220 protein-coding genes, 4 tRNA genes and 8 pseudogenes (2 of these 232 only partly in view) are annotated in these 230,686 nt (G+C 39.6%); 62 read left to right on the plus strand and 170 right to left on the minus strand.

The features are described 5' to 3' along the window. The 6 genes in view from glgB to CYK18_RS02550 are tightly spaced (at most 58 nt apart) and all read left to right on the plus strand, a layout consistent with a single transcriptional unit that may run on beyond the window. On the plus strand, positions 1–224 hold the 3' end of the coding sequence (gene glgB, locus CYK18_RS02525) for a 1,4-alpha-glucan branching protein GlgB (RefSeq protein ID WP_101784853.1). Its footprint begins 1,705 nt before the window's first position; 224 of the gene's 1,929 nt are visible here — the last part of the coding sequence; its start codon lies off the left edge, out of view; its stop codon occupies positions 222–224. Further along, complete coding sequence (locus tag CYK18_RS02530) at positions 214–1,356, plus strand: glucose-1-phosphate adenylyltransferase (protein WP_101784855.1); 1,143 nt, start codon at positions 214–216, stop codon at positions 1,354–1,356. The genes glgB and CYK18_RS02530 overlap by 11 nt, the downstream gene beginning before the upstream one ends. Further along, positions 1,346–2,485 carry a glucose-1-phosphate adenylyltransferase subunit GlgD gene (glgD, locus tag CYK18_RS02535; protein WP_101784857.1) on the plus strand — a complete coding sequence of 380 codons (1,140 nt, stop codon included), beginning with the start codon at positions 1,346–1,348 and terminating at the stop codon, positions 2,483–2,485. Before CYK18_RS02530 ends, glgD begins: the two co-directional genes overlap by 11 nt. Then, positions 2,482–3,915 carry a glycogen synthase GlgA gene (gene glgA, locus CYK18_RS02540; RefSeq protein WP_101784860.1) on the plus strand — a complete coding sequence of 478 codons (1,434 nt, stop codon included), beginning with the start codon at positions 2,482–2,484 and terminating at the stop codon, positions 3,913–3,915. The genes glgD and glgA overlap by 4 nt, the downstream gene beginning before the upstream one ends. Before the next feature lie 58 nt (positions 3,916–3,973). Beyond that, positions 3,974–4,618 carry a phosphoserine phosphatase SerB gene (gene serB / locus CYK18_RS02545; RefSeq protein ID WP_101781915.1) on the plus strand — a complete coding sequence of 215 codons (645 nt, stop codon included), beginning with the start codon at positions 3,974–3,976 and terminating at the stop codon, positions 4,616–4,618. An 8-nt stretch (positions 4,619–4,626) separates the two neighbouring features. Beyond that, the gene (locus CYK18_RS02550; RefSeq protein ID WP_101784862.1) at positions 4,627–5,742 is read left to right on the plus strand and encodes a glycerate kinase; all 1,116 of its coding nucleotides are present in this window, start codon (positions 4,627–4,629) and stop codon (positions 5,740–5,742) included. Here the strand turns inward: CYK18_RS02550 and CYK18_RS02555 are convergent. Next, on the minus strand, positions 5,739–6,185 hold the full coding sequence (locus tag CYK18_RS02555; RefSeq protein ID WP_101784864.1) for a DUF1694 domain-containing protein: 447 nt from the start codon (positions 6,183–6,185) through the stop codon (positions 5,739–5,741). The two genes, CYK18_RS02550 and CYK18_RS02555, sit on opposite strands and share 4 nt — an antisense overlap. Positions 6,186–6,348: 163 nt before the next feature. On the opposite strand from CYK18_RS02555, the gene eno reads away from it, so the two are divergent. Further along, positions 6,349–7,653 carry a surface-displayed alpha-enolase gene (eno, locus tag CYK18_RS02560; protein WP_000022821.1) on the plus strand — a complete coding sequence of 435 codons (1,305 nt, stop codon included), beginning with the start codon at positions 6,349–6,351 and terminating at the stop codon, positions 7,651–7,653. A gap of 137 nt (positions 7,654–7,790) precedes the next feature. Here the strand turns inward: eno and CYK18_RS02565 are convergent. The 3 genes and pseudogenes from CYK18_RS02565 to metK all read right to left on the minus strand — a co-directional run. After that, positions 7,791–7,949: pseudogene (locus CYK18_RS02565) on the minus strand (integrase); the annotation flags it as partial. Between the two features lie 262 nt (positions 7,950–8,211). Then, a complete protein-coding gene (gene xerS / locus CYK18_RS02570; RefSeq protein ID WP_101784866.1) occupies positions 8,212–9,282 on the minus strand; it encodes a tyrosine recombinase XerS in 1,071 nt (356 codons plus the stop codon). 581 nt (positions 9,283–9,863) lie between these two features. Continuing rightward, complete coding sequence (metK, locus tag CYK18_RS02580) at positions 9,864–11,054, minus strand: methionine adenosyltransferase (protein WP_101784868.1); 1,191 nt, start codon at positions 11,052–11,054, stop codon at positions 9,864–9,866. 449 nt (positions 11,055–11,503) lie between these two features. Here metK and CYK18_RS02585 point away from each other — a divergent pair, with 449 nt between their 5' ends. The 4 genes from CYK18_RS02585 (at position 11,504) to CYK18_RS02600 (ending at position 14,613) form a co-directional block, all read left to right on the plus strand. Then, on the plus strand, positions 11,504–11,791 hold the full coding sequence (locus CYK18_RS02585) for a DUF3270 domain-containing protein (RefSeq protein WP_101784870.1): 288 nt from the start codon (positions 11,504–11,506) through the stop codon (positions 11,789–11,791). A 199-nt stretch (positions 11,792–11,990) separates the two neighbouring features. After that, entirely contained in the window at positions 11,991–12,800 is an 810-nt protein-coding gene (locus CYK18_RS02590) for a Cof-type HAD-IIB family hydrolase (RefSeq protein WP_101784873.1), read from the plus strand. Between the two features lie 141 nt (positions 12,801–12,941). Continuing rightward, positions 12,942–13,850 carry an ATP-binding cassette domain-containing protein gene (locus CYK18_RS02595; RefSeq protein ID WP_101784876.1) on the plus strand — a complete coding sequence of 303 codons (909 nt, stop codon included), beginning with the start codon at positions 12,942–12,944 and terminating at the stop codon, positions 13,848–13,850. Between the two features lie 10 nt (positions 13,851–13,860). Further along, entirely contained in the window at positions 13,861–14,613 is a 753-nt protein-coding gene (locus tag CYK18_RS02600) for an ABC transporter permease (protein ID WP_101784878.1), read from the plus strand. A gap of 39 nt (positions 14,614–14,652) precedes the next feature. On the opposite strand, the gene CYK18_RS02605 is transcribed toward CYK18_RS02600, so the two are convergent. From CYK18_RS02605 to CYK18_RS02620, 4 genes are all read right to left on the minus strand, one after another. After that, complete coding sequence (locus CYK18_RS02605) at positions 14,653–15,531, minus strand: sensor histidine kinase (RefSeq protein WP_101784880.1); 879 nt, start codon at positions 15,529–15,531, stop codon at positions 14,653–14,655. Then, positions 15,528–16,229: a response regulator transcription factor gene (locus tag CYK18_RS02610; RefSeq protein WP_101784882.1), complete on the minus strand. Its 702-nt coding sequence runs from the start codon at positions 16,227–16,229 to the stop codon at positions 15,528–15,530. Before CYK18_RS02610 ends, CYK18_RS02605 begins: the two co-directional genes overlap by 4 nt. 149 nt (positions 16,230–16,378) lie before the next feature. Then, positions 16,379–17,011, minus strand: a complete 633-nt coding sequence (locus tag CYK18_RS02615; protein ID WP_101784884.1) for a hypothetical protein — start codon at positions 17,009–17,011, stop codon at positions 16,379–16,381. Positions 17,012–17,027: 16 nt separating this feature from the next. After that, the gene (locus tag CYK18_RS02620) at positions 17,028–17,792 is read right to left on the minus strand and encodes a hypothetical protein (protein WP_101784886.1); all 765 of its coding nucleotides are present in this window, start codon (positions 17,790–17,792) and stop codon (positions 17,028–17,030) included. A gap of 513 nt (positions 17,793–18,305) precedes the next feature. On the opposite strand from CYK18_RS02620, the gene CYK18_RS02625 reads away from it, so the two are divergent. Next, on the plus strand, positions 18,306–19,001 hold the full coding sequence (locus CYK18_RS02625) for a VIT1/CCC1 transporter family protein (RefSeq protein ID WP_084863375.1): 696 nt from the start codon (positions 18,306–18,308) through the stop codon (positions 18,999–19,001). 41 nt (positions 19,002–19,042) lie between these two features. On the opposite strand, the gene CYK18_RS02630 is transcribed toward CYK18_RS02625, so the two are convergent. The 7 genes and pseudogenes from CYK18_RS02630 to CYK18_RS02660 form a co-directional block, all read right to left on the minus strand. Continuing rightward, positions 19,043–21,031: an ABC transporter permease gene (locus tag CYK18_RS02630; protein WP_101784888.1), complete on the minus strand. Its 1,989-nt coding sequence runs from the start codon at positions 21,029–21,031 to the stop codon at positions 19,043–19,045. A 1-nt stretch (position 21,032) separates the two neighbouring features. Continuing rightward, positions 21,033–21,791 carry an ABC transporter ATP-binding protein gene (locus CYK18_RS02635; RefSeq protein WP_000173358.1) on the minus strand — a complete coding sequence of 253 codons (759 nt, stop codon included), beginning with the start codon at positions 21,789–21,791 and terminating at the stop codon, positions 21,033–21,035. A gap of 372 nt (positions 21,792–22,163) precedes the next feature. Beyond that, a complete protein-coding gene (locus tag CYK18_RS02640; protein ID WP_001085044.1) occupies positions 22,164–22,436 on the minus strand; it encodes a PspC domain-containing protein in 273 nt (90 codons plus the stop codon). A 58-nt stretch (positions 22,437–22,494) separates the two neighbouring features. Then, positions 22,495–22,944: a SprT family protein gene (locus tag CYK18_RS02645; RefSeq protein WP_101784892.1), complete on the minus strand. Its 450-nt coding sequence runs from the start codon at positions 22,942–22,944 to the stop codon at positions 22,495–22,497. Continuing rightward, entirely contained in the window at positions 22,931–25,060 is a 2,130-nt protein-coding gene (locus CYK18_RS02650) for a Tex family protein (protein ID WP_101784894.1), read from the minus strand. Before CYK18_RS02650 ends, CYK18_RS02645 begins: the two co-directional genes overlap by 14 nt. 103 nt (positions 25,061–25,163) lie before the next feature. Beyond that, a pseudogene (locus CYK18_RS11015) lies at positions 25,164–25,244 on the minus strand (DUF1919 domain-containing protein); the annotation flags it as partial. Positions 25,245–25,581: 337 nt separating this feature from the next. Beyond that, positions 25,582–25,962, minus strand: a complete 381-nt coding sequence (locus tag CYK18_RS02660; protein ID WP_050390234.1) for a PBECR3 domain-containing polyvalent protein — start codon at positions 25,960–25,962, stop codon at positions 25,582–25,584. Positions 25,963–26,117: 155 nt separating this feature from the next. Here CYK18_RS02660 and CYK18_RS11020 point away from each other — a divergent pair, with 155 nt between their 5' ends. Genes CYK18_RS11020 through CYK18_RS02675 form a run of 3 tightly spaced genes read left to right on the plus strand, consistent with a single transcriptional unit; the run spans position 26,118 to position 27,967 of the window. Further along, positions 26,118–26,249, plus strand: coding sequence for an SPJ_0845 family protein (locus CYK18_RS11020; RefSeq protein ID WP_000268685.1), 132 nt, complete (start codon positions 26,118–26,120; stop codon positions 26,247–26,249). Beyond that, positions 26,250–27,155, plus strand: a complete 906-nt coding sequence (locus tag CYK18_RS02670) for a permease (protein WP_101781937.1) — start codon at positions 26,250–26,252, stop codon at positions 27,153–27,155. Next, complete coding sequence (locus CYK18_RS02675) at positions 27,152–27,967, plus strand: TIGR03943 family putative permease subunit (protein ID WP_101781938.1); 816 nt, start codon at positions 27,152–27,154, stop codon at positions 27,965–27,967. Before CYK18_RS02670 ends, CYK18_RS02675 begins: the two co-directional genes overlap by 4 nt. A gap of 304 nt (positions 27,968–28,271) precedes the next feature. Here CYK18_RS02675 and CYK18_RS02680 read toward each other — a convergent pair whose 3' ends face one another. The 11 genes from CYK18_RS02680 to ylqF form a co-directional block, all read right to left on the minus strand. Further along, on the minus strand, positions 28,272–29,588 hold the full coding sequence (locus CYK18_RS02680; RefSeq protein ID WP_101781939.1) for a beta-carotene 15,15'-monooxygenase: 1,317 nt from the start codon (positions 29,586–29,588) through the stop codon (positions 28,272–28,274). A 17-nt stretch (positions 29,589–29,605) separates the two neighbouring features. Then, positions 29,606–30,337: an ABC transporter ATP-binding protein gene (locus CYK18_RS02685; protein ID WP_101781940.1), complete on the minus strand. Its 732-nt coding sequence runs from the start codon at positions 30,335–30,337 to the stop codon at positions 29,606–29,608. Positions 30,338–31,026: 689 nt separating this feature from the next. After that, positions 31,027–31,284, minus strand: a complete 258-nt coding sequence (locus CYK18_RS02690; protein ID WP_049522002.1) for a DUF896 family protein — start codon at positions 31,282–31,284, stop codon at positions 31,027–31,029. 42 nt (positions 31,285–31,326) lie between these two features. Beyond that, the gene (gene glyS, locus CYK18_RS02695) at positions 31,327–33,363 is read right to left on the minus strand and encodes a glycine--tRNA ligase subunit beta (RefSeq protein ID WP_101781941.1); all 2,037 of its coding nucleotides are present in this window, start codon (positions 33,361–33,363) and stop codon (positions 31,327–31,329) included. Between the two features lie 365 nt (positions 33,364–33,728). Further along, a complete protein-coding gene (gene glyQ / locus CYK18_RS02700; protein WP_101784896.1) occupies positions 33,729–34,646 on the minus strand; it encodes a glycine--tRNA ligase subunit alpha in 918 nt (305 codons plus the stop codon). An 18-nt stretch (positions 34,647–34,664) separates the two neighbouring features. Then, positions 34,665–35,426, minus strand: a complete 762-nt coding sequence (locus tag CYK18_RS02705) for an elongation factor Tu (RefSeq protein ID WP_101784898.1) — start codon at positions 35,424–35,426, stop codon at positions 34,665–34,667. Between the two features lie 272 nt (positions 35,427–35,698). Then, positions 35,699–36,541, minus strand: coding sequence for an aldo/keto reductase (locus CYK18_RS02710; RefSeq protein WP_101781943.1), 843 nt, complete (start codon positions 36,539–36,541; stop codon positions 35,699–35,701). A 76-nt stretch (positions 36,542–36,617) separates the two neighbouring features. Continuing rightward, the gene (gene pgdA, locus CYK18_RS02715) at positions 36,618–38,009 is read right to left on the minus strand and encodes a peptidoglycan-N-acetylglucosamine deacetylase PgdA (RefSeq protein ID WP_101784901.1); all 1,392 of its coding nucleotides are present in this window, start codon (positions 38,007–38,009) and stop codon (positions 36,618–36,620) included. A 125-nt stretch (positions 38,010–38,134) separates the two neighbouring features. Further along, the gene (locus CYK18_RS02720; protein WP_101784903.1) at positions 38,135–39,685 is read right to left on the minus strand and encodes a ClC family H(+)/Cl(-) exchange transporter; all 1,551 of its coding nucleotides are present in this window, start codon (positions 39,683–39,685) and stop codon (positions 38,135–38,137) included. Positions 39,686–39,701: 16 nt separating this feature from the next. Next, positions 39,702–40,481 (minus strand): ribonuclease HII, encoded by a 780-nt coding sequence (locus CYK18_RS02725; protein WP_101784905.1) that lies wholly within the window; start codon positions 40,479–40,481, stop codon positions 39,702–39,704. Beyond that, positions 40,468–41,319 carry a ribosome biogenesis GTPase YlqF gene (gene ylqF / locus CYK18_RS02730; RefSeq protein WP_101781947.1) on the minus strand — a complete coding sequence of 284 codons (852 nt, stop codon included), beginning with the start codon at positions 41,317–41,319 and terminating at the stop codon, positions 40,468–40,470. Before ylqF ends, CYK18_RS02725 begins: the two co-directional genes overlap by 14 nt. A 280-nt stretch (positions 41,320–41,599) precedes the next feature. Between ylqF and CYK18_RS11230 the strand changes: the two genes are divergently transcribed. Then, entirely contained in the window at positions 41,600–41,974 is a 375-nt protein-coding gene (locus tag CYK18_RS11230) for a transposase (protein ID WP_101784907.1), read from the plus strand. A 104-nt stretch (positions 41,975–42,078) separates the two neighbouring features. Here the strand turns inward: CYK18_RS11230 and CYK18_RS02740 are convergent, their stop codons facing one another. From CYK18_RS02740 to dhaK, 29 genes and pseudogenes are all read right to left on the minus strand, one after another. Next, positions 42,079–42,807 (minus strand): alpha/beta fold hydrolase, encoded by a 729-nt coding sequence (locus CYK18_RS02740; protein WP_101781949.1) that lies wholly within the window; start codon positions 42,805–42,807, stop codon positions 42,079–42,081. A 3-nt stretch (positions 42,808–42,810) separates the two neighbouring features. Beyond that, entirely contained in the window at positions 42,811–43,122 is a 312-nt protein-coding gene (locus tag CYK18_RS02745; RefSeq protein ID WP_061424793.1) for a hypothetical protein, read from the minus strand. A 119-nt stretch (positions 43,123–43,241) separates the two neighbouring features. Next, a complete protein-coding gene (locus CYK18_RS02750) occupies positions 43,242–44,984 on the minus strand; it encodes a glycoside hydrolase family 13 protein (protein ID WP_101781950.1) in 1,743 nt (580 codons plus the stop codon). A 176-nt stretch (positions 44,985–45,160) separates the two neighbouring features. Then, positions 45,161–45,652, minus strand: a complete 492-nt coding sequence (locus CYK18_RS02755) for a phosphoribosylanthranilate isomerase (RefSeq protein ID WP_101784909.1) — start codon at positions 45,650–45,652, stop codon at positions 45,161–45,163. A gap of 63 nt (positions 45,653–45,715) precedes the next feature. After that, complete coding sequence (locus CYK18_RS02760; RefSeq protein WP_101784911.1) at positions 45,716–46,597, minus strand: diacylglycerol/lipid kinase family protein; 882 nt, start codon at positions 46,595–46,597, stop codon at positions 45,716–45,718. Between the two features lie 122 nt (positions 46,598–46,719). Next, positions 46,720–47,522: pseudogene (locus CYK18_RS02765) on the minus strand (ADP-ribosylglycohydrolase family protein). Between the two features lie 94 nt (positions 47,523–47,616). Then, positions 47,617–48,234: an SAP domain-containing protein gene (locus tag CYK18_RS02770; RefSeq protein ID WP_101781954.1), complete on the minus strand. Its 618-nt coding sequence runs from the start codon at positions 48,232–48,234 to the stop codon at positions 47,617–47,619. A 72-nt stretch (positions 48,235–48,306) separates the two neighbouring features. Next, on the minus strand, positions 48,307–49,665 hold the full coding sequence (gene rlmD / locus CYK18_RS02775; RefSeq protein WP_101784913.1) for a 23S rRNA (uracil(1939)-C(5))-methyltransferase RlmD: 1,359 nt from the start codon (positions 49,663–49,665) through the stop codon (positions 48,307–48,309). Positions 49,666–49,761: 96 nt separating this feature from the next. After that, the gene (gene sdbB / locus CYK18_RS02780) at positions 49,762–50,319 is read right to left on the minus strand and encodes a thiol-disulfide oxidoreductase-associated lipoprotein SdbB (RefSeq protein ID WP_101784915.1); all 558 of its coding nucleotides are present in this window, start codon (positions 50,317–50,319) and stop codon (positions 49,762–49,764) included. Positions 50,320–50,330: 11 nt separating this feature from the next. Continuing rightward, positions 50,331–51,038 carry a thiol-disulfide oxidoreductase-associated membrane protein CcdA2 gene (gene ccdA2, locus CYK18_RS02785; RefSeq protein ID WP_101784917.1) on the minus strand — a complete coding sequence of 236 codons (708 nt, stop codon included), beginning with the start codon at positions 51,036–51,038 and terminating at the stop codon, positions 50,331–50,333. A gap of 306 nt (positions 51,039–51,344) precedes the next feature. Beyond that, the gene (locus CYK18_RS02790) at positions 51,345–52,205 is read right to left on the minus strand and encodes a methionyl aminopeptidase (RefSeq protein ID WP_101784919.1); all 861 of its coding nucleotides are present in this window, start codon (positions 52,203–52,205) and stop codon (positions 51,345–51,347) included. A gap of 15 nt (positions 52,206–52,220) precedes the next feature. After that, positions 52,221–53,498, minus strand: coding sequence for a CBS-HotDog domain-containing transcription factor SpxR (spxR, locus tag CYK18_RS02795; RefSeq protein WP_101784921.1), 1,278 nt, complete (start codon positions 53,496–53,498; stop codon positions 52,221–52,223). Then, positions 53,491–54,042 carry a GNAT family N-acetyltransferase gene (locus tag CYK18_RS02800; protein ID WP_101784923.1) on the minus strand — a complete coding sequence of 184 codons (552 nt, stop codon included), beginning with the start codon at positions 54,040–54,042 and terminating at the stop codon, positions 53,491–53,493. The genes spxR and CYK18_RS02800 overlap by 8 nt, the downstream gene beginning before the upstream one ends. 15 nt (positions 54,043–54,057) lie before the next feature. After that, complete coding sequence (locus CYK18_RS02805; RefSeq protein WP_101784925.1) at positions 54,058–55,317, minus strand: UDP-N-acetylglucosamine 1-carboxyvinyltransferase; 1,260 nt, start codon at positions 55,315–55,317, stop codon at positions 54,058–54,060. 518 nt (positions 55,318–55,835) lie between these two features. After that, on the minus strand, positions 55,836–56,825 hold the full coding sequence (locus tag CYK18_RS02810; protein WP_000873998.1) for a lipoate--protein ligase: 990 nt from the start codon (positions 56,823–56,825) through the stop codon (positions 55,836–55,838). 60 nt (positions 56,826–56,885) lie between these two features. After that, positions 56,886–58,589, minus strand: a complete 1,704-nt coding sequence (gene lpdA, locus CYK18_RS02815) for a dihydrolipoyl dehydrogenase (RefSeq protein WP_101781961.1) — start codon at positions 58,587–58,589, stop codon at positions 56,886–56,888. 45 nt (positions 58,590–58,634) lie between these two features. Beyond that, on the minus strand, positions 58,635–59,678 hold the full coding sequence (locus CYK18_RS02820; protein WP_101781963.1) for a dihydrolipoamide acetyltransferase: 1,044 nt from the start codon (positions 59,676–59,678) through the stop codon (positions 58,635–58,637). 285 nt (positions 59,679–59,963) lie between these two features. Next, positions 59,964–60,956, minus strand: a complete 993-nt coding sequence (locus CYK18_RS02825) for an alpha-ketoacid dehydrogenase subunit beta (protein ID WP_101781964.1) — start codon at positions 60,954–60,956, stop codon at positions 59,964–59,966. Positions 60,957–60,971: 15 nt separating this feature from the next. Then, on the minus strand, positions 60,972–61,940 hold the full coding sequence (locus CYK18_RS02830) for a thiamine pyrophosphate-dependent dehydrogenase E1 component subunit alpha (RefSeq protein WP_101781966.1): 969 nt from the start codon (positions 61,938–61,940) through the stop codon (positions 60,972–60,974). Between the two features lie 153 nt (positions 61,941–62,093). After that, entirely contained in the window at positions 62,094–63,455 is a 1,362-nt protein-coding gene (locus CYK18_RS02835; RefSeq protein WP_101784927.1) for an MATE family efflux transporter, read from the minus strand. A gap of 41 nt (positions 63,456–63,496) precedes the next feature. Beyond that, the gene (locus CYK18_RS02840) at positions 63,497–64,765 is read right to left on the minus strand and encodes a dihydroorotase (protein ID WP_101781969.1); all 1,269 of its coding nucleotides are present in this window, start codon (positions 64,763–64,765) and stop codon (positions 63,497–63,499) included. 12 nt (positions 64,766–64,777) lie between these two features. Next, positions 64,778–65,242: an NUDIX hydrolase gene (locus tag CYK18_RS02845; RefSeq protein WP_001135786.1), complete on the minus strand. Its 465-nt coding sequence runs from the start codon at positions 65,240–65,242 to the stop codon at positions 64,778–64,780. 9 nt (positions 65,243–65,251) lie between these two features. Continuing rightward, a complete protein-coding gene (locus tag CYK18_RS02850; protein ID WP_101785309.1) occupies positions 65,252–65,905 on the minus strand; it encodes a uracil-DNA glycosylase in 654 nt (217 codons plus the stop codon). Between the two features lie 61 nt (positions 65,906–65,966). After that, entirely contained in the window at positions 65,967–66,659 is a 693-nt protein-coding gene (gene pynA, locus CYK18_RS02855; RefSeq protein ID WP_101784929.1) for a pyrimidine 5'-nucleotidase PynA, read from the minus strand. A gap of 125 nt (positions 66,660–66,784) precedes the next feature. After that, complete coding sequence (locus CYK18_RS11025) at positions 66,785–67,003, minus strand: hypothetical protein (protein ID WP_101784931.1); 219 nt, start codon at positions 67,001–67,003, stop codon at positions 66,785–66,787. A 151-nt stretch (positions 67,004–67,154) separates the two neighbouring features. Beyond that, the gene (locus tag CYK18_RS02865; RefSeq protein ID WP_101784933.1) at positions 67,155–67,886 is read right to left on the minus strand and encodes a hypothetical protein; all 732 of its coding nucleotides are present in this window, start codon (positions 67,884–67,886) and stop codon (positions 67,155–67,157) included. 642 nt (positions 67,887–68,528) lie between these two features. Next, on the minus strand, positions 68,529–68,903 hold the full coding sequence (gene dhaM / locus CYK18_RS02870; RefSeq protein ID WP_101784935.1) for a dihydroxyacetone kinase phosphoryl donor subunit DhaM: 375 nt from the start codon (positions 68,901–68,903) through the stop codon (positions 68,529–68,531). After that, entirely contained in the window at positions 68,903–69,478 is a 576-nt protein-coding gene (dhaL, locus tag CYK18_RS02875; protein WP_101784937.1) for a dihydroxyacetone kinase subunit DhaL, read from the minus strand. Before dhaL ends, dhaM begins: the two co-directional genes overlap by 1 nt. A gap of 21 nt (positions 69,479–69,499) precedes the next feature. Then, the gene (gene dhaK / locus CYK18_RS02880; protein WP_101784939.1) at positions 69,500–70,489 is read right to left on the minus strand and encodes a dihydroxyacetone kinase subunit DhaK; all 990 of its coding nucleotides are present in this window, start codon (positions 70,487–70,489) and stop codon (positions 69,500–69,502) included. Positions 70,490–70,642: 153 nt separating this feature from the next. Here dhaK and dhaS point away from each other — a divergent pair, with 153 nt between their 5' ends. Beyond that, positions 70,643–71,173: a dihydroxyacetone kinase transcriptional activator DhaS gene (gene dhaS, locus CYK18_RS02885; RefSeq protein WP_101784941.1), complete on the plus strand. Its 531-nt coding sequence runs from the start codon at positions 70,643–70,645 to the stop codon at positions 71,171–71,173. After that, positions 71,170–72,159 (plus strand): DhaKLM operon coactivator DhaQ, encoded by a 990-nt coding sequence (dhaQ, locus tag CYK18_RS02890; protein WP_101784943.1) that lies wholly within the window; start codon positions 71,170–71,172, stop codon positions 72,157–72,159. The genes dhaS and dhaQ overlap by 4 nt, the downstream gene beginning before the upstream one ends. 203 nt (positions 72,160–72,362) lie before the next feature. On the opposite strand, the gene CYK18_RS02895 is transcribed toward dhaQ, so the two are convergent. The 4 genes from CYK18_RS02895 to CYK18_RS02910 all read right to left on the minus strand — a co-directional run bounded on the left by CYK18_RS02895 (position 72,363) and on the right by CYK18_RS02910 (position 75,590). Beyond that, on the minus strand, positions 72,363–72,902 hold the full coding sequence (locus tag CYK18_RS02895) for a ClbS/DfsB family four-helix bundle protein (RefSeq protein WP_101784945.1): 540 nt from the start codon (positions 72,900–72,902) through the stop codon (positions 72,363–72,365). A gap of 57 nt (positions 72,903–72,959) precedes the next feature. After that, on the minus strand, positions 72,960–73,454 hold the full coding sequence (locus CYK18_RS02900) for a YkgJ family cysteine cluster protein (RefSeq protein WP_000031471.1): 495 nt from the start codon (positions 73,452–73,454) through the stop codon (positions 72,960–72,962). A 133-nt stretch (positions 73,455–73,587) separates the two neighbouring features. After that, the gene (gene ptsP / locus CYK18_RS02905; RefSeq protein WP_004241506.1) at positions 73,588–75,321 is read right to left on the minus strand and encodes a phosphoenolpyruvate--protein phosphotransferase; all 1,734 of its coding nucleotides are present in this window, start codon (positions 75,319–75,321) and stop codon (positions 73,588–73,590) included. Positions 75,322–75,326: 5 nt separating this feature from the next. Then, positions 75,327–75,590 (minus strand): phosphocarrier protein HPr, encoded by a 264-nt coding sequence (locus CYK18_RS02910; RefSeq protein WP_000146947.1) that lies wholly within the window; start codon positions 75,588–75,590, stop codon positions 75,327–75,329. A gap of 349 nt (positions 75,591–75,939) precedes the next feature. Between CYK18_RS02910 and nrdH the strand changes: the two genes are divergently transcribed. The 4 genes from nrdH (at position 75,940) to CYK18_RS02930 (ending at position 80,459) form a co-directional block, all read left to right on the plus strand. Continuing rightward, positions 75,940–76,158, plus strand: a complete 219-nt coding sequence (gene nrdH, locus CYK18_RS02915) for a glutaredoxin-like protein NrdH (protein WP_000259243.1) — start codon at positions 75,940–75,942, stop codon at positions 76,156–76,158. 80 nt (positions 76,159–76,238) lie between these two features. Then, the gene (gene nrdE / locus CYK18_RS02920; RefSeq protein ID WP_101784947.1) at positions 76,239–78,398 is read left to right on the plus strand and encodes a class 1b ribonucleoside-diphosphate reductase subunit alpha; all 2,160 of its coding nucleotides are present in this window, start codon (positions 76,239–76,241) and stop codon (positions 78,396–78,398) included. 188 nt (positions 78,399–78,586) lie between these two features. Further along, positions 78,587–79,549: a class 1b ribonucleoside-diphosphate reductase subunit beta gene (nrdF, locus tag CYK18_RS02925; protein ID WP_033683563.1), complete on the plus strand. Its 963-nt coding sequence runs from the start codon at positions 78,587–78,589 to the stop codon at positions 79,547–79,549. A 142-nt stretch (positions 79,550–79,691) separates the two neighbouring features. Continuing rightward, on the plus strand, positions 79,692–80,459 hold the full coding sequence (locus tag CYK18_RS02930; protein ID WP_000917572.1) for a DeoR/GlpR family DNA-binding transcription regulator: 768 nt from the start codon (positions 79,692–79,694) through the stop codon (positions 80,457–80,459). Positions 80,460–80,563: 104 nt separating this feature from the next. On the opposite strand, the gene CYK18_RS02935 is transcribed toward CYK18_RS02930, so the two are convergent. The 28 genes from CYK18_RS02935 to gyrA all read right to left on the minus strand — a co-directional run bounded on the left by CYK18_RS02935 (position 80,564) and on the right by gyrA (position 109,359). After that, on the minus strand, positions 80,564–80,797 hold the full coding sequence (locus CYK18_RS02935; protein WP_257960161.1) for a DUF3884 family protein: 234 nt from the start codon (positions 80,795–80,797) through the stop codon (positions 80,564–80,566). 66 nt (positions 80,798–80,863) lie between these two features. After that, positions 80,864–82,270, minus strand: coding sequence for a 6-phospho-beta-galactosidase (gene lacG / locus CYK18_RS02940; protein WP_101784950.1), 1,407 nt, complete (start codon positions 82,268–82,270; stop codon positions 80,864–80,866). 462 nt (positions 82,271–82,732) lie between these two features. Then, a complete protein-coding gene (locus CYK18_RS02945) occupies positions 82,733–84,424 on the minus strand; it encodes a lactose-specific PTS transporter subunit EIIC (protein ID WP_101784952.1) in 1,692 nt (563 codons plus the stop codon). After that, positions 84,424–84,741, minus strand: a complete 318-nt coding sequence (locus CYK18_RS02950; RefSeq protein WP_001078320.1) for a PTS lactose/cellobiose transporter subunit IIA — start codon at positions 84,739–84,741, stop codon at positions 84,424–84,426. Before CYK18_RS02950 ends, CYK18_RS02945 begins: the two co-directional genes overlap by 1 nt. 35 nt (positions 84,742–84,776) lie before the next feature. Next, positions 84,777–85,613, minus strand: coding sequence for a PRD domain-containing protein (locus CYK18_RS02955; protein ID WP_101784954.1), 837 nt, complete (start codon positions 85,611–85,613; stop codon positions 84,777–84,779). Positions 85,614–85,846: 233 nt separating this feature from the next. Continuing rightward, positions 85,847–86,827 carry a tagatose-bisphosphate aldolase gene (lacD, locus tag CYK18_RS02960; protein WP_101784956.1) on the minus strand — a complete coding sequence of 327 codons (981 nt, stop codon included), beginning with the start codon at positions 86,825–86,827 and terminating at the stop codon, positions 85,847–85,849. 1 nt (position 86,828) lies between these two features. Beyond that, positions 86,829–87,758, minus strand: coding sequence for a tagatose-6-phosphate kinase (locus tag CYK18_RS02965; protein WP_101784958.1), 930 nt, complete (start codon positions 87,756–87,758; stop codon positions 86,829–86,831). A 10-nt stretch (positions 87,759–87,768) separates the two neighbouring features. Beyond that, on the minus strand, positions 87,769–88,284 hold the full coding sequence (gene lacB, locus CYK18_RS02970) for a galactose-6-phosphate isomerase subunit LacB (RefSeq protein ID WP_001216910.1): 516 nt from the start codon (positions 88,282–88,284) through the stop codon (positions 87,769–87,771). 30 nt (positions 88,285–88,314) lie between these two features. Then, positions 88,315–88,740: a galactose-6-phosphate isomerase subunit LacA gene (gene lacA, locus CYK18_RS02975; RefSeq protein WP_000029277.1), complete on the minus strand. Its 426-nt coding sequence runs from the start codon at positions 88,738–88,740 to the stop codon at positions 88,315–88,317. Between the two features lie 371 nt (positions 88,741–89,111). Beyond that, entirely contained in the window at positions 89,112–90,008 is an 897-nt protein-coding gene (locus CYK18_RS02980; protein WP_101784960.1) for an aldose 1-epimerase family protein, read from the minus strand. Positions 90,009–90,106: 98 nt separating this feature from the next. Continuing rightward, the gene (locus CYK18_RS02985; RefSeq protein ID WP_101784962.1) at positions 90,107–91,582 is read right to left on the minus strand and encodes a PTS galactitol transporter subunit IIC; all 1,476 of its coding nucleotides are present in this window, start codon (positions 91,580–91,582) and stop codon (positions 90,107–90,109) included. A 48-nt stretch (positions 91,583–91,630) separates the two neighbouring features. Further along, a complete protein-coding gene (locus CYK18_RS02990) occupies positions 91,631–91,936 on the minus strand; it encodes a PTS sugar transporter subunit IIB (RefSeq protein ID WP_000590551.1) in 306 nt (101 codons plus the stop codon). Positions 91,937–91,974: 38 nt separating this feature from the next. Next, a complete protein-coding gene (locus tag CYK18_RS02995) occupies positions 91,975–92,451 on the minus strand; it encodes a PTS sugar transporter subunit IIA (protein WP_000521972.1) in 477 nt (158 codons plus the stop codon). 261 nt (positions 92,452–92,712) lie between these two features. Continuing rightward, on the minus strand, positions 92,713–94,536 hold the full coding sequence (gene lepA, locus CYK18_RS03000) for a translation elongation factor 4 (RefSeq protein WP_084926386.1): 1,824 nt from the start codon (positions 94,534–94,536) through the stop codon (positions 92,713–92,715). Positions 94,537–94,614: 78 nt separating this feature from the next. Next, positions 94,615–95,343, minus strand: coding sequence for a metallophosphoesterase family protein (locus tag CYK18_RS03005; RefSeq protein ID WP_101784964.1), 729 nt, complete (start codon positions 95,341–95,343; stop codon positions 94,615–94,617). A gap of 1 nt (position 95,344) precedes the next feature. Further along, positions 95,345–97,012, minus strand: a complete 1,668-nt coding sequence (gene recN, locus CYK18_RS03010) for a DNA repair protein RecN (RefSeq protein WP_101784966.1) — start codon at positions 97,010–97,012, stop codon at positions 95,345–95,347. A 6-nt stretch (positions 97,013–97,018) separates the two neighbouring features. Beyond that, positions 97,019–97,450, minus strand: a complete 432-nt coding sequence (locus CYK18_RS03015) for an arginine repressor (protein WP_020900686.1) — start codon at positions 97,448–97,450, stop codon at positions 97,019–97,021. Then, the gene (locus CYK18_RS03020) at positions 97,443–98,258 is read right to left on the minus strand and encodes a TlyA family RNA methyltransferase (protein ID WP_101784968.1); all 816 of its coding nucleotides are present in this window, start codon (positions 98,256–98,258) and stop codon (positions 97,443–97,445) included. The genes CYK18_RS03015 and CYK18_RS03020 overlap by 8 nt, the downstream gene beginning before the upstream one ends. Beyond that, a complete protein-coding gene (locus tag CYK18_RS03025; RefSeq protein WP_101784970.1) occupies positions 98,251–99,126 on the minus strand; it encodes a polyprenyl synthetase family protein in 876 nt (291 codons plus the stop codon). The genes CYK18_RS03020 and CYK18_RS03025 overlap by 8 nt, the downstream gene beginning before the upstream one ends. Then, a complete protein-coding gene (locus tag CYK18_RS03030; protein ID WP_000043226.1) occupies positions 99,123–99,335 on the minus strand; it encodes an exodeoxyribonuclease VII small subunit in 213 nt (70 codons plus the stop codon). The genes CYK18_RS03025 and CYK18_RS03030 overlap by 4 nt, the downstream gene beginning before the upstream one ends. Further along, positions 99,313–100,653 (minus strand): exodeoxyribonuclease VII large subunit, encoded by a 1,341-nt coding sequence (gene xseA, locus CYK18_RS03035; protein ID WP_101784972.1) that lies wholly within the window; start codon positions 100,651–100,653, stop codon positions 99,313–99,315. The genes CYK18_RS03030 and xseA overlap by 23 nt, the downstream gene beginning before the upstream one ends. Before the next feature lie 127 nt (positions 100,654–100,780). Beyond that, the gene (udk, locus tag CYK18_RS03040; RefSeq protein WP_001181376.1) at positions 100,781–101,419 is read right to left on the minus strand and encodes a uridine kinase; all 639 of its coding nucleotides are present in this window, start codon (positions 101,417–101,419) and stop codon (positions 100,781–100,783) included. A gap of 109 nt (positions 101,420–101,528) precedes the next feature. Further along, complete coding sequence (gene truB / locus CYK18_RS03045; protein WP_101784975.1) at positions 101,529–102,407, minus strand: tRNA pseudouridine(55) synthase TruB; 879 nt, start codon at positions 102,405–102,407, stop codon at positions 101,529–101,531. 9 nt (positions 102,408–102,416) lie between these two features. Continuing rightward, positions 102,417–103,691 carry a DUF2130 domain-containing protein gene (locus tag CYK18_RS03050; RefSeq protein ID WP_101784977.1) on the minus strand — a complete coding sequence of 425 codons (1,275 nt, stop codon included), beginning with the start codon at positions 103,689–103,691 and terminating at the stop codon, positions 102,417–102,419. Positions 103,692–103,786: 95 nt separating this feature from the next. Further along, positions 103,787–105,067 (minus strand): O-acetylhomoserine aminocarboxypropyltransferase/cysteine synthase family protein, encoded by a 1,281-nt coding sequence (locus tag CYK18_RS03055; protein ID WP_101784979.1) that lies wholly within the window; start codon positions 105,065–105,067, stop codon positions 103,787–103,789. A gap of 146 nt (positions 105,068–105,213) precedes the next feature. Beyond that, positions 105,214–106,011 (minus strand): formate/nitrite transporter family protein, encoded by a 798-nt coding sequence (locus CYK18_RS03060; RefSeq protein WP_101784981.1) that lies wholly within the window; start codon positions 106,009–106,011, stop codon positions 105,214–105,216. 139 nt (positions 106,012–106,150) lie between these two features. Further along, a complete protein-coding gene (gene srtA / locus CYK18_RS03065; protein WP_101784983.1) occupies positions 106,151–106,891 on the minus strand; it encodes a sortase SrtA in 741 nt (246 codons plus the stop codon). Further along, positions 106,891–109,359 (minus strand): DNA gyrase subunit A, encoded by a 2,469-nt coding sequence (gene gyrA, locus CYK18_RS03070; RefSeq protein ID WP_101784985.1) that lies wholly within the window; start codon positions 109,357–109,359, stop codon positions 106,891–106,893. Before gyrA ends, srtA begins: the two co-directional genes overlap by 1 nt. 194 nt (positions 109,360–109,553) lie before the next feature. Here gyrA and CYK18_RS03075 point away from each other — a divergent pair, with 194 nt between their 5' ends. Further along, entirely contained in the window at positions 109,554–110,540 is a 987-nt protein-coding gene (locus CYK18_RS03075) for an L-lactate dehydrogenase (RefSeq protein WP_000204727.1), read from the plus strand. A 293-nt stretch (positions 110,541–110,833) separates the two neighbouring features. On the opposite strand, the gene pyk is transcribed toward CYK18_RS03075, so the two are convergent. From pyk to CYK18_RS03090, 3 genes are all read right to left on the minus strand, one after another. Then, positions 110,834–112,339 (minus strand): pyruvate kinase, encoded by a 1,506-nt coding sequence (gene pyk / locus CYK18_RS03080; protein WP_101781993.1) that lies wholly within the window; start codon positions 112,337–112,339, stop codon positions 110,834–110,836. Positions 112,340–112,397: 58 nt separating this feature from the next. After that, positions 112,398–113,405 carry a 6-phosphofructokinase gene (pfkA, locus tag CYK18_RS03085; RefSeq protein WP_101781994.1) on the minus strand — a complete coding sequence of 336 codons (1,008 nt, stop codon included), beginning with the start codon at positions 113,403–113,405 and terminating at the stop codon, positions 112,398–112,400. A gap of 82 nt (positions 113,406–113,487) precedes the next feature. Beyond that, positions 113,488–116,589: a DNA polymerase III subunit alpha gene (locus CYK18_RS03090; RefSeq protein WP_180948000.1), complete on the minus strand. Its 3,102-nt coding sequence runs from the start codon at positions 116,587–116,589 to the stop codon at positions 113,488–113,490. A 386-nt stretch (positions 116,590–116,975) separates the two neighbouring features. On the opposite strand from CYK18_RS03090, the gene CYK18_RS03095 reads away from it, so the two are divergent. Then, the gene (locus CYK18_RS03095; RefSeq protein ID WP_101784989.1) at positions 116,976–119,249 is read left to right on the plus strand and encodes a Xaa-Pro dipeptidyl-peptidase; all 2,274 of its coding nucleotides are present in this window, start codon (positions 116,976–116,978) and stop codon (positions 119,247–119,249) included. 18 nt (positions 119,250–119,267) lie between these two features. Next, positions 119,268–119,738, plus strand: a complete 471-nt coding sequence (locus CYK18_RS03100) for an arginine repressor (RefSeq protein ID WP_101781997.1) — start codon at positions 119,268–119,270, stop codon at positions 119,736–119,738. A 435-nt stretch (positions 119,739–120,173) separates the two neighbouring features. On the opposite strand, the gene CYK18_RS03105 is transcribed toward CYK18_RS03100, so the two are convergent. The 4 genes from CYK18_RS03105 to CYK18_RS03120 form a co-directional block, all read right to left on the minus strand. After that, complete coding sequence (locus tag CYK18_RS03105; RefSeq protein ID WP_101784991.1) at positions 120,174–122,477, minus strand: DNA translocase FtsK; 2,304 nt, start codon at positions 122,475–122,477, stop codon at positions 120,174–120,176. An 85-nt stretch (positions 122,478–122,562) separates the two neighbouring features. Further along, a complete protein-coding gene (locus CYK18_RS03110; protein ID WP_101784993.1) occupies positions 122,563–124,515 on the minus strand; it encodes a fructose-specific PTS transporter subunit EIIC in 1,953 nt (650 codons plus the stop codon). After that, complete coding sequence (gene pfkB / locus CYK18_RS03115; protein ID WP_101784995.1) at positions 124,512–125,423, minus strand: 1-phosphofructokinase; 912 nt, start codon at positions 125,421–125,423, stop codon at positions 124,512–124,514. The genes CYK18_RS03110 and pfkB overlap by 4 nt, the downstream gene beginning before the upstream one ends. Continuing rightward, on the minus strand, positions 125,420–126,160 hold the full coding sequence (locus CYK18_RS03120) for a DeoR/GlpR family DNA-binding transcription regulator (protein WP_101784997.1): 741 nt from the start codon (positions 126,158–126,160) through the stop codon (positions 125,420–125,422). The genes pfkB and CYK18_RS03120 overlap by 4 nt, the downstream gene beginning before the upstream one ends. A 161-nt stretch (positions 126,161–126,321) precedes the next feature. Between CYK18_RS03120 and CYK18_RS03125 the strand changes: the two genes are divergently transcribed. Continuing rightward, positions 126,322–126,409: transfer RNA gene (locus CYK18_RS03125), tRNA-Ser, on the plus strand. A gap of 78 nt (positions 126,410–126,487) precedes the next feature. Here CYK18_RS03125 and CYK18_RS03130 read toward each other — a convergent pair. The 4 genes from CYK18_RS03130 to nox form a co-directional block, all read right to left on the minus strand. After that, a complete protein-coding gene (locus tag CYK18_RS03130) occupies positions 126,488–127,822 on the minus strand; it encodes an Nramp family divalent metal transporter (RefSeq protein WP_049532556.1) in 1,335 nt (444 codons plus the stop codon). A gap of 927 nt (positions 127,823–128,749) precedes the next feature. Continuing rightward, a complete protein-coding gene (gene pdxT, locus CYK18_RS03135; protein WP_101784999.1) occupies positions 128,750–129,337 on the minus strand; it encodes a pyridoxal 5'-phosphate synthase glutaminase subunit PdxT in 588 nt (195 codons plus the stop codon). After that, positions 129,338–130,213 carry a pyridoxal 5'-phosphate synthase lyase subunit PdxS gene (gene pdxS / locus CYK18_RS03140; RefSeq protein WP_084886814.1) on the minus strand — a complete coding sequence of 292 codons (876 nt, stop codon included), beginning with the start codon at positions 130,211–130,213 and terminating at the stop codon, positions 129,338–129,340. A gap of 151 nt (positions 130,214–130,364) precedes the next feature. Next, positions 130,365–131,744 (minus strand): H2O-forming NADH oxidase, encoded by a 1,380-nt coding sequence (gene nox / locus CYK18_RS03145; protein ID WP_101785001.1) that lies wholly within the window; start codon positions 131,742–131,744, stop codon positions 130,365–130,367. A 310-nt stretch (positions 131,745–132,054) separates the two neighbouring features. Here nox and CYK18_RS03150 point away from each other — a divergent pair, with 310 nt between their 5' ends. From CYK18_RS03150 to CYK18_RS03165, 4 genes are read left to right on the plus strand one after another with little or no spacing between them, the layout of a single operon-like run. After that, positions 132,055–132,978 carry an FAD:protein FMN transferase gene (locus CYK18_RS03150; protein ID WP_101785003.1) on the plus strand — a complete coding sequence of 308 codons (924 nt, stop codon included), beginning with the start codon at positions 132,055–132,057 and terminating at the stop codon, positions 132,976–132,978. Between the two features lie 59 nt (positions 132,979–133,037). Then, positions 133,038–133,643 (plus strand): NADPH-dependent FMN reductase, encoded by a 606-nt coding sequence (locus tag CYK18_RS03155; RefSeq protein ID WP_000915951.1) that lies wholly within the window; start codon positions 133,038–133,040, stop codon positions 133,641–133,643. A gap of 18 nt (positions 133,644–133,661) precedes the next feature. After that, positions 133,662–134,900: an NAD(P)H-dependent oxidoreductase gene (locus CYK18_RS03160; protein WP_101785005.1), complete on the plus strand. Its 1,239-nt coding sequence runs from the start codon at positions 133,662–133,664 to the stop codon at positions 134,898–134,900. Continuing rightward, on the plus strand, positions 134,851–135,192 hold the full coding sequence (locus tag CYK18_RS03165; protein WP_257959682.1) for a solute carrier family 23 protein: 342 nt from the start codon (positions 134,851–134,853) through the stop codon (positions 135,190–135,192). Before CYK18_RS03160 ends, CYK18_RS03165 begins: the two co-directional genes overlap by 50 nt. Here the strand turns inward: CYK18_RS03165 and CYK18_RS11030 are convergent. The 4 genes from CYK18_RS11030 to CYK18_RS03180 form a co-directional block, all read right to left on the minus strand. Continuing rightward, complete coding sequence (locus CYK18_RS11030; protein WP_257959683.1) at positions 135,189–135,335, minus strand: hypothetical protein; 147 nt, start codon at positions 135,333–135,335, stop codon at positions 135,189–135,191. The two genes, CYK18_RS03165 and CYK18_RS11030, sit on opposite strands and share 4 nt — an antisense overlap. Positions 135,336–135,429: 94 nt before the next feature. Continuing rightward, positions 135,430–137,001 (minus strand): signal recognition particle protein, encoded by a 1,572-nt coding sequence (gene ffh / locus CYK18_RS03170; protein ID WP_101785007.1) that lies wholly within the window; start codon positions 136,999–137,001, stop codon positions 135,430–135,432. A gap of 11 nt (positions 137,002–137,012) precedes the next feature. Then, complete coding sequence (locus tag CYK18_RS03175; RefSeq protein ID WP_000402066.1) at positions 137,013–137,345, minus strand: putative DNA-binding protein; 333 nt, start codon at positions 137,343–137,345, stop codon at positions 137,013–137,015. 90 nt (positions 137,346–137,435) lie between these two features. Continuing rightward, positions 137,436–137,813, minus strand: coding sequence for a YwiB family protein (locus tag CYK18_RS03180; RefSeq protein ID WP_101785022.1), 378 nt, complete (start codon positions 137,811–137,813; stop codon positions 137,436–137,438). 71 nt (positions 137,814–137,884) lie between these two features. On the opposite strand from CYK18_RS03180, the gene CYK18_RS03185 reads away from it, so the two are divergent. Beyond that, on the plus strand, positions 137,885–139,189 hold the full coding sequence (locus CYK18_RS03185; protein WP_101785024.1) for an HD domain-containing protein: 1,305 nt from the start codon (positions 137,885–137,887) through the stop codon (positions 139,187–139,189). Between the two features lie 12 nt (positions 139,190–139,201). Continuing rightward, a complete protein-coding gene (yidA, locus tag CYK18_RS03190) occupies positions 139,202–140,008 on the plus strand; it encodes a sugar-phosphatase (RefSeq protein WP_101785026.1) in 807 nt (268 codons plus the stop codon). Positions 140,009–140,060: 52 nt separating this feature from the next. Here the strand turns inward: yidA and CYK18_RS03195 are convergent. The 6 genes from CYK18_RS03195 to CYK18_RS03220 all read right to left on the minus strand — a co-directional run bounded on the left by CYK18_RS03195 (position 140,061) and on the right by CYK18_RS03220 (position 142,160). Beyond that, positions 140,061–140,132, minus strand: a tRNA-Arg gene (locus CYK18_RS03195). A 42-nt stretch (positions 140,133–140,174) separates the two neighbouring features. Beyond that, positions 140,175–140,522, minus strand: coding sequence for a 50S ribosomal protein L19 (gene rplS, locus CYK18_RS03200; RefSeq protein WP_001068669.1), 348 nt, complete (start codon positions 140,520–140,522; stop codon positions 140,175–140,177). A 118-nt stretch (positions 140,523–140,640) separates the two neighbouring features. After that, positions 140,641–140,970, minus strand: coding sequence for a fluoride efflux transporter CrcB (gene crcB, locus CYK18_RS03205; protein ID WP_000234810.1), 330 nt, complete (start codon positions 140,968–140,970; stop codon positions 140,641–140,643). Further along, entirely contained in the window at positions 140,964–141,338 is a 375-nt protein-coding gene (gene crcB, locus CYK18_RS03210) for a fluoride efflux transporter CrcB (protein ID WP_000712113.1), read from the minus strand. Before crcB (CYK18_RS03210) ends, crcB (CYK18_RS03205) begins: the two co-directional genes overlap by 7 nt. After that, positions 141,335–141,601: a chorismate mutase gene (locus CYK18_RS03215; RefSeq protein ID WP_000362436.1), complete on the minus strand. Its 267-nt coding sequence runs from the start codon at positions 141,599–141,601 to the stop codon at positions 141,335–141,337. Before CYK18_RS03215 ends, crcB (CYK18_RS03210) begins: the two co-directional genes overlap by 4 nt. A 115-nt stretch (positions 141,602–141,716) precedes the next feature. Then, entirely contained in the window at positions 141,717–142,160 is a 444-nt protein-coding gene (locus CYK18_RS03220; RefSeq protein WP_001162125.1) for a flavodoxin, read from the minus strand. Positions 142,161–142,263: 103 nt separating this feature from the next. Between CYK18_RS03220 and CYK18_RS03225 the strand changes: the two genes are divergently transcribed. From CYK18_RS03225 to CYK18_RS11035, 4 genes and pseudogenes are all read left to right on the plus strand, one after another. After that, positions 142,264–143,199, plus strand: coding sequence for a DHH family phosphoesterase (locus CYK18_RS03225; RefSeq protein WP_101785028.1), 936 nt, complete (start codon positions 142,264–142,266; stop codon positions 143,197–143,199). Positions 143,200–143,294: 95 nt separating this feature from the next. Next, positions 143,295–143,537: a type B 50S ribosomal protein L31 gene (locus tag CYK18_RS03230; protein WP_000710764.1), complete on the plus strand. Its 243-nt coding sequence runs from the start codon at positions 143,295–143,297 to the stop codon at positions 143,535–143,537. Positions 143,538–143,664: 127 nt separating this feature from the next. Next, positions 143,665–143,949: a type II toxin-antitoxin system RelB/ParD family antitoxin gene (relB, locus tag CYK18_RS03235; RefSeq protein WP_101785030.1), complete on the plus strand. Its 285-nt coding sequence runs from the start codon at positions 143,665–143,667 to the stop codon at positions 143,947–143,949. Further along, positions 143,939–144,238 (plus strand): annotated as a pseudogene (locus CYK18_RS11035) (type II toxin-antitoxin system RelE/ParE family toxin). The gene relB and the pseudogene CYK18_RS11035 overlap by 11 nt, the downstream one beginning before the upstream one ends. A 153-nt stretch (positions 144,239–144,391) precedes the next feature. On the opposite strand, the pseudogene CYK18_RS03245 reads toward CYK18_RS11035, so the two are convergent. Next, positions 144,392–144,836 (minus strand): annotated as a pseudogene (locus CYK18_RS03245) (imelysin family protein); the annotation flags it as partial. A gap of 185 nt (positions 144,837–145,021) precedes the next feature. On the opposite strand from CYK18_RS03245, the gene CYK18_RS03250 reads away from it, so the two are divergent. Beyond that, positions 145,022–145,321 carry a YbaB/EbfC family nucleoid-associated protein gene (locus tag CYK18_RS03250; RefSeq protein ID WP_000981526.1) on the plus strand — a complete coding sequence of 100 codons (300 nt, stop codon included), beginning with the start codon at positions 145,022–145,024 and terminating at the stop codon, positions 145,319–145,321. 109 nt (positions 145,322–145,430) lie between these two features. Here CYK18_RS03250 and CYK18_RS03255 read toward each other — a convergent pair whose 3' ends face one another. From CYK18_RS03255 to CYK18_RS03285, 7 genes are all read right to left on the minus strand, one after another. Further along, on the minus strand, positions 145,431–146,204 hold the full coding sequence (locus CYK18_RS03255; protein WP_101785032.1) for a potassium channel family protein: 774 nt from the start codon (positions 146,202–146,204) through the stop codon (positions 145,431–145,433). An 86-nt stretch (positions 146,205–146,290) separates the two neighbouring features. Continuing rightward, positions 146,291–147,100, minus strand: a complete 810-nt coding sequence (locus CYK18_RS03260; protein ID WP_000004961.1) for an MBL fold metallo-hydrolase — start codon at positions 147,098–147,100, stop codon at positions 146,291–146,293. A gap of 1 nt (position 147,101) precedes the next feature. Next, the gene (gene vicK / locus CYK18_RS03265; RefSeq protein ID WP_101785034.1) at positions 147,102–148,451 is read right to left on the minus strand and encodes a cell wall metabolism sensor histidine kinase VicK; all 1,350 of its coding nucleotides are present in this window, start codon (positions 148,449–148,451) and stop codon (positions 147,102–147,104) included. Beyond that, complete coding sequence (gene yycF, locus CYK18_RS03270; RefSeq protein ID WP_101785036.1) at positions 148,444–149,151, minus strand: response regulator YycF; 708 nt, start codon at positions 149,149–149,151, stop codon at positions 148,444–148,446. Before yycF ends, vicK begins: the two co-directional genes overlap by 8 nt. A gap of 55 nt (positions 149,152–149,206) precedes the next feature. Further along, on the minus strand, positions 149,207–150,382 hold the full coding sequence (gene mutY, locus CYK18_RS03275) for an A/G-specific adenine glycosylase (protein WP_101785038.1): 1,176 nt from the start codon (positions 150,380–150,382) through the stop codon (positions 149,207–149,209). Between the two features lie 547 nt (positions 150,383–150,929). Beyond that, positions 150,930–151,205 (minus strand): HU family DNA-binding protein, encoded by a 276-nt coding sequence (locus tag CYK18_RS03280; protein ID WP_001284642.1) that lies wholly within the window; start codon positions 151,203–151,205, stop codon positions 150,930–150,932. A 107-nt stretch (positions 151,206–151,312) separates the two neighbouring features. Next, the gene (locus tag CYK18_RS03285) at positions 151,313–152,152 is read right to left on the minus strand and encodes a DegV family protein (protein WP_101785040.1); all 840 of its coding nucleotides are present in this window, start codon (positions 152,150–152,152) and stop codon (positions 151,313–151,315) included. A gap of 141 nt (positions 152,153–152,293) precedes the next feature. Between CYK18_RS03285 and CYK18_RS03290 the strand changes: the two genes are divergently transcribed. Beyond that, positions 152,294–153,142: a YitT family protein gene (locus tag CYK18_RS03290; RefSeq protein WP_101782020.1), complete on the plus strand. Its 849-nt coding sequence runs from the start codon at positions 152,294–152,296 to the stop codon at positions 153,140–153,142. An 87-nt stretch (positions 153,143–153,229) separates the two neighbouring features. Here CYK18_RS03290 and CYK18_RS03295 read toward each other — a convergent pair whose 3' ends face one another. The 7 genes from CYK18_RS03295 to CYK18_RS03325 form a co-directional block, all read right to left on the minus strand. Beyond that, positions 153,230–154,147, minus strand: coding sequence for a bifunctional riboflavin kinase/FAD synthetase (locus CYK18_RS03295; protein WP_101782021.1), 918 nt, complete (start codon positions 154,145–154,147; stop codon positions 153,230–153,232). A 302-nt stretch (positions 154,148–154,449) separates the two neighbouring features. Next, positions 154,450–157,626, minus strand: a complete 3,177-nt coding sequence (carB, locus tag CYK18_RS03300) for a carbamoyl-phosphate synthase large subunit (protein WP_101785042.1) — start codon at positions 157,624–157,626, stop codon at positions 154,450–154,452. Between the two features lie 447 nt (positions 157,627–158,073). Next, positions 158,074–159,153 (minus strand): carbamoyl phosphate synthase small subunit, encoded by a 1,080-nt coding sequence (locus tag CYK18_RS03305; RefSeq protein ID WP_000166837.1) that lies wholly within the window; start codon positions 159,151–159,153, stop codon positions 158,074–158,076. Positions 159,154–159,202: 49 nt separating this feature from the next. Further along, the gene (locus tag CYK18_RS03310; protein WP_101785044.1) at positions 159,203–160,126 is read right to left on the minus strand and encodes an aspartate carbamoyltransferase catalytic subunit; all 924 of its coding nucleotides are present in this window, start codon (positions 160,124–160,126) and stop codon (positions 159,203–159,205) included. An 18-nt stretch (positions 160,127–160,144) separates the two neighbouring features. Beyond that, entirely contained in the window at positions 160,145–160,666 is a 522-nt protein-coding gene (gene pyrR, locus CYK18_RS03315) for a bifunctional pyr operon transcriptional regulator/uracil phosphoribosyltransferase PyrR (protein WP_000850023.1), read from the minus strand. A 209-nt stretch (positions 160,667–160,875) separates the two neighbouring features. Beyond that, a complete protein-coding gene (gene nth, locus CYK18_RS03320; protein ID WP_061714266.1) occupies positions 160,876–161,505 on the minus strand; it encodes an endonuclease III in 630 nt (209 codons plus the stop codon). Continuing rightward, the gene (locus CYK18_RS03325; protein ID WP_064276866.1) at positions 161,505–162,047 is read right to left on the minus strand and encodes a YceD family protein; all 543 of its coding nucleotides are present in this window, start codon (positions 162,045–162,047) and stop codon (positions 161,505–161,507) included. Before CYK18_RS03325 ends, nth begins: the two co-directional genes overlap by 1 nt. A gap of 574 nt (positions 162,048–162,621) precedes the next feature. On the opposite strand from CYK18_RS03325, the gene CYK18_RS03330 reads away from it, so the two are divergent. Further along, entirely contained in the window at positions 162,622–164,154 is a 1,533-nt protein-coding gene (locus CYK18_RS03330) for an ATP-binding cassette domain-containing protein (RefSeq protein ID WP_101785046.1), read from the plus strand. A gap of 281 nt (positions 164,155–164,435) precedes the next feature. Here CYK18_RS03330 and CYK18_RS03335 read toward each other — a convergent pair whose 3' ends face one another. From CYK18_RS03335 to CYK18_RS03460, 24 genes and pseudogenes are all read right to left on the minus strand, one after another. Continuing rightward, positions 164,436–167,981, minus strand: a complete 3,546-nt coding sequence (locus CYK18_RS03335; RefSeq protein ID WP_101785048.1) for a pneumococcal-type histidine triad protein — start codon at positions 167,979–167,981, stop codon at positions 164,436–164,438. A gap of 258 nt (positions 167,982–168,239) precedes the next feature. Further along, positions 168,240–169,574, minus strand: coding sequence for a two-component system sensor histidine kinase CiaH (gene ciaH, locus CYK18_RS03340; protein WP_101785051.1), 1,335 nt, complete (start codon positions 169,572–169,574; stop codon positions 168,240–168,242). Further along, complete coding sequence (gene ciaR / locus CYK18_RS03345; RefSeq protein WP_101785053.1) at positions 169,564–170,238, minus strand: two-component system response regulator CiaR; 675 nt, start codon at positions 170,236–170,238, stop codon at positions 169,564–169,566. The genes ciaH and ciaR overlap by 11 nt, the downstream gene beginning before the upstream one ends. A 215-nt stretch (positions 170,239–170,453) precedes the next feature. Then, on the minus strand, positions 170,454–173,000 hold the full coding sequence (locus tag CYK18_RS03355; RefSeq protein ID WP_101785055.1) for a M1 family metallopeptidase: 2,547 nt from the start codon (positions 172,998–173,000) through the stop codon (positions 170,454–170,456). 121 nt (positions 173,001–173,121) lie between these two features. After that, the gene (locus tag CYK18_RS03360; RefSeq protein WP_101782032.1) at positions 173,122–173,562 is read right to left on the minus strand and encodes an ASCH domain-containing protein; all 441 of its coding nucleotides are present in this window, start codon (positions 173,560–173,562) and stop codon (positions 173,122–173,124) included. After that, positions 173,522–174,406, minus strand: coding sequence for a putative PEP-binding protein (locus CYK18_RS03365; RefSeq protein ID WP_101785057.1), 885 nt, complete (start codon positions 174,404–174,406; stop codon positions 173,522–173,524). The genes CYK18_RS03360 and CYK18_RS03365 overlap by 41 nt, the downstream gene beginning before the upstream one ends. Then, the gene (locus tag CYK18_RS03370; protein ID WP_101782034.1) at positions 174,384–174,884 is read right to left on the minus strand and encodes an NUDIX hydrolase; all 501 of its coding nucleotides are present in this window, start codon (positions 174,882–174,884) and stop codon (positions 174,384–174,386) included. The genes CYK18_RS03365 and CYK18_RS03370 overlap by 23 nt, the downstream gene beginning before the upstream one ends. A 9-nt stretch (positions 174,885–174,893) precedes the next feature. Further along, entirely contained in the window at positions 174,894–175,592 is a 699-nt protein-coding gene (locus CYK18_RS03375; RefSeq protein WP_101782035.1) for a 3-oxoacyl-ACP reductase, read from the minus strand. Further along, positions 175,585–175,821 carry a DUF2829 domain-containing protein gene (locus tag CYK18_RS03380; protein ID WP_000141906.1) on the minus strand — a complete coding sequence of 79 codons (237 nt, stop codon included), beginning with the start codon at positions 175,819–175,821 and terminating at the stop codon, positions 175,585–175,587. The genes CYK18_RS03375 and CYK18_RS03380 overlap by 8 nt, the downstream gene beginning before the upstream one ends. 110 nt (positions 175,822–175,931) lie before the next feature. Continuing rightward, positions 175,932–176,762 (minus strand): annotated as a pseudogene (locus CYK18_RS10925) (IS630 family transposase). Between the two features lie 299 nt (positions 176,763–177,061). Continuing rightward, complete coding sequence (sufB, locus tag CYK18_RS03395) at positions 177,062–178,474, minus strand: Fe-S cluster assembly protein SufB (protein ID WP_101785059.1); 1,413 nt, start codon at positions 178,472–178,474, stop codon at positions 177,062–177,064. A 57-nt stretch (positions 178,475–178,531) separates the two neighbouring features. Beyond that, positions 178,532–178,972 carry a Fe-S cluster assembly sulfur transfer protein SufU gene (sufU, locus tag CYK18_RS03400; RefSeq protein WP_101785061.1) on the minus strand — a complete coding sequence of 147 codons (441 nt, stop codon included), beginning with the start codon at positions 178,970–178,972 and terminating at the stop codon, positions 178,532–178,534. Further along, a complete protein-coding gene (locus CYK18_RS03405; RefSeq protein WP_101785063.1) occupies positions 178,959–180,185 on the minus strand; it encodes a cysteine desulfurase in 1,227 nt (408 codons plus the stop codon). Before CYK18_RS03405 ends, sufU begins: the two co-directional genes overlap by 14 nt. A 10-nt stretch (positions 180,186–180,195) precedes the next feature. Further along, positions 180,196–181,458 carry a Fe-S cluster assembly protein SufD gene (gene sufD, locus CYK18_RS03410; RefSeq protein ID WP_101785065.1) on the minus strand — a complete coding sequence of 421 codons (1,263 nt, stop codon included), beginning with the start codon at positions 181,456–181,458 and terminating at the stop codon, positions 180,196–180,198. Positions 181,459–181,485: 27 nt separating this feature from the next. After that, positions 181,486–182,256, minus strand: a complete 771-nt coding sequence (gene sufC / locus CYK18_RS03415; RefSeq protein ID WP_101785311.1) for a Fe-S cluster assembly ATPase SufC — start codon at positions 182,254–182,256, stop codon at positions 181,486–181,488. A gap of 150 nt (positions 182,257–182,406) precedes the next feature. Then, entirely contained in the window at positions 182,407–182,601 is a 195-nt protein-coding gene (locus tag CYK18_RS03420) for a DUF3272 domain-containing protein (protein ID WP_001081602.1), read from the minus strand. A gap of 27 nt (positions 182,602–182,628) precedes the next feature. After that, a complete protein-coding gene (gene dnaX, locus CYK18_RS03425; protein ID WP_060805698.1) occupies positions 182,629–184,284 on the minus strand; it encodes a DNA polymerase III subunit gamma/tau in 1,656 nt (551 codons plus the stop codon). Beyond that, positions 184,284–184,781, minus strand: coding sequence for a GAF domain-containing protein (locus CYK18_RS03430; RefSeq protein WP_101785067.1), 498 nt, complete (start codon positions 184,779–184,781; stop codon positions 184,284–184,286). Before CYK18_RS03430 ends, dnaX begins: the two co-directional genes overlap by 1 nt. Positions 184,782–184,866: 85 nt before the next feature. After that, on the minus strand, positions 184,867–186,069 hold the full coding sequence (gene rpsA / locus CYK18_RS03435; protein WP_001001631.1) for a 30S ribosomal protein S1: 1,203 nt from the start codon (positions 186,067–186,069) through the stop codon (positions 184,867–184,869). A gap of 161 nt (positions 186,070–186,230) precedes the next feature. Then, positions 186,231–186,302, minus strand: a tRNA-Gln gene (locus CYK18_RS03440). Positions 186,303–186,311: 9 nt separating this feature from the next. After that, positions 186,312–186,392: transfer RNA gene (locus CYK18_RS03445), tRNA-Tyr, on the minus strand. 49 nt (positions 186,393–186,441) lie between these two features. Next, positions 186,442–186,672 (minus strand): DUF2969 domain-containing protein, encoded by a 231-nt coding sequence (locus CYK18_RS03450; RefSeq protein ID WP_000037113.1) that lies wholly within the window; start codon positions 186,670–186,672, stop codon positions 186,442–186,444. Positions 186,673–186,770: 98 nt separating this feature from the next. Next, positions 186,771–188,738 carry a peptide ABC transporter substrate-binding protein gene (locus tag CYK18_RS03455; RefSeq protein ID WP_000837408.1) on the minus strand — a complete coding sequence of 656 codons (1,968 nt, stop codon included), beginning with the start codon at positions 188,736–188,738 and terminating at the stop codon, positions 186,771–186,773. A gap of 22 nt (positions 188,739–188,760) precedes the next feature. After that, the gene (locus CYK18_RS03460) at positions 188,761–189,783 is read right to left on the minus strand and encodes a branched-chain amino acid aminotransferase (protein ID WP_049513662.1); all 1,023 of its coding nucleotides are present in this window, start codon (positions 189,781–189,783) and stop codon (positions 188,761–188,763) included. 308 nt (positions 189,784–190,091) lie between these two features. On the opposite strand from CYK18_RS03460, the pseudogene CYK18_RS03465 reads away from it, so the two are divergent. After that, positions 190,092–190,345: pseudogene (locus tag CYK18_RS03465) on the plus strand (IS630 transposase-related protein); the annotation flags it as partial. A gap of 352 nt (positions 190,346–190,697) precedes the next feature. Here CYK18_RS03465 and CYK18_RS03470 read toward each other — a convergent pair. From CYK18_RS03470 to CYK18_RS03490, 5 genes are all read right to left on the minus strand, one after another. Further along, complete coding sequence (locus CYK18_RS03470) at positions 190,698–191,864, minus strand: ATP-grasp domain-containing protein (RefSeq protein WP_101785069.1); 1,167 nt, start codon at positions 191,862–191,864, stop codon at positions 190,698–190,700. Between the two features lie 12 nt (positions 191,865–191,876). Next, positions 191,877–192,617 (minus strand): esterase family protein, encoded by a 741-nt coding sequence (locus tag CYK18_RS03475; RefSeq protein ID WP_101785071.1) that lies wholly within the window; start codon positions 192,615–192,617, stop codon positions 191,877–191,879. Positions 192,618–192,635: 18 nt separating this feature from the next. Continuing rightward, positions 192,636–193,460, minus strand: coding sequence for an alpha/beta hydrolase (locus CYK18_RS03480; protein WP_101785073.1), 825 nt, complete (start codon positions 193,458–193,460; stop codon positions 192,636–192,638). Positions 193,461–193,596: 136 nt separating this feature from the next. Further along, positions 193,597–194,811 (minus strand): tRNA uracil 4-sulfurtransferase ThiI, encoded by a 1,215-nt coding sequence (thiI, locus tag CYK18_RS03485; RefSeq protein WP_101785075.1) that lies wholly within the window; start codon positions 194,809–194,811, stop codon positions 193,597–193,599. Positions 194,812–194,819: 8 nt separating this feature from the next. After that, positions 194,820–195,962: a cysteine desulfurase family protein gene (locus tag CYK18_RS03490; protein WP_101785077.1), complete on the minus strand. Its 1,143-nt coding sequence runs from the start codon at positions 195,960–195,962 to the stop codon at positions 194,820–194,822. 138 nt (positions 195,963–196,100) lie between these two features. Between CYK18_RS03490 and CYK18_RS03495 the strand changes: the two genes are divergently transcribed. After that, a complete protein-coding gene (locus CYK18_RS03495; RefSeq protein ID WP_101785080.1) occupies positions 196,101–196,538 on the plus strand; it encodes a DUF6556 family protein in 438 nt (145 codons plus the stop codon). A gap of 20 nt (positions 196,539–196,558) precedes the next feature. Here the strand turns inward: CYK18_RS03495 and CYK18_RS11040 are convergent. The 8 genes and pseudogenes from CYK18_RS11040 to glmU form a co-directional block, all read right to left on the minus strand. Continuing rightward, positions 196,559–196,811: pseudogene (locus CYK18_RS11040) on the minus strand (IS5/IS1182 family transposase); the annotation flags it as partial. Between the two features lie 357 nt (positions 196,812–197,168). Next, positions 197,169–198,932: a glycerophosphoryl diester phosphodiesterase membrane domain-containing protein gene (locus CYK18_RS03500; protein ID WP_101785082.1), complete on the minus strand. Its 1,764-nt coding sequence runs from the start codon at positions 198,930–198,932 to the stop codon at positions 197,169–197,171. A gap of 8 nt (positions 198,933–198,940) precedes the next feature. Then, positions 198,941–199,531: a 3'-5' exonuclease gene (locus tag CYK18_RS03505; RefSeq protein WP_101785084.1), complete on the minus strand. Its 591-nt coding sequence runs from the start codon at positions 199,529–199,531 to the stop codon at positions 198,941–198,943. A 257-nt stretch (positions 199,532–199,788) separates the two neighbouring features. Then, positions 199,789–200,280, minus strand: coding sequence for a chromosome segregation protein RocS (gene rocS / locus CYK18_RS03510; protein WP_000021242.1), 492 nt, complete (start codon positions 200,278–200,280; stop codon positions 199,789–199,791). A gap of 76 nt (positions 200,281–200,356) precedes the next feature. Then, positions 200,357–201,049, minus strand: coding sequence for a 5'-methylthioadenosine/adenosylhomocysteine nucleosidase (locus CYK18_RS03515; protein ID WP_101785086.1), 693 nt, complete (start codon positions 201,047–201,049; stop codon positions 200,357–200,359). 16 nt (positions 201,050–201,065) lie between these two features. Next, positions 201,066–201,377, minus strand: a complete 312-nt coding sequence (gene macP / locus CYK18_RS03520) for a cell wall synthase accessory phosphoprotein MacP (RefSeq protein ID WP_000517861.1) — start codon at positions 201,375–201,377, stop codon at positions 201,066–201,068. Between the two features lie 11 nt (positions 201,378–201,388). Then, complete coding sequence (locus tag CYK18_RS03525) at positions 201,389–201,934, minus strand: NUDIX hydrolase (RefSeq protein ID WP_101785088.1); 546 nt, start codon at positions 201,932–201,934, stop codon at positions 201,389–201,391. Positions 201,935–201,943: 9 nt separating this feature from the next. Further along, complete coding sequence (gene glmU, locus CYK18_RS03530) at positions 201,944–203,323, minus strand: bifunctional UDP-N-acetylglucosamine diphosphorylase/glucosamine-1-phosphate N-acetyltransferase GlmU (RefSeq protein ID WP_101785090.1); 1,380 nt, start codon at positions 203,321–203,323, stop codon at positions 201,944–201,946. Between the two features lie 156 nt (positions 203,324–203,479). Here glmU and CYK18_RS03535 point away from each other — a divergent pair, with 156 nt between their 5' ends. The 6 genes from CYK18_RS03535 (at position 203,480) to lysS (ending at position 208,141) form a co-directional block, all read left to right on the plus strand. Further along, entirely contained in the window at positions 203,480–204,280 is an 801-nt protein-coding gene (locus CYK18_RS03535; RefSeq protein WP_101785092.1) for a glycoside hydrolase family 25 protein, read from the plus strand. Positions 204,281–204,374: 94 nt separating this feature from the next. Further along, entirely contained in the window at positions 204,375–205,217 is an 843-nt protein-coding gene (locus CYK18_RS03540; protein ID WP_101785094.1) for a DUF368 domain-containing protein, read from the plus strand. After that, positions 205,217–205,699 (plus strand): aminoacyl-tRNA deacylase, encoded by a 483-nt coding sequence (locus CYK18_RS03545; RefSeq protein ID WP_101785096.1) that lies wholly within the window; start codon positions 205,217–205,219, stop codon positions 205,697–205,699. Before CYK18_RS03540 ends, CYK18_RS03545 begins: the two co-directional genes overlap by 1 nt. Next, positions 205,699–206,316 carry a histidine phosphatase family protein gene (locus CYK18_RS03550; RefSeq protein WP_101785098.1) on the plus strand — a complete coding sequence of 206 codons (618 nt, stop codon included), beginning with the start codon at positions 205,699–205,701 and terminating at the stop codon, positions 206,314–206,316. The genes CYK18_RS03545 and CYK18_RS03550 overlap by 1 nt, the downstream gene beginning before the upstream one ends. 21 nt (positions 206,317–206,337) lie before the next feature. Continuing rightward, complete coding sequence (locus CYK18_RS11045; protein WP_101785100.1) at positions 206,338–206,529, plus strand: hypothetical protein; 192 nt, start codon at positions 206,338–206,340, stop codon at positions 206,527–206,529. Positions 206,530–206,650: 121 nt separating this feature from the next. Beyond that, positions 206,651–208,141 carry a lysine--tRNA ligase gene (gene lysS / locus CYK18_RS03560; protein WP_000102449.1) on the plus strand — a complete coding sequence of 497 codons (1,491 nt, stop codon included), beginning with the start codon at positions 206,651–206,653 and terminating at the stop codon, positions 208,139–208,141. 226 nt (positions 208,142–208,367) lie between these two features. Here the strand turns inward: lysS and CYK18_RS03565 are convergent, their stop codons facing one another. The 7 genes from CYK18_RS03565 to CYK18_RS03595 all read right to left on the minus strand — a co-directional run bounded on the left by CYK18_RS03565 (position 208,368) and on the right by CYK18_RS03595 (position 216,445). After that, the gene (locus CYK18_RS03565; protein WP_101785102.1) at positions 208,368–210,905 is read right to left on the minus strand and encodes a DEAD/DEAH box helicase; all 2,538 of its coding nucleotides are present in this window, start codon (positions 210,903–210,905) and stop codon (positions 208,368–208,370) included. Continuing rightward, positions 210,905–212,740 (minus strand): site-specific DNA-methyltransferase, encoded by a 1,836-nt coding sequence (locus CYK18_RS03570; RefSeq protein WP_101785104.1) that lies wholly within the window; start codon positions 212,738–212,740, stop codon positions 210,905–210,907. Before CYK18_RS03570 ends, CYK18_RS03565 begins: the two co-directional genes overlap by 1 nt. Before the next feature lie 83 nt (positions 212,741–212,823). After that, positions 212,824–213,132: a DUF5960 family protein gene (locus CYK18_RS03575; protein ID WP_101785106.1), complete on the minus strand. Its 309-nt coding sequence runs from the start codon at positions 213,130–213,132 to the stop codon at positions 212,824–212,826. Beyond that, a complete protein-coding gene (locus tag CYK18_RS03580) occupies positions 213,125–213,487 on the minus strand; it encodes a hypothetical protein (protein ID WP_101785109.1) in 363 nt (120 codons plus the stop codon). Before CYK18_RS03580 ends, CYK18_RS03575 begins: the two co-directional genes overlap by 8 nt. Then, positions 213,484–214,899, minus strand: a complete 1,416-nt coding sequence (locus tag CYK18_RS03585; protein WP_101785111.1) for a Y-family DNA polymerase — start codon at positions 214,897–214,899, stop codon at positions 213,484–213,486. Before CYK18_RS03585 ends, CYK18_RS03580 begins: the two co-directional genes overlap by 4 nt. 2 nt (positions 214,900–214,901) lie before the next feature. Next, the gene (locus CYK18_RS03590) at positions 214,902–215,579 is read right to left on the minus strand and encodes an XRE family transcriptional regulator (protein ID WP_101785113.1); all 678 of its coding nucleotides are present in this window, start codon (positions 215,577–215,579) and stop codon (positions 214,902–214,904) included. Positions 215,580–215,581: 2 nt separating this feature from the next. Next, entirely contained in the window at positions 215,582–216,445 is an 864-nt protein-coding gene (locus CYK18_RS03595; protein WP_101785115.1) for an ImmA/IrrE family metallo-endopeptidase, read from the minus strand. A gap of 191 nt (positions 216,446–216,636) precedes the next feature. Here CYK18_RS03595 and CYK18_RS03600 point away from each other — a divergent pair, with 191 nt between their 5' ends. After that, positions 216,637–216,984: a lipoprotein gene (locus CYK18_RS03600; RefSeq protein WP_101785117.1), complete on the plus strand. Its 348-nt coding sequence runs from the start codon at positions 216,637–216,639 to the stop codon at positions 216,982–216,984. Between the two features lie 34 nt (positions 216,985–217,018). Here the strand turns inward: CYK18_RS03600 and CYK18_RS03605 are convergent, their stop codons facing one another. The 3 genes from CYK18_RS03605 to CYK18_RS03615 are packed head-to-tail and all read right to left on the minus strand — an operon-like array spanning position 217,019 to position 218,605. Continuing rightward, positions 217,019–217,528 carry a Shedu immune nuclease family protein gene (locus tag CYK18_RS03605; protein WP_180948001.1) on the minus strand — a complete coding sequence of 170 codons (510 nt, stop codon included), beginning with the start codon at positions 217,526–217,528 and terminating at the stop codon, positions 217,019–217,021. Continuing rightward, positions 217,525–218,250 (minus strand): hypothetical protein, encoded by a 726-nt coding sequence (locus CYK18_RS03610; protein WP_142374379.1) that lies wholly within the window; start codon positions 218,248–218,250, stop codon positions 217,525–217,527. Before CYK18_RS03610 ends, CYK18_RS03605 begins: the two co-directional genes overlap by 4 nt. 7 nt (positions 218,251–218,257) lie before the next feature. Beyond that, the gene (locus CYK18_RS03615) at positions 218,258–218,605 is read right to left on the minus strand and encodes a helix-turn-helix domain-containing protein (RefSeq protein ID WP_101785123.1); all 348 of its coding nucleotides are present in this window, start codon (positions 218,603–218,605) and stop codon (positions 218,258–218,260) included. A gap of 614 nt (positions 218,606–219,219) precedes the next feature. Here CYK18_RS03615 and CYK18_RS03620 point away from each other — a divergent pair. The 14 genes from CYK18_RS03620 to CYK18_RS03685 form a co-directional block, all read left to right on the plus strand. Further along, positions 219,220–219,468 carry a hypothetical protein gene (locus CYK18_RS03620; RefSeq protein WP_101785125.1) on the plus strand — a complete coding sequence of 83 codons (249 nt, stop codon included), beginning with the start codon at positions 219,220–219,222 and terminating at the stop codon, positions 219,466–219,468. 37 nt (positions 219,469–219,505) lie between these two features. Beyond that, a complete protein-coding gene (locus CYK18_RS03625; RefSeq protein WP_058669699.1) occupies positions 219,506–219,802 on the plus strand; it encodes a hypothetical protein in 297 nt (98 codons plus the stop codon). Between the two features lie 18 nt (positions 219,803–219,820). Continuing rightward, positions 219,821–220,276: a conjugal transfer protein gene (locus CYK18_RS03630; protein WP_101750359.1), complete on the plus strand. Its 456-nt coding sequence runs from the start codon at positions 219,821–219,823 to the stop codon at positions 220,274–220,276. Positions 220,277–220,291: 15 nt separating this feature from the next. Then, positions 220,292–221,983, plus strand: a complete 1,692-nt coding sequence (locus CYK18_RS03635; protein ID WP_101785127.1) for an FtsK/SpoIIIE domain-containing protein — start codon at positions 220,292–220,294, stop codon at positions 221,981–221,983. A gap of 208 nt (positions 221,984–222,191) precedes the next feature. Continuing rightward, on the plus strand, positions 222,192–223,445 hold the full coding sequence (locus tag CYK18_RS03640; RefSeq protein WP_101785129.1) for a replication initiation factor domain-containing protein: 1,254 nt from the start codon (positions 222,192–222,194) through the stop codon (positions 223,443–223,445). 56 nt (positions 223,446–223,501) lie between these two features. Beyond that, positions 223,502–223,783 (plus strand): type II toxin-antitoxin system PemI/MazE family antitoxin, encoded by a 282-nt coding sequence (gene mazE / locus CYK18_RS03645; RefSeq protein ID WP_017649870.1) that lies wholly within the window; start codon positions 223,502–223,504, stop codon positions 223,781–223,783. Continuing rightward, entirely contained in the window at positions 223,776–224,111 is a 336-nt protein-coding gene (locus CYK18_RS03650) for a type II toxin-antitoxin system RelE/ParE family toxin (protein WP_070484480.1), read from the plus strand. The genes mazE and CYK18_RS03650 overlap by 8 nt, the downstream gene beginning before the upstream one ends. A gap of 63 nt (positions 224,112–224,174) precedes the next feature. Beyond that, positions 224,175–224,405, plus strand: a complete 231-nt coding sequence (locus CYK18_RS03655; protein ID WP_017649868.1) for a hypothetical protein — start codon at positions 224,175–224,177, stop codon at positions 224,403–224,405. A 20-nt stretch (positions 224,406–224,425) separates the two neighbouring features. Beyond that, positions 224,426–224,977, plus strand: coding sequence for a conjugal transfer protein (locus tag CYK18_RS03660; RefSeq protein ID WP_101785131.1), 552 nt, complete (start codon positions 224,426–224,428; stop codon positions 224,975–224,977). A 12-nt stretch (positions 224,978–224,989) separates the two neighbouring features. Next, positions 224,990–225,970, plus strand: coding sequence for a conjugal transfer protein (locus CYK18_RS03665; RefSeq protein ID WP_101785133.1), 981 nt, complete (start codon positions 224,990–224,992; stop codon positions 225,968–225,970). Positions 225,971–225,975: 5 nt separating this feature from the next. After that, complete coding sequence (locus CYK18_RS03670; protein ID WP_065736541.1) at positions 225,976–226,200, plus strand: hypothetical protein; 225 nt, start codon at positions 225,976–225,978, stop codon at positions 226,198–226,200. A 1-nt stretch (position 226,201) separates the two neighbouring features. Further along, positions 226,202–226,624, plus strand: coding sequence for a conjugal transfer protein (locus tag CYK18_RS03675; RefSeq protein WP_101785135.1), 423 nt, complete (start codon positions 226,202–226,204; stop codon positions 226,622–226,624). Positions 226,625–226,636: 12 nt separating this feature from the next. After that, positions 226,637–229,141: an ATP-binding protein gene (locus CYK18_RS03680; RefSeq protein ID WP_101785137.1), complete on the plus strand. Its 2,505-nt coding sequence runs from the start codon at positions 226,637–226,639 to the stop codon at positions 229,139–229,141. Between the two features lie 14 nt (positions 229,142–229,155). Then, on the plus strand, positions 229,156–230,686 hold the 5' portion of the coding sequence (locus CYK18_RS03685) for a conjugal transfer protein (RefSeq protein ID WP_101785139.1). It continues 380 nt past the right edge of the window; only the first 1,531 of its 1,911 coding nucleotides appear in the window; the start codon lies at positions 229,156–229,158; its stop codon lies off the right edge, out of view.

The following is a 230,686-nucleotide window of genomic DNA, read 5'->3' on the forward strand; positions in this document are numbered from 1 at the left end:
TTTACGAAGAAGTCTGGAATACTGAGTTAGAAGAGTGGGGAGGCGTTTGGAAAGAACATAATCAAACTGTTCAAACGCAAGAAGGACTATGGAAAGATTATGAGCAGACCCTGACCTTTACCCTACCAGCTATGGGAGCAAGTGTATGGAAAATCAAACGTCGCTTGAAACCTACTAAAACCGTCACAAATAAAAACCAAAAAGGAGTAGAAAATGAAGAATGAAATGTTAGCTTTGATTCTTGCTGGTGGGCAAGGAACTCGTCTCGGAAAACTCACTCAAAACCTTGCAAAACCAGCTGTACAATTTGGTGGGCGCTACCGTATCATTGACTTTGCTCTTTCAAACTGTGCCAACTCAGGCATCAACAATGTTGGAGTCATTACACAGTATCAACCACTTGCTCTCAATAACCATATTGGGAATGGTTCAAGCTGGGGACTAGACGGTATCAATTCTGGTGTCTCTATTCTTCAACCTTATTCTGCAAGTGAAGGAAATCGTTGGTTCGAAGGGACTAGTCATGCTATTTACCAAAATATCGACTATATCAACAGTGTCAATCCTGAGTATGTCTTGATTCTGTCTGGGGACCATATCTACAAAATGGATTATGATGATATGCTCCAGTCTCACAAGGATAATAATGCCAGCTTGACAGTAGCAGTTCTGGATGTTCCCCTGAAAGAAGCTAGCCGTTTTGGTATCATGAATACAGATGCCAATAACCGCATTGTGGAATTTGAAGAAAAACCAGCTCAACCTAAATCTACCAAAGCTTCTATGGGAATTTACATCTTTGATTGGCAACGTCTGCGCAATATGCTCGTTGCTGCTGAAAAGAGTAATGTGGATATGTCAGACTTCGGTAAGAATGTCATTCCAAATTACCTTGAGTCAGGTGAAAGTGTCTATGCCTATGAATTTAAAGGTTACTGGAAAGATGTTGGTACCATTGAGTCACTTTGGGAAGCCAATATGGAGTACATTTCTCCAGAGAATGCCTTGGATAGCCGTAACCGTCAATGGAAGATTTACTCAAGAAACTTAATTTCACCACCAAACTTCCTTGGGGCAAATGCTCATGTGGAAGATTCCTTGGTTGTTGATGGCTGTTTTGTAGATGGAACTGTTAAACATTCTATCCTTTCAACAGGTGCGCAAGTTCGCGAAGGGGCAGAAGTAGTAGATTCAGTTATCATGAGTGGTGCAATTGTTGGTCAGGGAGCTAAAATCAAACGTGCCATTATTGGTGAAGGTGCAGTTATTTCTGACGGTGTCGAAATTGATGGAACAGAAGAAGTACAAGTTGTAGGATATAATGAAGTAGTGGGGGTAGCAACAGATGAAGATTGATAAATATTCTGCCATTTTAGGAAATACAGTTGGTTTTCATGATATGTCAACACTGACAGACCACCGTCCAGTAGCTAGTTTGCCATTTGGTGGGAAATATCGCTTGATTGACTTCCCGCTTTCAAGTCTTGCTAATGCAGGTGTCCGTAGTATCTTTGGTATTTTCCAACAAGATAATATCAGTTCTGTCTTTGACCATATCCGTTCAGGACGTGAGTGGGGCTTATCAACTCTTCTCAGTCACTATTATCTAGGTATTTACAATACCCGTGTAGAAAGTAGCACAGTTGGAAAAGAATACTACCAACAGCTTCTTACTTATTTGAAACGTTCTGGCTCAAACCAAACGGTTGCCCTCAACTGCGATGTCTTGATTAACATTGATTTGAACCAAGTTTTCCATCTACATAGTACAACAAAGGGACCTATCACTGTAGTTTATAAAAAGCTAGCTAAGAAAGACATTTCAGAAGTAAACGCAATCTTGGAAGTGGATGAAACAGACCATGTTTGTTCTCATAAACTCTTTGATAGCAAGTTACCAGATCAAATCTATAACATGTCTACAGATATCTTTGTCGTTGATACACCTTGGTTGATTGAACGCTTAGAAGAAGAAGCTAAGAAAGAACATCCAGAGAAGTTGCGCTATGTTTTACGGGATTTGGCTGCAAAAGAAGGGGCTTTTGCCTACGAGTACACAGGTTATCTGGCAAATATTCACTCTGTAGAGTCTTATTATCAAGCTAACAAAGATATGCTTGAATCACAAAAATTCTACTCTCTCTTCTCACCAAATCAAAAGATTTATACAAAGGTCAAAAACGAAGAGCCAACTTACTATGCCAATACATCTAAGGTAAGTACTTCTCAGTTTGCTTCTGGTAGTATCATTGAAGGTCAAGTGGCTAATTCTGTTCTATCACGTAATATTCATGTCCATAAGGATAGCTTGGTTAAAGATAGTCTACTCTTCCCTCGCGTTGTTATTGGAGAAGGTGCTCAGGTCGAATATGCTATCTTGGACAAGGGTGTGGAAGTTGAGCCAGGTGTTGTGATTCGAGGAACTGCAGAACATCCAGTTGTCGTTATGAAAGGTAGCAAAGTAACAGAGGATATTCATTCATGAAAATTTTATTTGTAGCAGCAGAGGGTGCACCCTTTTCAAAAACAGGTGGTTTGGGAGACGTCATTGGCGCTCTTCCTAAATCACTGGTAAAAGCTGGGCATGAAGTTGCAGTGATTTTACCCTACTATGACATGGTAGAGGCTAAATTTGGAAATCAGATTGAAGATGTTCTTCATTTTGAGGTGAGTGTCGGTTGGCGCAGACAGTATTGTGGAATTAAGAAAACAGTCTTAAACGGTGTGACTTTCTACTTTATTGACAACCAATATTATTTCTTCCGCGGTCATGTTTACGGTGATTTTGATGACGGAGAACGCTTTGCCTTTTTCCAACTTGCTGCCATTGAGGCCATGGAAAGGATTGACTTTATTCCTGACCTTCTCCATGTCCATGACTACCATACAGCTATGATTCCTTTCTTGTTAAAGGAAAAATACCGTTGGATTCAAGCCTATCAAGGTATTAAAACTGTTTTAACCATTCATAATTTGGAATTTCAAGGACAATTTTCAGAAGGAATGTTATGGGATTTGTTTGGAGTCGGTTTTGAACGTTATGCTGATGGTACCCTTCGCTGGAACAACTGTCTGAACTGGATGAAGGCTGGTATTCTTTATGCTGACCGTGTTTCAACCGTTTCACCGAGCTATGCTCATGAAATTATGACCAGTCAGTTCGGATGTAACTTGGATCAAATTCTTCGAATGGAGTCTGGCAAGGTGTCTGGTATCGTGAATGGGATTGATGCTGATCTTTATAATCCTCAGACGGATGCTCTTTTAGATTATCATTTTAATCAGGAAGATTTGTCTGGAAAAGCTCAGAACAAGGCAAAATTGCAAGAAAGAGTTGGCTTGCCAGTTAGATCTGACGTTCCTCTAGTGGGAATTGTTTCTCGTTTGACACGTCAAAAAGGTTTTGATGTGGTGGTCGAAAGTCTTCACCATATCTTGCAAAATGATGTTCAGGTTGTTCTTTTGGGAACTGGAGATCCAGCCTTTGAAGGAGCTTTCTCATGGTTTGCTCAGATTTACCCAGACAAGCTATCAGCAAATATCACTTTTGATGTCAAACTTGCTCAAGAAATCTACGCCGCTTGTGACCTCTTCCTCATGCCAAGTCGTTTTGAACCATGTGGCTTGTCTCAGATGATGGCCATGCGTTACGGAACCTTGCCATTGGTCCATGAAGTTGGTGGCTTGCGAGATACCGTTCGCGCTTTCAATCCAATCGAAGGAAGCGGTACTGGCTTTAGCTTTGACAATCTATCTCCTTACTGGTTAAATTGGACTTTCCAAACAGCTTTGGACTTGTATAGAAACCATCCTGATGTTTGGAGAAATCTACAAAAACAAGCTATGGAGTGTGATTTCTCATGGGATACAGCCTGCAGGTCATACCTTGACTTGTACCATAGTTTAGTTAATTAATAGATAAAATCGTATGATGACTTCATACGATTTTTGGGCTATTTAGAGAGGAGAACTGATGTCTCAAGTAAAAGGTTTGTGTGTTATGGATGTTGATGGAACCTTAATCCTAGAAGAAGTGATTGATCTTTTGGGTAAAGAGGCAGGTCGTGAGGAGGAAATTTCACAGATTACAAGTCGGGCAATGCAAGGAGAGTTAGACTTTGAAAGCAGTTTAAGAAAAAGAGTGTCCTTGCTGGAAGGTCTTCCTGTTTCGGTTTTTGATAAAGTCTTTAACACTATTCATCTATCGCCAAATGCCCAGGAATTCATTTCCATTCTCCAAAAGAATGGTATCCTAGTTGGTCTGGTGTCCGGTGGATTTACTCCAATAGTTGAGAGATTAGCAAAATCCCTCGACATTGCCTATTTCTCTGCCAACCAACTTGAAGTCAAAGACGGTCTGTTAACAGGAAAATTAGTTGGACAAATTATCAGTCCCCAGGTCAAAAAAAAGACTCTGGAAAAATGGAGAGAGAAACTAAAACTTCCTAGAGAAAGAATGGTTGCAATCGGAGATGGGGCTAATGACTTATTAATGTTAAAGTCGGCGGGGCTAGGAATCGCCTTTTGTGCCAAAGAGGTACTCAAAAAAGAAATACCAAATCATGTTGACAAGAGGGATTTTTTAGAAGTTCTACCTTTGATTGACTTTTTAGAATGAGGGAAAATATGAAGATTGTAATTGCACCAGATTCGTTTAAGGAAAGCTTGACCGCTGAAGAGGTAGCTGAAGCAATAAAAAGAGGCTTCCAACAATCAATAGCAGATGTAGAATGTCTCCTCTGTCCTGTTGGTGATGGGGGAGAAGGTACTGTAGATGCTATTCGACATTCTCTTGACCTAGAAGAAAAATGGATCCAAGTGACAGGCCCTTTTGGCCAAAAAGAAGCCATGCGCTATTTTCAAAAAAGTCAACTGGCACTATTTGAAGTTGCTGATTTAGTTGGCCTTGGAAAAATTCCGATAGAGAAACGAAATCCACTTCAAATCCAAACTCGTGGTATCGGAGAGTTGATTCGCCATCTCATTGCTCAAGGGATTAAAGAAATCTATATCGGCGTTGGTGGTACGGCTAGCAATGATGGCGGTATTGGGATTGCTGCTGGTTTAGGTTATCGATTTTATGATAGGGATGGAAATGTCTTGCCTGCATGCGGTCAATCCTTACTAAACTTATCTTCTGTCTCAACAGAAAATCGCTATAAAATTCCTGAAGATGTGCAAATTCGTATTTTAGCAGATGTCGTGAGTCCCTTATGTGGATATCAAGGTGCGACCTACACGTTTGGCAAGCAAAAAGGCCTAGATCCTACTATGTTTGAGGCCGTAGATCAAGCGATCCAAGATTTTTATGAAAAAGTCACCCTTGCAACATTGCAAATTAAAGGAGCAGGAGCTGGTGGAGGCATTGCTGGCGGTTTGTGTGCCTTTGCTCAGGCAAATATCGTGTCTGGAATTGATACCTGTTTAGATTTGATTGATTTTGATAAGAAAGTTGCAGATGCTGACTTGGTTATCGTTGGTGAAGGTAGACTGGACAATCAAAGCTTTGCTGGGAAAGCGCCGATAGGCGTAGCAAAAAGAACCCCTGTCGGAGTTCCTGTCATTGCTATTTGTGGTAGTCTTGCTGAAGATTTACCATCCCTTCCATTTGAAAATATCCAAGCTGCCTTTTCTATTTTAGAGAAAAGCGAACCTTTAGAAGATAGTTTGAAAAATGCCAGTCTCTATCTGGAGCGCACGGCAGCCAATATCGGGCACTTATTAAATATGCGCAAGATTTAGCCAAACCATTTTTTCCATAAGGATATTTTGGATGGTTCTTCCTTTTTAACTTCCCAAAGTTTTGCAAAAGCAAGTCGAAGGTTCTTTTCTTCTACTTGAACTGGTGCATTGGTGTGGATAATCAGGCCAAAAGGAGAAGAAGTATGCTCTTCAGATACAATGGTAGCTTGACTATCAGTTTCTTTTGCTTCTTTTAAGTAGAAAACTTGTTTGTCAAATTCGATAGTTGGTGAAATCTTCACAAATAGTGGCTCTGCTTTTTCCTGAAGATTTTCTAAAATAGATAAAAACCCTTTTTCTAACTGAGGGCTATTTGCTGTGTCAATATCTGCATATCCAAGAACTCTTTCCTCAAAGGTACCAAGATAGCGTCTTTGCTCATCCGGATTTAATTTTGGCCCACCATGAGCTTTTTCAAGTAATTGTTTTGATAAATCTGTCATGAAAACAGTATATCATAAAAGTTAGAATAAAACAGACAAAAGAAAGCGATTACTTTATAAAGTTAAGGAAAATTTGCACAAAGATAACGTTTTTTCTTGAAAAAGGAGGGGTTTTAGGGTATTATAGAGGTGTAAAAAATTTAACTCATAAGGAGAGTAAAAAATGTCAATTATTACTGATGTTTACGCTCGCGAAGTCCTAGACTCACGCGGTAACCCAACACTTGAAGTAGAAGTTTACACTGAATCAGGTGCTTTCGGACGTGGTATGGTTCCATCAGGAGCTTCTACTGGTGAACACGAAGCAGTTGAACTTCGCGACGGTGACAAATCTCGTTACGGTGGTCTTGGTACACAAAAAGCTGTTGACAACGTAAACAACATCATTGCTGAAGCTATCATTGGCTACGATGTACGTGATCAACAAGCTATCGACCGTGCTATGATCGCTCTTGACGGTACTCCTAACAAAGGTAAATTGGGTGCAAACGCAATCCTTGGTGTGTCTATCGCTGTAGCTCGTGCTGCTGCTGACTACCTTGAAATCCCACTTTACAGCTACCTTGGTGGATTCAACACTAAAGTTCTTCCAACTCCAATGATGAACATCATCAACGGTGGTTCTCACTCTGACGCTCCAATCGCTTTCCAAGAATTCATGATCGTACCTGCTGGTGCGCCATCATTCAAAGAAGCGCTTCGTTGGGGTGCTGAAATCTTCCATGCTCTTAAGAAAATCCTTAAATCTCGTGGTTTGGAAACAGCCGTAGGTGATGAAGGTGGATTTGCTCCTCGTTTTGAAGGAACTGAAGACGGAGTTGAAACTATCCTTGCTGCTATCGAAGCTGCTGGATATGTTCCTGGTAAAGACGTATTTATCGGATTTGACTGTGCTTCATCAGAATTCTACGATAAAGAACGTAAAGTTTACGACTACACTAAATTCGAAGGTGAAGGAGCAGCTGTACGTACTGCTGCAGAACAAATCGACTACCTTGAAGAATTGGTAAACAAATACCCAATCATCACTATCGAAGATGGTATGGATGAAAATGACTGGGACGGTTGGAAAGCTCTTACTGAACGTCTTGGTGGTAAAGTTCAATTGGTTGGTGACGACTTCTTCGTAACAAACACTTCTTACCTTGAAAAAGGTATTGCAGAAGGTGCTGCTAACTCAATCCTTATCAAAGTTAACCAAATCGGTACTCTTACTGAAACATTCGACGCTATCGAAATGGCGAAAGAAGCTGGTTACACTGCCGTTGTATCACACCGTTCAGGTGAAACTGAAGATTCAACAATCGCTGACATCGCAGTTGCAACTAACGCAGGACAAATCAAGACTGGTTCACTTTCACGTACAGACCGTATCGCTAAATACAACCAATTGCTTCGCATCGAAGACCAACTTGGTGAAGTAGCTGAATACCGTGGATTGAAATCATTCTACAACTTGAAAAAATAAAATAGTTCAGTGAACTATTTTATCCCGAACCTTGAAATTCAAAAGTTCGGCCGTTGATTTAACAACGTTTCTAGCCCCTCGGATTTTATCCGAAGGGCTATTTTTGTATTTAGTGGGCAAAAAAGGGGCAAAACTTTTTAAAAAATCTTTTTCATAACTTTATCCAGTACATTGATTGCTTCATCTTTCATATTCTTCGTGACTTGGGTATAGATGGAAGTAGTGACTTCAGATTCGGAATGACCAACCCTGTCCGTGATTGTTTTTAAAGGAATTTTATTTTCTGATAAAATATTGGTCATCGCAGGCAACATGCTTTTATAGGTGCTCAATTTAATTTATTTTTGTTGAATCCTCTTATTTTGAGATGAATACCAATTATAAGTGATTTGCATATCCAGTATATTACAAAGGAAGATAAGCTAGTAGTCACATAAATTTTAATTCAAATTCTTTAAAACTATTTACTAGGTCAGATATTGCATGTGATTTGATCAAATAAGATTAATAGTTTATTGAATCCCTTTCTGGTTTATTACATAATTTATTTTATGTAATTTACAAGCTATCCAGAGCATTCTTTTGTTCATCATTTACGATATGGGTATAGAGGTCAGTGACTTGTGTACTGGCGTGACCTAGCTGGTGACTGACCAAAACTTGCGATTTAGTAGCATCATAGAGCCTAGTTGCTAGGGTATGGCGCAGTTTATGTGGTGTTACACGCACTTTAAAATCCTCTGAGTATTTGGCAACCATTTTCTCAACACTGGAAGCATCGATACGATTAGGAACACCTCTGTAGAGAGTCAAAAAAAGGGCTGTATCTGTTTTTTCTGTCTTATAGCGTTGATTACGAATGGCTAGATAATTCTCTAGATAAGGTTTGGCAAAGGCAGCGACATTGACCGAGTCACGTTTTCCCCCTTTTCGAGTGACATCAATAACCATCATCTTGAGATTGAGATCTCTTATATCCAGATTAACAGCTTCAGATAAGCGGACACCAGACGCCAAGAGAAGAGCAATGATGGCCAAATCACGTTCTTTATTTTTGTTGAATGATGAGAGAGCTCGATTAGAGAGCTGTTGTGGGTACTCTTGGTCAATATAAGTAAGAAAACCTTCTGTTTCATCACCAAGAAAGAGTTTTTGTTTGATGTTTTCAGCTCTGGCAGCAAGTGTTTCTTTCTTTTTTTTAGTTGAAACTTTCTTCATTACATTACGATAGAAATAAGGTTCTCCCTGATCGTTTTCAACTTCCTCAGTCAAATACTTATAAAGACTAGAAAGTGCTGACAAGGTCCGATTGATGGTTGTCTGAGAAACTCCTTGCTTGGTTGTATTAGCATTCAGCAAAGGACGTTCTCGTAGATAAAGGATAAAGGATTCCATATCTTTCTTAGACATATTTTCCAAGACAGATAAAGGAATATTAGATATTTTATTAGCGTTTGAAATACCAGACTCCAAAACCCAGCTGAAAAATCGATCGTATTCCTTGAGGTATTCGTACAAGGTTGTAAAACTGTAAGGCACAGCAAGCTTAGATTGGTAGTATTCCAAAACATACCAGGGCATGATTTGTTTTAGGTTGTCGATTCGTTCCAGTAAAATCTCACGTTTCATGTATTTTCTCCATAAATAAGTCTACAAGTAGTATAGCATAGACTTATATATTTTTCAAGAAAATTATAGTTTTTCGGAAAGATGATATAGCAGTTTTTTAAAGTGATAAAAAGACTTAGACCGAAGATATAACTAAAAATTTTTTTCGTTCAAAATTGTCTAAAATGTACATTATGTATCTAAGCTACTGGATCAAAAAATGTACTTTATCCAATCTTAAAATAAAGTACATTTCGATTATAAAGTACATTTTTCAAAGAGTGTACATTACCCCTTAAACTCAGTCGTATCAAGGGTTTATCCACTGTCTAGGTAAAAGTACAAAAATTTCCAGTTTTCGGATCTAAATCTTTGGAATTACATTGTGAATTATTAGCTAGTGCTTTTTCTAGTTTCCAAATACTAAACCAGAATGAAATAGTCAACAGAATAAGGAAAATGATAAAGAACTCACCCACTAAACTTCTGTTAATACTACACAACTGAAGAGCTATATATAGTCTTATTTTTACCAAAGTTCAATTATTTGTATGTGAAATGTTTTATCAGTAAAAAAGAGGGGAAGTCCCTCTCTCAAGATTTTATTTAACTGCTTCTTTCAAAGCATCTACCTTGTCCAAACGTTCCCATGGAAGGTCAATATCTGTACGTCCCATGTGTCCATAAGCCGCTGTTTGACGGTAAATTGGGCGCTTGAGGTCCAGCATTTGGATAATTCCTGCAGGGCGAAGGTCAAAGATTTGACGAGCTGCTTTTTCAAGCTTACTTTCAGCTACTGTTCCTGTACCAAAGGTATCGATACGGACAGAAACAGGCTGGGCAACACCGATAGCGTAAGCCAATTGTACTTCCGCCTTCTTAGCAAGACCCGCTGCAACAATATTCTTGGCAATATAACGAGCTGCATATGAGGCAGAACGGTCCACCTTAGTCGCATCTTTACCAGAGAAGGCACCACCACCGTGACGAGAGTAGCCACCATAGGTATCTACGATAATCTTACGACCAGTCAAGCCTGAGTCTCCTTGAGGTCCACCGATTACAAAGCGACCAGTTGGATTGATGAAGAATTTTGTTTGCTCATCCAAGTAAGAGGCTGGAATAACCTCTTTGATAACCTTGCTAATGACATCATTGTGAATTTGTTCGTTGCTGACTTCTGGGTCGTGCTGAGTAGAAATAACGACTGTGTCCACACGTACTGGACGGTCATTTTCATCGTACTCAACCGTAACCTGTGACTTGGCATCTGGGCGAAGATAGCTAATTTCCCCAGACTTACGAAGTTCTGCCAGACGACGAACCAATTTATGACTGAGTGAAATTGGCAATGGCATGAGCTCTTCTGTTTCATCCACTGCAAATCCAAACATGAGCCCTTGGTCACCAGCACCAATCAAGTCAAGTGGGTCTTGATCAGCATTTCCACGAACCTCCAAGGCTTCATTAACACCTTGGGCGATATCCGGTGACTGCTCAACAAGTGACGGATGGACTCCCACCGTCTCTGCAGAAAATCCATACTCGGTATTGGTATAGCCAATCTCTGCAATGGTATCACGAACCACACGGTTAATATCCACATAGGCATTTGTAGATATTTCACCAAAAACATGGACGGAACCAGTGTATACAGCTGTCTCAGCAGCAACGTGCGCCTCTGGATCTTTGGCTAAAATAGCATCCAAAATCGCATCTGAAATTTGGTCTGCAATCTTATCTGGATGCCCCTCAGATACAGACTCAGACGTGAATAATTTACGTTCTGACATAAAAATGTCCCCCCTTAAAAATAGTGTTATAGAGTTACAAAGTACTGGTAGGAAAACTCCTTAGTAATGAATACCTACCATCTTATCGGGACTATATAACTTTATCATTATACCATTTTTAAGTGCAATTTGCAGTCTATATACTCAATAAAAATCAAAGAACAGCTTTTTGATTGTAGATAAAACTGACTAAATTAGTAACATATACCTAATACAAGATGACGCTAACTTATTTTGAAGAGTATTAATGTACTGTTTCAATTTCTACTAATCTATTTTCAATAGGTGTTTAACAACCTTAAATATTATGCGTACTATTATTTTCAAACTATCGTGTCCTGAACAATAGTTTGAAAATGAAAAGGGACTTTATTCTTTTTGTAACCTTACTGTAATAATTATCCGATTAAAAAATGATAAAATAGGTATGTACAGTTAAGGAGAGAATAATGCCTGTAAGAAAATTACAATCCTATGAGGTAGACTATCAAGAAGAATTAAATCATCAGATTCCTCGCTATCAAGATTATACACCTGAAGCACAATCTGATACCAATCTCAAGGAAATCCTATTTTTTGTTAATATTGCTGTTTTTTGTATCTGTATTGCTATCTTTAGTTTTATCTTTTTAGCATTAAAATTATCAACTGCTCTTGCATTTGTCGTAGCAATCGGATTTAGCTTACTTGTTTTAAAAGTCCAACGCTCTATTATCAAACGAAAATTTAGAAGATAAATCATACCCCACGTCTAATCAAGTTGATTTGTGAAAAATTAAGGAAAACAGAGGATTTAAGATGAAAAATGTGTTATTCATCTTAAATCCTCTGTTTTTTTGACCAGCTTGCTAAATATAATTATTTGCTTAATTGAATAACGTGTAACCTTTTCTAATATATGCTATAATAATACCAAAAGATAAAGAAGGAAGTCTTATGATTAAACTACTAGCCTTGGATATGGACGGAACCCTCCTCAATGAAGCCAAGGAAATCCCACAAGCTCACATTACTGCTATTCACAAAGCTATTGAAAAAGGTGTCAAACTGGTTCTCTGTACAGGTCGCCCGCTTTTCGGTGTCCTCCCCTACTATAAAAAATTGGGGCTTGATCTCCAGAATGAGTATGTGATTGTTAACAACGGTTGCTCAACTCACCAGACAAGTGATTGGAGTCTGGTTGATTGGCAAGAACTCAGTCCAGCAGACATCGAGTACCTCTATGAGCTAGCTGAAAAAAGTGATGTTCAGTTGACTCTTTTTGATGAGGAGCATTATTTTGTCCTCGGTGGCAAGCCCAATCAAGTCATTGAAAATGATGCTAAACTAGTCTTTTCAGACCTGACTGAAATTCCCCTTGAGGAAGCGACTAGTGGTAAGTACCGGATGTTCCAAGGTATGTTTTTAGGAACAGAGAGTCAAACTGACGATTTTGAAGAGCGTTTTGCTGGGGAACTCTGTCAACGATTTAGTGGAGTTCGTTCGCAGCCTGTCATTTATGAAGCTATGCCACTTGGTACGACAAAGGCTACTGCTCTTTCTCGACTAGCAGACATTTTGAAGATTGATTCCTCAGAAATCATGGCCATGGGCGATGCCAATAACGATATCGAAATGCTCCAGTTTGCAGGGCTTGGTGTTGCAATGGGAAATGCCAGCGATTATGTCAAATCCCTTGCGGATGCCGTTACAGCAAGCAACGAAGAAGACGGTGTTGCGCGTGCCATTGAGAAATATATTTTATAATTAAGAAGCCCAGTTCATGTCAACTGGGTTTTGATATTTAAGAATTCCTAAAACTTTAGAAACTCTTTAGAAATCCTTGAGCTTTCTTTGATTTCTATGCTTTATACTAAAGTTAACAAAATAAATCAAAAGGAGAGAATCATGAAAACAGTACTTGACATTCATGGATTGTCCAAAAACTTTGACAAACAAGCTATCCTTCAGGATCTTCATCTAACGATAAGAGAGGGAGATATTTATGGACTTATCGGGAAGAATGGAGCTGGGAAAACCACCTTGATAAAAATCATTACGCAGCTACTGTTTGCGGATAAAGGAACTGTTTCCCTCTTTTCTAGTCAATCGGAAAATGAGTGGACCAAGGCTCTATCTCGAGTAGGTTCTGTTATCGAATCACCCGTAGCTCATAATCACTTAACAGCCTATCAAAATCTGAAATATTATTGTATGATTCGCCATATTCCAAATGATGATATAGTCATTCGAGAAACGCTGGACTATGTAGGTTTGGCAGATACAGGTAAGAAAGTCTTTCGAGATTTCTCGCTAGGAATGAAACAAAGACTTGGTATCGCCATTGCCCTTCTATCCAAACCAGACTTCCTGATTTTAGATGAACCTATCAACGGTCTCGACCCAATCGGTATCAAAGAATTTCGATTAATGATTCAACGGCTCAATCAAGAAAAAGGGATCACCATTCTCATCTCTAGCCATATTTTGTCAGAACTCTATCTCATTGCCAATCGTTTTGGTATTTTAGATCAAGGCAAGATTATCCGTGAAATCAGCAAAGCTGAATTTGAAACACTAAGTGAAGATTACATTGTTCTTAAGACAGCTGACAGAGAGAAAGCTTGTCAAGTATTGAAAGAACAAATCCAGCTCCAGTTCAAGGTTGTCAATCCTGAGAATGAAATCCATATCTTTGGTCAGGAACAAGATGTCAAACAGATTCTTAAGGAATTAACCTTGGCAGATGTTGCCATTGACGAGATTTACTATGCCCGTCAAAACCTAGAAGAATACTTCACTCAATTGGTCGAATAGGAGGAAAATCATGATACATACCATTCAAGCAGACTTTTACCGTCTTTTCCGTTCCAAAGGTTTTTGGATTACAGAGTTCATTCTCTTTTCTCTCATGCTAATGGGCGCAAGTATTGGAGCTACTGGCCATCTGATGGCAATCCAGACAGAAGAGCCAGAAATTCCAACCCATGGTTGGGACGGTGTACAAGCCCTGATTAACGCATCTAGTCAAGGTTCAAACCTCGTTTTTCTCTGTATTATTCTAACTTGCCTAGTTTTAGGTGTTGATTTAATCGGAAAGCTCTATAAAAATAGTTTGACAGTAGGTGTTTCTCGTACAGAGTTTTTCCTTGCTAAAGCCTTTGTAGTGGCTTGTATTGCACTATTGCAACTTATCATCAGCCTTGTTATTGCCTTTATTCCAGCAACTATCTTAAATGGATTTGGCACTATGCCTGATGGCTTTATTGGAAATCTACTGATAACCATTTCCCTTCAATTCCTTTGCCTCCTTGCTTGGCTTTCCATTGTTTCCTTTATTCTCTATGTTAGTCATTCTTATCTTGCAGTATTTATTGGCTATTTGGTCAGCTCTATCTTACTTTCTATGCCAATGCTCATCTTCCCAAGTATCAAAATTTTGCCATATTTATCATTGCAGTTTTTCTATGCTATGACTGCTAATAGTGAATCCATTTTCTATACACTTATAGTTACCTTAGCTGTTATTGTAATCTTTAATCTAAGTGGACTGGCAGTTTTCAAAAAGAAAAGTCTATAAAAAATGACCTCCTCTAGCCTACAGAGGAGGTTTATTTCGTTAAAAGTAAATAAAAACTGACAACCATTGCCCATCTGTGCTTAGTTTCATCTCTGCACCGAGAAGATGGCATAATTCCTCAGTGATATAAAGGCCTAAGCCAGAGGATTCTTCAGTATCAGATAGATTTTCAGAATAAAAACGGTTGCTGAGATTTTCTATTCTTTTGATGGGTTGTTTGACAAGGTTTGCAATCTCTAAGGCAAGCTGTTCCTTTTCCTTTCTCAAAGATAGACGCGCTTCTTCCTTACCATGCTTGAGGACATTTCCAAGCAAATTTTGTAAAATGCGATCCAGCAAGTCTTCATCAGTCCTCATTGTTAAACCAGCTTCAACCTTAAAATCAAGCGTGATATTTGCCGCCTGAAAAACATCATAATAAGTCAGAGTCTTTTTGGTGATAAAAGTTGAAAAATCCACTTCTTCCAGTTTCGGTTTGACAGCTCCTTCCATCAAACGACGATATTCTAGGAGAGCCTCCAAACGTTTGGAAACTAAATCAAGATGCTGGGCTATTTTTTGTAGGGTTTCTAATTTATCTTCAGGAGATTTTATCAATTGTTGGGTGTAGCCTGAAGCGATAGTCAAAGGCGTCCGAATATCATGGGCGATATTGCTGATGGCCATATCCAGAGTCTGCTTTTCCCTTTTCATAACCAATCGAGATTGTTCCACTTCTTGAAATAAATTCTCAATCTGCTGGTAGAGTTGTAAAAAATGTTTGGAAAAAATGTTCACTCCGACTCTTTTCATACTACCTGTGAGAATCTTGTCTTCAATCTGTTGACTCAAGTTTTTAAGTGCTAGATGGTAGCGAATTAATGCAATTGATAAAATAATTATGAGTACCAGTAGGATAAAGATTATCATGTAGGTCATTGCTTGTCTCCTTTTAATCTTACACCAACTCCCCAGATGGTTTCAATATATTCTTGATTTGGGTCAAGATGGTTTAATTTTTTTCGAAGATTACTCAAATGCGTATTGAGAGTATTATCTCCAGGTAGGTAGCTATCCTCCCAGACCAATTCATAAAGTTCTTCCTTGGTGAAAATTTTCTTAGGGTGTTTAAGGAGAGTTTGGAGAATCAAGCATTCTTTCTTGGCAAGGCGAATCGTTTCCTGGCTATTTTTGATTTCAAAACTTTCTGCATCAAACTGGATATTTTTCAAGTTTTGTAGCAGATGTTCAGTTTTTCCTATTTCCATAGGCTGTTTTTCTACGCTTTGACGTAATTGAACAGTAACTCTGGCAAAGACTTCGTCCAAATCAAAAGGTTTGACTATGTAATCATTGGCACCGTCTAAGAGGTATTGACTGATTAACTTCTTATCGCTCAAAGCTGTTAGCATAATGACTGGAGTTTGACTTTGTTCCCTGATGGCTTTTAAAACCTGATCACCATTTTTCCCAGGAAGCATGATATCTAGCAAAACGAGGTCAATCCCACCTTGGTCAAAACGCATGATTCCTTCTGTACCAGAAAAGGCTTGAATTACCTCATGCTCCTCAGTAAGAAGTGTTCGCAAAATCTCTTGAATGTCACTATTGTCTTCAATAACCAATATCCTAGCCATAAATACCAACCTTTCTGCAACTATTATAGCATGTTTTATTGTTTCAAAGTCTCTCAATTTTTCAAGCAGAACAACACACTTTATGTGAACTAAATAATTTCTTTCAGATGAAATATTGATTAAATGATGACTAGATCGATACTTTCATACTAAGCAAATTTTAAATTAGCAGTTATTTTTTCTAGTTTGCTATTGTACATTTCCCTTAACTGTGCTAAATCAGTATCTCTATTTTCAGATAAAAATACCCTATATTGCATATTTTTATTAGGCATTTTTTCCGTTAAAATAGAATCGTAAATTGAAAATCTGTCTTCAATTTCAATTTTTACTGTATTTACTAAAGAAAATTCTACATTTTTGTTTTCTAGTGTTTCTAAAACTACAATAATTGATTTTAATAGCAAGTAGCTACATACACCTCTTTCTCTATACTTAGGTAGCACACTAATACTTCTATACCTGAAATTAAAATCTGCAGTTTTGGTAATACTATAGTTTATACCAATATTACAAAAACTAAAACTCTCAGAAATTTCATTATTATTAATCAGCAATTTTAATTCTACACAGCCATGCTCTTGTAATAGAGATTCAAATGTCTGATTCTCCCAATTTTCATAATACGTTTTAATATTGATCCCTCGTTCTTCTGAAGTAGAATCATTAAATCTAGAATCATATCCTTCCTCTCCATTCTCTGTTTCGTTTTCAAAATCAGATATAGACTTTTTTAAGAAAATTCTCTTTAAACTATCAATTAAATATTCAACCCAAGCCATTTTACACCTCTGCTTATCATAAAACTTTCTCAATGGAGAAAGCTTGTCTACTTGCCAACTTCAGTTTTGGAGGAAATCCTTTTGAAAAATCTAAATGACCAATTGCAACTAAATAATAATCTGTATCTTCTTCAACTTTAAGCAAAACTTTACCACCAAGATATATACTTGCTTTCTTTTTCCATTTCCTATTCGAATCCTTACAAAAAATATTCAAAAAATAAAGAGTATATCCTTGTTCATTATGCCATTCTGAAATGCTTAAACGTACTTTACCATAGAAAAGATGAAGTTCATCTTCAAGTTCTTTATCTAGCCATTTTTCAATACTTTTTCTTCTTAAAGATTTATGATGTACTTGTCTTTCAACCTTTCTTGTCAGAACTACAGGATTTTCATCACTAGAATCTCCTAGAGCTATCGGTGTTTGAGGCAAATATTCTTTTTTAAAAAAAAGACTTCTCATCATGGCATCAAGCTTATCTTTAATTTGGTCATCACGAAGATTTTTAAAATATTCCTCTATATACTCTTTGCTAGCATAATCAAATTGATAAGAGCACCAATTAGTGTGTTTAGAACTAGTCTTTCTTTTTAAATGTGCTCTCCTTTGTGAAGTCTTAGGGATGTAAGATAACTCTGCTTGTTTACACTCTGGGCAGAACATATTATCTTGATAAATTCCTAGATTTTTATATTTTACAAAATAATCATTTAAAATCTGAATATCTTCTTTCTTATCCGCAGTGTAAAAGTAAAATTCATCAAATGATTTTGGCATATTCCATTCCTCGCATACAGTAATTTAAAATTAAATATTATGAATGATTATAGCATTTTATAACATACGTTTATACTGTCTCAAGATGATTGACTTTGGAAACATACAATTTAACGTTTAACAAATCAAGGGTGTCTCCATAGAATCAAAGTATTTCTGATACCCATTTCCTTCTATCTATAGACAGTAAAAATCCTTAAAACAACTTTTTTCCAAGGCTTTCTTTATATTCTATTGTATCAATTTACTTATACCGATATCTGTTGCTACTAGTTTAATCATAAAATATTTCTTACTCCGATTAGTAAATCTACCTCCTATTATACCATAGATAACTAGAAAAAGGACTAGTCTATCAGCTTTGCTTTGCTTTTATCCTTCTCTACTAGCTAGTGGTGTTTCTAACTTTTAAAAAAAGCTCGTAAAATTAAAATCGTGCAACTTTTTTCAGATACTTTTAAAAGATTGATTTCCTTATATTTTTCCTTTATACTGGATAAAAAGGAGAATAGTATGTCAGAAACAAATCACGAAATCGATTCAAATTTTGCAGGTCGTTTAAATATCCTGCGTGCGGGTGTTCTTGGTGCTAACGATGGAATTATTTCCATTGCTGGTGTGGTTATCGGGGTTGCTAGTGCTACGAGCAATATCTGGATTATCTTTTTATCAGGTTTTGCGGCTATCTTAGCTGGTGCCTTTTCAATGGCTGGTGGAGAATATGTATCCGTCTCAACTCAGAAAGATACAGAGGAAGCGGCCGTTGCGCGTGAGCAGCTCTTGCTAGACCAAGATATGGAGCTAGCCAAAAAATCCCTCTATACTGCTTATATCCAAAATGGAGAATGTGAAACCTCTGCCCAACTCTTGACCAACAAGGCCTTTCTTAAAAATCCACTCAAGGCTCTGGTAGAGGAAAAATATGGGATAGAGTATGAAGAATTTACCAATCCTTGGCACGCTGCCATCTCTAGCTTTATTTCCTTTTTCCTTGGTAGCTTACCACCCATGCTTTCAATTACCATTTTCCCAAGTGATTACCGCATCCCTGCTACTGTCCTTATCGTCGGTGTGGCTCTTCTTCTCACTGGTTACACTAGTGCCAAACTTGGAAAAGCTCCAACCAAAACAGCTATGATTCGGAACTTAGCTATTGGCCTCTTGACCATGGGAGTTACCTTTCTGCTAGGACAACTTTTCAGCATTTAGAACATAAGAAATACCTCGATTTTGAAGTCGAGGTATCTTTTTTACATTTGGACAATCTTGCGATAACTTCTTGAGGTAATCATAAAAATCAACACATAGGCGATGAGGAAGATAGCGCAGATAGACAAGGTCACAATCAACATCATATTCGTATCTATTACACCAATCACTTTTAAAATCAGACTAAGCATATGGTAGGCAAAGGCTAGATGTATGAAGGCAAAGAGCAAAGGAAGGAAGAAAACAGTTAAAACCTGTTTGTTAATAGTTTGCTTGATTTGCTTTTGATCTAAACCAACTTTCTGCAAGATAATAAAGCGTTCACGGTCTTCGTAGCCTTCAGAAATTTGCTTGTAATAGATGACCAGAACGGTTCCGACCATAAAGATAATGGATAGGAAAATACCGATAAAGAAGACACCACCAAAGAGGGCACTCATCTGAGCACTAGCATCTGCTAGATTGCTACCATAAACATAGCTACCTTCCGTGTTTAATTGTGCATTAAATTGATCGAGGTATTTATCATACTCGTCAGCGACCTTTAGTTGTTCTTCTTCGCTGGCATTTACATTCATACCACCGTACAGCTGATTATAGATAGCCGAATCTGGGAATTGGTCTAAAAAGGCTTGTAAATCTGGAACAACAAGGTAATTGTAATCAGCAGTCAAAATATTAAACTGATTTGGAACATGGTTTACAATGAAATCTTTAGTAAATTCTTCTTTGACAAAAAATTGATGATCATTTAGAGTTAGAGCTTTCTGTTCTTTAACTCCCTCATTCTTTGCAAAGAGTCCGACCTCATTTCCTGATAGAGACAGTTTTTGGCCAGTCATATTTTCATAATCTTTTTGGTCAAATACCATGAAAACTGTTGTGGGTTGGACACGATTTTGTCCTTTTTCAAAAAGGGTTAACTTGCTACCTTCTTGGTTTGCAACACCAAAGTAAGCGTAACGAAGAACTTCTTTCTCTTTAATCTTATAACCTTTGTCACTTGCAAACTGGCTCAAGAGTTTGTCCAAATCTTCTTTTTCAACATTTTGCCCTGAAACCCCAAAATCATGAGGATTCAGAACTTTTTTAAAGCTTTCTGAAGCATTGAAAATGCTTGTCGCTGCAGACATGGTCACCAAAACCATTGTTGACAAGATAGCGATAGTTGCTAGTCCAACTGCATTTTTCTTCATACGGAAAATCAAGTTAGACACTGAGATAAGGTTATTTGGTTGGTAATAATATTTCTTGTTTTTCTTTAAGATTTGTAGAAAGACTGTAATCCCTGCATTAAACAATAGATAAGTACCAAAGATAACCAGTAAAACAGCTAAGAAGAAGGTTGTTAAGGCTGTCAGAGGATCTTTTACTGTAAGGGCAAGATAGTAGCCAATCCCTAAACTAATCGAACCAAGAATAGTTTGGAGAGGTAAGAAACGACCTTTTTTCTCTCCACTTGCTTTTTCACGCGAGAGCTGGAGGGCATTCATACGGGCGATTCGAAGGGCATTCAGGAACATGAGGCCTAGGAAAATCAATCCAAAGACAACAAGTACTGCAATGACAACATTCATTTGGAAGGTAGCGACCAGCTCAACCTTCAATTTCATCAGTTTGAGCAAGAAAGCAAAAATCAACTTGTCAAACAAGGCTCCAATACCGATACCTGCTCCAACAGTTAGAATCCCAAATACCACTAACTCCTTAAAGGTCATACTGATCAGGTGACGCTTCTCCAAGCCCAACATGCCATAAATTCCTAGTTCCTTGGAACGGTTTTTCATAACAAAACTATTGGCATAGAGGACGATAATGGCTGATGCAAGGGTGACGACAAACATACCAAATCCAAGTGTAGCCTGAATGGTTGTTCCTCCACGGATTTCAGCAATCTTTGGATTGAAGGTTAGAGAGTAAAAGAGATAGGTGACAGTGACTGCCAAGAGAACAGCCAGCGCAAAAGGATAGTAGAGTTTGCGGTTTTTAATCAAGTTCGATACCGCTAACTTATTGGTTAATCGAAACATACTAATTCACCTCGCTTGCCATGACAGTCAAGGTATCAGAGATTTCTTGGAACATCTGACGTTCTGTCTTCTCTCCACGGTAGATTTGATTGTAAAGAATGCCGTCTTTGATAAAGAGCACACGCTTAGCCCTGCTAGCTGCTGCTGTTGAGTGGGTTACCATGAGGATGGTTTGGCCGCGCTCATTGATTTCATCAAAGACATCAAGTAAGGCTGCAGATGACTTGGAATCAAGGGCTCCTGTCGGCTCATCCGCAAGGAGAATTTCAGGTTCTGTAATGATGGCGCGGGCTACTGCTACACGCTGTTTCTGACCACCAGAAATCTCGTAAGGGTACTTCTCTTGCAATTGGTTGATACCTAGATTCTCAGCTGTCACCACCAATTTCTTCATCATCTCCGTAATAGGTCTTCTTGACAAGACAAGAGGAAGCAAGATATTGTCCTTAACAGATAGAGTATCTAGCAAGTTAAAATCTTGGAAGACAAAGCCTAATTTTTCACGACGGAAGCTAGAAGCCTGTGAATTTTTAATGGTTGCTGTGTCAGTTCCATTCAAGTAAACCTGCCCACGACTTGGTTTATCCAGCATAGCTAGAATATTGAGAAGAGTTGATTTACCAGAACCAGACTCACCCATGATGGCAACGTAGTCACCCTTTTCGACGGTAAAGTGAATATCCTTGAGGGCTTCTACTTGGTTGCCCTGAAAACGAGTTTTATAAATTTTTTGAACGTGTTTTACATCTAAAAGTGTCATGAGAATCTCCTTTCTTAATATCCCATCAAATGAAATGTCGCTTGCATCATAGCGCACCCCAACTGAACGCGCTCGATATCTTTGTGGCTTGGTTTTCTTTTTTTCTTCTGTAAGATTTGTTTCATGATGTTACTCCTTTGTTCTTTATGAGTCTAGTTTACATCAAAAACAGACCGCTTGCCATAACCTAACCTTACAAAAGAGACTTTAATCTTACATTTTTGTAAGATTGGGGGGAATATACCCATTTCATTAAAAATATTTTACCATAAAAAGAAATTAAGAAGAAAACCCTTGCAAATACAAGGGTTCAAAAATTTTAAAATAGATTAGTCGAATTCATAGACTAACAGTAAAATAACTGTTTCTACCTTACCAAAACCAGCCTTCATTATCGTCAATGGCTTGAGCTTCTTTGCGTTTACGTGGGCCTGTTCCATACATTTCTGCTTCGATTTCTTCCTTGGTAGGCATGATAGAAGCTAGGATGATATAGATAATCACGCCAAGTCCAAAGTTTGCAACTGTAAAAATGGCAAACAAGAAACGAACAAGGGTAACATCAAAGTTCCACTTGTCTGACAGACCTGCCAAAACTCCTGAAATCATGCGATTTCGTCTCATTTTATAAAATTTACTGTTCATGATTTTTCCTCTTTCTGCTAGGTTAGACATAGTATATCACGGGTAGGATCGGCTTTCATCAGTCCTCAGGCTGATTTATCAGAAGCAATTTACCTCTACAAACTCCGCAGCGATAGCGTTTGGTATCAATCCTTCGCTTGCGATGATACCTTTGCTGGCAGGATTGACAACGATAGAGCTTGAGTGGTTTGGAGTTGTTATTTGTCAAGGAGGGCACAAAGCGTAATCCATCCACTGCTTTCAAAAGTTCCTTAAAATCCCGATCCTTATGTTGATAGCCCTTCCCTTGAAAATAGAGATGATAATGACAGAGTTCATGTCGGACAATTTTCCTAAAAACATCCAGACCCAGTTCCTGATAAACCTTGGGATTAAAATCCAAATGCCCATCTTTGGGGAAAAATCGCCCACCTGTCGAACGTAGACGCCTATTCCACTGGACATGATGGATAAAAGGTCTCCCGAAGTCTTCTAGCGAAACTTGCTTGACGTAATCAGTTAGATTCATCTGGAGCGAGGAGCGACAGATTGACTTTTTCACGTTCAGTATCAATTTTCTTGACCCAAACGGTCACCAAATCTCCAACTGACACAACTTGACTAGGGTGTTTGATAAACTTGCGACTCATATGCGAAATGTGAATCAAGCCGTCCTCGTGAATCCCGATATCAACGAAGGCACCGAAGTCAACGACGTTACGCACAACACCTTCTAGCTTCTGGCCTACCACTAGGTCTTTGATATCTAGGACATCTTGGCGAAGCACAGGTGCGTCAAAGGAATCACGGAAATCTCGACCTGGTTTGAGAAGATCTGCAATGATATCTTTAAGAGTTTCTGGACCAAGGTCTAGCTCTTTCGCCATATCTTTGACTGAAAGCGACTTGAGTTTGCCTTGGGCCACTTCATTCAAGTCCTTGATATCCAAGCGTTTGAAGAGCTCCTTAACAGCAGCGTAATTTTCTGGGTGAACTCCTGTATTATCAAGGATATTGCTACTTTCAGGGATACGAAGGAAACCAGCTGCCTGTTCAAAAGCCTTAGCACCCAGACGCGGAACTTTCTTGATTTGAGCTCGTGAAGTGATTTTTCCTTCTTCTTCACGGTATTTGACGATATTTTCAGAGATGGTTTTATTGAGTCCAGCTACGTGTGAAAGAAGAGCTGGGCTGGCCGTATTGACATTGACACCGACTTGGTTAACCACTGTATCGACAACAAAGTCCAGACTTTCAGAAAGTTTCTTCTGACTGACATCATGCTGGTACTGGCCGACACCGATTGACTTAGGATCGATTTTGACCAATTCCGCAAGAGGATCTTGCAAACGACGGGCGATAGAAATAGCTGAGCGTTTTTCAACGGTCAAGTCTGGAAACTCCTGACGGGCAAGTTCACTGGCAGAATAGACCGAAGCACCACTTTCATTGACAATGACATAGCTGACTTCAGGAAAATCTTTCAGAACTTCCGCCACAAAGGCTTCACTTTCACGACTGGCCGTTCCATTTCCGATGGCAATAATCTCTACACCGTATTGACCAATCAAATCTGCCAAATCTTTCCTGGCTTCTTCGATTTGACGAGCTGATGCTGGTTTGACAGGATAAACGACCTGAGTTGTCAGCATTTTTCCTGTTGCATCCACGACAGCTAGCTTAGCACCTGTACGAAAGGCAGGGTCAAATCCTAGAACCACGCGCCCTTTCAGTGGAGCAACCAAGAGGAGATTGCGCAGGTTGTCAGAAAAGAGTTGGATAGCTCCTTCTTCTGCCTTTTCAGTTAGTTCTGTCCGAATACGGCGCTCGATAGCAGGCAAGACTTTTTTCTTAACAGATTGCTGAACCACTTCATCAATATAGGTGTTTTTGACCTTGAAACGAGCAGCAAAGAAGGCAAGAATACGGTCCGTCGCATGTTCAAAACCGACCTTCAAGACACCAAGTTTCTCCCCACGATTGAGGGCTAAGGTACGATAACCTTGCATATTTCCAACTGTCTCAGAAAAATCATAATAAATCTGAAAAACCTGTTTTTCATCAAGACTTTCATCTTTGACTTGGGAAGTGAGTTTGGAGTGTCTCAGCACTTCCTGATAAGTCATGGAACGCAAGGTCACATCTTCCGATAAGGCTTCAATCAAAATATCAACTGCACCAGACAATGCTTCCTTACCAGTCGCAAATCCTTCACAGACAAACTTTTCAGCTTCCTTCTCTAAGTCCGCTACATTCTGCAAGATTAAGCGAGCAAGTGGGAAGAGTCCGGCTTCACGGGCAATGGTTGCCTTGGTCCGACGTTTTTCCTTGTATGGAAGATAGAGTTCTTCTACATCTGCTAATTTTTCAGCAGCTAAGATAGCTTCTTCCAATTCCTTGGTCAACTTGCCTTGTTCTTGAATCTTAGCTAAAACAGCTTCCTTACGGTCGTTGAGATTTGTCAGACTTTTATCCAAGTCAATAATGGCCTTAATCGCCACCTCATCCAGACTACCAGTCATGTCCTTACGATAACGCGCGATAAAGGGAATAGTCGCCCCTTCTGCTGTCAAACTTAGAACGGTATCGATTTGCTTTAACGTCACTCCCAAATCCTGGGAGATTTTTTCATATTTTTTATCCATAAATCTATTATACCATAAGCTAAACGTTTCAAATTAGCTCTTACAGTATTTAAAAACAATACTTGGAGAATGAATTTATATTCTATAGCACAATAACTTGTACTTAGAGAGCATTACCGCCTTTTTTGAACCAAGCCATAATATCAAAAGTATTTAATGGATCAGGCATAATAGCTAGTTCTGGGCCGCGTATAGTTGAGAAGGTTGCAATTTAATTCTAATAGTTTACAGAAGGACTAGTGATTAATTTCACTGTTTTTATTTTTTACAAAACGCTTTATAAAGCTATTTGTTGAAGTTAACGAATCAATTTTCAGAGCAAATAAAAAAATCGCAAGCCTGAGCCTGCGGTGGGGATAATCTTTTTTGAAATTTTTAAACCAAAAAGGAGCATTTAAGCTCCATCCTTTGAAATAACGGACACTTGGCTGGTCGGTGTACCCAGCATCTCAGATACCTTTTTCAAGGTGCGGCAGGAACCTTTCTGCCCTCAAATGTCTTTCGTTAATGTTATTCTAGCACTATCTACTTTTTTTGTCAAGTTTTCTCAATCTACCAGACTTAATACGACTTTGTAACTTGTAATCTTGTAAACGATACATGGTCGGAACATAAAAGAAATTACCACTTTTATGTAACTTAATCGCAACAAGAACATTATTATCAAATCTTTTTACATATTCAAAACTGGCGTCTTTCTCTCGTGGATTGATGCCGACGAAATCTGGATTCCTTAGTATGAGTTCCAGGTCTTCAATATGATGAATCACATCATTGTGATGGCGTTTTATCATATGGCTTCTTAAACCGTCTTTGTTAACCTTGATATCACTGGCTTCAAGAACAATATTAAAAATTTCTTTTACTTCGTCGGTCACCTGACCGATTTTTTCGTGTTCCATCATTTCCTCCGTTATTCCACAACTATTATATCACAAACATGATGTATATTAGGATATATCAAGCTCTATTATTCGTTAGATACTCAATTTTAACTTTTCACTTTTCCTCAAAATAATAGTATAATAGAGGTAGAATTTAGAATCGAGGTACACCTATGGCTGTAAAATTTACAAAACGAGACGACTTGGACAAAATGTTTGAAGAGTTTGCTAAACTCCCAGATTTGAAACAGGTCACTTTCCCTGATGACAAAGAGAAAAAAGCCAAAGCAGAAAAGAAAAACTAGATGACTGCTTTCCAACAACTCCCATCTAGCGTGCTTCAGACTGGGGCTATTTTTCTCTCTATAATCATTGAAGCCCTACCCTTCGTTCTGATAGGAAGTATTGTTTCAGGACTAATTGAGGTCTATATCACACCTGACAAGGTTTATCATTTTCTCCCTCGAAATCGTTGGGGGAGAATCTTTTTTGGGACCTTTGTCGGTATACTTTTCCCTTCTTGTGAATGTGGGATTGTCCCCATTATCAATCGTTTTCTGGAAAAGAAGGTTCCCAGTTACACGGCTGTTCCCTTTCTTGTAACAGCACCTGTTATCAATCCCATTGTTCTCTTTGCGACCTATTCTGCCTTTGGCAACTCCTTCCATATCGCCCTGTTACGAGCTCTGGGTTCCATCATTGTGGCTGTAATACTAGGAATTTTTCTAGGATTTTTCTGGCAAGAACCCATTCAGAAAGAAAATCGTATGGCCTGTCATGAACATGATTTTTCTCACTTGAGTTCTGCAAAAAAAGTTTTTCAAGTCTTTGTGCAGGCCATTGATGAATTTTTTGACACGGGACGTTATTTAGTATTTGGCTGTCTCTTTGCCTCTGTTATACAGGTTTATGTTCCGACACGGATTCTGACCTCTATCAGTGCGACTCCTCTTTTTGCCATCCTGCTCCTGATGCTTTTGGCCTTTCTTCTGTCGCTCTGTAGTGAGGCGGATGCCTTTATCGGGGCTTCTCTTCTCTCAAGTTTCGGCTTGGCACCAGTTCTGGCCTTTCTCGTTATTGGTCCAATGCTGGATATCAAAAATATTCTCATGATGAAAAATTACTTGAAAGCACGATTTATCAGTCACTTCATAACGATTGTCACTCTTGTCGTCTTAGTGTATTCTCTCTTGATTGGAGTCATCCTATGATTCGATTTTTAGTTTTAGCTGGCTATTTTGAACTGACTATTTACCTCCATCTGTCGGGCAAATTAAACCAGTACATCAACATGCACTATTCCTATTTGGCCTATATTTCCATGGTGCTTTCCTTTATCTTGGCTATTGTTCAATTGTATATCTGGATGAAGCAAGTCAAAACCCACAGTCATCTGAACAGCCGATTAGCGAAGGTGATGAGTATTGCTCTTCTGGTCATTCCGATTGTCGTTGGCCTAACTTTCCCAACTGTTAGCTTGGATTCTCAGACCGTTTCTGCCAAAGGCTATCATTTCCCCTTATCAGAAGGAACGGATCAAGCCATTCAGACCAGTGAAGGGACGACAAGCCAATACTTGAAACCAGATACCAGTTCTTATTTTTCAAAATCAGCCTATGAAAAGGAAATGCGAACGGCGGCGGATAAATACTTGTCCCAAGATAGTATTCAGATCACCAACGAAAACTATATGGAAGTCATGGAAGCTATCTACGACTATCCAGATGAATTCGAGGGCAAGACAGTCCAGTTCACAGGCTTTGTCTACAATGACCCCAGTCATGCCAATAGCCAATTCCTGTTCCGCTTCGGCATTATTCACTGTATCGCAGATTCCGGTGTGTATGGATTACTGACCGAGGGAAATACCCGGCAGTATGAGAACAACACCTGGATAACAGCCAAAGGAAAACTGGTCAATCACTACCATAAAGAACTCAAACAAAACCTCCCAACCTTGGAAATCGACAGCTTTACCAAAGTCGATAAACCAGAGAATCCCTATGTTTATCGCGTGTTTTAAAAAGCAAACCAAGTTCATAAAAAACTCTAAGCAGGCAGAGCCTGATAACTCATGACAGAAAAAGAAGTTTATCTTATAATGAAGATGAACAATACCAATCCATGGTGCTTAATAGGGCTTTTCCTAGCCTCTACAAAAAAATGGATGAACAAGAGTCATGAGATAACTCGAATATGTCTTGAGCATGAAAATATCTTACTAGTAGCCTCTTGTTCTATTGTTCAAATAGTTAACAGGAGGTTTTTATAATGGAAGTCATGATTGAAACGTGTTTGTATTTTTTTGAATCAGTAACTATTCCAATTTATCTATCTTGAAATAAATAAAATCCCTTTGTAATACTATAAAAAATAACTAACAAAGAAATAACTATAAGACTCGGTTGCCAGAAACCTGATATATCTACTAAACTACGGCCTAAAAATTGGCCAATAACGCTAACTAAAATTAAAATAATTAAATTGAAAATTACTGACACTAATAAAATTAACACCGAATGTATTATTGCTTCGCCTATACGTATTTTAAAAAGTTGTAATCTTGACACTCCCAGTGTCTTTAACTGTTTAATGTCCTCAATATCTTTATTAGAAGATAAAATTGTAAGAGAAATAGAACTAGTAATAATCAGAATAATTGGAGCAGACATATAAGCAATAAAGGAAGCTCTTGCTTCGTTTACTCCGTTTGCTGTATTCATGAATGAATACATATTTTGGGTGTAAAGAATAAACCCAGAAATGAGAGTTGCTCCCATGCTCATTGAAGTTTGTATACTTTTCAAATAGCTAGGATTGGATAGTAGATTCCAAAATCCTGTATTAATTACATAATTTTCAGTTGGAAATATCCTCATTAAAAATTTTATTAGAAACATTTGAATTGATGGAGATAGTGATTGAATAATAAGAATGTGAATAATTAATAAAAATAATATTATGCTTGACTGTTTTTCAATTATTTCTTTGTTTCTGATAAAACCTGCTGAAACAATAGAACCTATACATAGTAACCATAGGAATAAACGAACAGAGATGTTAACAAATCCAGTTACTGTAACTTTTCTTTTTTTCTTTTTTGGTTTTAATATTGATGATATTTTAAGTATTCGACTTGAATAAAAGTAAGCTCCTATCCCGACAATTGTTGGGACTATAAAAACACTCAATAAAATTGATTGAATGTTGGCTGTAATAACTAAATCAGGTAACTCATCTCTTCCTAATAAATTTTGTAAAAATTTGTAGTAACTATCTGCCATGATAAATGAAAGTATTGTACCAATACTACTAACAATCACTGCCATTAAATAAAACTGTCCAGATACTAATAAAGATAGCTGAGTTCTGCTTGCGCCTAAGATAGCCCATAATTGGTAATCCTTTTTAAAGATATCTATTAGTAATCTAATATTATTTGAAATAAGGAAAAATAGAGTAGTCCCGCCAAAAATTATTAGCATTTGAAAAAGTTGTGAAGCGTTAATATTAGCAGTCTTTGTTGAACTAGCAATACCAAATAAAGATGTTCCAACAATCAGGCTAGATACAAATAGTAATGGTATTGTTCCTAACCATTGTCTTTTTGAATACTGAAATTGGTAAATGATTAATTTTAGCATAATAAATCCTCCTCAAATTAATCTTTACTACTTTCAAGTGCTTGGTAGAGCTCATCAGCTGAGGGTTTAATAATTTGTCGAGATATTTTTCCGTCTTTTAAAATGAGTGCTCTGTCAGTTTTTGAAGCCAACTCAATATCATGAGTGACCATAAAAACACATTTTCCTTGACTCGCTAAATTACGAAGTGTTTCAAAAATAAGTTTTCTTGAGACGCTGTCCAGAGCTCCTGTTGGCTCATCAGCAAAAATAATTTTACTATCAGCTATTATTGCACGAGTAATAGCCACTTTTTGCTGTTCTCCACCTGATAAGGTAGCAACTAATGATGATAGTTCTGCTTTAAAATTCAAACTATCCAACATTTTTTTTACTTTATTGCTATCAACACTCTTTCCTGAGAGTCTCAGAGGAAGTGTAACATTTTCTAGTACAGGTAGAGCGGGTACCAGATTATAGTTTTGAAAAATTATTGCAATATCTTGCCTTCTAAATTTAGCAAGCTTCCCTTCTTTTAAGGTATATGGATTTACACCATTGATAACAACTTCGCCACTTGTTGGTTCAGACAAACTTGATAAGCAACTTAGCAAAGTAGACTTTCCAGAACCACTGACACCAAGTATTGATACAAATTCCCCATAATTGACAGATAAAGAAACATCTTTCAAAATAGAGACAGTTTTGTCTTGCCCTAACAAAAATTCTTTTGAAAGGTTTAAGACTTTAACAGCTACATTATTAACCATAATAAATCCTCCTGATTCCAGTGTCATCTTTGATTTAATTATACAATATTGGAATTCTATTAATATCAAGTAAGTAATTTATGAAACGTATTTTTAATGGATAAAATTTCTATTTCCTCTGAATCTCGAATAAAGGTCTTTAGCGAACTAAGAATTTTTTCTATTACCATAATAGTATCATAAACGAGGGTTGATTGAAAGCGTAAACATAGCTTTATTAAGAGGTACAGCTTTTCTATACAAAATTTAAACATAAAACTTAGGTATACTTAATAAATGAGAATTAAAGTTAGCTATAACGAAAATAGGAGCATATGTAAAACTCTAAGCAGGCAGAGCCTGCTTAGAGTTTTACAATCGAATTTCCCAAAGAGGAAGCAAGGTGAAATCTGTCATTTCTTGTGCTCATAAGAGTTTCAGAATCGTTTACAAACTACTCTCCACCAATCATACTTATCAAAAAGAAAAGGCGCTAGGACTGAGGAAACAGTTCTAACGCAAAAACTAAAAAAATTTCAATTACAGTATAGCGCAAGAAGTGATTTTTTGCGCTTTTTTACTGTCTTTTTTCAAATAAAAACACCTCAAAAGTTAGATTTTCTAGCTCTAACTTTTGAGGTGCAGCTCATTTATGTATGATAGTCTTTTGGTATTATTTCACCTTTCTTTGTTAAAAGAAAGAATACTTATTATGAATTTGGATCATCGAGACTACGGCCATGTAAACCTTTTTCACGTTGGACTTGACGTAGTTTCTCTGGTGTAACATCGTTTCCTTCTTCGTCCACAATTTTAATTCCTTCGATGTGGTGACGAACAGTGCGACGATAACCTTCGATGTACTCCTCACGTAGTTTGGCTTGTTCTACTTTTTCTTCTGGGGTCAAGCCTTCTGCTTTTTTCTTTTTGGCAAGCTCGTTAATACGATCAATTTTTTTAGGATCCATGTTTCTCTCCTTTATGATAAGATTTAATCCGTTTAATAGATTTTATTTGGTATTGATTTGGTTAAAACGTGCAAGTTTAGCTGCTTTTTGAGTTAAATGAGACAAGATTGCCAAACGATTTTGACGGACTGCCTCGTCTTCAGCCATAACCATGGTATTCTCAAAGAAGGCATCGATGACTGGGCTAAGCGCAAAGAGCTGTTTCAATTGTTGACTGGCAGTCCCTGACAAAACGAGTGATTCTACTGCTTCTGCCAAGATTTTCTCTTCTTCATTCTCAAAGAGAGCTGAATCAACTGTAGCAACTCCTTCTGCCTTCTCAGCCAAATTAAAGGCACGAGAAAGTGATTCAACAGATGGTTTGAAATCTTCTTCCTTACTTGCTTCTACAAGAGCACTTGCTGCTTCCAACATATCCGCCACAACAAAGTTTGATCCTGCAAGAACTGCTTCCTTGATGTCTTTTGGAGTAGAACCCATCATCTTATCAACACGAGCCTTGATAAAGTTCATAACTTCTGCTTTATTTTCATAAGTCAAGCTGTCAAATTTCAAAGCATAAAGGCTATCAATCAACTCATCCATAGCAATGTGCCAACCAAAGGTATCCAAGATACGAACCACACCTTGAGTCGCGCGACGAAGAGCATACGGGTCATTAGAACCTGATGGAATCAAGCCTACTGAGAAGAAACTCAAAATCGTATCCAATTTGTCTGCAATAGCTAGAATGGCTCCAACCTTGCTCTCTGGAAGTTCTCCTTCAGCTGAAGTAGGCATGTAGTGTTCACGAATAGCAGCTGCCACTGCTGGAGTTTCCCCAGCAAGAAGGGCATATTTCTCCCCCATAATTCCTTGGAGCTCGTCAAATTCACCAACCATCCCAGTCAACAAGTCAAACTTGTAAATGGCTGCTGCACGGGCTAGGTCAATCGTTTCATCCGCTGACAAGCCTGCTTTTTCTGCCAAGAAAATAGCAATCTGACCAGTACGAATCATGTGTTCACGAAGGGAACCAATTTTCTCATGGAAAGTCACATTGTTTAATTTTTCAACAAGATCTGAAATGACCAATTTTTGATCTTCACGCCAGAAGAATTCACCATCTTCCAAACGAGCTACCAAAACTTTTTCATTTCCTTTGATGACATTTTCCAAATGCTCTGCATTTCCGTTACGAACAGAAATGAAGTTTGGCAAGAGCTTGCCATCTTGATCACGAACAACAAAGTAACGTTGGTGTTCCTTCATCGAAGTCACCAAAACTTCTTCTGGAACTTCAAGGTATTTGGCATCAAAACTTCCCATAAAGGCAGTTGGGTATTCAACCAAGTTCAAGACTTCATTCAGCAAGTCAGCATCAATTTCGATACTTACACCATGTTTTGCCTCAATTTCCTTGATTTGGTCAACAATCATTTGCTCACGTTCACGTGGATCTGCGATTACAAACTGCTTACGAAGGTCTTCTTCGTAGCTCAATGCTGACTGAATTTTGGTTTCTTTCCCCAAGAAACGATGACCACGACTCACACGACCTCCCTTGATATCAAGGAAATCCAAATCAAACTCTTCTTCATCTAAAAGAACAGTTAAAGTGTGAACAGGACGAATGTATTCAAAGCTATTTCCAGCCCAGTGCATGCTGACAGGGAAAGTCAATGACTTCAAGACATCTACAACACCAGGAACAATGGCTTCAACTGCTTGACCAATTTCTTCCTTGGTAACATAGACATATTCTTCACCCTTGATTTCACGGAATTCGATATCTTCAACCGTCAAGCCTTTTCCACGGACAAATCCTTGAGCTGCTTTGGTGAAGTTTCCATCACTATCCAAGGCAATTTTCTTTGCTGGCCCCTTAAAATCTTCTGTCAAATCAGACTGTTTGTCTGCAAGACCAGTTACACGAACAGCCAAACGACGTGGTGTTGAGAAGGTCTGAATAGCTTCAAAAGACAGGCGGTTTTCCTTGAGGAAGGCTGCCATTTTTTCGCCTAGTTGTTTTTCACTTGGTGTGACAACATAGGCTGGTAATTCTTCAAGACCGAGTTCTACTAATAAGTTTTTTGTCATGTTTTTTCCTTTACATTTTCTTCAATCTTTTTTGATATGCACCTTAGGTACTGGGGACGTCGCTAACTAACTTTGTGAGTCTGTATGGAAATCTAATGCTAAATTGATCAAGATTTCCAACAGTCTCATCAAAGTGGATTTAGCTGACTGATTTTTGAACCTAATACTCAATGAAAATCAAAGAGCAAACTAGGAAGCTAGCCGTAGGCTGTACTTGAGTACGGCAAGGTTAAGCTGACGTGGTTTGAATTTGATTTTCGAAGAGTATAAGGTTTCAAAAATTCCCACATAAAAGTACGGCGGTGCATATCCCTCTAGCAAGTCTTCGACTTGCCACTAACGATTTTAGAGCACAGTATTACTCACTATTCTGCGTCTTCTGCTAAGAGTTTAGCTCGTGTTTCTTCATCCAAAAGTGGGTAGCCTAGTCGTTTGCGTTCTGCGACAAAGGTTTTGGCTACGACACGGGCCAAGTTACGGATACGAGCGATATAGCCTGCACGCTCTGTTACAGATACCGCACCACGCGCATCAAGCAGGTTAAAGGTGTGTGAACATTTTAGAACATAGTCATAGGCAGGGTGAACCAAACCTTCTTCCAAGGCACGACCAGCTTCTTTTTCAAACTTATCAAAGTTTTCCAACAACATTTCTTGGTCCGAAATTTCAAACGAATATTTTGAGTGCTCATACTCAGGCTGGATAAAGATTTCTCCGTATTTTACACCATCAGCCCACTCGATATCATAGACAGAGTCTACTTCTTGAATGTAAGAAGCCAAACGCTCCAAACCATAGGTAACTTCCGCAGTCACAGGGCCAGTTGCCAATCCACCAACTTGTTGGAAATAAGTGAACTGAGTGATTTCCATACCGTCAAGCCAAACTTCCCAACCAAGACCAGCTGAACCAGTTGATGGGTTTTCCCAGTTGTCCTCAACAAAACGAATATCGTGTTCCAAAGGATTGATTCCCAATTTTTCTAAAGACTCAAGATAAAGTTCTTGGATATTTGATGGAGAAGGCTTCATAACCACTTGGAATTGGTGGTGTTGGTATAGACGGTTAGGGTTTTCCCCGTAACGACCGTCAGCAGGACGACGTGATGGCTCTACATACGCTGCATTCCACGGCTCAGGTCCGATAGCACGAAGAAAAGTGTATGGACTCATGGTTCCCGCACCTTTTTCATTGTCATAAGCCTGCATAAGCATACAACCTTGATCATTCCAAAATTGTTGCAAAGTCAAAATAATTTCTTGAAATGTTAATTTATTAGACATTGTTTACTCCTTTAGTTTTTATATTTCTTTTTCAATTAATTTCTGCTGAACAAACCAATTTAACAAGGGTAGAGTTTTATCTGTATTTGCCCATAAATGATAAGAATCGAAGACCGCTTGTACACTACCTAGATTTTCTACCAACTTATCTATTGTCAAAAAACTACGCCAGTATTCGTAAAAAATACTTGCATAGTTCTTATCATAAGTCGAAGAACCAAAATCATTCAATGAATGCCAACCATACTTCTTCTGAAAAAGTTCTACAAGAGATTGATTACAAATTTTTTCCGCTTGAAATTCCTCTTCTGTCAAGAAATACTTGCGACTAATATATTCAACCATCCCCTCTTCGAACCAGATATAAGAGTCATAACCATCAAAATCATCTAAAAAATGTTCCGACCAATGAGCTAACTCATGTCCTACAATCTGTAAGAGGAAATTTTCAGATAAAGAATGATAGTGACTTTCTATTGCTTGAGTTTGCTGAGAACACTCGTAGTCCATCAACTGATACAAATACAACTCTTTCCAAACAGCTAAATCAGGCGTCATAACCATTCGTCTATTATTTGTATAGGCTGGAACAGCGCTTTCCCTAATAATCTGTGTAGCAGCATTAAAACTTGACCAAATAACGGCTTGAGGTAAATCACAGACTGCAAGTTCATTCTTTAAAAAAGATTGATAATCTTTCAACTTTTCAGTATTTCTTACTACAAAATCACGAAATGCAACTAGTTGACTATCGTCTTTTACAAGATAAAGGTTTTCCACGTCTCTCCTTTCTTTCACACAATAGACTGAATAAGAAAAAGAACCACATCTGACAATCCTAGGTTGATTTAACCTAGGGGCGTCAGAAACGCGGTTCCACCCTAATTTATTACTTTATTGTTTTTGAAAATACTACAGAAAGCGCCAGTTCTTTATTTTGCCCTACTTGGCTCCCACTATCCCAAGCTCGCTTGAAGAACGCCATAAGACTTTCTTTCCTGTTGACTATTATATCAAAAATTAGAGCAATGTACAATTCTTTTTATGATTTTCTAGAAATCCATATCATCAACTCGTGGAGCACCAGAATGAACAGCAATCGTTTTTAAGGTTTCACGCTCCTCATGACTCAGTTCAATTCCGAAACAATCAAGATTAGCCTGAATACGAGACGCTGTAACAGATTTCGGAAGTGGTAAAAATCCTTCTGCCAAGCTCCAGGCCAAGGCTATCTGAGCAACAGACTTTCCATGATTTGCTGCGATTTCTTGGACTTCCTTACTATCAAATAGTTCTCCCTGACCAAAAGGTCCCCAAGCTTCCAATAAAATTCCTTTTTCTCGACAATAATCTACGACTTCCTCTTGATACACACCTGGAGCCAAGCGAACTTGATTGACCGCTGGAAGAATTTTTGCTGTTTCAAGCAAGGCATCCAAATGATGGGGAAGAAAATTACTAACACCGATAGCACGGATTTTGCCTTCTAGGTAAAGATCCTCCATCGCTCTCCAAACTTCTGAATTTCGGATTTTCCAGTGGTTATTTTCTCTGAGTGGTTTTGGATTTGGCCAATGAATCAAATACAAATCCAAATATTCCAAGCCCAGTTTCTCTAAAGACTCTTCAAAAGCCTGACGAGTTTGCTTATAGTTGTGATTTGTATTCCAGAGTTTACTGGTTACAAAAATCTCCTCTCTCGGAATGCCACTATCTTGAATAGCGCTACCTACGCTTTCTTCGTTTTTATAGATAGCTGCCGTATCAATATGGCGATAGCCTGCCTTTAAAGCCTCTAGGACAGCTTGATAGGCAATCTCTCCATTTTCAGCTTTCCAGGTTCCAAATCCTAGAACTGGAATTGTAACGTCATTATTTAAAATATAAGATTTCATTATTTTTCCTTTCTATGAGAAGAAAATCCAAAGAAACAAATTCTCAAAGAAAACTTATCTCTTTAGATTTTGTGTATTATTGGTCACGGTCGTAATAGAGCTGGTGAGGTTTAAGACGAGTATCTAACAAATCTGGAATTGTTACAAAGTCATAACCTTGCCCTTTCAAATAGTCAATAACCTTCGGCAGAGCATTTACTGTCTCAGCATGGATATCATGCATAAGAATAATAGAACCATTCTTGACTTCACGCTGAATTTCTGTCAAAATAGCTGCTTCATTTTTACTCTTCCAGTCCAGACTATCCACATCCCACATAATAAAACTCAAATCGAGACTATTGCGAATGTCGTCTGTAATGGCTCCATAAGGGGGACGCATAAGTTTAGAGCTAGAACCCAGCACTTTAGTTAGCGCATCCTCCGTATCAGTAATTTGTTTTTTAGCTTCATCAAGGGAAAGTTTTGAAAGCACTGGATGGCTCCAACTATGGTTTCCAATAACATGACCATCTGCTTTCATTCGTTTCAAAATCTCTTCATTGCCAGAAACATTCTTACCTAAAACAAAGAAAGTTGCCTTGATACCATACTTAGAAAGTATATCTAATGCTTGATTTGTCGTCGTAGGATTTGGTCCATCATCAAAAGTCAAGGCTACTACTTTACGATTTTTCTTTTCATAATAAGCCTTATATAGTTCTGCGTCCTTATCTAATAGATAAGAGGACTGAATGACCTCAAAGAAACTAGAGACTGGCAAGGCAATCTCATCCAGATTTTCAACAGGCTGACTCGGATAAATAAGAATTTGGCTATCCTTATAATCAAAATTCCATGCAGACAAGTCTTGGTCAGAAAAAACTTTAACAAGTTGATCGACCTTTTCTTGCTCCAATTTCTTATCCTGTAAGAAAGAAGTCAGTTCTTTTATCAGTTGCTCTTTAGCCTTACTAGCATCTGAAAATAGTTGATCAAGGGTAAAAGGTTTACCATCTTCTGTCAAATGTACTTTTGCTAGACTAGTTTTTTCAGTCTCTTCAACTTTTGACGAAGTTAAATCATAGACTTGTTTCATCACACTTCGGTTGACAATCCCTTTTAAAGTCGAATCCTGTTTCTCCGTATAATAAAAAACCAGGTTTTCTTTGTCTTCCAGATTTTCCTTAATATCCTGTGTCATGATTTCTTTTACAGATGAAATCACTTGCTCCCCTTGGAGAGGATAATAGGCAATTACTTCTGCTTGTCCCTTACGAAAATGATCCTTCTGATTTCCCTCACTCAATTGATCATCTTTCTCTTTTTTGAGCGATTCAATCTTTTGTTCAAAACTTTGCTTTGTATATATTTTGTATCCAATCATTGAACCAAGGACACAAATACTTACTGAGAAGATAGCTACTAGGGCTATTAGACTCATTCTTATCTTATCGTGATTCTCACGCTTTGCTCTACTTTTATCCATAAAACTATCATATCAAATTCAAGCTATAATTTCAATGATTTTGGAGGAAATAGTATATTAAAAAAGAGGGTTATTTAAATAAATCAATTCAACTTTTTACGTAATATAAATTATGTAAAAAAATCCTACAACAATAAATCTTTTACTTTCCCAATTTCACTTTTTGGAATCACTAGATGAATCATATCTCCGAGATACATTCTGGTTGAACCGTTAACAGTTTGGCTCTTGCCATTATGGACTTGAGTTGTGATGAGGATATTATGTGGTAGGTTGAGTTCATGTACTTGTTTTCCTGCTATTTTATCCGAAACAGGGATTTCAATGAGAGTGACTTCTCCTTCATCTGACGCTTCTTCAGGCAGCATTTTTTCCAACATAGCTTCATAGACTGGCGCACCCTTGAGTAGATCCATGATGATGTAGGCAACCAAGGTCACTAATCCAAGTGGCATGAGGTTGCGAATATCTCCTACCATCTCAGTTACGAGTATCATAGCGGTTAAGGGAGCCTTAGATATTGCTCCAAAATAGCCACTCATTCCTAGAATGACAAATATAGGAAACTGCTCTTGACTGACAAGTCCAAGATTGACACAAATAAGACCAACTAGGGCACCGAGTAAGGAACCAAGCGCTAAAATTGGTAGGAAAATTCCTCCTGGAAGGCCACTTCCATAACTAATCATGCTCCAAATAAAGCGAATCAAAAAGTAAGCTAACAGAACTTGGAAACTAAAATTTTGCTCAGTTAGGGAAAGGACAACCTGATTTCCACCACCAAGGATTTGTGGTAAGAAAATTCCGACTGGTATGATGAGAATGAAGGCTAGAATTGGATAATAAGCTCTATCCAAACGAATTTTTTGACCAAGCCAATCATAAACTCTGCCAACATTAAGTACAGCTTTCTCATAGACAAAACCGGAAAGTCCTAGAAAAATCCCCATAAGGAGGTAAATCCAATACTGATCTAGGGTCATAAGAGGGATATTATCAGGCATGTCTAGCACTGGCGTTAGACCAAATATGAGTAGTGAGACAAAGTTTGCTACGAGACTAGCTGCTAGAGTGGAAACCCAGAAAAAGCGCGAAAAATGATGGTAGACTTCTTCTACAACAAAGAGAAGTCCTGCAATCGGAGCATTAAAGGCTGCAGCTAGACCAGCGGCGGCTCCACTAGCAATTAAGGAACGCTCCTCTACTGGACTAGATTTGAGCCACTTGGCAATACCTTTTCCACCAACCGCTCCAAGTTGAATACTTGGCCCTTCACGCCCCAGCATAAGTCCACTGGCAATAGCAAGAATACCTAGCACATATTTTTTCCAGAGAACACTCCACCAGTTGAGACTCATCAATCCCTTTAATTCGGCTTCGACTTGAGGAATTCCTGAGCCTTTGATATCTTTTTCTGACCGTGTTAGTTTAGCACTGAGCCAACAGATGAGTACATAAAACAAAACTAGTAGAAAAAGATTGCGAACTAGGTGCGCTTGATCTTGATAAAGTCCTTGTATCAGGTGGAAACCTTTTTCAATTAAGAAACGAAAGGATCCAACGATAATTCCAACGACAAGACCGACAATGATGCCTCGTCCAACTTGGGATAATATGGTGCTTGATGCAAAGGTAAATTCTTTCTTGGAATTGAGTGTTTCTGACTGTTCCTCCATAATCATTCCTTCTAACTTAACTTTCTTTTTTACCTGAAACCAGTGATTTAACGGGTTCAAAGCTGGTTCGGTGAATTGGGGTAACTCCTAGTTTTTTCAGTCCTTCTAGGTGTTTAGCTGTTCCATATCCTGCATTAGAAGCAAAATCATAGCCAGGGAACTGCTGATCGTAGTCATTCATCAATTCATCACGTGTCACTTTGGCTACTATAGAAGCTGCTGCAATTGAAAGGGAATTGGCATCTCCTTTGATGATAGATGTTTGTGAAATTGGCAAATCCAATTTCATGGCATCTATCAAAAGGTGCTCTGGTTGAGGACTGAGCTGAGAGATTGCTTCTTGCATAGCTAGTTTGGTTGCTTCATAGATATTGACTTGGTCGATAACTTGATTATCCATAATACCAATGCCAATTGATAAGGCTTGGTCTTGAACGGCTTGGAAAATCTCTAGATGTTTCTTTTTAGGAATTTTCTTGCTGTCATTGAGGCCTCTAATCTTACAATTTTTAGGCAAAATAACGGCTGCAGCGACTACAGGTCCAGCCAGAGGACCACGACCAACCTCGTCAACACCTGCAATCAAAGTCAATCCTTGCTTGTAAAGTTCTTTTTCGTAGGAAAGCATGGCTTCCAAACGAAGATCCTCATCCAATTCTGCCTGAATGGCTTTTTTACGCTTGCTGATTTCCTTTTGAACTCCAGAGCGATTATCCTTTTCAAGCTCTAAAAAAACAGGGCTTTTTAACTCCTTGACTGTGGCAAGGAGTTCTTTGATTTCTTTAATTGTCGCCATCGAGGTCTTCCAATGTATCTAAGGTATAGTTACCGAGTTTGCCATCGCGGACTTCCTTCACGAAGAGACTGTAAAAGCGGTCATAGTCATCTCGGAAACCGAGGGCGCGGGTCATATCCATAATAATAACAGGCGCTTCTTCTTCAATTTTCATTTGTTTGAAGCGTTCAGCCAGCTTTTCTGGATAATGTTCTTTGAAATAATTGAGGCCAAAAATAGTTACCTCATCCATAGGGAGCAACTGGTCTTTAATAGCTCCAGTCAAGGCTAGTTTAAGAGCAACAGTTTCGTCTTCGAATTTAGGCCAGAGAATCCCCGGTGTATCCAAGATTTCCAGGTCTTTATTGGTTTTAAGCCATTGTTGTCCCTTGGTCACACCTGGTTTGTTACCGACAACGGCAATTTTCTTACCAGCTAAACGGTTCATCAGAGTGGATTTACCAGCATTTGGAATCCCGATAATCATGGTACGCAAGGTTTCAATCTGGATACCACGTTCTTTCTGACGAGTAATCTTATCAGCCATGAGCTTCTTGGCCGCATCTGTTACAACTTTTACAGTCACTTGCTCTTTAGAGTTGATAGCTAGAGTCTGGATTCCCTTTGATTCAAAATACTGACGCCATTCCTTGGTCATTGCTGGGTCAGCCAAGTCTGCCTTGTTTAAAATCAAGAGTTTTGGTTTGTCACCAACAATTTTGGTCAACATAGGATTTTGACTGGATAGAGGTAAGCGTGCATCCACCAAAATCGTTACAAAATCAACAAATTTTAAATTTTCCTGCACCTGTCGACGTGCTTTAGACATGTGACCAGGAAACCATTGAATAGTAGCCATTGAGTTTTTTTCCTTTCGTAGCAAGGGTTTAAAGACCCTATTTTATTTTACTATCGCTTGAACATAGAGAGTTTTCAAATGAATGGTGTTCAAACAATTCTTATTTAATTACATAGAAATCTACTTTATATTATATCATGCCTTCTCTATTTTGTCCGATGATAGCCCTTCAAGCTCCCTGAATAGAAAAAGTGACTCTATAATATTTGTAGTGGGTAAATCCCCTATAGATATTATGGAGCCTATTTTGTTGTAGAAAAAATTCCATAGAAAAAATCATATGGAATCATTACTTCTTATCACAAAACCACTCGATATCAAAGACCCTAATATCCAGATTCTAGACATCATCAATAAGGATACCCACAAGGAAATCATCGCTAAACTGGACTACGATGCTCCATCTTGCCCTGAGTGCGGAAGTCAAATGAAGAAATATGATTTTCAAAAAACCTTTCTCAAGGATAAAGAAAAGATTGTCAACGCCCTTCAACTACACTATTCTAACGCCAAATTAGAAGCAACCAATAATCTCATTAAACTCATCAAACGCAATGCCTTTGGATTTCGGAACTTTGAAAACTTCAAAAAACGGATTTTTATCGCTCTCAATATCAAAAAAGAAAGGACAAATTTTGTCCTTTCTCGATCTTAGCTGACTTCAACCCACTACAGTTGACAAAGAACCGAATTAATTTGATATTCCTAATCAATTTGTTCATATCTTATTCTAATCAACTATATATTAATTATGATAATTCATTCAATAGCCCAGTAAGAATAAGAGAACCACTCATTAATTAGACTAGCGATTTCTTTAGGTGCTTCAGTATAAAGCTCATGGCCAAAGTTTTCTAGAAGAATAGTATCAAAATAGTCTGGCAATTCTTTTAGGGCTTCCTCTCTCCATGTAGCTTCATTAGGATAGCGAGGACTAATAAACAAGGTAGCTCCCACTTCTCTCTTAAAAGCTTGTATTTTCCTCCGTAGGCGGAGGATCGCTTCTATATTTTCATAATTTATAGCCAACTCATATCTATTATACTCCGCATTCCAGTGATAGGACTGTCTTACAGCTTCCTCCATATTTTCTGACCAATACTTTGCTTCAGATTTCTCTTTAGAAATAAGAAGAGCTAAGTCTGAAACGACTTGAGATTCGATATAGTTTTTAACTTCCTCTAACTCTGTATCTAAAGGTAAAATCTTATCTAAATCTAGATAGCCTCCATCCAAAAGAATCAGTTTTTTCACTTCATGAAATTCTGATGCGAGATAACGAGCCAAATCCCCTCCAAGAGAATGGCCTATCAGACAGATAGATTCTCCCTCTACTATTTCCTTTTTAAACCATGCTTTCAATTCTGTTTCATCTCGAAGATGCTTTTCATACGGATTTAGAAAACAGACCTGCGAATCTAGTTCTTGAAGAAAATCCTTACTATGATAGACATTGCTTCCTAGACCGCCTATAAAATATTTTTTCATTCTCTACTTAATACTATGCTTATTCATCTTTTGTTCAAAGATAGTTGTGATAATCTGACGCAATTCTTCTCTTTCTTTTTCTGGAATTTCACCACTTGTTTGAGCTGCAGCGTAGAGTTCAGGGTATTCAATTGAAATGCGTTTAATCGTACGTGTCGTAGCATGTTTTCTGACAAAAAACGGAATTCGCTTAATCAAGTCTTGTGGTACGAGTGCAAGAATCTTTTCAGCAGTTTCCTTGTCACTAATCTTAGACGTCGTAAGTCCCTTCTTAATCATTTCCTGTTCTTTTTCTGTAAAATCTTTTAATTCCATTCGATTGGTCCTCCTATGTTCACTAAGTTAAATTATATACCAATTGTAGCAAGACGACAAATAGTCTGTTTGTAAAATGCTCTCTATACTACAATTTTCCTGTCACTCTTAATTGCTCTTTAATGAAAAATCACAAAACCTTTTGGAGAGATCACAAGCTGATTTTCCAATTCTAGGCAATTGCTTGCTAGTGCTACTGCTTCTTTTTCGACAATATAATCTTCTGTTGATTGGTTGAAGATCGCTTTGAGGACCTGTCCTTCGTATTTCCATTCCAAGGCTACTAGATCTGGTTTGATTTCTTGAAGATCATACTTACCATGCTGAATGGTTGCTGACGCTTGTTTTCTAATATTAATCAGCTTCTTCATGAAGTTAAGCATATCATTGTCACTTGATACGCGTTCCCAAGGCATACAACGACGACAATCTGGGTCTGGACCGCCAGTTAAGGCTAACTCTGTTCCGTAATAGATACAGGGTGTTCCTTTTTGTAAAAAGAGAAAGGCTAGGGCTGATTTGACAAGTTGAACGTCTTCATTTGCCGTCCATAAAATACGTTCTGTATCATGCGAATCTAGAAGATTAAACATAACCTCTGAAATCTGTTGCTTGTAATACATAGATTGGCCATTGATTTCATCGATGAACTGGTCTGTCTTCTTAATACCTCGTAAGAAATACTCTTTGATGCTATCAGATAACGGATAATTCATGACAGCATGGAACTCATCTCCATTTAGCCAAGGCTGAGACGTATGCCAGACTTCTCCAAGGATATAAAGATCAGACTTTTTAGCTAAAACTGCCTTTCGGAAATCCTTCCAAAATTGATGGTCAATCTCATTAGCCACATCCAAACGCCAAGCATCGATATCAAACTCTTCAATCCAATAAGTCGCAACCTTTAAAAGATAATCCTTAACCTCTGGATTGGCTGTATTTAGCTTAGGCATATAGTCCTCAAAACCAAAAGCATGATAGGGTAACTCTCTCTTATTGGCTAGCTTTTCAGTTGTCACTGGGAATTGTTGAATATGGAACCAATCCCTATAAGCAGATTGCTCACCATTTTTGACAACATCTTGCCATTGAGGAGATTGCGAACCAATATGATTAAATACAGCATCCAGCATGATTTTCATACCTCGCTGATGCGCTTGCTCGACCAGTTCCCGAAAAGTCTCCTTGTCTCCAAAATGACGGTCAATTTCAAAGTAATCTGTCGTATTGTACTTATGATTGCTCGTAGATTCAAAGATCGGACAAAGATAAAGTCCAGTAATGCCCAAGTCTTGCAAGTAATCCAGATGGTCAATCATCCCCTGTAAATCACCACCAAAGAAATCATCACTCTTAGGTGTGATAGATGATTCCCAGTCTAAAGTCCCTTCTGGGTTTAATTGAGCATTTCCATTGGCAAACCGCTCAGGAAATATCTGATACCATACCGTATTTGAAACCCAGTCAGGAATCTGGCATGCATCAATCTCATGAAGATAAGGCAACTTAAATCCATTTCCAATAGCATGAAGATTTTCTAGAGAATTTTCCACACACCCTTTATCGCCATACAAAATACTTTGACCTTCTGTATCCTTGAGTTCAAAGAGATACTGGATACGTGCAAAGTCAACTGACACTTCAACCTGCCAATAATCAAAGATGGCATCAGAAGTTATCTTTGCCATTTCCTTCGTATCCTGATAAAATTCTTCCATAAAAATAAAAGGATCACCATAATGCAAGTTGATGCTTTCAATGTCCCCTTTCTTAGTACGAATCCGAATATGGAGTTTCTTATCCTTATAAAGATAGGCATACTCCGACTCTGGCCTATGGTAAATAGCACTTAATTCCATTGTTCTGTCTCCTAATTCACTTTTATTTATCTTGTTGCGCAAACGTTTTCATAATCGTAATCCCAGTATACTACTTTCGTATTTTATTTGCAAGGTTTGCCCGTAGTTTCGAGTGGATTGTTTCTATAAATAAAAAAGCAGTCAGCCTTACAACCAACTACTTTTCAAATGATGATTCACAAATGTCTTTCCAGCCACTCTATCTTTTTAAAATCCTTATTGTTATTGTGCTCATTTCGATAAGAATCTTGGGAAGAAGCCTTGTAAATACTTAAAAACTGTTCCAAACTTGGAACGCGAAAAGTGATGTTTTCGAGATGAATCAACTCTATATCCGATTCCGAAACTCCAGCAAAATCAGGTAAAGAATCGATACTTCCGAATTCAACACTCAGACCATCTTTTTGGAATTCATGCTCATGAATATCTATTAAGTCATAGCCTAAGTGTTTCATCACTTTCATTATCTTATCCCACTCATAAATTCTGAGATGATCGGGTGCTTCCCAACCTCTAGGGTCACCAGGCACATGAATGTCAATGTCAGACGGCCCCCATTCTTCATTTGATCGGTATTCAAACCCCAAAGACCCCATGAGCGTCGGAGTGATTCCAACTTGGTTTAAATGAGAACAAATTGTTCGAAATTCATCAAATAGAGAATTCATTCCTCCTCCAATCGTTGATATAGAACTTAATTTCGTTGTGAATAATAAACTAATTTTTACCTTCTACTCTTTCGGTTTTGAAAATACTTCTACTCGCTGAGATAGGACTTTGATTTCTACAGGTAGGTTATCTGACTTATCCCCGTCAACATCTGACTCCAATTCACTATCTGAAGAAATTTTAATATTTCGCGCTTTTATATATTCGATATTATCATTTGCGACAACATCGCCTTTCAATAAATCTGGAATGACGGATAATTTGGAGAATAGAGATGCATCTTTTAAGATCAAAATATTAGCATATCCATCTTTGTTTTCTTCAAAGATTTTTTTGTCAGCGAAGTAATTTGTCAAGAGAACCAAAACATGGCTCGCTTCACCAACATAATTTCCATTTTCTGTCTCAACCTTAATGTTAAAGACCTGATCCGTCATGACGGACTTCATGGTATTAACAGCATAGGCTAAAATACCGAATTTTGTCTTGTCCTCGATTTCAACATTGTGAATCGCTTCTGGAACAGAACCGATACTAAAGATATAACCAAAATAATTGTCATTTGCTTTACCAATATCAATCTTATTGGTTAAATCAAAATCGAGTTCATCAATAGCGCCATCGATATCTTGGTTGATTTCCAAAAGTTTTGTAATGAGGTTACCCGTCCCACCAGGGATAATACCTAACTTAGGAATGTAGTCTCTCTCAGCGATTCCCGAAATAACTTCATTGACAGTACCGTCTCCACCAAAAACAACTACTGCATCGTACTGTTCACGAGAAGCTTCTTCAGCAAAATGTGTTGCATCCAACGCTTTTTCTGTAATTTTGGTTTCCACGAGTTCAAAATAATCTTTTACCTTATTCTCCAGCTTGACCTTATAATCCAAAGCCTTCTCCCCACCAGAGGTAGGGTTGATAATTAACATTGCTTTTTTCATTGATTTTCTCCTTAATATTCATAAGAAATGTTTATATTACATCGTATGCAGGTAAATGTACTACCATTATACAATGAAAATACGGAAAAGAGAAATATGAAGTACTAGAGATTGAAACTCTTTTATTTTACATCAACCTTATTATCCCATCGCCTGAGTACATCCTTTAAGGGTTCATCCAAGTAAGAGTAGGATTTTTCCTTTATCCAATCAGGAATACCATAAGCTGCCTCTGCTATGCTGCCAGTGATTGCAGCAAGTGTATCACTGTCGCCACCAAGTGAGATGGCATTTCTTATAGCATCTTCGAAATCTGTACTTTCAAAAAAGGCAATAATGGCCTGAGGTACAGTGTCCTGGCATGTTTCGTTGAAACGGTATGTAGGGCGAATTTCATCTAAAGTTTGAGATAGATTGTAGCCGTATTCCTTCTCAATATAATCCTTAATCCGTTTTTTACATTCGGTAGGATTGTCGTTAATTGGTTGCTCATATTCGCTACAATAACCACCAAAATAAAATCGACATAGAAAGATAGCATCAGCTGTAGCCATGGCACCTTTGATACCTTCTGGATGGTTATGAGTTACCTCTGCAGAAAAACTAGCAAGTCTTCTAGATGATGGCCACATACCAGCTCTTGCATAAAAACTACGGTCCATGACCCAAGCACAGGGAGAAACACGCATAGCTGATCCATTCTCCCGAAGCTATTATAAGGCTCACGGTTATCACTGTTTAGCCATGCATTAAACCGAGCACCATAATCAGCATCCGGATACATTCTGCCATATTTCTTCATAGCGTCAATAAAGTCATCCTTTTGCTCACCATTCATGATTGCTTCTGCGACAGCACAGGTCATAACCGTATTATCTGTGAAAAAGCAGTCTTTCCGAAATAAAGGAAAGTCCTTTGATTTGATATTGTTCCACTAGTAAACCGAGCCAACAATGTCTCCAACGATTGCTCCGAGCATGGTATTCCTCCTTGTGAACTCTTGGTTTAGACTGATATTTCTACTTCCTAAAGTCGTTTATTCTATCAGCATATTCTGTCAAAAGATTCTTTGAATAAATTTTTTCATTCCTTGAATTTCTAACTTCTTTCCAAAGAATAGAAGCTACTTTTAACTTGTTTAAGTAGTTACGACTATTTTCGTCTGCACAGAAGTCCTTTAAAAATTGGTTCCATTGACAAACTGAATGGTCATACTTAGCATAATCTGAATTTCCATAATAGACTTTTAGCATATCTTGGATTGTAAAACTCAAATCATTTTCTCTTTTTACTTTTCTCCAAGCTGTAGCCATATCAGCAGTAAATTTAAAAGGTGAAACATCTGTTAAAGTTGAGAAATATTCTCTAAAGTAAGTGTTAAAGGAGAATCCACATTCAAGTAAGGACGTATCTAAGGTGATAGCTTCCAATCTTTTCTTATTTCTTTTTGTGGGTGATTTTTTAATAAAATTTCCCTTAAAGTACTGCTCAATAATATGATTGAGTTCTTGTTTGGTACCTCTATATTCAAGTTCCAATATCTTACATATCTGTGAAAGTTCATCACGATACCAATAATATTTATTAAACTCATCAAACGAAGTGATTTTATCAAATTCTGGTCTGTTCTCTATCAATATTTTAGCTCCACAAAAAAATTTAGGTTTTCATCTTAAAATAATGGAGTTTTAGTTTCTTTATTTTGAGCATTAGCTCCGTTTCACTAACAAACTCACACACTCGACGTGGTGCGTTTGAGGAAATAAGTCCACCGGCTGGACTTTCTTCACTTCATATCCTAACTCTTGGTAGAGTTTAATATCACGCGCCATGGTGGCGACATTGCATGAAATATAAGCAATACGGTCTGCTCCTGTTTGAGCGCTTGCCTTGATAAAGCTCTCAGTGAGGCCTTTTCTTGGTGGGTCCACTAGAATAACGGTTGGTTGAATACCTTCCTTGAGCCAAGTCTTCATGGCGTTTTCAGCTGTGTCACAGACATAGTGGGCATTTGATATATTGTTGAGTTGAGCATTCTTCTTGCTATTTTCAACCGCTTCTGGAATTACTTCCACACCATAGACTTCCTTGACATGTTTCGCAACAGAGAGGCCAATCGTCCCGATACCAGAGTAGGCATCGATAACCACATCATCTGATTTTAATGCTGCAAAGTCAATGGCTGTCTGATAAAGTTTTTCCGCCATTTCTGTATTAACTTGGTAAAAGGCTGGACCAGCGATTTGGTAGTCATTTCCCAACATCTGGTCAGTGATAAAGTCTTGTCCATAAAGTGTGCGCCATTCCTTACCAAAAATAGCATTGGTATTCTGGTCGTTGATATTTTGCATGACAGACACAATCTCTGGGAACTGCTTGATGAGTTGTTCAATTAATTGCTCCACTCGAAAAACTTTAGGACGAGTTGTTACCAAAATAGCCATAATTTGCCCTGAATAGTGGCCACGACGCACCACAAGATTCCGAATCAAGCCAGCTTGTTCCTTTTCATCATAAGGTTTCAAATCATAACGACGGAGCAAGTCACGTAGGGCTACAACTACCTCATCAATCACAGGATCTTGGATAAAGAAATCTTCTAGAGGCATGAGGTCATGGGAATTCTTACGGAAAAATCCTGTTTCCAAGACACCATTAACACGACGAACAGGCACCTGCGCCTTGTTGCGGTACTTGACTGGATTTTGCATACCAAGTGTTTCAGCAACTTCTACATTTGCAATTCCAGCAATCTTGTAGAGACTATCCTTGACCTGCTTGGTTTTAAATTTGAGCTGTTCTGAATAGGAAAGATGACCTAAATCAGCGATTCCTGAACGCAGGTAAGCCAAATCTAGATTTTGATTACGGTGTGGCGACTGTACAAGGTATTCTTCAACCTTCCCAAAACCAATCTTTTTATTAACCTTGAGGACACGCATAAGGATTTTTTCACTCGGTAAAGCATTCTCTACAAAAAAGACCAAACCATCTACCTTGGCAACTCCTGCACCCTCATGGGTCAAGTCAACAATTTCAACTTCTACAATATCATTTTTCTTTAACATTCTCTTCTCTTTCTATTGGCCGACAAAAAAGACGGCAACGTTACGGTTACCATCTATTATACCATGAAATTTGTAATCAGATTCTCTTTATCTATGCTAGTTCATTTCTTTAAATGCTGCTTCTGCATCCGCGTTGCTGATAACACCAAATTGTATCTTTCCAATCTTTCCTTGGCTATCAATTAGGTATTCTGTAGGAATGCTTCGAATTTGATAAGCTTGGAAGGTAGTTGCTTTAGTATCATAAAGAACGGGAATATCCTTATAACCTTGATCTTGGAACCATTGTGGGAATTGCTCAACAGTTTTTTCACCTTGAATTCCTGGTGCAATGACACTAAGAATTTCGAAATCGCGATCTGGTTTCGCAGCTAATTCCATCAACTCAGGCATACTTTTCTTACATGGACCACACCATGAAGCCCAAAATTTCAAGTAGACTTTTTTACCCTTATAATCAGATAACTTAACTTCTTTACCATCCATAGATTGCAAGGTAAAGTCTGGAGCCTCTTTTCCAACAGCAATTTGTTGTACAGTAGTTTGTTGTTTTGGCTGTTGTGCTGCTTGAGACTTTTTAGTCTCTTCCTCACCACAGGCCATCAATACGACTAATGACAAGAGGCTTAAGCCAGCAAACATTACTTTTTTCATCTTTTTCTCCTTTATTCAAAAATTCCAGCTAGAACATTTACTTGTCCTAGTATTAACAAAATTCCCATTAAAATAATGAGGAAACCACCAATTTTCTTTAGTAGCATCATATGACGCTTTATTTTACTAAAATAAGGCATGACTACACCTGAAGCTAGTGCCAAGACTAAGAAGGGAATAGCCATCCCTAGAGTGTAAATAAGAGTATAGATAGCACCTTGCCAAGCGCCATTGCCTCCAGAAGCCGCAAGCGCTAAAACCGAACTCAAAACTGGACCAATACAAGGCGTCCAACCGAAGCTAAAGGTAATACCGAGTAAAAAGGCTGACCAATAACGATTGGCTTCTGATTTCTTAAAAGTTAAGCTTTTTTGAACCTCTAATTTCTTAAAATGAAAAATTTCCATCTGGTGAAGGCCTAAAATGATAATAATCGTACCCATGGTATAGCGAAACCAATTGGCATAGAGAATATTACCAAAGTAACCAGCTCCAAATCCTAGAATAAAGAAAATGAGTGAAATACCTGCGATAAAGCAAAGCGTTCGAATCAAACCTGACCAAGCAACTTTTCTACCAAATAAAGAAAAGCTTTTTGCACTTTCTTGATCATCCAGCAAAATTCCAGTATAAACTGGTAACAGAGGAAAAATACAAGGGGAAAAGAAAGACAAGACCCCTGCTAAAAAAACTGAGATTGAAAATACTAGCGTTTCCAATAAAGAACCAACTTTCTTAAGAATTTAAACCTATTGTACTATAAATATTAAAATTTGTATCAAGTTTGCTACGGTTAGCTGTATTCACTATGACGTTATAATGAATTTGACCTAAAATAGTACACCATGGTTTCTATAGCAGATTGAAATAAAATCTAGAGAAATCAATTAATTATAAAACATTATTAGAAATTGAATTGAATTTCGCATTCAAGGTGTTCGATTTTTTCATTTCACTATAGATAAAAGAAAAAATTGAAGAAAATTGTCCAAAGAGCCCTTTTCTTCAATCTAGCTTTGATTATTTTAATAAGTTCCTTCTTCACCTTGACTAGTCAAGATAACAGGTCCATCTTTTGTAATGACAAATTGGTGTTCATACTGACATGACAATCCACCGTCAATGGTCTTATGCGCCCAACCAGTCTTCATATCTGTATCAATTTCCCAGTCACCAGTATTGATCATTGGTTCAATGGTCAGCACCATTCCTTCACGGAGACGAAGCCCACGACCAGCAATACCATAGTTAGGAACCATTGGTTCTTCGTGCATGGTTGGGCCAACACCATGACCAACCAAATCACGCACTACACCGTAACCACGACTTTCAGCGTATTCTTGAATGGCTGCACCGATATCACCAATACGATTTCCAACAACAGCTTGCTCAATCCCTTTATACATAGCTTCTTTAGTTACATCCATCAATTTTTTCACTTCTTCAGACGGTGTACCAACAGCATAAGCCCAACAAGAGTCTGCTAGACCACCAGAGTAGCTCTGAGTGTATTTTTTCATTTGCTCCACATTGTTGAAGTTTAATTTTGAGACATTCAGGTCAGATTTAGCAATTGGGCCTCCCAAAACCATGTCAACCTTGAGCAAATCACCATCTTTCAAGATATAATGACGAGGGAAAGCATGAGCTACTTCATCATTAAGAGAGCAGCAAGTAGCATAAGGATAGTCCATCATGGCACCGTCAACACCAATCTGAAGCGGAAGGAAATTTTCTTCCTTACAACGACGGCGAACATACTCTTCTACTTCCCACATATCAACGCCAGGCTTAATCAAATCACGTAAGCCGATATGAATACTTGCTAGAAAATCACCAGCCTTGTCCATAGCTTCGATTTCACGAGCTGATTTTAATGTTATCATTTTTTCTCCTAGTTTCTAATTAATTTTAACAGTCACATTTGCTTTTGAAACAATCTGATGACCATGATAAATATCGTAATCAATAATGGCTGATCGTCTAGTATGATGGATAATGCGTGCTTGAATGCGCAGTATATCATCTATCTGAACAGCCTGCAAAAAGTAGACTAGCATCTGCTCGATAATGAGATTGCGCCCACTATTCACAACTAAATCTTGGGTCATGTGAGTCAAGATTTCTGCCAATACACCATTAGCCAAAACACCATTTTTCTCTAGCATAAAGGGTTCCACTGTAATGACTACTTCATCATGGTGATAAGAAAGTTTTTGACCAATCTGCTCTGAAAAAGTTGGTAAAGCAGAGACTTGGGATCGACTCATCTTCTCCATGACATCTCGTCGTGTCACAGCTCCAAGCAAGGTTTGATTATTCCGAACAACCGGTACCATTTCAAAGTCTTCTGCGATCATCCGTTGACTCACATTGGCAATATTTGTCGATAATCCAACTAAAAATAGACTACGAGACATGACCTTGTCAATTGTGGTGCTTGGTGACTTATCACCAGCGTCTCTCATGGTTACAACACCAACAACAACCTGATGTTGATTAATAACTGGAAAACGACTGCTTCGATTCTTACGTACCAAGTCCAAATAATCTTTAACGGTGTCGGTCTCTCTCAGAAAACCATATTCATGACTCGGACGGTAAAGTTTCTCAACTGTCAGAATATCAGTCTTGATTTGAACATTTGACAAGGCTTTATTAATCATGGTCGCGACAGTGAAAGTGTCATGTTTGCTTCTTAAAACTGGAATCCCTTTTTGATTGGCCAGTTTAAGCACATCATCATGAACATGAAAACCACCTGTAACCAAAACGGCATTTTCATTTTCCAGCGCTAGTAATTGGATACGGGTCCGGTCTCCGACAATCAAGAGTCCCCCATCATGAAGGTAAGACAAGATATTTTGTTCAGTCATAGCACCGATTGAGAACTTACTAAATTCTCTTTCTAAACCTTCTTGCCCAGCCAGAACCTCAGAAGAAGTCACTTCTGCAATTTCAGCAAAAGTTAATCTTTCAATAGCAACTTTCTGTGATTTAACGCGGATAGTACCACTTCTTGGTCGAGTCTCCACAATTCCACGATTTTCAGCTTCCTTGATAGCGCGATAAGCCGTTCCATCACTGACTCCCAGATGGTTGGAAATACTACGAACACTAACCCTCTTTCCGACAGGTAATTCCTCCAAATAACTTAGAATTTCCTGATGCTTACTCATTGAATTCTCCTTGTACATACCGAAATTCAAGATAATCCCGCATTTTTCTTGTGTAACGATCACTTCCCTTAAACTGACGGAACAAACTAAATCCAGCCTTAAGAGCAACTCTTTGGCTAGCTTCATTTTCAAGGTGGGTAATGATGGATAACTGTTTTAAGCCAAATTCCTCAAAAGAAAGCTGACAAATTTTTCTAACAACCTCTGTCATAAATCCTTGCGACCAAGCATCTTTTCTCAAAAAATAGCCAAGCTCAGCTTCTTTTTTGATTTCATCTAACTTCTCAAATTTAATAGAACCAATCATTTGTTGATTTTTCTGGTCACAAATAGCCCACACTCCCAAAGGGGACTTCATAAAGTAATTGGCCAGTGCATATTGACTTTCTTCCAGACTTGCCTGAGTTGGGAAAATAAATTGAAGATTTTCTGGATTTGAAGCTATCTCGTGGAAGTCTTGACTATCACTAAAAAAGAAAGGACGCAAATACAAGCGATCCGTTTCAAAAAAAGAAAACATTGCTAATTTGGTCCAAATATTCATAAACACCTCTACGGTTTAATCCTCAACAAGTGTAATATCCGCTCCTAGATTACGTAATTTTTCAATAATATCAGAATAACCACGTAAGATAAACTCGATATTTGTAATTTCAGTTTTACCTTCAGCCATAAGCCCAGCAATGACTAGTGCAGCCCCAGCTCGTAGGTCAGTCGCTTTAACACTTGCCCCACGCAAATCACGTCCACCTGTGTACAAAATATGACCATTTGTTGTCGAAATGTCCGCATCCATCTTTGCTAATTCAAAAACATGATTTACACGTTTTTCATAAATCGTATCGACAATTGTACCACGACCATTAGCTGTTAGTAGAAGAGGGGTAAGCGGTTGTTGCAAATCAGTTGCAAAGCCCGGGTAAGGAGCTGTCTTAATATTGATTGCTTTCAAATTAGACTGCTCTTCGACAAAAATGCTGTCTTCAGATACAGTCATTCTCACTCCCATTTCTTCCAGCTTAGCAATAAATCCTTCTAGGTGTTCGTAAAGAACATTATTTATACGAATCCCCTTGCCGACTGCAGCAGCTAAAGAAATATATGTTCCAGCTTCGATACGGTCTGGAATCACCTGATGACGGGTTCCATGTAATCTTTCAACACCATCAATAATGATGATATTAGTTCCTGCACCGCGGATATGGGCTCCCATATTATTCAAGAGAGTAGCTACATCAATAATTTCAGGTTCACGGGCTGCATTTTCAATAATGGTACGACCATTTGCTTTAACTGCAGCAATCATCGTATTGATCGTTGCCCCTACACTAACCGTATCCATGTAAATACTTGCGCCATGAAGTCCTGTATCTTTAGCAGATAACTTCATGTTATCTCCCTCGTAGCTAACAGTGGCACCCATAGCTTCAAAAGCCTTAAGGTGTAGGTCAATCGGACGAGGACCAAGATCACATCCTCCCGGTAGACCAACTGTCGCTTCACCAAAACGGCCTAAGAGGCTCCCATAAAAATAGTAAGATGCACGAAGACTGTTAATTTTACCATAAGGCATTGGAATATTTTGAACACCTCTTGGATCAATCTCCAAGACATCGTCATAACGCTTAACAGTAGCTCCCATCAATTCCATAATTTCGACAAGACTGGCTACATCCGAAATATCTGGAACACAATCCAAAGTCACCACATCATCAGCCAATATGATAGCTGGAATTAAGGCCACAACGCTATTTTTAGCACCACTAATAGTGATTTCACCTTGTAGTGGTAATCCACCATTGATAACAATTTTTCTCATTCTAAGTTTTCAATACTCTTTCAAGATTTCTAATAAGGTCTTTAAAATAAAGTATATCATAAATTTATCCTTTTTTCCATCCTTTTCAATTTTATTGGATAGTAAGCAATAAATAAGATTAAGTTGAAAGGTTTAGTCCATATTTTACGAAACATCTTTTGATACTAAAAAAGCCTAAATTAAGAATTATAAAATACCCCAAAAATTAGATTTTCACTATCTAACTTTTGAGGTATCGTTCAACTATAAAAATAATAGTCTTTTGGGGTGTTAATACTATGTGGAAATCAAAAACAACTCATGTCTGTGTCACCTTACAGATAATCTACTACCGACCTTCTCATCTCTATATTCAATTACAAATAGTCGTATTTAGTTGATTCAGAACAAACTTCCGAGTTTTTTTATTAAGCATTGGAAGTGGGTTCTTTTTGATTCTCGTTCAGCAGGTTTTAAGACTTGTCCTATCCAGATAATATCTTTTCTGCAACCCACAATGACTAACAAATAGCTTTTCTTTACTCTACTACCGCTTCAGCAATTTCTTCACGGCTAATACCAGCGAAGTAGCGTGTAATATCAATGGTTTCTAGGGCTTTAAGAACATCTTCGCGTTCGTATTTCACTCCACGAAGGACATCTTCTACAGCTGCAACGTCTTCGATACCAAAGAAGTCACCATAAATCTTGATGTCTTGGATTTTTGATTCTACGACATTAGCAAATACTTCAACCTTACCACTGGTGAATTTTGTACCACGACGGACGTTAAATTCAGGTGATTTACCGTAGTTCCAGTCCCAAGTTCCAAACTTGGTATCCTTGATGCGATTGATTTCAGCCAATTCTTCCTCAGAAAAAACGTATTCAGTCATCTCTGGGTACTCTTTTTTCATGTATTCCAAGAGTAAATCACGGAATTCTTCGACTGTGATTTTTTCTGGTAGTTCATTGACAATATTGGTGACACGGGCACGAACCGATTTCACACCTTTTGATTCAAATTTATCCTTTGAAACCTTAAGAGCGTTAGCAAGGACTGACAAATCAACGTCAAAGAGCAAGCAACCATGGTGCATGATACGGCCGTTGATATAGGCTTGAGCATTGCCACAGAACTTCTTACCATCAATCTCAAGGTCATTACGGCCTGTGAACTCAGCTTTAACCCCAAGTTGAGCCAGGGTATTGATAACTGGAGTTGAGAAGCTCTTGAAGTCAAAAGCCTTGTTTTCATCTTCTTTTGAAATGATCGTGTAGTTGAGGTTATTTAAATCGTGGTAAACAGCTCCACCACCGCTGATACGGCGGACCACCTCAATACCATTTTCTCGAACATAATCACGGTTGATTTCTTCGATAGTATTCTGGTGACGACCAACAATGATAGATGGTTTATTGATCCAAAGTAGGAAGATTTGATCCTCATCCAAAAGATGTTTAAAGGCATATTCTTCCAAGGCGATATTAAAAGCGGTGTCGTTTGAATGATTGATAATATATTTCATGAGATACCTTCTTATACGATAGAGACTGGAAATAACCTTCCAGTCTAATCTATCTTTCTTTTATTTTTTCTTAGGTGAATGGATGGCCATTCCTAAAACATCCGCAAATGCTTCGTACATCACTTCAGAGTAGGTTGGGTGTCCGTGGATAGTCTTCAGCATTTCTTCAACAGTGATTTCCATTTCAATAATGCTTGATGCCTCGTTAATCAATTCTGCAGCTGCAGGACCGATAATATGAACACCAAGGATTTCCCCGTATTTCTTATCAGCGATGACTTTTACGAAACCTTGAGCTGCATCTGATGCAATGGCACGACCGTTAGCAGCAAAGTTGAACTTACCGATGGCAACATCGTATTTCTCACGAGCTTGTTCTTCTGTGAGACCTACTGCTGCTACTTCAGGAAGAGTGTAGATAGCTGCTGGAGTCAAGTTCAACTTAGCAACAGCATGGTTTCCTTTAAGGGCATTTTCAGCGGCAACTTCCCCCATACGGAAGGCTGCGTGCGCTAACATCTTAGTACCATTAATATCACCTGGTGCGTAGATACCTGGAACAGAAGTTTCCATGTATTCGTTGACCTTGATACGACCACGATCCAATTCAAACTCAACCTCTCCAATACCTTCAAGGTCTGGCACACGACCAATTGAAAGAAGAGCTTTGCTTGCGATGATATCATCTTTTCCTTCAACCTTGATACGAAGTTGACCATTTTCCTCAATGATTTCTTGCAGTTTAGTACCAGTCAAGATGGTCATTCCTTTACGTTCTAGGATCAAGCGAAGGTTCTTAGAAACTTCAGCGTCCATAGCTGGGACGATACGGTCCATCATTTCGATGACAGTTACTTTTGAACCAAATGTCATGAAGGCTTGTCCAAGCTCGATACCTACGACACCACCACCGATGATAACAAGACTTTCTGGTACTTCATTCATTTCAAGAATGTCATCACTAGTCATGACAAGTGGAGATTCCATACCAGGGACGTTGATCTTGCTGACTTTTGAACCGCCGGCAAGGATGATTTTCTTGGTTTCAAGCAATTCAGAACCATTTACCAAGACATTCTTATCTTTAGTGATGGTACCAATACCTTTATGTACAGTAACTCCGTAGCTACGAAGAAGACCTGCAACCCCACCAACCAAGGTATTGACAACCTTAGACTTGGTTTCAAGGAGTTTGTCCATATCTACAGTGAAGTTAGGATTTTCAATCATGATACCACGGTTTGCGGCATGACCGATGTTTTCGATAATTTCAGCGTTGTGAAGATAGGTCTTAGTTGGGATACAGCCACGGTTCAAGCAGGTTCCGCCAAGTTCAGATTTCTCAACAAGGGCAACCTTACCGCCGAGTTGGGCAGCTTTAATGGCTGCAACATAACCAGCAGGACCTCCACCAATGACAACGATATCAAAGGCATCATCGCTCTTACCATCATCGTTTGAGGCACTTGCTGCAGGTGCTGGGCTAGCTTCTGGCACTGCTGCTCCAGCTGTTGGGATGTTTTCGCCTTCTTCACCAAGGTAACCGATAACTTCCGTTACAGGGACAGTTTCACCGTCCCCTTTAAGAATAGCGATCAAATAACCGTCTTCTTCTGCTTCCAATTCCATGCTGACTTTGTCAGTCATGATTTCCAAAAGGATTTCTCCTTCTTTTACAAATTCTCCGACTTTTTTATTCCATTGGACGATTTGTCCTTCTGTCATATCCACGCCAGCTTTTGGCATAATTACTTCTAAGGCCATGTCTTCCTTCCTTTATCTATATCTTTAAAATGAATACTCTTGTTCTTAAATCAACATTGAGATTGGATTTTCAATTAATTCTTTCAAGTCTTTCATAAACTTAGCACCAGCCATACCATCTACAACACGGTGGTCAATTGTTAAACCAAGACTCATAATAGGACGAATCACAATCTCACCATTGACAACAACTGGCTTCTCGATTGTCGAACTGACTCCAAGGATAGCTGAGTTGGGTTGATTGATGATAGGACCGAAGGACTGAACCCCAAACATTCCCAAATTACTGATTGTGAATGTTGAATTCTGCAGTTCGCTTGGAGCCAATTTACCATCCAAGGTACGGCCAATAACATCTTTAAAGGCTACAACCAACTCTGACAGACTCATCTTCTCAGCATTGTAAACAACTGGTGTCATCAATCCATTATCCATTCCAACTGCCATGGCAAGATTGACATAGTTGTGAGTGATAATGGTCTTGCCATCTTCTGTCAACGAAGCGTTGATGTATGGGTGTTTCATAAGAGTCTTAACAACTGCAAGTGAAAGAAGGTCTGTTACAGTGGTCTTCTTCCCAGTTGCTTCCATGATTGGCTCAAGAACCTTCTTACGAAGAGCCAACATTTCAGTCATATCAACTTCATAGTTGAGAGTGAAGGTTGGCGCAGTCAAGTAAGATTCAACCATGCGTTGGGCAATAACCTTACGCATTGGTGTCATTGGGATACGTTCAATTTCACCGTATGGTGTTACGTTAGCAGGAACTTCTTCCACTTTTTCAATCTGAGCAGGAGACTTGATGGTATCGTTTTCAATATTTTCAGGAAGCAAGGCCAAAACATCCTTCTTCATGATTTTACCACGATGACCAGTTCCTTGGATTTCCTGCCAAGCAATGTTATGTTCGAGGGCAATTCGTTTTGCAAGTGGCGAAATGCGAACCACGTTTGTGTCTTTATAAGTTTCCACGTCTTCTTTGTGGACACGACCGTTTGCACCTGAGCCAGAAACGTCGTAGAGGTTGATCCCTAAATCATCCGCTAACTTTCTAGCTGCAGGAGTCGCTCTTAGCTTGTCATCAGCCATGACCTCTCCAATTCTATTTATGATACAAAGGGCGTTTAAAAGCGACCGAAAAATAGGAAATCAACGTAGACTTCGATGAAGTTAAGGAGATTAATCTTTTTCCGAGCTTTTAGCCCGTGCTCAACTCTACAAGTAACTTGGACACGAAACGCGTCTCAAGTTACTACGGTTGCCGCTATAACGCGGTCAACCTTGTAGACTTACTAAATCTTTCGTCGGTTATTATCGAACCGACTTTTCATGTGACAGATAACATTGACTTTACATAACTTATCTTATGTAATTCTATTCTTTGTTATAAGTCTTACGGATGGCATCTTTGATGCTTGCAACTGTTGGAATCATTGCATTTTCTAGGTTTTGCGCATAAGGCATCGGCACATCTTCTCCTGCACAGCGGCGGATTGGTGCATCTAGATAGTCAAACGCTTCTGACTCTGAAATAATAGCTGAAATCTCTCCGATATAGCCACTTGTTTTGTGGGCATCGTTGACCAGAACAACCTTACCAGTCTTCTTCACTGAGTTGATGATGATATCCTTATCAAGCGGAACAAGGGTACGTGGGTCAACAATCTCAACAGAAATTCCTTCTTCTACTAATTCTTCAGCAGCTTGAACCACACGGCGAAGCATTTTCCCGTAAGTAACAACTGTTACATCCGTTCCTTCGCGTTTGATTTCCCCAACACCAAGTGGGATTGTGTAGTCTGGATCAACTGGCACTTCCCCTTTTTGGTTAAATTCTGACTTGTACTCAAGAATGATAACTGGGTTGTTATCACGGATAGAAGACTTGAGCAGTCCTTTCATGTCCGCAGGTGTACCTGGAGCCACAACCTTAAGTCCAGGAATATGAGTAAACCAAGACTCTAGTGATTGCGAGTGCTGGGCTGCAGAACCAACTCCGTTACCAGCAGCGCATCGTACAGTCATTGGAACCTGACCTTTACCACCAAACATGTAACGAGTTTTAGCAGCTTGGTTGACGATATTGTCCATGGCAATGACAGAAAAGTCCATGAAAGTCATATCGACGATTGGACGAAGTCCTGTCATGGCTGCTCCTGCTGCTGCTCCTGAAATGGCAGCCTCAGAAATCGGACAGTCACGAACGCGTTCTGGACCAAATTCTTCAAGCATTCCAACAGAAGTACCGAAGTCTCCTCCAAAGACTCCGACGTCTTCTCCCATCAAGAACACATTTTCATCGCGACGCATTTCCTCAGACATAGCAAGGATAATGGTGTCACGGAAGGACATTGTTTTTGTTTCCATTTTATCTCTTTCTCCTTAGTCTGCGTAAATATCTTCAAATGCTGATTCAAGCGGTGGGAATGGACTTTCTTCAGCAAATTTAACAGAAGCTTCTACTGCTTCCTTGACTTGTGCTTGGATTTCTTCCAATTCTTCAGCGCTAGCAATGTTATTGTCAATAAGGTAATTGCGAAGGTTTTCAATTGGGTCTTTTTGTTTCCACAATTCCACTTCTTCGCGAGTACGATATTTACCAGGGTCTGATGATGAGTGACCAAGCCAGCGGTAAGTGACACTTTCAATCAATACTGGACCATTGCCACCACGAACATGGTCTACTGCTTTCTTAAATCCTTCATAAACGTCGATGACGTTGTTTCCATCTTCAATAAACATTCCAGGAATTCCATAAGCTGCGCTACGATGATGGATATGTTCCACGTTAGTCATTTTCTTGATATCCGCAGAGATACCGTAACCGTTGTTAATGCAATAGAAAATGACTGGCAGGTTCCAGATAGAAGCCATGTTCACTGCTTCGTGGAAGACACCTTCGTTAGTAGCTCCATCTCCAAAGAAGCAGACGACGATTTTTCCAGTATTCTGCATTTGCTGACTGAGGGCTGCACCAACAGCTATTCCCATACCACCACCTACGATACCATTGGCACCGAGGTTACCAGCATCAAGGTCAGCAATATGCATAGATCCACCTTTACCTTTACAGGTTCCAGTGTATTTACCAAGGATTTCAGCCATCATTCCGTTTAGGTCAATTCCTTTGGCAATAGCTTGTCCATGACCACGGTGGTTTGATGTGATCAGATCATCTGGATTGAGAGCTAACATAGCCCCCACGTTAGCGGCTTCCTCTCCAACAGAAAAGTGCGTCATTCCTGGCACTTTCCCCTTCTTTACTAATTGCGCAATTTTTAAGTCCATGCGACGGATTTCTTCCATCTTGCGGAACATTTCTAGCAAAAGATTTTTATCTAAAATTGACATCTTCTTGCCTTTCTAACTTTCTTCTTACCTTACTATTCTACCGTTTTTGGTAAAGACTGTCAAAGTTTTTCTAAAAGAAATTTCACAAAATAAAAAAGAAAACCCCATAGAAATAAGGGATTTCCTTATCAAGAATATTTTTTCACAAACTTTTTATCGTTTGGATTTTGCTAAAGATTCAAATCTTTTCATAATCACTGTCAAACGCCAACGGTAGAGAACGCCACTCACTATTAGACTAATAATCAAACCAATCCAGTAAGAATAAGCTCCAAAATCCGTTAGAGAGTCGAATATCATAGCTACTGGGAGTGTCACCCCCCAGTAACCAACCAAACCAAGGTAAAAAGGAATAACTGTATCCTTATAACCCCGTAAAATTCCCTGAAGCGGTGCCGCAAAGGTATCTGCTAACTGAAAGAAAAGACTATAAGTTAAAAAGCGCGCTGTCAAATCAATAAATTCTGGGTCGTTACCATAAAGACTGGCCACATTTCCCCTAAAAATGTAAAGAAAGGTTAAGGTGAAGGCCGCAAAAATGAGGGCAGTCCATCTTCCTAGACCAATATAGGTTTTCACATCATCAAATCGCTTAGCTCCCACTTCATAGGAAACGACAATAGCCATAGCCGATGAAATACTCATAGGAAAGGCGTACATGAGAGTTGAAAAGTTCATAGCTGACTGGTGACTAGCGATAATCAAGGATGAGAACTTAGCCATAATCAAGCCAACCACTGAAAAGATAGCAACTTCCGCAAAGACGGTTCCCCCAATAGGTAGACCTAAGCGAACTCCTTCCTTGATTTTATCCATACTAAGTGGAATTCGTCTTTCAAGATGTAGGGCTTTGAGCTTCTCCTGCTTAAATAAAACCAGAACAGAAATTCCCAGCAAGATCCAGTAGGCCAAGGATGTTCCTAAACCAGCACCAGCCCCTCCCAATTCTAGAACACCATAGGCCCCGAAAATCAAGAGATAGTTAAATCCACTATTGAGAGGGAGTAACAAAAGCATGAGGTACATGGACAGCTTGGTCAAGCCCAGCGAATCCAGCAAGGAACGAATGACACTAAAGAGCAACAAGGGGATAATTCCGATAGATAAAAACCAGAGATAACGAACCGCTACTGCCGCTACCGGTGCTTCTAACCCAATATGATTCAAAACAGGTGGTGCCAGGAAAAGTACTAGTCCCAGCAAGACCACGGATAGGCCCAAGGCCAAATAAATAAACTGGTAAAAATCAGACGAAACCTCTTCCTTTTTGTCTCGACCAAGATGGTGACCAATGATGGGCACCAGGGCTGATACAATCCCTGTCAGAAATGTAAAGAAAGGATTCCAGATACTGGTGGCCATAGATACACCAGCCAAGTCCATGGTATTGTATTGGCCAGTCATAGTCGTATCAACAAAGGAGGCCGAATAATTGGCAAATTGATAAATCAGGATAGGGAAAAATATCTTTAAAAATAAGATAAATTTGTCTTTAAAATGATGGGTTTGGTACATATAGGCTCTCTATTCTTTTTGTTTACAGAGCAGACTCCCACCTAGTTTTGATAGACAATTTGTCCCTTACAGATGGTGTATTTAACCTGCCCTTTTAAGGTTTCACCGATGAATGGTGAGTTGGCTGCTTTGGAAGCAAAATGGGAGTCCACAAGGCGGTCAGCCTTAGCATCGAAAATAGTGATGTCCGCTGGACCATTCTCAGCCAAGTAACCTGCTTCAAAGTTGTAAAGCTTGGATGGGTTGTATGTCATTTTTTCAAGTAATTCCATCAAGCTTAACTCACCAGCTTCCACCAAATAAGTCAAACCGAGAGATAGAGATGTTTCTAAGCCAGTCATACCAGACGGCGCCTTGGTAATATCCTCGACATTTTTTTCATCCGCATGGTGAGGCGCGTGGTCAGTTGCGATAACTGTGATGACGCCTGATTTAAGGCCTTCGATAACGGCACGACGGTCTGATTCCAAGCGAAGCGGTGGATTCATCTTAGCATTGCTACCTTGAGTCAAAAGAAGTGCTTCTGTCTTAGAGAAATGCTGTGGCGCTACTTCTGCTGTGACTTGCGCTCCCAATCCTTGAGCAAACTCAACTACTTTAACACTTTCTTCCTTAGACAAATGCTGAATATGAACATGGGCCTTAGTTGCATAGGCAATCATGACATCACGCGCCATCATAGCATACTCAGCCACCCCAGTTGCACCACAGATATGGAAATGTTCTTTAGCAATATTTTCGTTAAACCCAAGAATCCCATTCAAACCTGGATCTTCCTCATGAAGACTAATAAAGGTATTAAGCTTTTTGGCTTCTTCCATGGCTTCCTTGACAACTTTACTGCTTTCAAGCGGAATACCGTCATCAGAAAAACCAACCGCACCAGCTTCTAAGAGCGCCTTAAAATCAGTCAAGTCTTGGCCATTAAAGTTCTTAGTAATGGTCGCAACCGTCTTAACATTAATCTTCTCTTTGGCAGCTGACTGGAGAACTTCTTGCAAAGTCTCCACGTCTGAAATGGTTGGACTAGTATTAGCCATCATCACAACCGTTGTAAAACCACCTGCAGCGGCTGCTAGGGCACCCGTATGGATATCTTCCTTGTGGGTTTGACCAGGTTCACGGAAATGAACATGGATATCAACCAAGCCAGGAGCAACGACTAGACCAGTAGCATCAAGCACCTCTGCCCCTTCTTCCTTGATCTCAGACGCAATTTTGACAATTTTCCCATCTTGAACCAAGACATCACACACTTGATCTAAACCAGACTTGGGATCCATTACACGACCATTTTTGATTAGTAGCATCTGCTTTCTCCTTTATTCATAGAAATCGACTTGGGTATCCAACAATTTATCCCCATCATAAACAAACTTGGCTGAAAAGAAGGGTTTATCCTCTAAAAGCCACTCAACAAAGGTATGGTCACCTTCCCAAGTCGGCTTGCTCAAAACCTCATCGTAGGGAACCCATTCTAAGGTCCCCTCATTGCAGTCAATCAAGTCCCCCTCAAACTCTGTCACCTTAAAAACATAGGTATACCAGTCTAAATCTGGCGTAAATTCAGGAAAAGTGATAACACCTTTTAGAACTGGCTTGGCTTTGAGCCCTGTTTCTTCAAGGATTTCACGCGCTGCACATTCCTGTGGAGTCTCACCACGCTCCAGCTTACCACCCACACCAATCCATTTTCCTTTATGGACATCATTTGGCTTCTTATTACGATGGAGCATGAGCAGTTCTTTCCCGTTATCAATGTAGCAAATTGTCGCTAACTGAGGCATATTTTCTCCTTATCTAAGCCAATCGATTGGCTCTTGTCCTGTTTCTTTTAAGAATGCATTAGCCTTGGAAAAAGGCTTGGAACCCCAAAATCCTCTGTAAACTGACAAAGGACTGGGATGGGCTGATTCGATAATCAAGTGGTGAGGATTGGTAACTAAGGCCTTCTTCTTGCGTGCATAGGCTCCCCATAGTACAAAGACCACTGGCCTATCTATATGATTGACCACCTGAATCACAGCATCCGTAAAAGGCTCCCATATCTGACCAGCATGACCATTGGCCTGTCCAGCAGGAACTGTCAAACAAGCATTAAGAAGCAAGACTCCTTGCTCAGCCCAAGCTGTCAAATCATGAGATTTCTTAACCCCGATATCATCTGACAATTCTTTCAAGATATTTTGCAAGGATGGTGGAGCTGGGATAGAGTCCGGTACAGAAAAACTCAAGCCCTGCGCTTGACCTGGCCCATGATAGGGATCTTGCCCTAGAATCACCACCTTAACTTCTTCAAGCGGTGTTGTCAAGAGAGCCTGAAAAACCTTTTCCTTGGGTGGATAAATAGTCCCCTGAGCATAGACCTGCTCCATAAACTGATTGATTTTCCCAAAATAACCCTCAGGTAATTGCGCCTTAATCAAAGCATGCCAAGACGAGTGTTCCATAGCCAACTCCTTCATTTTTACTGCCTCTATTATAGCAAAAAGTGGCTATCTAAACCACTTTTTACAGTTTATCTAAACAATCCAGCAAGTCTTTGTAAGAATGGACTTCGTAGGTTGGCTGGGCTTGTGTGGGATTTTCGAGGTCATGAGGATTATACCAGATAGTGTCAATCCCCGCATTATTGCCACCTTGAATGTCGGCGGTTAGGGAATCTCCAATCATCAGCGTCTTTTCTTTGCTAAAACCTGCAATCTGTTGGCCAATATTTTCATAAAAGAGAGCATCAGGCTTTTGTGTTTGCAATTGTTCAGAGATAAAGACTTGATTGAAATAAGGTGCTAGACCAGATTGAGCCAAGCGCCCTGTCTGAATGGCAGTAATACCATTTGTCGCAGCATACAGCTCATAATCTCGCTCAATGAGGCTGTCTAAGAGTTCATGAGCGCCTGAAAAAGTTTGCCCCTGCTGGGCAAGGTAAAATTGGTAACGCTGGGCTAGAAAACTACCATCTTTTTCCAGTCCAAAGTGAGCAAATAAACGAGAAAAGCGCGTGTTAACCAGCTCTTGTTTACTAATTTTCTTTTGCTCCAAGTCCTTCCAGAGAGATTTGTTCATAGGAACGTAAAAGTCTTTGTAGGCCTGAATATCTGCAACTCCTTCTTCTTTTAGGAGTTGCGTCAAAGCCACATCCTCAGCAGCATCAAAATCAAGCAAGGTATGGTCAAGGTCGAAGAGTAAAACTTTGTAGGGCAATTTGAGAGTTTTCCTTTCTAGGATAAACAACTTTCACTTCAGCCAGCTGTTTAATGTAAAAACTTAAAAGTAGTATAGTATCACAAAGAATAATAGTTCTAATGGATTAACTAACCCATACTATTCTAGTCAAGTTTATTTTTATTGTAGAAAAATCTCCTATAAATTCGAGCAATGGTTAAAATACATACAAATATGACTCCCAAAATAGATAATACTATTTTCACAAAACTCATTTCCGAACCTATGACATATATATGAAAAAGAGGGGCTAGTCCTACACATATATACAATAGATAATTTATAAAGTTTATTTCACCAAATCCTGCAAAAAAATGTTTCATTTTAAATATTCTCCTTTTAATTGAGTATAGTTAGGACGTAATCCTAACAAGTTATCGTCGAATGTGTTTAAAGCACTTTGTTACCTAGATAAGATACTCTTTTCTTACCTGATTTGATTTTAAAGAGAAGTAAGATTTAACCCTATTTATCTCACTTCTTATTTTTAAATAATTCATACTCTTTTTCTCTAATAAAAGGAAGGGAAAAATTAGAAAAAATTAGTAGAATTGAAAACAGATAGCCGTCTTTTTGCATTGCTAAAACATAGCCTAAAAATAAATAGACAATCAAATCTAGTACAAAAAGAGAAAATATCCTCCTTTTCATTACCTCACTTGTCTTAAAGATTCTGTTTAATAGAATCTTTATCGTAGTATCTACACAAATTTTTATCAAAAAGATAAGAGCCAATACACGATTATCAACTGTACCATGAAGAATAAATGGAAATATAGTTAATATAAAACTAGAAATCTCTAAATATTTTATCCAAGGAGATTGAGACATCTTACTTTTAAACTGACTGATTTTCCTATACTCGCTAGCTAATCTAGTATCAAAATCTCTACCAATTATATTAAAGATTAAGAACTCCAGGATAAAAATACTGATTAATACGATATAAGTAGAAACGGTTCCTGGGAAAAATTTATTGATTAAAATTGGAAAACTCATTAACAGAGTCGAGTTTATAGCCAAACAAATGGATACTATTTTATTCTTCACAGAGTATAGAGGTAGCGATACTATTGAATAGAGAAACGCTAAAAAAATAAGCAAGAAATACTCAATACTACTAATTAGCGGCGCCCTTAATGATAAAAATAGATAGGCACTCCACACGATGATATGCGCTTTACGCATTAACTCTAGATTACTCATCTACCTACTCCTAATCTGTAAAGGGAACCTATTTTTAGTTCCCATTCTCTTTCCAACAAGTCATAAGCGTTTTATTATATTTCCTTCTTCTACATGAGGTAAAGTTGAAATACATTTTTGCAAGTGAAAATATAATTGTTATTTGGAGACCCAAAATATCTATCCCTCTTCTAGACACAAACCAAGTCAGATTAAAGATACAAATATAATGGTAGGGCTTTCTTTTACTTTAGACTACCATAAAACAAGGAATCTTTCAACAAAATTCATTGGTAAACTACTATTCTAGAAGATTGACAGCTCAAATCTTTCAGAATAGAACAATCCTAACTATCGAATATCTCAACTTCATAAATATCCATGCAATTCTAGACTTAGAATTCCTAGAAACTAAATGTTTTGGCACTATTCTAAGCCATTGATTGCTTTAAATCTAAATTTTTGAAGGATTCTAAAGCTGGAATGATCCCATTACAATTAGTTTTGAATGGTTCACAATTTAGAAACTCTATGGCTTTACTCCTGTTAAATCAAAAAGGAACTGCGCAAGCAATCCCTTTCTGATTTTGAAATCATTTACTTAAAATTTGATAGTTGAGATAATCAATAGCCCACCTATAAAAAGAGTTATAGTAAAATTCCTTATTTATTGATTTCAAGCTCCGACAACTGTGTTTGAATAACTGACAGTTCTGCACCAGCCTGAAGAAGAGCAGCTGCAGTATAGGCACCTTCTACAATTGGAACCCTGTTGATGATGATACTTTTATCACTGAAATCAGCCACCATTTCTAAGTTCATTTTAGCAGAACCTAGGTCAAAAAAGGCTAATAAAGTATCTGCTGGATTTTCAGAAACAACCCTATCTACTTGATCAAAACTTGTTCCAATTCCTCCATCTTCGGTTCCTCCTACATAAGTAATCGGAACATCTTTAGCTACTTCACTAATCAGTTCAACGACACCTTGTGCAATGTTTTTGGAATGTGAAACGATAACAAGACCTATACTTCCCATTAAACCACCCCAGTTTCTAAAAGAGCAGTAAAGAGTAATCCGGATGAGAATGATCCAGGATCAATATGTCCAAGAGAACGTTCTCCTACATAAGATGCCCTTCCTTTAGTTGCAAGTAAGTCTTTGGTAGCATTCACTACCTTATCAATAACCTCTTGAGTCAATTGACCATCAGACAAGACAGCAATAACAGGAGTCCAAACATCAACCATTGTCTTTTCTCCAACTTCTGCTTTCCCACGTTTGACAATCATATCCAGACCACTTTGTAAGATTTCTTCTAATTTAGAATGAGAATCAGCCTTGGACATTCCCATAAATGCAGAGCCATACAAGGGACCAGAAGCACCGCCTACCTTACTCAGTAGTTGCATTGAAACAACTTTAAAGACATCACTACTGGTTTCAAATTGCTTTCCTTCTAAATTTTCCATAACTGCAGCCATTCCACGCGCCATATTTCCACCGTGGTCTCCATCTCCTATAGGAGTATCTAGCTCACTAAGATAATCTTTCTGTTCTTGAATCTTCTCATTAAAAAGCTTCATCCATTCAAGAGCTTGTTCAGCATTCATGTGATATTTCCTCCTTGAGTTTTACCAAGCTGGTGTAGTAACAGGTGCATTTAGAGCATCCAACCATTCATCATCTGCCAATCGAATCAATGTTAATGATAAGCCAGCCATATCGATTGAGGTCATATAGTTTCCAATTTTCTTAAACGCCAACTCAACACCTTTTTCATGGAGTAATTTAGCCACATCATTTGCAAATACATATTGTTCCATAAGAGGAGTGCTTCCTAAACCATTGATGAGAAGGCCATAGCGTTCACCAGCCTTAAGTCGGAAACCTTCAGATAGTTTTTCAACCAATTCTGAGGCCAATTGTGCTGAAGGTTGCATTTTCTCTTTTTTATATCCTGGCTCACCGTGAATACCAACTCCGTATTCAAATTCATCATCTTCTAGAACAAAACCTGGTTTCCCAACCTCAGGTACGGTTGCTCCAGACAAGGCTAAGCCAATTGTTTTAATTTCTAAGACAAATTTGTCGGCCAAGTCCTTCATTTCAGATAATGATTTACCAGAACGAGCCGCATCACCTAAAATTTTATGGACTAAAATAGTACCTGCAACACCTCGACGACCTTGGGTATAGAGACTATTTTCAACAGCGATATCATCATCAACCACAACACTTGCTACATCAATACCTTCCATTTCAGCAAGTTCTTGTGCAATTTCAAAGTTCATGATGTCCCCAGAATAGTTCTTGATGACCATGAAAACTCCAGCACCTTCATCAGCCGCCTTGATGGCTTCTAAAATTTGGTCCGGAGTAGGTGAAGTGAAGACTGCTCCACAAATGGCAGCAGACAACATTCCATCTCCTACAAATCCAGCATGACTTGGTTCATGTCCTGAACCTCCACCTGAAATGAGTCCAACTTTTCCTGTCTTTTCTGCCTTTCTAACGATGACATCAAAACCATCTAAGCGTTCTACCAAGTCATCATGCATGAATGACAATCCCTGCAACATTTCATCAACAACCTGTGTCGGTTCATTTATAATTTTTTTCATGAGAAACTCCTTTCGGCATGTACCTTTGTTTTCGCTTTCATTATATATTTTTTACCTCTGGCTGGTAAGGGACAGATTCTATTATTTGTCCCCTTTTAAACCCGTTTAAAACATTTTTTTGGTAAAATGAAGTAAGTAAAAGAAAGGCTTCCTATGGCATCATCACTTATTACAAAAAAACGGATTGCCAAGGCATTTAGAGACCTATTAGCTACTAGAGAATTTGACAAAATCTCTATTGTAGAGATCATGGAATCAGCTGGCATTCGTAGACAGACCTTTTATAATCACTTTCTTGACAAATATGAACTGCTAGACTGGATATTTGAAAATGACTTAACCGAGTATATCACCAATAACTTGGACTTCATTTCAGGCCAAAAACTATTACAAGAATTATTTCTTTATTTCGAACAAGAGCGTGACTTTTATATTCAACTTTTTGATATTCAAGGGCAAAATAACTTCTATGACCACTTTATAAACTACTGTCGCTTGCTTGTATCAAAAATTTTAAGAGAATACGGTCAGATTGATATCGATTCATCTGCTTATACTTGTTTTTTGTTAGACTATCATTCACATGCTCTAGCAGAAATCGTGAAGGTTTACGTCAATAAAAAAAGTCCAGTTCCACAACCAGACTTTCTAATCATGACAATTATTGGAAAGAGACCACAATGACATTCATTTCAAATCATAAACAGAAAATTATTTCAAGTTACATTTCGACAACTGTCAGCAGTCATCCTGAATTAGAAAAACACCCTACTTTACCACTAGTCTATCAAAAAAATCGCAATCCTCATCAGGTTCCAATATTGTCGGGTGGAGGTTCAGGTCACGAACCTGCTCATATTGGATATGTGGGAGAAGGAATGCTTACTGCTGCTATCTATGGCCAATTATTTACTCCTCCTACAAGAACTGAAATCTTAGAGTCCATTCGTTTTTTAAACAATGGCCACGGTGTCTTCATCATTGTAAAAAATTTCGAAGCAGACATCAAAGAATTTAGCTGGGCCATTAATACTGCTAGACAAGAAGGAATTAAGGTCGGCTATAGTCTAGCACACGACGATATTTCCATTGAACCTCACAATAGATTTCAAATTAGAGGAAGAGGGCTTGCAGGGACTATTTTACTTCATAAAGTTCTAGGATATGCAGCTCAAAATGGTGCCGACATCGAGCAACTAACTGATTTAGGTCATGAACTTGCTCCCGAAATCGCAACAATTGGCTTTGCAACGAAATCGGCCAGTCTCCCCCAAGCCACCCGTCCACTATTTAACTTGGAAGAAGGAGATATTTCTTATGGTATTGGGATACATGGCGAAGAAGGCTATCGTATCGTCCCATTCCAATCATCGGAAATCCTGGCAAATGAAATTATAAGTAAATTAAGATTGCACTATCATTGGAAAAAGGGTGATCAATTTATATTGCTTGTAAATAATCTAGGCACTACCAGCAACTTAGAAATGGGCATATTTATCAATGATCTCCTTCAACTCTTAGAAATTGAAGGAGTCACTATTACCTTTATAAAATCAGGAACATTTATGACCAGTCTGGATATGGCAGGTATATCCGTAACTCTTTGCCCCGTAAAAAATAAACAGTGGTTAGAAGCGCTCAATGCTCCAACGACAGCTTTTGCATGGTAATTTGCTTGTATAAATCAAAAGGGCTCCATCACTTGGTAGCCCTTTGCTTTTATCTTATACTCAATGAAAATCAAAAAGCAAACTAGGAAACTAGCCGCAGGCTGTACTTGAGTACGGCAAGGCGACGTTGACGCAGTTTGAATTTGATTTTCGAAGAGTATTACGTTTAAAAGAACTCATTCTTTCTATTTCAAATAGGCCATCTATACCTTACAATTCTTCCGATGAGCTTTGAGTTTTTTCAGAGCCCAATCATAGTGGCTTGACGTGCTACTGACAAAATAGGAACCTAGACTTGTCCCACCCGTCCACTTATAGATACCTTTGATAAAGAGTTCGTCATTGATAAAAACTTCTATCAACTCTAAAACCTCTCTATGTGATTGTTCTAGGAGTCTAGTCGCTTCTTCTAAGGAGGTTTTCTGGTGCTTCTTCCAAAAAGCGACATTCATTTGTCCATAAGTTTTCCAATTATAAGGTTCAGGGAGAAAAGGTCTTTCGTGACCTTTTTGATTGGAATGTACCCAAGTCAAAAGTAACTGCTGCCATTCATAAAGATGGATCAAGACATCCCGTAGATTTTTATCCCTTTTCCAGTGAGCTTCTTTTTTCTTTGGGTCTCTTGAAAAATCAAATGGAGTCTGTAGCTCATCTTCACTTAGTTGGGAGATGAACCGATTGAGATTTTCATAATTTTCCTTAGAGGATAATACTAGTTCCTCTTTTGTTTTCGGTCTAGGCACAGGAGTTCTCCCTTCATATTACTAGTTATTATTAGAGATTTTTTATCCTTTAAATCTCTACAACTTATCCTTTAATTTCTCCACAAAGAGATAGGCCGCTGGACAGGTCAAGGTATTCTTAATCGTCAGATGGTTGATTTGATGGATCTTTTTACGGTCCGTATGGGGAAATTCACGACAGGCCTTTGGACGAACATCATAGATAGAACAGAGATTATCTCCTCCTAGAAAGGGACAAGGCATGGATTTAAAAACCTTATCGCCATCTTCATCTACCTGCAGAAACTCCGCTTCAAAAGCAGGTAATTTCATCTTAAAATACTTGGCGATTCGTGTAATATCCGCTTCTTTAAAGTCAGGCCCCAATGTCTTGCAACAGTTGGCACAGGCAGTGCAATCAATCTCCGCAAAGACTTCCTCGTGAATCTGCTGGGCTATCTTATCTAGATTTTTTGGTGGCTTTTTCTTTAAATTGGCTAAAACTTTTCGATGCTCCTTCTGCTTTTGTAAGGCTAGCTGGTGGTAGTACTCAATATCAATTTCTTTAGACATGGTTTCTCTCTTATTCTAATTACTTTCCCCTATTATACCATGCCTCTGAACCATTGAAAAGTGGACTTTATAGGACTATACTTTTCCAAAATGCGTCAAAAAACCTTGCAACTAGGTTACAAGGTTAATCACATTAATCGAAATTAACGTATTCTTTTTGAAGTTCAAGAACTTCTTCCATTGTTGAACACTCTGTAAGGGCACGGTTAGCGTACTCTTCCATCTTAGCAGTGTCCAATTTCTTCATCAAACTACGTGTACGAAGGACTGATGTTGCTGACATAGAGAACTCATCCAAGCCCATTCCGACAAGAAGTGGAACAGCTTTTTGATCGCCAGCCATCTCACCACACATACCAGCCCATTTACCTTCAGCGTGAGCTGCCTTGATAACGTTGTTGATCAAGCGAAGGATTGATGGGTTATATGGTTGGTAAAGGTATGAAACTTGCTCGTTCATACGGTCTGCTGCCATTGAGTATTGGATTAAGTCGTTTGTACCAATTGACATGAAGTCTACTTCTTTTGCAAATTGGTCTGCAAGCATTGCTGCTGCAGGGATTTCAATCATGATACCAACTTGGATGTCATCCGCAACTGCAACACCTTCAGCAAGAAGGTTTGCTTTTTCTTCTTCATAAACTGCTTTAGCTGCACGGAATTCTTTCAAAAGGGCAACCATTGGGAACATGATACGCAATTGACCATGAACAGAAGCACGAAGAAGGGCACGGATTTGTGTACGGAACATTGCATCTCCAGTTTCAGAAATAGAGATACGAAGGGCACGGAATCCAAGGAATGGGTTCATTTCGTGTGGCATATCGAAGTAAGGAAGTTCCTTATCTCCACCGATATCCATTGTACGAACAACCACTGGTTTACCATTCATTCCCTCAAGAACAGCCTTGTATGCTTCATACTGTTCGTCTTCTGTTGGGAAGTCTTGAGAATCCATGTATAAGAACTCTGTACGGTAAAGTCCAACAGCTTCTGCACCGTTGTTGTTAACACCTTCAACGTCTTTTGGAGTACCGATGTTAGCAGCCAACTCGAAGTGTTTACCGTCAGCAGTCACTGTTTGAGCATCTTTCAAAAGTGCCCATTCAGCTTTTTGTTTAGCATAAGCTTCACCAGCTGCTTTAAATTCTGCCGCTTGTTCATCTGTTGGGTTGATAATCACTTCACCAGTAATTCCGTTAACGGCAAGGATATCACCGTCTTTCACTACTTCAGTGATGTTGTTTGTTCCCAATACAGCTGCAATTTCAAGTGTACGTGCCATGATAGCTGAGTGGCTTGTACGTCCACCGATATTTGTTACAAAAGCTTTTACAAAGTTTTTGTCCAATTGAGCTGTATCAGATGGTGTCAAGTCATGCGCAATTACGATTACTTCTTCATTGATAGAAGCTGGGTTTGGCAATTTTTTACCAAGAAGGTTTGCCAATACACGTTTTGTCACGTCGCGGATATCCGCTGCACGTTCTTGCATGTATGGGTTGTCTTCCATGCCTTCAAAGATAGTGATGAACATGTCAGTCACTTCTTTAAGACCTGCTTCAGCGTTGACTTTCTTAGCACGGATTGTTTCTTTAATCTGACCAATCAATTCTGGGTCAGCAAGAACCATCAAATGAGCGTCAAAAACTTGAGCCGCTTCTTCACCAAGCGTACCTACAGCTTTCTCACGGATAAGAGAAAGCTCGTTTTGAGAAGCTTCAAGAGCTACATCCAAACGAGCCTCTTCTGCGTTTGTATCTTCGACTGAAACAGTCTCGAATGACAAATCCGGTTGAACGAGTAGATATGCTTTTGCAACTGCAACACCATCAGATGCTGCGATTCCTTTAAGCATTTCTGTCATTTTCCTTATGCCAATCCTTCTTTTTCCATTGTTTCTGAGATTGCAGCGATAGCGTCATCTGCATCTGCACCTTCAGCTGAGATAGTTACGTCAGCACCTTGGCCAACACCAAGACTCATAACACCCATAATTGATTTAAGGTTAACTGATTTACCTTTGTACTCAAGAGTGATATCTGAAGCAAATTTGCTAGCAGTTTGTACCAACAATGTTGCTGGACGTGCGTGAATACCTGTTTCTGCCACTACGTGGAAATCTTTAGAAGCCATAGTTTGACTCTCCTTTTGTTCTTTCTTTTTTGAGTTATATGTGATAACCCTTACAATTTGGTATTATATCATCTTCTAGGATTTTTTTCAAGCATTTTATGGGATTTATTCGATTTCCTTTCAGATAACTTCCTGAAAATCTTCTATTCTAGATAACAAAACACAGGATATAGTTTTCCAAAAACAACTTATAGGAGAATTATCACTATTTCCCAAAACAAACACTACATATTGTGTTTTGTTTAGTTATGTACAAAAACAGACCACTATATTTAGTTTCAAATCGTTGACAAAATTTTAATTTCTGATATACTAAGAAAGTAATCTATTTTGAAAGAGGAGTTACAAAATGGTAACCGTTTATTCTAAAAATAACTGTGTCCAATGTAAAATGACCAAACGTTTCTTGGACAGCAATAACGTTGAATATAAAGAAATCAATCTCGATGAGCAACCTGAGTACATCGATCAAGTTAAAGAGCTCGGTTTCAGCGCAGCTCCTGTTATCCAAACACCAACTGAAGTCTTTTCAGGTTTCCAACCAGGAAAATTGAAACAATTAGCATAATCTTAGTACATCATCCAGAAGAAACTGCTTCTAGGGCTAACTTAGAAGCCTTTCTTTTGTAATTAGATAAGGGAAATTTTATGGGATTAAAACATCTTGAGGACGTGACTTACTTCCGTCTCAATAACGAAATCAACCGTCCTGTTAATGGACAAATCATGCTTCATAAAGATAAGGAAGCCTTGGATGCCTTCTTTAAAGAAAATGTAGTTCCAAACACTATGGTTTTTGATTCAATCAAAGATAAAATCAACTACCTCATTGAACACAACTACATCGAAACAGCCTTTATCAAGAAATACCGTCCAGAATTTTTGGAAGAATTGTCTCAATTTATCAAAGAACAAAACTTCCAATTCAAGTCTTTCATGGCTGCCTATAAATTTTACAATCAATATTCTTTGAAGACTAACGACGGTGAATACTATCTTGAAAGTATGGAAGACCGTGTCTTCTTTAACGCCCTTTATTTCGCTGATGGTAATGAAGCTGTTGCAATTGATATCGCCAATGAAATCATCCACCAACGCTACCAACCAGCTACACCTTCCTTCTTGAATGCTGGACGTGCTCGTCGTGGTGAATTGGTATCATGTTTCCTGATCCAAGTGACTGATGATATGAACTCTATTGGACGTTCTATCAACTCTGCTCTTCAACTTTCACGTATCGGTGGTGGTGTGGGGATTTCTCTCAGCAACCTTCGTGAAGCTGGTGCACCTATCAAGGGCTATGAAGGAGCAGCTTCTGGAGTCGTACCTGTTATGAAACTCTTTGAAGACAGCTTCTCTTACTCAAACCAATTGGGTCAACGTCAAGGTGCTGGTGTTGTCTACCTCAACGTCTTTCACCCAGATATCATCGCCTTCCTTTCAACTAAGAAAGAAAACGCTGATGAAAAAGTTCGTGTAAAGACCCTTTCACTTGGTGTTGTAGTACCAGATAAATTCTACGAATTGGCTCGTAAAAATGAAGAAATGTACCTCTTCAGCCCATATTCTGTAGAACTTGAATATGGTGTACCATTCAACTATATCGACATCACTGAAAAATACGATGAATTGGTCGCAAATCCAAACATCCGCAAGACAAAAATCAAAGCGCGCGATTTGGAAACGGAAATTTCTAAATTGCAACAAGAGTCTGGTTACCCTTATGTCGTCAACATTGATACGGCTAACCGTGCAAATCCTGTTGATGGTAAGATTATCATGAGTAACTTGTGTTCTGAGATTCTTCAAGTTCAAGAACCAAGTTTGATCAACGATGCTCAAGAATTCCTTCAAATGGGAACAGACGTTTCATGTAACCTTGGTTCAACCAACGTGGTCAACATGATGACTTCACCTGACTTTGGTCGTTCTATCCGTGCTATGGTTCGTGCCCTTACGTTTGTTACAGACAGTTCACACATCGTAGCTGTACCTACTATCGACCATGGAAATAGCCAAGCTCATACCTTTGGTCTTGGTGCCATGGGACTTCACAGCTACCTTGCCCAACAATTGATTGAATATGGATCACCTGAGTCTGTTGAGTTTACAAGCATCTACTTTATGCTTATGAACTACTGGACTTTGGTTGAGTCAAACAATATCGCGCGTGAACGTGGTATCACCTTCCACAACTTTGAAAAATCAGACTATGCTAACGGAAGCTACTTCGACAAGTATGTAACTGGCGAATTTGTTCCAAAATCAGAACGTGTTAAAGAACTCTTCAAAGATGTCTTTATCCCAAGTGCTGCTGACTGGGCTGAACTTCGCGACAAGGTTCAAGCAGATGGTCTTTACCACCAAAACCGCCTTGCTGTAGCGCCAAATGGTTCTATCAGCTATATCAACGACGTTTCTGCTTCTATCCACCCGATTACGCAACGTATCGAAGAACGCCAAGAGAAGAAAATCGGTAAAATCTACTACCCTGCTGCTGGTTTGTCAACAGATACTATTCCTTACTACACTTCTGCCTATGACATGGATATGCGTAAGGTGATCGATGTTTATGCTGCTGCGACTGAGCACGTGGACCAAGGACTTTCACTCACCCTCTTCATGCGTAGTGACATTCCAAAAGGTCTTTATGAATGGAAGAAAGAAAACAAACAAACGACACGTGACTTATCTATCCTTCGTAACTATGCCTTTAACAAGGGTATCAAGTCTATCTACTACGTCCGTACCTTTACTGACGACGGTGGAGAAGTCGGTGCCAACCAATGTGAAAGCTGTGTGATTTAATCTTTGCTTGAGGAAACTACATTTTCTCAGATTAGTGATTTATTCACCATGCTAAGCTGGAATAAGCATCTATACTATGAAATAACAAAAAGTCGGGCTTCCGACTTTTTGTGCGATACTCCTCTGGAATTATGATAAAATAGAAATAATTGTGAGTTCGCAATATTAAACACAGAAAGAGATTTCAAATGGAAACTTACTACAAAGCCATTAACTGGAATGCCATCGAAGATGTCATCGACAAATCAACTTGGGAAAAACTGACGGAGCAATTCTGGCTCGATACACGTATCCCCTTGTCAAATGACCTAGACGACTGGAGAAAGCTATCTAACAAAGAGAAAGATTTGGTTGGAAAAGTCTTTGGTGGTTTAACCCTTCTCGACACTATGCAATCTGAAACTGGAGTTCAAGCCCTTCGCTCAGACATCCGTACACCGCATGAGGAAGCTGTTTTCAATAACATCCAATTTATGGAATCTGTCCACGCAAAATCTTACTCTTCTATCTTCTCTACCCTGAATACCAAGGCTGAGATTGAAGAAATTTTCGAATGGACCAATACCAATCCTTACCTACAAAAGAAGGCTGAGATTGTCAACGAAATCTACCTCAACGGTAGCCCTCTAGAAAAGAAAGTTGCCAGCGTTTTCCTTGAAACCTTCCTCTTCTACTCTGGTTTCTTCACTCCCCTCTACTATCTTGGTAACAACAAGCTAGCCAACGTTGCGGAAATCATCAAACTGATTATTCGTGATGAGTCAGTTCACGGAACCTACATTGGATATAAATTCCAACTCGGTTTCAATGAATTGCCTGAAGAAGAGCAAGAAAAACTTAAAGAATGGATGTACGACCTGCTCTACACTCTTTATGAAAATGAAGAAGGCTATACAGAAAGCCTCTATGACGGTGTTGGTTGGACGGAAGAAGTTAAAACCTTCCTTCGCTACAATGCTAACAAGGCACTCATGAACCTGGGACAAGATCCACTCTTCCCAGACTCAGCAGATGATGTCAACCCAATCGTTATGAACGGTATTTCAACAGGAACATCTAACCACGACTTCTTCTCTCAAGTCGGAAATGGTTATCTTCTTGGCGAAGTTGAAGCCATGCAAGACGATGACTACAACTACGGTTTAGACTAAGTCAACAATTTCAGAAGTGATAACAAATATCATGGTTTGTTTAAAACAACCATGATATTTTTGTTTTTGTTTTCTTTTGTTTTTTAAATTGATTGATTGAATACTTTATGATAAAATAGTAATAGAAATAGAGGTGATAACGATGTTAAAGCAGGAAAAACTAGATAATATTCTAGAAACGGTAAATACAAAGGGAACTATTACTGTAAAAGAAATCATGGCTCGCTTAGATGTATCAGATATGACTGCTAGACGCTACTTACAAGAGTTGGCTGACAAGGATTTACTTGTTCGTGTGCATGGAGGAGCTGAAAAAATTCGTACAGGCTCCATTTTAAACAATGAACGTTCCAATATTGAAAAACAAAGCTTACAAATCGCAGAAAAACAAGAAATTAGCCGTTTTGCAGGTCATTTAATCGATGAAGGGGAAACCATTTTTATCGGTCCAGGGACAACCTTGGAATCTTTTGCCCGTGAACTTCCAATCGATAATATTCGTGTTGTAACAAACAGTTTACCAGTCTTTCTCATTCTAAACGAACGAAAACTAACAGATTTGATTTTAATTGGTGGCAACTATCGCTCTATCACTGGAGCCTTTGTGGGAACACTAACCTTGCAAAACTTAGCCAATCTCCAATTTTCTAAAGCTTTCGTTAGCTGTAATGGTATTAAGGACAATGCGATTGCGACCTTTAGTGAAGAGGAAGGTGAATCTCAACGAATCGCCCTCAATAATTCCAATAAAAAATACTTACTAGCTGACAATAGTAAGTTCAATAAGTTTGATTTTTACACCTTCTACAATATCTCAGATATTGATACAATCGTTTCAGACTCTAAACTGAGCAAAGAAACGTTTGAACAACTTTCAAAACAAACAAAAATTATTCTTTCTAAACCATAAAACTGAGGATTGATAAAATATAAAATGCGTCATATCAAGAAAATAAGAATCTTGATATGACGCATTTTTTGATGAAGATTTTTACAAAGAGTTTCCTAAATTCTTTATGATTGTTGAAACGGCATAAAATCTGAATCAAAGGAGATATTATCCCGTTCTTCAAGACTGATAAAATTTAAAAAGATATTTTTAAATTCTTCCAGCTCATAGTCTGAATGGCAAATCCATTCTTTACCGGTAGAGACATACCATTTCCCAAGTTTTTTCAGCTCCTCATTAGTCAAACAAGGTATTTGAGAACATTTATCAAAATTTATAATATAAACTTTTTCATAAATAGATTAGATAAAATCTTTGAACATCTTTTTGCCTCACTAAAATTCTATATCTAATTACTCATTCTACTACTCAATTACTTGAGTTTCCGCTACTTTCTTATACCAGTGAGCTGATTTCTTAGGATAACGTTCTTGAGTTTCAAAGTCTACATAGAAGAGACCGTAGCGTTTTTCATAACCGTTTGACCATGAGAAGACATCCATTAATGACCAAATGAAGTACCCCTTTACATTCGCTCCATCTGCAATAGCATCAGATAATACTTCCAAGTGTTGTTTCACGTAATCAATACGGCCATCATCGTAAACAGTGTTATCAACGAACTCATCTTTATAACCAAGTCCATTTTCTGTGATGTAGATTTTCTTATAGTTCGGATAATCTTTCTTCACGCGCATGATTTGGTCATACAAACCCTGAGGGTAGATGATCCAATCCCAGTCCGTACGTGGTACATAATCAGGAGCTACACGACGACCAACACCTTTGATTTGGTATTTAGAGCTTCCTTTCTCACCCTTACCATTATGGATAATTTCTGTTTCGCCATCAAAGGCTTCCATCCAGTCACTCATATAGTAATTAATTCCAAGGAAGTCATTCAAGTCTTTTGCAGCTTCCAATACTTCGAAATCTTCTTCACGAAGATCTAAGCTACCACCATCAACTGATAAAATATGGTTAACACCTTCCATCGTTTCATCTGAATAGTGTCCAAGATAAGTTGCATCCAAGATAAATTTATTGTGAATAATATCTTCCAACTCAGCCGCACGAACATCTGCTGGATTTTTAGGATCCAAAGGATACTTGGTTGGCAAAGCATGAACAACACCAATTTCTCCTTTATAGCCTTTCTCTTTATACAATTTTACCGCGCGTGCATGAGACACCATCATATTGTGGTGCGATTGGAAAACTTTGGCAAGGTCGTACTGAATACCTGGAGGGAATTTCCCAACCAAGTATTGACCATCACCAATTGGCCCGATTTCATTAAAGGTTGTCCAAAAGTTAACTTCTGGGAATTCTTCAAAACAGAAGGCAGCGTAATCTACAAAGTGTTCGATATTTTCACGATTTAAGAAGTCTCCATTTGAGTGGAGAGCTTCTGGCGTGTCAAAGTGATGAAGAGTTACAAAGGGCTCAACATGACGTTTGTGACACTCTGCAAATAAATTATGATAAAACTCAACACCTTTAGCATTTACTTGACCGTAGCCTGTTGGGAAAATACGTGACCAAGCAATAGAAATTCGAATGCCATTGACACCATACTCTTCTGCTAGCTTGAGGTCAACTGGATATCGATTGTAAAAATCACTGGCTGGTTCTGCAGTGTACCAGTAGTTATCTTCAAGATATTTATCCCACGCTACTGGTCCTTTACCATCAGTATGTGTAGCACCTTCTGCTTGATAAGCAGCTGTTGCGCCACCAAAAATAAAGTCTTTTGGAAGTGTTTTTGTCATTTTTTTCACCTATTTCTTGATTTAAATAAAGTAAAAGTGAGAGGAGAGGAGTCAGTGAGCCATCCTTCTCCATCTCACTTCTTGTACCGAGTCACCAAATTGTGACATGAGGAGGTAAAAACGATATCTTTTTACCGACGAATTAATAAGGCGATTAGGAAATTCGCCATAGCGATTTCCGTAACGAGAGGAGACTATTTCAGAGTCCCTATCGTTAATCGAATTGTGACAGGAGGAGGTAAAAATGATATCTTTTTACCGACGAATTAACAAGGCGATTAGGAAATTCGCCATAGCGATTTTCGTAACGAGAGGAGACTGTTTCACAGTCCCTAGCCTTAATCGAATTGTGACATGAGGAGGTAAAAACGATATCTTTTTACCGACGAATTAACAAGGCGATTAGGAAATTCGCCATAGCGATTTCCGTAACGAGAGGAGACTGTTTCACAGTCCCTATCGTTAATCGAATTGAGCTTGTACGAATGCAAGAGCACCTTTTCCATCACGAGTTAATTTGATGTATTGAGCGCCTTCTGTCTTGGCAAGTTTAATACCGAGTTTATCTGTTTCTGCTTTCATATCTTCAAAGTTTGAAGCAACTTGAGGGGCAAGGATAACAAGATCAAACTCTGGCAACATTTCACGGTGAGCACCATAGCCTCCTGCTGCTGCTTTCACAGGGACATTGTATTCTGCTGCTGCCTTATTCAAAGCATTTGCAAGAAGTCCACTTGTACCTCCACCAGCACAGAGAACGAGGACATTTGTTTCTTCAGTGATGGTATTTTGTGTTGCTTCTACACCCGCTTTTTCAAGAATAGCATCTGCTTTCGCAGTATTGAAGTTTGCAGCAACTTTTTCTTTCAATTCATCATTAGACTTACCTGAACGTTCTTCTTCAAGAATTTGTTCATCATAGACTTTAAGGAATGGATAGTAAATGACTACGTCAACCACGATTAGAAGAGCAGCAAGAATGAATGATAGAACTTGGAAGTTCGTACCAAGAACTAGACCTAGTGGAGCTGGGGTTGTCCATGGTAGATTAGCAGTAAATGAATTCATTCCAAGAGTTTCAATGAAGAATTTAAAGATCCAAACGTTTGCGATAGGAGCAAAGATAAATGGAATGAAGAAGATTGGATTCAAAACAAGTGGTGCACCAAACAAGATTGGTTCATTTACACCAAAGAAAGTTGGAACTACTGAAGCACGACCGATTGCACGGTTACGTTTAGATTTTGTTAACCACATGAACATGAATGGAACAACCAGTGTCGCACCAGTACCACCCATGGTAACGATAAACATTTGTGTACCAGAAGTAAGAATCTTGTCAGCGTGCATACCTTGTTGGAGAAGGTTCAAGTTGACTTCGGCATTGGCATAGGTAATAGCTACGATAGCTGGTTCAACGATAGATGGACCATGGATACCAACAAACCAGAAGAAAGCAAAGGCACCAAAGATAATCGTAATACCTAGATAACCATCAGCAGCAGAGAATAATGGTGCAAAGAATTTACCGATTGATTCAGCTACGCTTGCACCAACAAAATGACGAGCTAGTAAATCAAGAGCATAAAGAGAAACAACTGATAGAGTGAATGGAATCACATCTTTAAAAACTTGTGAGATATTAGGTGGAACTTCGTCAGGCATACGAATAGTGACGTTGTTCTTAACACAAACCTTATAGATGGCTACAGTAACAAAGGCAGCAAGGAAGGCTGAAAGCAAACCTTTTGTCCCCAAGAATCCAGTAGCTAGGCCATTTTCGATAGGATCAGCTGCCAACATCAACAAACCAACAATTGCTGCCAACAATGTTGACATATAGTTGATTTGATTGGTTTTCTCCATGCTACGATTTACTGAGTCGGTCAGTGATTTAGCTGTTGTACCAGCTACCAAGAGAGCTAGAATCCCCATTGAATAGCTGTAAGGTTTCATCAGAAAAGCTACAACTTCATCAGACCATTTAAAGCCCCATGAGTTTGGTACAAAGGCGATTAAGATAAAGATACTTGAGAAGAGAATAACAGGCATACCTGCAATGAAACCATCACGAATGGCACGAAGGTAGATATTACGAGATAGTTTCTCAAAGAAAGGCTTTCCTTTCTCAATAAATGCAATTAATTTATTCATTACTTAACTCCTCTCTTGTAGAGTTCAATTAAATGGTGCATCAAATCTTTTAATAAGATAGTTGTCATCAAGTGGTCTTGGCCATGCATCATGGTTACACTATAGGCTAAGTCCTCACCTGAAGCTTCCTTAGCCAATAGACTTGTTTGCGCGTGGTGAGCCTCTGCAATGCAAGAACCAGCTTCCTCGACTAAGCTATCTGCTTTCGCAAAATCGCCAGCTTCAGCAGCTTTCAAGGCTTCCAATAGTTTTGAACGAGCATCGCCAGCATAGGCTACGATTTCAAAACCTAACAATGTTACTTCTTCTCTATTCATGATAGAATTCTCCTTATATAGTTTTAATTAAATTTTTATGACAATAAACGTTGGATATGTAGAACTAGATAAACTCGTTCACTTTTATACAAATCAAGACCCGTATGTTGTGTAATCACATCATAGATTTTGGAACCAATCTCGAAGGCTTTTGGATAGGATTGTTTAATATGATCTTCCATATCCAGAAGTGATTGGTTATCATCTCTAGATCTGTCTAAATAATCCAAGAAATAATTCAAATGAATCATAAAACGATCATAGAAATGGTTATTCTCTTTAGTTCGTTGAATTGCATAGTCCGTTAAAACTTCTTCAACATTCCTGAGAATTTCTTTCCTCTTATCAATCGACTCCACAAGTTCCACTTCATTTTCACCTTCGGCATTAATGAAATGATAAGCAATCCGAATAATTTCGTCCTCAGGAAAATGATCCGCTAGCTTCTGACGGTAAATTTCAAATGCTTCATTTGCGATTTGAAAAGCGACAGGATACTTAGTGGAAATATCTGGCAGATTACTATCCTTGTACCTTCCTTGTGCTAGAGCTTGGTAAGAACAGTAAATATGATCTGTCAATGTTACGTAGAGATACTCTTGAATCGGATAATGATATTTCTTTGATAGCTTATCAATGATTTCATAAGTCACTGTGATAAAATCAAGCGGAACATCTTTGAGGAGAGCCATAAAGTTCTCCCTGGACTCTTCGGTCTTCATCCGAAAGATTTTCTCAACCTGATGTTCAGAAATCAAATCTCCCTTCTTCTTTCCAAATGCAATCCCCTTACCAATCACAATCACTTCTTCTCCTTTATCATTTCTGACAAGCGAGACATTGTGATTCATTGGATTTAGAATTCGATACATGTCAACCTCCTTTTATATCTTAAAGGTATATGAGTACAAAAAATGACCACAAATGAACTAGAAAATCATCCGATTTCTAATTCACCTGTGATCATGCCTAATATTACTTAGTAACACTCACCTTGTATTAACTTGTGATTTAAGTATAGCACAAGTAAGTTATTTTGTAAACCCTTACATGTAACTTTTTTAAAATTTTTTTAGATTCATGTTCCTAACCTAGGAGGACTTGCTTACACGCGTTCTTTCCATGAAGTTGCTGTTGTTTGAAGAACTTTGTTGAGTTCATCAATGTTTTCAAAACCAGTTGTGCGAAGCCATTCACGAGCTGCTACTTCACCATCTTTAATGTAAGCTTCAACGGAGCCAGCCCATGTTGCACGTCCACAAAGAACACCATTGAAGTTTGCACCTGATTCGTGGGCAAAGACAAGAGTTTCTTGGAAGAGTTTAGCTGATACACCTGCACTCAAGTAGATGTAAGGAAGGTTAGTAGCTTCGTCTTGAGCTTTGAAGAAAGCAGCTGCTTCTTCGCGTGTATGAACGATTTCGCCATCGCCAAAACCTTCAACGTATTTAACGTTAACTGGAACTTCTACTTTCAAGACATCAATGTTGAAACGTGGGTCTGAGAAGACTTTCATCGCACCAATAACTTTGTGTGGTTTTACTTTAGCGTATTCTGCAGAACCTGCGTCAGCAATCTTTTCATCGTAAGCCAAGATTTCAAGGAAGAATGGAATATCTTCAGCCACACACTCAGAACCGATACGTTCGATGTAGGCTTGTTTTTGTTGGTTGAGTTCATCAGAGCTATCTACGTCATAGTAAAGTAAGAACTTAACTGCATCTGCACCTTGTTCTTTGATACGTTTTGCAGACCAAACATCCAAGCAGTCTGGCAAACGTTTTGTGCTTGTTGTGTCGTAGCCTGTTTTTTCATAAGCAAGAAGAAGACCTGCATTTGGAGCAAGTGCTTTTGTAGCAGGAAGTCCATACTCAGGGTCAAGAAGCATTGATGAAGCGTATTTAGTCAATTCATCCGCTACCAAGACTTTAAGTTCTTCCATTTGAGCTACTGTAGGCTCTTCAGTTTGGTATTGAGCCATAAGGCGTTTCAAAGCACCACGTTGGTCAAAAGCAAGAGCTGAGATGATACCATTTTCATCTGAAAGTTTTTCTAAGCGTGCACGTTTTTGTTCTGTTAAAGCCATTTTATACCTCTTTTACTATTAATTGATTATATAGAGCTTGATAGTTGGCCATGTTGACATGACCAGTCATTTTTTCTTGAGCATTGAGCATACCAAGGACATTAGCCTTAGTCAGTAATTCTTGATCAGATTCTTTATGGAACAATCCTGAAGCAATACCTGCTACTGTAGAATCACCAGATCCAACTGGATTTACAACTTGAATTTTTGGAATATCTACTTTATAGAAAGTATCCCCGTGTTTTGCAAAGGTACCATTAGCACCTAAGGAAACGATAATCCACTCAATTCCATCAAATAGGGGCTCTTGAAGAACCTCTTTTAATTCATCCAAATCTTTAGAAATTTCTCTTCCCAAAAGTTGAGACAATTCTTCATTATTTGGTTTGATAACCGTTGGTTTATGTGGAGATTCAAGAACCGCCTGAAGTGCAGCTCCTGAACAGTCCAAGACAACAGGTTTACCAGCTTGGTTAGCAAGTTCAACTAGATTAGCATAATAGTCAACAGGAAGTCCTGCTGGTAGACTACCTGAAATGGCTACTACCTCTACAGTCTCTAAAAGTTCTTTGAAATGAGCCAAGAAATCTTGACCTTCTTTTTCTTGAACTTCAGGACCTTTTTCTAGGATTTCTGTTTGGTTTTCTCCATGTAGAATTGCGATACAGTTACGAGTTTCCCCTTGGATAGAGAAGAAACGTTTGCTTACTTTATCATCAATGTTTTCTACTAAAAAATCACCAAGTTTACCACCGACAAGTCCTGTTGCGACTACGGAGTCACCAAATTCTGATAGGACCCGAGTAACGTTAAGACCTTTACCACCAGCCGTTTTAGTAACATCAACAACACGGTTGACAGTGTCAATTTTTAATTCATCCAAAGGATAGGAAATATCAATGGATGGGTTCATTGTGACTGTTAAAATCATAAGTCACCTCTTAGTCGTGGTATTCTCCGCGATCCCATTTTTCAAGGAATTCAGTGAAGAAGTTTGCATCAGTTTGTTGAGCATTGTGACTTTCAAGGTGTTCAATTTTCGCAATCAATTTCTTGTTTTCTTCAGATGGTTTGTATTCAGCATGGATGAAAGCTTCGATGATATCACACATAAGCAATTCACCAGTAATCTTACCACCAAAACCGATAACGTTAGCGTTCAATTGTTCTTTAGCATAAAGAGCTGTTGTCATATCACGAACCAAGGCAGAACGAACACCAGGAACTTTATTTACAGCGTTGTTGATACCAACACCAGTACCACAGATACATACCCCAAGATCAGCTTGACCGCTAGTTACAGCTTCCCCTACTTTTTTACCAAAGATTGGGTAGTGAGTACGTGTATGGTCATATGTACCAAAGTCAATGACTTCATATCCTTTTGATTTCAAAAATTCTGAAACCGCCATTTTTTCATCTGTTACGATGTGGTCACATCCAATTGCAATTCTCATTTTTAACTTACCTTTCTTACTGTAATCTAATTAGCACATTTTGTTCAACATGTCGACACGAATTTGGTGACGTCCACCATCGTATTTACCGTTAACAAATCCTTTAGCAATGTTTTTAGCCAATTCATCACCGACAAGTTGTGCACCCATAGTGATCATACGTGAGTTGTTGTGGCCACGAGTCATATAGGCTGAACGTTCGTCAGAAACTTCTGCAGCAACCATTCCTTTGATCTTAGTTGCAACCATAAATGGACCAGCTCCATAAGCATCAATCACGATACCAAGGTTTTGTTCTTCTTTATTTACTTCTGCAGCAACAGCAAGAGTCACATCAACAAAGTCTTGACCTTCAGCTGTAACATCCACAACGTGGAAGTTTTCTTTTTCTAAGAAGTCTTTCACAACTTCTTTCAATCTCAAACCTGCAGCATCTGCACCGATAACAATAGACATATTGTATTCTCCTTTTATTTTTCTAGGCTAATAAAACCTTTTATAGTTAGCAGTTTATACTCTTCGAAAATCAAATTCAAACCGCGTCAACGTCACCTTGCCGTACTCAAGTACAGCCTGCGGCTAGTTTCCTAGTTTGCTCTTTAATTTTCATTGAGTATTACCTACAAAAAGTTTTCTAGCAGTTTATTGACAAATTGGATTGAACGAGATGAATGACACCTTATTCAAGTTTAGGAAATCAGTTTCCTAGAAATAATCTTTCTCTACGACAGAGAATATAACAATTGATTATTTGTTTGTTACAAACATAATATACTCCTATTTTCGGAAAAAGTCAACAGTTAATGTTTGTTTTTGTTCTTTTTTGTCTAAAAGATTTCGATATCAAAACCAATTTGATCTACTTGACCAGGCTCTAGTTGGCGAACGTTTTTCTTATCTTCTAGATGATCTCCTTCTTCAAGGGATGTTGACAAGCCAGACCATGGTTCAAAAGCAATGAAAGGACCTTTATTCAAAGTTGACCAGATAATGAGATTTGGAAACTCTGCAAAGTGCACTTTCAATCCCTTATCATGTTTACGAGAACGAAGGGCAATTGTTCTAGATTGCAATTCATCTAAGGTGACTGCATCTGTGCTGAAAAGATCATAGCTGAGGTCTAATTCTTTTTGACCTTCTAGCCATGGACTTCTATCTTGAAAATCAAGCATCCCCGTTTCTGGGAAAGGACGTGGAACAGAGCAAGTCTCTTCTTTCTCAAACTCTAGATAATAATCTTCATAGACTTCATCATCCAGTAAGGGACAATTAAATCCTGGATGTCCACCAATAAAGTAAGGCATAACCTTGCTAGTTTCTTTATTGAAAATCTTGTATTGAGTCCGTACTGTCTTGCCAGTAAGGCTATAAGTGATTTCTAGTCGGAAATGATAAGGATAGTTTTGATAGCTATTCTCATCATCTTCAATTGCAAAAGTTACACTATTATCTGTCTGTTCAACTAATTCAAATTCTTTCTTGCGAACCAAACCATGACGAGGAATCTTTCCTTTGCTTTCCTGCCCCTTCTCATCTATATAGACAGCTGTATCCTCTCTCAATGAACCACAAATGGGAAAGAGAACAGGAGCTTGTCCACTCCAATAAGTAGCATCCCCTTGCCACAAATACTCAAGTCCCTCAGCATCTTTTATAGAAGAAAGAGCCCCACCAAAACTGTTAAATTGAACTCTTAATTGTTCTGATTTTAATTCAATTACCATTATTTTCTCCAATTTCTTGATAGTTTATAAAAAACTAGGCTGTCACTCCTAATGGTATGACAACCTAGTTTCAACAATTTACATTTTATAGGAGCGCATTATTTTGCTTTTGCTGCGTACTCTTCGTTACGTTTGATCATTTGTTTTCTGTACCAAGCAAAGATACCGATATAGAATACAAGGAAGACTACAGCACCAAGGATTGCTTTGATATCACCAGTTGTAGTGTTACCAATTGTCCAACCAAGAAGTTTTTCGATTGGTCCTTCAAGAGTTGAGTGAGTGATCAATTGAGTTTCGCTCACACCTGCTGGGAAGGCACCTACACCTTTAGCAAGTTCTGTTGCAAATGGTGCGATAAGTGTACCTGAAAGAAGGAAGAGTGGCAACAAGAGTGTTCCGAAGATAATCATACGGAGCAATTTACCACGAGTTACAACCAAGAGAGCTGGAGTAACACCCATAGCGATGATACCTGCAAGTGGCAAGATACCATTTCCGACTTTTGAGAGAAGCACAGCTTCAATCAACATGATTGGTGCAAGTACGTTAGCACAAGCCCAGATTTCAGCACGACCAGCGATGAAAGGCCAGTCAAGACCGATGTTAAATTTACGTCCTTGAAGACGTTTAGTAGCAACGTTTGTAATACCTTGTGATAGTGGTTCTACGGCTGCGATGAACCATGAACCGATAAGTGAGAAGAGTTCCAAAGATACACCGGCAGTCAAACCAAGAGACAACCATCCTTTGATAACAAGACGCCATTTATCTGCATCTGCAACCCCTGCAATTGGATGTGGAGTTCCCATAATACCGATTACAATACCAAGAATGAAACCGATGAAGAATTTAGAACCCCAGAAACCGATTTTTTTGTTCAATTTAGCAGCATCAAAGTCATATTTATCAAGACCTGGGAAGAATTTTTCAAAAATCTTATCCAAAACCATGATAACTGGGTTCATCATGTAGTTCATGTGAGTTGATGTCATTGGTGATGAACTTGGTGCGTTAAGAAGGTCATCAAATGTAGGTTTCATCAAGTCAGAGTTGATAATTTTCAACACACCAACAAGTACGATAGCTGCTGTAGCAATCAAGAGTGAAACCCCTTGGCTCACACCGTTGTTGTCTGCATACCATTTAATCAAAAGACCTGTGATAGACAAGTGCCAGATATCGAAGATATCAACGTCAAGTGTATCTGTTTTCTTCATAGCTAGCATCACTATGTTGACAATCAACATGATGAGCAAGAAGTAAAGTGTCCAAGCAGAACCCCAAGTGATTGTAGCAAGTGGTGCCCAACCAACGTCGGTAATACTCAATTGAATACCAGTATTTTCAACGAATTTTGCAAGTGATGCTGAGAAAGCAGTGTTTAGCATACCGATGATGGCACCGATACCAGTAAGAGCGATGGCAAGTTTGATACCACCTTCAAGCGCTTTGGAGAATTTCACTCCAAAAAGTAGAGCCAATATTGTCAAAATGATCAACATGATGACAGGACCACCCATATCTAAGATAGGTGTGAAAACCTCTTTGATTAGGTCAAAGATTGCATCCATAACAGTTCCTCCCTTTTTTATGTTATATGAATGTTAACAAATTGATAATTAGCTTAACCCATGTTCTTTGATAGCTGCTTCAATATTGTCAAATACTGGAGCACTCATAGCTGGGATACGGAATAAGATTGGTCCAGCTTCGATAACTGGAATACCTGGTTCAAAACCAAGATCTGTCGCAGCAATTGGTGTAAAGATGTCATAACCTTTGATAAGATCTTCGTTGACGTCCTTGACCATAACTGCATCACAGTGAACATCGTAACCACGGTTTGAAAGTTCTTCTTCAAGAGCACTTTTTATTTGGTGGCTTGAGTTAACACCTGCACCGCAGGCAGCAAGAATTTTAATCATATGGATTTCCTCCGATTTAATATTTTTAATAGACAAGATTAAGCGATTGCTTCAGCAATATAAGCATAGAGGGCTTCTGGTTCAGAAATTTTTGATAGGTCTTCAAGATGACCATTTCCAGTAAAGAAGTCCATCAACTGAGCAAGAATGTTCGTTTGACTTGAACTTGAGTTATTAATGATAAAGAAGAGCAAGGATACCTCTACTTCCTTATCTGGTGCAATCATATTGTGGAAAGTCACTGGTTTATCCAATCGAACGACCACAACTTTTTCAGCTAGATTATGAACAATATCTGTGTGAGGAATAGCCACATTCGGCAAATCCTTACCCAAAAATTCCATATCTAGGCCAGTTGGAAATGACTTTTCACGCGTGATCAAGGCTTCACGATAGGTTGGAGTTACGATTTCTCGTTCTTCCAATAAAGTAGCAACCTGATCAAAGAGATGTTCTTGATTATCCGCTTCTAAGCAAAACACAAGGTTTTTGTCAAAGAAATGATCTAATCCCATAAGGTTTTCCCTTCTTTCCATTAACTTTATGCTATAAGTATAACACTATATGAAATCGTTGTCAACGATTTTCTGTTGTTTTTTGTCTCTTTTTTTATATTTTTGTTGTTTTTTTGGTTTGTTACATAAAAACAAACACATAAGCAAACATTTCAAACATTTTTTCTGTTCTAGAAACTAAAAAAGCAGACCATTTAAGCCTGCTTTACGATTGATTCTTATATAAATTTCCTATGAAGAAGGAAAGGCATTTCTGATAACTTATTCTTCATCCATACTCAAGACGCTGAGGAAGGCTTCTTGTGGGACTTCAACTGATCCGATAGCTTTCATACGTTTCTTACCAGCTTTTTGTTTTTCAAGGAGTTTGCGTTTACGAGAAACGTCACCACCATAACATTTAGCAAGTACGTTCTTACGAAGGGCCTTGATATCAGTACGAGCGACAATTTTGTGTCCAATAGCCGCTTGAATTGGCACCTCAAATTGTTGACGAGGGATGATTTTCTTGAGCTTATCAACGATGAGTTTTCCACGTTCGTAGGCAAAGTCCTTGTGAACGATAAAGCTAAGGGCATCCACCTTGTCTCCATTGAGAAGGATATCCATTTTCACTAGCTTAGATGGGCGGTACTCTGACAATTCATAGTCAAAGCTTGCATAACCGCGAGTTGAAGACTTGAGTTTATCAAAGAAGTCAAAGACGATTTCAGCCAATGGAATTTGATAGATAACATTGACACGGTTATCATCAATATAGTCCATCGTCACAAAGTCCCCACGCTTACGCTGAGCTAGCTCCATCACTGCTCCAACGAACTCCTGTGGTACCATGATTTGCGCCTTAACATATGGTTCTTCAATGGTCGCAATCTTAGTTGGATCTGGGAATTCAGACGGGTTGGACACATCCATAGACTCACCGTCGGTCAAGTTGACCTTATAGATAACAGACGGAGCTGTCATGATGAGGTCGATGTTGAACTCACGCTCTAAACGTTCTTGGATAACATCCATATGGAGAAGTCCAAGGAAACCACAACGGAAACCAAATCCAAGTGCCTGAGATGTTTCTGGTTCAAACTGAAGACTAGCATCATTCAGTTGCAATTTTTCAAGCGCTTCACGTAGGTCATTATACTTGTTTGACTCAATTGGGTAGAGACCTGCAAAAACCATAGGATTCATCTGCTTGTAACCATGTAATGGCTCTGCCGCAGGATTGGTTGCCAAGGTAACAGTATCACCCACACGAGTGTCTTGAACCGTCTTGATAGAAGCCGCAATATAACCAACGTCACCAGTCGCAAGGAAATCACGACCAACTGCTTTGGGTGTAAAAATACCGACTTCGGTCACATCAAAGGTCTTGCCATTGCTCATGAGCTGAATCTTATCACCAGGTTTGACCACTCCATCCATAACACGCACTTGGAGGATAACTCCTCGGTAAGCATCGTAAACAGAGTCAAAAATCAAGGCCTTCAGTGGTGACGTCACATCACCTGTTGGCGCTGGCACTTTTTCTACGATTTGCTCAAGAATTTCTTCGATACCGATACCAGCCTTGGCAGAAGCCAAAACTGCTTCACTGGCATCCAAACCAATGACATCTTCAATCTCTGTACGCACGCGCTCAGGATCTGCAGCTGGTAGGTCAATTTTGTTAATGACTGGCATGATTTCCAAATCATTGTCCAAGGCCAGATAAACATTGGCAAGGGTTTGAGCCTCAATCCCTTGGGCAGCATCAACCACCAAAATAGCTCCTTCACAGGCAGCTAGCGAACGTGAAACTTCATAGGTAAAGTCCACGTGCCCCGGTGTGTCAATCAAGTGAAAAATGTAAGTTTCCCCATCTTTTGCAGTGTAATTGAGCTCTATGGCATTCAACTTAATGGTAATCCCACGTTCCCGCTCTAAATCCATACTATCCAAAAGCTGGGCCTGCATTTCACGGCTTGAAACCGTCTCAGTTTTTTCCAAAATGCGGTCTGCTAGAGTTGATTTCCCGTGGTCAATATGGGCGATAATAGAGAAGTTACGAATCTTCTCCTGTCGTTTTTTCAATTCTTCTAAGTTCATGATTCTCTTCCTTTCAGGGTATCTATTTATTATAAATTGTTTTTGACATTTTGACAAGACCATACCCTGCTAGGAGTACTAATCTTCAGCGACAAAGCCGTCATTTTCGATAAAGTAGTGTTCTGTCATTCCTTGGTCTGCAAAAACAATCCCATGAAGGACACCACCATAAACAGCTCCTCCGTCCATCCCAATCTTACCATCTTCTGTAGTCCAAAGCTCAGCTGTACCTCGGTCTTGCTTTAACAAACCATAAACCGGTGTATGGCCAAAGACAATGATTTTTCCAGTATGATTTTCTGCTTCGTGGAATGGTTTTCTAAGCCAGACTTTTTTATAATCTGTGGTTTCATGCCAGTCATCCAAGGTTAAATCAATACCTGCGTGAACAAAAATATACTTATCTGTCTCTACCACAAAAGGCATTTGACGAATAAATTCGACCAAATCTGCTGCTTCAGTAGCAACACGCTTGGCATCTTCTACTCCATCAACTGGTGCATCCAAGGGACGACCTAGGATAGAGTTAATGGTTGTATCTCCACCATTGCGACGATAGTGGTCATAGCTTTCTTCTGGGTTATCGAGCCAAGTCAAAAACATATACTCGTGGTTTCCTGACAAACAGATTGCCCCTTGATTATCAACCAAGTCCTTAACCATCTCTAGGACACGGCGACTATCTTCACCACGGTCAATCAAATCCCCTAGAAAGAGCAACTGGGTCTGACCATCCCATGTTTTGAGAAGGTCTTCCAGCATCCCAGCTTTTCCGTGAACATCTCCAATTACATAATAGTCTGTCATCTTATTTCTCCCTGTTTCTCAACAATTCTCTGGCTTGCGTCAGGGCTGCTTGAGTCACATCATCACCTGCCAACATCTTGGCAACTTCCTCCACTCGCTCTTCAACCGTCAAGAGACGAACAGTCGAAACTGTTGAATGGTCATTACTAATCTTCTCAATAAAGAATTGATAATCCGCAATCGCAATCACTTGTGGTAAATGAGAAATAGCTAGAACCTGCCCATGCTGACCAATTTTATGAATCTTCTGCGCAATAGCCTGAGCTACACGACCTGAAACTCCTGTATCCACTTCATCAAAGACAATACTTGTCTTGCCTTCTTTACGTGAAAAGGCAGACTTAATGGCTAGCATGAGACGAGACAATTCTCCGCCAGATGCAACCTTAACCAAGGGTTTAAAGTCTTCACCAGGATTGGTTGAAATGTAAAACTCGACCATTTCATTGCCCTCACGACTGAATTTGCCCTTGCTAAAACGAACATGAAACTGGGCTTTTTCCATATACAGGTCTTGCAGTTCTTGTTTAATCTCTGCTTCAAGTTGACTGGCCAAGTCATGACGAGCAGAGGCAAGTTGACCTGCCAAATCGACAAGATTGACTTCCAACTTCTTAAGCTCTGCTTCCATGTCCTCAGATGAAAGGTTATATCCTGTCAAGAGATTGTATTCTTCCGTAATCTTGGCAAAATAAAGCAAGACATCGTCTACAGTCCCACCATACTTACGCGTAATGGTATGAAGGAGGTCCAAACGATTCTCAACCTGCATGAGACGATTGCCATCAAAATCAAGGTCCTCAATGATAGCTTCCAAACGTTTGCTAATGTCTTCTAAGACATAGTAGGTCTCAGACAGAGAGCTTGAAATTTCACGGTATTCAGGGTCATACTCTTCAACACTTTCCATGTCATTCATGGCCGAACGAACATTGGCCAGACTTGAAAAATCTTCATTGTCCAACATACTATATGCATTGGTCAGCGTATCCGCAATATTTTTATGATTGAGAAGTTTATCACGCTCTTGATTGAGAGCCAGATCTTCTCCAGCTTGCAAGTTTGCTGCCTCAATCTCTGCCATTTGAAATTCCAACATTTCAATACGTGCCTTATGTTCTTGTTGGTTTTTCTTGACTTCCAGAACCTGCTTACGCATTTTACGGTAGGCATCAAAACTCGTTTGATAGGTTTCTTTCAAGCCCCAAAAAGCTACGTCACCGAATTCATCCAACATTTGGATGTGCAGTTGAGGACGCATTAACTCTTCTTGGTCATGCTGACCATGAATGTCCACAAGATGTTGCCCAATAGCACGCAAAACAGACAGATTGACCATCTGGCCATTGACACGGCTGATACTACGACCATTTTGCAAAATTTCTCGACGGATGATAATTTCATCACCTAATTCTAAACCTTGCTCATCAAAAATTTCCTGTAAAAGGCGACTATTCTCAACTGAGAAAAGCCCCTCAATCTCTGCCTTTGGCGCACCATGACGAATAACATCTGTCGTCGCACGAGCTCCCAACATCATATTCATGGCATCAATGATAATCGACTTCCCTGCACCCGTTTCACCAGTCAAGACAGTCATCCCCTTTTCAAAATTGAGGGAAATAGCCTCAATAATGGCAAAGTTTTTTATCGAAATTTCAAGTAACATATAGACCTACCAATTTTTTACTTGTTCAAAGATTTCCTCAGCTAGACTTTCACTTCTGGCAATGACTAAAATCGAGCTATCATCAGCTAAACAACTAAAAATCTTATCCGCAAATGTCTCGATTAACTGAGCTTTTACAAAGGCTGTATTTCCTGGTATAACTTGGAGATTAATCATCTTATCCATCAATTCAGCTGACTCAATATTGTCTTCAGCCAGTTGCAAACTTTTCACGATTGATTTTGGCAATTCATAGACATAGGTGTTGTCTCTCAAAGGAATTTTGACAATGCCTAGCTCTTTGATATCACGTGATACTGTCGCTTGAGTGGCAGTGATTCCTGCCTCTTTCAAATGTTCTACGATTTCTTCTTGTGTACCGATTTGATAATCTGTCACAAATCGTCTAATTTTTTCAAGTCTCTCTTTTTTATTCATCTTTAAATTGACTATGCGCCCTCTCTACTACTTTTTCAATCTCAGCAAGAACCTGATTGCTTGCTGACTCTTCTTTTTTCAAATACGCTAAAAACTCAATATTCCCATGACCACCTTGGATGGGAGAAAAATCCAATCCAAGGACTGAAAAGCCTTCCTCTACTACCATGGTTGTGACAGATTCAAGGACATGTTGATGAACCTTGGCATCACGAATGATTCCGTTTTTCCCAATTTGCTCACGACCTGCTTCAAACTGGGGCTTAACCAAAGCCACAACCTGACCTTGTTCAGCCAAGACACGGTGCAAGGCCGGTAAAATAAGGCTGAGGGAAATGAAACTCACGTCAATGCTGGCAAAGCTCGGTTCCTGCTCGAAATCAGTCTTTTCAGCATAGCGGAAATTAAACTGCTCCATGCTGACAACCCGTGGGTCTTGACGTAATTTCCAAGCTAACTGATTGGTACCAACATCAACTGCAAAGACCAACTCAGCACCATTCTGCAACATGACATCAGTAAATCCTCCAGTAGAAGCACCGATATCAATCGTTGTTGCTCCTTCCACTGACAAATCAAAGACCTGCAAGGCCTTTTCCAATTTCAAGCCACCACGGCTGACATACTTGAGTTTCTCACCCTTGAGTTTTAACTCGGTGTCATCTGGAATTTTCTCTCCTGGTTTATCAAACCGTTCTCCATTCAGGACTGCTACGACTAGACCAGCCATAACACCGCGCTTGGCCTGTTCTCGCGTTTCAAACAAGCCCTGTTTATAAGCTAGTACATCCACTCTTTCCTTAGCCATTGATTCTCAAACTTTCTACTACTCTTACAATCGATTCTGTTTCAAAGGGAACCTGCTGGGCGATTTCTTCTAATTTGGCATTAGCTTGATCCAAAGTCTGGTTACAAAAGACAATTGCCTCTTCCAAGCCCAACAAGGCTGGATAGGTTGATTTTTCTGCCTGTAGGTCCTTTTGAGGCGTCTTGCCGATTTCCTCAAAACTAGCGGTCACATCCAGTACATCATCTCGAACTTGAAAAGCAAGCCCAATCAATTCACCTACAGTTTTAAGTTTCGCCTGCATCTCAGGTGCCAATTCGGCTATAATAGCAGCCGCTTGAAAGGGATAGGCTAGTAGTTTCCCAGTCTTATTAGCATGAATGGTCTGAAGTTCTTCCAAAGACAAATGCTGGTGTTCACCCTCCATGTCCAGAACTTGCCCAGCCACCATACCCAGACTACCTGAAGCAAGGGATAAGTTGGCAATCAAGTCCACCTTGATCTGACTTGGCAAATTTGCCTGCGCTATCAAAGCATAAGGATCTAGGAATAAAGCATCTCCTGCCAAAATGGCCATAGCTTCTCCAAATTTCTTATGATTGGTCAAACTCCCTCGACGATAATCATCATCATCCATAGCAGGAAGATCATCATGAATCAAGCTCCCTGTATGAATCATTTCCAAGGCCGCAGCCACCTGCGCGTGAGCAGGTTTAATAGCGACCTGCAAGGCTTCCAAAACTTCCAACAAGAGAAAAGGGCGAATACGCTTGCCACCAGCATGAATGGAATAGAGAACAGACTCTCGCAAACTAGAGGCAAACTGCTGGTCTCCATAAAAGTCTTCCAAGGCTGACTCGACAAGAGCTAATTTTTCTTGCTTCTTCATTCAAAATCACTTTCTGTTCCGTCTTCTTGCATGACCTTGACCAAGGTCTTTTCAGCCTTGTCCAGCGTCGCTTGGAGCTCTTTTGACAAGACCATGCCCTTTTGAAAGGCAGCAATCGCATCTTCCAGAGCAATTTCACCATTTTCCAAACTTTGGACAATGGTTTCCAGTTCTGCTAGATTTTCCTCAAATTTCTTTTGTTTTGACATCTTTAACCTCTAATTCTACTCGACCATCTCGCATCAAAAGCGTCACTTGGTCTTTTTTCTTCAAACTCTCAACCGAATCCACAACTGACTCTTCTTTTTTGACAATAGCATAGCCACGCGCCACGATTCGACTGGTATCCAACATTAGCAAGGCTTCTGAAAGTCGCTTGACTTCAGCAACCTTGGCATCATAAACCAGAGCCATTTGGCTGCGGAGAAGCTTGTCCAACTGTCCTAAACGGTCTTGATAGCGTTGGATTTTGGTAACAGGTGATAATTGTACCAGTCGATGCGTCCTTGATTGTACTATCTGTTTGTTATCAGAAATCCGTGTACGTAAACTTTGTGTTAAGCGCAGTTGCAGTTGATCCAAGCGTTGCATATAGCCATCATACAAACGCTCTGGCTGTCTAAAGATAACAGACTGACTGCATTTTTTCAAAGCTTCTTGTTTTTTAGATAGGACATTTCGGACTGCCGTTGCCATCCGTTTTTCCTGATTTTGCAAATGAGCTAATAGATCCAACTTGGTCACAGGTGTTGCTAGTTCAGCAGCAGCTGTTGGTGTGGCAGCGCGACGATCTGCAACAAAATCTGCCAAGGTCACATCCGTCTCATGCCCCACACTAGAAATAACTGGCAAACGAGATTCAAAAATGGCTCGTACCACAATTTCTTCGTTAAAGGCCCAGAGATCCTCTATGGAACCACCACCACGACCAATAATCAGCAAATCCAAATCGTCTCGTTGATTAGCACGCGCAATATTTCGAGCAATTTCTTCTGCTGCCCCTTCACCTTGCACCTTAGTTGGATAAAGCAGGATATCGACACCTGGGAATCGCCTGCTGACGGTCGTGATAATATCTCGAATCACGGCTCCACTGCGACTGGTTACTACACCAATTCTCTTAGAAAATTGGGGCAGAGCTTGCTTGAAGCGTTCTTGAAACAGGCCTTCTTCTGTCAATTTTTTCTTGAGTTGTTCAAACTGAATCGCAAGTGCCCCAACCCCATCAGGCTCAGCCTTTTCAATGATGATGGAGTAGCTACCGCTCGGTTCATAGACCTGTACACGCCCAATCACATTGATCTTCATCCCTTCTTCCAGGTCGAAACCTAATTTCTGATAAATTCCAGACCAAATAGTCGCTTGAATAACTGCATGGTCATCTTTTAGGGAGAAATATTGGTGAGTAGGTCGTTTACGAAAATTGGAAACTTGACCAGTTAAATAGACCCGTTCCAAATAAGGGTCTTTATCGAATTTCATTTTCAGATACTTGGTCAAAGTTGTTACCGATAAATACTTTTCCATCTCCACCTACTATTCATTTTCTTGCTCTTTCATGGGTATTATTATACCAAAAATATGCCTAAAAATCTCCATTTATGTACCATTATGAGAGAAAAATAGAAAAAGGAGGCAAGGCCTCCACATCTGTTTATTTACTATTTCTAGCTTCTTCCAAAATCTTAGCAATCTTGGTCGTCAACAGGTCAATAGCCACTGTATTGCTGACTCCCTCAGGAATGACGATATCCGCATAACGTTTGGTTGGCTCAATAAACTGGTGATACATAGGTTTAACTACACCTAAGTACTGGTCAATAACACTATCAAGACTACGGCCACGCTCCTCCATATCACGCTTGATACGACGAATAATGCGCACATCATCATCCGTATCCACAAAAATCTTGATGTCCATCAAATCACGTAGGCGCTTGTCCTCCAAGACCAAAATCCCCTCAACGATAAAGACATCTTGAGGCTCCTGACGATAGGTCTTGCTGCTTCGTGTATGTTCTGTATAGTCATAAGTCGGGATATCCACCGGACGCCCTGCCAACAATTCTTTAATCTGCTCGATCATCAAATCTGTATCAAAAGCAAAAGGATGGTCATAGTTGGTTTTGACACGCTCTTCAAAGGTCAAGTGAGACTGATCCTTATAGTATGAATCATGCTCAATCATGGAAATCTTTTCATCAGGGAAATGCGATAAAATGGCTCTTGAAACACTGGTCTTACCACCACCAGAACCACCTGTCACTCCGATAATGATTGGTCTATTTTGCATGCTATCCTCCGTTTTTTTATCCGTCGTCTATTCTATCACATTTTTTGCAAAATTTATAGTCTGATTTGGATAGTCTAGGGGAAACAACACTCCCTACACCTCAGTTAGACTAGCTAAAAACCTTCCTTGGCTTATAGAGATTGTCCCGTTTTTCTAGAATGGCTAGCAATGTATCGCCTTCAAAAGCAGCCAATTCTTGATTTGTTTGGCCGAGCTCAATAAAGCGACCAAAGCGCACTTCTGTAGCCTCTTCTGGACTTAGGAAAACTTTGACAAGGTCACCTGTTCCAATCTCTAGAGGATGGAGAAAATCTAATTGCTCATCCTCCACTTTTCTAGCAATTTCTTCCAAGGTAAGAGCATCTTCTAGTTGCAAACCAGCTGCACTAGTACGAGTTAACTGAGACATATGGGCCGCATAACCCAATTTTTCTCCCAAGTCAACAGACAAGGTACGAATATAAGTTCCCTTACTGCATTTCACACGAAAAGTAAAGCGTGCAAGATGACCCTCATAAGAAATTGGACTTGTTCGTTCAAATTGATAAATGGTCACCTGACGCTCTGGACGCTCCACTTCCTGACCAGCACGCGCATACTCATAAAGCTTACGACCATTGACCTTGACCGCCGAATACATAGGCGGAATCTGGGTAATAGGCCCAGTCAAGCTCGTAATTACTTCATCAACAAGCTTTTCATCCAAGGGCAATAAAACAGGTGTCTCAGCGACCACTTCCCCACTGGCATCCTCTGTCGTCGTGGAATAGCCCAGAGTGATTTCCCCCTCATAGACCTTGCCCTCATCCTGCATGAACTCGACCATGCGGGTCGCCTTGCCAACCGCAATAGGCAAAACACCCACCACATCCGGATCCAAGGTCCCTCCATGACCAATCTTCTTGGTTCCCAAAATCTTACGCAGTTTAAAAACCGCATCATGCGAGGTCATCCCCGCTTCTTTTTTTAAGTTGATAATACCGTTCATTTTTGCTTTCTATTTCCCCTTCAATGCTTCAAACTTCGCTTTCATGGTTGGATTTTTTCGAGTCAATTTTTTGACAGAGACATCTTCCAACTTATTGTTTGCGAGGCGGAGTTGGTTTTCAGATGTTGTCAGGAACTTCTTAATCTCTTCCATGCGTTTGATAGCCTTGTCGATTTCATCAATAGCTTTGCCAAAGTTGGTCGAAGCAGAGTTGTAGTTCTTGGCAAAAGCTAACTTAAAGGCATCCAAGTCTTCTTCAAAATGCGTAATGTCAATATTTTGTTCGCGAACCAAGGCCAACTCCTGCTTGTATTTTAGGGAATTAAGCGCCGCATTTCGCAAAAGCCCAATCAACTGAATAAAGAATTGAGGACGAACCACATACATCTTTTCATACTCATGGCTGACGTCAACAATCCCTGTGTTAAAGTAGTCATTATCGGCCTCAAGCATAGTCACCAAAACCGCATACTCACAGTTCTTCTCCCGACGGTCCTTGTCTAATTCCTTGTAAAAATCTGCATTCTTGTGCTTCTTCTCTGTTCCATCCGCTTCATTTTTCATCTCAAACATGATGGAAATGATTTCCACTCCATTTTCATCACTCTCACGGAAGATAAAGTCCCCCTTAGACCCACGCGCAGAGACCTTGTTATCCTTCTCAAAGTAGGCATTTGGAAAGGCGAAACTACGGACCTTGTTAAACTCACTCTCTGCATACTGTTCCAGACTTTCCCCGATGGCTTTTGTAGATTGCTGGGCTTTGAAATTCTTATAGAACTCGACCTGTTCACTCGCTGCTTTGAGCTGGGCTTCATAGTTTTGCTTAACTGAAGCAAGAGAAAGCTCGTTTTCTTTTTCTTGTAATAGGAGCTGATTTTTGACCTGATCGCGTTCTTTTTCTAGGTCAGAAAGGGTCTTTTGTAGTTGATTTTCATGCTCCAAACGCAAGGTAGCCAATTGGTTTTCCAAGGCCTGTACTTCCTTATCCTTAGCCAATAAGGCCTGATTGCTTGTCTGTTCAACCTCTTTCTTGGCCAATTCTTTTTCTGTATCAAAGTTTTGGATTTGACTCTGCAATTGAGCGATTTCTTGATCCTTTTGAGCTAGTTTAGACTGTTGTTCATTCATGGCCTTTTGCTCTGCCAAGGCCAGTTCCTGCTTCATGCGATCGTGCAATTCCTTATCAAACTCTGCTGTTCTCACTTGGGATAAAAGTTCAGCATACTGACTTTCATTTACTGTAAAGACTTCTCCACAGTTGGGACATTTGATTTCGTTCATATCGTTCCTCTTTCTAGGCTTCTGTAACCATTATATCATGCCTGAGGGAAAATCAAAAACAGTGAGTCGAAACCCACCGTTTAACTTCTTTTTCTTTAAATTTTTTCCAAGGCCAAGCGCAAGTCTTCAATCAAATCTTCTACATTTTCAAGACCGATAGACAAGCGGATTTGGTTTGGTGTGACTCCTGCAGCTTCCAGGTCTTTTTCTGACAATTGACCGTGAGTAGTTGTTGCTGGGTGAACAACAAGAGACTTGGCATCTGCCACATTTGCAAGGTCAGAGAAGATTTCCAAATTATCAATAACCTTGCGTGCTTCTGCCTCCCCACCTTTGACATGGAAGGTAAAGATTGAACCAACACCTTTTGGCAAATATTTCTCAGCCAAGGCATGATAAGGACTATCAGCAAGTTTTGGATAGTTGACTTTTTCTACCTTAGGATGGTTGATAAGAAAATCAACAATTTTCTCTGCATTTTGCACATGGCGCTCCACACGAAGTGAAAGGGTTTCAAGTCCTTGAAGCAAGAGGAAGGCATTAAATGGTGACAAGGCTGCACCTGTATCACGAAGCAATTGGACACGGACAGCGATAATAAAGGCTGCTGCACCCACATCACGAGTATAGCTCAAATTGTGGTAGCTTGGGTCTTCCTCAACAAATTGAGGGAATTTTCCTGAAGCCGCCCAGTCAAAACGACCACTATCGACAATCACTCCTCCAATAGTCGTACCATGCCCACCGATAAACTTAGTCGCAGAGTGAATGGCAATATCTACACCGTGAGAAAAAACGTTAATCAAATAAGGTGTTGCAAAGGTATTATCCGAAACTAGTGGAATCTGGTGTTTATGAGCAATCTCAGCCAATTTTTCCAAATCTGGAATATTAATCAAGGGATTTCCCAAGGTTTCAATCAAGACAAGCTTGGTATTGTCATTGATAGCTGCTTCCACTTCCTCCAAATTATCCACATCGACAAAGGTTGTTGTGATCCCATAACGAGGAAGGGTTTCTTTCAAGAGATTGAAGGTTCCACCGTAAATAGTTGATGCTGCCACTACATGGTCACCTGCATGGGCAAGCGCCAAAATCGTATAAGTCACTGCAGCCATACCTGATGCTGTTGCAAGAGCTCCAACACCGCCTTCAAGAGCAGCAATTCTTTCTTCAAAGGCAGCCGTTGTAGGATTTGTAATACGAGTATAAATGTTCCCTGGTTTTCTCAAAGCAAACAAATCGGCACCTTCCTGCGTGTCATCAAAAACAAAGGATGTTGTTTGATAAATCGGCACTGCACGAGACTTAGTTGCTGGATCCACAACTTGACCAGCATGCAATTGTAAGGTTTCAAATTTAAAATCACGAGTCATAAGGCTACCTCCATATAGTTTCATTAAGGATATTGTAGCACTATCTACCTATCTTGACTAATACCTCTTTTCTATATTTTGATATAAGAAGCGGCTATTACTTCTTACAAAATCGAAAAAAGCACGAATCAATCGTGCTCATTTTCTTAATCTACATAAGTATCTTCATTTTTATTGAGGAAGGCGTATGGAAGACCCATCAAGAGGCCTCCTCCGATAAAGTTTCCGATGAAGGTTACACCCCAGTGGCGAAGCATATTTCCAACACCGAAGTTAGCAATTGAATCCGCAGCAACACTGAATTTTACAATCGCGAAAGAAGCAAAGTTCGCAGCAATGTGCTCGTTTGTTAAGAATACAAACATGTAAATCGCTGACAACACAAGCCAAAGTTTGGCACCACCATCTTTGACCAAAACAAATGAAAGAATCGCAATATTTACGAAAATATTTGCCAAAATCGCCTCAAGCAAGATTAATTCATTTGAACGGCCTAACTTCATCTCAACAACCCCTGAGATGAAACTATCGTGTGTCAGATGTGCATAAGCTGCTGAGTGGGCAAAGCCCCAACCCGCTATCAAGGCTCCGATAAGGTTGAACAAGGTACAGTAAAGTAAAATCTCAGTTGTCTTTCTCCAAGAGATTTTTTTCAAGAAACTACCAGCAGTCAAGAACATCATGTTTGAAGTTACCAACTCAGCATTCAAGAAAACAATGTAGGCCAAGCCCCAAGCAAAGACAAAGGGGAAGAGGAAGCGTCCACTACCTGGTGCAATTTTATTAATCAAGTCAGCCCCAACTGCACCAGCAGCAGTACTGAAGGTTAAAAATGCACCTGCGAACATAGAACGAATCGCATACTTAAATTTGCTTTGACTATAAAGACTTTCTTTCTTCTTGCAAGCAAATTCAATCTTTGAGATAAATTCTGAAGAAACCATAATAAACTCCTAAAAATTTTTTACCTGATAATTATATCACAAACGTTAAAATTAAGGAAGCGTTTTCTGTATTTCATAAAAGTTTATTCTTATGAAAAGCTTAAAAAATCAGTGAAATCCAGGATTTCACTGATTTGTATTAATAAAATTGTTTATATGGTTGATTGAAAGCTGTTAGGATTTCATCAGATGTTTGTGAATAATCTTTTGTTTCTTTCAAATCGCCTTTTACAATAATACGTTCTGTAGCGGCAAGGTCTTCACAGGTTACTAATGTAATCTCATTTACCCCATCTCTATCATCAACTTCATCAACACGATCCGGTGTAACACGTTTAACTTCACGTATTTCATAAGTATAAACTTTATTTTTATCGGTTAGATAAATCTTCATACCATTTTTAGCGTTATCTAAAGGAGAAAATAACATTTTATTAGCATTATTGACACCAAAAATATGATGACTAGCTAGACTATAATTTCCTTTTCCCATCACTTGATCGCGTTTCATCGTACCAGCACCATAGAAGAGATTGACATTATCAAGCCCTTTAAAAATTGGCAGATTCATTTCTAATTCAGGGACTGCAATTCCGCCGATAACTGGTAATTTTTGAGCATCCCATTGAGAAGCTAGAACCGCTTCAGAAGAGATAGCATTGACAGAATCAAAATCAAAATTTCCTTCTGTATCCTGATTTTCTTCTATTTTTTCTTTTGATACCTGACTAACTTGGTATTTATTGGTATTCCAAACTATGAAAATATCACGAATTTTAGCATTAAAAATCAAAGCAATTGATAGTAGTATCAGAAATCCTGCTAGGATATTTGTCAGCAGATTTTTTCGTTTATTTTTCTTCTTATTTTTTTGAGACATTATGCTTCACCTTCTGTTTCGTTTTCTGTCCCAACTTCTTCTTTTTCTGCCGCTGCAACCGTAGTAAAGGTCACAATTTTAGCATCTTGATCCAGACGCATTACTTTAACTCCCATAGTTGAGCGTCCTGTTTGTGAAATATTGGCAACATTGGTTCGAATCATGACACCTGTATCAGTGATAATCATCAAATCTTCATCACCTTTAACAGTCAAGAGACCTGATAGAGGACCATTTTTCTCAGCCACATTAGCCGTCTTCATCCCTTTACCACCACGACCTTTTGTTGGATATTCGGTCGCGACTGTACGCTTACCATATCCTTTTTCTGTGATGATAAGAACCTCGTCTTGATCAGTAATTACGCTAGCACCAACTACTGTGTCTCCCTCACGGAGATTCACACCTTTCACACCTGTGGCGATACGACTCATGCCGCGAACGGCTGATTGATTAAAGCGAACTGCATAACCAAACTTGGTACCAATAATAATATCCGTCTCTTCTTCCGTCAACAAGACATTAATTAACTCATCTTCATCTTTAAGATTCAGTGCTTTAAGTCCATTTTGACGAATATTAGCAAATTCCTTAACGCTCGTTCTCTTCACAATACCGTGACGGGTTGTAAAGAAGAGATAAGCATCATCACTGCGTTCAGACTCAACATTGATAATAGTCTGAATACTTTCGCCTTCATCCAATTTCAAGAGATTAACTACTGGTAGTCCTTTGGCCGTCCGACCATACTCAGGAATTTCATATCCTTTCAGGCGATAGACGCGTCCTTTATTTGTGAAGAAGAGCAGGTGATCATGGGTGCTAGTCGACACTAACTCACGAACAAAATCGTCATCCTTAACACCTGTACCTTGAACACCGCGGCCACCACGTTTTTGAGCAGTAAATTCAGCTTGGTCCAGACGTTTGATGTATCCCTTATTAGAAAGCGTAATCAAGACATCCGATTCTTCAATCAAATCCTCATCTTCAAGACTCAATACTTCACCGACCATCAACTCTGTACGACGTTGGTCGCCAAACTTACGCTTAACTTCATCCAATTCTTCTTTGATGATTTGAGAAACACGTTCTGGTTTAGCAAGAATATCTGCTAAATCCGCAATCAGAGCCAAGAGGTCATCATACTCAGACTGGATCTTATCGCGTTCCAAGCCTGTCAAACGACGAAGACGCATGTCTAGTATAGCCTGACTTTGACGTTCAGAAAGCTTAAACTTACTCATCAACTCAGCTTGTGCTTCCGCATCTGTTTCACTAGCACGGATGATACGAATCACTTCGTCGATATGGTCTAGCGCAATCAAGAGACCTTCTAAGATATGAGCACGTGCTTCCGCTTTTTCCTTATCAAAACGTGTCCGACGAACAACCACTTCTTTTTGGTGTTCGATATAAGCATCCAAAATCTGACGAAGAGACAAAATCTTGGGTACCCCATTTTGGATAGCAAGCATATTGAAACCAAAGTTAGTTTGCATCTGGGTCATCTTGAAAAGATTGTTGAGGATAACATTTGCTGAGGCATCGCGCTTAACTTCGATAACAAATCGAACACCTTCACGGTTTGATTCATCACGTACGGCTGTGATGCCCTCAATCCGTTTTTCCTGAACCAAACGAACAATATGCTCATGGACCTTGGTTTTATTGACCATGTAAGGAAATTCTGTTACAACGATGCGCTCACGGCCAGTCTTAGTTTCTTCAATTTCAGTACGAGAACGAAGGACAATAGAACCTTTACCTGTTTCATAAGCCTTATGAATGCCTGATTTCCCCATGACAAGGGCACCTGTTGGAAAATCTGGACCAGGCAAGACTTCCATCAAGTCCTTAGTCGTCACTTCAGGATTGTCCATGACCAACTTCACTGCATCAATGGTTTCTCCCAAGTTGTGAGGCGGAATATTGGTCGCCATTCCAACGGCAATACCAGTTGCTCCATTAACTAAAAGATTTGGAAAACGAGCTGGCAAGACCAAAGGTTCACGTTCATTGGCATCATAGTTATCAACGAAATCAACTGTATTTTTATTGATATCACGAAGCATTTCCAGAGCAATCTTGCTCATGCGTGCCTCAGTGTAACGCTGGGCGGCAGCACCATCTCCATCCATGGAACCAAAGTTTCCATGCCCATCTACAAGCATGTAACGGTAACTCCACCATTGAGCCATACGAACCATAGCTTCATAGATAGAGGAATCCCCGTGTGGGTGGTATTTACCCATGACATCCCCTGTAATACGAGCAGATTTTTTATGAGGTTTGTCTGGAGTAACACCCAATTCATTCATTCCATAGAGAATCCGACGGTGAACTGGTTTCAAGCCATCTCGAACATCAGGAAGAGCCCGCGCTACGATAACACTCATGGCGTAATCGATAAAGCTCGTCTTCATCTCCTTTGTCAGATTGACATTCACTAAATTTCTATCCTGCATTAATAAATGCCTCATTTCACTATTAGTAATTAATAATATTATACCATAATGTCCGCCATATTTCAGGTATCCAAATTAGCTAAAACGTTTACATCAAGAACTCCAAGGCATATTCGTGACAAAGCTTTTTAAAAGTGATAGAATTAAAATAACTGGGGAAAACCCTGAATAAAATTAAGGAGATGTTTAGAACAATGACTTCAACTAAACAACACAAAAAAGTTATCCTTGTCGGTGATGGTGCTGTAGGTTCATCTTACGCTTTTGCACTTGTTAACCAAGGAATTGCACAAGAGCTTGGAATTATCGAAATTCCACAATTGCATGAAAAAGCTGTTGGTGATGCGCTTGACCTTAGCCACGCCCTTGCCTTCACTTCACCTAAAAAAATCTATGCAGCTCAATACTCTGACTGTGCAGACGCTGACCTTGTTGTAATCACTGCAGGTGCACCTCAAAAACCAGGTGAAACTCGTCTTGACCTTGTAGGTAAAAACCTTGCTATCAACAAATCAATCGTAACTCAAGTTGTTGAATCTGGTTTCAAAGGTATCTTCCTTGTTGCCGCTAACCCAGTTGACGTCTTGACTTACTCAACTTGGAAATTCTCTGGTTTCCCTAAAGAACGCGTTATCGGTTCAGGTACTTCACTTGACTCAGCTCGTTTCCGTCAAGCACTTGCTGAAAAATTAGATGTTGATGCTCGTTCAGTGCACGCCTACATCATGGGTGAACACGGTGACTCTGAGTTCGCTGTTTGGTCACACGCTAACATCGCTGGTGTAAACCTTGAAGAATTCCTTAAAGACACTCAAAATGTTCAAGAGGCTGAATTGATTGAATTGTTCGAAGGTGTTCGTGATGCTGCCTACACAATCATCAACAAAAAAGGTGCAACATACTACGGTATCGCAGTAGCCCTTGCTCGTATCACTAAAGCAATCCTTGACGACGAGAACGCAGTACTTCCACTTTCAGTATTCCAAGAAGGTCAATACGGAGTTGAGAACGTCTTTATCGGTCAACCAGCTGTTGTTGGTGCACACGGAATCGTTCGTCCAGTAAACATTCCATTGAACGATGCAGAAACTCAAAAAATGCAAGCATCTGCTAAAGAATTGCAAGCTATTATTGATGAAGCATGGAAAAATCCAGAATTCCAAGAAGCTTCTAAAAACTAATTAAAGTTGAAATAACTCCTTGAATCCTCAAGGGGTTATTTTTTGTGTTTAAACTCAATATCTTGCTTGCTGAAAGCAATGTACCTCTTAAAGCTATAAGCGCTTGAAGTTCATAAAGACGCCAAAGCAACAAATCAGATTTATACTCACATCACAAAGATCATGAAGCAAGCCGTGCTTGACGTAATTAATACCGTCGCATTAAATCGCAAGTAAAAAATTTTGCCCCATAAACAAAAAAGCCCATCATACAGGCTAGAAAGCTTGATATGATAGGCTTTTTCTTATTTTAATTAACGTACTGTGCGGATACGCATTGTGTTCGTACGAACAGCTTCTCCAACTGGTACACCAGCTACGATAACGATATCGTCACCAGATTGTACAAGTCCTGCTTCAACTGCTTTACGTTCAGCGATTTCAAACATATCGTCAGTTGATGATGGAGCATCTGTCAACATTGGGATAACACCCCAGTTCAACATCAATCCACGTTCTGTCAATTCGTCGAATGTCAATGCTAAGATGTCAGCATTTGGACGGTATTTAGAGATCAAACGTGCAGTGTGACCAGTCTTAGTAAGAGTTACAACCAATTTAATGTCCATTGAGTTAGTAGCATCTTTAACAGCTGAAGCCATTACTTCTGTCTTAGAGTTACGTTCGAATGAATCTGAGTTCAAACGTCCGTATTCGTTAAGAAGAGTTTGAGCGTTCTTATCGATTGTAGCCATTGTAGCTACTGACTCAAGTGGGTATTTACCGTTTGCAGACTCACCTGAAAGCATTGTAGCATCAGTTCCGTCGATAACAGCGTTAAATACGTCTGATACTTCTGAACGAGTTGCACGTGGTTTTTCAGTCATTGTTTCAAGCATGTTTGTTGCAGTGATAACAACTTTACCTGCAGCATTGACTTTAGTGATGATCATTTTTTGGTAAACTGGAACCATTTCGAATGGTACTTCGATACCCATGTCACCACGAGCGATCATGATACCATCAGCAGCTTCGATGATTTCATCCAAGTTATCGATACCTTGTTGGTTTTCGATTTTAGCAAACAATTGAACATGTCCGTTTCCAGTTTCTTCACAGATTGCACGAACTTCGTTCACATCTTTTGCAGTACGTACGAATGAAATCGCGATGAAGTTGATACCTTGTTCAAGACCGAAACGGATATCGTCGTTATCGCGTTCAGCAAGAGCTGGGAAAGGAATTTTAGTGTTAGGAATGTTCACACCTTTTTGTTTAGCGATGATACCATCGTTTTCAACTTCAACTTCAAATTCACGAGTTGCATCATCTTTAGCAACCACACGAAGACCAAGTTTACCATCGTCAACCAACACTTGACGACCAACTTCAACATCATCATAGATATCAAGAGCACCAGCAACGTTCAACGCAATCACTTCACGAGTTGATTTGATTCCTTGTTTAGTTGCAACACGGATTTTTTCACCAGTTTTGTATGAATACTCTTTAGCTTCACCTTCGAACAATTCTGTACGGATTTCTGGTCCTTTTGTATCAAGAAGGAAACCAACTTTTTTACCTGCAAGTTTTTCTGCAAGTTTAACAGTTGCCATACGCTCACCTTGTTCTTGGTGGTCACCGTGTGAGAAGTTGAAACGGAATGTGTTAGCACCAGCTTCAATCAATTTAGCAATGTTTTTAGCTGAAGCTTCAACATCAAGTTTTTCACCCCAGTATCCGTCATCACCAAATTTTTTACCACCACGGATTTCTACCGCAGGACCCAAAGTTGCAACGATTTTTACACGTTTATTCATGATTTTTGTGACTCCTTTATATATATGACCTTTTTGGTCTTATTAACTAAATTGTAAATTATGACAAGCTCTTATTCAAGCTAGATAGCTCAAGGTCAGCCTTATGTGGGTTGTTAACCACAATCTTACCATCTGCAGTCAAGCTAAACAATGCTCCTTCTTCTGCAGTTCCAAGAATTGGGTTTTCAACCATTTTCTCGTTACGGATACCAACCGCAACACCACCGATACCTTCTTTAAGAAGTTTAACAGCATGCGCACCCATGCGTGACGCCAATACACGGTCACGCGCAGTTGGAGAACCACCACGTTGGATATGTCCAAGTTCTGTTACACGAAGGTCGCTTGTATCCCCAGCTTCTTTTAGTTTTTTACCAAATTCAGCCGCTGACATCACACCTTCAGCCAAGACGATGATGTTGTGTTTTTTACCACACTCATAACCACATTTAATGCTTTCTACGATATCTTCAATCTTGAATCCTTCTTCAGGAATGATGATTTCATCAGCACCAGTTGCAATACCAGCCCAAAGAGCGATATCACCAGCGTTACGTCCCATAACTTCGATAACAAAAGTACGACGGTGACTTGATGATGTATCACGAATCTTATCGATAGCGTCCATAGCAGTCGTAACCGCTGTATCAAAACCGATTGTGAAGTCTGTACCAACGATATCATTATCGATTGTACCTGGAAGACCGATAGCTGGGAAGCCATGTTCAGTCAAACGCATAGCACCGTGGTAAGATCCGTCACCACCGATAACAACTACACCTTCAATTCCGTGTTTTTTCAATTGCTCAATCCCTTTAAGTTGCCCTTCAAGTTGAGCGAACTCTGGATAACGAGCTGAGTGAAGGAAAGTACCACCACGAGAAATGATGTCTCCTACTGAAGCTGCATCTAGGGGATGAATTTCACCGGCAACCATACCAGCATATCCGTCATAGATACCAAACACTTCCATTCCTTCTGAAATTGCTTGACGAACAACTGCACGGATAGCAGCGTTCATACCAGGTGCGTCTCCGCCACTAGTCAAAACAGCAATACGTTTCATATTGGTTTATGCTCCTTTTTCTTTTAACATTCTTATTAATTATACCACATTTGATTTTAAAATTCTTCTATTTTCCGTATTTTTAGCGATAAATCGTTTTCATAACGATTTCATTCAATTTTGCTTCTAATTCATTGGATTTAGCTACAAAATGATGGGGAGAAACGATTGTTTTCTGTTCCTCTTCATACCTGATGATGACTGGGATTGGGCCTTTATACTGGTCTAAAATACGTGAAATTTCTTGATCCGATTCATGATTTTTCACCTGTATCCAAAAGCGTTCAGCAACTGCTTCTCTTATTTCTTGTGCAATCATTTGCAGACGGCCATCACGTGACTGGATTTTTCCTTTTATATAGTAGAAGGCTCCCTCTTTTATTTCCTGCCCAACCTGACGATATAAGTCTGAAAAGAGAGTGACATCCAATTTTTTCTTACTGTCATCTACCTGTAAAAATGCCATATTTTCGCCCTTTTTGGTACGAATTACTTTTATCTTCTGAACTTCAACCAAGATAATAGCGTAGCTATTTTCTGACAAATCCCCAATTGGGGTAATCGGGTAAATAGCCTTACTTGCGATAGTTTGTAGGGGATGTTTGCTGACACCTATCCCTAAAAGCTCTTGTTCCATATAGAATTTTTCTTGATCTGTCCAATCTTCCGATTCCTGCCAACTATAAATAGTATCTCCAAACAAACTTCCTAACTCTTTTACAAATTCAAATAGATTAACTAAATTATTGAATACTTTTTGGCGATTTTTTTCAAATGAATCGAAAAGACCAACTTTTACCAAAGGTTCTAGCAGAGGAAGTTTCAAATAATTCTCAGGTAATTTAGCTATAAAATCTTCAATGTTAGAATAGGGTCTATTTTCAATAATCCAAAGTGCCAAATCCTTGCTGATTCCCTTAATCGATTTCAATCCTAGATAGATGGCCTTGTTGGCAATTTTATCGTGATAAGGAATGGTGTTGATGGACAGAGGCGCTACTTCAAAGCCTGCTTCTAAGGCATCTGTTAAGTAATCACTGTTGGCGGAATTCAACATGACCTGATAAAAAATGGCTGGATAATGCGTTTTGAAATAAGCCAACTGGAAGGCCAAGGCTGAGTAGGCATAGGCGTGAGATCTATTAAATCCATAACCTGCAAACTTCTCCATAACATCAAAAACCTGCTCTGCTTTTTCCGCAGTATGTCCAGCTTCTAATGAACCTTGAATAAAAGAAGCCCTCATCTCATGCATGGCAGAGGCATCCTTTTTCCCCATAGCTCGGCGCAAAATATCGGCTTTCCCAAGACTAAATCCAGCAAAACGCTGAGCAACCTGCATAACCTGCTCCTGATAGAGCATAATTCCGTAAGTTGGAGCCAAAATATCCTCCAGTACTGGATCCAGAACAGTCACTTCTTCCTGCCCATGCTTTCTTGCCACAAAATTATTGATATAATCACTAGCACCTGGTCGATTTAGGGAAGTAGTTGCTACGACATCTTCAAAACAGACTGGCTGCACACGCTTGAGCAGGCGAATAGCTCCAGGTTGCTCAAATTGAAAGATACCTTTTGTATTACCAGCAGCAAATAAAGCCAGCGTTTCTTTGTCTTCCAAATCGATTTCTTCTATTTTCAAGTGAATGCCTTCTGTTTCAGCAAGTAATTCTTGCATCTTCTGGACAAAGGTCAGATTTCGTAGTCCCAGAAAGTCCATCTTCAAAAGCCCGCTAGCCTCAACACCATGAGCATCATACTGAGTCAGTGGAATTTCATCACCATGCTTTAGAGGGATGTAATTGGTCAAATCTTGGTCACTGATTACAACACCAGCTGCATGGACAGAGGTTTGTCTTGGATAGCCCTCTATCTTGCAAGCAATCTCAAAGGCTTTTTGGTATTCTAACTTACTATTGATTTGCTGACGAAACTGTAGATTGCCCTCATAGGCCGACTTAAGATTGTCCCGAAAACTGATTTTCTTAGTAATTGCAGATAATTCATACTCTGGCACACCAAAACGTTTCAAGACATCTCGTAGAGCTTGCTTGGCTCCAAAGGTTGAAAAAGTAACGATTTGAGCAGCATGTTTACTACCATATTTATTGCCAACATATCTGATAAAATCTGGACGATAAATATCAGGAATATCGATATCAATATCAGGCATAGTATAGCGTTCACGATTGAGAAAGCGTTCAAAAATCAGATTTTTCTCTACTGGGTCAATCCCCGTGATGTCTAAGGCATAAGAAACCAAACTACCAACAGCAGAACCCCGTCCCATTCCCATATAATAGCCATTCGAACGTCCGAAACGCAGCAAATCCCAGACAACCAAGAAATAATCATCAAAGCCCATATCATGAATAACAGCCAATTCTTGGTCTAGACGGTCTTGATATTCTTTACTAGACAACCCCTTATGAGCAAGCCCCAGTTCAGCACGTTCTCTCAACTCTTCTACTGCTGGTCTAGCTGGATTAAAGCGAGGCAATTTCAGACTAGTATCCAAGTCATACGAAATACCTGAAATAAGTTTTTCTAAATTGTCCAAGGCTTGCGGAAAACGCTCTTGGAATAATTTCTCTAAAGAACTTGCTGATATAAGGACATCTTGTCGTGAGCGCAAGGGAACTTCTCTAAGTGGTAGATTTTCTTTAATCGCTGTTAAGACTTGCAGAACTTCTCTATCCCTGCTTTCAAAAGCATTGACCCGATAAAGTGGCAAAATAGGACGATAAAATTCGCTGGCCAGTGTTTCTGGGTAAACCCCTATATAGTAATCACAGCCTAGATTTAGTGATTCAAGCTCTTCAAAATAAGGCACAATTACCGCGATATCCTCCAGATACTGAGATAGAACTGACCAATTTTTCTCCCCCTGCATCTTGGCTGTTGAAAGCTTCATCAACTGCTGATAGCCCACACTAGATAGAGCTAAAAAGCGTAAATTCACTTCCTGATTATCTACAAACACAATCATTTCAAGACCTAACAAAGGATGAATGCCATATTTTTTTGTAACCTCTAGAAAGTCAAAAGCACCATAAAGATTATCAATATCCATCATAGCCAAATGAGTGTAGCCGTATTCTTTAGCTACTCTCACATACTTATCGATTGAAATGACGCTCTCCATAAAACTATAGACTGTTTTTGTATCTAGTTGTGCGATCAATTTACACTTCTCCTCTATCCTTCTCACTATATTATACCATTTTCAAAAAGAGAAAGACAAAAGCAATGACTCCTATCTCTATTTTATATTTTAAATAAGGCATTTTGGATGAAAAAATAACAAATATATTTGCAGTAAAAATGTTTCTGTAAACTATTTTGAACTTTTTATCCCAATAAATGGATATCTCTTTTAAAGAAGTGAGATAAATTCACTCAAAATTCTTGTTAGATATAGTTTAATTTATGAATACTATAGAATATCACATATTATTTCATATAAATTGTATTCATTATTCTTTAATTAATTTCTTTCCCACTTAATAATTCCCTTTCTCCTATTTTTTTGATATAATAACCTTAATTATTATTTTACAAGGAGGTTTTATGCGCTTTAATCAATTCAGCTATTTATCACTTCCAAGAGATACTATTTTATATGAATTAAAAAAGTATGGATTTGATTTTCCATCTGAGTCAACAAATAAAAAGATGTTGGAGTCTTTTCTAAGTCGTTTCTTTTTCACTTATCAAGACACCAACTACCCACTTTCCATCCTAGCAGCTGATAAAAAAACAGACCTGCTGACATTTTTTCAATCAGAAGATGAACTGACAGCAGATATTTTTTATACTGTTGCTTTTCAACTTTTAGGCTTTTCTTATTTGGTTGACTTCGAAGATAGTGACATTTTTCGTAAAGAGACTGGATTTCCCATTATATATGGTGACTTAATTGAAAATCTCTATCAGTTACTCAATACTCGCACCAAAAAGGGAAATACTCTTATCGACCAACTTGTTAGCGATGGTCTTATCCCTGAGGATAATGACTACCACTACTTTAACGGCAAGAGTTTGGCTACTTTTTCTAGCCATGATGTGATTCGAGAAGTGGTCTATGTTGAGTCTCGTGTCGATACTGACCAAAAAGGTCTACCAGACTTAGTCAAGGTTAGCATTATTCGTCCACGTTATAAGGGGCAAATTCCTGCTATTATGACAGCCAGTCCTTATCACCAAGGAACAAATGACAAAGCAAGCGATAAGGCTCTCTACAAGATGGAGGGCGAGCTTGAGGTCAAAACTGCTCACAAGATTGAGCTAGAAGAACCTCAACTAAATCTCGTCCAACCTCAAGGCCAAGCTGAGCTTGTGTCAGAAACTGAGGAAAAGCTAAGTCACATCAACTCCAGCTATACACTCAACGACTACTTCCTTCCACGAGGTTTTGCTAATCTATATGTTTCAGGTGTTGGTACTAAAGACTCTACCGGTTTCATGACTAATGGCGACCACCAGCAAATCGAGGCTTATAAAAATGTCATCGATTGGCTTAATGACTGTTGCCGCGCCTTTACCGACCATACGCGCCAGCGTCAAGTCAAGGCTGACTGGTCAAATGGAAAAGTAGCCACAACTGGACTTTCTTATCTAGGTACCATGTCAAATGGTCTTGCTACTACGGGCGTCGATGGTTTAGAAGTCATCATTGCCGAGGCAGGAATTTCATCATGGTACAACTACTATCGTGAAAACGGTCTGGTGACCAGCCCAGGTGGTTATCCAGGTGAGGACTTTGACTCTCTTGCTGAGTTAACCTACTCACGTAATCTCTTGGCCGGCGACTATATCCGTGGCAATGAAGCTCACCAAGCTGACTTAGAAAAAGTAAAGGAACAACTGGATCGCAAGTCTGGTGACTACAATCAATTTTGGCATGACCGCAACTATCTGCTCAATGCTAATAAAGTAAAGGCAGAGGTTGTCTTTACCCACGGTTCTCAGGATTGGAATGTCAAACCACTTCATGTTTACCAGATGTTCCATGCTCTTCCTAATCATATAAACAAGCACCTCTTTTTTCATAATGGCGCACATGTTTACATGAACAACTGGCAGTCCATCGACTTCCGTGAGTCCATGAATGCTTTGTTGACAAAGAAATTACTGGGACAGGATACAGATTTCCAACTTCCTACTGTTGTATGGCAGGACAATACAACCCCTCAGACTTGGTTATCACTTGATAACTTCGGTGGGCAAGATAACTTTGAAACCTTCTCACTTGGTCAAGAAGAGCGAGTGATTCAAAATCAGTACTCAGATAAGGATTTTGAACGCTATGGTAAAAACTACCAGACCTTCAATACAGAACTCTATCAAGGGAAAGCCAATCAAATCACTATTGACTTTCCTGTGACCAAAGATCTCCACCTGAACGGTCGCGCTCAGCTCAATCTTCGTATCAAATCTAGTACAAACAAGGGACTCTTATCAGCCCAACTGCTAGAATTTGGTCAAAAGAAATACCTACAACCTTATCCAGCTATTTTAAGTGCTAAAACCATTGATAATGGACGCTACCACATGTTGGAAAATCTCTGTGAATTACCATTTAGACCAAATGCACAACGAGTCGTGACAAAAGGTTACCTCAATTTACAAAATAGAAATGATTTACTGTTAGTAGAGGATATTACTGCAGATGAATGGATGGATGTGCAATTTGAACTACAACCTACTATTTACAAGTTAAAAGAAGGAGATACTCTTCGTTTAGTCCTCTATACGACTGACTTTGAAATCACCATACGTGACAATACCGCTTACCAGCTGACTGTTGATCTTGAACAGTCTACACTTATCCTACCTCACTAAAAAAGGAGTTAAATTATTATGAATAAATCTGAACATCGACACCAACTCATACGAGCTCTTGTAACGAAAAATAAGATTCACACACAAGCTGAGTTGCAATCTCTTCTTGCTGATAATGATATTCAAGTTACCCAGGCAACTCTCTCACGTGACATCAAAAATATGAACCTCTCAAAAGTACGAGAAGAAGATAACTCTTACTACGTGCTCAATACAGGTTCTATCTCAAAATGGGAAAAACGTCTCGAACTCTACATGGAAGATGCCCTTGTCTTGATGCGTCCAGTTCAACATCAAGTTCTACTAAAAACCCTTCCTGGACTGGCTCAATCATTTGGTTCTATCATTGATGCTTTGAGTTTCCCTGACGCTATCGCTACCCTCTGTGGTGATGATGTCTGCCTTGTCATCTGTGAAGATGCAGAGGCAGCCCAACATTGCTTTGAAGAGCTGAAACGGTTCGCCCCACCATTTTTCTTTGGTGAATAAACAGAAACTGAACTCAAAAACTGCAGAACTCTCAAAATTTTAAACAGTAGTGAATTGATGTCAGCTAACATCTAGCGAATACAATAGCTGATTCCTACTGAAAAGTGAGCTATGCAGTTTAATAAAACAAAAAAGAGAAATCTATCTCATACATGAGTACAAAAGCTCCCCTTATAGTTTCTAGTGAAAAACAAATATTCACTAGAAAACTATAAGGGGAGTCTGCATATATCTAAAAGAAATTCTAAACCTGTTTCAGATTGATATAGTGTTTGAATAAAATGTGAACAAATTTATTAAGGAATTCAAATCAATTTCATGCTTTAAAAGTCGTTTCGTACTATTTTAGATTCAATTAATTATACATCATAGATAATCCGCTTCAAAAATCTCTTCAAATCACGTCAGGTTCACATTTCCGTATAAGAGAGAAATTTATTGTTGCAATACTTTTCTTGGTTTGGTACCTTCAGCTGGACCAATGACACCTGCCATCTCAAGCTCTTCCATGAGGCGGGTCGCACGGTTAAATCCAACTGATAAACGACGCTGAATCATAGATGCGCTGGCTTTCTGTGTTTCAATAACCAAAGCCTTGGCTTCTTCAAAAAGCGGATCTCCACCAGAATCACCATCTGAAAATTCTCCTTCATTTTCAGAAACTTCTCCCGGATCAAAACTCTCATCGTAGTCTGCATCTGCCTGAGCCTTGATGTAGTTTACGATGCGTTCGACATCGTCATCCGAGATAAAAGAGCCTTGAAGACGTACTGGGTGATTTTCATCAATCGGTTTAAAGAGCATGTCACCTCGACCAAGCAGTTTTTCAGCTCCATTTTCATCCAAAATCGTACGGGAGTCTGTTCCTGATGAAACAGCAAATGCTACACGAGAAGGAACATTGGCCTTGATCAGACCAGAAATGACATCAACGGATGGACGCTGGGTTGCAAGAATCATGTGGATACCTGCAGCACGCGCCTTCTGTCCAAGACGGATGATAGTATCTTCCACTTCCTTGCTGGCAACCATCATAAGGTCAGCCAACTCATCTACAATTACGACAATGAGTGGTAGCGGAACCTGCTTGTACTCAGACTGGGCATTGAATTCTTCTACCTTGGCATTAAAGCCTGCAATATTCCGAACTCCCACTTTGGCAAAGAGTTCATAACGGTTTTCCATTTCATCCACAACCTTTTGCAGGGCCTTGCTAGCCTTACGTGGATTGGTCACAACTGGGATCAAGAGATGAGGAATGTCATTATAAACAGACAACTCAACCATCTTGGGATCGACCATCATAAATTTAACTTGGTCAGGTCTCGCCTTCATGAGGATGCTAGCGATAATGCCGTTAACAGCTACTGACTTCCCTGAACCCGTTGAACCTGCGACTAGCAAGTGAGGCATTTTAGAAAGGTCAAAAGCTCTTGCAGTGCCATTAACAGCCTTCCCTAGAGGAATTTCCAAGAGATTTTCCGCTTTCGTTTGAGATTGTTCCCACAGTTCGCGGAAAGATACAGTGGCAATCTCAGAGTTAGGTACTTCGATTCCGACTAGGGATTTCCCTGGGATAGGTGCTTCGATTCGGACATCCTTGGCCGCCAAGGCTAGAGCGAGGTCATCTGCTAGATTGGAAATGCGGTTGACCCGTACACCCACTGCCGGTTTGACTTCATACTTGGTCACTGATGGCCCAATTTCAGCCCGTTCAACCGTCACCTTGATACCAAAGCTAGCAAAGGTTTCTTCTAGGATTTTGATATTTTCCCGAACGATTTTCTTCTCTTTAGACTGGTCTTTGGGTTTATCAGGGGCAAAGAGTTGTAAGCTTGGAAGTTTATATTCGAGGGCTTCTTTTGCTGAAAAATCTACCTGAACATCTTCATCATCAGAGCCCTCTTCCTGTTCAGGGAATTCAAGTTCAGTTTGAGGTAGGATGATTTCTGGTTCCACCCACTCTTCTTCAGGTATATGTGGAAAATCCTGAACATCTTCCTCTGTCAAAATTTCACCTGTTTCCATATCAATAGGAGGCAAATCGAGTAAGGCTTTTTCAGCCTCTTCTTGTTCTAATCCAGCCTCTTCCTCAGCCTTTTGACGAGCTTTTTCTTCTTGTTTGACAAAGCGTTCCTCTTTTCGACGCTCATGCCCTTCTCGCCATTTGGCAAAGCCTTTACTGCCAAATTCAGCAATATCGTAAACAGACCAAGGACTGACTAGGAGGGCTCCAGCTAAAATCAAGATAGAACCAATAAAGTAAGTACCGATATTTGAGAAGAGAAAGGCGATTGGCATATAAAGAGCGACCCCAATCAAGCCCCCTCCAGCAAAACTGGTTGTTCGAAAACCAGTCAGATCCGTCACAACCTGAGCCATGGTTCCTTTCAAGACCGACTTGTCCAAACCATAATTCCAAACTAAGTAAGCCTCGAAAATCAAGAGCAAACCAGCAAATATGGTGAAAAAGCCAGATAAGAGTCCTTCCTGTTTTCGTATCCACTTGAAAAAGAAGAGGTAGAGCAGGATACCAAATATTGCCAGATAAGCTAGGCTCCCCACCAGCAATCGAATTAAATTGTAAAGAGTTATACCCGCAGCCCCTAATTTGAAGGCTGCGAAAATCAATAAAATCGCGATTCCCAACGAAATCAACATCCGTTGAATCGCTTCTTTTCTTTCGAGTTCTGCTTTAGACGGTCTCCGTCTTGTTTTACTTGTATTCTTGTTTGCCATTCTTCTATTATACCATATTTCACAGGCATTTCGGAAAGAGAAAAAGACTGCACCAAACGGTCCAATCTTTTCATTTTTCTATTTTTTATGCTTGGGGTTTACGTAGGTAACCATAAACCACACCACTTACAATTGCTCCTACCAAGACAGAAACGAGGTAAAGGAGAGCATTTGAAGTAAGGGCAATAACGAAGATTCCTCCGTGTGGCGCCATGAGTTTGATACCAGTAAGACCAACGAGACCTCCTGCTACTGCTGAACCAAGGATAAAGCTTGGGATAGCACGAGCTGGGTCAGCTGCACCAAACGGAATCGCTCCCTCAGTGATAAATGACAAGCCCATGATGATGTTTGTCAAACCAGAGTTGCGTTCTTCCTTAGTAAATTTATCTTTGAAAAGAAGAGTTGCGACAAAGATGGCAAGTGGTGGCACCATTCCTCCAGCCATAACTGCTGCCATGGCTACAGAACCACCTGAAGAAACAGTTGCTGCAAGCGTACCTGTACCAAAAACATAAGCCGCTTTATTGACCGGTCCACCCATGTCGACAGCCATCATTCCACCAAGAACGATACCGAGAAGGACAGCTGAACCGCCTCCAAGACCGCCAAGGAAATCATTCATAGCAGTGTTGATTGCTGCCATTGGGATGTTAACAGCTAGCATAACAAATCCAGTCAAGATTGTTCCAAGAAGTGGCAAGAGAAGGATTGATTTTGCACCTTCAAGTGAACGAGGAACTTTAACGTATTTCTTAATAGCAAGAACTAAAGCACCTGCGATAAATCCACCCACAAGGGCACCTAGGAAACCAGATGAGACACCTGCAAGAGTTGAAGTTGCTTCACCACCTGCTGCATAAGGTATTTTACTAAAGGCAAAACCTTCTTTAGCAATAGCACCAGCCACGAAACCTGCTACCAAACCTGGTTTTTCAGCGATAGAGTAGGCAACATAACCTGCAAAGACTGGAAGCATCAAACCAAAGGCAGCACCACCGATTTTCATGAACATAGAAGCTAGTTCATGGTAAGAACCAAGACTGCCAAGGTTTTCATTCGGAACACCCAAAGCACCGTCAATCAAGAAGGCAAGGGCAATCATGATACCACCACCGATAACGAATGGCAACATTTGGGATACACCACTCATCAAGTGTTTATAGAAGGCACCACCAAGACTTTGTTTTTCGTTAGAGGCTGTTGCACCTTTTGCTCCATTAGCAGCACGGTAGACTTCAGCATCTCCTGAAAGAGCCAAATTAATTAACTCTTCTGTCTTACGGATACCGTCAGCAACTGGACGATTGATCAATGGTTTGCCATCGAAACGATCCATTTCAACAGCCTTGTCTGCTGCGATGATAACAGCTTTAGCCTTACGAATGTCTTCAACAGTTAGTTGGTTTCCAACACCGCTAGCACCGTTGGTTTCGACCTTAATTCCAACACCCATTTCAGCAGCCACTTTTTGAAGAGCTTCTTGGGCCATGTAAGTGTGGGCGATACCTGTTGTACAAGCTGTAACAGCTACGATAAAGTCACCAGAGTTATTGGCAGGTACTTGAACAGGCTCTTCAGTTTTTTCTAAAGCTTTGTCAAAAAGTTCGATAACTTGGTCAGCTGATGTTGCTTGACGAAGTTTGTCAGCAAATCCATCTTTCATCAAGTATTGAGACAATTCTGCCAAGGCAGCCAAGTGAGTGTCATTAGCACCTTCTGGAGCTGCAATCATAAAGAAGAGGTCGGTTGCTTGTCCATCCAAGCTATCGTAGTCAACACCCTTGTTTGACTTGGCAAAGAGAACTGTCGCTTCTTTGACAGCAGCGTTTTTGCTGTGAGGCATAGCGATTCCGTCACCCAAACCTGTAGAAGTCAGAGCTTCACGCGCCAAAATTCCTTCTTTAAAAGTTTCAAAATCTGTCACATAACCGTGGTCTGTCAAGCTTTTAATCATCTCTTCGATGACAGCTGTTTTTTCAGTTGCCTGCAAATCCAGCAACATAACATCTTTTCTCAATAGGTCTTGAATTTTCATCGTTTTTCTACCTCAACTTTTTCATATGTTTCTTTAATAAATTCCGCCGTTGCCAAGTCGTCTGAGAAGGTGGTTGCCGTTCCACAAGCTACTCCCCATTTGAAGGCTTCTACTGCGTCTTTGGATTTGACAAATTCACCTGTAAATCCAGCAACCATAGAGTCACCAGCTCCGACTGAATTTTTCACTGTTCCCTTGATTGGTTTAGCAAAGTAAGCTCCCTCAGATGTAACAAGAAGGGCACCATCACCAGCCATAGAAATAATGACGTTTTGAGCACCTTTAGTCAGCAATTCTCGAGCATATTTTTCAATTTCATCTAAACTATCGAGTTCAACTCCAAAGATAGCTCCAAGTTCATGATTATTTGGTTTGACCAAAAGTGGCTGATAGTCCAAACTATCAATCAAGGTCTGTCCTTCAAAGTCACAAACCACTTGCGCACCCGTCTGACGCGTCAAGGCAATCAAATCCTTATAGATAACATTGCCTAGATTTTTAGCACTTGAACCAGCAAAGACAACTGTATCTTCTGCTGTTAAACTAGACAAAATAGCTTTCAATTCTTCTAACTGGGCTGGTTCGACATTTGGACCCGTTCCGTTGATTTCTGTCTCTTGGTCTGCTTTAATCTTAACATTGATACGAGTATCTTCTGCCACTTGGACAAAACGCGTCTCGATTTCTTCCTCTGCCAGAGTATCTGTGATAAATTTACCAGTAAAGCCTCCGATAAATCCAGTCGCTGTATTTGGAATATCCAAGCGTTTCAAGACACGGCTAACATTGATTCCTTTCCCACCAGCAAACTTATCATCACTGTCCATACGATTGATACTACCGACTTGGACTTGGTCCAAACGGACAATATAGTCAATGGATGGATTGAGTGTGACTGTATAAATCATACTTCTATTACCTCCGTTTTCTCCTTAATAGCCTGCAAGAACTCATGCCCTTGACTTGTGATAACAATAGCTCGTTTGAGTGGTGCTACTTTGGCAAAGCAAGTTTGTCCAATTTTAGACGAATCCACTAAGACGTAGGTCTGTTTGGCATTCTCTAAAATAGCACGCTTCACAGCCCCCTCCTCCATATCAGGAGTCGTATAATAGCCATCGTCCACACCATTCATCCCGATAAAGGCACGGTCAAAGTGCAATTGGTTAATCTGGTTGAGAGCAACGCCCCCAATGCTAGCATCTGTCGCCATCTTGACACTTCCTCCAACCATGACAGTTGGAATCTGCTTTTCAACCAACTGAACGGCATGGTGAATCGAATTTGTCACAACAGTAATATTCTTATTGACCAATTCATGGATCAAAAAAGCAGTTGTTGTTCCAGCATCGATAAAGATGACATCTTGTTCCTTGATGAGAGAGGCTGCTTTCTGAGCAAGTAGCTTTTTCTCTTGAAGGTTTTTGACAGATTTTTCTTGAATGGTTTCTTCTTCCTGCAAGGAATGGGGCAATTCTGCTCCACCATGCACGCGACGAAGCTTGTTTTCCGCTTCCAACTCATCCAAGTCTCTTCGAACCGTTGATTCTGAGGTCTCTAGCAAACTAACTAATTTCTCTAGAGAAACTACATGATGTTGATTTAACTCCTCTAAAATCAGTTGCTTCCGCTCTGTTTTTAACACTGAATCACCTCCTGTTATCGTTTACACTATTCATTCTATCACACTTTCTTTTAAAGTCAAGCATTTTTTATCATTTTCTTTCAAATTCTATCATTTTTCTTATTTTCAGAATTTTTATTGCAAGATAAGAGCCTTTATGGTAGACTATTTGAGTAAGTATTGGAAGATTACTCAAGAGGCTTAAGAGGCCGTGTTGGAAACGCGGTAGGCGTGTAACAGCGTGCGTGGGTTCGAATCCCATGTCTTCCGTTTATTTTAAAAAAGATACCCAAGAAATCTTGGGTATCTTTTTTCTTATATGCTTGTTTTATAACTCGGGTGAATTTCTTAGAAAATATCAAATAACAATTTCACATTGAGAATTGTTAAGATAATGGAAACGATATAGCCAAGGATGGTATTCCATTTGGCATTGGTAAATTCTCCCATCAGTGATTTCTTAGAAGTTAGATAAATCAGTGGGAAGATTGAAAATGGAAGAGCAATCGAAAGAAAGACTTGTGAATAAACCAATAACTGATCCAATGTTTTTTCCTGATGACCAAACAGAACCGCTACAATCATGACAGGTAGCAAGGCAAAGAGGCGAGTCGCCAAACGAATGAACCATTGAGGCAATCTCATATGCAAGAAACCTTCCATAACGATTTGTCCAGTCAAGGTACCCGTAATTGTCGAATTCTGACCACTGGCTAATAAAGCCAAGGCAAACAAAGTTGATAAGGTCGAGCTAGCTATAGCTCCTGCAATAGTAGAATCCTGCAAGGCATTATACATTTGAGAGAAGGCAGAAATGTCGGATGCATGGCCGAAAAAGAGAGCCGCTCCTAAGATCAAAAGAAGGGAGTTAACGACAAAGGCCAAGGATAACTCGAGATTAGAATCCCAGGTCATAAAGCGTACGGCTTTTCGAACATCATTTTTGTCCTTGTGATTGATTTTACGAGTCTGTGACAAGGATGAATGCAAATAGAGGTTATGAGGCATAACAGTTGCTCCCACGATCCCTAGTGCCAAGGTTAATTGACTTTCATGCCCTGGCAAGGGACTTTCAAATAAGGTTGCATTCGGTAGATAACCCTCAACGATTCCTTGGAAGCTTGGATGTGACAAAGCTACCAGATAGGTAAAAATTGCTAGAATGGTTAAAATCAGTGTTGTCACAATAGCTTCAATCTTCTTAAAGCCAAATTTCATCAGAAGCAATAAGAGAAAAACATCCAACACGGTCAAGAGAATTGCTATCATAATCGGAATCTTAAAGAGAAGATTGAGAGCAATCGCTGAACCTAGAACTTCTGCCAGATCTGTCGCCATCAAGGCTAATTCTAAAATCACCCATAGACTATAACGAAGCCATTTAGGTGAATGATGAGCCGTTGCTTGAGCCAGGTCCATCTGGGTTACAATACCAAGCTTTCCTGCCATCTGCTGAAGTTGCATGGCAATGAGAGATGAAATCAAGATAACAAACAAGAGACTATACTTATAGGAAGCACCACCGACTACACTGGTAATCCAGTTTCCTGGATCCATATAACCAACTGCGACAAGAGCACCCGGACCTACAAAGGCCTTTAAATTTTGCCAGAAATGATTGTTATTTGGAGTATCGATAGATTGATTAATCTCAGAGAGTGACACTTTTTTATGAGAAGACATAGATACTTACCTCTTTCTAAACCTACTTTTTCATTATTTTTCTTAAGGGACCTTAATATTTTTCTTAAGGCACATTAATATTTTTCTTAAGGCACATTAATTATAACACAAAAAATGAAAACTATATGAAAAACATTTAGTTTTTTCATTATTTTTCTTAAGGCACCTTAATTATAACAGAAAATATGATAAAAACTTAAGAAAATTCAGGACTTGATTTAATATTTAGGATACAACAAAATGTTGTATTCTTTTTTTGCAAAAGAATACCAAAGAATAAAATAAAAAACGTTGTAAAACACCTGATATTATGCGTTTTTTTGATTTTAAAGACTTTTTGCTTGATCCTTTTCACCCTGTTTAACCGCCATTGATTTTAACTCATTACCTACATCTCAAAAAAAATTTAAAATTGTCTTAATCTCCTTTATTGTGTCGCTTTTGGAATTTTTTGGGTATAAACTTCTACGCGCATCCTATGGAGCAAGACAGACTCATAGCTTCACACATAATAGAACGAGTATCTCCATCTGTAGAGATACTCGTTTTTTGCTATTTTTGAAGTGATCTTTTTGACCAGTCCTATACATCATTTTTATACTCAACGAAAATCAAAGAGAAAAATAGGAAGCTAACCGCAGGTTGCTCAAAGTACAGCTTTGAGGTTGCAGATGGAAGCTGACGTGGTTTGAAGAGATTTTCTAAGAGTATTAAGGAGTATAGAATAGTATTTTAACTCCATCCTCTAAAGTGCTTTCAATAAAAGATACTTGAACACCATATTCAGCATATAAGCTGTATGCGCTAAGTCAAAACAATCATTCTTTTCTAATTTATCGTAAATAAATCTAAAATCACAGAATACTGTCAGATGACTTAAACAATGATTCTTTGGAAAGAGCGAATCAAAACTTGATTTATCACTTTTTATTCCACTATCTTCTCGTTACACATATTAATAAAATACTGATGTAAGCGCACATCATCAGTCAATTCTGGATGAAAAGAAGTTACCAGCATATTTTTTTCTTGGGCTGCAACGATTTGATTGTCCACTGTTGCTAGAATTTCTACATCTTCTCCAACACTACTGATAATTGGACCACGAATAAAGGTCATTGGAATCTGACCAACTCCCTTACATTCTGCTTCCGTATAGAAACTTCCTAATTGGCGCCCATAGGCATTGCGCTCGACCACCATATCCATAGTTCCAAGATGACACTCTTCCTGAGAAGAAATTTCTTTAGCTAAGAGAATCAAGCCTGCGCAAGTACCAAAAACGGGAAGTTCAGAAAGTATGGCTTCTCGAATGGGAATCAGCATGTTTTGGTCTCGTAAGAGCTTGCCCATGGTTGTAGACTCTCCTCCAGGTAATATCAAACCCGACAAGTCACTCTGATTTTGCTGAAAATCCTCTAAATTTCTGATTTCAACACTCTCGACACCTAATTGAGCTAGTACTTTTGCATGTTCTGCAAAGGCACCTTGCAAGGCCAATATTCCGATTTTCATCTATTTTCCTCGCTCTGCCATGAGAATTTGAATTTCATTTTCATTAATACCAACCATAGCTTCTCCTAGATCTTCAGAGATTTGAGCTAGAATTTGAGGATTACGGAAGTTAGTCACAGCCTTAACAATGGCACTGGCCCGTTTAACAGGATCGCCTGACTTAAAAATACCTGAACCGACAAAGACGCCCTCTGCCCCTAATTGCATCATCAGCGCAGCATCTGCTGGCGTTGCAACGCCTCCAGCCGCAAAGTTTACAACTGGCAATTTCCCATACTCATGGACATATTGAACCAATTCTACAGGAACTTGCAAGTCCTTGGCAGCAACATAAAGTTCGTCCTCTCGTAAGTTTTGAATGCGACGAATTTCCTGATTCATCATACGCATATGACGAACAGCTTGGACGATATCCCCTGTCCCCGGTTCTCCTTTTGTACGAATCATAGAAGCACCTTCAGCGATACGACGCAAGGCTTCACCCAAGTCCTTAGCTCCACAGACAAAAGGAACTTGGAATTCTTTCTTGTCCACATGGAAACGGTCGTCAGCTGGAGATAAAACTTCACTCTCATCGATATAGTCAATCTCAATAGCCTCTAAAATCTGAGCTTCAACAAAATGCCCGATTCTGACCTTGGCCATTACTGGAATGCTAACCGCTTCTTGAATTTCCTTAATCATCTTTGGATCGCTCATACGGGAAACACCACCAGCTGCACGAATATCAGCTGGAATCCGTTCCAAGGCCATAACAGCTGCCGCACCAGCAGCTTCTGCAATACGGGCCTGTTCAGGATTCTGAACGTCCATGATAACCCCACCTTTAAGCATTTGTGCTAAGTTTTTATTTAATTCATAACGATTTTCAGTCATTTCTTTATCCCCATCATTTGTATTGGTAGCTACCATTTAATTTTAAGTCAGATTAGAATGAATCACAAGATAAAAAAACGATAATTGTATGGGTACAGATTGACTAAAAAACTATCTGACCTTAACTTAAGGCCAGATAGTTCATTCATTTTTATTTTTCAGCTGTAAGGGCAGCCATTGTAATGTAGTTGTATGGTTTATTAAAGTGTGGCAAGAAGAATAGGTCAGTCAAAGCCAATTTTTCAATTGTTACATGCTCTTGAATAGCAAGTGAGAACATGTGAATTCCCATACTAATCGCAGGGTCATGTGAAACCATTTGTGCACCAAGAATTTCACGACTATCTTTGTCAAAGACAATCTTGATGGCTACTTCATGGTTATCATGTTTCATGAATTCTGGTTTTTGAAGATCGTTAAATCCTGTTTCAGTTGCGTGGTAACCAGCAGCTTTAGCTTTTTCAAGAGTCAAACCAGTTGAAACCATGTGAAGACCGTAGATTGAGATACCGTTTGAACCTTGAACACCGATTCCTTCCAATTCATGTCCACAAGCATTGTAAGCACCAACAATACCAGTACGAACTGCGTTTGAAGCAAGTGCGATGTAGCTTGTATCTTTACGAGCGTTGTCATAAACAGTCGCACAGTCTCCAACAGCAAATACACCAGGAAGTGAAGTTTCTTGTTTCTTGTTTACAAGGAAAGCACCGTTACGGAAGAGTTCAATCTTACCATCAGCAAGTGCTGTGTTTGGACGGAAACCAACTGCAAGGATAACCATATCCACATCGAAAGTTTCTTTATCAGTAATCAAGCGTTCAACTTTACCGTCACCCTCGATTGCTTTAACAGTTTGACCAAGAGCCAAGCGAATGTTGTGGTCTTCCAAGTTCTTCGCCATCATTTGTGTGAAGTCTTTGTCATAGTAACCGTTCAAAACAGTATCAACGATATCAACAAGGACAACTTCTTTTCCAAGACGCTCAAAGGCTTCAGCAAGTTCAACACCGATGTAACCACCACCAACAACGGCAATACGGTCGAGGTGTTGGCTCTTGTCAGCAAGTTTATTGATAACTTCTTCAGCATTTTGGTACAATTTCACGAATTGTACGTTTTCAAGAGTTGCTTTAAATTCGCGGTTTCCTTTAACAATTTCAACACCTTCGATTGGTGGCAAGATTGGTGTAGAACCTGTAGCGAAAATCAATTTCTCGTATGATTCTTTGTGCTCTTTTCCTTCAACTTCTGCTGTAACTACTTTGTTATCATAGTCGATTGAAAGAACTGGTGAGTTCATGTACACTTTAGCACCTTTAGCTTCCAATTTTTCTTTATCAGAATAGAACAAGCCTTCAGCACCGTCGATTTGTTCCCCAATCCAAAGGGCCATTCCACATCCTAGGAAAGAGATGTTAGAGTTTTGGTCAAATACAACGATTTCGTTCTCATTTCCAAAATTATCCAACATAGTATTAATACATGCTGTACCAGCGTGGTTAGCACCAACTACAACGATTTTACTCATAGAAAAATTCCTACCTTCAATTTTAAATTTACTCTTCTAGTATAACATTTACTGTTAGCGTTTACAAGAGTTTAGCTAATTTTCCCGATTTTTTTGTAAAAAAGTGTAAATAATCTGTATTTTATCAGCCTTTCTTACAATTACTCTTTATATTTTCCGAGCATATTTCTTGACAAGTTTACAAATTTTATTTGTGAAAACGCTGACTTTATGGTATGCTAGTATCATGGAAAGAAAATGTAAGGGGTTAAATTTAATATAAATTTACAATATTTCAACCTTCTTTTCATAAGAGAAAGGAGTTGGTAGCGTGCCTCTTAGTTCACATTCCGAACGGCTAATGGGGACTACTATCACTATTTCATTAGTAGATGAGCGAGCCGATAGCTTGCTCCAAAAATCCTTTGATTTACTCAAAGAGCTTGAATACCGCTTCAATGCCAATAGTCAAGAATCTGAGTTGATGGAAATCAATTATCAAGCTGGAATAGCTCCAGTCAAAGTTCATCCTGATTTGTTTGAATTGATTTCACTTGGATTAGAGCATAGCCTAGCGCCCTCTAGTCATCTCAACATCAGCATTGGTCCCTTGATTCAAACCTGGCGCATTGGTTTTTCGGATGCCAAAGTGGCCCAGCCTCAAGAAATTGAATCGGTGCTTCCTTTAATCAATCCTCATTATATCGAGTTAGATTCTTCCACCTCCACTGTGTTATTAAAACAAAAAGGAATGAAGATCGATCTTGGTTGTTTAGCCAAGGGTTATAGTGCGGATAAGGTTGCCCAATTTCTTAGAGAAGAGGGAGTGACATCTGCCTTGATCAATCTGGGAGGGAATGTCCTGACCATTGGAAAAAATCAGGCAAGAGGAAATCAGCCTTGGCAAATCGGGATTCAAGACCCAGCCAATCCTAGGGGAAATCACTTAATGACCATCCCTGTTGTCAATAAATCTGTCGTGACTTCAGGCATTTATGAACGTCACCTGACTGTCGATGGAAAAGATTACCATCATATTTTTGACAGCCAAACAGGATATCCTGTTGAAACAGAACTAGCTAGTCTAACAATCATCTCTGATAAATCAGTTGATGGTGAAATCTGGACAACTCGTCTATTTGGAGAAAGACCTGCTTCTATCCTCTGGCAAGTCGAAAGTTTGGAGGGCATCGAAGCTATCCTCATCGATAAAGAAGGTTACCTAAGCTGTTCTTCAGGAATTCCTACTCTATAGAAATAGATGTTTCAATGGAGTTTTAAAATCGTATTATGTAAAAAGAGAAAGGAAATCTCATGTTAAAACTTATTGCTATTGTTGGAACAAATTCAAAACGTTCTACAAACCGCCAATTGCTTCAATACATGCAAAAACACTTTGCTGAAAAAGCTGAAATTGAACTTGTTGAAATCAAGGATATCCCTGTCTTTAACAAGCCAGCTGACAAGCAAGTACCTGCTGAAATCTTAGAAATTGCTGCTAAAATTGAAGAGGCAGATGGCGTTATTATCGGTACTCCTGAGTACGACCACTCTATCCCAGCTGTTTTGATGAGCGCTCTTGCTTGGTTGTCTTATGGTATTTACCCACTCTTGAACAAACCAATCATGATTACAGGTGCTTCTTACGGTACACTTGGTTCATCACGCGCCCAATTACAACTTCGCCAAATCTTAAACGCACCAGAAATCAAAGCAAGTGTCCTACCTGATGAATTCTTGCTTTCACATTCTCTTCAAGCCTTTAATCCAAGTGGAGATCTAGTAGATCTTGATGTTATTAAAAAACTGGATGCCACTTTTGACGACTTCCGTATCTTTGTAAAAATTACAGAAAAATTGCGCAACGCACAAGCCCTACTTCGCAAAGATGCTGAAGACTTTGACTGGGAAAATTTGTAAGATAGGAGACCAAAAAGAATGAAATTTGTTGGACTTGTAGGATCAAACTACGATCAATCATATAACCGTAAACTCTTAGAATTCATCCGTCGTCACTTCAAACTCAAATTTGAATTAGAAGTCCTCGAAATTGACGAAGTTCCAATGTTTAACCAAGACGAAAAATGGGACGAAAGTTTCCAATTACGTTATTTATATAACAAAATTACTCGTGCTGATGGTGTTATCATCGCTACTCCTGAACACAACCACACAATCTCAGCTTCCCTAAAATCTGTTCTTGAATGGCTTTCATACGAAGTTCATCCATTTGAAAACAAGCCAGTCATGATTGTGGGAGCTTCTTACTACGACCAAGGTACTTCTCGTGCCCAAGTTCACCTTCGTAAGATTCTTGACGCTCCAGGTGTCAATGCCTACACACTTCCAGGAAATGAATTCCTTCTTGGTAAAGCCAAAGAAGCTTTCGACGATGAGGGCAATATCACAAATGAAGGAACTATTAATTTCCTTGAAACATGCTTGGACAACTTTGTAAAATATGTGGGAGTCGTTTCAAAATTGAAAAAACCAAAACCAATTGCACCAGAAGATTTATATTGTACAAATTCAATTGCAACTACCATTCAAGGTGTTGATCCAGACGATCCTGAATGGGTAGAAAAAGCAGCTGAACTTGTTGGAGCTGTTTCTGGAGATACTTACGTTAAATTAGACCACGGTATCTTGACAGTTAACCAAATTGACATGTTCTTGAAAGCAATGCCATTTGAGTTGACATTTGCAGATGATAATAATCAATTCTTGTACTTTAATAACGCACACCAAGATCCAGATACAATGTTTGGTAAACGTGTACGTGCTCAATCAGGAAATAGATTAGGAACAGTACACGGTACATTGCCAGATTCTAGAATGAAAAACGTTGAATGGGTTGTCGGCGTATTGCGTAACGGGGATCAAGAATATGTCCGTACAATTGTGCCAGGAACACCAGAAGGCGTTATTAATACCCATAATTACCAAGCAATGTACTATCCAGATGGTTCATATGCTGGAATCAATGAAATCATCTTTAATTTCCAACCATGGCTTGACTGGTACCTCAATACAACTGGTCAACGTCTAGTTGGTGGAAATGCTGCAGCTCCTGCTGGAGGACACGGTGGCGCAGATGCCACATCTGGAGCTTCTGATTCAGGTGATGATGGAGGCCACGGTGGTGGCGCAGACGCTACATCTGGAGCAAGTAACTAATAATAGTTTTAGGAACCATTTTGGTTCCTTTTTTGGCTCTTTGTCAACTGTACTTGGTGGTATGTCAATCCTTCTCTATGGAGTTATCGCCAGCAACGGTTTGAAAGTTTTGATTAAAGAACGTGTTGATTTCGCTCAAATGCGAAACCTCATCATCGCAAGTGCTATGTTGGTCCTTGGACTTGGAGGAGCTATCCTTAAACTTGGTCCAGTTACACTTTCAGGTACTGCCCTATCAGCCATGACAGGAACCATCTTGAACTTGATCTTGCCATACGAAAATAAAGACTAATACTCTTCGAAAATCTCTTCAAACCACGTCAACATCGCCTTGCCGTAGATATGGTTACTGACTTCGTCAGTTCTATCCACAACCTCAAAACAGTGTTTTGAGCAGCCTGCGGCTAGTTTCCTAGTTTGCTCTTTGATTTTCATTGAGTATAAGAGTCTAAACACATCAAAAAACGAGCATTTCCAATTACGGAAGTGCTCATTTTAAAAAAGGAAAGCCCTGCGGCCTTCCCTTGTCTTACTTACGTTTCTTCTTCGCTTTTTTCATTTTGTTAGCCATGCGTTTCATGGACTGTTTCATAGCAAATTCACCAATTTTACCTTTGAGTCCGCCACCAAACATCTGACTCATATCTGGCATTCCTGCTCCTCCGAGAGCTGACAGGTCAGGCATACCACCTTGTCCCATCATTCCTTCAAGGGCAGACATATCCATTCCTCCCATATTTGGCATATTTTTAGGAAGGTTGTTTGGATTGATTCCCATCTGCTTCATCATCTTGTTCATGTCGCCAGACATAACACCTTGCATGAGTTGTTTAGCCTGGTTAAAGTCTTTAATGAATTTATTGACTTCGACAAATGTATTTCCAGAACCTGCGGCAATACGACGACGACGGCTTGGATTTAACAAATCTGGATTTTCACGCTCTTCAGGCGTCATAGAAGAAACAATGGCACGTTTGCGCGCAATCTGGCGCTCATCCACCTTCATGTTTTGAAGGGCTGGATTGTTGGCCATACCTGGAATCATCTTGAGCAAGTCTTCCATCGACCCCATGTTTTGCACCTGATCCAACTGATCAATGAAATCATTGAAATCAAAGGTGTTTTCACGCATCTTCTCAGCCATTTCAAGGGCTTTTTGCTCATCGTATTCCTGAGAAGCTTTCTCAATCAAAGTGAGCATATCCCCCATGCCAAGGATACGGCTAGACATACGGTCCGGGTGGAAGGTTTCGATGTCCGTAATCTTTTCACCTGTACCAGTGAACTTGATTGGTTTTCCAGTAATGTGACGAACAGATAGAGCAGCACCACCACGAGTATCGCCATCAATCTTGGTAAGGATGACCCCAGTCACTTCCAACTGAGCATTAAACTCACGCGCAACATTGGCCGCTTCTTGACCAATCATGGCATCAACAACAAGCAGAATTTCATTTGGTTGAGCTAGTGCTTTCACGTCACGAAGCTCATTCATGAGAAGCTCATCAATCTGCAAACGACCCGCCGTATCAATCAAGACATAGTCATTATGATTGGCTTGGGCTTGTTCCAAACCTTGACGTACAATCTCAACAGCTGGTACTTCTGTTCCAAGAGCGAAGACAGGCACATCAATCTGTTGTCCAAGTGTTTTCAACTGGTCAATGGCAGCTGGACGATAAATATCCGCCGCAATCATCAAAGGACGAGCATTTTCTTCTTTCTTAAGTTTGTTGGCCAATTTACCAGCAAAAGTTGTTTTACCAGCCCCCTGCAAACCAACCATCATGATGATTGTAGGAATCTTAGGTGACTTGATAATTTCTGCCGTATCAGAACCTAAAACGGCTGTCAGTTCCTCATCAACGATTTTGATAATCTGTTGCGCTGGATTAAGGGTATCAATGACCTCATGGCCGACAGCACGTTCACGAACTTTCTTGATAAAGTCCTTTACAACAGGCAAGGCAACGTCGGCCTCAAGCAAGGCCAAGCGAATTTCTTTGGTTGCCTCTTGGACATCAGATTCAGAGATTTTTCCTTTTTTACGTAGATTTTTAAAGACGTTCTGCAAACGTTCTGTTAAACTTTCAAATGCCATTTTTCTTCCTCTTATTCTCTATTATCAATGCTTGTTAAAATTTCTATCTGCTCCTGCAGAAAGTCATCCTTGGGATAGCGCTCCAAAATCTGATCAAAAATTTGACTACGGACAATATAGTCCGAGTACATATGCAATTTCATCTCATAATCTTCTAGAATCTTTTCTGTCCGCTTGATATTGTCATAGACAGCCTGACGACTGACACCGAACTCCTCGGCAATTTCAGCAAGACTGTAATCATCAGCGTAGTAGAGCTCTATATAATTCATTTGCTTGTCTGTCAAAAGCGCTGCATAAAATTCAAAGAGCGCATTCATACGATTGGTTTTTTCGATTTCCATAACTTTTATTATACCAAAAATTAGCCTAATCTACCACATTAGCAGGCTAATCCTAGAAGATAGCTAGCAAAATTCGAAAAAGACATGAGCCTAGCCCCAAGTAATTTCCAATTGATAGCTGGCAAAGGGATGTCCCTCTTGATTTTGTAGTTGATAGTCTAAATGAATCTTTTGCCCATTAACTTCATAACGGCTCGTTTGGATGATAAACTCCTGCATGCCCATAGGTGTAGAAATATAGGCTAAACTGTCACTATCCTTTAAAAAGCGCATAATGGTCTTCGGATTGGAAAATCGGCTCATCACAATTTCTTGACCATGAAATTTAATAACTACTTTTTCCTTTTCCTCATTATAGAAAAGCAGGTAGCTATAATCTCCTTTTTCATGCACTTCCACGTCATAAAGTTGGTCAATAACTTCCAACTGCTCATCAAACTGAATCCTATTTCGCATCCGAATCTTCACATCAAGTCCTCTTTCTTGTCTCTTGTCCTACTATTTTACCAAAAACTCTAGCTTTTTGCTATAATGGTCATATGAACGAAAAAGTATTCCGTGACCCAGTTCACAACTACATCCATGTAAACAATCAAATCATCTATGACTTGATTAATACAAAAGAATTTCAACGCTTGCGTCGTATCAAGCAACTGGGAACTTCCAGTTATACCTTCCACGGTGGAGAACACAGTCGCTTCTCTCACTGTCTAGGAGTCTATGAAATTGCACGACGTATCACAGAGATTTTTGAAGAAAAATATCCTGAAGAATGGAATCCTGCCGAGTCTCTCTTGACCATGACCGCTGCTCTCCTACATGACCTTGGGCATGGTGCCTACTCCCATACTTTTGAACATCTCTTTGATACAGACCACGAAGCCATTACTCAGGAGATTATCCAAAGTCCTGAAACGGAGATTCACCAAGTCCTGCTACAAGTGGCGCCAGATTTTCCAGAAAAGGTTGCCAGTGTCATAGACCATACCTACCCTAACAAGCAGGTCGTGCAACTCATTTCTAGTCAGATTGATGCGGACCGCATGGACTACCTCTTACGCGACTCCTATTTTACTGGAGCTTCCTATGGAGAATTTGACCTGACTCGCATCCTCCGAGTCATTCGTCCTATCGAAAATGGGATTGCCTTTCAGCGAAATGGCATGCACGCCATCGAAGACTACGTCCTCAGTCGTTACCAGATGTATATGCAGGTTTATTTCCACCCAGCAACACGCGCCATGGAAGTTCTCCTACAGAATCTCCTTAAGCGCGCCAAGGAACTCTATCCTGAAGACAAAGACTTCTTTGCACGAACTTCCCCACACCTCCTACCTTTCTTTGAAAAAAATGTGACCTTGTCTGACTATCTGGCTCTGGATGATGGTGTGATGAATACCTACTTCCAGCTCTGGATGACCAGTCCTGACAAGATTCTTGCAGATTTATCGCAACGTTTTGTCAACCGCAAGGTCTTTAAATCCATTACCTTTTCACAAGAAGACCAAAACCAACTTGCAAGTATGAGAAAATTGGTTGAGGACATCGGCTTTGATCCTGACTACTACACTGCCATTCATAAGAACTTTGACCTTCCTTATGATATCTATCGTCCCGAATCTGAAAATCCGCGGACACAGATTGAGATTTTACAAAAAAATGGAGAACTGGCCGAACTCTCTAGCCTGTCTCCTATCGTCCAATCCCTTGCTGGCAGTCGCCACGGAGATAATCGCTTTTATTTTCCGAAAGAAATGTTGGACCAAAACAGCATCTTCGCAAGCATTACCCAGCAATTTTTACACTTGATTAAGAACGATCATTTTACCCCAAATAAAAACTAGAAGAGGAATTTTATGAGTATTAAACTAATCGCCGTCGATATTGACGGAACCCTAGTCAACAGCCAAAAGGAAATCACTCCTGAAGTCTTTTCTGCCATCCAAGATGCCAAAGAAGCTGGTGTCAAAGTCGTCATTGCAACTGGACGCCCTATCGCTGGTGTTGCCAAACTTCTGGATGACCTGCAGTTGAGAGACGAGGGTGACTATGTAGTGACCTTCAACGGTGCCCTTGTCCAAGAAACTGCTACTGGCCATGAGATTATCAGCGAATCCTTGACCTATGAGGATTATCTGGATATGGAATTTCTCAGTCGCAAGCTCGGTGTCCACATGCACGCCATTACCAAGGACGGTATCTACACTGCCAATCGCAATATCGGAAAATACACAGTGCACGAATCAACCCTCGTCAGCATGCCTATCTTCTACCGCACCCCTGAAGAAATGGCCGGCAAAGAAATTGTCAAATGTATGTTCATCGATGAACCAGAAATCCTCGATACTGCGATTGAAAAAATACCAGCCGAATTTTACGAGCGCTACTCCATCAACAAATCTGCTCCTTTCTACCTCGAACTCCTTAAAAAGAATGTTGACAAGGGTTCAGCTATTACCCACCTAGCTGAAAAACTCGGATTGACCAAAGATGAAACCATGGCTATCGGTGACGAAGAAAATGACCGTGCCATGCTGGAAGTCGTTGGTAACCCCGTTGTCATGGAAAATGGAAATCCAGAAATCAAAAAAATCGCCAAATACATCACCAAAACAAATGACGAATCCGGCGTTGCCCATGCCATCCGTACATGGGTACTGTAAAAGAGAAATAGATAAAAACCGCTCGGCTGAGCGGTTTTTGATGTCTAATTACTGCCCCCTGCCGGAATCGAACCAGCAACTACTCCTTAGGAGGGAGTTGTTATATCCATTGAACTAAGGGAGCTAGATAAAAACTCTGCTGAAGAAGCAGAGTTTTTTAGTCGAATTAACGACGGATTTCTTTGATACGAGCTGCTTTACCTTGGAGAGCACGCAAGTAGTACAATTTCGCACGACGTACTTTACCGTAACGAACAACTTCGATTTTCTCAACACGTGGAGTGTGGATTGGGAAGATACGCTCAACACCTACACCGTTAGAGATTTTACGAACTGTGTAGTTTTCTGAGATACCAGCACCTTTACGTGCGATAACAACACCTTCAAAAATCTGGATACGTTCACGGTTACCTTCGACAACTTTCGCGTGTACACGAACAGTGTCACCAGGACGGAATGATGGGATATCAGTACGAAGTTGACCTTCAGTCAAGCTTTGGATTAATGGATTCATTTTATTCTCCTATCTTTGTCAATCTTGAGGATTCTTCCTCAGCGGATAAACTGTATTTTTGTGCGTCCATTACACACAAGATACAGTTTACCAAATTTCCACAAAAAAGTAAAGAAATTTATAGCAGAATTCCTAAAAAAATCGCAATCAAACCACCTAGGTAGGTCAAAGTCAGATAAGAATAAAATACCTTCTTATCACTTAACAGTCTTTGCAGTTCGTCATTCAAGGTCGAAAAAGTCGTTAAACCGCCACAAAATCCTGTTGCTAGAATAGCATAGACTTCCTTAGACTCCACATGATTATAGAATAATCCAATCAAAAAACAACCTAAAAGATTGGCTATAAGCGTTCCGAGGGGCAATTTAGAAGCTTGATTATAGCGGGAAAAGATATACCGTACTAAAGCTCCGAAACCACAAGTAATTGCAAGATAAATGATTACCATTTCTTCCTCCCCAAATAGTAAGCCAAGAGCAGGCCTCCTCCGATGCTCAAAAGCAAATACAGGACCAAACTAAGATAACGCCCTGTATCAAGCAGTTTCACAGCATCAAGCATGAGACTAGAAAAGGTTGTTAAACCTCCACAAAAACCCGTCCCCAGTGCTAAAACCAAGCCCTTACTAGTCCCCTTATAGATCAGGTAGCCTTTTACCAAATAAACCAAGCAGAAAATGCCCAGATAGTTGACAAAGAGAGTGCCCCAAGGAAAATCTGGACTGGCTGGTAACCAAGTGGAAACTAGATAGCGGACAAGTCCGCCCACCATGGCAGCTAGAAAAATTCCTAGCGGATAAAATTGTTCTTTTTTCATTTGATATTTTGATCCTGATAATCACGCGAACGTTTGAGTATGTCCGAAAAAGTCGCTACAATAGTCTCCTGATAGCGCTTGTCTCCTACACGACTTCTAACCTTTTCAAAAATAACCGCTTCTCTCTTGGTATCTAAAATCGGTTTACCCGAAGCTTTCTTATAAGCCACAACCCCTTCAACTAAGTGCATTCGTTCTTCTAGAAGTTTAACAATTTGATCGTCGATTTGATCAATTTCTTGACGAATAATATCTAAATCCATACAGTCTCCTCCTTTATTTGAATTATTGTATCAAAAAGCCACCAAATAGGCTAGTAAAATCCCAACTCTCGATAAGAAAAATGCACTGATTGATTGCATCAGCGCACTTTTATGCTTATCCTACTTTAGCAGCCAATTCTTCTGCGAATTGTTCCAAGCGTTCAATGTCTTCTTCCTCAGCAGAGAGATCAACTTTGACACACTCTGAACCTTTTTCTGCCCCTGTCGCTACAAAAACGCGGTCAAAGTCATCAACAGCCTTACAGAATTCATCGTAGAAGGTATCTCCTGAGCCGACCACTCCGTAGATTTTGCCATTCAAGTTGAGATCTGCTAGGTCTTCGTAGAAGTCCATCATCTCATCTGGCAATTCTCCATCACCATAAGTATAGGTCGCAACGATAGCGATGTCTGCTTCCAAGAAGTCTGAAGCGTCAACAGTTGTACATTCATCAACATCGACATCCAAGCCCAAGTCACGTAATTTGTCTGCTACAATATCTGCAATTTCTTCGGTATTACCGGTCATACTGGCAAATACAATTTTTGCTAATGCCATATCATCCTCCTCAATTTATCTTTCTCCATTATATCACATCTTTTTCATTTTAAAAATAAAAATTCTTGTGCTACAATGAAATGAGAAAGAATTGAGGTTATTTATGGAAATTTGCCATCAAATTTTAGAAAAAATCAAAGAATATGACACGATTATCATTCACCGTCATATGAAACCAGACCCTGATGCCTTGGGAAGTCAAGTGGGATTGAAAGCTCTTCTCAAACATCATTTTCCAGAAAAAACCATCAAAGCCGTAGGTTATGATGAACCAACTCTTACTTGGATGGCTGAGATGGATCTTGTTGTAGATAATGCCTACCAAGGCGCCCTTGTCATCGTCTGTGATACGGCTAATACTGCTCGTATTGATGATAAACGCTATATTCAAGGTGATTTTCTCATTAAGATTGACCACCATCCAAATGATGATGTATACGGTGACCTATCATGGGTGGATACTAGTTCAAGCAGTGCTAGCGAGATGATTACCCTATTTGCCCAAACAACCCAACTGGCCTTGTCAGATCGCGCTGCTGAGTTGCTCTTTGCAGGAATTGTTGGTGATACAGGTCGCTTCCTCTACCCTTCTACGACTGCACGGACTCTTCGCCTGGCTGCTTATTTGAGAGGACATAACTTTGACTTTGCAGCTCTCACCCGCAAAATGGACACTATGAGCTACAAAATTGCAAAACTTCAAGGCTACATCTACGACCATCTGGAAGTGGATGAAAATGGAGCAGCTCGCATTATCCTGAGTCAAGAAGTCTTGAAACAATTCAATGTTACCGATGCTGAAACTGCAGCCATTGTCGGTGCACCTGGACGTATTGACAGTGTAAGTCTCTGGGGAATTTTTGTAGAGCAAGCTGATGGCCACTACCGTGTTCGCTTACGCAGTAAAATCCATCCTATCAATGAAATCGCCAAGGAACATGATGGTGGAGGTCACCCTCTAGCAAGTGGTGCTAATTCCTATAGTCTAGAGGAAAACGAAATCATCTACCAAAAGTTAAAAAACTTGCTTAAAAACTGATAAAATACTTGCCAAACTTTTCAGAATCTGATAGACTAGTATGGTAACAATCTATGGCTCGCAAAGAGACCATGGCAGAAAGGAAATATTGCAAAATGAAAAAAGATATCCATCCAGAATATCGCCCAGTTGTCTTCATGGACACAACTACTGGTTACCAATTCCTTAGCGGTTCAACAAAACGCTCTAACGAAACAGTTGAGTTCGAAGGCGAAACTTACCCATTGATCCGTGTGGAAATTTCATCAGACTCACACCCATTCTACACTGGACGTCAAAAGTTCACTCAAGCAGATGGACGCGTGGATCGTTTCAACAAAAAATACGGTCTCAAATAATGATAAAAAGACAGCTTCGGCTGTTCTTTTTTTGTTTCTTGAAATTAACTGCTGTTTTCATGTTCCAAACTCAAAAAAATAGAAAAGATATATACTAGTTATATATAGCATAGATTGGAGGTATACCATGACGACATCACTTACTAAGCAATACAATTTTAAAATCAATGAATCATCAATGGAACAAGCTAGAGCTATCATTAAGGAAAAAGGAATAACTATGACTGATACTATTAGTCTTTTTATCGAGCAGATTGTACTCGAACAGGATTTGCCAATAAAATCTGCAGAAGATTTACACCGTGAGCGATTAATTCAGGAACTACAAGCCCAATCTGAACGCGCCTTAAGAGAATATGAATCCGGACAAGGAACTTCCTTAGATGATATGAGGCTACGATATGGCTTATAAAGTAATTATTTCGACTGAGGTGATAAAAATACTGTGGCCAAAATTATTGACGGCTTAAAAATTTTAGAAAGCTTTCCTGAAGCTGGCTTTGATGCAGATGAAAAAAATCGAACTTAAAATCAAAAGTAAGTACCCCACATGAGGAAAAATTATCGGGCAGTATATCTTGCTTTACTTTATCGATCAAACTCAAAGAACTGTTTTTCTTTCCCACTTATTCCACACCAAAAGCGACTATATTACCTTGCTACAAAGCAAAAATAATAAAAACTCAAAATCATCATTTTGATGTCAACTGCTCCCTTAATAGCCTTGTGATTATAAAGAATACAGTCTTCATTTTAACTAGAAAACAAAAAAACTTTGCACTCTAGCTAGCCACGAGATGTTTTCTAGAGTACAAAGTTTTTTTATTAGTGCAGATTTACTCTTCCTTATCTTGATTTTCAGTTCCTTTAGTTGTATTGTCTTCCCAAAGGATACGCTCGATACGGTGGAATCCTGACCAACCTTTCTCGGTCTTGTTTTCGTCCATATAGTCTGCCAAACGGAAGTCAATCTTGACATCTGACTCACCAAAACTCTCAGCGATTGGTTCTGAACGCTCATAAGACATACGAATCAATGAATAGACCTTCTTGGCTTCTTCTAACTTACCTTCTTTCAACAGTTTGACAAAGCCTTCCGTATCTGTCAAAAGTTTATCGATTTGCTCTTGCACAAAAGTCTTATAGTCAGCAGTGGCCTTATCAAGCATTTTCTACTTGTCTTCATACAAGGCTGTAACCTTAGATGAATCGGTTGTATCTGCTGATTTTTCAAACCTAACAGCACAAGCTTGTCAATAGCAAGGCTGAAGATAAAAGGACAAAACCTAGTTTTTTCATTGTTTACTCCTATCGGTTCAGGAAACCTGAATTAATTTTACGTTTTATTTTATCATGTTTTCACTCATTTTTTAATAAATTTTCAGAAAATTTAATGTTGGGGGATTTATACTAACAATAGACTTTTAACCTCAAAATTGATAAAATAAGAAAGAAAATAAGATAAAAGGAAACTGTAAATCAACATGATGAACATGCAAAACATGATGCGCCAAGCACAAAAACTTCAAAAACAGATGGAACAAAGCCAAGCAGAACTTGCTGCTATGCAATTTGTTGGCAAATCTGCTCAAGATCTTGTTCAAGCGACCTTAACTGGAGATAAGAAAGTTGTCAGCATTGACTTCAATCCAGCTGTCGTTGACCCAGAAGACCTCGAAACCCTTTCTGATATGACCGTTCAAGCCATCAACTCTGCTCTTGAACAAATCGATGAAACGACTAAGAAAAAATTAGGTGCTTTCGCCGGGAAATTGCCATTCTAATAAAAATCACAAAAACGCATAATGTAAAGTGCCAGACCTTGATATTATGCGTTTTATTGTGTCAAGACTTACTTGATTTCTCCTCGAATCAAGTTTTGTCTCACTTTTATTATATTTTTTCAACTAAGTCTTTTATCATTCGATGTAGTTCTTCTATCTTTTCAGATTGTTTCTCTATTAATATTCTCTGACTAGATAATTCATCTTGGAGTTTATCAAATTGTATCTGTTCGTCTGGATTCTCCTTTACAAAAAAGTTCGTTAAGGTACTTGTTAACATTCCTATTGTACTAATCCCTACCAACATTAATAAAACAGCTATCCATTTCCCAAAAAGGGAAACTGGAACAATATCACCATAACCAACAGTGGTTACTGTCACAAGAGCCCACCAAAGACTATCTGAGAATGATTTTTCTTCAACTACAGATAAAATTGAACTTCCTACTAGCACGATAAAGATATTAACATACAAGATATAAATCAGGCCATTTGTTCGTAAGAATCTACTAATTTTTCTTTCTAATTTACCTGTAAGTCCAATTATTCTAAGTAAACGAGTCAGTTTCAGTAATTTTGTCATCCTTGCTAAGCGAAAGATACGTCCTAATCGAAACACTATAAAAATAGCATTTAAAGGTAGGATAGCTAGCAGATCAAAGATATTTTCAATTATGAATCGCCATTTCTCTTTACTTAAAAAGAACCGCCAGCCATAATCTACCACAAAAACACCCCAAAGTAGTAAATCAATAATGTTGTACGTATGATTGTCCAAATCGACCATCTCAGCAAATCCAAGCAATACCAGAATAACAGAGATTAACGCAAGTATGATAATAGTTGTGTCATAGTAATCCTCAAATAACCATTTTCTTTTCACACTACTTCTCCTATATCATTTGTAAACATTATACCACACCAAATCCCTACTAGATATCTAAAAAAGAAGGCACATTCGCCTTCTTTTTATATATCTGTCAATGGTGTTGCGGTATCTGGTGAGGTATCATAAACCTTAAAGTCTACTCCAACTCCCAGATCAGCTTGTGCTAGCTGGTTGACCATGGTCATGTGAGCCAGCTCCTTGATATTGTTTTCCTTAGACAAGTGACCAAGATAGATTTTCTTAGTGCGATTTCCTAGCGTCCGAATCATGGCTTCAGCACCGTCCTCGTTAGAAAGGTGACCGAGATCAGATAGGATTCGTTGTTTGAGTCGCCAAGCATAGGAACCTGCTCGTAAAATCTCTACATCATGGTTGGACTCGATAAGATAGCCATCTGCATTTTCGACAATCCCTGCCATACGGTCACTAACATAACCAGTATCTGTCAAAAGGACAAAACTCTTATCATCCTTCATAAAGCGATAGAACTGCGGTGCGACTGCATCATGACTCACACCAAAACTCTCGATATCGATATCTCCAAAGGTTTTGGTTTTGCCCATTTCAAAGATATGCTTTTGTGAAGAATCTACCTTGCCAAGATACTTGCTATTTTCCATAGCCTGCCAAGTCTTTTCATTGGCATACAAATCCATACCATACTTGCGAGCCAAAACACCCACTCCATGGATATGGTCTGAATGCTCATGCGTAATCAAAATAGCATCCAGATCTTCTGGTTTGCGATTAATTTCAGCAAGGAGACTGGTAATTTTCTTGCCAGACAAGCCTGCATCCACTAAAAGCTTCTTTTTTGGAGTTTCCAGATAAAAGGAATTTCCACTGGAACCCGACGCTAAAATACTGTATTTAAAGCCTGTTTCACTCATTCTAGTCTTCTACTTCATCCTCCCATACTTCTTCTTTCACTGCATCCTTATCATAAGGGAGCACAATGGTAAAGGTTGATCCCTTACCGTATTCACTCTTGGCCCAAATAAAGCCTTTATGTTGTTTGATAATTTCTTTGGCAATAGACAGTCCCAGACCTGTTCCACCCTGGGCACGACTTCTAGCACGATCCACACGATAAAAACGGTCAAAAATACGTGGTAAATCCTGCTTAGGAATACCCAAACCTTGGTCTGAGATGGATAAAATCATCTGATCATCAGTCGTCTTCATGGTCACTGTGATTTTTCCACCATCTGGCGAATACTTGATGGCATTGTTAAGAATATTATCAATCACCTGTGTCATCTTATCTGTATCAATTTCAATCCAGACAGAGGTAATTGGATAATCCCTTACCAAATCATATTTTTTCTCTTCATCCTGCCCTCTTATCTGATCAAAACGGTTGAGGATAAAAGTAATAAAGGCAGTAAAGTTAATCAGTTCCACATCTAGGTGACTGGTCGCATTATCAATCCGTGAGAGATGGAGGAGATCCGTCACCATTCGCATCATACGGTTGGTTTCATCTAGAGATACCTTGATAAAGTCTGGTGCTACAGTTTCACACAAAGCCCCCTCATCCAAGGCTTCAAGATAAGATTTCACACTAGTTAGAGGAGTACGTAGCTCATGACTAACGTTGGAAACAAAGAGCCTCCGTTCGCGTTCTTCCTTCTCCTGCTCCGTCGTATCATGCAAAACAGCAACCAGACCCGAAATAAAGCCAGACTCTCGACGAATCAAGGCAAAGCGAACACGGAGGCTTAGATACTCACCATTAGCATCCTGAGAATCAATGATGAGCTCAGGAATTTGGGTAATCAAATCACGAAGTTCATACTCATCTTCAATCTTAAGTAACTCTAGGATACTCTTGTTAAGAACATCTTCTTTCTGAACACCTAACTGTTTCTTAGCCATGTCATTAATCATAGTAATCTTACCACGACGATTGGTCGCAAGGACTCCGTCGGTCATGTAAGATAGGATACTATGTAATCGTTTACTCTCTTGTTCCAGATTTTCTTGGGTTAAACGAATTACTTCTGATAAATCATTGAGATTATTAGTAATATTGGTGATTTCAGAGCTTCCCTGCATATCCAATACCTGAGAATAATCTCCTGCAATCAGGTCTTTTACCTTTTGATTGATTTGCTTCAACCGAATATTATCCCGACGATTTTCTAGTAAGAGCAAGGTCACCACTAAAATAAAGCCAAGTAGAATGAGGATAAAGATAAAATCACTGGTTAAAACTGTATCTTTAATTAGTTTAATCATTATTTCTCATATAATAACCAACACCGCGACGTGTTAGGATATACTCAGGACGACTTGGTGTGTCTTCAATCTTCTCACGCAAACGTCTGATAGTTACATCAACAGTCCGAACATCTCCGAAATAATCGTAACCCCAGACCGTTTCAAGCAAGTGTTCACGTGTAATCACTTGACCGATATGAGAAGCCAAATGGTACAAGAGTTCAAATTCACGGTGGGTTAAATCTAGTTCTTCACCGTATTTCTTAGCAACATAGGCATCTGGAACAATCTCCAAGTCCCCAATTTGCAAGGGTTGAGTTTTATTTTCATCTGATTCTTGATTATCTACAGAAACCAAGTCCGTGCGACGAAGAAGAGCTTTAACACGCGCCTGCAACTCACGATTTGAGAAGGGTTTTGTCACATAGTCATCCGCTCCAAGCTCCAAACCGATAACCTTATCAAATTCACTGTCTTTAGCTGACAGCATGATAATAGGCACACTACTAGTCTTGCGAATAGTCTTCGCAACTTCTAAACCATCAATTTCTGGAAGCATCAAATCCAAAATAATAATATCTGGCTGCTCTGCTTCAAATTGCTCTAGCGCTTCACGACCGTTAAAAGCAGTTACAACTTCGTAACCTTCCTTGGTCATATTAAACTTGATAATATCTGAGATTGGTTTTTCATCATCTACAATTAATATTTTTTTCATATGTTCACCTTTTTCTCTACTATTATACCAAAAAAATAGCAAGAAGACACAATAGCTAGTCTTTGCTACTGTCTAAGTTGGCTTGTGCATAAGCCTGCCAGATTTTTTGTTGGGGTTTGGCAAGTGGAACATCCTTGAACTCTTCTGGTGAAAGCCAGCGAACTTCCCTATCTGAAAAATCATGAAAGTCACTCACCTGACCTGCTACAATTTGAACATGCCACTTTCGATGGCTAAAGACATGCTTGACAGTCTCAAAACAAACATCAAGCCAATCAACTTCTAGGTCATAGTCCTGCTGGAAACTCTCTTCTGGACTGGGGCCAAAGTTTACACTTTCTTCTGCAACCTGATGAAAGAGGTCAAACTGCTCCTCTTGCAAAAACTCATCTACTTCTATCAAGGGAAAATGCCAAAATCCTGCCAACAACTTTTCACTCTCATTTTTTTCAAGTAAAAATTGTCCTTGAGTATTTTTGACCACCAAGGCTTTAAGATAAATTGGGACAGGCTTTTTCTTGGGAGCCTTAATTGGATAACAGTCCATTGTGCCATTCTGATATGCCGCACTGAAGTCCTTAACTGGGCTTTCTTCTGGTCTTGGATTTACAGGCGCCTCAATATCTGAGCCCAAGTCCATCAAGGCTTGATTAAAGTCACCAGGCCTTTCTGGGTCAATCAGGATTTCCATCATTGCCTGAAAAATTTTGCGATTACTTGGAATCCCAATATCATGGTTGACTTCGAACAGGCGGGCCAAAACACGCATAACATTACCATCTACAGCTGGCTCAGGCAAGTTAAAAGCAATACTGGATATGGCTCCGGCCGTGTAAGGGCCAATTCCTTTCAAACTGGAAATTCCTTCATAGGTGTTTGGAAATTGACCACCAAAGTCAGTCATAATCTGCTGGGCTGCAGCCTGCATATTACGAACTCGAGAATAATATCCCAGTCCCTCCCAAGCCTTTAACAAACGCTCTTCAGACGCATTCGCCAAACTTTCCACTGTTGGAAACCAGTCCAAGAACCGTTCATAGTAAGGAATAACCGTATCCACCCTGGTCTGCTGGAGCATAATTTCAGACACCCAGATATGATAAGGATTTTTACTTCTACGCCACGGTAAATCTCGCTTGTTTCCATCATACCAGTTGAGGAGTTTCTCACGAAAAGAAAGGATCTTCTCCTCCGGCCACATGACGATACCATATTCTTTCAAATCTAACATATCTCTAGTATAACACAGAAGGTTTCACCTGTCTTTGTATCTGATTTATAATATTTTCAATAGACAGTATATGACTTTTCTTTCTACTTAAATATTTTTAATATGACTTCAGCTGAAAATCAATATAATATCATAGAATGCAATTATCCATCTTCATGGTTTGATTTTGAGACAAATAATACTCAATGAAAATCAAAGAGAAAACTAGGAAGCTAGCCACAGGTTGCTCAAAGCACTGCTTTGAGATTGTAGATAAGACTAACGAAGTCAGTCACATATATAATCCAAGGTGAAGCTGACGTGGTTTGAAGAGATTTTAAAAGAGTATAAGCTAGAAATACAGTATTATTTAAAATAGTCGATCATCCTACGGATAAACAATAAAGACTCATCTCTCTTATAAAACAATGAAAACGCAGATTGATATCATCCTAAAACAAGTAACAAAGGGAAAAATAGTGTTTTGCCCCAAAAATGCCCCAAAACAAACAAAAAAGCCTGTCACACAAGCTCAAATGCTTGATATGACAGGCTTTTTAAAGACTAATTATTTAACAGCGTCTTTAAGAGCTTTACCAGCTTTGAATGCTGGAACTTTAGAAGCTGCAATTGTGATTTCTTTACCAGTTTGTGGGTTGCGACCTTTACGTGCAGCACGCTCACGAACTTCAAAGTTACCAAAACCGATCAATTGAACTTTTTCACCAGCTGCAAGGTAGTCAGCTACTGCTGAAAATACAGCTTCAACTGCTGCTGCTGAGTCTTTCTTAGTCAATTCTGTAGCTTCTGCTACTTTAGCGATCAAATCTTGTTTGTTTGCCATGTTAATGATTCCTCCAAATTAATTTCTAATTAACAAATATAATCATATCCTAAAATCCCTTATAGGTCAAGTTAAAAACGCTGTTTATTCGCATTTTCTTTATTTTTTTAGGAATGGTAACGTACCAAAATAGCCCACGCATTCTCACCTGTATGAGTCTGAATAATAGAACCGGTTTCTAAAACAGAAATTGGTTTTTCAACATAGGCTTGTAAACTTTCTTTCATCTCTTTTGCCCAGTCAGCATTACCAGAATATGAAATTCCAATCTCTGCTACAGAACGTTCAGAGAGAGATGTTGTCAACTCATCTAACCATTTTTTAAAGGTTTTAGCTCCACGACCTTTAACAATTGGCTGCAATTCATGGTCTTTCATTTGCATGACAACACGGATATTGAGAAGTGAGCTCAACAATCCAGTTACACGGCCAATTCGTCCACCTTTTACTAGATTTTCTAGAGTAGAAACACCAATATAAAGCTCTGTATGTTTTTTTACCTCTTCAACGTGAGATAAAATTTCCGCCATATCTTTGCTTTCTTGTGCTAATTTCGCAGCCTCAACAACTTGGAATTTCAAGGCTTGGTCAGTAAAGGAACTATCGATAACTGTCACGTCGGCAGTAGATAGGCTGGCACCTTGGCGTGCTGCTTCTACAGTCCCCGAAAGAGCATGGGACATATGAATAGCAAGAATCTGGCTACCATCTTTGCATAGGTCTTCAAAAACTTCAGCAAAGACACCTACAGGAGGTTGACTTGTCTTAGGAAGATTCTTACTTGCTTGCATCAACTGAAGAAATTTACCTTCCTCTTTCAAATCCGCATCAGAATAAACAACATTATCAATCATTACAGATAATGGAACAATTGTAATATCTAATTGTTTTACTAGTTCTGGTTCAATAGTAACAGATGAATCGGTTACAATCTTAATTTTTGTCATAGTATCAATCTTTCTATTTTAGGATTCAGATTGGTTTTCTTACTTCTAATTATATCAAAAAAAGATTAAAAATCCTAATGGAGTCAATCAAATTTTCCGTAAAAATTTGATATAATCAACTTATAAGAAAAGAGGTGTCCTATGATTAAAAAAATTTACCCCATTTTAACCATTTTACTAGGTGCTGCTATTTATGCTTTTGGACTGACTTATTTTGTAGTTCCCCGTCATCTCTTTGAAGGAGGGGCGACAGGTATTACCCTCATCACCTTTTATCTTTTTAAAATCCCTGTTTCGCTCATGAACTTGCTGATTAACATTCCCCTTTTCATCCTAGCTTGGAAAATATTTGGAGCAAAATCCCTCTATTCTAGTTTGCTCGGAACCTTAGCCTTGTCTGCCTGGTTGGCTTTTTTCGAGCGTATTCCCCTTCATATTGACCTTCAAGGTGATTTACTAATCACAGCTCTTATAGCGGGAATTCTATTGGGAATCGGTCTTGGAATTATATTTAATGCTGGAGGTACAACTGGTGGTACTGATATTCTAGCTCGTATTCTCAATAAATACACTCATATATCAATGGGAAAACTGCTCTTTATCTTAGATTTTTGTATTCTCATGCTCATTCTCCTAATCTTCAAGGACTTGAGATTGGTTTCTTACACGCTCTTATTTGATTTTATCGTTTCTCGTGTCATTGATTTGATTGGAGAAGGTGGCTATGCTGGTAAAGGCTTTATGATTATCACAAAACGTCCTGACCAACTTGCTAAAGCGATTAATGATGATCTAGGAAGAGGCGTTACTTTTATTTCTGGTCAAGGCTACTATAGTCAAAAAGATTTGAAGATTATCTACTGTATTGTCGGTAGAAATGAGATTGTGAAAATGAAGGAAATGATTCATCGAATCGATCCTCAAGCCTTTATAACCATTACAGAAGCCCATGAAATCCTTGGAGAAGGATTCACCTTTGAAAAAGAATAAAAAGAGGTAGTGTAGTGACCTCAAAAGTTAGACTTATTCATCTATCTTTTGGGTTACAAACAGCCTCTTTTTTAATTACCCAAACTCTTAAGACCAATTCCGAGCTACTTCTTCATCAGCCCTTAACTGATCCACTAATTGGTCAACTGAGTCAAATTTGCTCATATCTCGAATGCGATCAAGCCAATAAACCATGACGGTTTCCCCATAAATATCTTGATTAAAATCAAAAATATTGACTTCAAAACGTGCTTCTTCTCCATCAAAGGTCACATTTTTCCCGACACTAGCCATAGCACGATACTTCTGTCTTTGAATCTCAACATCAACGACATAAACGCCATCTGCTGGCATATAAGTACGATCTAAAAGCACCAAATTAGCTGTTGGATAACCAATCGTACGACCACGAGCATTGCCATGAACCACCATACCTCTTGATGGAAGCGGTGCCCCCAAAAGTTCTCCTGCTTCTTTTACATTTCCATCTAAAATAGCTTGACGGATACGAGTTGAACTAATCTTTCCTTTCTCATCTTCTACAGGTGGAACGATAATGACTTCTCCATCAAAGTAATCCTTTAAGTCTTCTGCCGTTTTTTGGTCAGAACCAAATGTATAATCAAAACCTGCAACAATAATTTTGGCATTCATAGCCTTGATATAAGTTGCAAAAAATTCTTCTGCCGTGAGACTAGCGAATTGACTACTAAAATCAAGGAGATATAATTCTTCTACGCCTTCACGCTTTAATTTCCTCTCACGTTCAGCAGGGTTCAAAATATGTAAAAACAGATCAGGATGATAAGGCTCTAAAGCAATCTTTGGAGATTCATTAAAGGTCATAACGACGATAGGTAATAAATCTTTTCTCGCAGCCTTATTGGCAATGCGAAATAATTCTTGATGCCCCTTGTGTATACCATCAAAATAGCCGAGAACAACGACTGAATCAGATGGTGTACCAATATCTTTTTGGTTTTTTATAGGAATAGTAATAATCATAAAATAATTATATCATAGCGATAGCTTTTTCTGGAACAGAAAATCTAAAATGTCGTTTTTTTAACCTGAAATAGCCATTTTTGCAAAAGGGAGTACCATACAAATATATATTGACTCTGATATACTAGAATTACAAAAAAGGGGAACAATTAACATCATAAGCCATTCTCAATTTATTCTTATCGTATCACAATTCATCATCATCCTTGAGTGAAGAACTGATAGTTGAATAGCCTGCACTAATATCGCAAAAGCCAGCGTTTTCTGACGCTGGCTTTTAAATTGTGAAAAACTTTTCTAAACTAGATTGCTTCTGTAACAAAACTACGACTTTCAAGTACCTTAAGCATGGCATTAGCTGTATCTAGGGCTGTGAAGAGGGGCACCCCGTGTTCAATGGCTGAACGGCGGATTTGCTCTCCATCTTCGTCAGCAGTTCGTTTGGTTCCTACTGTGTTAATGATAGCTTGAATTCTTCCTTTGCGAACAAAACTTGGAATATCCTTATCGTCATCACCAATCTTACCAACAGGTTGGGCTTGCAATCCATGACTAGCAAAGAAGGCTGCTGTCCCTTCTGTCGCGAGAATTCCATAGCCAATATTTTGGAAACGACGAGCTAAGTCCAAGGCTTCTTCTTTGGCATCATCAGCAATAGTAAATACAACATTTCCAAAAGTTGGCAAGTGGAGGTAAGAAGCTTCAAAGGCCTTATAGAGAGCTTTTTCCAAAGTCGTATCAGAACCCATAACTTCCCCTGTTGACTTCATTTCAGGACCAAGTAAGCTGTCTACCTTAGCTAGTTTGGTAAAGGAGAAGACAGGTGCCTTGATATGAACGCGGGTGCTTTCAGGGTAAAGTCCATCTTGGTAGCCAAGTTCTTCAAGGTTTTGACCAAGAATGAGCTTAGTAGCTACCTGAGCCATAGGAATATTAGTTACTTTTGAAAGGAAAGGTACCGTACGGCTGGCACGTGGATTGACCTCAATAACGTAGACTTTTTCATCCTTGATAACAAACTGGATGTTCATCATTCCAAGGCAGTTAAGACCGATTGCTAGGCGTTTAGTATAGTCTGCGATTGTTTCTTGCACCTTTTGCGACAAGGTTTGTGGTGGGTAAACGGCCATTGAGTCACCTGAGTGGACACCGGCACGTTCGATATGCTCCATGATACCTGGGATAAGGACATTTTCTCCGTCTGAAATGGCATCGACTTCACACTCTTGTCCGACGATATAAGAGTCAACAAGAACAGGGTGGTCTGGACTTGCCTTAACCGCAGTACGCATATAAGAACGAAGGTCTTCTTCGTTTTCAACGATTTCCATAGCACGACCACCCAAGACATAAGATGGGCGAACGAGGACTGGGAAACCAATCTTGCGAGCTGCAAGTACTGCTTCTTCTTCATTGGTAGCAGTTTGTCCTGGTGGCTGTGGAATATCCAAATCTTTAAGAGCTTGCTCAAAGAGGTCACGGTCTTCGGCACGGTCTAGGTCAGCAACCTGTGTCCCAAGGATGGTCACACCTGCTTTTGCCAATGGCTCCGCAAGGTTGATGGCTGTTTGACCACCAAACTGAACGATAACTCCTTTTGGTTGCTCAAGGTCAATGACATTCATAACATCTTCGAAAGTCAATGGCTCAAAGTAGAGCTTGTCAGACACAGAGAAGTCTGTAGAAACGGTCTCTGGGTTTGAGTTCATGATAATAGCTTCATAACCAGCAGCCTGAATAGCCTTAACAGAGTGAACGGTTGCGTAATCAAATTCAACCCCTTGACCGATACGGATTGGACCTGAACCTAGAACTAGGACGGATTCCTTATCAGACTTGATAGATTCATTTTCCCATCCATAGGTTGAATAGAAGTATGGTGTTTCAGAGTCAAATTCTGCCGCACAAGTGTCTACCATCTTGTAGACTGGGACAATCTTGTTTTCCAAGCGAAGCTGGCGAACGTGATCAGCAGTCGTTTTCCATAGTTCAGCAATCTTACAGTCTGAAAATCCATTTAGTTTAGCCGTTTTCAAAACGTCTAGATCTTCTGGATGAGCTCCCAACTCCTGCTCAATTTCAAAGATATGTAGGAGTTTATCGAGATAAAAGATATCGATTTTTGTAAGCTCTGCAATCTCTTCAGGTGTATAACCACGACGAATAGCTTCTGATACATAGAAGAGACGATCGTCTTGGGCTTTCACAACCTTTTCAATCAAGGCATCATCAGAAACTGATGCAAGTTCAGGTATTTCATTGTGATGAACCCCAATTTCAAGGGAACGACAAGCCTTAAGGAGAGATTCCTCGATGTTACGACCGATTGCCATGACTTCTCCAGTCGCCTTCATCTGGGTACCAAGACGGCGCTCACCTTTTTCAAACTTGTCAAATGGGAAACGAGGAATCTTAGCAACCACGTAGTCAAGGGCAGGCTCAAACATGGCATAGGTTGAACCTGTAACTGGGTTAATAACCTCATCCAAGGTCAAACCTACTGCAATCTTAGCAGCCAACTTAGCAATTGGGTAACCTGTCGCCTTAGAAGCAAGTGCTGACGAACGTGATACACGAGGGTTTACTTCGATGACATAATACTTGAAACTGTGTGGATCAAGAGCCAGCTGAACATTACATCCACCTTCAATCTTGAGGGCACGAATAATGCTCAAGCTTGCGTCACGAAGCATTTGGTTTTCATAGTCTGACATGGTTTGGGCAGGGGCAAATACAATGGAATCCCCTGTGTGAATCCCAACTGGGTCAAAGTTTTCCATGTTACAAACAACCAAAGCATTGTCAGCTGAGTCACGCATCACTTCGTATTCGATTTCCTTGAAACCTGCAATCGAACGTTCAATCAAACATTGGGTAACAGGTGACAATTTCAAACCATTTTCAGCGATTTCACGCAATTCTTCCTCGTTGGCACACATACCACCACCAGTACCACCAAGTGTAAAGGCTGGACGAACGATAACTGGGTAGCCAATTGTTGCTGCAAAGGCAACTGCTTCTTCTACTGTATTAACAATTTCAGATTCTGGAATTGGTTGGTTGAGTTCTTCCATCAATTGTTTAAAGAGGTCACGATCCTCCGCTTGGTCAATAGCAGATAATTTAGTTCCCAGAAGTTCCACTCCAAGCTCATCGAGAATACCATTTTTAGACAATTCCATGGCCATGTTGAGACCTGTCTGACCACCGAGTGTTGGTAGCAAGGCATCTGGACGCTCCTTACGAAGAATACGCGTTACAAACTCAAGAGTAATCGGTTCAATATAAACCTTATCAGCAATTTCCTTGTCCGTCATGATGGTGGCAGGGTTTGAGTTAACCAAGACAACCTCATAACCTTCCTCTTTCAACGACAAGCAAGCCTGGGTCCCAGCGTAGTCAAACTCAGCAGCCTGACCAATAATAATCGGACCAGAACCAATCACCATAATTTTTTGAATATCAGTACGTTTAGGCATAGTTTATGATACAAAGCCCGTAAAGAACACAGTGAAAATAGGAAACTCGGTGCAGACGCCTTCAGCGTCAAGACGATGTTTATCTTTTTCACACAGTTCTTAGGGCGTGTTCACTTCCGCGAACAATGTATCTTCTCCTTTCTATTCGGCAACTCTCAGGTTGCCATTAAATAAATTCTCCGACGATTTTTTAGCGAAACGATACTTTTCGGTAAAAAATCTAGTGCAGGGAGTTTTTAGTTCGCCTGATAGCGACTAAAAGAAACGACCTGCCTTTCTATTTGGCAACTCTCAGGTTGCCATTAAATAAGATACAAAGGACGAATAGAAAGCGATTGAATTTTAGGAAACCAAGGAAGGATTGACAATCCAAATTGGTTTCTCTAAATTCCGAGCTTTCCGTCCGTGTTCAGTTACATAAATTCTTCGACAAGCTTTTACTCGTTATTAATTTGATTGTTTAAATGCTTCCATCATCTCGATAAACTCGTCAAATAGGTAGCTAGCGTCGTGTGGACCAGGGGCTGCATCTGGATGGTATTGAACAGAGAAAGCAGGTTGATATCTGTGGCGCACACCTTCCACTGACTTATCATTGATTTCTTCGTGGGTGATAATCAAGTGCTCTGGCAAATCCTCACGGCTAACTGCATAACCGTGGTTCTGGCTGGTAAAGTCTACTCGTCCTGTGGCAATTTCACGTACTGCATGGTTAAAGCCACGGTGACCAAATTTCATCTTGTAGGTCTTAGCACCATTTGCCATAGCGAAGAGTTGGTGTCCCATACAAATACCAAAGATTGGAATTTTTCCTTGCACACCGCGAATCATATCGAGTGCCTGTGGAACGTCTTCTGGGTTACCTGGCCCATTTGACAACATCACTCCGTCAGGATTAAGATGAAGAATTTCTTCTGCCGTTGTTGTGTATGGAACCACGGTCACATTACAGTTTCGCTTCGAAAGTTCACGTAAAATTGAGTGCTTAAGACCAAAGTCTACTAGCACTACGCTCAAACCAACTCCTGGAGCTGGATAGGATGTTTTAGTAGAAACCTGCTTAATATTGTCTGTCGGCAATACCGTTGCTTGGAGCTGGTCCGTCACATGATCCATGCTGTCCCCAACATGGGTCAAGGTTGCACGCATGGTACCATGCTTACGGATAATCTTGGTAAGTGCACGCGTATCAATCCCTGAAATACCAGGAATTTTCTTGGCTTTCAAAAATTCATCCAAGGTCATTTGATTACGCCAGTTACTTGCTCTACGCGCTTCTTCGAAAACAACAACTCCCTTACAAGTTGGAATAATGGATTCATAATCATCACGGTTAATTCCATAATTTCCGACCAAAGGATAAGTAAAGGTCAAGATTTGTCCATTATAAGACTGGTCTGTAATGGATTCTTGGTAGCCGGTCATGCCTGTATTAAAGACAATTTCACCAGTTACATCAATATCTGCTCCGAAGGCCTTGCCTTCGAAAATTGTTCCATCTTCTAATACTAGAAGTCTTTTTGTCATATTTTCACCTCTCGTGGACGCTCACTGGCGTCTTTTAACGTCTTGTGTTTTAGTTGGCGTTTCTACTCGCCAGTACGGATTCTAAGATTGCCATTCGAACAAAGACACCATTGGTCATTTGTTGGACAATCCGTGATTTTGGTGCTTCAACCAAGTGGTCTGCGATTTCTACATCACGATTGACTGGAGCTGGGTGCATAAGGATTGCTGTTTCTTTCAAACGGTCATAACGTTCTTGAGTCAAGCCATGTTGGGCATGGTAGTCTTCTTTTGAAAAGACAGCTCCACTATCATGGCGTTCATGTTGCACACGGAGAAACATCATGACATCCACCTGATCAATAATTTCATCAATAGTTACAAACTGCCCATAGTCTGCAAACTCTTGACTTCTCCATTCCTCTGGTCCAGCAAAGTAAAGTTCAGCTCCCAAGCGTTTCAAAATCTGCATATTGGATTTGGCAACACGTGAGTGGTCCAAGTCACCTGCAATCGCAACCTTGAGCCCCTCAAAGTGGCCAAATTCCTCATAAATGGTCATCAAATCAAGCAAGCTCTGGCTAGGGTGTTGGCCCGAACCATCTCCACCATTGATAATGGAAGTCGTAATCGTTGGACTTGCAATTAACTCTCTGTAGTAGTCAACCTCTGGGTGACGAATCACACAGACATCCACTCCTAAAGCAGACAGAGTCAGGATGGTATCATAAAGTGTCTCACCCTTATTGACCGAACTAGTCTTCACATCAAAGTCAAGTCGTTCAAGCCCCAGTTTAATCTCTGCCACTTCAAAGGACTTATGCGTCCGTGTAGAATCCTCAAAGAAAAGATTGGAAACAATCGGATGGTCTTCATAAGGAAGCTGAGTTCCATTTTTAAACTCAATTCCTCGCTTGATCAATTTCATCACTTGATCGACAGTGAGGTCTTCCATGGACACCACATGGTTCAATGCTTGTTGATTTTCTGACATGGCTACTCCTTTAGCTTTCTAAGCTTCTTCAGTAATCAGAACTCTGTCTTGGCCATCAAGTTCTGCCATCTCTACGATGATTTCTTCAGAACGACTGGTAGGGATATTTTTCCCAACGTAATCTGGACGGATTGGCAATTCTCTATGTCCACGATCGACTAGAACTGCTAAACTCACGCGCGCAGGACGGCCATGACCTACAATATTATCAATAGCGGCGCGGATGGTACGGCCTGTATAAAGTACATCATCCACCAAGATAACTTCACGGTCTGTCACATCAACAGAAACCAAAGAAGTATCTTCTCCACTTTTAACATCGTCACGGAAAGGTTTGGTATCCAATTCCACAACAGGAACTGAAAGGTTTTCTAGCTGCTCCAAACGTTCTTGGATTCGGTGGGCGATAAAGACACCACGAGTTTTAATACCAGCCAAGACGATTTTATTCAAATCTTTGTTACGTTCGATAATCTCATAAGTAATACGCGTAATCGCTCGTTTGACGGTCAATTCGTCTACAACTTCTTTTGTCTTCATGACAAACCTCCAAAAAGAAAAGTCTCCTTAAACAAGGAGACTTGAAATGTATAGCCAAGCGAGCCCTACCGCAAACAGTATAGACTTCACCCTTCTACTTTATCGCGCTCCTTGCCTGCCTCACGGGACAGGTTTAAAGGAATATTTAGTTATCAATTACTATAGCACAAAGCAAGCCTAAAATCAAGCAAAAACTTTTGAGACCCATCTTATAAATTGCTAAAATCATATAATTGTGGGTACTGGTCACACTCCGGATTTTTAGGGTGACAGATGGCTCTTCCAAAATAAATCATGGCCTGATGGGCAGCTAACCACTGCTCCGGTGGCAAGATATCCATAACCCGTTTTTCCACCTCAAGCGGTGTCGCTGATTTTTTGACGATATCGTGGTGCTTACAAATACGCTCCACATGAGTATCGACTGCAAAGGCTGGAATTCCAAAGCCCACACTCATGACAACATTAGCCGTCTTACGACCAACACCTGCTAGACTTTCTAATTCTTCACGTGTCTGAGGAACTTGACCGTCAAAATCGTCTAGTAGCTGTTGGGCACATTTTTTAAGGAATTTAGCCTTATTCCGATACAGTCCCAGACGAGAAATGTGCGAAGCAATCTCATTCTCTGTCGCCACAGACATAGCTTGTGGCGTTGGAAAGGCAGCAAAGAGACCTGGCGTTGCCTTATTTACCGCTGCATCTGTCGTCTGGGCTGACAACATGACCGCAACCAGGAGTTCAAAATGATTGGTAAAGTCAAGACTAGGCTTGGCATCCGGGAAAAGAGCAATGATTTCTTCAAGCACCTTTCGTGCGCGTTTTTTTGACAAGACCATTATTCGTCTCCATCAAATAGTCCTTGTAAGCCAGCAAAAGGACTGTTTTCTTCTTTCTTAACTGCTTGTTGGGCTTGGTACTCTTCCTCTGTCATGATTTGCCAGTCATTTCCTGACACAAATCCTTGTCCAGCCTCTTCTTCAGCCGTCAAAACCTTGATAGGGATATTGAGCAGGATATTGTCTGATACGCTCTCAGCAAGGTCAAGTTCTCCATTTTCGATAGGCAAGACCAAGTCATCATCTAGAACTTCTTGATCTAGCTGGTTGGTTGCGCCTTCCATAAAAACTTCTGTGACTGGATAAGATTCAACTAGCTCAACTGGCTCCATACTGCGACTTGAAGCAAGAACAATGGTGTAAGATAACTGATAATCTAAGAAATACATACGATCTTCGTATTGTACTTTCCCAACTGCAAGAATATCTTTCACATCTAAAATTTCTTGATTACGTGCACGCAGGTCTGCGACTAGGTCTAAAGTTTGTTCAAAGTGCAATCCTTCAGACTGCTTACGAATTTCTTGAATATTTAATTTCATACTTCCTCCATAAAGATTTACTCTCTTGATTATACCATGAAAAGGCTACAAATCAGCCCAGCAAACTTTGTAATTAAAATTCGAATTTTTTGACATATTCACTATGATGTTTTTATTTTGTAGCGCTATACTGAGTAGTAAGGAGGATGCTCACATGGAAGACAAAGAGTTCATTACTAATGCTTACCACTCGGATTTTAGAACTTGGAATTTCCAGTTGTCTGTTGACAAAATTTCCTTAAAGGTATAGGATAAAGGTACTAATACTCGGAGGTAAGGGAGACATGAACAACTAAGTCTATCAAATAAAGAAACTTTATTTAGTAGATCTTGTTTTTGTCTCTTTTTGTATACTCTTTTATGCTCTTTTTCTGGCATTTTATACTCAATGAAAATCAAAGAGCAAACTAGAAAGCTAACCATCTGCTCCTCTTGAGTTGGATTAGGCAATCCTAAGCTAGTTTGACGAGCTTTTCAACGGGGATAATAGAGTTTTCAATAGTGACTTTTGGCTCTACTAGGTAAAGTAGAGCTTTTTGTTATGCACTATTGACATTCTAGAAAGGGCAACAATATGATAAACATCAATCATCTAACCATCACACAAAACAAAGATTTACGAGACCTTGTATCTGACCTAAACATGACCATCCACGATGGGGAAAAGGTAGCTATTATTGGTGAAGAAGGAAATGGCAAATCAACCTTACTTAAAATTTTTATGGGGGAAGCTTTGCCTGATTTCACTATCAGGGGAGACATTCAATCTGATTATCAATCAATAGCCTACATTCCTCAAAAACTCCCCGAAGAGCTGAAAAAGAAAACTCTACATGACTACTTCTTTTTAGATTTTATTGATTTAGACTACAGTATTCTTTATCGTTTAGCTGAGGAATTGCATTTCGATAGCAATCGTTTCGCAAGCGAGCAAGAAATTGGCAGTCTATCAGGGGGCGAAGCTTTGAAAATTCAGCTCATCCATGAGTTAGGCAAACCCTTTGAAATTCTATTTTTAGATGAACCTTCAAATGACCTAGACCTTGAGACGGTTGATTGGCTAAAAAATCAGATTCAAAAGATTAGACAAACTGTTATTTTCATTTCCCATGATGAAGACTTTCTTTCTGAAACGGCTGATACTATTGTCCACTTGCGACTGGTCAAGCACCGGAAAGAAGCGGAAACACTAGTAGAGCATTTGGACTATGATCGCTACAGTGAGCAGAGAAAGGCTAATTTTGCCAGACAAAGTCAGCAAGCTGCTAACGACCAAAGAGCCTATGACAAAACAATGGAAAAACATCGACGAGTCAAGCAAAATGTGGAAACTGCTCTTCGAGCTACCAAAGACAGTACTGCCGGTCGCCTATTGGCTAAAAAAATGAAAACTGTTCTCTCTCAAGAAAAACGTATTGAAAAGGCAGCTCAGTCCATGACCCAAAAACCACTTGAAGAGGAAGAAATCAGACTTTTCTTCTCAGATATACAGCCATTACCGGCTTCTAAAGTCTTAATCCAACTGGAAAAAGAAAATTTGTCCATCGGCGAGCGAATTTTGTCTCAGGGACTACAACTAACTGTCCGTGGCCAAGAAAAAATCGGTATCATCGGCCCAAATGGTATTGGGAAATCAACTCTGTTAGCCAAGTTACAGCAACTTCTTAATGATAAAAGAGAGATTTCGCTTGGTTTTATGCCACAAGATTACCACAAAAAACTGCAATTGGATTTATCACCAATAGCCTATCTCAGCAAAATTGGGGAAAAAGAGGAACTGCAGAAAATCCAATCCCACTTAGCTAGTCTCAATTTCAGTTATCCAGAAATGCAGCATCAAATTCGCTCCTTATCTGGCGGGCAACAGGGAAAACTCCTGCTTTTGGATTTAGTGCTGCGCAAACCAAACTTTCTCCTGCTGGATGAACCCACACGAAACTTTTCTCCCACTTCTCAACCCCACATCAGGAAACTCTTTGCAACCTATCCAGGCGGTCTCATCACTGTTTCGCATGACAGGCGTTTCTTAAAAGAGGTCTGTTCAAGCATCTATCGCTTGACAGAACATGGTTTGGAAGTCGTTGATTTAGAAGATTTATACTCATGAGGATAATTCTTTGCTTTGGAGCGCTATTTAAACATTATAATCAGTGAATAAATCTTATATCCACATTCAAGTCAATAATTTCTTTCAAGATCATTTGTAATCAACTCTAAATAGACGGATAAAAACTACTTCTAACTATCAAAAAACGAGTACCTCCTCAGTTGGAAATGCTCGTTTTCTTATGTTGCCATGGTTTATAATTACAGTGAGAAATAGGAAACAGCCTTGAATGGGAAAATCTCCTAGATCTACGACCACAAACTTTTTATCTCCCAACTTTTTTATTCTGCTGGTTTTTCTTGATTTCCAGTACTTGTTGTAGATTCTGTTGTTTCCTTTTCTGAAGCTGGTTCAGCAGGTTTAGAATCTGTTGTATTGCTTGGTTTGTTTTCGTCCCTTGCAGTTTCACTGTTAGATTCTGCAGCCACTGATGTTTCAGTTTCGGAACTTGTGTTCTCACCATTTGACTCGGCATTTGTCGCTGGAGTTGCTTCTTCACTTGAGCTTGATTTTGACTTGATTTCTTGATTCAAGACTAGAATAGCTTTTGTCAATTCAAGTAAAGCAGCTTTATCTTTACTCTTAGCAGAAAGTTGATCTAGTAAAGCATCTACCTTATCAAAGTCCGCATCAGAACCCTTGTTGTTTTCTAAATAAGAGTGAAGCGACATGAGAATATCGTAGAGTTTTTGATAGAGTACTAGTGTCTGAGGGTCTTGCTCAGCATTTTCCTTTTCTTGTTGAAGGGCGCTAGCGATACGAGTCAAGACATCTTTTACCTGACTGTTTACTTCATCCAAGTCCGCATCAGCCTTGTTTGTAGCAGCTTTGAGATTTTCTACTTCTTCTGCCAAGGATTGTCTGATTCCTTCTTCTTGGATTTGCTCTAAGAGTTGAGTTGCCTTGCTCAAGAGACTTTCTACTTGTTCCTTGCTAACATGATTGACATGTTCTTCAGGCATAAAGTCTCCGTACAGTTCTTTCAAGAAGCCATAAATAGCTGTCTTGGCACTTTGATTATCAACTTTTTCAGTATCTAGAACTGTTTGACTTGATTTCGCAGTAGTTGGCTGAGCTTTCAAAGCTTCTTCCACTTCTTGTTTTGCTTGATAGATGCTTGGGAATAATTTGTTCAATTCTGCTGCTTTTAGGAAGGATTGAGATTGATACAAGGTCCAAGTCAACTGAGCTACTTTGTTTCGCAGTTCATCACTCAAACGACCGTCATTTACGTGTTCGTAGAAATACTTGATGTATTCTACAGTTGTAACACCTGTTCGGTCATTAAAGTCTTGCAAGGCTTGAAGTTGTGATTCAACCGCTGCCAAACCTGCCTCATCTTTAGCCAACTTAGCTTCTTGGAGTCGAACGAGAAGGTCTTTCTTAGGAAGCCCATAAGAATCTGTATCCAGTGTATTGATTTTATCAATCAAGGCTTGATATTTCTTATCTAGAGCACTTGTTTCAACAGGTTTGACACTTTCATCAATATGGATATATTGCTTATCAAAGAGATCAAGTGTCGCAAGATAACCCGCTGTAGAGTTAGTTGCCAGTTTCTTCATGTTTTCAGTAAACTGACCTAAAGCTAACTCAATCTGTCTTTGTTCGATAGGCTTGTCTTTGTAGATGCTTCTACTATCAGCTAGAAGTTGATCTACTTTTGCCAAGACTGCCTTCTCATCAAAAGCTCCAGGTTGGTAGTTAGATTGTAGAGCTGGAATCTTGTTTTTCAAAGCTACTTCATAGCCCTTCGTTTGAACCTTGATGTAGTGATTGTGATCGCCATGAGGAATCACAAAACTACCATTTTCTACCTGTAAACTATAAGGAGACACACCATCTCGCAAAGCAGTGGTATAGAGTTCATTTAAGAAATCAAGTTCTGGATTTCCTGTCTGGAGTGGAAGTCGAACGTGTTCCTTACGAACAGCATAGGGATGGATATGAGTTGGATCGTAGGCTTGGTCTGGATTTCCAAAAACAAAGAATCCGTTTGAAATTCTAATCGCTTCAAGTGGAACACCGTAGGTCTTCGAAATATAAGCAATCTTTTCTTCATCGCTAGCATCTCTTGAGAAAGACTCTACCGTTTTAGCAAGAGGTTTTACAGGCTCTGCATCATGATGTGTTTTCAGATGATCCTGTGCGGCCTTAATTTGCTCAGCTGTCAAATCTTTCTTATAGAAGTAATGATTATGGTCGCCGTGACTCATGACAAAGCCTTGATCATCCTCACTAATGACACGATCGGCATCAAAACCGTGATCATGGTCTTCACCATGATGGTGTCCATGATGATCTTCATCGTGATCGTCATCATGAGCTGGATTTGGTTTTGCTGTATTTGCCCCTTTCAAGTGGTCTTGCGCTGCCTTGATTTGATCAGCTGTCAAAACCTTCTTGAAGAAGTAATGATTATGGTCGCCGTGACTCATGATAAATCCTGCTTCATCTTCCGCAATAATACGATTAGCATCAAAGCCGTGCCCACCTTCTTCATGTTTCTCATATGAAGTTCCTGGATTGACTGGAAGAGATGGCGAAGGTGTTGCTAGACCATTGTTTGGAAGAGTCGGTTTACCAATTTGATTCGACTTAGGAATGTAATGGAAATGATCACCATGTCTGACGATATAAGCTGTGGCTGTTTCTTCGACAATATCTTTAGGATTAAAGATATAACCATCAGATGTTGAAGAAATTTCCTTATTTAACGTTGAGGAAGCATTATTCAATATAGATGGATTACTTGGAAGACTTCCTAGACTAGACGCTACTTCATTAGGTTTTTCATTTGTAGAAATCGTAGAACCAGTACCACCGATAGGCACCATTCTAGCAATCTTTTCTTCTAAAGGAGAGAGCTTACTGTAAGGAATAAAATGATAATGGTCGCCATGCGGAATCGCAACACCATTTGGTGTACGGCTGATAATCTTAGCAGGGTCAAAAACCAGACCATCTGATTCACTGTAACGTTGGTCGCTAGGTGAATCGTAGAGTTCTTTCAATAGACTTTGGAGACTTTCAGCCTTACCTTCTGGCTTGCTAGTTGATCCTTGTGCTACAGATTGCGTGTTATTGTCACTAGCTGCTGAAGAATAGCTTAGCTGACTTGGTTGCGTATTTTTGCCAGCTAAATGAGCTTTAGCGGCTGCTAATTCACTAGCAGACAAATCACTTTTTGGAATGTAGTGATAGTGTCCTCCGTGAGGAACGATATAAGCATCACCAGTATCTTCGATAATATCAGCTGGATTAAAGACATAACCATCATCTGTCGTATAGCGTCCCTGAGACCTTGCTACAGCAACATCAGAGCTGACCTTCTCATTATCTTTGACGTGTTCTTGTTTTTGACGATTGATTTCATCCTTAGTTCGAACATTATCAGCATGAGCTACATCTTTCAGGTAGACATAATATTTTCCATCGACCTTGATGATATAACCACCCTTGACCTCATTGACAATATCTCCATCCTTAAGTTTGTAGTTTGGATCCTTCATCAAGAGTTCTTCACTAAAGAGGGCATCATAAGGAACTTTCCCATTATAGTAATGATAGTGGTCACCGTGTGACGTCACATAGCCCTGATCTGTAATTTTGATGACAATTTGCTCAGCCTGAATTCCTTCTTTCTGGCTAACCTGATCTGGTGTCAGGTTTTCAGTTTTCTGACTTGACTGGCTGCCATCCACATAAGAGACACGATTATCGTCCTTATTTTCCTGCGAGCGATGCTGGTTCAGTGCATAGGCGCAAAGACTCAAGGATACGATAACAGCTGATCCAGCTGCTATATACTTTTTACTGAATTTCATAAATCCCTCATTTCAATAAATGATGAAGCTTTTTCTTAACTTCCTTTACTTGATTAAATAGTTTTCTAAATTGGTTGTTTAACCAATTAATTAACCAGTAAATAGTTTACATTTTTTAAGTTTATCTGTCAAGATTTTTATGTCATAAAAAATCATGACCACCCCTAAAACGGGTGGTTTGCCTGTCTCACACCTGACTTAGCGAGACGGACTGAAAGTCACATAATCCAAAATATCGCCCCATATGGAGCGATATTTTTATTTTTTCTTTTTCGATGGTGTATGGATGGCAATCTTCACTTCAAAGATTGTTCCCTTGGGTTTATTATCTTTAACAGTAATGGTTCCTTTAAGCGCATCTACAATTTGCTTGGCCAGAGATAATCCTAAACCAAAACCACCTTTTTGACGGGTTCTAGCCTTGTCTACTCGATAAAAACGATCAAAAATTTTCTTCTTATCTTCTGTCGAAATACCGACTCCATTATCAGAAACCAGTAAATACAGATTGCGATCTGTCGCCGAGATAAGAAAATCAATTTCACCATCCTCCTCAGTATATTTGATAGCATTATCAAACAGGATGGTCATCAATTGTTTCAAAAGAAGCTGATCTGTGACAATCGTGCGATGAATCCGATTTTCAAAACGGAAGACACGGTCATTTTCCGAGGCAATCATCTCATAGTTTGTGAAAGTCGTATTGAAAAAACTGGTTGGAACTTCTGCAAGTTCCGGTTTAATCCCATCATCTCTACGAGCTAAGTTCAGCAAGTTTGTCGTCAAAAAACGCATATTTCGGACTTCTTCCAAACTAGAGGCAATGCTTTCGCTCACATCCATAATGGTTGCTTCTGGCTTACGAAAAAGGGTCTCTAAGCGATTTTGCAAAACTGCGAGTGGAGTTCGTAACTCATGACTAGCATTTTCCACAAAGGACTGTTGCTTCTGCATGCTCTCAAGCAGGGGCCTAACACTGACCCTAGCTAGATAGAGACTTGCAAGTAAAGATAAAATCCAGAAACTTGCCATCACAATCACAATCAATTTCTCGTGCTTTTGACTGGCCTGCTCCAACTGACTGGTATTAATCAAGATAGCTGCATACTTGATATTGGTTGAAACCGAACTGATATTGGTTTCCATCAATATCATGCGATAGATTTCTTCTTGTCCATAGCTATTAAAAACCTGAATCTGATAGATATGGCCTAGTTCTTTTTTCTCTAACTTAATCTTATCCAATCCCAAAAATCGATTTCCAGAAAGGAGCTGTGTAAAATTCTTATCAAAAAGAATAACCTCCGTATTGGAACTGACATTGGGTTTTATCTCAGTCTTACTAGTATCTGTAGCGGCATGCTCTAAGTCTTTAATCTCTTCTGTTGCCCTATTTACAGCAAGCTGAATAACTGCCTGAGGATTTTCACTCAGTCCATGAAGCTTATCATCCACCGAAGTATAGAGACTCGAGTGCATGACCTGCAAAATAATTAGAGTCATGGTGGAGAAAATCAGAGTGAAGACACCAAAGTTGCGGATAAAATAACTAAAGTCATCCGCATACCATGTTTTTTTTAGTTTACTGAACATCTTTTAAAATATACCCAACACTGCGCAAGGTTTGCAAATTCTCTGCAAAAGTGGTTCCTTTTAATTTCTTACGAATTTTTGAAACATAGACTTCGACAACTGAAATTGTTGTGTCACTATCAAATCCCCATAAACGATCAAAAATCTGAGTCTTAGGCAAAATAACATTTTGATTTTGAAGGAAATAAACTAATAAATCGAACTCTTTCCCCAGTAATTCGACATGAGTATCTTCAACCTTAACGGTATTGGTTGACAAATTAACTACAATATTTCCATAAGTCAAGGTGTTTTCATTAAACTTGCCTGAACGTTTGAGAAGGGCTTGAATCCGCATTTTGAGTTCTTCTAAGTAGAAAGGTTTGGTCAGATAATCATCCGCTCCCAGTTCAAATCCATGTCCCTTGTCATCCAAACTTTCCTTGGCAGTCATGATCAGAACTGGAGTCGTAATTCCCTTTTCACGCAATTCTTTCAAGACTTGGAAGCCATTTTTTTCTGGCAACATCAAATCGAGCAAAATCAAATCATAGACGCCACTTTCAGCTTCGTAGAGACCTTCTTCCCCATCAAATACCTGCATGACATCCGCAAAATCGTCTAAAAAGTCAAATACTGAATTTGACAGGCCTAGGTCATCCTCAACCAATAAGATTTTTATCATGAGAAACTCCTCCTTATTAAAACCATTATACCAAATTTGCCTTAAAAAAAAACTCAACTCTCTGCATTTTATACTCAATGAAAATCAAAGAGCAAACTAGGAAGCTAGCCGCAGGCTGTACTTGAGTACGGCAAGGCGACGCTGACGTGGTTTGAATTTGATTTTCGAAGAGTATTACATGAGATAGCTGAGTTTTCTTTTTATTTTAGGCTCATTTATGAATTTCCGTATTGAAGAACGACTGCTTCCACTGCAGCTTTTTCACGGTTAATCAAGTCAACACGCGCTGCAATTTCCTTGATTCCCATACCGATGTTACGGCTAAGAGCAAGGTCAGAAAGTTGCGGTTCAAAGAATTCCTTGTACTCTGCCAAGCGTTGCTGAGTCTTAAATACGTGTGCAGGAAGGATAACAAAGCTATCAAAGCTCATATCTCCACCAAGAGCTGCCTTAATCCAAGCCCAGTTTTCACGCGCCCAAGACCAAGCTGTTTCCTGAGTTGCTTGGTGAGCTAGGAATTGGTAATACCAAGCAGACAAGTCTTGTGGTTTGACCACAAATTTGTCCTTCCAAGAAGCAATCAAGGTTTGGATATTGTTCGCATCTGTACTGTAAGCAAGAGCAACTGCCAACTGGCGTTTAAAGACAGCATCTGTTGCGTGAGTATAAGTATCAAGATAAAGTGCTAACAAGTCTTTGGTCTCATGATGTTTCATCTCATTAATCAGAACTTGTGAGCGAATAGCTGCTGGAAGTCCTGCAAGATTCTCCTTGTGTGTTTCGAAGATTTGGCTAGCGACTTGACTAGCTTCTGCACCATTTGAGCGAATCATCATAGAAACAGCCAACTGACGAACCAATTCATCCTCATCTGATTCTCCGTCTTTAGCTTCAAAACCAAGACGGTCATAGTTGTGACGAGCCAATTTAGCAACCAAGGCTTTGAAGGCTCTTTCAGCTTCTGTTCCTTCATCGATAAAGCGCTCAAGAGCAGAAATTACTTCAGAAACAGCTGAAACGACAAGGTAAGATTCTTCCTTAGCAAGTTTATCAAGAACTGGGAGCAAGTCAGCATAAGAAATGTGCCCTGCTTCAGCAAGCAAGCGACGTTCTTGGACGATTTGCAGTTTACTTGTGTTATCAAGCTCAACTAGGTCAGCAAGAACAGCATCTAATAAGCCTCCTTGATAGTCTGTAATGTAGTGGGCTGTATTTTCAGTGTTGAGACGAAGAGCTCCGTCATTTTCAGCAAGAAGAGCTGCGTAGCCAGGGATTTCGATACTTTCAGTTTCAAGTGTATCAGGCAAGCCTTTCCAGTTGCTGTTTAGTGGCACAACCCAGAGACGGTTCTTATCTTCGTTCTCACCGATGAAGAATTGTTTTTGTGAAATCTTCAAGACATCATTTTCAACTTTGACAGTGAGAACTGGATAACCAGGTTGTTCCAACCAAGAATCCATAAAGGCTGAAACATCACGGCTAGATGCTTGACCAAGAGCATCCCAAAGGTCACGACCAATTGTATTGCTGTACTGATGTTTTTCAAAGTAGGCATGCAAACCTTTGGCAAAATCGGCATCACCTAGCCAACGACGAAGCATGTGCATGAGGCGACTTCCTTTGGCATAGACGATAGCTCCGTCAAAGAGCGTATTGATTTCATCTGGATGTTTAACTTCGACGTGGACAGACTGAACACCATCAGTCGCATCGCGTTCAAGAGCGTGAGGCACTCCACCTGTTTGGAAATCTTCAAAGATATTCCAGCTTGGTTCAATAGCATCCACACAGACGTACTCCATCATGTTAGCAAAGCTTTCATTGAGCCAAAGGTCATCCCACCATTTCATAGTTACGAGATTCCCAAACCATTGGTGAGCCAATTCATGGGCCACAACCAGAGCAACTTGTTGACGGCTGGCAAAGGTAGAGTTTTCATCCACAACCAAGTAAACTTCACGGTAGGTCACAAGACCCCAGTTTTCCATAGCACCAGCTGAGAAGTCAGGGAGGGCGATATGTAGAGATTGAGGAATTGGGTACTTAACTCCATAGTAATCTTCGTAAAACTCGATAGAGCGAACAGCGATATCCAGTGAGAAATCAAGGTTAGATAGTGGGTGGGCTTTGGTTGAGTAAACACCTACAAGAGTACCGTTTTTAGTTTTAGCCGTTACACCTTGCAAATCACCCGCAACAAAGGCTAACAAGTAAGAAGACATGCGAGCTGTTGTCTCAAACTTCCAGATACCTGTTTCCTTACGGTTTTCAACATTGATTTCTGGCATGTTAGACAAGGCCAATTCACCTTCTGCTTGGTCAAAACGTAGAGAGAGGTCAAAAGTTGCTTTGGCTTCTGGCTCATCCACACATGGGAAGGCTTCGCGCGCAAAATGGCTCTCGAACTGAGTAGACAATACTTCCTTCTTGACTCCATCAACTGTATAGTAAGATGGGTAAATCCCTGTCATGTTATCTGTAATTTTTCCTGAGAAAGCGATAACCACTTCAACTTGACCAGCCTCAGCTAATTCAATATGAAGGGCTTCATTGTCATGATCAACTGTGAATGGGCGAGCTACCCCTGCAACTTCTACAGTGGCGATTTCCAAGTCTTTTTGGTGGAGGGAAATACGGTCACTCTGTGCTTGACCAGTGATGGTCACCTTCCCAGAAAACGTCTTGGTCTCACGACTCAAGTCTAAAAATAAATCATAATGTTCAGGAACAAATTGCTTAATAAAATGTTCAACTGCTTGCATAGTTTTCTCCTATCTAAGTTTAAGAGCTGGAGCTCTTCTTCAAACAAACTTATTATATCATGTTTTGCCTAAGAAAAAAGGATTGGACGGTGATTTCCAAAACTTTCTTCCTTCTAGCAGTCTACAGGGGGTAGACCTTGCGAAATTCTTCTAAAACAACCTTGCTTTCAGGTGTAAAAGTCAGTCCTGCTTCACCCAAACAGTCTGTGAAAAAATCCTCATGAACCTGACGCCAATAGGTAAGTGATTTGTCTCCCTCACCTTCCTTAAAGGCATGTTGAGCAGAAACTTGATTGAAGGGCTGGACAGAAACCTTTGTAATTTCGACAATACAGACAGCCTGATTTTGACTATCTAAAATGATGTCAAAGGTGCCTTCTTGCGGAAGAGACTCAGCTTCTAGTGCATAGAGGTCGTAGGCTGATGCTGTTGCAGTCTTTTCGCCGCTTAAAACCAAATCTGCCAAGAAATCGGCATCTACTCCAAAAGCCCAGGCATCGATTTCATCTCCTATAGAGGGGTTAATTTTCTTGTATGCATTCCACATTTCTTGCGGTGTCATGGGTGCTCCTTTGTAATTTTTTACTTTCTTCTTTTATATGTTTGAGATGGTCTGGATGGTCAATCTCTAAATTAAAAATCTCTGGAATAGAACTATAATGGATAATACATTTGATATCCATCTGATTCATTTTTTGTATGAAAGAATCATTCAGATAGCCTGCTACAGCAAAGTCAATCTTTTTCATCCTTGCTTTATCCTGCATATCTCTTAGCATATCTAACATTATTGGACTTTCCATATCATGCCATTGACTGTTTCTCACAGTCGCAAAAACAAAAGAAGTCAAATCATTCATTCCAACTACAATCTTTGAAATACCCGTTTCCAGTATTCTGTCCAAGTCAAAATAAGCTGACGGTAATTCAACCATTGTGGCGACTTTTCCAGTAAAGCCACACTGACGCAACACTGTAATAGCTTGCTTTAACTGCTCAGCATCATTGACAAAAGGAAAGATAACGGATAGATTGGGATTGTTTTGATAAACTTCTGTAACGACATGTGCTTCAGCCTGAAATTCATCCGGACACGCCAGTAAACGCCTAGTCCCTCTATAACCAAACAAAGGATGGCGTTCATCAAAATACTCTTTAGTCCCCTCTAGACAATTAGCTTCTGTATTCGTTAACTCAGAAAAACGATACCAGATCTCCTCATCTGAGTACAAGGAACAGATAGTATCTAGATAATCTTTTACAAATTGCTGACAACTTGGTAATAGGATGTTTTGATTGAGCTCTCTCAACAAATATTCCCCACGAATCATGCCAACATGATGAAATAGTTGTGGATAAACTTTTTCATCAAGTTTTTCGCCACTAAGGGCAAGTTGGTTTCTCATCATTCACCTTCCAATTCATGTAAGAAGTCTTGTCCAGTTCTGGAAATCCTAATAACTCTGCTTTGACCTTCAAGACTAGTGGCGATGCATTTTCTTCTGTGATCTCTTGAATATTCATCCAAATATATCCAAGTGAATCATTCGCACCATCAGACACAGCTTCCGAAATCGTAACTTGAGGTGCCTCCTCATTCATTTCAACATCATACAGGACCATGACATGGTAAACCATAAAATTTTTTAATTCTTCCCTGACAAAAACATCGTAGATTCGAGGATTGGAGTAGCTTCCAACAGTATATCCCGTCTCTTCCAAAACTTCTCTAATCAGCGTTTCCGTCAGTCCTTCACCAAGTTGCTGACTGCCTCCAGGTAGATCATACCGATGTTGATAAGGGCCTCTCGTTTTTTCAATGCAGAGTAACTTCCCATTTTCAAAACAAACAGCGTAGGCTCCAAAGTGTCTTTTGATTTCCATCAGATCCTCCTACTTCAAAGACCAGCCACCATCTATTGTCAGAATTTGTCCCTGCATGGCGCTTGCTTTTCTACTTGCTAAGAAAAGACTGATCTCTGCTACTTCCTCTGGCTCAATCCAGCGTTTGATTGGTGTTTCACTAGCCACCCAGTCAGCCAATCCACCTGGCTCAAAATCCGCAGCGGTCATAGCTGTCTTGACTGCTCCTGGAGCGATACCAAATACCTGAATCCCAGCTTCAGCATAGTCTAGAGCCAACTGCTTGGTAAAGCCAGCCAAGGCATGCTTCGAAGAAGTATAGGCGTGTCCACCGCCACCTGCTAGGCTAGAAGCAATAGAGCACATATTGATGATGATTCCCTTTTTATTTTCCAGCATTTGTGTCAAATAATACCGAGTCAACTCAACAGGAGTCACATAGTTGATTTCAAAAATATCTTGAATTTCCTGCGCTGTCTGTTCCAAAAGTGGTTTGTAATCATCCAAAACTCCCGCAGTATTGCACAAAACATCCACCTGAGAACACCAGTCAAAAATAGGCTCTAAGTCCAAGGTCAAATCTCTCTGTAAAAAGTGGAAATCACCCTGTAAGAGTGGATTTTCACCTTGGTCAACTCCATAAACTTGATAGCCATTCTCTAAAAAAAGTTGAGCTTGAGCCATGCCAATTCCTGAACTCACTCCTGTAATGAGTACACGTTTAGTCATGCACTTCTACCCAATCCGTCGCTAAAACATCACAAGGTGTCGGGCTCCACATGGAAAAACCTTCTCCCTCACCAGACACGTTGATGAGGAAATAGGGCGTCACTTCTAGGGCCACACCATTTTGCTCGATAGTGTCAAAAAGTTGGACATAGTTTTCAGCACCTCCCCATCCAGTTCGTACAAATTTTTTCTTAGCCTTTAACCCAGGCAGAATTTCTTCAAATGTCATGTTTTTCTCCTTTTATTCTACATTCTTCATTTAATTATAACAAAAAACCGTTGTGCAACGGCTTTTTGACTCATTTTAAATCAAAATCAATAAGCATTTTATAATTATAGTCATTTAATTTTAAAAAAACGTTCCAAACATTCAAAAATATTTGGGACTTCCCTTAATAAATCAGTCACTTTCTTCTTCAAAATATCTCAAACTTGCTCAATAGGATTCAAATCTGGTGAATAAGGTGGTAGAGGTAAGAAAAAGTAAAGTCCACCCAAAATGTTCTTGGGATGAAAACTAGCATTGTCCATGACAATGACATGAGGTGTCTTCAAAGCAGGCAGGAGTTGCATTTTGAACCACTCCACAAAGAAATCGCTCGTCATACTTTCCTTGTAAATCATGGGAGCTATAAACTCTCCATCTACTTGTCTTGCAACAATCGAAGTCCGCTCAAAACGCCGTCCGCTAATCTTTTCATAGACTTTCTCCCCTCTAAGAGCCCGTGCATAAGGACGATAGAGGTAGCGGTCGATTCCCGTTTCGTCAATATATACGACTGGTAAATCTTTTAGGCTATTAAAAATATCAAAAAACTCAGCGACTTTCTCTGAATCTTGTCCCTTAAAGCTAGTCGTCTTTTTTTAAAGTGACCTTAATCTGCTTTAAAGCTGCCTATACTGAAGGGACAGCACAATCAAAATGTGCCACAATTTCCCGTAAAAAAGCGTCTAGATGAGCCTCTACAAAGGCTTTCAATCCCTCCAAAGGAATCTTCCGCTTTTTGACGACTCGCTTTTTCCGCTCTAAGTGTCCTTGTTCACGTCTTTCTTTTCCCATGTGAAGAGAATTCTGACGCCAACATCAAAAACTTTAGCTGCCTCGACATGGCTATGTCTTTCTTTGATGTAATCTAATGCTCCTTGTTTAAAATCTCTACTATATGCCATAGCTTTATTATAAGATGCTTATTTTAAACTAAGCAACTATATCGTGGCTTGAACTAACTATTTTATATATTGTCTTACTTCGTCCTCACAAAAATATATCAAAAATCAAAAGCGCTTAGGAAAAAACTCTATTTCATGAGAGAATACAATAAATCTTCCCACAATAAAACGCATAATATCAAGTTTTTTTGGCTCCTGATATCATGCGTTTTCTGTTCTTAAAATATTTTTTCTCAGTCTCTTTTTGTTACAAGTTCATCTTCAAGATCTTTGATTGGGGGTAAATCTAAAAACAAATTTTACCCAACTGACCCTTCCATTTCATAGCTAATCAAGCGGTTAAGCTCAACTGCATATTCCATTGGAAGTTCTTTTGTGAAGGGCTCTACAAATCCCATAACAATCATTTCTGTCGCTTCTGATTCTGACAATCCACGGCTCATGAGGTAATATAGTTGCTCTTCTGAAATCTTAGATACCTTAGCTTCGTGTTCTAAAGCGACTTGTGAGTTGTGAATTTCATTAAAAGGAATGGTATCTGATGCTGATAAGTCATCCATGATAATAGTATCACACTCAATGTGAGAAACAGATTTCTTAGAGTTTTTGTTAAAGGTTACTTGTCCACGGTAGTCAACCTTCCCTCCGCCTTTAGCGATGGATTTAGACACAATAGACGAGCTTGTATGTGGAGCGTTGTGGATCATCTTAGCTCCAGTATCCTGGTGTTGCCCTGCATTGGCAAAGGCAATAGAAAGCATGGTACCACGCGCCCCTTCTCCATCAAGGTAAACAGATGGGTATTTCATAGTTGTTTTAGCACCCAAGTTTCCATCAATCCACTCAACAGTGGCATCCTTTTGAGCCTTAGCACGCTTTGTCACCAAGTTATAGACGTTATCAGACCAGTTTTGGATGGTTGTATAACGCATATAAGCTCCATCCAAGGCAAAGATTTCTACGATGGCCGCATGCAAGCTGTTACTTGAATAAGTTGGTGCTGTACAGCCCTCTACGTAGTGGACACTTGCTCCCTCATCAACGATAATCAAGGTACGTTCAAACTGACCAGTATTTTCGTTGTTGATACGGAAGTAAGTTTGAAGTGGGATATCCACTTTGACCCCTTTTGGTACGTAGATAAAGGTTCCACCAGACCATACTGCTGAGTTAAGGGCAGCCAACTTGTTATCTGTTGGCGGTACCAACTTCGCAAAGTATTGTTTAAACAAGTCTGGGTATTCCTTGAGGGCAGAATCCGTATCTGTAAAGATAATCCCCAATTTCTGGAACTCTTCCTTCATGTTGTGGTAAACCACTTCTGACTCGTACTGGGCAGAGGCACCTGCTAAATAAGCACGCTCAGCTTCCGGAATCCCGATACGTTCAAAGGTTTCTTTAATTTTTTCAGGAACTTCGTCCCAAGAACGGGCTGGTTTATCAGATGGTTTTTGGTAGTAGATCAAGTCATCAAAATCAATCTCTGACAAGTCTGCTCCCCAAGTTTGCATAGGCATTTTTTTGAAGATTTCATAAGACTTCAAACGGAATTCTAACATCCACTCAGGTTCTCCCTTAGCAGCTGATAGTTCACGAATGACATCTTCGTTCAATCCTTTTCCTGTCGATAGGACAGGCTCTACATCATCATGGAAACCAAATTTATATTCACCAAGGTCAATTGGTTTTGGTTCTACTCTTTCTTCAGCCATAATATCCTTTCTTTCATTCTTCATTTCTACTGATTCATAAGACAAAAGAAACTTGTCTTATTGTTTTTCTTGATTTTCAATTGTTTTCTTCAGGGCATTCCAAGCTAGGGTTGCACACTTAATTCGTTGAGGGAATTTTGCAACGCCTGATAAGAAGGCTGCGTCTCCAAGGTGGTCTTGACGCTCATCTTTTTGCCCTTGAACCATTTCAGAAAAAATAGTCGCAAGTTCTAAGATTTCTTCTTTGGTTTTTCCTAAAACTACATCTGTCATCATGCTAGCAGAGGCAGTTGAGATGGTACAACCTGAGTTTAGAAAAGCGATATCCTCCAAGCGGTCATCTGCATCAAACTTGACAGAGAGATTGATAACATCCCCACAGGTCGGATTGTTGAGACTGATTTGCTCAGCATCATCCAACTTCCCTTGATGATGTGGATTTTTCGAATGGTCCGCTACCACTGCCATATAAAGGCTATCTAGTTTAGAAAGTGCCATTGAAAAACTCCTTTGTCTTTTGTAAGGCATCGACTAGCTTGTCGCAATCTGCCTTGGTATTGTAGATATAAAAACTTGCACGAGCTGTTGCTGGAACATCCAAATACTGGAGCAAGGGTTGAGCGCAATGGTGACCTGCTCGAACAGCTACTCCTTCATAATCCAAAGCAGTCGCAAGGTCGTGCGGATGAAGATCACCTAGGTTAAAGGCAATCACACCTGAACGTTGAGCCAAGTCCTGTGAACCATAAATGGTCAGTCCTTCAATCGCCTGCAGTTTTGGATATACGTATGCGATTAATTCCTGTTCATGAGCTTCAATGGAATCCATACCAATCTTTTCCAGATAATCCACTGCCGCAGCAAGTCCGATTGCACCAGCCATGTTAGGAGTTCCAGCCTCAAATTTCCAAGGTAATTCCTTCCAACTAGCAGATTGTTCATAAACGAAATCAATCATTTCGCCACCAAATTCTACTGGTGACATTTGTTCCAGATACTTTTCTTTACCGTAAAGGACACCAATACCAGTCGGACCAGCCATCTTGTGACCTGAAAAGGCAAAGAAGTCCACATCCAAGTCCTGAACATCAATCTTCATATGAGGCGTAGATTGAGCACCATCCACCACCATGATAGCTCCAACTTGGTGGGCCAATCGAGTGATTTCTTTGATCGGATTGACAACACCAAGAACATTTGAGGCGTGAGCTAGGGAGACAAACTTGACTCTATCAGTCAATTTAACTCGCAAATCATCCATATCCAGAGATCCGTCCTTGAGATAGACATAAACAAGCTCTGCTCCAGTCTTGCGGCAGGCTTCCTGCCAAGGAATGATATTAGAATGGTGTTCCATGACGGAAATCAAGACCTGGTCTCCCTCAGTCAAGACTTCCTCAGCAAAGCGCGCTACCCAATTAAGACTGGTCGTCGTTCCTCTAGTAAAGAGAACTTCCTTTGTAGACCCTGCATTGATAAACTTACGAATGGTTTCACGAGCAGCTTCATAGGAAGCAGTCGCCCGCTCCGCCAAGGTATGAACGCCACGATGAACATTGGCATTGTCGTTCTCATAGTAGCGGTTAATCGTCTCCAGAACTGCTAGTGGTTTTTGTGTCGTCGCAGCATTGTCCAAATAAACCAATGGTTCATCATTAACAATCTGGTCTAAAATTGGAAAATCCTTGCGAATCACTTCTACATCTAACATAGGCTACCCCTTAGCGTTTTGACAATTTTTCTTCGATAGTTGCGATCATTTCATCACGAACTTCCTTGACTGGAATCTCAACGATAACAGATCCAAGGAAACCACGAACAACCAAGCGTTCTGCAGTTGCCTTATCTAAACCACGGCTCATGAGGTAGTACATGTCTTCTGGATCCACCTGACCGATAGAAGCTGCGTGACCTGCAGTAACATCATTTTCGTCAATCAAAAGAATTGGATTGGCATCTGAACGCGCTTGGTCTGAAAGCATAAGAACACGACTCTCTTGTTGCGCATCCGCTCCCTTAGCACCCTTGATGATGTGGCCGATACCATTGAAGGTCAAGGTTGCTTTTTCAAGAATAACCCCATGTTGTAGGATATTTCCGATTGAATTACAACCATAGTTTGTTACGCGAGTGTCAATTCCTTGCACCTGACGGCCACTTGAAAGAGCTACGACCTTGAGATCTGCATGGCTACCATTTCCAATCAAGTCGCTATCAAAGTCCGCAACGACGTTCCCTTCGTTCATGACACCGATTGCCCAGTCAATACTTGCATCGTTGCCTAATTTACCTCGACGGCTAATGTAGGCAGTAACATTTTCACCTAGACGGTCAATGGCGGCAAACTTCACTTGAGCACCAGAACGTGCAATTACTTCAACAGTAATGTTTGCAGTTGCTTTAACACTTCCTTCACCGCGTGACTCTAAACGTTCCAGATAACTAATCTTAGAGTTTTTACCAGCGATAATCATAATATGCTTGTTAAACGGCACGTCGCTATCGCTGTCTTGATAGAAAATTCCTTCGATTGGTTCAGCAATTTCCACGTTATCAGGAATATAGAGAACAGCACCACTATTGAAATAAGCTGTATGGTAGGCTGCCAACTTGTCATCGTCATACTTAACAGATGACATGAAGAATTCTTCGATCAGCTCTGGAATTTCTTCTAAAGCTGAGTGGAAGTCTGTAAAGACGACACCCTGTTCAGCTAACTCAACTGGAGTTTGCTCAAAAACAGTTTGAGTTCCTACTTGCACCAACTTCAAGTGATTATCTAGAGCTGTGAAATCTGGAACATTTGCTGATGGCTCACTTTCTGTAATCGTTCCATCACCCAGATTCCAACGGTGGAATTTGACACGCTCAATAACTGGTAATTCCAAAGTCTCAATCTTGTCAAAAGCTTTTTGACGGAGATCAGCCAACCATCTTGGTTCAGCGTGCATTTCTGAAAAAAGTTTAATAGTTTCTTTAGTCATTTACTTCTCCTAAAAGATACGAGGGAATTACAATTCTTCCTTGTAGTCGTAGCCAAGTTCTTCAGCTAGTTTTGCGTATCCTTCACGTTCCAAACGCGCAGCCAATTCTGGACCACCAGAAAGGACAACACGCCCCTCCATCATGACGTGTACCACATCAGGTGTGATGTAGTTCAAAAGACGTTGGTAGTGAGTGATAATCATAGCACCAAAGCCTTCACCACGCATAGCATTCACACCTTTAGACACAACTTTAAGGGCATCAATATCAAGACCAGAGTCAATCTCATCCAAAAGGGCAAAAATTGGTTCCAACATCAAAAGTTGAAGAATTTCATTACGTTTTTTCTCACCACCAGAGAAACCTTCGTTGAGGTAACGCTCAGCCATTTCTTCTTTCATGTTGAGCAATTCCATCTTCTCGTCTAGTTTAGTGATAAACTCACGAACTGAAATCTTCTCATCGTCTTCTTTACCAGCATTCATAGCTGCACGAAGAAACTCAGCATTGGTAATTCCAGGAATTTCTGATGGGTATTGCATAGCAAGGAAAAGTCCCATACGCGCACGCTCGTCAACTTCCAACTCAAGGATGTTTACGCCATCAAACAAGACTTCACCTTTGGTAACTTCATAGTTTGGATTTCCCATGATAGCTGCAGAAAGAGTCGATTTACCTGTACCATTTGGTCCCATGATAGCGGCGATTTCTCCTGTTTTCAGGGTCAGGTTAACCCCTTTTAAAATTTCTTTTCCTTCAATCTCAACGTGAAGATCTTTGATCTCTAATACTGACATGATAGTTCCTTTCTTTTTCAAGACCTTTACAGTTCTTACTGGAAACATACTTGATTTCCTTAGAAAATACGGTAAAAGCTCAATAAATATACTTTTATAGTATAACAAAAAAAAGCCTAAAAGGCTTTGATTTTGTCTAGAAGCTGAGGACTAGTCTTTTCCTTTTAAATGTTGGTCAATGACATCTACTATTTTACCCATCAAGTAACTAACTCGGAAATTTCTAAAGAGTAAAATGGCCCAAAAGGCTGCCATAATATAGCGACCAGTCATCCAGGCTTCATTGAAAAAATAGGTCTCAGCAGCTGTAAACAGCGCGATGATAATAAATTGTTGTCTATTCATAAACTTATTGTATCATGAAATCTTTCTTTAGTCTTCCTCTACCTTCACTTTATCAGCCAAAAATTCAAATCCTTCTGGAATCAGGCTTTCTTCTGCTTCTTTTTCAGTTTGAGAAGATTTGGCTTTGGCTGAAAAGGCTGCGCGAACTTCTTTCCATTCCTCCATGGAAATGGCTAAAATCTCAGGTGAAAAACCTGCTGCCTGACTGAGGATGTTACCAAACATAGTGTTGAGATTGTCCCGTTTCATGGTTTGACCAGCATTGAAGTTAGATTCAAAAGCAAGAATAGCATGGTGTTCATTGGCTGCAACCGGTTGAGAACCAACTAGCAGAGCCTTATCAGGACCTCCAAGACTTTCAATCACTTCTCCCCAGGCATTTTGCAAGCGAATCAGATTTTGACGTGCTAAATCTGGATTTTCAACGGCCTCTTGTAGGATCGATTGAACCTTATTGCGATCCACACGATAGACGGTCTTGCTCGCTGCTGGACGGGTAGGTACTGGACTAGTTGGTTTTGGTACAGTGCCCACATTGGCGAGTTCTTGTTTGAGACGCGCAACTTCCTGTCTCAATGCAGAAATTTCATGTTCAACTGCCCCAGAAAGAGCTGGTTCAGGCTTAATCTCTGCCAAACGGATAGTCATCATCTCAACATAAATCTTAGGCTGCAAACTAGACTTAATATCTGCTAAACTGACTGTCGCCAAGCGAATCATTTCAAACAGATTTTCTTGAGGAAGTGCCAAATTCTCTACAAATACTGGACTATGATGAGTGTTTTCTCCCCCTGTTTGAACAATTAACAAGTCTCTTAAATAGTGCAAAAGATCCGTCACAAAACGAGTCATGCTCTTACCATTGTCAAAAAGAAGATTCAAGCAAGACAAAGCCTTGGGAACATCCTGTTGAGACAAGGCAGCCACATAATCATCCAAGGCTGATAGACTAATGGTGCCAGTAATTTCTTCAGAGATGGCAGTCGTCAACTCGTTTCCCTGTGTCAAACTCAGGGCTTGATCCAAAATAGACAAGGCATCTCGCATTCCACCTTCAGCCCGTCTGGCAATGATTTCCACAGCCTCTGGTTCAGAACTGATATTTTCTTTTTCTAAGATATAGCGGATATGTTCCTTAATATCCTGTGTCTTAATCGATTTAAATTCAAAACGTTGCACACGGGATAGAATAGTGGCAGGAATCTTGTGCAATTCAGTAGTAGCCAAAATAAAGACCACATTCTGTGTTGGCTCTTCCAGAGTCTTTAGGAGGGCATTAAAAGCCCCTGTAGACAGCATGTGAACCTCGTCTATGATATAAACCTTATAACGGGCAAGACTAGGGGCATAGGTAGATTTATCACGAATTTCACGGATTTCATCGACTCCATTATTAGAGGCCGCATCCATTTCGATGACATCTTCTAAACTACCATCCGTCACTGCCTGACAAATATAGCAGTTATTACATGGTTCACCACCCACTTGATTGGGACAGTTCATAGCCTTGGCAAAGATCTTAGCCACACTGGTTTTTCCCGTTCCACGAGGACCAGAAAAAAGATATGCATGACTTATTTTCTCTTGTTCCACCGCTTGTTTAAGAGTCTTAGCTACAACTTCTTGACCAACCAACTGGGAGAAATTTTGACTTCTATATTTTCGATAAAGTGCTTGATACATTAGGCTTTCTCCCCAAACATTGTAAAGTCCCATTCTGTCTTTTCAAGCAAAATAGCGACAAATTGTTCCAAATAATCTCGATCCATAGCATCATAATCATCAATCTCTGAAGAATCCAGATCCAGAACCCCGAGCAATTGACCATTCTTCATCATTGGCACAACAATTTCACTTTTAGCTCGACTATCACAAGAAATATAGTTGGGATAAGTTGTTACATTACCAACCAGAACAGTTTCCTGAAAGTGGGCTGCCTCCCCACAAACACCTTTGCCTAGTGAGATACGGATACAGGAAACACCTCCTTGGAAAGGACCTAAAACCAATTCCTTTCCATCGAACAGATAAAAGCCTGCGAATACGGTATTAGGAAAGCGTGATTTTAGAAGAGCGCTGGCGTTGGAAAGATTAGCCAAAACATTGGTTTCACAATCCAATAAAAAAGAGAGCTCTTCATTTAACATTTGATAACGTGATTGTTTTTCTGATTCTAACATAGGACTATTATATCAAAAAAGACTTACAGACAAAAGAAAAATCCCTTGTTTAGGAAACAAAGGATTTTATGAATTTTCAATTTGATTACAGTTCGATATCACCGAACAAGTCAGCCATTGAGAATCCTGTTTGTGTTTCTGGAAGTTCGAAATCACGTTTTTCTTGACGTTTTGGACGACGTGGACGAGCAGCACGTTTTTCTTCTTTTTGTCCTTCTTCTTGAGCTGGACGCTCTTCAAGAGCTTTGATAGAAAGTGATACGCGCTCTGCATCTGCGTTAACTTCAAGAACTTTAACTTGAACTTCTTGACCAACTTTAAGAGCTTCTTTTGGATTTTCAATACGTTTGTGTGAAATTTGTGATACGTGAACAAGTCCATCGATACCTGGCAATACTTCAACAAATGCACCGAAGTCAGTCAAACGTTTAACTGTTCCTTCTACTACATCACCTTTAGCCAATTTTTGCTCAACGCCATCCCATGGTCCAGGTGTTGTTGCTTTAAGTGAAAGCGATACGCGTCCTTCTTCTTCGTTAAGATCAAGGATTTTCACTTCAATTTCTTCACCAACTGTTACAACTGATTTTGGTGATACGTTACGCTCGTGTGACAATTCAGTCAAGTGAACCAATCCGTCAACACCACCAAGGTCGATAAAAGCACCGAAGCTTGTGATACGGGCAACTTTACCAGTTACAACATCACCAACAGCCAATTTACCGAATACTTCAGCGCGAGCTGCTGCTGTAGCTGCTTCAACAACTTCACGACGTGAAAGGATGAAGCGGTTTTCTTTAGCGTCAACTTCTTTGATTTTAGCGTCAAATTCTTGACCTACAAAACGCTCAGTGTTACGTACGAAACGAGTATCCAACATTGAAGCTGGGATAAATCCACGAACACCTTCAAATTCTACTGAAAGTCCACCTTTAACGGCACGAGTTCCTTTAACAGTAACAACTTCTTCTTCGCGACCAACAAGTTTGTCCCATGCTTTGCGAGCTTCAAGGCGTTTTTTAGATACAAGGTATGTAACTGTATCAGTATCTTTACCAACTACTTGACGAAGTACAAGAACATCCAATACTTCTCCTACTTTAACAAAGTCATTGATATCTGCATCGCGATCGTTTGTCAATTCGCGAAGAGTCAAGACACCTTCAACACCAGTTCCAGAGATTGCAACGTTAGCTTGAGTCGCATCAACTGTCAATACTTCAGCACTAACAACATCACCAGTCTCAACTTGGCTAACGCTATTTAGCAAATCTTCAAATTCGTTCATCTAAAAAATCCTCCAACAATCAAGTTTTTCTTAAACTTGACATACTTATAATTTTTTTCCTAAGCACCCGCAAGGACATGTTCATATCGTTCACGTCTTTCAATTATAAAAATAAAATACCCTAAGATATTTTGCTTTTTATCTTGATTATTACCTAAGAACTGGGGTAGCTGGATTCGAACCAACGCATGAGGGAGTCAAAGTCCCTTGCCTTACCGCTTGGCTATACCCCATTGATGAAATGGAGAGAGAGGGATTCGAACCCCCGAACCCGAAGGAGCGGATTTACAGTCCGCCGCGTTTAGCCTCTTCGCTATCTCTCCTACAATCAACATGGACTATTATATCATGAAAATTTCAAAAAAACAAGACTTATTTTGCTAAATTATAATTTTCAATCAAAATTTCCACAGCTTTTTCCAATTTTTTATAAAAACTATCGACATTCCCATTCTTTATGATGGCAAATTGTCCGTCTAATTCGGCAATTTCTCCGATAACTTTTTTACCAATGGTCAAGGTATAACCTTCAAAACTGTCTTTTCCTACATTAACTTTAGCATCTGCTACTTGAATTTCGATTTTTTTATCTTTCTTACTCATTTCATACCTCTCTTCACTTTTTCTATTTTACAAGAAAATCCCAAAACTAGCAAGAAAAAACTCTATATCATTCCAAGTCTGATATAGAGTTTTCTGCTTTATTTAATGTGTTTTTCTAGTTCTTTTTGGTACTTACCGTTTGATTCCAATTTTTCTTTTTGCCATTTTTTCAGTGCTTCTTCATATTCTTTTGTTGTAACGATATCTTTTTGCAATTTCATTCCTTTAAAAATATATGGGTCACCTTTAATACCAACTTGTGAGTATGGTTTTGAGAATGGCACGACATTACTTACAACTGGAGAACCACCAGATGAAGCTGTTGGCATCAATAATGAACTATCTGTCAACCAAGCTTGAGCCTTGGCATATTTTTCATAGCGTTCTTCAAGATTTGTAGTTTCTGAATCTGCATCATCCAATAATTTCTTATATTGGTCCAAACCAAGTTTAGCTACAACATCCTTATCTTTCCCCTTAGTAATACCAAGGTGTTTCATAGCAGAACCTGATTTAGGATCCATGATATTCAAGTAAGAGGCTGGGTCTTGATAGCTTGGAGCCCATCCTGTACTGTTCAAATCATAGTCTTTTTGAGAAGGAACACGCGCTTGAGAAGTGATTGTTTCCTTTTCATTATCTGTCATTTGAAGAACATCAATGACAACATTTTCAGCACCAAGAGTTGATTCGATAGACTGTTTGAAAGAGTTGCTTTGTTGAACGGCGATGGTATCTGTTTGTTCAACTGGGACATCCAAATGAATTGGGAATGTTACCCCTTTAGATTCCAAGTCTTTCTTAGCTTTTTCGAAAGCAGCTTTAGCCTTGTCAGGATTATAGATAGAATCCTTACCGTCAACTAGCTCAACACCTTTCCATTGGTCACCGTAGTTCACCAACTCTGCTTGAGCGATTTGACCAAAGTTTTTACCACCTGCTTGTACAAAGTTGTCAGGAACAAGGCTGTTACGAATAATCTTGTCCGCACCGTCTTCACCATTTAGCTGGGCAGCATAAGAATGGCGGTTGAAGGCAAAGTTGATAGCCTGACGGAAGTCCTTATTAAGCATAGCTTCTTTAGTAGAAGTCTTTTGCTCTTCACTTGTTTTCGCAGTTTTATTATATGACTGACGATTTACGTTAAAGGTGAAGTAATAGCTACTTGAGTCCTGTGGGCTATAAGTGATTTTATCTCCGTATTGTTCCAAAGTAGAAGCAAAGTTTGAGCTACTTGGGAAGAGACGGGCTGTCGTATAAGCACCAGAAGAGAAGCTACGAATCAACGATTCCTGATCAGAACCATCGTAGTAGGTCAATTTGATCTTCTCGATTTTTACCTTTTCTTTATCCCAGTAGTTTGGATTTTTCTCGTATTCGATTAACGATTTAGAAGTCAAGGTCTTCAAGATATAAGGACCATTGTAAAGAATCCCTGCTGGAGTAACTGCTCCATAATCTTTACCTGATGCCTTCAAAAACTCTTCATTTACAGGCAACATCGTCGCTGTTGTAACTTTAGAGTTCCAGAAACTTTCTGGTTTGTTTAGGGTATATTCGACTGTATAATCGTCCAAGGCCTTAACACCAACTGTAGAGAAATCGTTCGTCTCACCAGTCATATAGGCATCCAAACCCTTGATTGAATTTTGGATGAGAGAGACACCGTCTGACTTACCGTCAGCTACATGTTTCAATCCTGTTACAAAGTCATGGGCTGTTACTTCTGCATATTCTTCACCTTCAGAAGTGTACCATTTAACTCCTTTACGAAGTTTGTAGGTATAAGTCAAACCATCTTTTGACACAGACCAATCCTCAGCCAAGGAAGGGATAACATTTCCGTACTGGTCGTTTTCCATCAAGCCATCAACCACGTTCCCGATGACATCTGTTGTCGATGTACGAGTTGCTATACTATAGTCCAAAGATGCTGGATCTACTGCATAGACATATGAAAATGTTGTCGGTGCATCTGCTTCTTTATCAGCTTTTCCACAAGCCACTAAAAGAGCTGTTGTACTCAGGACCACTCCTGCTGTTAAGAGCCACTTTTTCGATTTCATCAAAAATCTCCTTTTGTTTATTTTAATCTACTTTTACAATCCAACCTTCTGGCGCTTCAATATCACCAAACTGAATACCTGTCAATTCATCATATAGTTTACGAGTCACAGGACCAACTTCTGTTTCACTATAGAATACATGGAAATCATCACCGTGCTGAATTCCACCAATTGGCGAAATAACTGCTGCTGTACCACAAGCACCTGCCTCTACAAAACGATCAAGCTTATCAATTGGAACATCACCCTCAATAGGAGTCAAACCCAAGCGGTGTTCTGCCAAATAAAGTAAAGAATACTTAGTAATAGATGGCAAAATAGATGGACTCAATGGTGTTACAAATTCATTGTCAGCTGTAATTCCAAAGAAGTTAGCTGAACCTACTTCTTCAATCTTTGTATGAGTTGATGGGTCTAGGTAGATAACATCTGAGAAATGACGTGACTTGGCCAATTTCCCTGGCAAGAGACTTGCAGCATAGTTCCCACCAACCTTAGCCGCACCTGTACCATTTGGAGCCGCACGATCGTATTCATCCTGAATCAAGAAGTTGGTTGGAACCAAACCACCCTTAAAGTAATTTCCAACTGGCATAGCAAAGATGGTGAAAATGTATTCCTCTGCTGGTTTAACCCCGATAATATCTCCAACACCAATCAAAAGTGGACGAAGATAAAGGGTTCCACCTGTTCCATATGGTGGTACGTATTCTTCATTGGCGCGGACAACTGCCTTACAAGCTTCTACAAACATGTCTGTCGGAACTTGTGGCATCAAGAGACGATTACAAGTACGTTGCAGACGTTTAGCATTTTCGTCAGGACGGAAAAGTTGAACACTACCATCCTTAGTACGGTAAGCTTTCAAACCTTCAAAGGCTTGTTGACCATAGTGAAGACTTGGAGAAGACTCTGAAATATGCAAGGTTGCATCTTCTGTAAGTTCTCCTTGATTCCATTGTCCATTTTTAAAATGAGCAATATAGCGATAAGGTAATTTCATATAGGAGAAACCAAGGTTTTCCCAATCAATCGTTACTGTCATATTCCACTCCTTATTCTAAAAACCTATTTCTTATATTCTACACTTTTTTTCTAAAATAGCAAGTATATTTTGTAATTTTCAGAAAATTTCTTCAATAAAAAGAATCTAAGGTATCTGTCGTAATGAATCCTATATGGAGATTGCATAAAAGACTCAAATTATTCTTCTATCTCGTTTAGTAAAATCTATTCAATAACTGAACTTATTTTTGACATACATAGAGCCCGTACATTAATATTAGTAACCTGTTTCGACAGAGATATGATAAAATGAACTAAAGATAGTACACAATGTAGTGTAGTCATCTTATGCCATATTCAACAGATTTACGTAAAAAAGTTCTCGCCTATTGTAAGCGAACAGGTAGTATAACAGAAGTATCACACGTTTTCCAAATCTCACGTAATACCATTATCTAAAAGAGAAAATAGGTGATTTAAACCATCAAGTAAAAGGAATAAAACCAAGAAAAATTGATAGAAATAGACTTAAAAACTATCTTACTGACAATCCAGACGCTTATTTGACTGAAATAGCTTCTGAATTTGGCTGTCATCCAACTATAGCGTATTGAATCTAGAATAGCACATTACAGTTGCTAAAACATTTCTAGAAAAAATTGACTTTCTCAATCACTTTGTTCACATCTTATTTCAATCTACTATACTATCCACTATGCTCTCAAAGCTATAGGCTACACTCGAAAAAAAGAATCACACCTACTATGAATAAGCCCCAGAAAAGTAGCTTTATTTCTTATTCCTCCCCACTCACCTGAGTAAAATCTTAGTGAGAAAAACTGAGCTCATATCAAAAAGCACCTCAAAAATTGTCCTACTCTTGTTTCAATCCGCTGTGTTTCTTATAAAAAACAAAAGGACTAAGGGAGTGAATTTCCTTAATCCGATAGTCTCTCAAGCCTGACGCTGACCAAAGTCCTTAATCATCTGATCCATTTCTTGTCGACTCGGAGTTGTCAACATATACAGGTAATCTCCTTGAAGTTCCGCAAAGGCCGCTGGCATGATTTTTTTAACCTTGAACTGCTGGCTATATTTGTCAATCAAATCCTCTTCTGAATAAACATAGTGAGCATTTGCACGGCGAGAAGTAGCCAAACAATACTGAGGTTCAAATTCTGACGCTGGGAACTCTTCTCCTGCGACAATGGCTGCATAGCCACGATAGAGGTCCAAGGAATGGGCAAAGTTATAAACATCAATGGTAAACCCACCTGCAGGACGGTTATTGTACTCAATGGCAATATAATCATCCCCCTCACGGAAGAACTCAATATGGAAGAACCGTTCTTTCATACCAAATTCCTTGACAATTGCCTCACCATATTTACGTAATTTAGGATCCATATCCTTGAGAACGTAATAAGAATTGTCCATCTTGTAAATCATGAGATCCAGCGGTGTATAGGCGTAATCAAAGGTTGTTGAGAAGACAATTTTACCATCCTTGTCCACAAGACCATCAAAGGTGCAAATTTCGCTGGAAGTGACAAATTTCTCAAAGAAATAAACGGTCGAATGGTCCCATTCTTGCTTGAAGTGATTGATATCGTCTTCTGTTTCAAGCTTAAAGGTCGCGGCTGCTCCCACTCCATTATCAGGTTTGGCAATCATTGGAAGGCCGATTTCGTTCACTGCTTGATCAACATCTGCTTCCGTCTTGATAACAGCTCCAGGGACCACAGGGACACCTGCTTTTTTGAAAAGCTTCTTCATTTCAGACTTAAATTTCGTCTTTTTGAGATCCTCTGGTTTGGCACCAAAAACATTGAATTGCTCACGAAGACTTGCATCCAACTCTAACCAATATTCATTGTGGGATTCAATACGGTCAATCGGGCCATGTTTATAAAAGAGAAAAGCAACTGCACGTTTGACTTCATCTATGTTCTCAAGGTTATCTACACGGAAATACTCGGTCAGGCTATTGCGCAAGGGTTCATCCAATTGCTCATATGGTTCTTGGCCAATCCCCAAGACGTTGATTCCTTTATTAGCTAGTTCAATGGTAAACTGTTGAAAGTTTTGTGGATAGTAGGGAGAAATAACAAGGTAATTCATAGGTAACTCCTTTTATAAATAGAGATTGCCGAGGAAATAAGGCATTTGTTTGCGCCACCATTCCCAGTCGTGGGCGACATCGTGTCCCCATTCAGCAAACCAGGCTGGAATTTGTTTCTGATCAAAGGCTTCTTTAAGCTTGTAGAAGGATGGCAAGCCATCTTGTTCCCAGGCACCGAGACCCGTACAAAGCACAATCTCTGCCTGACGATAACGGTCAATAAACCAGCCGTCGTTCTGGTTCCAGATATAATCTACTGGCGAGTTTTGGTAAATAGCATCGTCGTTATAGTAATCGCCGACAAAGAAACGTGCGTCGTAAACACCACTAAGAGCTATCACCTTGGTAAAGACATCTGGATGCTGAAGGAAGAAATTGACTGCATGATAGGCTCCCATAGAGCAACCTGTCGTCATCATTCCATCAAACCAACCTGTCTTGTGCTTGATAAAAGGAATGGCCTCCTCAATCACATAGCGCTCGTAGGCACGATGCATCTCTGCTTGGTCGTGCCCATTTTTCCAAGTGGCCAACCAGCTCTCACTATCTACACTGGATAGGGTAAAGAACTGAACACGGCCTTCCTCGATAAAAGAAGCACAGGCATCAATCATGCCAAAATCATAGTATTCGTTGTGACTACCACCTGATGAAGCAAAAACCACAACTGGAATTCCAGCATGACCATAACGGTTAAGGTACATTTCACGGTTAAGATTGCCACTCCAGTGGCTAAGATGTTCAATATGCATATTTTCTCCTTTCTTACTTTACCAGTTTTCTGCAAAAAATCTCAGACAGTCTGGTAAATTTTCAGACCATGGAATCTCACTATGGATAGCACCAGACTGAACTTTCAAGACAAGATTGTCCAAATGAACTCCCCCTGCTATCAAATCATGGTAATAGCGTAGCGACGAGTCGATATAGGCTTGTTTGATATTGCCAGCCATCAAGGTCTTATCTGTATCATCCGCTTCTTCCGTTCCTACATAGATGAAGATGCGCTGGTCAGGCGATAGTTGCTGACGCTCGATATAGCGGTTAAAGGCTTCTTGGTGGAGCCAGTTGGCAGATGAAAAGACCCCGAGACATCCAATTTGGTCTTGGTATTCCAAACCGATAAACTGGGTAATATTGCCACCTAGTGAGGAGCCAATCATAGCCGTATGCTGGCGATCAGCTTTGGTACGGTAGGTCTCATCGATAAAAGGTTTGACAACCTCCATGACAAACTCAGCATATTCCACACCCTTACCGCCAAACTGCTGCCCCGGAATAGGAGATTCTTGGAACTTCCATGCCGCATACTCATTCATCCGCCCCATTCCATCATTATCAATGGCTACGACAATCATGCGACTGATATCAGGATTACGCTTAATAGCTGGGATAATCTTCCATGAATGACCAATGAAAGACTCCTTGCTATAAAAAACATTTTGCCCGTCATGAAAGTAAACAACAGGATAGGAACGATTCGTGTCTTTCTCATAATCTTTAGGCAGAAGAACACGCACACGGCGCTCCTTACCTGTATAAGGAACCTTGAGTTTGTGTTCTTTCATTTTTAGATAAAAATAGGATTGGTTCATTGTCAGAAAACTCTCTATATTCAAAATTTTATCTTATTATATCACAATTATAGAAAAAAAGTTAGTTTTTCTTCCACTTTTGGAATTAAAAACTAACTTTTTCATCTATTTTTCTATATTCTTCTGGATTTTCTGATTATAGTAGACTATCAATCAAGTCATCGACTTCATCTTTTTCAGCTTGAGGTGTAATCTCAGTAATCATAATCCCTGCCACAGCTCGCTCAACTAAACCTTCAACATCCATACGTGCTTCATACTGCTCTGCATTCTTAATCTTAGGATTAGTCTTTGGGCGATCTGGTGCAAAAATCGTACAACAGTCTTCAAACGGTTGGATTGAAATGTTAAAGGTATCTATTGCCTGAGCAATGTCAATGATTTCCAACTTATCCATTGTCACAACTGGACGGATGATGGGAGTGTTGGTCACAGCGTTAATAGCCTGCATACTTTCAAGAGTTTGACTGGCTACTTGACCAAGACTTTCCCCATTGATAATAACCAAACCATTTCGTACCTCACGAATACGGTCGGTAATCCGCATCATAAAGCGACGAGTCAAGGTCATGAGATAGGCTTCTGGCGCTTTGGCCTTGATTTCCTCTTGAATCTCAGTGAAAGGTACTTCGATAAACTGAATATTTCCCCCAAACTTGGTCAATTTACGAGTCAAATCTTGGGCTTTTTTAAGAGCACCAGGACTCGTGTAAGGTGGGCTGGCAAAATGAACAGCCTCAATATCCACTCCACGTTTCAAAGCAAGATAACCTGCTACAGGTGAGTCAATCCCTCCTGACAACATGAGCATCCCTTTACCTGAAGTTCCAACTGGCAATCCACCAGCCCCACGAATTGTTTCATAAGAAAGATAGGCTGCTTCTTCACGGATTTCCACCTGAAGATTGATGTCAGGACTTTTCATTTGAGCTTGCACATTTGGAATGGCTTCGAAAACAGCTCCTCCAAGTGTTTGATTGAGTTCACGACTATCCAACTCAAAGTTGTGGTCGCTACGCTTGCTAGAAATTTTAAAGGTCATGCCATCCTTGTAGATATCTTTCATAATCTCTTGGACAGCAGACTTCAGAACTTCTACAGATTTTTCAACCTTATAAACAGGGGAAAAGTTTTGAATTCCAAAAACTTGTTTGAGCGATTCTGCTACTGCTGTGTAATCTGCTCCATTGAGGTAAGCGTGGGCACGGTCACGATCTGCCGTTACCTTAACTTGGGGATAGATAGACAAAACGTCTGAAATATTATTGCGAAGTTTATTGATGAAACGCATACGGTTTTTACCCTTAGTTGACAGCTCACCGTAGCGAATCATAATTTCTGAATATTGCATGAATGCTCCTATCTTACTTTTCTAGTTTGATTGTAAATCAATTTTAACTTGGTCAAAAACTGCTCGACCTGACTCATATCATTTTCAAGGTCTAGACTAAGACGCACAGCTGACTGGGCCTTATCTTTATCCACTCCCATGGCAATCAGGGTTCCTGCAGGTTTCCCAGCCTTGGACGAACAAGCAGAGGTCGTTGAGATGAAAATATCATAGTCTTCAAAAGCGTGAACAATAACCTCACCACGAACACCTTTGATTCCAAAAGTCAAGATATGAGGGGCAAAATCTTCCTCATCTGAAAAGACAAAAATATCTGGATAGTCCAGAAGGGCTTGGCGAATAACAGCTTTCATCTGTCCAGTCTTGGTCCTAAAGATATCTAGCTTTTCCATAGACAAACGGAGGGCCTTGGCTGTCGCTGCAATTCCTGCCACATTTTCAGTTGTAGAACGGTAATCACGTTCCTGACCACCACCTGTTAAAAGAGGCGTAATCTTCTTGCCAGACTTGATATAGACAAAACCAACACCACGAACTCCGTGGAACTTGTGACCAGAGAAAGTCGCGAAATCCACTCGTTCTGTCAGATACTTTTCAGTCGGAATTTTAGCAAGCGCCTGAACCGCATCAACGTGGAAGGAAATAGTTGGCTTATCTGCCAACAATTCTGAAATAGCTTGAATAGGTTGAATCGAGCCAATTTCATTGTTAACTGCCATGATGGAAACGAGGGTCGTATCTGGTCGTATCAAATCTGCTAGCGCCTCAACATCCACAAATCCTTTGTTATCAACTGGAGCAAAATCCACTTCAAATCCTTGACTTTTTAACCAGAGGGCTGACTCTTTGACTGCCGGATGTTCAATGGATGATACAATGATGTGCTTTCCAAACTGGGCTTTTTCAAATGCCACACCCTTGATAACCCAGTTATCACCTTCTGTTCCACCAGATGTAAAGAAGATTTCATCACTTTTCTTACCGATTAAATCTGCAATCTGTTGACGGGAAGCATCTAAAATTCGTGTTGCCTGGTCTCCCAAACGATGGAGACTAGATGGATTTCCTAAAATTTTTGAAGCGACCTGCATATAAGTTTCAAGTGCTTCAGGATAGGGCTTGGTCGTCGCCGAATTATCAAAGTAAATCATGTTTTCTCACGCTTTCTAAAATCACTCCTTCTATTGTATCATGAAACGGAGCTTGCGACAAGAAAGGGCAATTCCTCTTTTTTTAAGATTTTTTTAAAGAAATGCGGTATAATAAATTTTAATTAAAGGAGAGAATGTATGTCTAATTATCGTAGAACTTCAAAACCAAAAACAGAACACATCAAAAAAGGCTTTACAGTCTTTCAAAAAACCGTTGCTACAATCGCTAGTATCCTTGGCTTGATTACCGCAAGTATCACTATCATGAACGCCTTGGATAATAACAAAAATACTAAAAAAGAACCTACGACAAGCCAGACGACAACTATTGTCAAAGAAATTCAAAAAGAATCCCCTAAGGAAAATACTAGTCCCAATAAGGAAAATCACACCTCTCAAGAAAAAACACAACAAGAAGAAACGCCAAAATCTAGCGTCAAGGAAGAGAAAAAAGAAGAGCAGAAAACATCAACTCAGGATTCTTCTACTCCTGCTCCTACTCCAAGTAAACCTGCTACTGAAAACGAAAAACAGGTCAATCCGCCAACTTCAGAAAATAAAAGCAATCCTCAGTAAGCACATGATCTAAGAAAAAATCAACTCAAAAAATAAAACTGCGCAGTAACTTCTGTCTTGACCACAATCAAGCTAAAGAGAGACTGTGTTTTTGTATAATTGATGTTTTAGATGCTAGATTCTTGACCAATTTTGTGAGATTCATACTCATAAAGATGAATCCTAGCGATGTTATGACAGTTTATTTATTTCTAACATAAACTCTGCACATGCCAAAAATACTCTCTCATCTGCCCCAAAAGGGAAAACATCCATTTTCTGTTTGACATAAATTCAAAAGCCTTCTTCACGCAGAAGTTAGTAACCCTTTTACATCTGACATAAATAACCTAGTTCAACCACTTCATAGGCATTACTTCCTGTTTTATTCTTATTTCATACTCTTCGAAAATCTCTTCAAACCACGTCAGCATCACCTTACCGTACGTATGTTACTGACTTCGTCAGTTTTATCTGCAACCTCAAAGTTGTACTTTGAGCAACCTGCGGCTAGCTTCCTAGTTTGCTCTTTGATTTTCATTGGGTATCAATTATAAACCATGGCATAATAAAACGAGCATATCCAACTGATACATCGCTCGTTTTTTTGATATTTTAGAGGTGATTTTTTGCTCAATCTCTTTTTGCTTACTAAAAATTAAAGAATTCCATGGCCTGTTTGAAAAGCAAATCCGTGTACTCTGGGTCTTCTTGGGCAATGGTAACCTGCTCTTGAACCATTTCCAAGTCATCTGTTATCATGCCATCAGCTCCTAGCTGAACAGATTTATCAAAGGACTCTGAACTATTGATGGTCCACACGTACAATTTCTGATCGGTATTCCATAGCTTGTTGACAAAATTTTCATCCAAGGTTGAATACTCCATGGTGTAACCTGTGGCTTTGGTTCTTGGAAAGATACTATTGTAAGGTAGGATAAAATAGACTGGAATTTGTGAATCATAGGCTAACACCTGGTCGATCACATGGTAGTCTAAGGACTGCATTTGATAGCCATTCTGTTTAATGATGGCTCCATATTTGTCCATAAAACGTTTCATCATATCTGGACTATCTTTTCGACTTGTTTTAATTTCAATGAGGAGTTTTTGATGCAATTCATTAGCTTTGTTGAGATAAGCATCAAAACTAGACACTTTGGTGTGATAGCCGTTCTCTGAAATATCTAGTTTGGTTAATTCATCCAAAGTTAGATCCTGAGGATTGGCATTGACTCCTGTCAAATTCTTGATATTGGCATCATGCATCATAACAAACTGGCCATCTTTTGTTTCCTGAACATCCGTCTCAACAAAGTCTGGTTCTAGTTGGGCTGTCTTTTCTAGCGATTGGACAGTATTTTGGACACCATTCTTATTAGATACTCCTCTGTGAGAAATAACTAAAGGTTTATGTGCAACTGGAGCTTCCAAATAGACATACCCCTCAAGAGCAAAAAAGATGCCGGCACAGCCCATCACTCCCCATCTCATCCAGTGGTCTTTCTTTCTCCTTGGTGTGATTTCTAGTTCTTCCCCTGTCAAAAAAGAAACAAACTTAATAAGGAAATAGGTCAAGGCCATATAGTGGAAATTCTTAATCAAGACAAAATTAATGATTCCCAGTACAAGAGATTCCTTATGGGTCAGACCATCCATCAGTACCTGACTTGCTAAGATTGGAATGAGGAGAAGAATGAAAAATAGATATGTTTTTACAATAATCCAAAGTAAGTTCCAAATATAAAACCAGGATTGCCTTTTGGTCTTCTCTAGACTGTATCTGACTGCCTCTTTGACTGTTTTCTTCTCAAACAAAAGCTGGGGTAGGGCAAACATCAAACGTATTGAAATGTAAAACAGCAGCAAGGCTAGAACAGTGATTACCAAACCGACCAACCAATACTTATCTTCTACATAGGCTACTATAAATTCTGGAATGACAATTTTATTGAGGTAATAAATCTTTAAAATCTTTCGAATCAATGGAAAGAGCATCATGACATAAAAGAAGATAAAGGCCATTTTGGAAATCGTCACTTGTCTCATGAATAAGAAACTCTGACGAAAGACCTTGCGACTGTACTCCAGTAGGGTTCTCTTTTCATGATAGAGGAGGTGTCGAGCTCCGATAAAGAGAAGCCCTATCTGGTAATAGGCGACCAGTAAATTAACGATTACCAGAACAAATAAAGCCAAACTAACAAAGGGTGAACCCTTTATAATGGCAAAAATATTATTGTAGGAAAGAAAGAGATAACCTGTCTGACGAAGCAACAGTCCAGCAATCCAAGAATTAAGTGGTAACCAGACAAACTCAATCATCATAAATATCAAGAAAAAGAGAAAGAGAATTTTATCTAGATTAAAGTAAATTTTCCTAAAACCTAGATTTTTAGGTTTTTCAGGTTTCATAGGCACTCCTAGTCAAATAATTGAGATAAGTCCAAGCCTCCAAAAGGATTGTTTGATAAGCTACTTTCTGTCTCTAACAATTCTCTAGCTTGATCTGACTCTAAGAAGGACTCGTAAACACGCGCCGTCATCCGAGCATCCTCCAAGCTATTATGGGACTGTCCTTGAAATCCAAGAAAGGAGGCAACCGTTTGCAATTTGAGATTGGCAATACCGTGTAAATCTGAACTGCGACGTTCAAAAGCTTCATCATACAGATCCACCTTGTACTGCTGGCTGTAGTCTAAACCATGATCCGCTAAAATAGGCAAATCACTTTTAGCAGCATTATATCCAACCATGGGTAAAGAACCCACAAACTCTTGAAATTCTTTGATAACTTCCTCCACTGGGGGGGCATCTTTTAAGGTCTCAGCTGTAATCCCAGTCAAACCATTGATAAAACTCTTTAGAGGCACACTAGTGTGGACATAGGAATCATAGGCATCGATTTCCCGACCATCTCTAAAACGCACTGCCGATACTTGAATCAAGTGTGTTTGTCCTTCGTGCTGATTAAATTCTAAATCAAAAGCAATGTAATCTTCTAATCGTTCCATTCTATACCTCTCCTATACTGTTATTTTATACTCTTCGAAAATCAAATTCAAACCAGGTCAGCTTCGCCTTGCCGTAGATATATGTAACTGACTTCGTCAGTCTTATCTACAACCTCAAAGCAGTGCTTTGAGCAGCCTGCGGCTCGCTTCCTAGTTTGCTCTTTGATTTTCATTGAGTATTAATTGAGCAACTATACTATTTAGATTAGAAATAAAAGAAGCCATCAGGTTAGCATTTAACCTAAACAGCTCCTTGATTATCCTCCAAATAAACGAGCAAAAAAGCCTTTCTTAGTGGATTGGACTTCTTCTTTTGCTTGGTCCAGCTCTAGCTTAAGATTTTCTTGATCCTTCATGGCTTGAAGGGTCAATTGTTGCTGCTGATCGAGTTGTTTGTCTTTCTCAGCAATCTGACGGTCTTTGATACGCATCTGCTCGTCTTTTTCTGATAACTGACGATCCTTGGCTTTTAATTGTTCATAAAGACGGAGAATTTCTGCATTCTTCTCATCAACTAGAATCTCCATCAGTTCACGTTGCTTGACATCTTCACTGACAGGCTCATCTTCAAAAATCGTTTTTTTATAGATTTCTTCTAGCTTAATCAAGCCACTTCTGGTAACGACTGTTACCCCTTTGTCATTTTTATCTGTGTCTTCTTCTGGTAATTCTTTGACACGGTTATTGATTGCTTGGCGAGATAATCCTAAGACCTCTGCAATCTCACTGACGGTCATTTCAATACTCATAATATCCTCTGAAACGTTTTCTAGCTTTTCTTTATTTAAATCTTATCATAAGCTAGAAAAACTGTCAAATTTTCGCTTAATCTAAAGCCTTCAAAAAGGCTAATAAGACTTGGGCAGAGCGACGTCCAGCTTCTATAATAAACTCATCAAAAGAGATGTTTGCTTCATGGTTGGCATTGTCACTCATAGCTCGAATGACTAAAACTGGGAGATTAAGGGCATGCGCTGCCTGAGCAATAGCTGCTCCTTCCATCTCAACTGCTAAAACTTCTGGAAAATGGGACTTAATCGCTTCTATCTTGTCATTTCCTGCGACAAAACTATCTCCTGTAGCAATCAAACCAAGATGCCAGTTCTGGTCCAATTGAGATAGATTCTCTTGAATTTTGGCAACAAAGATTTTGTCTGATTCGAAATAAAGCGGTTGTTGCGCCATTTGTCCATAAGCATAACCAAAAGCTGTGACATCCACATCATGATAGGCTAACTTGTCAGCAATCACAACATCCCCAACAGCGATACCCTCTGCTACTGCTCCAGCAGATCCCGTATTAATTAGAGCATCCACTTGGAAATGATCAGCCAAAATCGCCACACTCATAGCAGACATGACCTTACCAATTCCACTTTCTACAAGAACGACTTCATGAGAGGCAATGGTGCCTGTATGATAGGTATTCCCCAAAACAACTTGCTCTTGGGCATTGTCTAGATGCTGGACCAGATAAGCCAGTTCTTCTGGCATAGCCGCAATAATTCCAATTTTCATTTCAATTCCTTTTCTATTACAAAAGTTTCATTGCTAAGACAAGCAAGATCAAGAGAAAGATGACTGCAAATAAAATCTTATTTAATTTAGAATTGAAGACATTTCTCTTGGTATTTTCAATGCGACGGCTTTTATGAATAGACGGTTCGACCTGAATCTTCAAGGTTTCTTGGCTAAAGCCATGATCCTTAGGATTGGCATAACCAAAACGGGAAGAAGAGGTTGGTAAAATCTTAGTCTCCTCATCATCTAGCAAAGGGGGACCTGAAATTTTTTCGCCTCTATTAGCTCTTTCAATCATTTCATCCGTTAATAAAGGTTTACCCATACTGACCTCCTCTATTTTTTCTGCAATTCCCAATACTGAACAGCCATAATTGTCTTGGCATCACAGATATGACCTGATCGGATTAATTCCTTAGCTTCTTCTAAGCTCACTTCAAGGACTTCTAAGGTTTCATCCTCATCCTGCGGACGCGGATTTTCCACCTTTGTCAAATCGCTTGCTAGGTATAGTTTTAACTTTTCATTACAAAAGCCAATGGCTGAATAAAAGTCATACAAGAGTTCTAATTTCCCTGTGTAGGCTGTTTCTTCCTCTAATTCACGAAGAGCTGCTGCAACAGGGTCTGTATTTTCTCCTAATTCCAGTTTTCCAGCTGGAATTTCGTAAGAAACAGCCTCAATAGCTTTACGGTACTGCTTGACCAAGATGAGCTTTTGCTCATCCGTTACTGCTAAAACACAGACAGCCCCATTGTGGAAAATCAAATCACGTTGGGCAATTCCCTTGCCTTCTGGTAATTCAACCTGATCTTGAACCAGTTTAAAAATTGGTCCTTGATAGATTTCTTTTCGGCTAAGCGTTTTTTCTTCAAATTCCATGATAGGCTCCTACTGATTCTTAGGATGATGAGGAAGACGTGTTGCATATTCGTCTTTATTGACCTGACGACCGCGACCAATAGCAATGGCATCCGCTGGCACATCTTTGGTAATAGTTGAACCCGCACCAACGAGGGAATTATCACCTAACTCAACTGGAGCAATAATGGTTGAATTTGAACCAACAAAGACATTGTTACCGATGACTGTCTTGTATTTGTTTTTACCGTCATAGTTGACTGTAATGGTTCCAGCACCAAAATTAACCTTGCTACCCACTTCACAGTTTCCGATATAAGTCAAATGACCAGCCTTGGTATTCTCACCGATTGAAGAACCTTTCACCTCAACAAAGTTTCCAATATGAACTTGGGCACCCAGACTTGAACCTGGACGAATGTGGGCATAAGGACCGACTGTCACACCGTCTGCAACACTACTTTCTTCAATCATAGAGTTGGTAATGACAGCTCCTGCTCCGATAGTGCTATCCACTACATACGTTCCATTTGTCAAAACAGTCTCAGCGCCAATTTTCGTTTGACCTTTCAAGGTAACATTGGCTTCGATTTGAACTTCAGGGGCAATCTCAACATCAATATCAATATAAGTTGCTTCTGGGTTGACAAAGCTAACCCCATTGACCATATGTTGATGATTGATGCGACGACGCATAACTGACTCAGCTGTCGCAAGTGCCACACGGTCATTTACCCCAAGACTTTCATCAAAATCTTTCAAAGTATAAGCACCAACTTTTTCACCAGCTTCACGGAAAATGCCAATGACATCTGTAATATAGTATTCACCTTGAGCATTGTTGGTATTGATATTTTTCAAAGCCTCAAACAAACGCTCGTTGTCAAAAACATATGTTCCAGTGTTGATTTCCTTGATTTGCTTTTCAAAATCTGTAGCATCCTTCTGCTCAACAATGCGAAGAACCTCAGCATTCTCATTACGAACAATTCGTCCATAGCCAAAAGGATTATCTGTTTCAGCAGTCAAGATAGTGGCCACATTTTTATGATTGATGTGGAAATCAATCAAGTTTTTCAAGCTTTCACCTGTGATTAAAGGAGTATCCCCTGCAATGACCAAGGTGTGACCTGACAAACCTTCTAGGATAGGCTCTGTCATCATAACTGCATGGCCAGTCCCTAACTGTTCAGCTTGAGTCACAAATTCTGTCTGTACAGCCAAGACCTGCTCAACCAATTCTGCCTTGTGTCCGACAACTGTTACTGTCTTTTCAGGTTGGATAGCTCCCACACTACGGAAAACATGTTCCAGCATTGAAATCCCCGCAACCTTGTGCAACACTTTTGGCAAATCAGATTTCATGCGAGTCCCTTTACCCGCTGCTAAAATAATGGCATAATTTGACATAATCTTCTCTTTTCTCTAGAAATTCTCTTTTATTATACCATATTTCAAATCATTCCGCTCCCTTGAATGAAAAAATACTCCAAAGTCCTTTCCTTAACCCATTTTTTGAGTATTTTTTTTTGATTTTTTTTCATTTTTAAGGTAAAATTATGAGATATGAGAAAGAAAATTAATCCGCTTATTTTATTTGGTTTTTTGGGGGTTATGATTTTCATTTTAATCCTGAATCGCCCTCGTTTTGAGGACCATCCTGTAAAAACAAAGTCAAATATCGCGCAAGTAGAAACACAAGCGCTACACAATATAGATAAACCGGTAATTGATGTTTCTGGTTGGCAGCGTCCTGAGGAAATTAATTACGATACTCTGTCCCAAAACATTTCTGGAGCTATTGTTCGCGTCCATAGTGGCGCTCAAACGTCCAAAGAGAACGATGCTGCCTTTGTTAATGGGGTAGATAAAGCCTTTAAAACCCATATCACGGAGTTTCAAAAACGAAATGTCCCAGTTGGTGTCTATGCTTATTTAGCTGGAAAAAGTGTCCAAGAAATGGAAAAAGCCGCTGAAGTTTTTTATAACGCCTCTTCACCATACAGCCCTAGTTATTATTGGCTAGACGTAGAAGAAAAAACCATGTCCAATATGAACGAGGGTGTTGAAGCCTTTCGAGCAAAGCTAGAATCACTTGGTGCAAAAAATATCGGCATCTACGTTGGGGTCTACTTCATGGAAGAACACAGTATTGATACAGACAAGTTTACCTCTGTTTGGATTCCTTCATACGGTTCAAATACTGGATTTTTCGAAAGCAAACCTAATACGGACTTAGATTACGACATCCACCAATACACATCTAAAGGAAAAATTGCTGGCTTTGACCACGATTTAGATATCAACGTCATTTCTTCCTTAAAAAATAAAGAAGAAACCTTTAGAAAACTCTTTTTAAAACCTTAAAAGCATTTGTTTAGCATTTGCTTTTTCTTTTTGTGTTTGATTGTGATACAATATAGTAAGGATTTTTTGAAATAGAAATAGTTGGAGGAAAAATATGCTCTCATGGTTAGCACGCCTTATTAAAGGGATTGTAATTGCTCTTGGATTTATCCTACCGGGAATTTCCGGAGGGGTTCTAGCAGCAATCTTAGGAATTTACGAACGGATGATTGGCTTTCTGGCCCACCCCTTTAAGGACTTTAAAGAAAATGTTTTGTACTTTATTCCAGTTGCCATCGGTATGATTCTGGGAATCGGCTTATTTTCTTACCCGATTGAATACCTGCTTGAAAATTATCAGGTCTTTGTCTTATGGAGCTTTGCGGGGGCTATCATTGGTACTGTTCCTAGCCTTCTCAAAGAATCAACTCGAGAATCTGACCGAGACAAGATTGATTTAGCTTGGTTCTGGACGACCTTTATTATTTCTGGATTAGGACTCTATGCCTTAAATTTTGTTGTTGGAACCTTAAGCGCCAGCTTTCTTAACTTCGTCCTAGCAGGTGCACTACTGGCTCTTGGCGTATTGGTACCTGGCCTCAGTCCATCAAATCTACTTTTAATTTTGGGACTCTATGCTCCTATGTTGACTGGTTTTAAAACCTTTGACCTCTTGGGAACTTTCTTCCCGATTGGAATCGGAGCAGGCGCAACTCTCATCATTTTTTCAAAATTGATGGATTATGCCTTAAATAACTACCACTCACGCGTCTATCATTTCATCATTGGAATCGTCTTATCAAGTACTCTTTTGATCTTGATTCCAAATGCAGGAAACGCTGAAAGTATCCAATACACAGGTCTTTCACTTGTTGGGTATGTCATCATCGCCTTCTTCTTTGCACTGGGAATCTGGCTTGGTATTTGGATGAGCCAATTGGAGGATAAGTATAAATAATGGCAAAAAAAGTTAAAATCAAAAAAACATTGGTGGAACAAATCCTGTCTAAAGAAGGTATCCAACATCAAGGGATTCAAATCAATGCCCTGGAAGGAGAACTTCCGCAAGGTTATGAACGAGATCAGATTTTCAAAACCTTGGCTCTTTTAGGAGACAAGACAGGACCGATTATCGGAATTGTGCCTATCACTCAGCACTTGTCTGAAAAGAAACTAGCTAAAATTTCTGGCAATAAAAAAGTGAGCATGATTCCACAAAAGGACTTAGAAAAAACAACAGGTTACATTCATGGAGCCAATAATCCTGTCGGTATTCGTCAGAAACACAATTACCCCATTTTTATCGATAAGATCGCCCTAGACTTGGATCAATTAATTGTCTCTGCTGGGGAAGTCGGCCACAGCATTATTGTCGCACCACAAGACTTGGCTAGCTTTGTAAAGGCTGACTTTGCAGATATTTTGGAGGACAGCAAGTAATGAAACTCTACTTTGTCCGCCACGGTCGTACCGTCTGGAACCAAGAAGGACGCTTTCAAGGTGCTAGTGGTGATTCTCCCCTTCTTCCTGAATCCATTGAAACCTTAAAACAACTTGGCCAGTATCTCAAGGATATTCCTTTTGATCAGATTTATTCAAGTGATTTACCCCGAGCGGTCAAATCTGCGAAGATTATCCAAAGTCAACTCCAGACACCCTGTCCTTTAGAAAGTGTTCCTAACCTCCGTGAATGGCAGCTGGGGAAATTAGAAGGTTTGAAAATCGCAACTTTGGAAGCTATTTACCCGCAACAAATCCAGGCTTTCCGTTCAAATCTTGCCAAGTTTGACACTCAAATGTTCGGAGCTGAATCCCTCTATAGCACAACACAACGGACCATCCAATTTATCAAATCACTTAAAGATAGTCCAGCTGAGCGTATTCTAATTGTCGGGCATGGCGCCAATCTTACTGCTAGTCTTCGTACTCTTCTAGGTTATAAAGAGCCTCTTCTTCGTAAAGATGGCGGTCTAGCAAATGCCAGCCTGACCATTCTAGAAACCCATGATTTTGAAATATTTACTCTTGATACGTGGAATGATACTTCCTATCAATAACAGAACTTGATTTTATACTCAATGAAAATCAAAGAGAAAACTAGGAAACTAGCCGCAGGCTGCTCAAAGCACTGCCTTGAGGTTGTAGATAGAATTGACGAAGTCAGCTCAAAACATGTTTTTGAGGTTGTAGATAAGACTGACGAAGTCAGTAACCATACATACGGCAAGGCGACGTTGGCGTGGTTTGAAGAAATTTTAGAAGAGTATTAGCGTCAAGTTCTTTTTAGTTTTGAAAGATTATCCGTGAATTTCTTGGCTATTTATGATAAAATGGGAGTATCGCAAAAAATGACTCATCGTATTCAATTTTGAGTAAAACTAGGAGGATCCCATGTCAACAGAACATATGGAAGAACTAAATGACCAGCAGATCGTTCGCCGTGAAAAAATGGCTGCGCTCCGTGAACAAGGAATCGATCCCTTTGGAAAACGCTTTGAACGCACTGCAAATTCACAAGAATTAAAAGATAAATATGCCGACCTCGATAAAGAACAATTACACGATAAAAACGAAACAGCTACTATCGCAGGACGCTTGGTAACCAAACGTGGTAAAGGTAAAGTAGGTTTTGCCCACCTTCAAGACCGCGAAGGTCAAATCCAGATCTACGTTCGTAAGGATGCTGTCGGTGAAGAAAACTATGAAATCTTCAAAAAAGCAGACCTTGGTGACTTCCTTGGTGTCGAAGGTGAAGTGATGCGTACAGATATGGGAGAACTCTCTATCAAAGCTACTCACATCACTCACTTGTCTAAAGCACTTCGCCCACTCCCTGAGAAATTCCACGGTTTGACAGACGTTGAAACAATTTACCGTAAACGTTACTTGGACTTGATTTCGAATCGCGAAAGCTTTGAGCGTTTTGTCACCCGTTCAAAAATCATCTCTGAAATCCGTCGTTACCTTGATCAAAAAGGTTTCCTTGAAGTGGAAACACCTGTTCTTCATAACGAAGCTGGTGGTGCGGCAGCCCGTCCATTTATCACCCACCACAATGCCCAAAATATTGACATGGTGCTTCGTATCGCGACTGAGCTTCACTTGAAACGCCTTATCGTTGGTGGTATGGAACGTGTCTATGAAATTGGCCGTATCTTCCGTAACGAAGGAATGGACGCTACTCATAACCCTGAATTTACTTCTATCGAAGTCTACCAAGCTTATGCAGACTTCCAAGACATCATGGACTTAACTGAAGGCATTATCCAACACGCTGCTAAATCAGTCAAAGGTGATGGCCCAGTCAACTACCAAGGTACTGAAATCAAGATTAACGAACCATTTAAACGTGTTCACATGGTGGATGCTATCAAAGAAATTACTGGTGTCGATTTCTGGAAAGACATGACTTTCGAGGAAGCCAAAGCTATTGCTGCTGAGAAGAAAGTTCCAGTTGAGAAACACTATACTGAAGTTGGTCACATTATCAATGCCTTCTTTGAAGAGTTTGTTGAAGAAACCTTGATCCAACCAACCTTTGTCTATGGACATCCAGTAGCTGTATCTCCACTCGCGAAGAAAAATCCTGAAGACGAACGCTTTACTGACCGTTTCGAGCTCTTCATCATGACTAAGGAGTACGGTAATGCCTTTACTGAGCTCAACGACCCAATCGATCAACTTAGCCGTTTTGAAGCCCAAGCCAAAGCCAAAGAACTTGGTGATGATGAAGCAACAGGCATCGACTATGACTACATTGAAGCCCTTGAATACGGTATGCCACCAACAGGTGGTTTGGGAATCGGTATCGACCGTCTCTGCATGCTCCTCACTGATACAACTACTATCCGTGATGTATTGCTCTTCCCTACGATGAAGTAAGACAACTCAAAAACGTTGTTATATCAAGGTTTTATGAGTGTGAATGGCAAAACTTACCAAAAATTTACCACATCTTATACAAATAGTTGTAAAAACTTGTAATGACTTACAGCTTCTCTTGGACTATTCTAAGGGAAGTTTTTTAGTTTCTGGGCAGCAAAAAATGACAGCAGATTTTCTACTGTCATTTATGTGTTTCCGAAAAAGATAGATTTTTAGTAAAAAATTATTTAGAGTCAGCTAATTTAACATCTAATTGACTCTTGAAATTCATTATATCTTTCTCAGAGAGTTTCTTAAAGAATATATCAAAATCTTTAGGTGTCAAAAATGTAAATTTATATCTAGTCAAATTACCATCTGATTCATGCTTTTCATTTATAAAATTAAAATGTTTAATCGCTGCTTTGTTTTTCCCAATATTCTCTGAATCTGGTTCAGAAATTTGTGAATTATCTTTAATTTCTACAGCAATAATATTATCACCTTGTTTAATAAACCAGTCTGGATTAAATTGTCCATTCTTATGGTGGGTACCTTTTTGCCAAGAATAGTCAATACTGTAAAAACTCATGTCATCGGATTTTATGAACGAATCAATACTTTTGATAACTTCTTCATCAGTAGTGAGCTTAGTTAAAAATTCTTTCTCAGGATTACCTGTTGTTACAATCCCAAATTGAGGAGTTTTAAAATTGTATTTATTCTCAATTTTCTTCGTTTTATATCCATTTGATGTGTCTGTTAGTTCTCGGAAAGTATCTAAACTAGCTTTATCAGATGAAAGACTAGATTCCAAATCTGAGCCGTAAAAAAGAACTTTATTCATTCTAAATCCACTTATTTCAGAAGTATTTTTAGGTAAGTTAACAGTTGAAACGGTAAAATATTCTTGCGGCTCAATGTCGTAACTAACTACTTTTGAACCATCCCTAAAAATAACATTCATAGACGACAAAAATTTATTCTTAAGACTTTTTGTAATATGAGTATTTCCACTTTTTTTCAACGATTCTTCAATCATGGCTTTTATTTTTGAAACTGACCATAAGTTCTGATATTCTTGTGCATACTCACTGTCTTCCAAATCCTCGAATCGGCTATACAAAATATTCGCCATTTCTTTTACTGTAATCTGCTCATGCTCGTAAGTTGTTTGGAAGTTTCTATCTGATTTTGTCTTAATATCTGTCAGGGTAATAGTACTCTTCCCAAATTTATCATCTGTTGGTAAATTAACACCATTTTCCCATAAATTATATGTACCCATTTTAGGATAATCTTTAGTGTCAGTTTTTGAAGAATATTTTACATTCGTCAAACTGAAATTATAATTTGATTCTTTATTAACAGACAAAGTGATTCGCTGTCTAATCTCCAGAACCTCATTTACAAGTGCCTCTACATTGGCAGACCATTTTTCATGGTTAAAAACTGTCACTGTCGGGGCACCCCACTTGCTAGTATCCCACCCCTCTGGAACACGCAAACCTCTTCCAAGAACTTGAGCAATCAAAAGTTTTGAGTTAAATGCTCTTTCGTCATCTGGAACAATCTGAAATACACGCTTAACATCCCAACCTTCAGTAAGCATTGAAACACTAAAGATAAATTCCACTGGATTACCTTTTTCATTAACTTTAGACAGTTTCATTCTATCAATAGCTGCTTTCTGTCCACTATGAACTGAAAGAACTATGTCATTAACTTCTGCATCAGTCAGCTTTCTTTGTGTTTGTAAAAATTTTTTAAAAGCTTTCGCTTTACTATCAGCAAGATTCTGTTTGGACGTCACAATAATTGTAATGGGCTTAATACCAAGTTCTTCAGGAACTTGCGATGCAATTTGGTTATGAGAATTCAAAATTACTTGCCATCTCTCGTCCTTATCTTTTGGAATATCTTCTTTTGAAATGTATTCTATATCCTTAACAAACCCCTGTTCTATTGCATCACGAAGAGAGAAACGATAGATAACATTTGAAAAGTAGTCATTCCCACTTTTATTCTTTCCTTTATAGGCTGTTCCTGTTACTCCAATAACATATTTGAAATTGATATTATTACTACTTTCATCTTCAATAAAGCTTCTCCACTCATTCGATTCAGAATAATAAACATGGTGAACTTCATCATTCAATATAAGTGTATTTTCGCCATTTCCCTTTAAACTATCAACTATAGAATTTCTAGTTGCTTGAGCTTTATAAATAGCATTTCGATTTTCAACAGCAATGGAATTTTCCACAAGTGTACTATCGCCATTTAAAATTTGAGGTGGTACAAAATTATCTCCTAGAGTTTTAAGAAGTTGTAAATTTCCTAGAAGGTCTTTAAATTTTTGAGTCAGCTCATTTTCAATGGTTACGCTAGGAACTAATACCAGAACTCGAGGAACTTTTTTTGTGGCAAGCATAACAAGCGCTATCGCAAACATAACATATGACTTCCCTGTTCCTGTAGCTAAATCTAAGGTTGCTGACAGCTTGTCAGATAAATCTAAATCATCTTGCATCAAATTAAAATCATTGTTCCATCTTGCTCTTATGACTTGATTCTTTTCAAAATTTTCTTTTGCTAATGCTGTTATATCTTTATATTCACCAGAGTTGAGAAAACGTAAAGCAGTTTCAGCTGCTTCTTTCTGATAGTTTCTTTTTCCAAATAGCATATCAAAGAAATTTTGAAAAAATCCTTCGTCCCAAACTACAGGGTTTACGTTTTTACTAACTTCTAGGACTAAATCACTATCTTTATATTCCATTATGCCATTTCTCCCCTCGTTGTTACAAACTCATTTCCAAATTTATCTACAAATATAAACATCGCTTGACCATCAATTTGACTTTCATCAAATATTATAGATTGATTTTCATCGAAATCTTTATGGTAATATACTCTGTCCACATTGAAGGCTTTATTATCATACGTTAAATCAACTAAAAGCATTGAGAACGCCTCAAAACCACTTATATTTTCTTTGCCTTTCAATCTAGAAAATGATTCAAAAGAATTAACCCTTAGTATTTCTCCAATAATTTCAAAATCAACTTTGGGTTTTCGCATAAAATCAAATCCGTAAGCATCAACAACCGCATTTACCGAGTCAGTATCGTCTGCCTGTAAAGTACCTTTGAAATTCTCAGTAAATTTTTGGTACATTAAATATGGAACACGAAGAATATTAAATATTGTATTCCACTCACCGTCATTATCATACTCATCTACTGCAAAAGTAAATTTCCCTTGCGGAGCAATAATGAATATCTCATTAGGGGCAGCTGAACCTAAGCGAGAATAAATCTGTTCCAAAGTATCTTCTGATATTTTTGCTCCCATTCCATTTAATTCATTAAGGGAATAAACTTTAACTAGAGAACCATCTTTCATCCCATCAAAAGAAAGTCCTTTGATTGACTGATAAGAAGGTTGAACATTGTATAAAGCCATGGCAAACTGTTTCCACTGTGTACTATCAAAATCATTTAGTTTTTCATTATCATACAGACCTGCATCATAAACTGCAAAAGGTTTATGTGATTCATTTCCTAATATTCTTTTTTGAATAGTATAAATAGATAACTTCCCTGCATCTACAGTAATCCATCGTCTACCCAACTTCTCTGCCACTGCCGCAGTCGTTCCCGAACCTCCAAAACAATCGAGAATTAAATCTCCATTATTTGATGATGATTTAATAATTCGTTCAAGCAATTTCTCTGGTTTTTGAGTAGGGTATCCAATTCTCTCTTTGGCAACTGGGTTAATCATTGAAATTTCCCAAGTATCAGGCATAGGAACACCCTTGGTCTTTTCATCTGTTTGAATTGACCGTCGTTTGCCGTCTTCTCCAATAACGCTTTTCCAAGCCTTCCCCTGAGCAGAAGATTTTTCTGATTTAGGAATATACATCTGGTTAAAAACATGATTTCCTTTATTTTTTGTATACCAAAATATAGTATCATGATTTCGAGCAAAATATTTTCCTGCAATATTCCATCGTCTATAATACCAAACTATCTCATTACAAAAATTTCCCTCTCCAAAAATCTCATCCATCAAGACTTTAACGTAATGTGCCTTGTGCCAATCCAAGTGTACGTAAATAGATCCGTCATCAGCTAACACTTCTCGTAGCAGGATAAGACGTTTTCTAAGCCATTCTAAAAATTCTGCACCAGCTAATTTATCAGAATAAGCTTTAGAATCTTTATTCGAAAAATCTTGTTTTGTCGCAAACGGTGGATCAATATAAACCAAGCGCACGCCGTCAGTACCATCCGCATTTTTCAGTTCACCTCTATGCTTCATCTCTACAAGAGTTTTTAAGACTTGTAAATTATCGCCGAAAATAATTTTATTTAACCAATCACTTTCAGTAGATTCACCAAATCTTCGATTTTCTTGCAAAGGCACGGCAAAAGTTTGACTGATAATAGATTGTTCACCTTCTTTGCCGTAGTAGGTTAATTCATATTCTTTTCGTGCGGGGGGAAAGAGTACACGTGCAAACTCCGTAGAGACCTCATTGCCGTTCATGACTTCTTCCTGTGCCTGAGCTAATAGTTCGAGAAGTTCTTTTTGTCTGTTATTATCCATATTTATCCTCATAAAGAGAGACTTTTAGGATTCCATTGTTATGAATATAACAAAGGAGGCTAGCCTCGCTTCTTATTAAAAATTTATACCTTTATTTTACCATATTTATTGTCAAACTCTTTCAAATACTTAAACTTCCTCACCCCTACTTCTTTCTTACTAAATTCAATAGTAAAATAGAAATAATGGTCTAGTTCGTCTTTACTGTGGCGTTTGCTGAGCTTGAAATAATTCTTCTGTCCCATCGCCATTGCTCTGAGGATATCATCCGTGAGAGTTGTTAGTGGTTCTCCTAGTGCTGAATAGCGATAAAAATCCTCTTCAAACTTGAGGTAAGAGTCAGAGAAATAATCTATTTTCAGCTTGCCTTCATAAATTTCTTTTCTACTCAAAATCTGTTTCCTCCGTCATATTGATGGATAAAATATACTTCACTTGAAGCAGCTGATACTTGTCAGCTGTTTTTATTGTGATTTCTTGTGAGCTAATCTCAGTTACTCTTCCAAAGTAGGTGTTCCTCACATTTTTCCCTTTCATGACAAACATGCCCTGGAGTTGTGAGGCATAGAGTTGACCAATTAGAACTAACTTCTCCATATCGGTCAAATCAGATGTCATCTCAATCCTGTGTCTATCATCATCTAGCGACGTGGTGTGCTCTGATAAGAAAAATCCCATCCACTTCATCATGCCTCTATCCTGATAATCTTTAGCTGCTTGAAAAGGGAGATAACTTCTATCAATCATCTTAGTCCATCTAATCCACCAGCTGAGTGACCACCTATCAATTTGCTTCGCTCAATGCTTCGTGAGGCTTCTAATAACGAATTAGCCTTCTGAATATAAGTAAAGCCAAATTTATCTCGGATGGAATCAATCGCTGTTTGGAGGCTTTCTTCTTTCTCGATTTGTTCAATATCATCAAAAAGTGAAATGAGTTGTAAGGACTCATCCACAAAGTTTGAGTAAGTGACGGCAACACTTCTGACAGCACCTAGTTCATACTTCTTCCTGAAAAGAATGAGGACATGGTCAGTCAACACTCGCGTATTATTTGTCGGATCTACCTTCGTTTGGGCTTGTATGTGTCGCTTACCTTCAAACCCTGAAAATCCGATATAAATAGACACCGTACAGCACTTCTTATGAGCTCGCCTCAGCCGAATAGCAACCTGCTCTGCCATTTCTCGAAGAACTAACTCAATATCAGCTCGTCTATAATAATCCCTTGGTAAGACCTGAGAATTTCCTAAACCGTGTGATTTTGGTTTGTATGGCTTATGAACGTCACTTTCATCAATACCATTAGCGTGATAAAAGAGCTCCACTCCTACCACTCCAAATTCCTTCTTGAGTAAGTCTGCATTAAAGTTAGCCAGGTCTTTGATGGAATGAATGCCTAACTTATTCAATCGTTTTTCAGTTCGTTCTCCGATTCCCCAGAAGTCAGTTAGATTGGGAATATTCCGGACTTTGTCCTCGACATTTTCATAAGACCAATTAGCCCTCATAGTTGGTGTCTTCTTAGCCTCATTATCCAGCGCTAGCTTTGCCAATAGAGGATTGCTGTTAGACATCCCAACCGTTGAGTAAACGCCTGTCTTTCGGTAAATATCACGCTGAATACGAGCAGCTATCATATCCAACTTATCTTTGCGACTGATCTTCTCATCAGGAACAAAGTATTTCAAAGATGATGTGAGGTCAATAAATCCCTCATCTATGGAATAAGGGAGAATGTCATCTGGACTAGCGTAGTTTTGGAAAATGTGTTGGATTTCCATGTTCTTCTCGATATATAAATCCATGCGAGGCGGAACGATGTAGGTAATCCTAGCCCACTCTTCGATAAATCGTACATAGTCAAGGGTAATAGGCAGACCTTGTCTGCGTGCAACATAATAGTTGAATTTCCTAGTCTTAATATCAAAAGGTAAATCGTAGGAACGGCTAACGTTATTCTTTCCGAACACCTTCTTAAACATGGGCGAGGAAGCCAATATTAAACCGTTAGCATTTTCCGCTCTACTCATAACACAAAGAGACGTTTTCAAGGGATGGAGTCCACGCTCCACACACTCAACGCTGGCATAGAAGGATTTCATATCCACAAAAGCTATGTCGCTCTTTGGTTCTCGTGAATAATCAAAATAGCCCATACTTAGTCCTCCAATGGCATGAAGTGACCAACAATCTTCCCAACTACTCGTGGGTTCTCATCGAATGGCGCAAACTTATCAGGATAATCCTTATTGATTGACACCAAACGGAGCCCTTCTTTTTCACGATAGACTTTCTTGATGTAAGTCTGCGAATCCCAGACGACAGCATAAACCGCTCCGTCATAATCGAAACCAGTCTCTCTGATAAGAGCCACTTCTCCATTTTGATAAGTTGGTTCCATCGAGTTCCCGTCAACCCAAGAGGCAAAATCATGCGGCAATTCTTCATTGTAATAAACAACGTCATAGTCCAGATCTCCATAAACAGAAGCACCAATACCCGCTGAAAGTTTCTCATAAACATGGTACTCTGAACGTTTCTCAGCAATACTGATAACCTTTTGCGACGCTACCAGGTCACGAACATAGGTAATAGCTTTCTCCTGGTTTGGCTCTGTCAGTTGCTTATAGAGAGATGAAATTTCATCCTCAGTCAGATAACCTTCTGAAACCTTTAAGACTTTCTCCAACTTGGCAATATTTTCTTTAGTTGGTTTTGACAAACCTTTTTCCCATTTGAAGTAAGCCTGCTTTGAAACTCCGATGAGTTCCGCTAATTCTTGTTGCTCTAAACCTAGTTCTTCTCGCTTTTGTTTTAATTTATCAGGTTGATACATAACTACCTCTTTTCTAATAGCAGTATTGTTTTAGCTCTTAATTTAGCTTGCTTTGCTGTCAGCTTATCTGTACGCCAGGCGTAGCCCACCGACTGCCCAAAATCATACTCTAACCAAGTACCAATATCGTCTTCTTGCTCCAACTCCTTGCGAAAGCTATTTTCTAGCAACTCAGGAAACTCTGTACTTGCCACAAAATAACACTCTCTCAATCGATTTAGAACTTTAGCAAGAACATTACCTTCTACCACTCGATACTCATCTTCAATCTCTGCGTGAGCTTCCTCAAAGAGATTTAGAACAGCTTTGCTCAGACCTATTTGATATTGGCAAATAGCTGAGCTAACCTTTTGATTATCCCGTTTCAAACGATAACGAAACAAATCTTGTAATCTGAATTTCAGTGCATCTGCTGATACTGATAGTTCTGTCATGACCTGCTTGAAACTATCCAGGCGATAGTAAATCTTTGACAGCAAGACGATGTCTGGCATAAGAATATATGCTGAGAAAAAATTAGCTTCACTCTCATCAAGTGTATCTTTGTTATTACTCATTTCAGTAAACTGATTACCAGAATGTCCCAAGATATAGTGACCTAGTTCATGACACTTGGTGAAGTTCTGCTTTACTTGTGGGTTCTGGCTTTCATAGGAAATTGAAATACCGTCTTCATCAATCATGGTAAGACCTTCAATCTTCCGATTGGTAAAGTGATGCTCCATCACCTTGATATTGAACTTCTGAATGCAATCATCAAAATAGTAATGAAAGTGATAGTTCAGAGGCGAAACCTGATTATCCTTCATGAATTGATATATCTGGTCTCTTGCAATTTGGGTTACTCTTGTATAAACGTCTCTCACAGTACACCTCCTTACAAATTTATAAGTCAACTATTCGGTTGACTAGAATTATATAAAAAAAGTGTACGATTGTCCACTAAAAATTAGTTTACTAACTAACAACCGTTTCTCGAAACTAAATTGAAACCCTATCATTAACACGTTTGTAACACGATTCCTGTAAAATAAATTTCATCTAGGAGGAAACATTTATGAAAAAATTACTTAGCCTTATTGCCCTTTCTTTTACTACTCTCATCCTGGTTGCTTGCTCAAGTAAACCAAATATGGACGGGGAATATTACGAAATTGGAGATTATGGGACTGACCTGGTCATCACCATCAAAGGTGATAAGGGAACAGTTGATGCCGAAGGTTCAACCAGCAGCATGACGATTGATACTGATACCCAAACCTTTGAGATTTCAGGATTCGTCAATCCAACGGTCAAATATGAGTACAAGGATGATGTTATCACTGCAAATATTACTGGATCAGAACGTCAATACTTCAAAAAAGGTAGTGAAGCTTATAAGGAAGAAATCAAGAGATTTAATTAATAAAAAGTGGACAGTTGTCCACTTTTTTATGATACTAGTTATCAACTACCTTATCTAAACCATCCTTCGTAAATCGTTCTATTATATTTTTTAATATATCGAGGAGTTCATCATAACTTATAATACTAATTATGTTTGAAAATTGATTTTTAAGTATCCTATAGCTCTCTTTCTGTCTCTCGTTAAAGGTATTCGTTCTACCCATTATTATCATTCCTTTAACATTATTAATTTGAACTTCTTCATCAAAACCAGCCTTTCTCAGCCTCTCTTCGATTTTTCTAATATTTTGACTAGGATTCCCAGTGAGTTGACGTATATAGTATTCTACTTGCATTGCTGTACCTGTTAATTCAAGTGAAGGAACGTAATTGTCTCTATATTTCGCCTTTCTCAAAATAGACTTCTCAGGTCTTTTTATTTCAATGATATCTACATTATTTAGAAAATCAACTAGGATGAAATCTACCCGTTTATTGTTTCCCATAGTTACTTCATCAATCGCAAATTGGTAGTGAGGATAAATTAATAAAATAATATTCAATATTTCCTCTTGCCATTTTTTTCATGTACTCCCTCGTTTTCTAGTAGTACTTCTAATTTTTGAAAAGCCAAATTGAATTTTTGAATTTCATTTTCTGTTATTTGGCTATCAATGTTATCCGAAAACAAAGGTTGATTAATTGACTTATTTTTTACTTTTTCCCGTCTTTCTATATGTCTTTCATAAATTCCTTCATAATTTTTATTTAGTTCAAAATGTTCTTCAATTTTTTCAGATAATACTTTATTCGTATAATGGTCTAAAGTTGTCTTAGTCGGAAATGATTTTATTAATTCATTGTATTCCTCAAATGTGATATGATTTTTTGAATCATCATCATAAACCTCTGGTACAATAATAAAATCTTCGTTTATTAAGTCGTCAATTTTTTTAAAATTTGACATTCTATTTGTAACAAAATGTTTTAACTTTAATTTATCAATAAAAGAACTATGTATTCTAACTTCATGTTTTAAATTAAATACTTCTGCGTTAAGAATAAGATATTCATCTTTTAAATCCCCAATTTCAATTGCCCATTCATCTTGATTGTTAAAAGAACCTTGTTCTAAATTTCCATATTCATCAATAAAAAAATACAATCCTGGACGTAAATGAAATGTCCCACGAGATGTGAATTCGCTATCTAACGAATACACAGGACGCCAACTATTTTCAAATGATATATAAATCTTATTGTCTTTTTCAAAAATTCTATTCATAATTATCTTATTTTTTATCCTCTTCAAAAGCTTTCTTTCGTTCCTTCATAAACTCAATCAATTCTTCGCGGAAAGTTGCTTTTTCTTCATCTGTCAGACCGTCTGATGCCATACGGAATAGAACCTCAACGTTTGATAGTTCATCTTCTTCATCTTCTCCATCTTTTCCTGATAGGTAATCCATTGTAACTCCGAAAAAGTCCGCAAATTTTTGAAGCGTCTCTGAGGTCGGTTTTCTTTTTCCTGCTTCCCAGCGGGCGTATTGAGGTTGAGATACACCCACTTTTTCTGCCACTTCTGTCTGTGTTAATTTTGCTTGTAATCTCAATGATTTCAACCGTTCTGCAAATTCCATTGTCTGTTCCTTCAAAAAAATCTTTATTTTCTACAAAAAACAGTTGACTTTATATCCAGTTGGTTATATAATGTAAATATAACCGATAGGATATAGAAGCTTTTGAAATAAAAACCTTATTCCAAAGGCTTCCTATCACTGTTCATTGATAACTAAATAAAAAGTGCGTCTGACAACCAGAGGACTGACCATCAAACTACACTAAACTTCGTACCTTTATTGTATCTTGTTTGAAAAAGAAAGTCAAGTCCGTTTGTGGTTGAAGTTGAGATAGTAAAACAATTCTAAAGAATTGTGGGCTCACACGCATTTCGGACTTTCGCACTTTTCCGAATAGTAAAGTGAACTGGCTTCGCCAAAGGGCGCAAGAGAATCGTGACAGGCATGATAATGACTACCTGGATGATTGGCTGGGAAAGCGATGGTAATTGACGCAAAGCACCTTGCTAAACGTTGCCACCGTGAAAGGTTTGTCTAGCTCCTAGATAGGTCTTTCTACCAAATAACTCTTTTTCAAACTGACTACTTCTCCTTATTTTACAGGAGTAGTCTATGCTCAAGCTACTGGATATTTCTAGTAGCTTTTGTTTTTACAATAAAGAAAGGAGGCATTTATGACCTCATATTTTGGACAATGCCTAGAGCGTCACTATCAAAATTATCTTTTTACGCACAAAATGTACGCTCACAGCCTAGACTTACAGGCGAGTCTCTTTAGTGCTGCCAAAGAAGAAATTGACTCACTCGTCAAGAAATTCAAGGCAACTGGTTATCCGCTTGCTGAATTGACTTATTATAGTCAAATTTACAAAAACAAAATCAATCGCTTTTACTTTGCTCAAGTCAGCCCTGTGATGTGCTGATTTTTTTATTACCCAAAAATAGAAATGGAGAACACTTATGATTCCTGAAACACTTGCTATGAAACCAGAATTTATTGGAACTGCTTATTATGAAAAACTTGGTCATGCCCCACGTACCGTCTTTGGTAAAGAAGGCAAATACCAACGTCACGTCCTGAACAATCAAGAACATGGTTCTTTCCATGTCATCACTCCTGCAACCAATACTGTCTTTGATGAAGACACGCTCGTCAAAGTCGTCAACCCTATCTTCTTCCCAGACCGTGCGGTCAATGGCTCAAACGTTGCTCCTGCTCTCAATGTCTTTGCGGAAAAACTCGAAATCGTTAAATAAGAAAGGAACTCAAAAATTATGGCTAAAACTGGATTGAACTTCGGAGAAAAACTCCAAATTGTTGATAAAAGCTACCGTGTAATCACCGATGCTCTAAAACTCGATGAGGTCTTTGGTAAACTGACCTTCCGCTCTATTGAAGGGGCTGAACTCATCTATGAAGCAGACCGTAACCAGCGTAATGAAGATGGCTCCTACGTCCAAGTTCCGACTGGAGAAATTCGTGGTATCACCGTTGGGATTCACTCAGCTAACCAACACGAAACACTCTTCTTCACTATCGTAGATATGTCTGAACAACAGCTCAATGACCTTGGACTCAATTACCGTGAAGAAGTGGAACTCACTGATATTGTCGTGACCTACTCTGCTATCGGTCGAAATGACAACTACCGTCTCTATGCTTCTGCCATCAAGAAAAAAGGGGCTCAAGCAGCTCCAAAATCTGAACCAAAAGCAGAAGATAAAAAATGATGCTAGGAGGTAATCATGCACCTCTTTACCTATCGGGGACTTCGTGTCCATAAATTCTACCGTCATATCAGGGTGATAACAAGTCTCCTCATGTTATCGCCCTTTTTGATTGGTAACGTCTTTTATTACTACCCCATCTATGACCTGATTATAGCTGACCCTTTATTTTATCTGCCTAAAATCCTACTCACTACTCTGCCACCTATCGTGATAATTCCGATTGTCAATCTCATTTTTTACCAGAAAGTCCTCTTCTTTCAGCGCCTTAACTCGCTGAGAATAATGACCAACTTTCTCCTCGAAAATCGGTACTATCTATCAAAGACAGTCAAACGTGATGGCAAAACACTTGAAAAGATTTCTCTTCCCAAAGTTTATATCAAACGTGGTCGGTATCAGCTACTTGCTTCCTTTATCCTAGAAGGGAATAAATTCCAAGACCGATTTATCAATCTTGGGGCTACGCTAGAAGTCATGTATAATGGCGACTTTAGAAACAAGACCTTTGATGAGCGCTTTGTTCAGTATGAAATTGCCATCAATCGTATTGCTTCCCGTATTAACGTTTCAGAAGTTACCATGACTGACCAGGGCATCCGCCTCATGAAAGATGTCTTTTGGGATTATGTCGCTGAACCACACTTGCTGATTGGTGGGGGAACTGGTGGCGGTAAAACGGTTGTCCTTATGACTATTGTTTTGGCTTTGGCAAAGATTGGTTTTATAGACCTGTGCGATCCGAAGAACGCAGACTTATCAGGTCTTAAAAACATTCCTGTCTTTAAGGGACGTGTCTTCATTTCCAAAGACGATATTATCACTTGCCTCAAAGACAATGTCACTGAAATGGAAAAACGCTACGAGACCATGCAAAATCACCCTGACTACAAGATTGGAAAAAACTTTGCCCAGTATGGACTAAAACCAAAATTCATCGTCATTGATGAGTGGGCAGCTTTCATCACTAAGATTGAAAATGATTATCGCCTGCAGGCAGAAGCTACGGAATACCTGACCCAGATAGTCCTAGAAGGACGTCAAGCTGGTGTTTTCGTTATTCAAGCCATGCAACGTCCTGACGGAGAATATATCAAAACCGCTCTTCGGGACAACTTCATGAAACGGCTCTCTGTCGGACACTTGGAAGACACGGGTTATAACATGATGTTTGGCGATGCTAACCGCAATAAAGAGTTCAAAAAGCTGGATAAAATCAACGGTAAAAAGGTTCACGGACGTGGCTATATTGCTAATAATGGTGAGCTGGCTGGTGAGTTCTTCTCTCCTTACGTCCCCTTTAACAAAGGCTTTTCTTTTGAGGAAGAATTTATGAAATTGCCTGTCCTAGAAGATGAGCAGCTTGTCACACACAAGGACAACTTGGAAGATGTGGAACCTATTGAAGAAGACTACGAACCAATGGAAGATGATGTCATGGAAGTCTTGGAAGAAAGACGCTTGCTGACAGATTTTGCCAAGGAACATGACCTGACAGTCAAGACACTCCGCAAAATCATCTATCTCCTGGATGAACGAGGCATTCCTTTTGACAAAGAGGATAACTCTCTTGTCGTGACACCTTTTCAAGAACTGCTACTTCTTGAAACCTTGGAACTCTTTGAGGAAGAAGGACGGAAGTCTTATCCAAAGGCGGTTGAAAGCTGTCTCGCAAATCATGGGCTAGGACAAGAGCAAGGGCAAGCCTGACAGCGTCAGGCGCAGACCGTAGCTCGCAGTTCCTACTGCCCATGATTGTGATTCAACCCCCGATTTCTAATAGGGGGGTAACATTTGTCAAAATGACAACGTCCGCCCCCCAACACACCAATAGTACCAAGGTTTTCAAAGATTTACTTAGTGTGTTACTTTTGCTAAAAAACTGTGTCACTCACTAGAAAGGAGTCTTACTCTATGAATGGATAAACTAAGCCCACTCAATCTCAAGAAGTTCCGAAAACAAACAGGCATGACGCAGAAACAATTTGCGGAGTCTGTTGGAATTTCAACTCGTACCTACCGAAGCTATGAAGATGGCTCACGAGGTTTGAGCCTAGAAAAATTCGGTCAGTTCAAAGCAGAGCTTGGCTATCATCAAGAGAATAACGATGACCTGATTGATGTTCATATCGACTACCTCCGCATGACCTTCATGTCTATCCGTGACCTATCTCACTTCTGTCAGACCTATCTTCACTGTTCCTTCACTGAGTTCAAAGAATTTGAAACCAGACTTCTGAATTACACAAGGCTTTGGAAGCGTGGCAACATTTGGTTATTTGATTTTTTTGACAAAATCGAAACAGGAAATTTCCAAGTGACCTTGCAACTCTCTGGTCAAGGTTGCCGTGAAATGGAACTGATTCTGGAAAGTATTGACCTAAGCTGGCAAGAATTTCTCCAAGCTCTGCTCTTTGACCTGACGGATAGTCGGGTAACACGGCTAGACATTGCCATGGATGAACACTATCTCGGTCTCGATAGAGAAGATGAACAATTTCTTCTCTCAGATATGATTGCCAAAGTCTATAAAGATGAGGTTAGCTTTAAGAACATCCGAACGTGGAGTCACATTGGCGGTGGTAACCTCAGAAACATGGATGAGGTAGAAGGCAGCCAAGGTATCTCCCTTTATTTTGGAAGTCGCCAAAGTAACCTCTACTTCAACTTCTATGAAAAGCGGTATGAGCTAGCCAAAAGTGAACAAATCTCCGTGGAAGAATCCCTGGAGATTTTTGGTATCTGGAACCGTTACGAATTGCGCTTCGCTCAAGAAAAAGCCCAGCTTGCCATTGAAGAATACATCAGCGGTGTTGACCTAGCAGAAATCGCCCGTGGCGTCATCAATCATGAAATGCAGGTTTACGATGGCACCAATAAATTTGGCGCCTTTGTTCCTGACCAGAAATGGCAACGCATGTTTGGTGGTACAGAACCTTTGAAACTCAGGATGAAACCTGAACCCTATTCTATCGATAGGACGATAAAATGGCTCATGTACCAAGTCGCCAATTCGCTCAAACTGGTGGAAGAAGCTGACAAAATCATGGAGACTGACTTTATCAAAATGATTCAGGAAAATGGTGAAATCACCGATAGAGCTGAAAGCATTCTTCAAGATTTGCAAGCATCTTATAACTTAAAGAAAAAGGAAGGTGAGACAATCAATTGACAAAAACAAAAGAAAGGTATACACTCAGTGTATATCAAACACATAGGAGAAAAAACATGACAGTAGTTAAAACACGACAAATCGGTAATTCTCTAAGTATCACTATTCCAAAAGAATTTGAAATTCCACAAGGTCAGGAATACAATGTTTATAAGGGCAGCGATGGGACACTCATCTTTAGCCCAAGCAAAGAAAATCTCTTGGAAGAAGCTACTGACGAGCTTATCCGCGAAAAAATGATTGATGAACTTGGTGCTATCATTGATAGAAACATGGCAGAAATCGAAGCGGGTAACTACGTCACCATTGAAGAAATGGAGGCAGAGCTACTTGGATAGATACACTGTCAATACACCTCAAACGATTTTTGACCAAATCAAAAGCATCAAAAACTACATTCAAGATGTTTTGTTGAGTCCTGATGCTGCTTTGAAAACTAGCCAGCTTCTCCTCGAAGGCATTAAAAGCCTTCAAACATTTCCTGAACGTGGCTTTGATGCGGATGAAAAGGTTGGAAGACAAATTTCTAAACAATACAAAACATTTGGCATCGTAATTGCTAACCGCAAATACCTGCTTTTCTATAACATCAATACGGAAGATAAAATTGTGAACGTCACTCACCTTCTTCCTGTGAAAAGTGATTACGCTAAATTGTTTTTGTGAAGCACTCCAAGGTAACTGAATTCAGTTGCCTTTTTTTGATACCTAAACTTAAAGGAGGTCATTATGGAATACAAAGTTGAACTATCTAGCATCGACAATTTCAAAGCTTGGTCAGGTGCTAGAGAAACCCTAGACACCGTCCGTGAACGTGGCGGAATTGACCAACTCACTAGCCTCTGTGAAGATGTCTTCTCAGGAAGCACACCAACAGAAGGACAAATCAATGACTGGCTCTGGTTTGATGATGACTACATTTATCAAGCTCTCGGCTATCATGACTTAATCGAAGAATGATAAGGAGGGATCTCTGAGTCATGCTTGTCAAAATAATCTACGAAGGCATCACTTGCTTTCCTGATACCAATGAGTTCTGGAATCTCTACATCGTACTCATGAAGGAAAAAGACTTCTTCTTTGATGCCTTTGCTCGTGAGAACGTTGACCTCGACTCTCCTGCTAAATACCAACACGCTTACTTTACAACTGATGGTCAAGTCCTAGACTTTAACCGAAACATGGACACCAAACTGGTCAATCTCTTTCGACAAGTCATCTTAGACCAACAAGAACAATTCATGGAGGAAATTATCATGGCAAAACAATCACTCATTGAAAAGAAAATCAAAGCTGCTTCCCTTGAACTGGGCGAACTCATGAAAGCCCATAAAGACAAGGAAGCCTGGACAAAAGCTGGTGAACTCAATCACCTGCTTAAAAATGAAGAAGCCGAAATGCTACCTGCTGACCTTCTCGAAAAAATCCGCCTGGAACTTCGTGGCTACTACTACGTCAACGGAGAAATCAATAGACTCCACAAACAGCTCTACGCCAAAGGCAATAAGCTGATTGAACTGGCTAGTGCCTGATAAGGAGGGATTATGAACAAACTGAAAACACTCATCCAACAAGTCACCCATTACTTGTCTCGTTTCAAAAAACAAGATAAGAAGCGTGGCTCACCAAAACTCATCAAGACAACACGGAAAAACGTGAATATCCTAGTCCTTACTGGATTAGGATTTTTAGTTTTCATCGGAGCTACTGGTTCCCTGCGTGCCATCACACTTTCAAGCAAGGTCACCTCACTTGAAAAGGAGGTCAAAAAAGCTCAATCCTCTCAAGTGGTGACTACGACAACCGACACCGACTACCGCTTAACCTATTACCTCAACGACTTTGTCGCAGCCTACTTCTCTTTCTCTGATAAGGCTGAGGAACAAGAAGCCCAAATCGAAAAGCTCAATAGTTTCTATGACGTTGAACCTGAGATTAAGTCACAAGGTCAGAAGCGAACACCGATGTCTCTGGTCTCAGCTAGGTTATTGTTGCTGACGGAGAACACGGCGACTTATCAAGTGACCTACAAGCAAAAAGTCGGTGATAGGGAGGAAGAAATTACCACAGGGTTTAATATCCCTTTCGCTTCTAAAAATGGCTCCTACTACGTTTCTGGACTTCCCTGGTATTCTAGCCTAAGCGACAACCAAGCTAAAGGCTTTGACAAAGAATCCGCCCTCAGACTAACCGCTTCTGACAATCTCCCAGAAAAGACACACAAGAAAGTCAAGAAGTTCCTCAACGTCTTCTTTACCAACTACACCACAGACCAAGACAATCTGGACTTGGTCGGTAAAGATTTAGTTGTGCTTGAAAATACGACTTTCAAGTCACTAGACTATGTCTATCTGACAGAAGACGGTGATGCCATTACCGCCTATGTTCAAGTCACCTTTGAAGTTGCTGCTAACACTCGCTCAGAGAATTTCACTCTGACCCTTACGCCTAAAGGGAATTCCTACTACGTCACAAAAGTGGCTCATACCATTCCAAAAGATTATGCAAAACATGAAGGAGAATAACATCTATGAACACAAGCTCACTACAACAATTCCTCCAAGGGGATGGCGCTTGGATTATCACTGCTGTGGCAATCCTTCTTGCCATCAAGGCTTGGAAAAATAGCTCCTGGCTCCAACTCTTTTCCGTCATCGGATTTTGGGGAATCATCATGTCTATGACCAAAGGGCAACAGATTCTCTCTGTCATTGGCTGGTTCCTACGCCTCTTTGGTATTGAAACGGGGCTCTGATATGAACAACGATAAAGAACCACTCTATGACTACGCTAGGGGGCTAAACGCTCCCTACTGGATTCAGGAAATCAAGACACAAAAAGGGGCACGTATCTGGTACTTCGCAACACCGATGCAGCTGTCCTTTTTTGTTGTTTTTATTCTCGTCTTTGTCGTCATGCTCCTGGGACTTTCTTTCATCCTTGTCCCACTAGCTAAAATCACTCACTCCATCTCCATGTTGCTCTATGCTTACGTTCCTTACAAACTCGCTAAATTCTACACAGAGTATGAACCGCACGGAAAGAAAATGCACATCTTTCTGGCTGACTACTTACGTTACCTCTATGAATTCCGCTGGAACAAGAAAGCCATCTACCACGATGAGCGAGTGGAATCTTATGACGATGAAGACATTGTCTTTGAACAAATACACCTTTAGAAAGGAGGCTCTATGGCACTAAAACTACAATACCCCATTAAAGCCACACATGAAAACTTAGCTTTTCGCAAAGACAAACAAGTCATGGCTTACTACCGTATTCCTAATACACCCATCACCATTACTGATGATGAGAAAAAAGGAAAGCACAAAATCACGGTCAGTCAGATGCTTAAAAAACTGGCTAAAAACCAGCACTTTGACATCTCACTCATTCCCAAGGATTACCTCCTGGAAGAAAAGATGCGTGACTTTATGGATGCCCTCTCGCCAAACAATCAAACACTTGGTGAGGATTTGCTGCTCTATACCGTAGATAAGCTAACGGATGAAATGGAAATTCCTTATCGGTTTGACTGGTTGGTGGGTGTTCGTCTTAGAAAACATGACAAGGGAGCTAGTCTTGCTTACCTCGCCTATGAACGACTCTCTGAGATTTCAGAGACCCTAGCAAATGGGCTAGGCTTTGAATTGGAAGAAGAAAAGCCCTGGTTTGAAGATTATCTCGCTGACGAACAAGTCATCTACCAAGTGCTTTCAACACTTCGTTGTCGTCGTCTGACAGATGATGAACTCTTCTACTACCAGCGGATGCAATACCTCCGCTACATTCCCCACCTCAAGAAAGAAGTCATTGCTAACCGTTCCCTTTTCAATGTCACAGACACCTTGATTAAAAGCATGAACGGAGGCTTTCTCAAACTCGAAAGTCCCTACGGCAACTCTTTTGTAACCATTCTTCCCGTTGGGAAATTCAACACCATCTTCAACGGCTTCCATCTAGGAGAATTTGTCCAGCGCCTCAACTTTCCCGTGGAACTGCGCTTCAAGTCTGAGTTCATTGACCGCAATAAAATCAAAGGGAAAATGGGACGCTCTAACACTCGCTACAAGAACATCATGGAAGAAGCTGAGAATACCGATACCGTCCAACAAGACGAGATTATCATGGGCTCATTCTCGCTGAAAGACCTAATGAAGAAAGTAGGGAATAAAGAAGAAATCATTGAATATGGTGCTTACCTCATCGTCTCTGGTTCATCCCTTAGTCAGCTAAGAAGCCGCCGTCAAGTTGTCCTCAACTACTTTGATGACATGGGCGTTGAAATCAGTGAGGCAAGCCATGACACTCCTTATCTCTTTCAAGCTCTGCTCTACGGTCAAGACTTGCAAAAGAAAACACGAACCTGGACACACATGGTCACCAGTCGTGGATTTGCGGAGCTCATGCCCTTCACCAACACATCCGCTGGTAACCGTATTGGTTGGTATATCGGACGAGTCGATAACTGGACAGGTCGCTGGGATAACATCGAAAAAGCCATTAACGCTTCTAAAAACATTGTCCTCTTTAATGCGACTGTCGGTAATAAAGAAGACATTGCAGGAAAAATCACCAAGAACCCACACATCATCATTACAGGTGCCACAGGTCAAGGAAAGTCTTTCTTAGCACAGATTATTTTCTTATCTGTTGCTCTTCAAAACGTAAAGACACTCTACATTGACCCCAAACGAGAACTGCGCCATCACTACCAAGAAATCATCAATAGTCCTGAGTTTGCCCGTCTCTATCCTGAACGCAAGAAACAAATTGAAGCCTTCAACTTTGTCACACTCGATAGCTCACTCACTTCCAACCACGGAGTGCTTGACCCTATTGTTGTTCTGGATAAAGAACAAGCCGTTGAGGTCGCTAAGAATATGCTGGAATTCTTGCTCCAAGCGGTTGACAACGTCACCATGGATCAGAAGACAGCCATTACCGAAACCATCAACGACATTGTCGATAAGAGACAAGCAGGTCAAACCGTTGGCTTTAAGCACGTTCTGGAAGCACTCAAAGACAGTGACAATGACCAAATCGCCTCAGTTGGTCGCTACCTCACTTCTATTGTGACCAATTCCATCTTGGAACTTGCCTTCTCTGATGGAACAACGCAAGGGCTCAATTATGAGTCACAAGTCACTGTACTTGAAGTTGCTAATCTGAAATTACCTAAGACAGACGCAACGAAGATTTCAGACCATGAACGAAACTCTATCGCTCTTATGTTTGCCCTTGGTGCTTTCTGTACCCACTTTGGAGAACGTGATGAAAGCGAAGATACCATTGAGTTCTTTGACGAAGCCTGGATTCTTATGAAGTCTGCCGAAGGTCAAGCCGTTATCAAGAATATGCGCCGTATCGGTCGCTCAAAAAACAACACCTTGGCACTCATCACACAATCTGTCCATGATGCTGAAAATGATGATGACACAACGGGCTTTGGAACCATCTTTGCCTTCTACGAAAAATCAGAACAAGAAGATATTCTCAAACACGTCAATCTGGAACCAACCGAAAGCAACCTGGAATGGATTGACAACATGATTTCAGGGCAATGCCTCTACTATGATGTCTATGGCAATCTGAACATGATTTCCATTCACAATATCTTTGAAGACATCGACATGCTTCTGAAACCAATGAAAGCAACGGTATCATCTAGCCTTGAAAATAAATATGCTAGTTAGAAAGGAGGGCTCACATGCAAGAAGCCTTTGAGAAACTAAAAGGCGTGGACATCTTCGCCTTAAAATCGTATCTGGAAAAGACATCAAAAATTGAGACCTCCATTATCGTGGCAATGAATGAGATTTTCGTCAATCTCTTTTTCTTTCTCCTCAATCTGGTGGTCGGATTCTTCTCCCTCATGATTCGTATCATGGAGAACATTGACCTCTACGACTCTTACAAAACCTATGTCTATAACGCTGCTAAATCCATCTGGCAGGGACTAACAGGTTCAACTTCTGGCGGATTATCAAGTGGTTCCCTAGTTTCCATGCTTCTGACCATCGGAGCCTTTTACCTCTTCTACCAGTATTTCTTTTCTCGTGGAAACTTCATGCGAAAAGTCCTTCATGTGCTTCTCGTCGCCTTGCTAGGCTTTGGGTACTTCGGAACTGTCGCTTCCACTTCTGGCGGTCTCTACATTCTTGATACGGTTGATAATCTTGCGGCCACTGTCACCTCTAAGATTTCCAATATCTCTGTCTCCTATGGCGAGGATAAGTCAATCAAAGTTGGAAAGTCTATGGCTGATAGCTATATCGCACAAACTTCCTACACTGCCTATGTCTTTGTCAACACGGGACAAGAAAATGGAAAGTATGTCAATAGCCAAACAGGTGAAGAGGAGGCCTTCGAGGATTCTAAAGTCTTGGGAAGCGTTGATGACTCTGGAAAATTTGTAGCGGTCAAAAACAAAGATAGGAAAGACTATCTGGATAAACTTGGTGACAAGGCTGATGACGGGAAGGAAAAGAACCGCTGGGTATCAGCTGTTTGGGATTACCTTTTCATCAAGACCTTCTACGTCATCTTCAAAATTATTGAAGCTATTGTCATTGCGGTTCCTATTATCCTGGTACAGCTTCTGAATCTGATTGCCCAGCTCTTAGTCTTAGTCATGATTCTCTTGTTCCCTATTGCACTTCTCATTTCCTTTGTCCCAGCCATGCAAGATATCATCTTTGGGATTTTCAAGGTCATGTTTGGTGGTCTCGTTTTCCCGACGATTACGACACTCATCACACTCATCATCTTCTACATCGAAAAAGTCATTGAGACGCTGATTACTTCTGGCTTTGATGGGGTCATTGAAAGCTTCCCATCTTTAGGAACATTCGCCCTCCTCTTCAAGCTTATTCTATCAGTCGTTGCTAAAGCTGCCGTCTATTATTTCCTTTGGATTTATAAAGGGGAACTCATTGAATTCATCATGGGCTCACGGGCACGCATCAAGATGGAGGACATTGGAAACCAAGTGGAAAATAAAGTTAGTCAGGGTAAAGACCTTATCCAACAGATGCCGTCACGTAGCTTTGAGGCTGCGCAACACCTGGGTAATTTTGCCATGGCTGGTACTGGTTTTGTAGCTGGAAGTGCTATGAACGCTTCTTCTCACATCAAAGAAGTTGGCAACTTCTTTAGACAGTCAAAACCAAGTGAGCCAGCTGAGGAACCAAACATTCCAACAGACCAGCCTACTGAGCAACCTGCTCCAACACCTGACC

The organism is Streptococcus mitis (assembly GCF_002860865.1).
GTDB classification, from domain to species: Bacteria; Bacillota; Bacilli; order Lactobacillales; family Streptococcaceae; genus Streptococcus; species Streptococcus mitis_AT.

Bases quoted from the DNA above. Each gene is read 5' to 3' on its own strand.
- serB (WP_101781915.1), top strand. From the start codon at position 3,974: ATGTCTCAAGTAAAAGGTTTGTGTGTTATGGATGTTGATGGAACCTTA.
- glyS (WP_101781941.1), bottom strand. From the start codon at position 33,363: ATGACAAAAAACTTATTAGTAGAACTCGGTCTTGAAGAATTACCAGCC.
- CYK18_RS03305 (WP_000166837.1), bottom strand. From the start codon at position 159,153: ATGACAAAAAGACTTCTAGTATTAGAAGATGGAACAATTTTCGAAGGC.
- CYK18_RS02610 (WP_101784882.1), bottom strand. From the start codon at position 16,229: ATGGCTAGGATATTGGTTATTGAAGACAATAGTGACATTCAAGAGATT.
- ffh (WP_101785007.1), bottom strand. From the start codon at position 137,001: ATGGCATTTGAAAGTTTAACAGAACGTTTGCAGAACGTCTTTAAAAAT.
- CYK18_RS02740 (WP_101781949.1), bottom strand. From the start codon at position 42,807: ATGAAAAAATATTTTATAGGCGGTCTAGGAAGCAATGTCTATCATAGT.
- CYK18_RS02680 (WP_101781939.1), bottom strand. From the start codon at position 29,588: ATGCTAAAATTAATCATTTACCAATTTCAGTATTCAAAAAGACAATGG.
- CYK18_RS02955 (WP_101784954.1), bottom strand. From the start codon at position 85,613: ATGTATCGAATTCTAAATCCAATGAATCACAATGTCTCGCTTGTCAGA.
- CYK18_RS02840 (WP_101781969.1), bottom strand. From the start codon at position 64,765: ATGCTACTAATCAAAAATGGTCGTGTAATGGATCCCAAGTCTGGTTTA.
- CYK18_RS03215 (WP_000362436.1), bottom strand. From the start codon at position 141,601: ATGGATTTAGATATTATTCGTCAAGAAATTGATCAAATCGACGATCAA.
- CYK18_RS03375 (WP_101782035.1), bottom strand. From the start codon at position 175,592: ATGACTAAACGTGTACTCATTACAGGAGTGAGTTCAGGAATTGGCATG.
- CYK18_RS03225 (WP_101785028.1), top strand. From the start codon at position 142,264: ATGGAAATTTGCCATCAAATTTTAGAAAAAATCAAAGAATATGACACG.
- dhaS (WP_101784941.1), top strand. From the start codon at position 70,643: ATGGCATCATCACTTATTACAAAAAAACGGATTGCCAAGGCATTTAGA.
- CYK18_RS02800 (WP_101784923.1), bottom strand. From the start codon at position 54,042: ATGAATATTTGGACCAAATTAGCAATGTTTTCTTTTTTTGAAACGGAT.
- pyk (WP_101781993.1), bottom strand. From the start codon at position 112,339: ATGAATAAACGTGTAAAAATCGTTGCAACTTTGGGTCCTGCGGTAGAA.
- CYK18_RS02950 (WP_001078320.1), bottom strand. From the start codon at position 84,741: ATGAATAGAGAAGAAGTAACATTGTTAGGTTTTGAAATCGTAGCCTAT.
- vicK (WP_101785034.1), bottom strand. From the start codon at position 148,451: ATGATTAAACTAATTAAAGATACAGTTTTAACCAGTGATTTTATCTTT.
- CYK18_RS03025 (WP_101784970.1), bottom strand. From the start codon at position 99,126: ATGAAGAAGCAAGAAAAATTAGCTCTTGTCGAGTCAGCCTTGGAAGAC.
- CYK18_RS03660 (WP_101785131.1), top strand. From the start codon at position 224,426: ATGCTTGTCAAAATAATCTACGAAGGCATCACTTGCTTTCCTGATACC.
- glgA (WP_101784860.1), top strand. From the start codon at position 2,482: ATGAAAATTTTATTTGTAGCAGCAGAGGGTGCACCCTTTTCAAAAACA.
- CYK18_RS02630 (WP_101784888.1), bottom strand. From the start codon at position 21,031: ATGTTTCGATTAACCAATAAGTTAGCGGTATCGAACTTGATTAAAAAC.
- CYK18_RS03545 (WP_101785096.1), top strand. From the start codon at position 205,217: ATGGCAAAAAAAGTTAAAATCAAAAAAACATTGGTGGAACAAATCCTG.
- metK (WP_101784868.1), bottom strand. From the start codon at position 11,054: ATGTCAGAACGTAAATTATTCACGTCTGAGTCTGTATCTGAGGGGCAT.
- lpdA (WP_101781961.1), bottom strand. From the start codon at position 58,589: ATGGCCTTAGAAGTAATTATGCCAAAAGCTGGCGTGGATATGACAGAA.
- CYK18_RS03155 (WP_000915951.1), top strand. From the start codon at position 133,038: ATGTTAAAACTTATTGCTATTGTTGGAACAAATTCAAAACGTTCTACA.
- CYK18_RS03015 (WP_020900686.1), bottom strand. From the start codon at position 97,450: ATGAATAAAAAAGAGAGACTTGAAAAAATTAGACGATTTGTGACAGAT.
- CYK18_RS02625 (WP_084863375.1), top strand. From the start codon at position 18,306: ATGTCAGAAACAAATCACGAAATCGATTCAAATTTTGCAGGTCGTTTA.
- pfkA (WP_101781994.1), bottom strand. From the start codon at position 113,405: ATGAAACGTATTGCTGTTTTGACTAGTGGCGGAGACGCACCTGGTATG.
- CYK18_RS02650 (WP_101784894.1), bottom strand. From the start codon at position 25,060: ATGGATAAAAAATATGAAAAAATCTCCCAGGATTTGGGAGTGACGTTA.
- CYK18_RS03365 (WP_101785057.1), bottom strand. From the start codon at position 174,406: ATGAGAAACCAACTTGCCCTTAGTGGCGAAAAACTTGATGAAAAAGTT.
- CYK18_RS03075 (WP_000204727.1), top strand. From the start codon at position 109,554: ATGACTTCAACTAAACAACACAAAAAAGTTATCCTTGTCGGTGATGGT.
- CYK18_RS02830 (WP_101781966.1), bottom strand. From the start codon at position 61,940: ATGTCAATTTTAGATAAAAATCTTTTGCTAGAAATGTTCCGCAAGATG.
- CYK18_RS03455 (WP_000837408.1), bottom strand. From the start codon at position 188,738: ATGAAATCGAAAAAGTGGCTCTTAACAGCAGGAGTGGTCCTGAGTACA.
- CYK18_RS03675 (WP_101785135.1), top strand. From the start codon at position 226,202: ATGAACAACGATAAAGAACCACTCTATGACTACGCTAGGGGGCTAAAC.
- CYK18_RS03335 (WP_101785048.1), bottom strand. From the start codon at position 167,981: ATGAAATTCAGTAAAAAGTATATAGCAGCTGGATCAGCTGTTATCGTA.
- CYK18_RS03640 (WP_101785129.1), top strand. From the start codon at position 222,192: ATGGATAAACTAAGCCCACTCAATCTCAAGAAGTTCCGAAAACAAACA.
- recN (WP_101784966.1), bottom strand. From the start codon at position 97,012: ATGTTACTTGAAATTTCGATAAAAAACTTTGCCATTATTGAGGCTATT.
- pdxS (WP_084886814.1), bottom strand. From the start codon at position 130,213: ATGACTGAAAATCGTTATGAATTAAATAAAAACTTAGCACAAATGCTT.
- CYK18_RS03165 (WP_257959682.1), top strand. From the start codon at position 134,851: ATGGAGGCCACGGTGGTGGCGCAGACGCTACATCTGGAGCAAGTAACT.
- CYK18_RS03370 (WP_101782034.1), bottom strand. From the start codon at position 174,884: ATGGAAATCAAAAGACACTTTGGAGCCTACGCTGTTTGTTTTGAAAAT.
- CYK18_RS11045 (WP_101785100.1), top strand. From the start codon at position 206,338: ATGAAAATCAAAGAGAAAACTAGGAAACTAGCCGCAGGCTGCTCAAAG.
- CYK18_RS11230 (WP_101784907.1), top strand. From the start codon at position 41,600: ATGGAATCATTACTTCTTATCACAAAACCACTCGATATCAAAGACCCT.
- lacG (WP_101784950.1), bottom strand. From the start codon at position 82,270: ATGACAAAAACACTTCCAAAAGACTTTATTTTTGGTGGCGCAACAGCT.
- gyrA (WP_101784985.1), bottom strand. From the start codon at position 109,359: ATGCAGGATAGAAATTTAGTGAATGTCAATCTGACAAAGGAGATGAAG.
- CYK18_RS11025 (WP_101784931.1), bottom strand. From the start codon at position 67,003: ATGAAACATTTTTTTGCAGGATTTGGTGAAATAAACTTTATAAATTAT.
- CYK18_RS02590 (WP_101784873.1), top strand. From the start codon at position 11,991: ATGATTAAACTACTAGCCTTGGATATGGACGGAACCCTCCTCAATGAA.
- CYK18_RS02845 (WP_001135786.1), bottom strand. From the start codon at position 65,242: ATGCCTCAGTTAGCGACAATTTGCTACATTGATAACGGGAAAGAACTG.
- sufD (WP_101785065.1), bottom strand. From the start codon at position 181,458: ATGACTAAAGAAACTATTAAACTTTTTTCAGAAATGCACGCTGAACCA.
- CYK18_RS03060 (WP_101784981.1), bottom strand. From the start codon at position 106,011: ATGGTTTCTTCAGAATTTATCTCAAAGATTGAATTTGCTTGCAAGAAG.
- CYK18_RS03500 (WP_101785082.1), bottom strand. From the start codon at position 198,932: ATGAAACCTGAAAAACCTAAAAATCTAGGTTTTAGGAAAATTTACTTT.
- CYK18_RS02790 (WP_101784919.1), bottom strand. From the start codon at position 52,205: ATGATAACATTAAAATCAGCTCGTGAAATCGAAGCTATGGACAAGGCT.
- CYK18_RS02725 (WP_101784905.1), bottom strand. From the start codon at position 40,481: ATGGCGACAATTAAAGAAATCAAAGAACTCCTTGCCACAGTCAAGGAG.
- CYK18_RS03260 (WP_000004961.1), bottom strand. From the start codon at position 147,100: ATGAGTGAAACAGGCTTTAAATACAGTATTTTAGCGTCGGGTTCCAGT.
- nrdH (WP_000259243.1), top strand. From the start codon at position 75,940: ATGGTAACCGTTTATTCTAAAAATAACTGTGTCCAATGTAAAATGACC.
- udk (WP_001181376.1), bottom strand. From the start codon at position 101,419: ATGCAAAATAGACCAATCATTATCGGAGTGACAGGTGGTTCTGGTGGT.
- lysS (WP_000102449.1), top strand. From the start codon at position 206,651: ATGTCAACAGAACATATGGAAGAACTAAATGACCAGCAGATCGTTCGC.
- CYK18_RS03360 (WP_101782032.1), bottom strand. From the start codon at position 173,562: ATGACACCGCAAGAAATGTGGAATGCATACAAGAAAATTAACCCCTCT.
- CYK18_RS02850 (WP_101785309.1), bottom strand. From the start codon at position 65,905: ATGGAACACTCGTCTTGGCATGCTTTGATTAAGGCGCAATTACCTGAG.
- CYK18_RS03175 (WP_000402066.1), bottom strand. From the start codon at position 137,345: ATGGAAATCGAAAAAACCAATCGTATGAATGCGCTCTTTGAATTTTAT.
- CYK18_RS03565 (WP_101785102.1), bottom strand. From the start codon at position 210,905: ATGGAATATAAAGATAGTGATTTAGTCCTAGAAGTTAGTAAAAACGTA.
- CYK18_RS02640 (WP_001085044.1), bottom strand. From the start codon at position 22,436: ATGAACAGTAAATTTTATAAAATGAGACGAAATCGCATGATTTCAGGA.
- srtA (WP_101784983.1), bottom strand. From the start codon at position 106,891: ATGTCTCAAAAAAATAAGAAGAAAAATAAACGAAAAAATCTGCTGACA.
- rpsA (WP_001001631.1), bottom strand. From the start codon at position 186,069: ATGAACGAATTTGAAGATTTGCTAAATAGCGTTAGCCAAGTTGAGACT.
- CYK18_RS02635 (WP_000173358.1), bottom strand. From the start codon at position 21,791: ATGACACTTTTAGATGTAAAACACGTTCAAAAAATTTATAAAACTCGT.
- nox (WP_101785001.1), bottom strand. From the start codon at position 131,744: ATGAGTAAAATCGTTGTAGTTGGTGCTAACCACGCTGGTACAGCATGT.
- glgD (WP_101784857.1), top strand. From the start codon at position 1,346: ATGAAGATTGATAAATATTCTGCCATTTTAGGAAATACAGTTGGTTTT.
- sdbB (WP_101784915.1), bottom strand. From the start codon at position 50,319: ATGAAAAAAGTAATGTTTGCTGGCTTAAGCCTCTTGTCATTAGTCGTA.
- CYK18_RS02550 (WP_101784862.1), top strand. From the start codon at position 4,627: ATGAAGATTGTAATTGCACCAGATTCGTTTAAGGAAAGCTTGACCGCT.
- nrdF (WP_033683563.1), top strand. From the start codon at position 78,587: ATGGAAACTTACTACAAAGCCATTAACTGGAATGCCATCGAAGATGTC.
- CYK18_RS03280 (WP_001284642.1), bottom strand. From the start codon at position 151,205: ATGGCAAACAAACAAGATTTGATCGCTAAAGTAGCAGAAGCTACAGAA.
- dhaK (WP_101784939.1), bottom strand. From the start codon at position 70,489: ATGAAAAAAATTATAAATGAACCGACACAGGTTGTTGATGAAATGTTG.
- CYK18_RS03330 (WP_101785046.1), top strand. From the start codon at position 162,622: ATGATAAACATCAATCATCTAACCATCACACAAAACAAAGATTTACGA.
- CYK18_RS03420 (WP_001081602.1), bottom strand. From the start codon at position 182,601: ATGAATAGACAACAATTTATTATCATCGCGCTGTTTACAGCTGCTGAG.
- CYK18_RS03405 (WP_101785063.1), bottom strand. From the start codon at position 180,185: ATGTTAGATGTAGAAGTGATTCGCAAGGATTTTCCAATTTTAGACCAG.
- lepA (WP_084926386.1), bottom strand. From the start codon at position 94,536: ATGAACTTAGAAGAATTGAAAAAACGACAGGAGAAGATTCGTAACTTC.
- CYK18_RS03110 (WP_101784993.1), bottom strand. From the start codon at position 124,515: ATGAAAATTCAAGACCTATTGAGAAAAGATGTTATGTTGCTGGATTTG.
- CYK18_RS03515 (WP_101785086.1), bottom strand. From the start codon at position 201,049: ATGAAAATTGGAATTATTGCGGCTATGCCAGAAGAACTGGCTTATCTG.
- lacB (WP_001216910.1), bottom strand. From the start codon at position 88,284: ATGAGAATTGCAATTGGATGTGACCACATCGTAACAGATGAAAAAATG.
- CYK18_RS02620 (WP_101784886.1), bottom strand. From the start codon at position 17,792: ATGCCAAAATCATTTGATGAATTTTACTTTTACACTGCGGATAAGAAA.
- CYK18_RS03295 (WP_101782021.1), bottom strand. From the start codon at position 154,147: ATGATTATTACTATTCCTATAAAAAACCAAAAAGATATTGGTACACCA.
- CYK18_RS03655 (WP_017649868.1), top strand. From the start codon at position 224,175: ATGGAATACAAAGTTGAACTATCTAGCATCGACAATTTCAAAGCTTGG.
- CYK18_RS03185 (WP_101785024.1), top strand. From the start codon at position 137,885: ATGAACGAAAAAGTATTCCGTGACCCAGTTCACAACTACATCCATGTA.
- crcB (WP_000712113.1), bottom strand. From the start codon at position 141,338: ATGAAAAAAGAACAATTTTATCCGCTAGGAATTTTTCTAGCTGCCATG.
- CYK18_RS03495 (WP_101785080.1), top strand. From the start codon at position 196,101: ATGTCTAATTATCGTAGAACTTCAAAACCAAAAACAGAACACATCAAA.
- CYK18_RS03525 (WP_101785088.1), bottom strand. From the start codon at position 201,934: ATGGAATTTGAAGAAAAAACGCTTAGCCGAAAAGAAATCTATCAAGGA.
- CYK18_RS02670 (WP_101781937.1), top strand. From the start codon at position 26,250: ATGACTGCTTTCCAACAACTCCCATCTAGCGTGCTTCAGACTGGGGCT.
- CYK18_RS03250 (WP_000981526.1), top strand. From the start codon at position 145,022: ATGATGAACATGCAAAACATGATGCGCCAAGCACAAAAACTTCAAAAA.
- CYK18_RS03585 (WP_101785111.1), bottom strand. From the start codon at position 214,899: ATGGGCTATTTTGATTATTCACGAGAACCAAAGAGCGACATAGCTTTT.
- sufB (WP_101785059.1), bottom strand. From the start codon at position 178,474: ATGGCTGAAGAAAGAGTAGAACCAAAACCAATTGACCTTGGTGAATAT.
- CYK18_RS02865 (WP_101784933.1), bottom strand. From the start codon at position 67,886: ATGAGTAATCTAGAGTTAATGCGTAAAGCGCATATCATCGTGTGGAGT.
- spxR (WP_101784921.1), bottom strand. From the start codon at position 53,498: ATGAGTAAGCATCAGGAAATTCTAAGTTATTTGGAGGAATTACCTGTC.
- CYK18_RS02660 (WP_050390234.1), bottom strand. From the start codon at position 25,962: ATGGAACACGAAAAAATCGGTCAGGTGACCGACGAAGTAAAAGAAATT.
- CYK18_RS03475 (WP_101785071.1), bottom strand. From the start codon at position 192,617: ATGCATATTGAACATCTTAGCCACTGGAGTGGCAATCTTAACCGTGAA.
- CYK18_RS03635 (WP_101785127.1), top strand. From the start codon at position 220,292: ATGCACCTCTTTACCTATCGGGGACTTCGTGTCCATAAATTCTACCGT.
- CYK18_RS03430 (WP_101785067.1), bottom strand. From the start codon at position 184,781: ATGTTAGAATCAGAAAAACAATCACGTTATCAAATGTTAAATGAAGAG.
- CYK18_RS03030 (WP_000043226.1), bottom strand. From the start codon at position 99,335: ATGTCAAAACAAAAGAAATTTGAGGAAAATCTAGCAGAACTGGAAACC.
- ciaR (WP_101785053.1), bottom strand. From the start codon at position 170,238: ATGATAAAAATCTTATTGGTTGAGGATGACCTAGGCCTGTCAAATTCA.
- CYK18_RS02805 (WP_101784925.1), bottom strand. From the start codon at position 55,317: ATGAGAAAAATTGTTATCAATGGTGGATTACCACTACAAGGTGAAATC.
- CYK18_RS02595 (WP_101784876.1), top strand. From the start codon at position 12,942: ATGAAAACAGTACTTGACATTCATGGATTGTCCAAAAACTTTGACAAA.
- CYK18_RS02810 (WP_000873998.1), bottom strand. From the start codon at position 56,825: ATGAAATATATTATCAATCATTCAAACGACACCGCTTTTAATATCGCC.
- CYK18_RS03680 (WP_101785137.1), top strand. From the start codon at position 226,637: ATGGCACTAAAACTACAATACCCCATTAAAGCCACACATGAAAACTTA.
- CYK18_RS02930 (WP_000917572.1), top strand. From the start codon at position 79,692: ATGTTAAAGCAGGAAAAACTAGATAATATTCTAGAAACGGTAAATACA.
- CYK18_RS02615 (WP_101784884.1), bottom strand. From the start codon at position 17,011: ATGGCTTGGGTTGAATATTTAATTGATAGTTTAAAGAGAATTTTCTTA.
- CYK18_RS03610 (WP_142374379.1), bottom strand. From the start codon at position 218,250: ATGAATAGAATTTTTGAAAAAGACAATAAGATTTATATATCATTTGAA.
- glyQ (WP_101784896.1), bottom strand. From the start codon at position 34,646: ATGTCTAATAAATTAACATTTCAAGAAATTATTTTGACTTTGCAACAA.
- CYK18_RS03490 (WP_101785077.1), bottom strand. From the start codon at position 195,962: ATGATTTACTTTGATAATTCGGCGACGACCAAGCCCTATCCTGAAGCA.
- CYK18_RS03600 (WP_101785117.1), top strand. From the start codon at position 216,637: ATGAAAAAATTACTTAGCCTTATTGCCCTTTCTTTTACTACTCTCATC.
- CYK18_RS02685 (WP_101781940.1), bottom strand. From the start codon at position 30,337: ATGGTTAATAATGTAGCTGTTAAAGTCTTAAACCTTTCAAAAGAATTT.
- dnaX (WP_060805698.1), bottom strand. From the start codon at position 184,284: ATGTATCAAGCACTTTATCGAAAATATAGAAGTCAAAATTTCTCCCAG.
- dhaM (WP_101784935.1), bottom strand. From the start codon at position 68,903: ATGGGAAGTATAGGTCTTGTTATCGTTTCACATTCCAAAAACATTGCA.
- relB (WP_101785030.1), top strand. From the start codon at position 143,665: ATGACGACATCACTTACTAAGCAATACAATTTTAAAATCAATGAATCA.
- CYK18_RS02965 (WP_101784958.1), bottom strand. From the start codon at position 87,758: ATGATTTTAACAGTCACAATGAACCCATCCATTGATATTTCCTATCCT.
- CYK18_RS02710 (WP_101781943.1), bottom strand. From the start codon at position 36,541: ATGAAATCTTATATTTTAAATAATGACGTTACAATTCCAGTTCTAGGA.
- CYK18_RS03505 (WP_101785084.1), bottom strand. From the start codon at position 199,531: ATGGAACGATTAGAAGATTACATTGCTTTTGATTTAGAATTTAATCAG.
- CYK18_RS02760 (WP_101784911.1), bottom strand. From the start codon at position 46,597: ATGAAAAAAGCAATGTTAATTATCAACCCTACCTCTGGTGGGGAGAAG.
- CYK18_RS03550 (WP_101785098.1), top strand. From the start codon at position 205,699: ATGAAACTCTACTTTGTCCGCCACGGTCGTACCGTCTGGAACCAAGAA.
- CYK18_RS03230 (WP_000710764.1), top strand. From the start codon at position 143,295: ATGAAAAAAGATATCCATCCAGAATATCGCCCAGTTGTCTTCATGGAC.
- CYK18_RS02980 (WP_101784960.1), bottom strand. From the start codon at position 90,008: ATGGTAATTGAATTAAAATCAGAACAATTAAGAGTTCAATTTAACAGT.
- lacA (WP_000029277.1), bottom strand. From the start codon at position 88,740: ATGTCTATTGTTATCGGTGCAGATGCTGCAGGTTTGAGATTGAAAGAA.
- CYK18_RS02835 (WP_101784927.1), bottom strand. From the start codon at position 63,455: ATGTACCAAACCCATCATTTTAAAGACAAATTTATCTTATTTTTAAAG.
- CYK18_RS02585 (WP_101784870.1), top strand. From the start codon at position 11,504: ATGCCTGTAAGAAAATTACAATCCTATGAGGTAGACTATCAAGAAGAA.
- glmU (WP_101785090.1), bottom strand. From the start codon at position 203,323: ATGTCAAATTATGCCATTATTTTAGCAGCGGGTAAAGGGACTCGCATG.
- CYK18_RS02755 (WP_101784909.1), bottom strand. From the start codon at position 45,652: ATGAATTCTCTATTTGATGAATTTCGAACAATTTGTTCTCATTTAAAC.
- dhaL (WP_101784937.1), bottom strand. From the start codon at position 69,478: ATGAATGCTGAACAAGCTCTTGAATGGATGAAGCTTTTTAATGAGAAG.
- dhaQ (WP_101784943.1), top strand. From the start codon at position 71,170: ATGACATTCATTTCAAATCATAAACAGAAAATTATTTCAAGTTACATT.
- CYK18_RS03020 (WP_101784968.1), bottom strand. From the start codon at position 98,258: ATGGCTAAGGAAAGAGTGGATGTACTAGCTTATAAACAGGGCTTGTTT.
- carB (WP_101785042.1), bottom strand. From the start codon at position 157,626: ATGCCTAAACGTACTGATATTCAAAAAATTATGGTGATTGGTTCTGGT.
- CYK18_RS02900 (WP_000031471.1), bottom strand. From the start codon at position 73,454: ATGTCTAAAGAAATTGATATTGAGTACTACCACCAGCTAGCCTTACAA.
- pdxT (WP_101784999.1), bottom strand. From the start codon at position 129,337: ATGAAAATCGGAATATTGGCCTTGCAAGGTGCCTTTGCAGAACATGCA.
- mutY (WP_101785038.1), bottom strand. From the start codon at position 150,382: ATGTTAGATTTGAAAGAATATGGTATCGTCATGTGGCCGGAGGAGAAG.
- ylqF (WP_101781947.1), bottom strand. From the start codon at position 41,319: ATGGCTACTATTCAATGGTTTCCTGGTCACATGTCTAAAGCACGTCGA.
- crcB (WP_000234810.1), bottom strand. From the start codon at position 140,970: ATGGTAATCATTTATCTTGCAATTACTTGTGGTTTCGGAGCTTTAGTA.
- xerS (WP_101784866.1), bottom strand. From the start codon at position 9,282: ATGAAACGTGAGATTTTACTGGAACGAATCGACAACCTAAAACAAATC.
- CYK18_RS03580 (WP_101785109.1), bottom strand. From the start codon at position 213,487: ATGATTGATAGAAGTTATCTCCCTTTTCAAGCAGCTAAAGATTATCAG.
- CYK18_RS02720 (WP_101784903.1), bottom strand. From the start codon at position 39,685: ATGGAGGAACAGTCAGAAACACTCAATTCCAAGAAAGAATTTACCTTT.
- sufC (WP_101785311.1), bottom strand. From the start codon at position 182,256: ATGTCAGTATTAGAGATCAAAGATCTTCACGTTGAGATTGAAGGAAAA.
- CYK18_RS03540 (WP_101785094.1), top strand. From the start codon at position 204,375: ATGCTCTCATGGTTAGCACGCCTTATTAAAGGGATTGTAATTGCTCTT.
- CYK18_RS02645 (WP_101784892.1), bottom strand. From the start codon at position 22,944: ATGAATCTAACTGATTACGTCAAGCAAGTTTCGCTAGAAGACTTCGGG.
- CYK18_RS03665 (WP_101785133.1), top strand. From the start codon at position 224,990: ATGAACAAACTGAAAACACTCATCCAACAAGTCACCCATTACTTGTCT.
- CYK18_RS02910 (WP_000146947.1), bottom strand. From the start codon at position 75,590: ATGGCTTCTAAAGATTTCCACGTAGTGGCAGAAACAGGTATTCACGCA.
- truB (WP_101784975.1), bottom strand. From the start codon at position 102,407: ATGAACGGTATTATCAACTTAAAAAAAGAAGCGGGGATGACCTCGCAT.
- mazE (WP_017649870.1), top strand. From the start codon at position 223,502: ATGACAGTAGTTAAAACACGACAAATCGGTAATTCTCTAAGTATCACT.
- rplS (WP_001068669.1), bottom strand. From the start codon at position 140,522: ATGAATCCATTAATCCAAAGCTTGACTGAAGGTCAACTTCGTACTGAT.
- CYK18_RS02600 (WP_101784878.1), top strand. From the start codon at position 13,861: ATGATACATACCATTCAAGCAGACTTTTACCGTCTTTTCCGTTCCAAA.
- ptsP (WP_004241506.1), bottom strand. From the start codon at position 75,321: ATGACAGAAATGCTTAAAGGAATCGCAGCATCTGATGGTGTTGCAGTT.
- rocS (WP_000021242.1), bottom strand. From the start codon at position 200,280: ATGAGTATTGAAATGACCGTCAGTGAGATTGCAGAGGTCTTAGGATTA.
- CYK18_RS03450 (WP_000037113.1), bottom strand. From the start codon at position 186,672: ATGAGTAAGAAAGATAAAAAAATCGAAATTCAAGTAGCAGATGCTAAA.
- CYK18_RS03480 (WP_101785073.1), bottom strand. From the start codon at position 193,460: ATGAACCAATCCTATTTTTATCTAAAAATGAAAGAACACAAACTCAAG.
- CYK18_RS03670 (WP_065736541.1), top strand. From the start codon at position 225,976: ATGAACACAAGCTCACTACAACAATTCCTCCAAGGGGATGGCGCTTGG.
- CYK18_RS02985 (WP_101784962.1), bottom strand. From the start codon at position 91,582: ATGGATGCAATCTTTGACCTAATCAAAGAGGTTTTCACACCTATCTTA.
- CYK18_RS02530 (WP_101784855.1), top strand. From the start codon at position 214: ATGAAGAATGAAATGTTAGCTTTGATTCTTGCTGGTGGGCAAGGAACT.
- CYK18_RS03105 (WP_101784991.1), bottom strand. From the start codon at position 122,477: ATGGCAAACAAGAATACAAGTAAAACAAGACGGAGACCGTCTAAAGCA.
- CYK18_RS03290 (WP_101782020.1), top strand. From the start codon at position 152,294: ATGATTAAAAAAATTTACCCCATTTTAACCATTTTACTAGGTGCTGCT.
- CYK18_RS02675 (WP_101781938.1), top strand. From the start codon at position 27,152: ATGATTCGATTTTTAGTTTTAGCTGGCTATTTTGAACTGACTATTTAC.
- eno (WP_000022821.1), top strand. From the start codon at position 6,349: ATGTCAATTATTACTGATGTTTACGCTCGCGAAGTCCTAGACTCACGC.
- CYK18_RS03050 (WP_101784977.1), bottom strand. From the start codon at position 103,691: ATGAACGAAATCAAATGTCCCAACTGTGGAGAAGTCTTTACAGTAAAT.
- CYK18_RS03630 (WP_101750359.1), top strand. From the start codon at position 219,821: ATGGCTAAAACTGGATTGAACTTCGGAGAAAAACTCCAAATTGTTGAT.
- CYK18_RS03460 (WP_049513662.1), bottom strand. From the start codon at position 189,783: ATGACAGTAACGATTGATTGGGAAAACCTTGGTTTCTCCTATATGAAA.
- CYK18_RS02690 (WP_049522002.1), bottom strand. From the start codon at position 31,284: ATGGATCCTAAAAAAATTGATCGTATTAACGAGCTTGCCAAAAAGAAA.
- CYK18_RS03625 (WP_058669699.1), top strand. From the start codon at position 219,506: ATGATTCCTGAAACACTTGCTATGAAACCAGAATTTATTGGAACTGCT.
- CYK18_RS02745 (WP_061424793.1), bottom strand. From the start codon at position 43,122: ATGGAATTAAAAGATTTTACAGAAAAAGAACAGGAAATGATTAAGAAG.
- CYK18_RS02750 (WP_101781950.1), bottom strand. From the start codon at position 44,984: ATGGAATTAAGTGCTATTTACCATAGGCCAGAGTCGGAGTATGCCTAT.
- CYK18_RS03100 (WP_101781997.1), top strand. From the start codon at position 119,268: ATGAATAAATCTGAACATCGACACCAACTCATACGAGCTCTTGTAACG.
- CYK18_RS03095 (WP_101784989.1), top strand. From the start codon at position 116,976: ATGCGCTTTAATCAATTCAGCTATTTATCACTTCCAAGAGATACTATT.
- pfkB (WP_101784995.1), bottom strand. From the start codon at position 125,423: ATGATTTATACAGTCACACTCAATCCATCCATTGACTATATTGTCCGT.
- CYK18_RS03535 (WP_101785092.1), top strand. From the start codon at position 203,480: ATGAGAAAGAAAATTAATCCGCTTATTTTATTTGGTTTTTTGGGGGTT.
- macP (WP_000517861.1), bottom strand. From the start codon at position 201,377: ATGGGTAAACCTTTATTAACGGATGAAATGATTGAAAGAGCTAATAGA.
- CYK18_RS03160 (WP_101785005.1), top strand. From the start codon at position 133,662: ATGAAATTTGTTGGACTTGTAGGATCAAACTACGATCAATCATATAAC.
- CYK18_RS02820 (WP_101781963.1), bottom strand. From the start codon at position 59,678: ATGGCTGATGACAAGCTAAGAGCGACTCCTGCAGCTAGAAAGTTAGCG.
- CYK18_RS03055 (WP_101784979.1), bottom strand. From the start codon at position 105,067: ATGACTCGTGATTTTAAATTTGAAACCTTACAATTGCATGCTGGTCAA.
- lacD (WP_101784956.1), bottom strand. From the start codon at position 86,827: ATGGCTTTAACAGAACAAAAACGTGCACGCTTAGAAAAACTTTCAGAT.
- CYK18_RS02825 (WP_101781964.1), bottom strand. From the start codon at position 60,956: ATGGAAACAAAAACAATGTCCTTCCGTGACACCATTATCCTTGCTATG.
- CYK18_RS03355 (WP_101785055.1), bottom strand. From the start codon at position 173,000: ATGCAAGCAGTTGAACATTTTATTAAGCAATTTGTTCCTGAACATTAT.
- CYK18_RS03005 (WP_101784964.1), bottom strand. From the start codon at position 95,343: ATGACAGACTATTATGTAATTGGAGATGTTCACGGAAAAGCTGGGATG.
- xseA (WP_101784972.1), bottom strand. From the start codon at position 100,653: ATGGAAAAGTATTTATCGGTAACAACTTTGACCAAGTATCTGAAAATG.
- CYK18_RS03130 (WP_049532556.1), bottom strand. From the start codon at position 127,822: ATGTCTTCTCATAAAAAAGTGTCACTCTCTGAGATTAATCAATCTATC.
- pgdA (WP_101784901.1), bottom strand. From the start codon at position 38,009: ATGGATAAAAGTAGAGCAAAGCGTGAGAATCACGATAAGATAAGAATG.
- nrdE (WP_101784947.1), top strand. From the start codon at position 76,239: ATGGGATTAAAACATCTTGAGGACGTGACTTACTTCCGTCTCAATAAC.
- CYK18_RS03380 (WP_000141906.1), bottom strand. From the start codon at position 175,821: ATGACATTTGAAGAAATTCTGCCTGGGTTAAAGGCTAAGAAAAAATTT.
- CYK18_RS02945 (WP_101784952.1), bottom strand. From the start codon at position 84,424: ATGAATAAATTAATTGCATTTATTGAGAAAGGAAAGCCTTTCTTTGAG.
- sufU (WP_101785061.1), bottom strand. From the start codon at position 178,972: ATGGCACTTTCTAAACTAGATAGCCTTTATATGGCAGTGGTAGCGGAC.
- CYK18_RS02990 (WP_000590551.1), bottom strand. From the start codon at position 91,936: ATGATTAAAATTCTTGCTGCCTGCGGTGCAGGTGTTAACTCAAGCCAC.
- CYK18_RS03470 (WP_101785069.1), bottom strand. From the start codon at position 191,864: ATGAATTACCTTGTTATTTCTCCCTACTATCCACAAAACTTTCAACAG.
- CYK18_RS03590 (WP_101785113.1), bottom strand. From the start codon at position 215,579: ATGTATCAACCTGATAAATTAAAACAAAAGCGAGAAGAACTAGGTTTA.
- CYK18_RS02555 (WP_101784864.1), bottom strand. From the start codon at position 6,185: ATGACAGATTTATCAAAACAATTACTTGAAAAAGCTCATGGTGGGCCA.
- yycF (WP_101785036.1), bottom strand. From the start codon at position 149,151: ATGAAAAAAATATTAATTGTAGATGATGAAAAACCAATCTCAGATATT.
- CYK18_RS11020 (WP_000268685.1), top strand. From the start codon at position 26,118: ATGGCTGTAAAATTTACAAAACGAGACGACTTGGACAAAATGTTTGAA.
- rlmD (WP_101784913.1), bottom strand. From the start codon at position 49,665: ATGTTAAAGAAAAATGATATTGTAGAAGTTGAAATTGTTGACTTGACC.
- CYK18_RS03220 (WP_001162125.1), bottom strand. From the start codon at position 142,160: ATGGCATTAGCAAAAATTGTATTTGCCAGTATGACCGGTAATACCGAA.
- CYK18_RS02995 (WP_000521972.1), bottom strand. From the start codon at position 92,451: ATGGGATTAGATCATTTCTTTGACAAAAACCTTGTGTTTTGCTTAGAA.
- yidA (WP_101785026.1), top strand. From the start codon at position 139,202: ATGAGTATTAAACTAATCGCCGTCGATATTGACGGAACCCTAGTCAAC.
- CYK18_RS02605 (WP_101784880.1), bottom strand. From the start codon at position 15,531: ATGACCTACATGATAATCTTTATCCTACTGGTACTCATAATTATTTTA.
- pyrR (WP_000850023.1), bottom strand. From the start codon at position 160,666: ATGAAGACAAAAGAAGTTGTAGACGAATTGACCGTCAAACGAGCGATT.
- CYK18_RS03615 (WP_101785123.1), bottom strand. From the start codon at position 218,605: ATGGAATTTGCAGAACGGTTGAAATCATTGAGATTACAAGCAAAATTA.
- ciaH (WP_101785051.1), bottom strand. From the start codon at position 169,574: ATGTTCAGTAAACTAAAAAAAACATGGTATGCGGATGACTTTAGTTAT.
- CYK18_RS03570 (WP_101785104.1), bottom strand. From the start codon at position 212,740: ATGGATAATAACAGACAAAAAGAACTTCTCGAACTATTAGCTCAGGCA.
- CYK18_RS03620 (WP_101785125.1), top strand. From the start codon at position 219,220: ATGACCTCATATTTTGGACAATGCCTAGAGCGTCACTATCAAAATTAT.
- CYK18_RS03285 (WP_101785040.1), bottom strand. From the start codon at position 152,152: ATGACAAAAATTAAGATTGTAACCGATTCATCTGTTACTATTGAACCA.
- CYK18_RS03325 (WP_064276866.1), bottom strand. From the start codon at position 162,047: ATGAAATTAAATATTCAAGAAATTCGTAAGCAGTCTGAAGGATTGCAC.
- thiI (WP_101785075.1), bottom strand. From the start codon at position 194,811: ATGCAATATTCAGAAATTATGATTCGCTACGGTGAGCTGTCAACTAAG.
- CYK18_RS11030 (WP_257959683.1), bottom strand. From the start codon at position 135,335: ATGAAAATCAAAGAGCAAACTAGGAAACTAGCCGCAGGCTGCTCAAAA.
- nth (WP_061714266.1), bottom strand. From the start codon at position 161,505: ATGGTCTTGTCAAAAAAACGCGCACGAAAGGTGCTTGAAGAAATCATT.
- CYK18_RS03310 (WP_101785044.1), bottom strand. From the start codon at position 160,126: ATGTCAGAAAATCAACAAGCATTGAACCATGTGGTGTCCATGGAAGAC.